The following is a 227,837-nucleotide window of genomic DNA, read 5'->3' on the forward strand; positions in this document are numbered from 1 at the left end:
GGAAAAGCTTGAAGCGGACCGCGCAGCCCCGGAGCAGAGTTTGAAAATCATATAGCTTCCTTCTTCTGGGCATCGTCGTGATGCTGATGCCGGCCTCGCCGCTGGCAGCATCGTGAGCGGTCCAGGAGGGTTCTGAACAGTCGATGAACTGGGCATGAGCAGGGGTCAACATCGAGTTGACTTCGCTGATGACCAGGACGTAGAGTTGAGAACCGCGCAGCAGGGCGAAGGCTCGCAGCGCAGACAATCATCTGGTCAACACAGCGGAAACGCTGAATTGACGATGCGGAAGCTTGTTGGTAAGCTTGAAAAGTTGCTTCGGAGCGATTCAGGGGAACATTTACTCCTGATGGTGCCGGTAGCGGTTGTTGTTTGAGAACTCAATAGTGTGCCAAGTTTATTGATACCAAATTATTTATTTGGTTAATAACTGTGACATTACCACCCCCGTGGTAGTGATCGCAAAATTTAGCCAAGGATTCATACTGGTGTCCGTGGTTGATGGCGTAGGGATCGTGAGGGCCTTGTTTTTCTGGCAAGGTCTGGTTCTTGTGTTGTTGATCGTGGATGCCGATCTCTTATTAATTTTTTAATGGAGAGTTTGATCCTGGCTCAGGATGAACGCTGGCGGCGTGCTTAACACATGCAAGTCGAACGATGAAGACCGTGCTTGCACGGTCGGATTAGTGGCGAACGGGTGAGTATCACGTGAGTAACCTTCCCTTGACTCTGGGATAAGCCCGGGAAACTGGGTCTAATACCGGATACGACCAGTCCTCGCATGGGGTGCTGGTGGAAAGATTTATCGGTCTTGGATGGACTCGCGGCCTATCAGCTTGTTGGTGAGGTAAAGGCTCACCAAGGCGATGACGGGTAGCCGGCCTGAGAGGGTGACCGGCCACACTGGGACTGAGACACGGCCCAGACTCCTACGGGAGGCAGCAGTGGGGAATATTGCACAATGGGCGAAAGCCTGATGCAGCGACGCCGCGTGCGGGATGACGGCCTTCGGGTTGTAAACCGCTTTCAGCAGGGAAGAAGCGAAAGTGACGGTACCTGCAGAAGAAGCGCCGGCTAACTACGTGCCAGCAGCCGCGGTAATACGTAGGGCGCGAGCGTTATCCGGAATTATTGGGCGTAAAGAGCTCGTAGGCGGTTTGTCACGTCTGCTGTGAAAGCCCGGGGCTCAACCCCGGGTGTGCAGTGGGTACGGGCAGACTAGAGTGCAGTAGGGGAGACTGGAATTCCTGGTGTAGCGGTGAAATGCGCAGATATCAGGAGGAACACCGATGGCGAAGGCAGGTCTCTGGGCTGTTACTGACGCTGAGGAGCGAAAGCATGGGGAGCGAACAGGATTAGATACCCTGGTAGTCCATGCCGTAAACGTTGGGCACTAGGTGTGGGGGACATTCCACGTTTTCCGCGCCGTAGCTAACGCATTAAGTGCCCCGCCTGGGGAGTACGGCCGCAAGGCTAAAACTCAAAGGAATTGACGGGGGCCCGCACAAGCGGCGGAGCATGCGGATTAATTCGATGCAACGCGAAGAACCTTACCAAGGCTTGACATGGACCGGATCGCTGCAGAGATGCAGTTTCCCTTCGGGGCTGGTTCACAGGTGGTGCATGGTTGTCGTCAGCTCGTGTCGTGAGATGTTGGGTTAAGTCCCGCAACGAGCGCAACCCCTATCCTATGTTGCCAGCACGTCATGGTGGGGACTCATGGGAGACTGCCGGGGTCAACTCGGAGGAAGGTGGGGACGACGTCAAATCATCATGCCCCTTATGTCTTGGGCTTCACGCATGCTACAATGGCCGGTACAATGGGTTGCGATACTGTGAGGTGGAGCTAATCCCTAAAAGCCGGTCTCAGTTCGGATCGAAGTCTGCAACTCGACTTCGTGAAGTTGGAGTCGCTAGTAATCGCAGATCAGCAACGCTGCGGTGAATACGTTCCCGGGCCTTGTACACACCGCCCGTCAAGTCACGAAAGTGGGTAACACCCGAAGCCGGTGGCCTAACCCTTGTGGGGGGAGCCGTCGAAGGTGGGACTCGCGATTGGGACTAAGTCGTAACAAGGTAGCCGTACCGGAAGGTGCGGCTGGATCACCTCCTTTCTAAGGAGCAGGACCCGAGTCGGGTCCGCCATCTTATGTCGCCGTTCGTGTGACTGGTGGTTTGCTCAAGGGTGGAATATCAATGAATCGTCATCATGTTCTTGGCACTGGTTCCTCCGGTACGCCTGTGCTGCTCAGTTCGCTGAGCGGGTCACACGGGTCGGGAAGAGGTTCTGGTGTCATCTGTGCATGGTGCTTGGCACACTGTTGGGTCCTGAGACAACAATGGTTGTTTCGAGGATCTGGCCCTCGGCTTCAGGTAGCCGGCCCCCGTCAGTGGGGTTGGTGATGGTGGTGGGGGTTGTTGTTTGGGAACTGCATAGTGGACGCGAGCATCTTTTGTTCTTTTGAACAGAGTACTCGAATGATGCTGGTCGCACTTTTGGTGTGGCTGGTGTTTTTTGTGTCAATTTTTTGTCGAGCATTTATATCTGAGTGTCATCGCAGCTACTGTGATGGCGGTCGTAAGTGTTTTAGGGCGCATGGTGAATGCCTTGGTAGTAGGAGCCGATGAAGGACGTGGGAATCTGCGATAAGCCTGGTGGAGTTGATAACCGAGCGTTGATACCAGGATTTCCGAATGGGGAAACCCCGCATGCTGTGATGGTGTGTGACCACCGGTTGAATGTATAGACCGGTTGGAGGGAACGTCGGGAAGTGAAACATCTCAGTACCGACAGGAAGAGAAAACAATGTAGTGATTCTGTGAGTAGTGGCGAGCGAAAGCGGATGGGGCTAAACCGGCTGCGTGTGATACCTGGTAGGGGTTGCGTGGTCGGGGTTGTGGGACATCTCGTTGAGGATCTACCAGTCCTCAGGGTTGAGGTGCGGGCGTATAGACGAAGAAGGTTGAGTCCTTCGCCGTAGAGGGTGTGAGTCCCGTAGTTGTAATGCGTTCCGCCGGCCTGTGGATGTATCCCGAGTAGCACGAGGCTCGAGGAATCTTGTGTGAATCAGCCAGGACCACCTGGTAAGCCTAAATACTACCTACTAACCGATAGTGAATCAGTACCGTGAGGGAATGGTGAAAAGTACCCCGGGAGGGGAGTGAAATAGTACCTGAAACCATGTGCCTACAATCCGTCAAAGCATCCTATAGGGGTGTGATGGCGTGCCTTTTGAAGAATGAGCCTGCGAGTTAGTGCTCAGTGGCGAGGTTAACCCGTGTGGGGAAGCCGTAGCGAAAGCGAGTCTGAATAGGGCGTTTGAGTCGCTGGGTCTAGACCCGAAGCGGAGTGATCTACCCATGGCCAGGTTGAAGCGCGTGTAAGAGCGCGTGGAGGACCGAACCCACCTAGGTTGAAAACTGGGGGGATGAGCTGTGGGTAGGGGTGAAAGGCCAATCAAACTCCGTGATAGCTGGTTCTCCCCGAAATGCATTTAGGTGCAGCGTTGCGTGTTTCTTGCCGGAGGTAGAGCTACTGGATGGCCGATGGGCCCTACAAGGTTACTGACGTCAGCTAAACTCCGAATGCCGGTCAAGTGAGAGCGCAGCAGTGAGACTGTGGGGGATAAGCTTCATGGTCGAGAGGGAAACAGCCCAGACCACCAGTTAAGGTCCCTAAGCGTGTGCTAAGTGGGAAAGGATGTGGAGTTGCTTAGACAACCAGGAGGTTGGCTTAGAAGCAGCCATCCTTGAAAGAGTGCGTAATAGCTCACTGGTCAAGTGATTCCGCGCCGACAATGTAGCGGGGCTCAAGCACACCACCGAAACTGTGGCATTTGGTCCCTTGAGGACTGGATGGGTAGGGGAGCGTCGAACACTGCGGTGAAGCAGCAGCGTAAGCTCGTCTGTGGAGTGTGTTCGAGTGAGAATGCAGGCATGAGTAGCGAAAGACACGTGAGAAACGTGTCCGCCGAATGACTAAGGGTTCCAGGGTCAAGCTAATCTGCCCTGGGTTAGTCGGGACCTAAGGCGAGGCCGACAGGCGTAGTCGATGGACAACGGGTTGATATTCCCGTACCGGTATAAGACCGCCCATGGTGAACTGGTGATACTAACTGCCCGAATCGTGCGTGATTGGTCCCTTTCGAGGGGCTGACGTGCACGAGGAGCGCAGGACCTGAACCGGGGAGCCAAGCGTATTAACAGGTGTGACGCAGGAAGGTAGCTGAGCCCAGCGATGGTTGTCTGGGTCTAAGAATGTAGCCCGAATCCTAGGTAAATCCGGGGTTCGTTATAAGGGTGAGACTTGATGGGCCCCCACTTTGGTGGGGGATTCAGTGATCCTATGCTGCCAAGAAAAGCATCGGCGCGAGGGCTTGTACCGCCCGTACCCATAACCGACACAGGTGGTCAGGTAGAGAATACTAAGGCGATCGAGAGAACCACGGTTAAGGAACTCGGCAAAATACCCCCGTAACTTCGGGAGAAGGGGGACCACCCTGGTGATCCAGGCTTGCTTTGGTGAGCTGGTGGTGGTCGCAGAGACCAGGGGGAAGCGACTGTTTACTAAAAACACAGGTCCGTGCGAAGTCGTAAGACGATGTATACGGACTGACTCCTGCCCGGTGCTGGAAGGTTAAGAGGAAGGGTTAGCCACTTGTGGCGAAGCTCTGAATTTAAGCCCCAGTAAACGGCGGTGGTAACTATAACCATCCTAAGGTAGCGAAATTCCTTGTCGGGTAAGTTCCGACCTGCACGAATGGAGTAACGACTTCCCCGCTGTCTCAACCGTGGACTCGGCGAAATTGCACTACGAGTAAAGATGCTCGTTACGCGCAGCAGGACGGAAAGACCCCGAGACCTTTACTATAGCTTGGTATTGGTGTTTGACATCACTTGTGTAGGATAGGTGGGAGACTGTGAAGCGGCCACGCTAGTGGTTGTGGAGTCATCGTTGAAATACCACTCTGGTGTTGTTAGGCATCTAACTTCGGGCCCTGATCGGGTCCAGGGACAGTGCCTGGTGGGTAGTTTAACTGGGGCGGTTGCCTCCTAAAGAGTAACGGAGGCGCCCAAAGGTTCCCTCAGCCTGGTTGGCAATCAGGTGTCGAGTGTAAGTGCACAAGGGAGCTTGACTGTGAGAGCGGCAGCTCGAGCAGGAACGAAAGTTGGGACTAGTGATCCGGCGGCACCGTGTGGAAGGGCCGTCGCTCAACGGATAAAAGGTACCTCGGGGATAACAGGCTGATCCTGCCCAAGAGTCCATATCGACGGCATGGTTTGGCACCTCGATGTCGGCTCGTCGCATCCTGGGGCTGGAGTTGGTCCCAAGGGTTGGGCTGTTCGCCCATTAAAGCGGTACGCGAGCTGGGTTTAGAACGTCGTGAGACAGTTCGGTCCCTATCCGCTGCGCGCGCAGGAGATTTGAGAAGGTCTGTCCTTAGTACGAGAGGACCGGGACGGACGAACCTCTGGTGTGTCAGTTGTACTGCCAAGTGCACCGCTGATTAGCTACGTTCGGGATGGATAACCGCTGAAAGCATCTAAGTGGGAAGCCGGCTTCAAGATAAGATCTCCGTCACCTTCGGGTGTGAAGGCTCCCAGCTAGACTACTGGGTTGATAGGCCAGATGTGGAAGCGCAGCAATGCGTGAAGCTGACTGGTACTAATAAGCCGATCACTTACACCACACTCAGTGGTGCTCGATGAGTTTATTGAACACTGCGTGTTCGCGTCCACTAGGCGGTTCTCTGCCAACAACCCTGCACTATTTCCCTGTTCTTTTACAGGGGGTGGTGTGGTGGGTCAGAAGAGAACGTGTTTTGTTTTTGAATAGTGTTGTTGTGAGTTTAGGTTTACGACACCGTGTACCCCGTCATGAGGACCGGACCCGTTGTGGGTGTGGTTGTTGTGGTGGTGTGGGAATCTGGTGTTGTTCTAGAGTTACGGCGGTCATAGCGTGGGGGAAACGCCCGGTCCCATCCCGAACCCGGAAGCTAAGGCCCACTGCGCCGATGGTACTGCACACTGGAGTGTGTGGGAGAGTAGGTCGCCGCCGGACACTTTTTGTTGAGAGGGTTGAAGCCCGGTCCCCTTTGTGGGACCGGGCTTCACCTGTATCTGCCTCCGGTGCGGCGTTTTGTTCGTCTTCACCGCAGTGGATAGGATGGGATTCTGCTTCCGGGACCGTAGACGGGCCCGCTGGCAGATCTACGGGGTGTGGCGCAGCTTGGTAGCGCGCGTCGTTCGGGACGACGAGGTCGCAGGTTCAAATCCTGTCACCCCGACAGTGGAGGCTCTCCGAGCCGATGGATGTGCTCTGACACGCTGGGATTGCCCGGCACCGCAGCTGCGGTGCCGGGCAATTTCATGTCCAGAACCGCTGCCCGCCGACAGACCTCGCGTTCACCGGTGTGCCATCGGTACGCCGTGTTCAGAGACTGTCCATCCCCGGGAGATATCCTGTTCTTGTATCCGACAGTATGAGCAGGAGGACACCATCGGCGCTGAACTTTCCCGCGGGGAGAGCAGGGGCACCGCGTCCCGGGCCCGCGCGCGCGTGGGCGTGGCCGCTGTGGCCTTCCTGCTCGGCTTCGGTCTGATGCTGCTGGTCATGCTGCCCAACCTCTGGGCGCTGCTGGCCGGCGTCGTCGTGGGTGGAGCCGCTGCGGCGGGGACCTATGGGACCCTTGCCGGTCGCGAACAGTCCCGGCGCCGCCTCTCTGCGCAGCTGGATGCTGACCAGGAGCGTCTGCGAGCGGAGCTCGCTGGCATCGACCAGACCGTGCGCAGCCGGTCAGCGCAGCTGCCTCCCTCCACGAAGGGCCAGCTGCGGATGATGGTCGTCGGACTGGAGGACATCGTGGACCGCTGGGATGCCTTGTCCCGCTACCCGGAACACCTCGATGCCGTGAACCGGACCATCCATCGGCACCTGCCCCGGACGCTGGAGCTGTTCCTCGCCCTGCCGGACTCGGAGAAGCCGCGCCATGCGGTGGAGTTCAAGACACAGGTCGGACTCCTGGCTGAAGGTGTGGCCAAGACCCGAGACACGCTGGTGTCGAAGAACCTTCAGGCGCTGCAGACCAACCGCTGGCTCATCGAGGAGTCGATGACCGACCCCGATGAGAAGCTCTTCCGCGATCACGGACTCTAGAGGCAGACACCCACGTGAGCCTGTCCGCAGCACTGATCACTGAGACCGCGCGCACCCTGCTGATCCACTACGGGCTGCCCGACGTGTCCATGAGGCGTCTGGCCAAGGAGCTCGGTGTCGCCCCAGGCGCCCTCTATTACCACGTCTCGAGCAAGCAGGAGCTGCTGACCAGGGTCGCCCGAGCCATCCTGTCCCCCCTGGAGGAGCAGCCGGGTGACGCCAGGACCCTGATGCTGCGTTTCCGTGAGCTGGTGCTCCCGCTCCGTGACGCCGGAGACCTCTTGCTGCTCGCCTACGCGCTGGATCCGCAGCTGCCCCCGGCGCATCTGCTGCCGGCGCGGCTCAGCGACACCGGCTGGGAGGCCGGAGAGGCGCATCGCATCACGCAGGTGGTGATGCGGTTCGCTCTGGGAGCCGTCGCCACCGAACAGAACCAGCGTCTGCTGTCCGGGGAGGAGGAGCCCTCTGCCGGGGGCGCCGCGACGTCAGACGCGCCTCAGGCCGCAGAGGCAGAGCTGATCTACCTCCACGGCCTGGAGAGGCTGCTGCATCCTCCTGCGGCTCAGGGCATGAGCTCGTAGGCCGGGAGCGTGAGGAAGTCGATGTACTCATCGTCGAGCACCAGTGCTCGGACCACCGACGCCGCCGGTTCGAAGTGGTCGGCGAAGGTCTGCGCGTCGTCGATCTCACCGCGAAGCCGCTCCACCTCCTCGTCCAGGAGGGAGGCCGCCAGCTCTGCGGTGATCTTCACCCCGGTGTCGGCGGTGACAGTGCCGTTGTGGATCTGCTGCCAGACCTGGGAGCGGGAGATCTCTGCGGTGGCGGCATCCTCCATGAGGTTGTGGATGGCCACCGCGCCGTTCCCGGAGAGCCAGATCGCGGTGTAGTAGACCGCCACGTAGAGATTCATCCGCACCCCAGCCTCGGTGACAGCACCTTCGGCCGCCGCGACGTCGAGCAGATCTGCGGCGCCGACCGTCACATCATCGCGCTGGCGCTGCAGCTGGTTCGGCCGGTCCTGCAGCACCGCGTCGAACTCTTCGCGGCACAGATCCACCAGATCAGGGTGGGCCACCCATGACCCGTCGAAGCCGTCCGCAGCTTCACGGGACTTGTCCTCGCGGACCTTCTCGATCGCCCTGGCGGTGACCTCCGGCTCGCGTCGATTGGGGATGAAGGCCGCCATGCCTCCCATGGCGAAGGCGCCCCGCTTGTGGCAGGTCTTGACCAGCAGCTCGGTGTAGGCCCGCATGAAGGGCTGCGTCATCGACACCTGCGCGCGGTCGGGCAGCACGAACTTCTCCCCGGAGGCGCGGAAGTACTTGATCAGTGAGAACAGGTAGTCCCACCGACCGGCGTTCAGGCCCGAGGCGTGGTCGCGAAGCTCGTAGAGGATCTCCTCCATGTGGAAGGCCGCGGGCAGCGTCTCGATCAGCACCGTGGCGCGGACGGTGCCGTGTGGGATGCCGAGAGACTCCTCAGCGAAGCTGAAGACGTCATCCCAGAGCCGCGCCTCCGCGTAGTGCTCGAGCTTCGGCAGATAGTAGAAGGGCCCCCGGCCCTGCTCCGTGAGCGTCTTCGCGTTGTGGAAGAAGTGCAGTCCGAAATCGAAGAGCGCACCGACGGCGGGTCGACCGTCGATCTCGATGTGCTTCTCCGGCAGGTGCCACCCTCGGGGCCGGACCACCACTGTGGGAGCGGTGACGTCATCGCGGATCGAATACTGCCGGCCCTCCTCCGAGGTGAACTCGAGGGTTCCGGAGGCGGCCCCTGCGAGATTGCGCTGCGCGTCGATCACGTTGAACCAGTTCGGGGCCAGTGCGTCCTCCAGACAGGCCAGCCAGACCTTGGCCCCGGAGTTCAGCGCGTTGATCGCCATCTTGGCGGGTGCGGCGGGTCCGGTGATCTCCACGCGGCGATCCTGCAGCGCCGGGGGATGCTCGGCGACCGTCCACTCGGCTTCCCGGACCTGCCGGGTCTCGGCCGGGAAGTCCACAGAACCGGTCCGGGCCGCCTCGGTCTGCGCGGAGGTGCGGTTCTCCAACAGCTGGTTCCGCGTGTCGGCGAACCTGGTGTGGAGCTCTTCGAGGAAGGCGAGGGCCCCCTCGGTGAGGACTGTTTCGACGCCGGGGACCTCATAGGGGGCGTGGACGGTGATGCTCATGCGCTGCTCCTTTGCAGTGATGAAATGTGCCGTGGAGAGCCTCCCGGGATGATCTGCCGGGAGAGTCTCGCCAGTTCTATTCTTATGGCATAGAGTTCGCATCATGGAAGCAGAAGTCCGCGATGCGGACTCCCGGCGGGTCCAGGTGGTGGAGCGCGCCTTTGCGCTGCTCGACGTGCTGGTCGCCCACGGCGGCTGCGCGACAGCCGGGCAGCTCAAGAGCGCCTCCGGTCTCGCGGGCCCCACCGTGCACCGACTGCTGCACACGCTGGTCGGGATCGGCGTGGTGCACCAGCTCAACGACCGCCGCTATGCGCTGGGGGCCAATCTGGTCCCGCTCGGTGAATCAGCGACCCGCCAGCTGGGTGGGCCGGCCGTTCCGCAGATGCAGGCGCTGGTCGCCGAACTCGGCGAGAGCGTGAACCTCGCCGCGATGGAGTCCGAGATGATCGTCTACATCGGTCAGGTGCCCTCCCCGCACACGATGCGCATGTTCACGGAGGTGGGTCGCCGGGCGCACCTGCACTCCACCGGGGTGGGCAAGGCCCTGCTCGCCGGACTGGAGCCCTCCCGGGTGCGGGAGCTCCTCGCCGCCACCGGGATGCCCGCCCTGACCGAGAAGACGCTGACCCGTCCGCAGGCGCTGCTGGATCAGCTGCCGCGGATCGCAGCCCAGGGCTACGCGCTCGACGACGAGGAGCAGGAGATGGGTGTGCGCTGTCTCGCCGTCGTCGTCCCCAACGGTCCTTCGCCCATGGGACTTTCAGTCTCGGGACCGACAGGTCGCATGGATGACGGATTCGTCCGTCACGCCGTGCCGCTCATGCGCCGCAGCGCGGCTGAGATCGGCCGACGACTCGGCCGACTCAGCCCTCGCCTCGGGTAGGCCGGCCCAGCTGATCGATCACATCCCCGGGCGGGTCGATCATCAGCGTGGCCTCATCGCGCAGGCCCTTGAGCTCCTCATCGATGAACGAGGGCAATGCCTGCTCCAGGCTCACATCGCGATGCTCCCGCTCCGAGAGCTGCCACCGGTGATCGATGAGCTGGTGCATGATCTCCGCCGGTTCCAGCTTGTTCCGCAGCTCCTTGGGGATCTGCGCGATGAGCGGCTGGAAGACCTCCTGGGTCCACATATGAGCCGCGATGGCCTCATCCCCGTGGGGGTCCGTCTGCGCCCGGTAGGCGTCGATGGCACCGAGCAGCCGTCGAGCCTGATTCTCCTGGACATCGAGACCGGTGAGATTCATCAGGCGGCGCTGATGATGACCCGGGTCCACGACCTTCGGACGAAGGAGCAGCTTGGAGTCCTCGCGCATCGAGCGGATGTCGTATTCCTCGACGTCGAAGCCGAGTTCATTCAGTCGTCTGATCCGCTCCTCGACCAGCCACTGCTGGTCGGGATTGAAGGCGGTGTCGCCGGTGAGCTCCTGCCACAGGCCGCGGTAGGCGTCGATGAACTGGTGTGAGGTGGCCACCGGGTCGACCTCTTCGTCGACCATGCCGCCCTCCATGAGGTCCATGAGCTCTCCGGCGATGTTGACCTGGGCGACGTCGAGGTCATACTCCCGCTGCCCGGTGGAGAGCCTGGGGTGGATCTCGCCGGTCTCCGCATCCACCAGGTAGGCGGCGAACTGGCCGGCGTCCCGACGGAAGAGCGTATTGGACAGCGAGACGTCACCCCAGTAGAAGCCGATCAGGTGGAGCTCGACCATGAGCAGCGCCTGAGCGTGGATGAGCCGCAGGAGAGTCTCTTTGCGCATCATCTGGTTGAACACGGCGCGGTAGGGCAGGGAGAACCGCAGGTGCCGGGTGACCAGCGCGGGGGAGAGCTCCTCACCCTCGGGAGTGGACCGCCCGGTGACCTCGGCCACGGGCTTCACGCAGGGCGCACCGAGCTTCCCCAGCTGCCGCAGCATCCGGTATTCGTGGCGCGCGGCGCGTTCGGAGGTCTCCTTGATCGCGATCACCGAACCGCCCAGATAGGCGAAACGCACGATATGTCGAGAGATGCCGCGCGGCAGAGCAGCGATGACGTCCTCGGGCCAGTCCTCCAGGGGGACCTGCCAGGGCAGGTCCAGCAGCTCCTGCGGGATGGTTCCAGAGGCGGTCAGTCCGAGACCAGGGATGGTCGTCATGGGCGGTCCTTAGGGGTGCGGGCGTACTTCCTGGCCGTGATCGGCGCGCCGATCAGCGATGAGCCTGAGCACACCGGCGAGGTCCTTGGGCTCGGCGATGCGATGAGTCGCGGCGGTCTCACCCTCGCCCACCTTGAGGCCGATGTCCTCTCCGCTGAGCACGGCGAAGCCCTGCTCATCGGTGACGTCGTCGCCGGCGAAGAGGACCGCATCGGGTGTGGTGTGCTCGCGCAGCTCGGTGATGCCCTCGCCCTTGGTGGCCAGGACGACGACGGACTCGAGCACCTTCTTGCCGTTCTTGATGTAGGCGCCGTCCACCAGGGCCAGAGCCGCTCGCCCGTGCTCGAGAACATGCTCGGCATGCTCCTCGCCGTCGACGTTTCGCACATGCAGAGCCGCACCTGCGGGCTTGTGCTCGACCCAGGCTCCCTCGGCATCGGCCGCCACCTCGGTGAGGGTGTCGATGATCTGTCCGCGCGCTATCTCCTCGGTGCTGCTGAGCTGCAGTCCGGGGGCGTCTTCTCCGAGGTCCTTCTCCGCCCCATGGGATCCGATCAGCAGCACGCCGGCCGGCGGGTCAGCCAGTTCGCGCAGCGTCTCGAGCGAGCGGCCCGAGACGTAGGCGAGCTCCACCCCGTCCAGCGCCGCCAGGGTCTCGATGGCCCGGGCGTTCTCCGGGACCGGCCGCGCCTGAGACGCCACGGAGGTCAGCTCGGCGACACAGCCGTCGAAGTCCAGAGCGATCAGGATCCTGGGGTGCTCGGCGAAACGCTCCAGCGCGGAGATCAGAGACTGCTCCACGGCTCAGCCCTTCACCGCGGTGGAACCGGTGAGCTCACCGAGGCGGTCCAGGAAGTCAGTGGCCCAGCGTCGCACATCGTGATGCACGACCTGGCGGCGCAGGTTCTCCATGCGCGCACTGGCATCTGCACTGTCCATCGTGGTCGCTCGCAGGATGGCCGCCTTGAGCTCGTCCACATCATGGGGGTTGATCAGCAGCGCCTGGCGGAGCTGATCGGCGGCCCCGGTGAACTCGGAGAGCACCAGCACGCCGTCGTCACCGCGCCGCGCGGCGACGTATTCTTTGGCGACCAGGTTCATGCCGTCGCGCAGAGCGGTGACCAGCATGACATCGGCGGCGAGATAGAGGGCCACCATCTCCTCGATCGGATACGAGTGGTGCAGGTACCTGATCGCGGGGTGGGACAGGGTGTCGAACTCGCCGCTGATCCGTCCCACGGTGCGCTCGATCTCCTCCTTCAGCAGCCGGTAGCTCTCGACGCCCTCGCGAGAGGGGCTCGCCACCTGGACCAGACACACCTGGCCCACGGTCAGCGAGCCGTTCTGCAGCAGCTCCTCGTAGGCCTTCATGCGGTGCCGGATGCCTTTGGTGTAGTCCAGTCGGTCCACTCCCAGCAGCAGGGTCTCGGGGCTGCCGAGCTCCTCGCGGATCTCCAGGGCGCGCGCGATGATGTCCTCACGCTTGGCCAGCGCGGTGATGGTGGCGGTATCGATGGAGATCGGGAACTCCTTGGCCTCCACCACCCGGGCGGCTCCGCTCGAGGGCGCCACCAGGGCGCGCACCGCCGTGCCGCGGTCGGCGTCGGCGTTGAAGCCGGCCAGCGGCGAACCATGATCGGGGGCCTCGGCCTCCAGCGGAACGTGGATCATCTCGTCCTCCACGTAGTAGCCCAGCCGGTTGTGCACTGCGCGCCGGAAGTTGGAGGCGTCCGAGGCGCGCTGGAAGCCGATCAGATCGGCGCCGAGCAGTCCACGCAGCACGGAATGGCGCCACGGCAGCTGGGCGAAGAGCCCCGGGGGAGGGAAGGGAATGTGGTTGAAGAAGCCGATGGTCAGGTCGGGACGCAGATCACGCAGCATCGCGGGGACCAGCTGAAGCTGGTAGTCCTGGACCCAGACGGTGGCCCCCTGGGCGGCGACCTCGGCGGTGTGCTCGGCGAACCGCAGGTTCACCCGCCGGTAGGCCTCGAACCAGTGGCGGTGGAAGTCCGGGCGGGCGATCACGTCGTGGTAGAGCGGCCACAGGGTGCCGTTGGAGAACCCCTCGTAGTAGTCCTCGACCTCATCGCTGCTCAGCGGCACCGGCACCAGGTGCATGTCGCCGTGGTCGAAGGGCTCCAGCTCGTCATCGGCCGCGCCGTGCCAGCCCACCCACGCGCCTTCGGACCGTTCCATCAGAGGAGCCAGAGCCGTGACGAGCCCACCGGGTGAGCGCTCCCAGCCGGTGGTCCCGTCTTCATGCGTCACATGGTTGACGGCCAGCCGGTTGGCCACCACCACAAAGTCATAGCCGTTTCCGTTGTCAGTGCTCTCTGGCAATGGGATACACCTTCCATGCGTAGCTCAAGACACCCCCCGATGGCAGTGGTGCCTCATCCTGAGCCTATACCCTGGTGGGGACCCAGACCCTGTATCTTGAGCACTGCCCAGACACACCTGGTCAGACTTGATTCCCAGCAGCAACCGGAGAAGACCATGGCCCGCAGTTCAGAGACCCCCGACAACGCCAGCGCGCGCGAGAAGGCGCGCAGGATGCAGCAGGATCAGGAACGCAAGCAGAAGCTCACCTCAGTGCTGCTGCGCGTCGGCGTCGTGGTGGTGGCGCTCGCCGTGGTCATCGGCCTGACCATCTTCGTGGTGAACCGTGATGACTCCGGTCCTGCCGCCAGCGAGGGCCCGGCCCCGGCAGCGGCCAATGAGCAGGGCGGGTTCGTGCTGACCTCCTCCACCGAGCTGGCCGAGGGCGATGACCTGGGCCAGGTGGACGCCGCTGAGATCGAAGAGCCCGAGTCGGAGATGCCTCCCGGGGTCACCGAGCGTGAAGCCGGTGAAGTCCCACACATCGTCATCTACATCGACGCCTACTGCATCCACTGCGCCAACTTCGAGGCCGAGCACTCCGCTCAGCTGTCGGAGTGGCTGGACGAGGGTCTGGTCACCGTGGAATACCGCACGGTCTCCTACCTGAGCTCCTCCACGAACTACCCGGCGCGTGCGGCCAACGCCTTCGCCTGCATGGCCGAGGAGTCCCCGGAGAGCTACAGCGCCTATGTCGCCCAGGTCACCGCCAACCGGGTCGACAACGACGAGATCTCCGACGACGATCTCGCCGCCCTGGCCAGCGAAACCTACGATGCCGACATCACCCAGTGCGTGGACGACGGCACGTACCGCGCCTTCGCGAGCTACACCACCCGCCATGCACAGGCCGCCGGCATCGAGGGCACACCGAGCGTCTACGTGGACGAGGTCTCCTGGGCCGACTCCGAGCGCCCCTTCCGGGAACTTGTCGAAGAACACATCGAGGAATATCAGTCGGAGAGCTGACGTTCACGAACTGATACCATCGGTGACTGGCGTCCTGCCCAGCAGGGCGCCCTGCCTCCTTAGCTCAGCTGGTAGAGCAGCTGTCTTGTAAACAGCAGGTCGTCGGTTCGAACCCGGCAGGGGGCTCTCGAAACCCCAGAGTGGTATCGCCTCAGCGGTGACCACTCTGGGGTTCTTTAGTGTTCTATGGAGGATCAGTGTCCGCTTCACCCGAGAAGGCCGCGTCTCAGACGTCGGCCGCCCAGGCTCCCTCAGCACCACCGCGCGACGGCGGCAGGCTTCCCGCCGGCGACAAGCTCACCATCGGCGCGCTGCTGGTCTCCACCTTCGTGATGATCCTCAACGAGACCCTGATGAACGTGGCGCTGCAGCCCCTCATGGAGGAGTTCCAGGTCACCGAGCCGACCATCCAATGGCTGACCACGGCGTTCATGCTCACTCTGGCCATCGTGATTCCGATCACCGGCTTCCTCATGCAGCGCTACAGCCTGCGGGCCGTCTTCACCGCCGCCATGGCCCTGTTCATCCTGGGCACCGCGCTGGCCGCGGCCGCGCCGGGCTTCGAGGTCCTGCTGGCCGGGCGCGTGGTCCAGGCCAGCGGCACGGCCATCATGCTGCCGCTGATGATGACCACGGTGCTGACCCTGGTGCCGCTGCACCGGCGCGGCGTGGTCATGGGCAACATCTCCATCGTGATCTCCGTGGCCCCGGCCACCGGCCCCGCGCTCTCCGGACTCATCCTGCACATCGCCGAATGGCGCTGGCTGTTCCTGATGATCCTGCCGATCGCCGTCATCGCCCTCGTCCTCGGCCGTCCTCGGCTCAACAATGACCCGGGCACCAGGGGCAAGGGCCTGTCGATCCCCTCGCTGCTGCTGGCAGTCCCCGGCTTCGGCGGCGTGGTCTACGGGATCAGCCAGATCGGCGGCGGTCACGGCACCCAGGAGGTCACCGCCGACTCCGCCCCGGGCGTGGACCCGGTGGCCGTCGCGGTGCTCATCGTCGGTGTCGTGTGTCTGACCGCCTTCGCGCTGCTGCAGGTCAAGCTGCAGAAGACGGATTCGGCCCTGCTGAACCTCAAGCCCTTCGCCTTCACCATGTACACCCGTGCCCTGGGCATGATGCTGCTGATGATGATCGCGCTGTTCGGCGCGCTCATCCTCCTGCCGCTGTTCCTGCAGACCGTGCGCGGACTGGACACGCTGCAGACCGGGCTGATCATGCTGCCGGGTGGTCTGCTGATGGCCCTGATGGCCCCCTTCGTGGGACGCATCTACGACCGGGTCGGCCCCAAGCCGCTGGTCATCCCAGGCGCCTCGATCCTGATCATCGCGCTGTTCTGCATGAGCCTGCTGACCGCCACCACCCCGGTGCCGCTGGTGCTCGGCCTGCACCTGTTCCTCTCCAGCGGCCTGGCGCTGCTGTTCACCCCGGCCTTCACCACGGCGCTGAACCCGTTGCCCAAGGCCCTGTACTCCCACGGCACTGCCGCGCTGAACACGCTGCAGCAGCTGGCTGCGGCCATCGGCACCGCGGCGCTCGTGGCAGCGGTCGGTCTGGGCACCGCCGCGGCGGTAAACTCGGGGATGAACCCTGAGGATGCCGCGGTGGAGGGCTTCAGCACCGCGTTCCGGCTCGCCGCGGCGCTCAGCGTGGGCACCCTGATCCTGGGCGCCACGCTGCGCGCGACTCCGGCTGAGACCGGGACCGAGCGCGACAGCCACCCCGGCACCACGACGGACACCGACGTCGAGGACCGAGCCCAGGCGCAGGCGGGTTCCACCCCCACGTCCTGACCCGGACTTGATCAGCGGGGCCGGTCCTGGCTCGGCCCGGCTCGAGCGAGTCAGCCAGGGAGCCTGACGTCCGAGAGCTCCACGAGCCCCGCAGCGCCTGTGCGCAGACGCTGCGGGGCTCGTCTCATCCCAGTGCGCGGATCCCTGCGGCGGCGGCGGCTCCGATGAGCACCACCACGATGAACGGGGCGCGCAGCATCAATGCCACGGCGGCCGCCAGCAGGGCGCCCAGCCGGGCGTCGATGGCCACTCCCTGCTCGGCGGAGAAGGTGTTCATGGCCACCAGCGCGGCAAGCAGCCCGATGGTGAGCATGGCCGAGATCCGTCCCACCGCGGGGTGTCTGAGCCAGTCCTGCGGCACGAGATAGCCGAGCAGCTTCGTGGCGTACACGGCAGCGCAGGCCGCCAGCACCCAGAGCCACAGACTCATGAGCGGCCCCCTCTCGAGGCGAGGCCCCAGACGACGGCGAGGACCGCAGCCGCCAGCACCGGGATCCCGGGGGCCAGCATCGGCATGGTCAGCGTGGTGATGAGCGCGGCCAGCACGGCGAGCGCCCAGGAGTCCAGGGACTTCAGCCGCGGCCAGAGCAGACCGAGAAAGGCGGCCACCACCGCGCCGTCGAGCCCCAGCGCCTCCGGGTCAGCGATGACGTCCCCGAGCAGGGCGCCCAGCACCGTGGCCAGGTTCCAGAACAGGTAGCAGGCGATCCCCGCGCCCCAGAAGCCTCTTCGCTGTTCCAGCGGATCCGTGGCTGACATCGCGACTGCGGCGGACTCGTCGATGGTGATCTGGGCCGCCGCCAGCCGGCTGAGTCCCTTCGGGTTCAGGAGAGCCTTCATCTGCACGGCGTAGATCGTGTTGCGCCCGCTGAGCAGGGTCGAGGCCCCCAGCGCGGCAGCCCCGGTGCCTCCCGAGGCGAGAATGCCGATGAACGCGAACTGAGAGGCGCCGCTGAACAGCAGCGCCGAGAGCGCCACCGTCTGCCACAGGGTCATCCCTGCCGCGGTGGACAGCGCGCCGAAGGAGACGCCGTAGAGGGAGATTGCGCCAGCGATGGACAGTCCCGTGCGCAGGGCGGGGGATCGTCGCAGCGGAGAGCGCTGTTCGGCGCTCGCGGAGGGGGGCGGAGGTGACACGCGTGCAAGTCTAAGGAATAGTGCGCTCGCTGGGGCGTTGTGAGAGGAGAAGCGCGGGGCACATGCTCGCCCTGCGGACCCGATCGGACCAGATGATCCCTGGTCCCTAAGGAGAATCTCATGGCTGAATCCCAGCGCGTCGTCATCCTCGGCGGTCACGGCAAGATCGCTCTGCTGGCCGCCCCCAAGCTCGTCGCCGCCGGCTTCACGGTGGAGTCCGTGATCAGGAACCCGGATCAGTCCGCGGATGTCGCTGAGGCCGGTGCTGCTCCGCGAGTGCTCGACATCGAGTCGGCCGAGACCAGTGAGATGGCCGAGGCCTTCGCCGGAGCCCACGCAGTCGTGTTCGCCGCAGGAGCCGGTGGCGGTGACCCGGCACGGACCAAGGCGGTGGACCAGGAAGCTGCCGTGCGGAGCATGGACGCCGCTGTCCAGGCCGGAGTCTCCCGCTATGTGATGGTCTCCTACGCACGCAGCCAGACGGACATCGAGACGGTGGACCCGAAGAGCTCCTTCTACCCCTACGCCCTCGCCAAGCACCAGGCCGACAACCACCTGCGCGCCAGCGCCCTGGACTTCACCATCCTGGGCCCCGGCGCGCTGACCCTGGAGCCGGCCAGCGAGAAGATCACCGTGCTCGATCCGGCCACCGCCGGCGAGGTCATGTCCGCCGAGGGAGCCTCGGTGGACACCTCGCGGGAGAACGTCGCCGAGGTCATCACAGAGACCCTGCGCAGCGGCTCGGCGGTGCGTGCGACGGTGAACTTCCTCGATGGCGAGACCCCCATCCAGGAGGCCCTGGCGTCGGTTTCGTCCTGAGTCTGAACAGATGATAACCTTCTGAGGCACGTGAACGCGGTATTCCGCGCGCAGGTGCCTCAGGATCTGTAGCTCAGTTGGTTAGAGCGCTCGCCTCACACGCGAGAGGTCGATGGTTCGAGTCCATTCAGATCCACTTTCTTCGCCTGCACCCCAGGCACCATCACTCACCCGCTCCCCAAGGCCCCGGCATCTGCCAGGGTCCTTTTGTGGTTATGTTGCTTGCGAGGAGGGTTCGTGGCACCCGAACACAGTGAACGGCACCCCACCGGGGACTACGTCGCCGAGGCCATCGACCCGGTGCGCGCCGAGTCCACTGCCGATGTCACCCACATCCCCGTGGTGCATTCAGCCCAGGACGACGTCGAAGAGACCCCCACCGGGTTCGTCCAGACGCTGCGCAGCTCCTTCGCCTCCTCCTGGCACGCGTCCGCCGAGGCAGAGGCTGCCCTGGAGTGGGAAGAGTACGACGTCGAGGCCGTGGCCCGCGCCGCCGAGCAGGACGAGACCGAGGCCGCGCGGCACGAGTACGTCGCCGACCCCATGTTCGAGCAGTCCTATTCCCGCCCGGGTGAGGACGGCCAGACCACCGACCACTATGCCTTCCCGATCACCGGTGACTGGCAGCAGACGGATCCCCTGGGTCCCCAGATCCCAACCGGCCCGCAGGAGACCACCACCTCCTGGTCCCAGCGCGTCGAGCACCCGCAGGCGCCTCAGTCGTCCGGTCTGATCAACCTGCCGCACAGCGCCCCGGGCGCCCCGCTGCGACAGTCGCCGCTGAGCCACTCCCCGGACCGGCGTCCCTCGGTGCTGCGGCCCTCCTGGCTGAGGAGCCGGGTCAAGGACCCGCTGCGCCGAAACACCGACTTTGATCCGAGCGTCTTTGACCACAAGCCCCGGTCTCCGCAGGTGCTGCGCAGGATCATGCAGGCGGAGCGCGCCGCCACCGGGATCGTGCCGATCGTGGATCGACTCGCGGGCACTCCCTATGAGAATCCCTATCAGGCCGAGCAGCACGTGGAGACCGACGAGCTGGCCACGATCGCCTTCGTGCTCGATCTCGGTGAGGCGCTGTTCCGCTTCGGGGCCGGAGCCCTGGAGGTGGAAACCTCCATCATCGCGGTCACCGCCGCCTTCGGGATGAAGAACACCGATGCGGACATCACCAACCAGTCCATCAGCCTGAACTGGGCGCCCGAGGGAAAGATCCCCTACTCCCGAGTGCGGGTCGTGCGCTCCTGGTCCAACAACTTCAAGGCGCTCTCCGGAGTGCACCAGCTGGTCACCGACATCATCGCCGGAAGGCTCACCCGCAGCGACGCCGAGACTCGGCTCAGCGAGATCATTCGCGAGCCCAAACCCTATCCGCGCTGGATGGTGACCATCTGCGGTGCGATCTTCGCGAGCTTCTTCGCCTCCTTCCTCGGCGCGCCGATCCTCGATGCGTCGATGGGCTTCGCGGCGACGATTCTGGTGCTGTGGACCACGCGGCAGCTGGCCACCTGGAGGGTGCCCGAGTATTTCGGTCTCGCCGCGGGAGGGTTCGTGGTGACCTCGTTCGCGATGGCCGCGTTTGCAATGGATATGCCGATCCGGCCGTCCATGGTGGTGGCGGGTGGGCTGATGATTCTGCTGCCCTCCGCGCGCATCGTCTCGGCGATCCAGGATGGGATCAACGGATTCCCCATCACCGCCGCCGGTCGCCTGATGTCCTCGATGATCGCCTTCGCCGGTATGACCTCGGGGATCATGGCCGCTGTGGTGATCGCCGACCTCCTCGGGGCACCGCCCATCGATCCGGCGGTGGGCCTGACCCGGATCTACCACCCCGCTGTGATGCTGGCTCTGGTCTTCCTCGCGGCCATGGCGGCCGCCGTGATCGAACAGGCGAGCTGGAGGCTGCTCATGCCGATCGGCGCTGTCTCCGCGCTCGGCTTCTGTGCCTTCTACGCAGCAGAGCTCATCGGCCTGGGGGAGCGCATCACCCCGGTGTTCGGCGCCGTGGTGGTGGGCGCCCTCGGGCGGATCCTCGCCCTGCGGCTGGGATCCCCGCAGCTCGTCATCGCCGTGCCCGCGATGATGTTCATGCTGCCCGGGCTGATGGTCTTCCGCGGGATGTACCAGATCGCCAGGGAGTCCGACGTGGGGAGCATGATGCTGGGGCTCACCGAGCTGTTCAACGCGCTCATCATCATCATGGCCATCGCCGCCGGGATCGTGCTCGGCGACGTGCTGATGAGACCGTTCACCGCGGGGCTCCAGTCCCATGAGCGGGCACGCACGCGCCGTCGCTGAGCCGGCCTCGCCGTGGTGGAGCTGCCGGCGTGGTGCTGGCATCGTGCTGTCGGCGTGGTGGCTGCTGGGGTGACGCTGCTCTGCGGGCGTGACTCAGTCGGCCGGGCTCGTCGGGCCGAGCCGCCAGTCCACCGGTGCCGCCCCCAGCTCCTCGAGCGCCTGATTGGCGCGTGAGAACGGGCGGGAGCCGAAGAATCCGCGTCGGGCCGAGAGCGGCGACGGGTGCGGGCTGGTGATGACCGCAGTGTGGGAGCCCTGGTCCAGCAGCGGCTCCATCTTGCGGGCATCGGCCCCCCAGAGGAGGGACACCAGCGGTGTCCCGCGGTCGACCAGCGCCTGCAGCGCCGCGGCCGTGATCTGTTCCCAGCCGATGCCGCGATGGGACCCGGGCGCCCCGGCCGCGACGGTGAGCACCCGGTTGAGCAGCAGCACGCCCTGCCCCGCCCAGGCGGTGAGGTCACCATGGGGGCTGGGCGGGATGCCCGCATCGGCCTCCAGCTCGGTGAAGATGTTCCTCAGGCTGCGTGGGAGCGGGCGCACGTGTGGATCCACGGCGAAGGACATGCCGATCGCGTGCCCCGGAGTCGGATAGGGATCCTGTCCGAGGATGAGCACCCTGACGTCGGCGAAGGGCTGTCGGAACGCGCGCAGAACCAGGTCCGGAGCGGGCAGCACCTGCTCTCCGGCGCTTCGCCGATGCGTCAGCGCCTCGCGCACCGTGTCGAAACGGTCTGCTTCGGGAGCGAGTGCGCGCTGCCAGCCTGCTTCCAGCGGAGCGACGAGTTCAGTGGAGAGTTCCATCGGCTCCACTGTAGGGCGGGCGCGGAGCGAACACACCGTCGAGCGCCTTCGGCGGTGATATTCCAGCAATGGCCTGCGCGCCGCCGTAAGATGACAGCGAGATGATATCTGAGCAGGAGAAGAGGATGCTCGGCCTGGAGCGCCAGTGGTGGAAGTATGCCGGCGCCAAGGACGAGGCCATCACCGAGCAGCTGGCGATGTCCGCCGTGGCGTACTATCAGGCGCTGAACCGCCTGATCGACACCGAGGCGGCCCTCGCCCATGACCCGATGCTGGTCAAGCGTCTGCGCCGCCAGAGGGAGGCCCGGCACCGCGCACGCGCGACGCGCCGGTGAGCGCGGCCGTCTGTCCGTCACGGGCAGTCGCCGGCCAGCTCCGGCGACGCCGGAACCCAGCACCGTACCCCGCACCTTGAGGACAGGATCTATGAGCCAGCACCCACACGATGAGTTCGACGACGTCCCGCCGTATCAGACGGGGGAGGCCGGCAAGCATCGGTCACCAGGCGCGGCGGGAACGGGTGCAGCAGGCCGCAGCGGCTTCCGTTGGATCGCTCTGCTCGCTGGATTCGTGCTGCTGGTCGGGGCCTTCGCCTATTTCATCGTGCCCATGCTGACCAGCTCCGATCCCGATTCCGAAGCAGGTGACGGTGAGGAGACGGTGACCGAATCCGAGGAGGGCTCCGAGGAGGAGTCCGCGGGGGAGGACGGCGAGGACCCCGAGGGTGAGGGGTCCGGCGAGGCTGAGCAGTCCTCGGGCCCGCAGCCTGCGACCGACACTGAGACTCCTGTCCAGGTCGCGAACTACCAGGGCGTCTCGGGTGGAGCGACGGCGATGTCGGCGGAGCTCGAGGAGCTCGACTACAACGTGGTCTGGGAAGGCAACTGGAACTTCGAGGCGCGTGAGGACACTCCTGCCGTGGTCTATCCGGTGGGTGCCGGGGAAGCTGAGATCGCGCAGGCGGAGTCACTGGTCGAGAGCTTCGACACGGGTGCCGCTGAAGAGCACCCCGACGTCAGCTACGTCACGCTGATCATCGGCAGCGAATACGAGGGCTGATCCCGCGGAAGAGGTCCGGATGGAACTGAGAGATTCCAGCGCCGTCGTGACCGGCGGTGCTTCAGGCCTCGGCCATGCCGCGGCCGGGGCGCTGATCGACGCCGGCGCGAGGGTGGTGATCGTGGATCTCCCTGATGTCGCGGGAACTTCCGTCCGCGCAGAGGCTGTAGCGGCCCTCGGCGAGCGCGCATCCTTCTGGCCAGGCGACATCGCGGATCCTGCCACCAGCCGCGGGGCGGTGGCCGCGGCCGTGCAGCAGGCCCCGCTGCGCGCGGCGGTGAGCTGCGCGGGGGTGGCCACCCCCGGAAAGCTGTTGGGCAGGGCGGGGCCGCTGTCCTGCGAACAGCTCATGGGTGTGCTGTCGGTCAATGTCGGCGGCACCGTCAATCTCATGGCCCACGCGGCAGAGGCGATGCGAGACAACGAACTCTCCGGCGGTGACCGCGGCGTCCTGATCAACACGGCCTCGGTGGCCGCCTTCGAAGGACAGATCGGTCAGATCTCCTACGCCGCATCCAAGGGAGCGGTCGCCTCGCTCACTCTTCCGGCGGCTCGCGAGCTCGCCAGCCTCGCCATCCGGGTCGTGGCCATCGCGCCGGGGCTCTTTGAGACTCCCATGCTGGCCGGACTGCCGGAGGATGCCCGCGAATCCCTGCGGGCCAAGGCGCTGCACCCCGCGAGGCTGGGTCGGCCGGAGGACTTCTCTGCTCTGGTCATGCAGATCCTCGCCAATCCCATGCTCAACGGCGAGACCATCCGCCTCGACGGCGCGGTCCGCCTGGAGCCGAGGTAGGGCTTGGGCCCTCGCCGGAGATCGTCCGGTCACCGGGTCGATCACCGGGTCGATCGCCGGGTCAATCACGTGTCGATCGTCGGGATTCTGGCGACCGGTCCGGTGCGGTCCTGCAGGTGGTGGGCTCAGTCGCTCCAGCCGGTGTAGGAGTCGGCGAAGTAGGCCCGCCCATGGACCGAATCGGTGATGGCGTCGAACTCTCCGCGGCGCCGCTTATGCGTGAAGGAAGTCTCCTCGGGCTGTCGGTGCAGCAGGTTGGTGGCCCAGTAGGAGAAGTTCTGCGCTTTCCAGACCCGGTCCAGCGCGGTGCGCGAATACCGGCGCAGCGGCTCGGGGGTCTCGACGGTCACCGCGGTTGCGGCGACATCTGAGGACGCAGCAGTCTCGTCTGACGCATCCGCGACGCCGGCATGGGTGCGCAGCTCCGTGATGAACTCCTCCACCCGGGGCACCAGAGCTCGTACATCGGAGAACGCCAGGTTCAGTCCCTTGGCGCCGGTGGGCGGCACGGTATGGCCGGCGTCTCCGGCCAGAGCCAGACGGCCGTGACTCAGCGGGTCACAGACATAGGACCGGAACGGCAGGACGGTCTTCTCGATGATGGGTCCGCGCTTGAGCTGGACCCCGTCCTCAGCGCCCAGGACCTGCTGGATGTGATCGAAGATCGCCTCCTCGCTCCAGGCCTCCGGATCGGTGTCCGGATCACATTGGAAGTACATGCGCTGGACGGTCTCATTGCGCTGGGAGATCAGCGCGAAGCCGATCTCGGAGTTCGCATAGATCAGCTCCGGAGCGGTGGGAGGGGCCTCGCAGAGGATGCCGAACCAGGCGAAGGGGTAGGAGGTGAAATGATCCGTCCGGATGTCCTCGGGGATGAGCTTGCGGCACATGGAGCGGGAACCGTCCGTGCCGATGATCAGATCAGCCTCGATCCGGCGAGCGCGGCCCTGCGCGTCGGTGAAGCTGATCCGCGGCGCAGCGGTCTCGATCCCCTCCACCGCGGTCTCGGTCACGGACCAGTGGATCTCGCCGCTCTCGCGCTGCCAGGCGGTGGCAAGATCATGGAAGACCTCATTCTGCGGGTAGAGCCAAACCGATCGGCCCACCAGCGCCTGGAAGTCGATGCGTCGCTGGATCCCGTCGAAGCTGAGCACGGTGCCCTCATGCTCGTGCCCGTGAGTCAGCACCCGGGAGTCCACTTCGGCCTCCACGAGCATGTTCACGGTGGGGGCCTCGAGGATTCCGGCCCGCTGGGTATGGCGGATCGTCTCCTCGGAGCGGGATTCGATCACCGCCGCGCTGATGCCGCGGCGCTTCAGCAGCAGCGCGGTCATCAGACCGGCGGGGCCGCCACCGACGATGCCCACATCGACCCGGGTGGTGTGCTCGGTCATGAGTCTCCTTCTCGACCGGCTCGGTTCCGAGCCGCGTAGAGCACAGTCTGCTCAGCTTCTGTGCCCAGCGCCACAAGGATCTCATTGAATGCAATAAGTGGTGGACGAGCTGAGCCGCCCCTGGGGAGAAGTCCTCGCTGGAGAAGCCCTCGCGGCCGAGGGCCGCACCGGATCCTCGCACCGGATCCTCGCACCGGATCCTCGCGCCGGCGCGCCTCAGTTCTGCCCGCTGATCTCGCGCTGGATGCCCCGTGCCGCGATCTGGAGCATCTGCACCCAGGGAGCGGGGCGACGGGCGACGTCGTCGTCGTCGGTGACCACGCCCAGGGCCGCGACCACGGCGCGGCCGCGCTGCCGGACGGGCACCGCGATGCCGGTCACCTCGGGCTCGATGACCCCGGTCTGTGCGCAGTAGCCCTGCTGGCGGACCTGTTCGAGCCGGTCCTCCGCGATGGTCGGAGTCCCCCCGGGGACTTTCTCGTCGTGGTGGCTGCGGTAGAACATTCGAAACTCGGCCGAGGCATGGGCGAGCAGCACGATCCCTGTCGCGGAGACATGCAGCGGCAGTCGGCCGGCCACTCCGCCGTGGATCCGGGGGGCCTCGCGCGCGGAGAGCCGATCCACAAAGAGCACCTCGTGCCCCTCGATCACGCCGAGCTGGACATGCTGTCCCATCACCGCCTGCACATCCGAGAGGTGGGGCCTGGCTCGTACTGCCAGCCGCATCGTCGGAGCCGAGCGGTTGGTCATCTCCCAGAGGCGCGTGCCGATGATATATCCGCCCGGAAGGGACTCCAGCCAGCCCAGCTCGGCCATGTCTCGGCACAGCCGGTGCGCAGTGGCGGGCGGGAGCCCCGTGCGCCGGGAGATCTCGGCGGCGCTGAGCAGGCTCTCGGCCGCGGAGAAGGTGGAGAGCACCCGGTCGAGCCGGGTGAGCACCGAGTCGCCGGTGGAGGAGTTCGCCATGAGTCACATGCTAGCTTTCGCCCGCACAGGACCGTGGGGGCGCAGGGGGAGGGTCCCGAGTACGCTGGGCGGCATGGCGAATTCGTCCAGCGGTGACGCAGTGCTGGACCGCGCGATGCGGCTGCTGGCGGTGCTCGAGACCCGACCGAGTCTGCCCGCCGGCGAGCTGATCGCTGCCGCAGGCCTGCCGAGGACCACCGGATATCGGCTCGTCCGTCAGATGCGTGCGATGGGACTGCTCAGCAGCACGGCCTCGGGGGAGATGGTCCTGGGCCAGCGACTCTGGGAGATCGCGCAGAGCACCCCGATCAGCCGCACGCTGCGCGCCGCCGCGCTGCCCTTCATGCACGACGTCAACGCGGTGGTGCGCCAGACCACCCAGCTCGCTGTCCTCGACGGACAGGGGGTGCTGATCGTGGAGCGGCTCTCGCGCCATGGGGCGGTCGCCAACCCCGCCGAGGTGGCCACCACCATGCCGGCCGAGCTCACCTCCATGGGTCACGTGCTGCTCGCCCACTCGCCGGCGCATGTCGTGGAGAGCTGGTGGGCGCCGCGGCAGAAGCTGATCGCCCAGACGCGTCCGCAGCTGCGGCAGGAGCTGGCCGAGGCGCGGACCCGCGGGCACGCCCGGGTGGCCGGGGTGATCAACGCCGAGACGGCGGGAGTGTCGGTGCCGGTGCTGGACGCCGCAGGACATGCGGTGGCGGCGCTGACCGTGGTGGTGCCCCGGGACTCACCAGAGATCCCCCAGTTTCTGATGGCGCTGCAGACCGCCGGTCGCGGAATCAGCCGCGCCATCGAAGGGATGGACCATTGAATGGCAATGGTGTGGCGGTTCGGCCGCACCGACCGGCAGACTGAGTGAGAACCACGTCACACCTCGGCGCACCTGCGCTGCCGACCCCTTCAAGGAGCGAGAGTCTCATGGCTCACAAGAGCACGCATCCGGACGCAGCCGTGAACTCCCAGGCGGAGATCGACGCCGAGGTCTCAGGCATCCACAGCGCCTACCGGGCCCAGCGGGACGGCGGAGGCGAGGAGGAGACGAACGCCCGGCTCAACTTCCCGCCCTATCGCAGCTCCCTGCTGCGGCACCCCACCAAGTCGCTGCACCACGCGGATCCTGAGGGCATCGAGCTCTACAGCCCGGCCTTCGGCCACCGCGACGTCTCCCCGGTGGAGGCGGATCTGACCATCCAGCACAATGGCGAGCCCATCGGTGAGCGCATCATCGTGACCGGTCGCGTCGTCGACGGCGACGGCCGCCCGGTGGCGGGTCAGCTCGTGGAGATGTGGCAGGCCAATGCGGCGGGGCGCTACATGCACAAGCGCGATCAGCATCCTGCCCCGCTGGACCCCAACTTCACCGGGGTGGGACGCACCCTCACCGGCCCCGGCGGAGAATACAGCTTCACCACGATCAAACCGGCGCCCTACCCGTGGAAGAACCACCACAACGCCTGGCGCTCGGCGCACATCCACTTCTCGCTGTTCGGCACCGACTTCACTCAGCGGATCGTGACCCAGATGTACTTCCCCGGGGACCCGATTTTCGATCTGGACCCGATCTACCAGTCCATTACCGACCAGGCCGCTCGTGACCGCCTGGTCGCCACCTACGACCACTCCGTCTCCCAGCACGAGTGGAACACCGGCTACCGTTGGGACATCGTCCTCTCCGGCAGCAACCGGACATGGGCCGAAGAGGACGAGGAGCACTGATCATGAAGCTGACACCGACCCCCGCCCAGACCGTGGGCCCGTTCTTCGGGTACGCCCTGCCGTATGTCGGCGGCGCGGCCCTGGTCGACCGCACCCACCCCGGCGCGCTCCGCCTCCACGGCACCGTCTACGACGGCGACGGCGCGCCGATCCCTGATGCCATGATCGAACTCTGGCAGCCGGACCAGCAGGGGCGGGTCTCTCAGGAGCCCGGTTCGCTGCGCCGGGACGGCTACACCTTCACCGGTTGGGGCCGCGCGGCTGTGGACATGGTCGGGCACTACTCCTTCACCACGGTGGAGCCCGGGAGCATGGGAGAGGGACGCGCGCCGTACTTTCTGCTGACCGTCTTCGGGCGCGGGCTCATGGACCGGCTGTTCACCCGCGTCTATCTGCCTGAGTCCAGCGCGGCGCTCGAGCAGGACAGCCTGCTGGCCTCGGTGCCGGAGAGTCGCCGCAGCACGCTGCTGGCCACCCGGGAATCTGGCGGAGACCTGCGCTTCGACATCCACCTGCAGGGAGAGCTCGAAACGGTCTTCCTGGCCTACCCCAACACCCCGCAGGTCACCGGACCGGTGGACTGATCGACAGGAGCGTGCCCCCAGCCATGACCGGACCCTATGGACTCCTCAGCCCCGTGTGGGCGGCCACATCCACGGCCGAGCTGATGTCGGAGGACTCGGTGCTGCGGGCACTGGTCCGAGTGGAGGCGGCCTGGGCGCAGACCCTGGTCGAGGCGGGGGAGGCACCGGCCGAGAGCGCCGAGGCGATCCGCCGGATCAGCGTGGACCCGGCCCTCGCCGGTCTGCGCGCTCAGGACATCGCTGCGGAGGGCACCGGCGGGGGAAACCCGGTCATCCCGATGCTCGCCGCCGTGCGCGACGCGCTGCAGCAGTCCGGTGAATCCGATGCCGCGCTGCATCGGGGGGCCACCAGCCAGGACATCTTGGACACCGCTCTGATGCTGCTGATCCGTGAGGCCGTGCAGGGCATCACGGATGATCTCCGGCGGGCAGGAGCGGCGCTGAGCACCCTCAGCGAGGACCACAGCAGGACCCTGTGTGTGGCTCGTTCGCTGACCCAGCACGCGCTGCCCACCTGTTTCGGTCTGCGCAGCGCCGGATGGCTCGACGGCGTGACCCAGTCCATGGGCCGACTTGAGACCGCCGCGGCCACACTGCCGCTGCAGTGGGGCGGAGCCGTGGGCAACCAGGCCGCGCTGAGCGACTCCGTGGGCTTCGAGCAGGCGGAGCAGATGACCTCGGCCCTGGCGGCTCGGCTCGGGCTGGCGCCCATGCGGCGACCGTGGCACACCCAGCGCCAGACGATGCTCGACATCGCCGCCGCACTGGCCGCGGTGCTCGCCCAGCTGGGCAAGGCCGCCGGCGATGTGCTGATCCTGCAGCGTCCTGAGATCGCCGAGGTGCGCGAGCCCCGCACGGCCGGGCGCGGGGGCTCCTCGGCCATGCCGCAGAAGCAGAACCCGGTGCTCTCCACGCTGATCCGCTCCGCCGCACTCTCCGCGCCCGGCCAGCTGAGCACGCTGTACGTCGCTGCCGCCACTGCCGAGGATGAGCGTCCGGCCGGTGCCTGGCACGCCGAGTGGCCCAGCCTGGTGGAACTGGTCCGACTGGCCGGAGGAGCCGCCAGTCGAGCCGCCGAGCTCTTCGAAGGGTTCGAGGTCCGCCCAGAGTCCATGCGGGCGAACCTCGCCCTGAGCGGCGATGCCGTGGTCAGCGAACGTCTGCTGGCGCGGCTGAGCGACTCCTTTCCGGGAGGCAAGTCTGCCCTGCAGCAGCTGCTCAAGCGCAGCGCCGTCGAAGGGCTTCCGCTGCGAAGCCTGCTCGAGGACCAGCTGGACCCCGCGGTCATCGGTCCGGAAGACCTTGACCAGCTGTTGGACCCGAGAGAGTATCTCGGCCGCGCCCAGGAGTTCATCGGCACCGCCGTCGCCGACTTCCGCGCGGCGTCCAGCCCGGCGAAGAACGATTCAGCACCAGCCGCCTCGACACCAGCCGCCTCGACACCAGCCGCCTCGACACCAGCCGCCTCGACACCAGAAGGAGTCACCGAACATGCCTGAGCCCCGTTCTGTCCTCACGCTGACCCCGCAGCTGCTCACCGGCACCCCTGCGGAGCTCAGCGGCGGAGTGCGCCCGGTCCTGGTGCTGGGTCCCTCGCTGGGCACCAGCGTCGCTGTCCTCTGGGATTCCGCCCTGGAGCACCTGGAGGAGCGGTTCACCGTCATCGGCTGGGATCTCCCCGGCCATGCCGAGGCGGAGCCGTTCACTAAGACGTTCGAGATCGCCGATCTCGCCGACGCGCTGGAGACCCTCGTCGAAGACCTCGGGACAGCGCACGGACTTCCTGCAGAGACGCCGGTCTATGCCGCAGGAGTCTCCATCGCGGGCACCGTGAGTCTGACCCTGTCCCTGCGCGCCCAGACCCGCTTCACGCGACTGGTGGCGCTGTGCACCGCTGCGCGGATCGGAGACCCGCAGATGTGGGCGGAGCGGGCGGAGCTGGTCAGCAGCGCCGGGACCCCGACGATGGTGGAGGGTTCGGCGCAGCGCTGGTTCGCCCCGGGATTCATGGCCAGGCAGCCTGCTGTTGTCACCTCGCTGCTGCGCTCCCTGCAGCACACGGACCGGCATTCCTACGCCCAGGCCTGCCGCGCCCTCGGCCGCTACGACATCACCGCAGAGCTCGAGGCGATCGCCAGGCCGCTGCTGGTGATCAGCGGCGCAGAAGATCCGGTGTGCCCGCCCAGCGCCGTGCAGGACATCGCAGACACCGGGCTGGCGCAGACCGCCGTGCTCGACGGCGTGGCCCACCAGGCCCCGGCCGAAGCCCCCGAAGCCACCGCAGGCCTGCTCAAGGAGTTCCTCAATGACTGATTCGACCTACCAGAACGGCATGAAGGTCCGCCGTGAGGTGCTCTCCGACGCCCATGTGGACCGGGCAGAGGCCAAGAAGGACAGCTTCACCGCAGACTTCCAGGAGCTGATCACCAACTATGCGTGGGGCAGCATCTGGACCCGGCCCGGACTTGAGCGATCCACCCGCTCCGCGATCACGTTGACCGCGCTGATCGCCGGCGGCTATTGGGAAGAGCTGGAGATGCATGTCCGCGCCGCGCTGCGCAACGGACTGACCGAGGACGAGATCAAAGAGGTGTTCCTGCAGTCAGCGATCTACTGCTCGGTTCCGGCGGCGAACACCGCGTTCAGCATCGGGCGCCGTGTGCTGGAGGAAGAGCGAGCCGGGTCGTCCTGAGCCGCGCCGCGACTCAGCGTCGGGCCATGTACAGCGTGAACGCGCGCGCCAGCAGCGGGTTGACCGGGTAGTCCCATTCCCCGAGGGTCTGCACGACATCTGCGCCCATGGTGGTCTTGAAGCGGGTGAGTCCGGCCAGCGGGTACTCGGGGTCCAGCGACGGGCTGAGTCCACCGAGGTCATACCACTGGCAGCCTGCCTCGAGGGAGTCTTCGATCTGGCGCAGCTGCAGCGCCCGCGGAGCATAGCGCTTGCGCTCCTCGGCGGAGGAGGCGCCGTAGACGTACCAGGCGAATTCGCCCTGCCGCACGTAGATCGCCGCAGCGAGGAGCTGATCCTCGAAGTGGGCGAGGTAGAGCGTGCACTGGCTCAGCGGTGAGGCGTTGAGCTCCCGGTACATGCTGCGGAAGTAGGAGAGCGGCCGACCGGTGAACCCGTCCCGCTCGGCGGTCTCGGAGTACAGGCTCTGCCAGGCTGGGAAGTCTGACTCATCGCCCACGCTGATGGTCAGCTCGGAGCGGGTGGACTTCTTGGTCTGTCGGCGCGAGGACTGGTCCATCCGCGCCAGCACGTCATCGATCGGCAGCGACTGGCCCTGGTCGTCGGTGAGCGGGATGCGCGCCTGGAACTGCGGCTGCCCCGCCTCGAAGTCTGTGCTGGCCGCTGGAGGCTGGAACCCGAGCTCCTTGAGCTGACGCCGCCATGTCTCGGGCTGGGGCGAGCCCGCAGCCCCGGAGTCGAGGGGCTCGAGTTCGGAGATGCTGGTGTTCTCTCCCGCCGCCAGGGCGCGACGGACCTCTTTGGCCTCCCAGTGGCGCAGCACCCCCGGCAGGCCCATGCGGATCAGGAACGCCCCGGATGCCTTCAGGTGGTCGATCAGCGGGGGGAGCATCCGGTGCAGGTCCGCCGTCGGCGCGTCCATCACCGGGCCCTCCGCCATATAGGCGAGCCTCTTTCCGCCCAGCACGGGAACCATCGCGGGGACCGGGAGTCGGCGGAAGAGCACGAGCGCGGCGCCCAGCGGGGCAGCATCTGCCGGGCCGGAGGGATCGAAGAGTCCGAGGCTCTGCGCCTCCCACTCTCGCTTCACCGCTGACCAGCGGGGGTTCTGCAGGAAGGACGCCGTGGTCTGACCGGAAAGGAAGCGTGTGTGCTCCTCTGCGCTGATCGGGCGAACATCGTAGGCAGCGGCACCGGAATCTGTTTGCTCAATCACCACACCAGGGTACCGTCTGCGCCCTGGGCTGAGGGGTTTGCACTCACCAGGGGAGAGTGCTAAAAATTGGTTTAGCACTCTCGTGTCGAGACTGCTAGAGGAACCTGAGCAGGTGAGGCCATATAGATGTTCTCGGTGACGCGGGAACGGCCGTCCGTCGCGGGCACCTGGAATGGTTCGACCCAGCAGACGCGAACACGTCTGACAGTCACACACCACGGCTTGAGACAAGCCGAGTCCAGGAAGGACACGCGCCACTATGGCAAAGACTATTGCATTCGATGAAGAGGCCCGCCGCGGCCTCGAGCGCGGACTGAACGTCCTCGCCGATGCCGTCAAGGTCACCTTGGGTCCCCGCGGCCGCAACGTCGTGCTGGAGAAGTCCTGGGGTGCACCCACCATCACCAACGACGGCGTCTCGATCGCGAAAGAGATCGAGCTGGACGACCCCTACGAGAAGATCGGCGCCGAGCTGGTCAAAGAGGTCGCGAAGAAGACCGACGACGTCGCCGGCGATGGCACCACCACCGCCACCGTCCTCGCCCAGGCCCTGGTCAAAGAGGGTCTGCGCAACGTCGCAGCCGGCGCTGATCCGATGGCGCTCAAGCGCGGCATCGACAAGGCCGTGGAGGCCGTCACCGCCGAGCTGTTCAAGTCCGCCAAGGAGATCGAGACCACGGAGCAGATCGCTGCCACCGCCTCCATCTCTGCCGCCGATCCGCAGATCGGTGCCCTGATCGCTCAGGCGCTGGACAAGGTCGGCAAGGAAGGCGTCATCACGGTCGAGGAGTCGAACACCTTCGGCCTGGAGCTTGAGCTGACCGAAGGCATGCGCTTCGACAAGGGCTACCTCTCGGGCTACTTCGTCACCGACGCGGAGCGTCAGGAAGCGGTCCTGGAGGACCCCTACATCCTGATCGCCAACTCCAAGATCTCCTCGGTCAAGGATGTCATCGGCGTCCTCGAGCAGGTCATGCAGTCCGGCAAGCCGCTGCTGGTCATCGCCGAGGACCTCGAGGGCGAAGCCCTCGCGGCGCTGGTGGTCAACAAGCTCAAGGGAACCTTCAAGTCCGTCGCCGTGAAGGCTCCGGGCTTCGGTGACCGCCGCAAGGCCATGCTCGCGGACATCGCGATCCTCACTGGTGGCCAGGTCATCGCCGAGGAGGTCGGCCTGAAGCTGGAGAACACCACTCTGGAGCTTCTGGGCACCGCCCGCAAGGTCGTTGTGACCAAGGACGAGACCACCATCGTCGAAGGCGCGGGCGATGCCGACGAGATCGCCGGTCGCGTGGCGCAGATCAAGGCCGAGATCGAGAACTCTGACTCGGACTACGACCGCGAGAAACTGCAGGAGCGCCTGGCCAAGCTGGCCGGCGGCGTCGCAGTCATCAAGGCAGGTGCAGCCACCGAGGTCGAGCTCAAGGAGCGCAAGCACCGCATCGAAGATGCAGTGCGCAACGCCAAGGCCGCCGTGGATGAGGGAATCGTCGCCGGCGGCGGCGTGGCCCTGATCCAGGCCGGGGCGCGCGCATTCGCCTCGCTGGAGCTCTCCGGCGATGAGGCCACGGGCGCGAACATCGTGAAGTTCGCTGTGGAGGCACCGCTGAAGCAGATCGCCATCAACGCCGGCATGGAGGCCGGCGTCGTGGCCGAGAAGGTCCGCGGCCTGCCTGATGGCCACGGTCTCAACGCCGCCACCGGCGTGTACGAGAACCTCCTCGAGGCCGGAGTCAACGATCCGGTGAAGGTGACCCGCTCTGCACTGCAGAACGCGGCCTCCATCGCCTCGCTGTTCCTCACCACCGAGGCAGTCGTCGCCAACAAGCCGGAGAAGCACTCGGCCGGCGCCGGTGCCGAGGGCATGGATCCGATGGGCGGCATGGGCGGCATGATGTGATCCTCTGATCATCTCACTGCGAGCTCAGCTCCATTGAAGGCCCCGCAGCAGACTCGGTCTGCTGCGGGGCCTTCTGCTGTGCCCTGAACATCCGGGCGGCCCTGTCACATGCCTGGCACACGCCTGGAGCCGCCGTGGGCGTCGGGGCCGTGGCCCGGTCAGCGACCGAACATGGCCGTATTGGCGGACTCCGTCTCCTCGTACTGGGTGGAGGCCGCAGTCATCGCCTGACGCACGCTCGCCAAAGACTGCTCCACCTGGACCTGCGTGGAGCGCCACTGGGTCAGCACTTCCTGGAAGGCGGCGGAGGCCGTGCCCTTCCACGAATCCTGGAGCTGACGCAGCTGTGACTCCATCGAACTGACATCGGTCTGGATGCGACTCAGCGTGGCCTCCACGGTCTGGCTCTTGGCCAGCAGCTCTGCGGTGTCGATCTGCAGCATCGCCATGATGTTCTCCTTGTCCCCGGGCCTGCCCGGCGCCGGTCAGCGGTTCAGGCGGGACCTGCTGCCCAGCCCTGGGGCAAACCTATGCAGACCTGCACGGGCCCCTCACGGGACTGCTTCGGCTGTGGAGACGCGCAGGGGGAAGGCGGAGGCGCCGGTGGCTGAGGAAGACGCCGGGATGGGACGTCCGCACGGGCCTCAGTCGGCGGAGCGGCGGTCTCTGGCGGCGGCGCGGATCTGGTCCAGCTCGTCCTCGTCGATGTCGGTCTCAAGGTCGATGTCGGTCTCGTGATCGCTCTGGTCATCGAGGGCGACCATGGGCAGCCGCAGCGTCATCGTCGCGCCGCCGCCCTCGGTGGTGCTGTGCCGCACAGTGCCCTGGTGCTGGGCGGCGATGGCGGCGCAGATGGCCAGGCCCAGACCGGTCCCCCCGGTTTCACGCTGCCGAGAGTTGTCAGCGCGGTAGAAGCGCTCAAAGATCTTCGCGGCGTCCTCCTCTGCGATGCCGTCCCCGTGGTCCCGGACCTCCAGCACGGCATCAGCCGTGCCGTCGTCGCGGTGCTGGGTGCCCACCGCGATCTCCAGGGGGGTGCCCTCCGGGGTGTAGCGCAGCGCGTTGGTGACGAGATTGGTGACGATCTGTCGGATCCGCCCCTCGTCTCCCAGCGTCGGGGCAGGCTTCGGCGCGCCGCCGTCGAGCCCGGTGACCCGGGTCGTCCGGTCCGGCGCGTTGACTGCGAGGTCCATGATCGAGTCGTGTGCGATCAGATTCAGGTCCAGCGGCGCCAGCTGCATGGGGCGCTGCTCATCCAGGCGGGCCAGCGTGAGCATGTCCTCCACCAGCTGGCCCATGCGCTTGGCCTCGGACTCGATCCGGCCCATGGCCATCCCCACGGCTTCGGGGTTGTCGCTGACCCCGCCCTGCCGGTAGAGCTCGGAGAATCCACGGATGGTCACCAGCGGGGTGCGCAGCTCATGGGAGGCATCCTGGATGAAGCGCCGCATGTTCTCCTCCGAGGCGCTCTTGGACTGGAATGCGGCCTCGATGTGCTCCAGCATGACGTTCAGCGAGCGGGAGAGACGACCGATCTCGGTCTCCGGGGGTGCGGTGGTCTCCACGCGCTGGGAGAAGTCGCCGTCTGCGATGACCGCGGCGGTCTTCTCCACATGGAACAGCGATCGGAAAGCCCGGGTGACCAGGGCATAAGCGATGGTCGAGGCGCCGAGGGTTGCTATGAGACCGATGGTGGCGACCAGGAAGCTCGCGCGCTCCACGGAGGTCTCCACGGGTTCCAGCGGCAGGCCGACGGCGAGGGAGTCCTCCCCGTTCTCCAGCGGCATGACATGGACCCGCCAGCCGCGGGAGTCCGGCTCGGTGCCCGGCACGTCGAGGTGCTCGCCCTGCTGCCAGAGCTCAAGGACCTCCTCGAAGGTCATGTTCGGTATTTCGGGGATGTCCCCGCCGTAGCCGGCCGGGTGGGTCGAGTTCGCCTGCAGGAACTCACCCTCTCCATCCATCAGAATCCCATAGAAGCGGAAGATGGACTGGGTGTCGCCGAACTCGGGCGCACTGCGCCGGGTCAGGTACATCGAGACGTTGTTCGCGTTGGCGGTGATGTCCTCATCGAGGTTCCGCAGCAGCTCCTGGCGGAACAGCGAGGCAGAGACGAAGGTGGTCACGAAGAGGGTGAGCACCAGCAGCCCGGACATGATCAGCACCAGCTGGGTCCGCAGCGAGGCCTTTCGCCATGTCTGGGTCAGAGAGCGGATCGCGCGCATACGCAGACCTTACGTGCCACAGGGAAGCTCACGCGAGACGGCCGCCGCGGCGCCGCAGCGCCGCCTAGAGGCCCTGGGACCGCTGGCGGCGCTCCCAGGTCTGCAGGACGTAGCCCACGCCGCGCTTGGTCTGGATCATCGGCGCGCCCTCAGAGCCCGACTCGATCTTGCGCCGCAGGTAGGAGATGTAGGACTCCACGATGGAGGCGTCCCCGTTGAAGTTGTACTCCCAGACGTGGTCCAGGATCTGCTGCTTGGAGAGGACCCGGTTGGGATTCATCATCAGGTAGCGCAGGAGCTTGAACTCGGTGGGGGAGAGCTCCACCATCTCGCCGCCGCGGCGGACCTCGTGGGCGTCGTCGTCGAGCTCCAGATTGTCCACCACGATCACCGCGTCCTCATCCTCGAACGGCGCGGTTCGGCGCAGCACGGCGCGGATCCGGGCCACGACCTCATCCAGGGAGAACGGCTTGGTCACATAGTCGTCCCCGCCGACGGTCAGCCCGGTGATCTTGTCATCGGTGTCATCCCGAGCGGTGAGGAACAGCACGGGGAAGTGCTTGCCGGCCGCACGCAGTCGGCGGGTGACGGTGAAGCCGTCCATATCGGGCAGCATCACATCCAGCACGGCCAGGTCAGGCTGGAAGGTCTCGGCGGTCTCCAGCGCTTCGCGGCCGTTCCCCGCTGCGGCGACCTCGAAACCTGCGAAACGCAGCGAGGTGGCGAGCAGCTCGCGGATATTGGGCTCGTCATCGACGACGAGCAGCTTGGCTTCAGGAGTCTTGTCAGTCACTCTGCCAGTTTCCTCCTCTAGCCTGGAAGGTTGCTGTACGAACCCTGTTTGTTCAGTGGTGTTGCTCGGGACTCAGACGATGTCCTCCGCGTCCAGGATCGAATAGCCGTATCCCTGCTCGGAGAGGAACCGCTGCCGACGCGCGGCATACTCCATGTCCACCGTGTCGCGGGTGACCACCGAATAGAAGTGCGCACGCTTCGGGTCCTCGCCCTCTGCGGACTCCCCGGGTCGCAGCAGCCGTCCCAGCCGCTGTGCCTCCTCCTGGCGCGAGCCGAAGGTCCCCGAGACCTGGATCGCCACCGAGGCCTGGGGCAGATCGATGGAGAAGTTCGCGATCTTCGAGACGACGAGGACCTTCAGGTCCCCCGCGCGGAAGGCATCGAACTGCTTCTGCCGAGCCGCGACGGAGGCGGATCCGGTGAGCACCGGGGCTCCCAGCTGTTCACCCAGGCGCTCGAGCTGCTCCACGAACTGTCCGATCACCAGGACCTGCTCGCCCAGATGCCGATGTCTGGCCACGAGCCGGGCCACGACCGCATCCTTGACCTCCGCCCCGGCGGCGATCCGGTGGCGCTCCTTGTCCGGGGCGGCGGCGTAGTCCATGCGCAGCCCGCGCGGAAGATCGGTGCGGACCTCGATGCAGCTGGCCGGAGCGATCCAGCCCTGAGCCTCCATCTGTTTCCAAGGGGTGTCGTAGCGCTTGGGTCCGATCAGCGAGAACACCTCACGCTCACGCCCGTCCTCGCGGATCAGGGTGGCGGTCAGACCCAGCCGGCGGCGGGCCTGCAGATCTGCGGTCATCCGGAAGATCGGGGCGGGAAGCAGATGGACCTCGTCATAGATGATCAGTCCCCAGTCATGCCCGTTGAGCAGCTCCATATGGGTGAAGAGCTCGTTCTTGCGCGATGCCAGCACCTGGTAGGTGGCGATCGTGACCGGACGGACCTCCTTCCGGGCCCCGGAGTACTCACCGATCTCCTCCTCGGTCAGCGAGGTGCGCTTGATCAGCTCCGCCTTCCACTGCCGCGCCGAGACCGTGGAGTTCACCAGGATCAGCGTGATGGTCCCGGAGGTGGCCATGGCGGCGGCCCCGACGAGCGTCTTGCCCGCACCACAGGGCAGCACGACCACCCCGGATCCGGCCTGCCAGAAGTTGTCCACCGCCTCCTGCTGATACCCGCGCAGCTGCCAGCCATCCTGGCGCAGCGCGATGGGATGGGCGGTGCCGTCCACGAACCCGGCCAGATCCTCCGCCGGCCAGCCGAGTCGCAGCAGCTGCTGCTTCAGCTCGCCGCGGGCCTGTCCGTGCACGGCGATGGTCGACTCATCGATCTCTGGTCCCAGCAGCGAGGCGAGCGTCTTGGCATGGAGCACCTCGCTGAGGATCCCGGGCTCCTGGCTGCGCAGAACCAGGCCGTGCACCGGATCCTTCTCCAGCCGCAGCCTTCCGTAGCGGCTCATCGTCTCGGCGATGTCCACCAGCAGGGCATGCGGAACGGGGAAGCGTGAGTGGTTGAGCAGCGTGTCCACCACGTACTCGGCGTCGAATCCGGCCGCTCGCGCGTTCCACAGACCCAGCGGCGTGATCCGGTAGGTGTGGATGTGCTCCGGAGCGCGCTCGAGATCTGCGAAGGCGGCGACGGCGCGGCGGGCGGCATCGGCCTCAGGATGATCGACCTCCAGCAGCACGGTCTTGTCCGACTGGACTATCAGCGGTCCCTCACTCATGTCTCTCCTCCATGCTGCCGGATGCTGTTCTGTTCTCTTCCGCGCCGCTCGCCTGCGCCGCGTTGTCGTTCACGGCGGTGTCCTCCACTGCGGCGATCCGGTGCAGCATGACGACGGCCTCGCCCTCATCCTCCCGCACGCGAATGCGGACTCTGCCGGCGTTCATCCCCGTGGGGACGCCGGTGAGGTGATGGGTGCTGCCCTGCGGAGAGACCCGGGTCAGGGTCACTGTGCGCCGGGCTGCCAGCGCTGAGCGCAGCGTGCCGATCACATCGCCTGCGACCGCCGAGTTCGACGACGACGGCGCGGCCCGTCCCGCGCGCAGCAGACTGGCCGCGGCGGTTCGGACCGCAGCGGCGTCGGGATCGATCGGGTGCGGGCTGGTGATCCGAGAGTGTTCCCAGGGCGAGCTTTCCAGCGTCCAGGCGGTGCTGTGCTGCGCGGAGGAGTCGGCCGACGGGGATGCGGAGCCTGGGGCGTCGGTCTCCTCGAGTTTCGGCGCGCGGGAGCTGTTGAACCCGGCTGCGGTCAGCGCCTGCTCGAGCGCAGCGGGGCTGGCCTCGGCGACGAGCACCTCCTCAGCAAGCACGCGCAGCCCGAGTCCGCTCAGCTCGGGATGGCTCATCAGCGCCTGGCGCTGGTCCGCGTCGGTGACCCGCAGCCAGGCTCCGGCGGCACCGACCTGGACCCCGCGCCAGGTGCGGGAGGCATCGGTGATCTGTGTCCTCAACGAGGAGGGAAGGGGGGTCAGGCTGTGTTCCTGGAGCCAGGAGAGCATCCCGGAGGCCGTCCACCCGCGAGCGAGCCCGCGGTGCAGGGAGTCGGCGCTGAAGCGGAAGGTGGGCACGGCGCCGTGGCCCTCCCGCTGGGCGAAGTCCCCCAGCGCGGCCGTGCTCGACGCGGAGAGCGAGCCGGTCGCGACGGCGGTGAGGTCCGACTGCACCAGGATGGTGTCCACCTGGGCCGGGAGTGCGCCCGCCAGCTGTGCGGCGAGATCCGCCAGGCCGCGGTGCCACCTGGCGCCGCCAGTTTCGGCGGCGTCTCTCGCCTCGGAGCGGAGCAGGGACTCTCCGGCCGCGCTGAGTGCTCCGACCGCGAAGAGGCCCAGCCGTTCCGCCTCACGGACCAGCCAGGGGAGCAGGTGCGACACGCGGGCGCTCAACAGCGGACGCTGCCACCGGAGTCTTTCGACCAGGACCCCGCGCAGCGCGTCGGGGCCGGGGAGATCATCCTCCGGCAGCTCCAGGGTGTAGAGCAGGGGCCGGCGATCCCCCTGCGCCGCTGCGGCGAGGTCGGCTGCCGTCTCGAGCAGGACCCGGCGCAGCTGTGCCGCGTCCCCGCGCTGGCGGTCCAGTGCCAGGGTCGGAGCGATGCGGGTGGTCGGGTGGGGTCCGCGCAGCAGCATCGGCGCTCGCGGGGCGATCAGCCATCCCGAGACCAGCAGCTGGTGCTGATGCGCTCGGGCGGCGTCACCCCATTGTTCAGCCAGCCGACTGGGCGCCCAGGCCTGGCTGTCATCGAGTTCAATCAGCCCGCACGCGGCGGTGAGCTCCAGCAGCCATCCGATCTCCCCGACGCTGGCATCGGAGCCGACCGATCCACCGAGTCCCGGTTCGGCGGCCCTGCCTCGTCGTGTCCCGGGCGTCGGACCCCAGCGGGCGGACCGGGTCGCGAGCCGGCGCAGCTCACGCATGCCGACCCCGCCGGTGCGCAGCGTGGCCGCGGGCATGTGTGCGAGCAGGCCGAGCAGCTCTGCGACATCGTCCAGCAGATCAGAGACCACGGAGAGTGACGCGTTCTCCACCCTGGCTGCGGAGACCCCGGGGGCCTCGGCCGCCGTGTGCAGGTCTCTGGCTGGTGCGGCCAGCTGAGGATACTGCGCCTCCAGCGAGTCAATGATGTGCGGCAGCCGCGCCGGCACCGACAGCTGATCCGCGTTCGGCGCGGAGGCGGACTCCGCGGCGGGCGACGCGTCGAAGATGAGTCCGGCAGACTCCAGTGCGCCGCTGGCCTCGAGCTGCCCCTCCGGAGCCGGAGCGCCGGTGGCTGCTGAGCGCGCCAGCGCTCGGAGCAGGTTCAGCTCGTCGGCATCGAGCCGCTGCAGGTGCTGGCGCAGACTCGTCTCAGAGCTCATCCGGATCGCCAGGACGGTCAGGTCGCCGGGGGTCTGATGCAGCAGGTCGGGACGGGCCTGCAGCAGCAGCGCCAGCTGTTCCTCGTCCCAGCCTTCCAGGCGGTCGAGCAGCGTCTCCAGGTTCAGCAGCGCCACTTCAGCCGAGGCCGACGCCGCGTCGGCGGCGGTGGCCTGCCGAGAACAGCAGGTAGACCGTCATCAGCCCGAAGCCGAGGGGAAGGCCCCAGAGGCCGGCGGCGTAGATCGCGGGATGGGGGTCGGTCTGCAGGAAATACATCACCAGGATCATCAGCAGCGAGACGCCGGACAGTGCGGCGACGACGACCCCTGACCAGAGCAGGACCCGTCCCGGACGTGAGCCGGCGTGCCGCGTCTCCCCGTGGAGTGCGGTGCTGGTCGAAGTGGACATGAGGCGATTCTAGCGCGCGGGTTCTGGCTCGGGCGTCGTCGGCGGTACTCTGGAGGCCTTGATCATCTGTACCCGTCTCCAACGATTCATGAGGTAAGAGCACCGTGCCAACCGGGAAAGTGAAGTGGTTCGACGCCGAGAAGGGCTTCGGCTTCCTGACGTCAGATGACGGTCAGGAAGTGTTCCTGCACTCTTCTGCCCTGCCAGCGGGGGTCCCGAGCGTCAAGGCTGGCACGCGCATGGAGTATGGCATCGCCGATGGTCGCCGCGGCAAGCAGGCGCTGTCCGTGCGCATCCTGGAGGAGGCCCCTTCGGTGGCGCGCGCCGTCCGCAAGCCCGCAGACGAGATGGCCGAACTCGTCCAGGACCTGGTGAACGTGCTCGAGAACTCCACCGGTCAGCTGCGCAACGGGCACTACCCGCCGACGGCTCAGTCCAAGAAGATCGCCGCGATGCTGCGTCGCGTGGCCGACGAGTTTGATGCCTGAACATGACTGAACAGACGAGCATCGAAGAGTCCGGCGCAGAGCAGACCGTCTCCGCAGCAGCATCATCGAGCCCGGAACACTCCGGCACAGGCACAGGCACAGGCACAGCGCCGCGTCCGCGTCGGGCGGCGAAGCCCAAGGCCGACCCGGTGCTGGCCGAGTCCGTCGAGCTGGCCCGTGAAGCCCTTGTCGAGATCGCCGCGCAGGCGCAGATCGGCATGCACCTGGGCGTCCGCGCGGAGGGAGACCGGCTGCTCACCCACCGCTTTGCGGCGGACAAGCCCGGCTACCGCGGCTGGGAGTGGTTCGTGACCGTGGCTCGTGCACCGCGCGCCAAGAAGGTCACCGTCTGTGAGCTGGGCATCCTCCCAGGGCAGGACGCGCTGATCGCACCGGAGTGGGTGCCCTGGCTCGAGCGCATGAATGATGAGGAGAAGGAGGCCCACCGGGCCGAGCAGGCGGAGTCCGCCGAAGACTGAGCGTCACTCGCGTGCTCAGGGCGGTGACGCCCCTCTCCTGGGGGCCGGTGCCTGCTCAGCGCGGCGCCGCTGCGTTCAGCGCTCCAGCACGTGGTCGATGCAGTTCAGCAGCCGGGTGACGTCCTCGGGCTCGATGGCCGTGAAGGTGGCGATGCGCAGCTGATTGCGGCCCAGCTTCCGGTACGGCTCCACATCGACGATCCCATTGGCCCGCAGCGTCTTGGCCAGATCTGCGGCATCGACGCTCTCGGCAAAGTCCACTGTGGTGATGACGTTCGAGCGCTCGGCAGGATCAGCGACGAAGGGCTGGGCAAGCTCGTGGGCCTCGGCCCAGGCGTAGACCCGTCCGGCCGAGTCCGCAGTGCGTGCGGCGGCGAAGTCCATTCCGCCGTTGGCATTGAGCCAGCGAACCTGTTCGTTGAGCGTGACCAGGGTCGCCAGGGCCGGGGTGTTGTAGGTCTGATTCTTCCGTGAGTTCTCGATCGCGGTGGTCAGCTGCAGGAAATCGGGCACCCAGCGCTGCGCGTCCAGACGTTCTGCACGCTCGATGGCGGCGGGGGACATCATCGCCAGCCACAGTCCTCCGTCCGAGGCGAAGTTCTTCTGCGGCCCGAAGTAGTAGGCATCGGTCTCGGTGACGTCGACCGCAAGCCCGCCCGCAGCCGAGGTTCCGTCGACCAGCACCAGCGCGCCGTCGTCGGCCCCCTGGACCCGCTTCACGGGCGCCGCAACGCCGGTGGAGGTCTCATTATGCGGCCACGCATAGGCGTCGACCCCCGCCTCCGGTCGCGGGGCGGGCAGCGTCCCCGCTTCTGAGCTGAGAATGCTCGAGGGGTCCAGGAAGGGAGCCTCATGGGTCGCCTTCGCGAACTTGGAGCCGAACTCGCCGAAGGAGAGGTGCTGGGCCTTCTGCTGGACCAGGCAGAACGAGGCGATGTCCCAGAACGCGGTGGAGCCGCCGACGCCGAGGATCAGCTCGTACCCCTCGGGAGCTCCGAAGAACTGGTGCAGACCCTCGCGCACCTCCGCGACCAGGTTCTTCACGGGCGCCTGGCGGTGGGAGGTCCCCAGCAGATGTCCGCCGGCGGCGGAGAGGGCATCCACCTGCGCGGCGCGGACCTTGGAGGGCCCGGCGCCGAAACGGCCGTCCTCCGGCAACATTTCACGGGGAATGGTGATGCGCTCAGCAGACATGGAGACTCCTATATAGGTGACGAGAGGCCGAGGCCTCTGGGGCGGGAGGCCGAGAACCCTCGATGTTCGGACGGGCATATGAACACGCACCATTGCCGGAGCGTTCCGGTGCCGATCTATGCTGTACAGCAGCTGCTTCCACCAGGACGAACAGCGCCGGGCTCAGGCTACCAAGGCACGGCGCAGGAGAGTGAGTCATACGTGACCGATCTGATCGACACCACCGAGATGTACCTGCGCACGATCCTTGATCTCGAGGAGGAGGGCATCGTTCCGCTGCGAGCACGCATCGCGGAGCGGCTCGAGCACTCGGGCCCGACGGTCTCGCAGACGGTGGCGCGCATGGAGCGCGACTCCCTGCTGGTGCTCACCGCCGACCGCAGGTTGGAGCTCACCGAATCTGGACGTGGACTTGCCGTGCAGGTCATGCGCAAGCATCGACTCGCAGAACGGCTGCTCTCTGATGTCATCGGCCTGGAATGGCAGTACATCCACGAAGAGGCGTGCCGCTGGGAACATGTGATGAGTGAGCGGGTGGAACGGCGGCTGATCGAGATACTGCAGTCTCCCGTGGAATCGCCCTACGGCAACCCGATCCCCGGACTTGAGCAGCTCGGCGTGGTGCTCCCGACCGATCAGCCCGCCCCCTCGAGGACCACGCTGCGTCAGGCGGCAGAGGCGGACCCCGCCGGGAGCACGAGGGCCCTCTGGACGGTGAAGCGGCTGGCAGAGTCCGTCCAGATGGAACCTGAGGTCCTCGAGCAGCTCCTCGAGGCAGGCCTGCGCCCCGGGGGCACCCTGCGACTGCGCGGGCTCAACGAAGCCCACGTCATGCTGGAGGTCGAGGACGGCACGCAGGCCCCGTTCGAAGTGGAGCTGCCCCTGGAGGTCGCCCAGCACATCTTCGTCGCGGCGGCCGAGACACGCTGACGACGTGCTGAGTGCCCGTTGAACGTCCGTCGAACGCCTTCTGGTTGCGTCGATGTCACGGCCGATGTCACGGCTGATGACACAGAAGATCACGAAGATCACAGAGATCACGGACCACCGTGACCTGGGCCACCGATCTTGACTGATACTCACAGATCCATCTGACCTGGGGTTTTCTGGGTAGGAGGCCGGTGACGAAGGCTCAACAGCATCGGCGCGGAACTCCCCGAGACGGGGCTGTCCACAACGACCGTGACCTGAGCGTGACATTTTTATCGATCTGTTATACCGTCGTACTCGTGCTCGCGACTGCAGTCCGATGTTGGAGCTCCTCGGGTCAGATCTTCTCCTGCCGCTGACCGGAGCCGTTCGTAAAACTACCGCTAGGCAGGGTGTGGGGCATCGCGGTCAATCTAGACCTGAAGAGGGTGAGCTTCCCGGCTCGCACTTCACGAAGGCGGCCCCGCAACTTACAGGGAGAGGTTTCCAAGAAGTGACTGAGAACATGACTTTCGTCTCGCGCCGTGACCGGCGACGCCAGGCCAAGCCTTCACTGGCTCACGCCGTGGCATCGAACGCCGGCACCGTGGGACGCAGCGCGGCGGTTGCCGTGGCCGCCTCCGGCCTGGTGATCTCCTCCGGAGTCGCCGCCAACGCAGCGCCGAATGTCGAGACCCCCGAGATCACCACGCTCGACGTGGCGGCCTCAGGGCTCAGCGTGGAGCGCGCCAGCAACACCTCCTCCGTGGCGGTGACCGCCTCCCGCGAAGTCGAGCTCAGCTTCGACCGCCCGGTGGTCACCTCGACTCCGGCGCCCGAGCCCGAGCCCGAACCGGTTGTGGAAGAGTCCGCCGCCGTCGTGCCGGCCTCCCCGCAGACCGAACCGGCAGCACCTGCCGAGCCGGCCCAGCAGGGGCAGGCTGAGACCGGTCAGGCCGACACCGGCCAGGCCGACGCTGCTCAGCAGGCCCAGGGCAACACCCAGGTCGCCTCCTCCGAGCCGGCACAGACTGAGGCCCCGGCCTCCAGCGGCGGCAACGGCTCAGTCGTGGGCGCCGCCTATGCAGGTCTGGGCAACCCCTACTCCTACGGCGGCTCCTCGACCAGCGGCTGGGACTGCTCCGGCTTCATCAACTGGGCCTACTCCCAGGCCGGCGTCTCCGTGCCGCGCAGCACCTACGCCATGATGAGCTCCATGCGCCAGGTCTCCTCACCCTCACCGGGCGACATCGTGATCCAGAACGGTGGCAGCCACGCGGCCATCTACGTGGGCAACGGCCAGCTCATCGGCGCGAACAACCCCCGCGTCGGCACCGTGCAGTACTCGCTGAACTCCCCGTACTGGTCCAACACCATGTACCTCAGCGCCAACTGACGCTTCAGCACTGAAGAAACCTCGGCCGCAGGGCGCGATCCCACCAGGGATCGCGCCCTGCGGCTTCTTCATGCCCGTACGCGGATGAATCGCCTCGCGCGCGTCATCTGTGGCGGGTGAGTGGGCTTCGCCGTCGTCCAGCGTCTATATTGAGCCTGTACAGGCAGAGCAGGACAGCTGTTGAACCCTGTGAGAACAGGGCCGATCAACGCCTTCAGGCGCAGCGGCCCGACGAGCAGGGGTGAACGCACGGGAGCCCCGATATGCGCACACTGGTGCTCAATGCAGGCTACGAGCCGCTGAGCGTGGTCACCTCGCGTCGTGCCGCTGTGCTGGTGATGCACGGCAAGGCCAGCGTTCTCGCGGAGGATCACATCCCGATCGCGACACCGTCTGCACTCGTGCCGCGTCCAGCGGTGATCCTGCTGCACCACTATGTCCGCGTGGCCCGCCGGGCGCCTGCGGCGCCCTCCCGGCGAAGCATCCTGCGCCGTGACGGACGCCTGTGCACCTATTGCTCCCGTCCCGCATCCACGGTCGACCACGTCATCCCGCGAGCCCGCGGGGGAGACTCGAGCTGGGAGAACCTCGTGGCCTGCTGCGGCGCATGCAACGCCCGCAAGGGCAGCAAGACCCTCGATGAGCTGGGCTGGACGCTCGCGATCACCCCGCATGCTCCGCCGCACCACGTCTGGATGCCGGTGGAGCTCGACGCCCCGCGCGAGGTCTGGATGCCCTTTCTCAGTCATGCCCGTGCCTGCTGAGACCCGGCTGCAGGCAGTCCTGCTCGCTGGAGGCACCGGCCGGAGGCTCGGCGGACTCGACAAGGCCCTGCTGACACGAGGTGGCCGCACACAGCTGAGCCGCTGGCTGGATGAGCTCCAGCGCCGCCACATCCCTGCCGCCGTGGTCGGGCCCGGACATCTCCGCTCGGGCATGCCCGAGGAGATCGATCTCGTCCAGGAGGCACCGCCGTTCTCCGGGCCCGCCGCGGGGATCGTCGCTGGTGTCAGCGCCCTGCAGCAGCGCCAGGCGGGGACGGAGACGACCTCGACGCTGCTGCTGGCAGTGGACCTGGCTCTGCCTGGGCCGCTGCTCGACTGGCTGCTCGCCGAAGTCCACGCGGGGGCCAGTCCTGCGGCGGTGCTGCCGCAGGACGAGTCCGGGCGGCATCAGCACCTGTGCGCAGTCGTGCCCACTGCGTGGCTGAACCAGCGCGTGAACCTGCTCCGTCCGGGGCAGGCCGAGCAGCGTCCGGTCCGCTGGCTGATGGAGGGCCTCCAGGAGACGGTGACTGTGGCGCACCCGCTCCTGCCGGCGGAGCTCAGCGCGGACATCGACACCGTCGAGGATGCCCACAGGTGGGGGATCCAGCTTCCCTGAGCGGCATCTTCCCGGCGCGCGCCGCCCCGGTGGGGCCGAGGCGGCGGGCTGTGAGATTCTGGAGACAGCACTGACGAGAAGCCGCGTCGGTGATGCAGCTGAGATGACGCATGGGCTCAAGAGACAGAGCCGCTGTGTCGATGGAGGAAGTGGAAAGGGCAGGGGAGCTGAGATGACTGAGGATGCCGCGATGACACAGGACGCCGATGACACCCGCGAGGCCATTGAGCGGTGGGTCGGAGAGCTCGCCCACCACCTTGAGATCGACGGTGTCGACGTCGACATCGACGCGATCCTTGCGCTCGCCGGGCAGGCGGCCCACACCGTGGTCCGCCCGGCGGCCCCGGTCACGACCCATCTCATCGGCTACGTCGCCGGGCTGGCAGAGGCCACCGGACAGGCCGACTTCGCCACGGCCTCACGAGCCGCGTCTCGAGTCGCCTCCGAGCTCTTGGATCGCCGCTCCGGGGCCGTGGGCTGAGCCGCACGTCCCCATGGAGACACCGTCGATGATGGCCCTGGAGCAGGCGCGCAGAGAGATCTCCGCGCTCTCTGCCCTGGCTACCGCGGTCCTGCCCGTCGAAGAGGCCCTGGGACACGTGCTCGCCGCACCGATCCTTGCACAGCAGGACATTCCGCACGTCGCGACCTCAGCGATGGACGGATGGGCGCTGGCCGCCCCGCCAGAGTCTGGTCCGGGCGTGCCGAGCTGGGAGCTGCGTGCAGAGACGGCACACAGTCCGGTCCGCCAGGCCGCCCCGCTGGGCGCGGGTGAGGCCGCCGAGGTGGTCACCGGCTCCCCGGTTCCGGACGGCACGGTCTCGGTGCTGCGCACCGAGCACGGCATCATCTCTGGTCGGACTCTCACTCCGGCACGGACCAGCGGTGATCTCGCCGAGGGGCGCAATGTCAGGGCCGCCGGCACCGAATGCCCCGCCGGCACCCAGCTGCTGCCCTCCGGCGCCGTGCTGACCCCCGCCCGGGCCGCTGTCGCCGCCGTCGCCGGACACGACCGGCTCGAGGTGGTCCGCAGGCCCCGAGTCGTGCTGATCCTGACCGGCGAGGAGGTCATCACCACGGGGATCCCCCGCGGAGGCCAGGTGCGCGATGTCTTCGGCATCGCTCTCCCGGGGATGGTGACCGAGATGGGAGCCGGCACGGTCGAATCACTGCGCCTGGGGGATGACCCAGAGATGCTTTCCCGGGAGCTGCGGCGGATCACCGAAGCCGGAGAGGCCGACCTGGTCATCACCAGCGGCGGCACCGCCCACTCCCGCGCCGACTCCCTGCGTCCGGCTCTGCATGCCCTGGGTGCCGAGATCCTCGTCGACTCGGTGGACATGCGTCCGGGCCACCCGGCGCTGTTCGCGCGGCTCTCAGGCGCTGCCGGAACCGTGCACCTTCTCGGTCTGCCGGGGAACCCGCTCGCCGGGTTCGCCGCGCTCGCCGCGCTGGGCGCCCCGCTCTTCGACGCGCTCGGCGGTGTTCCCGCCGACCAGCGCTCCCGTGCGCTGAGTCTCACGGCCGGCGCTCCGCTGCAGGGTGCCGCCCGGGGGGTCCGCCTGGTTCCTGTGCGCAGCGGTCCCTCGGGTGCTGTTCCCGCGGGCCACAGCAGTCCCCATATGATGCGGGGACTGGCCGATTCCGACGCTCTGGCCATCGTTCCCCAGGACGGCGTGGTCCAGGGTGAACAGGTGCAGTGTCTCGAGATTCCGGGACAACGGCGAGGAGGACACCGATGGGACGAGTGACCCAGCGCAGACGCGTGACGACGATCCGTGCCGATGGCAGCATCACCGACGGTGCGACGGGCTCCGTGCCGCGCACCGCCAGCAGGCTGGACCAGATCGCGGTGGAGGAGCCGCTGGAGCTGCGCCTGGGCGGCGAGTCATTCACGGTCACCATGCGCACCCCGGGACATGATTTCGAGCTCGCCGCAGGCTTCCTGGTTGCGGAAGGGATCATCGGCTCCCGAGAGGACCTCCGCGGCCTGCGCTACTGCGCCGGAACCGACGAGCGGGGCAACCAGACATACAACGTGATCGACGCCGAGCTGGACGCCCCGGTGCCCGAGACCGTGCGGCTGCGCTCCCGCAATGTGCTCACCAGCTCCGCCTGTGGAATCTGCGGCACCACGTCCATCGATGCGGTGGAGAAGACCTTAGCGCGGCGACCGGCCGCGCAGCTGCGGCTCAAGGTCGAGACTCTGCTGGACCTGCCAGACCTCATGCGCACCGAGCAGCAGATCTTCCGCAAGACCGGAGGAGTCCACGCCGCGGCGCTCTTCACCGCGTCTGGAGCGCTGCTGTGCCTGCGCGAGGACGTCGGCCGGCACAATGCCGTGGACAAGGTGGTCGGTTGGGCGCTGACCCAGGACAGGCTCCCGCTGAGCGGAACCGTCCTGCAGGTCTCCGGCAGGGCGTCCTTCGAGCTCGTGCAGAAGGCGGCCCTGGCGGGGATCGAGATGCTCGCGGCGGTCGGGGCGCCGTCGTCGTTGGCAGTCGACCTCGCTGAGCGCTCCGGGGTCAGCCTCGCGGGATTCTCTCGGGGCGGATCGATCAACCTCTATGCCCACCCTGAACGCGTGGACACGGGGGAGGCCGGACGAGACGCCCAAGCCGCACGCGGCAGGCATCAAGGGCACGAATCGGCGGCCTCATGAGACCGAGAATGACGCTTCCCGGACATCGGTAGTGACCCCAGCCGATTATTAGCGTAGGCTGACGGAGTACTACAAGGGCGTCCACACTTATGTGGTCGCACAGTAGACACCGCATTCGACCGGCCAGGTTGGTTGCGGAACATGCATCGTGAGATCGATGCGTAGCAAGAGCAAGTATATTAAGGAAACATCATGGCCACTGGCACAGTTAAATGGTTCAACGCTGAAAAGGGCTACGGCTTCATCGCCCCCGAAGACGGCTCAGACGATGTCTTCGTGCACTTCAGCGCGATCACCACTTCCGGCTTCCGTTCCCTCGAGGAGAACCAGAAGGTTGAGTTCGAGACTGCCCGCGGCCCCAAGGGTCTGCAGGCTGAGAACGTCAACCCGCTCTGAGCTTCACTGAGTTCGCTGAGGATGGCTGCATAGCCGTCTGAAGCTGAGCACCTCGGGTTCGATGAACAGAACCTCTGAAAGATCGGCCCCCTGCACTCGCATTGCGAGAGCAGGGGGCCGATCTCGTTAACACGGTTCAGCGGACACAGCGCGAGGATTGAAGCATTCCGAGTTTCAGGTCTAGGCTTCAGCTTTGTGACTCACCCAGTGCCCGCTCAACAGCGGGCGTTGCTTCGCCGGATCACACCGGTGAGGCTCATATTTCTCGGCTTCCTCCTGGTCACCGGGATCGGAACAGGCCTGCTGCTGCTCCCCGCGGCCACGGTCGAGGGGGAGCAGACAGACCTCATCCACGCCCTCTTCACCGCCACCTCGGCCCTATGTGTGACCGGCCTGACGGTGTTGGACACCGGGAGCCACTGGTCTGGAATGGGACAGGCCGTCATTCTGGCGCTCATCCAGCTCGGCGGGTTCGGTGTGATGACCTTCGCCACGGTGGTGGGGATGCTCGTTCTGGGCCGCCTCTCCCTGCGCTCAAAGCTCCTTGCCGCTGCAGAAGCGAAGAGTCTCGGACTCGCAGATCTGCGATCGCTGATCCTCGGAATCGTGAAGATCTCTCTGCTCGTGGAAGCGGTGCTGGCACTGATCCTGACCCTGCGCTTCTTCTTCAGCTATGACATGGGTCTCGGCGAGGCTCTCTGGCAGGGCGTCTTTCATTCCGTCTCAGCGTTCAACAACGCCGGATTCTCGCTCTTCAGTGACTCGATGATGGGCTTCGTCTCCGACCCGGTGATATGTTTCGCCCTTTCGGTCGCGATCATCCTGGGAGGCCTGGGCTTCCCGGTCATCCTTCAGCTGCGCCGCAGATTCAGAACCCCTCGACTCTGGTCCATGCATACCCGGATCGTCCTATGGGCCACAGCCGTGCTCCTGCTGGGCGGCACCTGTATGATCCTGGCCCTTGAATGGTCCAATCCGGACACGTTGGGACCCCTGCACTGGTCAGACAAGCTCCTGGCGGGATTCTTCCAATCGGTGCAGACCCGCACGGCAGGATTCAACAGCATCGACATCTCTGCCATGGAACCCACCACATGGCTCGGCATGGATGTGCTGATGTTCATCGGCGGAGCGCCCGCGGGAACCGCCGGCGGCATCAAGGTCACCACCTTCGCGGTGCTGCTGTTCATCGTGTTCGCCGAGCTTCGCGGAGGGGCCGCGGTCAACATCTTTGGCAAGCGACTCTCCCGAGCGGTGCACCGACAGGCGATCGCTGTGGTCCTGCTCGCTGCAGCACTCGTGGTGCTCTCCACCGGCGCGCTGATGCACGTGACCGGTCTCCCACTGGACATGGTCCTCTTCGAAACAGTCTCCGCCTTCGCCACAGTGGGGCTCTCCACCGGCATCACCGCAGACCTCCCGGTCAGCGGTCAGCTGCTCCTGGTGCTGCTCATGTTCATCGGCAGGGTCGGCCCGATCACCTTTGCCTCAGCGCTTGCGCTCCGCGAACGCCGCACCATGTATGAACTGCCCAAGGAAAGGCCCATCATTGGCTAATTTCAAACTCTTCGGAGGAACTGACCCGGGTGACGTCGCCCGCCCCGATTCCGTGGCCGTGATCGGACTGGGCAGGTTCGGGCGCGCCCTGGCGCTCGAGCTGATGGCCCACGGCACCGATGTGCTCGGGATCGACCGTGATGAGAGCGTCGTGCAATCACTGAACGGCAAGCTCACCCACGTGGTGGTTGCTGACGCGACCAACGAGGAGGCGCTGCGGCAGCTGTCCGTGGATGAGTTCGACCATGTTGTGATCTCGATCGCCTCAAACCTCGAGGCCAGCATCCTGGCCACGTCGCTCATGCTGCAGTTCGACATCAACGAACTCTGGGCCAAGGCCGTCAGCGAACCCCACCGGGCGATCCTCGAGCAGCTGGGTGTGCGCCACATCGTCTTCCCTGAACAGGACATGGGTCGCCGGGTGGCACATATGGTCCGCGGAAGTCTGCAGGACTATATCCTCATCGACGAGGACTTCGCGCTGGCCAAGACGATCCCGCACCAGGCGATTCTCGGCAAGGAGCTGGGTGCGCTGGATGTGCGCCGCCGGCACGGTGTGACCATCACGGCGGTGAAGCACGCCGGTGGACGTTGGGAGCCGGCGACGGCGCAGACGGTGCTTTCTGCTGACGACGTCATCCTGGTCTCGGGTCCGGCCAAACAGGCCGAGGGATTCTCACGCCTCCGCTAGTTGTACTCGGCCACGACGTTGTTGACATGTGAAGAGGGCGGAGACCTCTTAGGTTGGTGGTTACCACACGCAGCCAACTGATCTAAGAGGTCTCCTTGTCTCACCGTACCGCCCGCCGCCCTGCGCTGAACCACAACTCCCGGCTGACCCCGCATGGCCGATTTCTGCTGGTCCAACGTGTCGCTGATGGCCAGCCAGCAGCCCACGTCGCGAAGGAACTCGGCATCTCGCGCACTGCGGCCTACCGATGGCTGCGCCGCTACCGCGAAGAGGGCCCCACCGGCCTGGTCGACCGGTCTTCTCGACCACGACGCAGCCCCGGCGCCACCACACCGCAGAGGGTTCAGCAGGTGCTCCACGCACGCCAGCACCACCGGGAAGGCCCCGCAGACCTCTCCGTGCGCACAGGGGTACCGGCCCGCACGATCTCGCGAATCATCGCCCGCGCCGGGTGGCCCCGGCTCTGGGAGCTGGACCCGATCACCGGCGCCAGGATCCGAGCAGGTCGAGCCACCGAACGCCGCTACGAACATGCCAGCCCTGGGGATCTGCTGCATGTGGATGTGAAGAAGATCGGACGCATCCCCGACGGTGGCGGATGGCGAGCAGACCCAGGCCAGACGCGCGAAGTCCACAACACCGGGCGACAGCGGGTGGGTTTCGACTACATCCACGTGGCCGTCGATGATCACTCCCGGCTCGCCTACGCCGAGGCGCTGCCCGATGAGACAGGGCAGACCTGTGCCGACTTCCTGGCCCGGGCGGCGGTGTTCATGGCCGCTCACGGGGCCCCGGTGAAACGAGTGATGACCGATAACGCGATGGCCTATACCCGGTCCCGAGCATTCCAGTCAGTGCTGGGGCGGCTCGGAGCGAAGCATCTGCGGACCAAGCCGAGGCATCCGTGGCAGAACGGAAAGGCGGAGCGGTTCAACCGGACCTTGCAGGAGGGGTGGGCCTATCGGTGCCGCTACACCTCGACAGCTGATCGGACGGCGGCTCTGGGGCCGTGGTTAGACTTCTATAACCACCTGCGCCGACACAGCGCCCTCGGAGGTCATCCGCCCATCACTCGCTGTCAACAAGCTCGTGGCTGAGTACAGCTAGTCGATCCGTCACCGAGAACTCGCGATAGAAGACTGCGACCGGCGCCCCCGTCTCTCCGGAGAGGGACGGGGGCGCGGATCGTGAAGCGCTGAGGTCTCGGTCAGCTGCGCAGCGCCGGGTAGTCGGTGTAGCCGCGCTCTCCGCCCATGTAGAAGGTCGTGGGATCCGGCTCATTCTCCTCCAGGCCGAGCTCCCAGCGGCGGGCGAGGTCCGGGTTGGCGATGACAGAACGGCCCACGCCCACTGCCTCTGCGAGGTCCTCGTCGATGAGTCGGACGGCCTCGTCGCGGGTCGTCTGGACTCCGAAGCCTGAATTGGCGATCAGCGGAGCACCTGAGACTCGGCGGATCATCTGCACGATCTCGGTCGCGGGATCGGCGTTGAGCACATCGATATGGCTCAGGCCCAGGGGTGCAAAACCCTCGGCCATGGCCTGGTACGTGGCCAGCGCGTCCTTGTGGTCCTCCTCCATCGCGCCCTGGATGTTGTGCTGCGGGGAGAGTCGGATCCCTGTGCGGTCTGCACCGATCGCGTCGCTCACCGCTGCAGCGACCTCCACCGAGAGGCGTGCCCGGTTCTCCGGGGATCCGCCGTATTCGTCGGTGCGGATGTTCGACGCCGGAGCGGTGAACTCATGGAGCAGGTAGCCGTTGGCACCATGGAGCTGCACGCCGTCGAAGCCGGCCTCGATCGCGTTGCGCGATGCCTGAGTGAAAGCGGTGATGGTCTGGGCGATCTCATCGACGCTCAGCGCATGGGGCACCGGGTGGGCCGCCTTGCCCTCAGGGGTGCGGATCTCGCCGGGAGCGGCGAGCGCACTGGGGGCGACGACGCGGCCGGTGCCGGAGATGGACTCATGACCGATGCGGCCGCCGTGCATGATCTGGGCGACGATCTTCCCGTCGGCCGCGTGCACCGAATCGGTGACCTTTCGCCATCCGGCGACCTGCTCGGCCGTCTCCAGACCTGGCTGCCCGATCCAGGTGCGACCCTCCATGACGGGGAAGGTGCCCTCGGTGACGATCAGACCGAGCGAGGCACGCTGGGTGTAGTACTGGACCATCAGGTCGTTGGGAACGCCGTCCTGATCGGCGCGGATGCGTGTCAGCGGGGCCATCACGAGTCGATTGCGCAGCTCGATGGCGCCCAGCGACAGCGGGGAGAAGAGCTTGTCCTGCACCTGGCTGGCGGGGGCGGAGGAAGTCATGAAGGCAGGTCCTTTCGGAGGTGGTGACCCGGCAGAGCCAGCAGAGTCATCGAGTCGTGCTGTCCAGACCAACCGCGCAGCGTGGGCGGAGATTCCTGAGCAGGGCCAATGTCACACTGCCGCCGCTATCCTGATGCCATGGAGCCCGTCCAGGACGTCTCAGCAGCCCGTCTGCCGCCGCTGCACGCCGTGCTCAGCCTCCAGGCGGCGCTCACCGGGGACGGGATCGAGAGCGTCGTCGGGGGGTCCGGTCTGTTGGCGAGCCTGGGACTGGTGGAGGAGGTCAACGACTGGGATGTGGTCGTCGACGCTCCGCCGGAGACGGTCGAGGACCTGCTGGATCGGCTCGGTCTGTCCCACCGCCGCAGGGCACGCTCCGGCTTGTTCCGAACCGCTGCGGCTCTGCTGGTCGATGCCGGAGATCACAGCATCGATGTGCTCGTCGGGTTCGCCCTGGACTCTCCGGAAGGTGTGATGGCGATACCTGCGCGGCCGGGCGGACGGTGGAAGGGTCTGCAGATGGCCCGCGCTGAGGACTGGGCCCAGGCCTACGCCCTGATGGGCCGGGCAGAACAGGCAGGCCTGCTCGAGCGCCATCTGGATGACTCATGGTCCCCCCGGCAGGATTCGAACCTGCGACACCCGCTTTAGGAGAGCGGTGCTCTATCCCCTGAGCTACGGAGGGTGGCGCGGCGATCATCGCCGCACATGCCCCGCCTCCCGGCGCGGCACCGGACCATCCTACCTGTGCGGCCGTCGCCGCGGGCCGAAGCGCGGCGCGGGCCGCTCCACTCCCTCACGGATCAGCCCCATCAGGACGGATCCGATCACCACCGCGCCGACGATCAGCAGCAGCGTCCAGCTCGCCACGGTGAATCCTGAGGCCAGGGCGACCATCCCGTCCTCGAGCGGTTCCATGGTGAGGATGTGGTCGATCAGGAAGTTCTCCGCGATGTCGACTACGGCGAAGATGCCAGCACCGGCGAGCACGATCCAGCGGAAGATCCCGCGGCGCATGACCAGTCCCACCACGGCCCAGGAGAAGAGCAGGAAGGAGATCGGAAACAGGATTCCCGCCGTTCGGTGCAGGAAGCTGAGCTGGCCGGTGCCGTCGGAATCCATCACGCTGCGCAGCCGCTCGATGTCCTCCACGGAGTATCCGAACAGGCGAGTGTCAGGCATGGAGAATCCACCGGCGAAATAGTTCATCTGAGGCAGCGCATAGAGGTGCAGATAGGCGAACAGCAGCACCATCACTCCCAGGAGTGAATAGAGCAGCAGATGCGGATTGGAGTCAGCACCCTCGGCGGCGCGCCGATTCGCCGCGCTCAGGTAGCCGTCCTTGACGTCATCCCGGCGCTGCGGGGCCACGGATGCGTCCTGGCCCGCCCGGCGTGCCTCGCGGAACGCTCGCAGCCCCCCGGGCTGGCCCACAGGTCCCGGCTGCACACGCCTGACCGCGGGATTGCCCCGAACCTTCTTGCGCCGCTTGGACATGATCCTCCTGAGGACATCTGCGTGCTTCCAGTCTGGCAGAGGTTCGGGGGATCGGTGCGCTGAATCGGTGTCAGCGCCGCCCCGTAGACTTGGACCACCATGGATTTCCTCTTCACCCCGCCGAAGGCGACGCCCGCCGAGCATTCCTCCAGTGCCGGATCCGCTCCCGATGCAGATGCCGTCGCCGAGCTCAACCCCGAGCAGCAGGCGGCCGTGCTGCACTCCGGATCGCCGCTGCTGATCGTGGCAGGAGCCGGATCGGGCAAGACCCGGGTGCTGACCCGCAGGGTCGTGCACCTGCTGCGCAGCGGTGCGGCGCGTCCGCATGAGATTCTGGCGATCACCTTCACCAATAAGGCCGCACGGGAGATGAAGGACCGCATCGCGGAGATGATCGGGCCCTCGGCCGAGCGGATGTGGATCTCGACCTTCCACTCGTCCTGCGTGCGGATCCTGCGCGCGGAGGCCGCCCATCTGGGCCGGAGGACCACCTTCACGATCTATGACAGCGCAGACTCGCTGCGGCTGATCACCACCATCGCCAAGGCTCATGACCTGGATCCCAAGCGGTTCAGTCCGCGTGCCCTGAAGAACAAGATCTCCGCACTGAAGAACGAGCTCATCGACGCCGATCAGTTCCAGGCCACCGCTGCCCATGAGCCCTTCTCCGAGGCGGTCTCCACGGTCTACCGGGAGTACTCCGAACGCCTCCGCGCGGCCAACGCCTATGACTTCGACGATCTTCTCGCCGAGACCGTCTACATGTTCGATGCCTTTCCGCACCTGCTGGACAACTACCGGCGCCGGTTCCGCCACGTGCTGGTCGACGAGTATCAGGACACCAACCATGCCCAGTACCGGCTCGTCCGCCAGCTCACCGGGCCCGCTCCGGACGGCGCCGAAGCGGCCGCGACGCCGGGAGCGGAGCTGACCGTGGTCGGAGACTCCGACCAGTCCATCTACGCCTTCCGAGGCGCGGACATCCGCAACATCGTGGAGTTCGCACGGGACTACCCGAATGCCACCACGATCAAGCTGGAACAGAACTACCGCTCCACCCAGACCATCCTCAACGCGGCCAATGCGGTGATCTCACAGAATCCCCACCGGACCGAGAAGAAGCTCTGGACCGCTCTGGGCGAGGGGTCTCCGATCGTGCTCCATGTGGCGCCCTCGGAGAACGACGAGGCCGAATGGATCGCGCGCACCATCGATGCTCTGGGCGACTCGGACGGCGTCAGGCCCTCCGACGTCGCCGTCTTCTACCGCACCAATGCGCAGTCGCGCTCGCTGGAGGAGCGACTGATCAACCGCGGCATTCCCTACCGGGTCATCGGCGGCACGCGGTTCTATGACCGCAAGGAGATCAAGGACGCGCTGGCCTACCTGCGTGTGGTCAACAACCCCGACGACGACGTGAACCTGCGCCGCATCCTCAACGAGCCCAAACGGGGAATCGGTGAGCGCGCCGAGGGCGCGGTCGCCACCCTGGCGACCCGGGACCGCACCACCTTCCTCGAGGCGCTGCGCCGGGCGGAATCCGCCCCGGGGATCGCCACCCGCTCGCTCAAGGCCATCGCCTCCTTCGTCCGGATGATCGATGACCTGATCCAGCTGAACCAGGACAGCAGGCCCTCGGTGGTGCTCGAAGCGGTGCTGGAGCAGTCAGGGATGCTCGAGGCCCTTCGTCAGTCCAAGGACCTGCAGGATGAGTCCCGCGCTGACAACCTCGGCGAGCTGGTCGCCGTGGTCAAGGAGTACGAGACCGAGGCGGCCGCGGCCGACGCGCGCCCCGCCGCCCAGGACGAGGAGTCGGTGCTCGAAGCCGAGGCTGGCTCCGCCGTCGGCGACCCCCAGGCCGGTCTGCAGGAGGGCCCCGGGGCCCTGTCCAACTTCCTGGAACAGGTCTCCCTGGTCGCCGATGCCGACGCGATCCCCTCAGCGGGGGACGAGGAGTCTCAGCGTCTCGCGGTGGAACAGGGACAGGTCACTCTGATGACCCTGCACACCGCCAAGGGCCTCGAGTTCCCGGTGGTGTTCCTCACCGGGATGGAGCACGGGATCTTCCCGCACTCGCGCTCCATGTCGGATCCGGACGAGCTCGCCGAGGAACGTCGTCTGGCGTATGTGGGGCTCACCCGGGCGCGCCAGCGCCTCTACCTCTCCCGCGCGGAGTCCCGGCACCTGTGGGGCCAGCACCAGTTCAACCCGCCCAGCCAGTTCCTCGGCGAGATTCCGGAGGAGCTCCTGGAGGTCGACGCCGCCTCATCGGTCTCGCGCGGGCCGCGCTTCGGCTCCGCAGGTTTCGGCTCGGCGGGGTTCGGCGGGTCCATCCAGGGCGGGGCAGGCAGCCTCAGCGGCGGCTGGGGCGCCGGCTCGAACACCTTCGGCTCAGGCGGCTCAGGCGGCTCACGCTCGGGCCCCACGGTCTACGGCGCCGCAGACAGCGAGAAGACATCGTCCTCACTCCCCGGCGCCGCCCGCGGCGCAGCCCCATCTCAGGTGGATCCAGACCGCGAGATGCCCAGCCTCAGCCCCGGCGACAGGGTCAGCCACCAGCGGTTCGGGGCGGGAGAGGTGCTCGCGGTCGAAGGATCCGGTGCCAAGACTGTCGCGAAGGTGAGCTTCGCCGGGTCTGAGAAGAGACTTCTCCTGCGATATGCTCCACTTGAGAAGGTCAGCTGAGCGCTGCGCGTGAAGCGCGCGACGCCGTCGGCCTTCACATGTAGAGATGACTTCGACGCAGAAGGACACACACGTGGACCTGTATGAGTACCAGGCGCGCGATCTCTTCGAGGCACACGGCGTTCCCGTGCTGGCCGGAATCGTGGCGCAGACCCCGGAAGAAGCGAAGGCGGCCGCTGAGAAGATCGGCGGCACCGTCGTTGTCAAAGCTCAGGTAAAGGTCGGAGGCCGCGGCAAGGCCGGCGGCGTCAAGCTTGCCAAGAGCGCCGATGAAGCGCAGCAGCATGCTGAAGCCATTCTGGGCATGGACATCAAGGGGCACACTGTGCACCGCGTGATGATCGCCCAGGGTGCAGACATCGCAGACGAGTACTACTTCTCGATCCTGCTGGACCGAGCCAACCGCAACTACCTCGCCATGTGCTCCAAAGAGGGCGGCGTGGAGATCGAGCAGCTCGCAGAAGAGCGGCCCGAGGCGCTGGCACGGGTCAGCGTCGACCCCAACACCGGCATCGACGCGGCCAAGGCGCTGGAGATCGCGGAGAAGGCTGGTTTCCCCCAGGAACAGCATGAGCAGCTCTCCCACGCCTTCCAGCAGCTGTGGACTGTCTTCTCCAAGGAGGACGCCACCCTGGTGGAGGTGAACCCGCTGGTCAAGACCGGCGAGGGGGAGATCATCGCTCTCGACGGCAAGGTCACCATCGATGAGAACGCCGCGTTCCGCCAGCCGGCGCACGCGGAGCTCGTGGATGAGCAGACCGAGGATCCGTTGGAGGCCAAGGCCAAGGAGAACGACCTCAACTACGTCAAGCTCGACGGCCAGGTCGGCATCATCGGCAACGGCGCCGGACTGGTCATGTCCACCCTGGACGTGGTGGCCTATGCAGGCGAGGCGCACGGCGGCGTGAAGCCCGCCAACTTCCTGGACATCGGCGGCGGCGCCTCGGCTGAGGTCATGGCCAACGGTCTTGACGTCATCCTCGGCGATGACCAGGTCGAGTCCGTCTTCGTCAACGTCTTCGGCGGCATCACCTCCTGTGATGCAGTGGCCAACGGCATCGTCAAGGCCCTGGAGATCCTCGGCGACTCCGCCACCAAGCCGCTCGTGGTCCGCCTCGACGGCAACAACGTGGAGGAGGGGCGCCGCATCCTCGAGTCGGCGAACCACCCGCTGGTCACCACCGCTGACACCATGGACGCCGGCGCCGACAAGGCCGCCGAACTTGCGCACTCCGCGCGGACTGACAAGTAAGGACCTGCTCACACAATGTCTATCTACCTGAACAAGGACTCCAAGGTCATCGTCCAGGGCATCACCGGCGGCGAGGGCACCAAGCACACCGCGCTGATGCTCAAGGCAGGCACGAACATCGTCGGCGGCGTCAATGCTCGCAAGGCGGGCACCACAGTGTCGCACCAGGACAAGGCCGGCAACGCCGTGGAGCTTCCAGTCTTCGAGTCCGTGGCCGAGGCCATGGAGAAGACCGGCGCCGACGTCTCGGTGGCCTTCGTGCCGCCGAAGTTCGCCAAGGATGCTGCTGTGGAAGCCATCGAAGCAGGCATCGGCCTGCTCGTGGTCATCACCGAGGGCATTCCGGTGCAGGACTCGGCCGAGTTCTTCAACCTCTCGCTGACCAAGACCGGTGCCGACGGCAAGCCGGTCACCCGGATCATCGGCCCGAACTGCCCCGGGATCATCACCCCGGGTCAGGCGCTGGCAGGCATCACCCCGTCCAACATCACCGAAGCCGGGCCCATCGGCCTGGTCTCGAAGTCGGGCACGCTGACCTACCAGATGATGTACGAGCTGCGTGACATCGGCTTCTCGACCTCCATCGGCATCGGCGGTGACCCGGTCATCGGCACCACGCACATCGATGCGCTGGAGGCCTTCGAGAACGACCCGGACACCAAGGCCATCGTGATGATCGGTGAGATCGGCGGCGATGCCGAGGAGCGGGCGGCCGAGTACGTCAAGGCCCATGTCACCAAGCCCGTCGTCGGCTACGTGGCAGGCTTCACCGCCCCGGAGGGCAAGACCATGGGCCACGCAGGTGCCATCGTCTCCGGCGGCTCGGGCACTGCCGAGGGCAAGAAGGAAGCCCTGGAAGCCGCCGGCGTGAAGGTCGGCAAGACCCCTTCCGAGACAGCACAGCTGCTGCGCGAGATCTTCAAGGGCTGAACCGCTGATCGTCGTCGATGACGGCGACGAAGCCGCAGCTGCGGGGCCGTTCCTGTTCATCAGGGGCGGCCCCGCACTCGTGCGTGCCGGTGCCGACGAGACCCGGACCGTCCCCGAGGAGGAGCTGCTCAGCCGCCCTCCGAGCCCTCGCCGAGCTCCCGCTCTGGGTGCTCGCCGAAGCGGAAGTGGCGTCCGCTGAGCTCCTCCGCACGGATCCGAACGAAGAAGTCCTTGATCGTGGGGACCCAGGGCTTCAGACCAAGCTCCTCGGCGGACTCCCGCTCGGCGGAGGTCTCCAGCCGGGCGGCCTTGCCGCGCAGCACCACAGACCAGGCCTGGTCCGAGAGGATCCCGTCGGCTTCGAAGACCACGCTCTCATTGACCGCCATCTCCGCGAGCTTGGATCCCGGCGCGGTCCGCAGCACGATGGAGCTCCCCTGGACTGCGCAGTTGACCGGGAAGATGTCGGCGCGTCCGCCGACCACCGTCACCAGACGTCCGTGCTGGGTGCCCTTGAGCAGACTCCAGCACTGTTCTTCGCTGAGCACCAGGACTGGTTCGTTCTCGGGATGTTCGAACATTGCCGTCACCATCTCTCGCTGGTAGTGCACTTCACTGTGCACCTGCGAGTCTAGCGTTCTTCTACACGTCGTAGAAGAGTTGGACCTACGCCACTGTGCCGCCCAGGAGTGAACCCAGCAGGTAGGTCACCGCAGCGGCACCGAGGCCGATGGCCAGCTGGCGCAGCCCGCGCTTGAGCGGAGAGGCGCCGGAGAGCAGGCCCACGGCCGCCCCGGTGGCCAGCAGGGCGAGCCCCACCATGGAACTGGCCAGGATGATCGCCGGGGCGCCCTCCCCGCCGAACAGGTACGGGAGCACGGGGATCAGCGCGCCGACGGCGAAGAAGACGAAGCTGGATCCCGCCGCGGTCCAGGCGGAGCCGACGATCTCGTGAGTCTCCGCAGGTTCGGCCGGATCGTGGGAGAGCTCCGGCCTGCAGTCACAGTCAAAGACTCCCAGGCGCTCCAGCGCGCGGTGTTCGGCGTCACCGGCGCTCATGCCGCGGGCCCGGTAGACCAGGACGAGCTCATTGTGGTCGAAGTCGAGATCGGGGGCGGCCCGCAGCGTGGCCTGCGTGGGCCTGGTGGCGTCGAGCAGCTCGCGCTGGCTGCGCACCGAGACGAACTCCCCGGCGGCCATGGACAGGGCGCCCGCGAGCAGCCCGGCCATGCCGGTCAGCAGAATGACCCCGGAGCCCACGCCGGTGCCACCCATGCCCACGATCAGCGCCAGATTGGAGACCAGTCCGTCATTGGCGCCGAACACCGCGGCGCGAAAGCCTCCGGAGAGCTTCTCCCGGCCGCGGGTCGCCAGGGCGCGCACGACCTCTTCATGGATGGCCTCATCGGCCGCCATCCGGGGGGTCGCGTCATCATCCTGCTCGTAGGGGGAGCCTTCTTCTGCGCGCTGCGCCAGTGCCAGGATGAACACCGAACCAAAGATCCGTGCCATCCAGCCCAGCAGGACCCGGTGTGCGGAGGGGGCCGGCAGTCGCTCCGCATCGGCACCCAGGAGGTCTCGCCAATGCTGCTCGTGGCGCTGCTCCGCCGCGGCGAGGCCGAGCAGGATCTGTCGCTCCTCGCCCTGCTTGCGCTCCGCGAGATCGGTGTAGAGCCTTCTCTCGGCCTGCTCGTCTGCGAGGTACTTCCGCCAGCGCCGGACCTGTCGTGCCGTGGGCGCGGCGGCCGGCGGGCGCGGTCCGCCGGGGGAGTCTGCGGGGTCGGTGGAGCTCATCGGGTTCAGTCTTCCCGAACCATGTGCTCCGAGTCAGGTCTGGACGTCCTGTGACGAAGTTCAGGAATGGCTAAACCGACGACGCCGGGCGCTGGCCTCGCCGATCAGCCGCCGAGCGGCGGGGGAATCCACACCGGGGGCGAGTCCCAGGTAGTCCGGCGCCAGATGATCGGGTTTCAGCCGCCCGGGTGTCATGTCCGGGTGCCCCAGAGCCAGGTAGGTGCCGCCCGCGCGGCGCAGGATGAGCATGCCCGCGGCGATGTCCCAGGGTCTGGTGTCCACCCCGATGACCACATCCGCCCATCCTGCGGCGGCATGGCAGAGCTCCAGGGCGCCGGAGACCACTCGGCGCACCGTGGAGTAGATGCTGACCATCTCGGCGAAGGTGTCGAGGGCCAGCCGTCCCTCCTGGGCCAGCACCTCGGCGGACGGGTAGCTGGTCATCAGGTTCAGCGTCTGTTCGCCGCGCTGGCTCGGCTCCCCGGCGCGCGGGCTCTCCAGGCGGATCTCTGCGTCCCCCGAGAAGAGGTAGGCCCCGTCGTCGTCGGCGGAGAAGGTCAGCCCGTTCACCGGGTCGTGGACCACGCCGGCGATCACCTCGCCCGCGAAGACCGCCGCGATGGAGAGTGAGAACATCGCGAAGCCGTGGACGAAATTGCTGGTGCCGTCGATGGGGTCCACGATCCATTCCAGCGCGCCCGTGCCGCGTGCCCCCTGCTCCTCGCCGGTGACCCGGGAGTCGGGAAACGCCTCGGTCAGCTCCCGAGCCAGCGCGGTCTCCGTGGCCCCGTCGTGGCGGGTGAGCAGGTCATGGCTGCTGCTCTTGGTGGTGACATCCATCCCCGCGGGGGGATTCCGCGCCCGAAACGCCTCCGCAAGGGGCAGTCCGGCCCGCTGCGCTGCGGCTGAGGCGATCAGCCTCAGGACGCGCGGGTCGGGGCGGGACTCGGACTGGTCGGGGAGCGGGCTGTTCTTCGCATGGTTGTTCGGCACCTGTTCACCCTATCCATCGAGGACCGAGGCAGTGTCCCACCCCACAAGCCGGTATGATCGAGCCGATGACGCACCCGGAGCCGACTGAGGTACTTCAGGACACCGCCGCCGTTCGTCGGCACTACAGCGACCGCACCCGGAACAGGGTGATGAAGGCCGAGGACGGCTGGCACCAGTTCCGCCTCGGGCTGGCTCGCCGCCGTGGCCTGAACGTCACCATGCTCTCCATGACCGGCTATGGCTGCCGTCGCTGGGTCAGGATCTTCTCCCGCGTCGTGATGGCCCCGGACTCCGACTTCGAGAACGGTCTTCGCGTCGCCCAGGTGATCGCCGACGGGGTGCGCGGCTGGCGCAACTTCGTCTCCGCCCCGGTGCCCTTCGCAGAGCTCACCGTGGAGGTCGGGGGCAGGGAGTTTCAGGTGGTCGCCGATCGCGGTGGGATCGTCGACGCGGTGATCGAGACCGACCTGGAGCCCGGATGGCAGCAGGTGACCCTGCGCGCAGCGGGGAGCGAGGCCACCGGCGCTGAAGTCCACATCATCGACGACTCGACCCGCACCGGCGTGGTCTGCGACATCGACGACACCGTCGTGGTGACCACCCTCCCACGTCCGCTGCTCGCCGCCTGGAACTCCTTCGTCCTGGACGAGCACGCCCGCACCCCCACACCGGGCATGGCGGTGATGATGGAGCGGCTCATGGTGAACTTCCCCGGGTCCCCGGTCATCTACATCTCCACCGGAGCCTGGAACGTGGCGCAGACCCTGACCCGCTTCCTCACCCGGAACCTGTACCCGCAGGGACCGCTGCTGCTCACCGACTGGGGACCCACGGCCGATCGCTGGTTCCGCTCGGGCAAGGAGCACAAGGTCCAGCAGCTGGAGCGGCTCGCACAGGACTTCCCGGAGATGTCCTGGGTGCTGATCGGTGATGACGGCCAGCATGATCCTGGCATCTACGCCGATTTCGTGCGCCGGCATCCCGAACACGTCACCGCAGTGATCATCCGCGAGCTCACCTATTCGGAGGCGATGCTCGCCGGCGGCCGCGCAGAGGACCCCGTGGGCAACGACCTGCTGAACTACGGGGACCCCGCTGAGCCCGCCGACGCCGTGCAGGTCGCCGGGGAGCGGCGGATCCCCTGGATCTACGGCCCCGATGGCAAGGACATCGCTGCCAAGCTCGCCAAGCACGGTCTGCTCTAGCCTGCTCCAGCCTCGACGGGCAGGCGCAGTCCTGCGTGCGCGCCCGATGCCTCGCCGCGGCGTCCCGTCCGGCTGACGAGTCTGCGGCGACCGGGCACGTTCAGCCGACCGAAGCGGCCTCTGCGGCCGAAGTGCCGGAACGCCGGGGCCTGGTCCGCAGCGACCGCACTCGACGGTTGACCTCCACCGCTCTGGCGTAGTGGCCGATGAGCTCGTTCGAGACCGCCTCCCAGGTGCGTCCCTGCACGCTGGCGCTTGCATCGCGCCCGAAGGCGCTGCGTGCCGAGTCGTCGGAGAGCAGATGTTCGACCGCCGAGCGCATGCCCTGGAGGTCCCCAGGACGGTACAGCCAGCCGGAGCGTCCGACGTCGACCAGGTCCAGCGGACCTCCGCGCCCCACTGCAACCACCGGGACTGCGGCCGCCATGGCCTCCTGGATGGTCTGGCAGAACGTCTCCGCCTCCCCAGGGTGGACGAAGATGTCCAGACTGGCCACGTGGCGTCCCAGCTCATTACCGGACTGGAAGCCCGCGAAGTGCGCCCGCTTCAGACGCCTGCGCAGGGTCTCCTCCAGCGGCCCTGAGCCGATGATCACCAGCCGGGTGCCCGGCAGCGCGTCGAGCACCTCCAGGTCCTCGATCTGCTTCTCAGCGGCGAGGCGGCCGACGAAGCCGATCAGCTTCTCCCCGCTGCCGCTGATCTGGGAACGCAGCTCCGCGCTGCGCCGCGCGGGGGAGAACCGCGCCGTGTCCACGCCGCGCCGCCAGGTCTTCAGCCGCTTGATGCCGCGCCGACCCAGCTGTTCCCGGCAGAAGGAGGAGGGCACCAGCGTCAGCGTGGAGCTCGTGTGCATGCGATCCACGTGCTGCCAGAGCAGCTCGGTCGCCCAGGGCAGCCGGTAGCGGGCCGCGTAGGTGGGGACCTCGGTCTGGTAGATCGAGACCGTCGGGATGCCCAGCGCATCAGCCGCCTGAATGGCGCGCCAGCCGAGCACGAAGGGGGATGCCACGTGCACCACGTCCGGGCCGATCCCGGCGAGCAGGTGGCGGATCCGGGTCACGAAGCCGGCGGCGACCCTGACCTTGGGGTAGTCGGGCAGCGGCAGGGAGGGCACCCGGATGACCGGGAATCCCTCGCACAGCTCACGCCGGGAGCTGTGCACCTCGGCGAGCGGGTTGGTCTCGAACATCGTGTCCGAAGGGGCGATGACGGTGACGTCATCACCGCGGCGGCGCAGATGGGCGAGCACATGAAGCACGGAGTTGGTCACACCGTTCATGTGGGGGAGGAAGGATTCGGTCACCACGACGACTCTCACACCCTCAGCATGCCCAGCTCGAGCGAGCAACCGTCGTCGCCACCGTGGCCGGCCTGTGAACAGTGCGGAAACCTTCCCCGCGCACCGGATAGGGTGAGCTGGTGGAAATACTGATCCCTGCCGCCGTCGTCGGCCTGGTCCTGCTCGCCGCCGTCATCCAGCGTCTGGTGGGGCTCGGCTTCGGCATGGTCATGGCTCCGTTCCTGGTGGTGCTCATCGGAGCCCATGAGGGAGTCATGCTGGTGAACTTCCTGAGCATCTTCGCGCCGATGCTGGTGCTGCCGCGCATCTGGAGCGAGATCGAGTGGCGCAAGGTGGTGTGGGTGGGGCTGCCGGCTCTGGCGGTCATGCCGCTGGCCGCCTGGGTGTCGGTGAACTCCCCCTCGGGTCCGCTCTACGTGGTCGTCGCCGCCCTGGTCATCACGGGACTGATCACCTCCATGCTGCTGAGCCGGATCACGTTTGAGGCCGACGGAGCCACCACGCGGGTGTTCGCCGGGGTGGGAGCCGGGGCCGGGACCGTGATCGCCGGTGTCGGGGGGCCCGCCATGACGATCTATGCCGTGGTCGCCCGCTGGCCGGTGATGGCCATGGTCGCGACGCTGCAGCCGATCTGGATCCTGCTGTCGATGGGCTCCTTCGGGATCAAATGGGCCTTCGACGACGGTGCGCTCCCGGGACTGCCCGGATGGGCCTGGGCCGGCTCCGTGGCGGCGATCATCGGCGGGATCTTCATCGGAGAATGGCTCCAGCGCCGCATCGACGAGGCGCTGGTCCGTCGGCTCGTGCTGATCCTCGCGTTCCTCGGGTCCATCATGGCCCTGATCACGGGTCTGCGACTCATGCTCGGCTGAGGCCTGTTGCTCCGGGCGAAGACCCGAACCTGCTGAGATCATAGGACCGATGGCCTCCACCGACACCGACCCCCGCAGCCCGGCGAGCTCCGCCGCGGCGACGTCCGAATCTGCACCCCGCCGGCGCCGGTTCGCCCTGCCCACACCTCCGCTGTGGCTGGTGGGCCTGGCCGAGGCAGTGCAGATCCTGATCGTCACGACCCTGATGGTGGGCCTGCCCGTTCTGGCGATGAGCCTCGCCGGGGGCTTCACGCAGACCGGCATCGCCTTCGTGCTGAGCCTCGCTGCGCAGTCCTGGCTGGTGATCCATGGGATCCCCGTGGAGCTGGTGGTGACCCTTGATCCGGGCGCGCTGGGTGGGGCGCTGGACGTGCCCGGCGGCGGCTGGTTCCATCTGGTGCCCCTGGGCCTGACCCTGATCCCGCTGTGGCTCGGGTGGCGCGCCGGCGGCAGGATCGCCCGCGGGTCCTATTCGGACCAGCTGTGGCAGGGCCTGCTGCCCCTGGTGCTCGGCTACGGGGCCGGCGGGGCGGGCATCGCCTGGGTGGCCCAGGCCGAGAGCCTTCACGTGATGCCCCTGGTGGCGGGCCTGTGCGCCGGGCTGCTGATGGGACTGGCGGCGCTCGCGGGATGCTACGCCGAGGCGCGCAGCGCCGCGCGCATGATCGGAATGGACCTGGAGGCCCGCATCGAGGAGCTCTCGCAGCAGCTGCGCTGGGCCGGCTCCTATGCCTGGGCCGTGGCGCGCGCCGGACTGGTCGGATTCATCGCGGCACTGGGGCTCGCGGCGCTGTTGCTGACCGCTCAGCTGGGTGCCCGGTGGATGGAGATCGCCAATGTCTACGAGCAGCTGAATCCGGGTCTCTTCGGCGTCCTGGGGCTGACGCTGCTGCATGTGGGGCTTGCCCCGAACCTTGTGCTCTGGGCGCTGGCCTACTCCACCGGCTCCGGGTTCGCCCTGGGCTCCGGGACCCTGGTCTCCCCCTGGGGCGTGGAGCTGGGCGCCGTGCCCGCAGTGCCGGTGCTGGCGGCACTTCCCAGCGCGGAGCACCCATACGGGCTGGCGGTGCTCGCCGTTCCGGTGCTCGCCGGCGTCGTGGCCGGCTGGTGGCTCATGCGTGAGGGGGAGAATCACCTCGACGACTGGTTCGCTCTGCGGATCTCCTGGCGGCCACTCTCGGCCGCTCTCTCCACGCTGGTCCTGGGGGTGCTCACCGGACTGGTCGCCGCGGCCCTCGCGGTGGGACCGCTCTGGCTCTCCCACATCTCGCTGGGCGTGGGCAGGATGACCGACATCGGTCCGCACGCGCTGCTCAGCGCGGCGATGCTGGGCGCGTGGGTCTCACTCGGCGCCGTGCTCGGCTATGGGATCTCCCTGGGGGCACAGCGCGCGAGGCGCCGTCCCTCCCGCGCCCACTGACGCCCGGCAGGCTCGCCAGGTCCCGCACTCTCGGCAGACTGAGGCTCGGCAGGCTCCGCAACTCTTGGCAGGCTCAGCGCCCGAGCCCGGGCACGGAGTTGAGCATTCCGTCCTCGTACTCGACCAGACAGCGGTCCATCGATCGCTCGGTCAGGGCGCCGTCGCGGCACTGCTCGAACTCCACCGTCGCCTGCCAGAAGATCGCCTGGGTGGTGGCGGTGAAGGTGAAGAGCCCGCAGGAGAGCAGGACCAGGATCGCACTGATGTGCATCATGATCGGGAGGCGCCGGCGCAGGCACTGCACGAGCAGGACGATCCCGCCGACGATCCCGGCCAGCCCGGCCGCCACCGCGAGCAGGCGCCAGGGGAGCGGCAGCTGGAGTCCCAGGTAGCTCAGCAGCAGAGCGAGCACCAGCCATCCGGTGAAGCGACCGTAGAAGCGGAACGTCTTCTCATCGAGATCGGCGGAGCGCGGCCTGGCGGGCGGAGTCATGCTCATGGTCCACCACCCTATCCGGGCTCATGAGCGGCGACGGACCGCGGAGTCGGCGCGGACCCGAAGTAGGGTGTCAGGCATGCGCATAGTGGTCCTGGTCTCCGGTTCGGGGACGAATCTCCAAGCCGTCATCGACGCCGTGCAGGCGGGCACCCTTGATCTCGAGATCGCCGCCGTGGGCTCAGACATTCCTGGCTGCGGAGGAGTCCGGCGCGCACAGGACGCGGGCATCCCCACGTTCGAGGTGCCGCTGGTCAAGGGCGGCGACCGAGCCGAGTGGAACCGTGCGCTCTGCGCGGCAGTGCAGGTGCACGCCCCGGACCTCGTGGTCTCCAGCGGATTCATGCGGATTCTGGGGGCCGAGTTCCTCGAAGGTGTTGCGGCGCCGATCATCAACACCCACCCCGCACTGCTGCCCAGCTTTCCCGGTGCCCATGCCGTCCGCGATGCCCTGGCCCACGGGGTCAGGATCACCGGGTGCACGGTGCACCGGGTCGATGCCGGGGTGGACACCGGCCCCATCATCGCGCAGGAGGCCGTTCCGGTTCTCGAGGCAGATGATCAGGACTCGCTTCACGTGCGCATCAAAGTCGCTGAGCGCAGACTGCTGGTGCAGACGCTGCGCAGCATCGCGGCCGGAGGCCTCAGCCTCGGCTAGCTCCCCCGTAGGGGTTCTCGTCCGAGTCCGGTGACCGCTCCCCGGAGCCCTGGCCGTGTGCTCCTGAACCATAGGGCCCGGAGCCATGAGGGCCGGGGTTGTAGGGTCCGGGGTTATAGCCCCCGGGACTCTGAGCTCCCGGGCTGTACGGGTCCGACCCGTAGGGGCCGGGGTTGTGAGGCGCCGGCTGCCACTGCTGCTGGCCCCCTCCGGGGTAGACGCCCGGGCCCCGCGGATCTCCATAGGGACCCGCTCCACGTGCCTGGTCCTTCCAAGCCTTGCGACTGCGCACATAGGCATTGCTGGCAGGCAGCCACAGCGCGAGGATCGCTGCCAGGCTGAGTCCGGTGACGATCAGGTACACGGGGCCGAAGATGATCATGAAGACGCTGCCGGCGAGGAAGATCGTGGCGAGGATGCGGCCCACGTTGCCGGTCATGGTCCCCACAAAGGCAAAGAGCGTGTACAGCGCAGCCAGCAGGATGCCGCCGAAGAGCGCCAGCACGCCGACGGCGTAGAGCATGTCCTCCACTGTGAGCTCCTCGCCGCCGGTTCCCGCGGCCCCCTGCTGCGCCTGGGTGTCCTCGATGACCTCGGACCACATGGGATCCACATCCTGGGGGTTGGCTGAGGCGAAGTCGAGGAAGCTGAAGATGCTCAGAGCCAGTGCGGCCGCACCTGCCAGCAGCATCAGCACCATGGCGAGGATGAGCGTGACCGGCCGACGGGGCTTCTGCTGGGCGGCGAACCGGTCACCGGATGGACTGCCGTAGCCCCCCGGATGACTGCCGCCCCGGCTCTGGAGCTCACCTGGGTGCTGACCTGGCTGCTGGCCTGGGTACGGACCCTGCGGAGCACCGTAGCCGGACTGACCCTCGTAGCCGGACGGCGTGCCGGGACCGCGCGGGCTGCCGTAGCCAGGCTGTGTCCCGTAGCCCTGCGACTGACCGTATCGGGAGGAGTCGCCCGAGCCCGAGGGGGCGCCGTAGCCGGCGGCGGCCCCCTGGGACGAGGACTCATCGGCGGCGGGGGGCGGAGACTGATGTCCGGGCTCTCCCGGCGGCGGGTTCCGCTGTCCCCAGCGCGGCTGCTCGGGCGGCCGGTTCTCCTCAGGTGTGCTGCTCATGAAAGTTTCCTCCTCCGCGCTCGAGATCGGCTGAACACATCTGCTGCGCTCAACGGGCCCCTGCGCTGCCGGTCTGTTCTCCGCTCTACTGTATCGGCGGCGGACGGCCGACCCCACCCCCTGCGCTCCTGCGCCCAGCAGAGCGTTCCTCCGCGACAGCAGACTGGGCTCCTCCGCCACAGAAGTGGGGGTCGCTGCGGAAACTCTGCAAGACTGATCACTATGGAACGTCGCGACACGAAGGATCTGCGCCGCTCGGCGCAGTCGGTCTCCACGGTGCACCTGGTGCGCCACGGAGAGGTCCACAACCCGGAGAAGGTCCTCTATGGACGTCTTCCCGGGTTCGGGCTCTCCGAGCTCGGCCAGCAGATGGCCACGGGCATCGCAGAGCACTTCCAGGAGCGGGCGGCCGCCGGACGACCTGTGCACCTGCTGGCGGCCTCGCCGCTGCAGCGCGCCCAGGAGACCGTCGCGCCCATCTCGGAGCGGCTCGGTCTTCCGGTCACAGTGGAGGATCGGGTGCTGGAGGCGGAGAACGCCTTCGAGGGACTCTCCGAGATCAAGCGCCAGCTCAGGAACCCGCGGCGGTGGCCGCTGCTGGTCAACCCCCTGCGTCCCTCCTGGGGTGAGCCCTACACCTCGCAGGTGAGGCGTGTGCTCGCCGCGGTGAAGGACCTCTCGGATCAGGCGGTGGCAGAGCACGGTGAAGGAGCCGAGGTTGTCATCGTCTCGCACCAGCTGCCCATCTGGGTGACCCGGCTGTGGGCCGAGGGGCGCCCGCTGTGGCATGACCCGCGTGACCGCAAATGTACGCTGACCTCGGTGACCTCCCTGCACCTGGGCCATGCTGGAGTGGAGTCCGTGAGCTACGCCGAACCCAACCACGAGCTTCTCCAGCACGCGGCCAACCTCCCCGGAGCCTGAGAGTCCGTGCCCGCGGCGGGAAGTCACGGTCTCTGTGACTTCTGGCTCCGCAGACAGTTCTACGGACTGTAGAATTAGCACTCGGCTGACCCTGGCTCCCTCTTCAGATCTGGACACCGCAGCGCATGACCGTCTCCATTGATCGACCCGCACAGACCCCGCGCCTCCGGGTGCTCGCCGCAGTGGCACTCGCCTCCCTCCTGACCCTCACCGGATGCAGCTCCGGCAACGATGAGCTTGCCCAGCGCGCGCAGAACGACGGCAGCAACTACGTGGCCGGCGACGGCTCGGTGCAGGAGATCGCCCCGGCGGAACGTGGCGAGCCCGTGCAGTTCGAGTCCACCCTCTTCGACGGCTCATCGGTGAGCCCGCAGCGCTGGGAGGGCGAGGTCACCGTGATCAACTTCTGGTACGCCGCCTGTGCCCCCTGCCGGGTGGAGGCTCCCGACCTGGCCGATCTCCATGAGGAGTTCAGCCCAGAAGGCGTGCAGTTCTACGGTGTGAACACCCGAGACACCCAGCCCACGGCGGAGGCCTTCGAGCGGAACTTCGGGATCGAGTATCCCTCGATGGAGGACCGCGACGGTGAGGTGATGCTCGCCATGACCGACTACGTTCCACCCTCGGCGGTGCCCACCACGCTGGTCTTGGACAAGCACGGCCGCGTCTCTGCCCGCATCCTCGGTGTCGCAGAGCCGGGGACCCTCAGCGCGCTGATCCGCACGGCGCAGGAGGAGGACCCCAGCTCGAACCAGAGCCAGGACGACGACGCGGCGGCCTCCGCGGCTGCACCGGATGCGCTCTCTGCCGCGCCGACCGCCACATCGACCGTCACGCGGACAGGGCGCGCCGCGCATTGATGAACACTCTCGCCCAGGCGGTGCCGCTGCTGAGCGCCGCCGACAACCGCTTCGCAGAGATCGTCTTCGACGGGTCTCTGCTGATCTCCGCTCCGGTGGCGCTGCTCGCCGGACTCGTGTCCTTCCTCTCCCCCTGCGTGCTGCCTCTGGTTCCGGGGTACCTCGGCTATGTGACCGGACTCTCAGGTGTGGAGCTGCATGATCGTCGCAGGTCGCGGATGGTGCTGGGCGCCTCGCTCTTCGTGCTCGGCTTCTCGGTGGTGTTCGTTCTCATCGGCGTGGTGTTCTCCCAGGCCATGGTCTGGCTCCGGGTCGAGGGGGGCTGGCTGACTCAGGTGTTGGGCGCCGTCGTCGTCATCATGGGGCTGGTCTTCATGGGGGCCTTCAGCTTCCTCCAGCGCGAGCGCAAGCTCGAGCGGCGCCCCCCGGACGGACTGCTGGGCGCGCCGCTGCTGGGGGCCACCTTCGGCATCGGCTGGGCACCGTGCATCGGTCCCACGCTCGCGGCGGTGCTCGCCCTGGCCACTCCGATGGGCGGGGACCCGGCCCGCGGAGTGTTCCTCATGTTCATCTACTGCCTGGGCCTCGGGATCCCGTTCATCCTGATCAGCCTGGGCCTCAAGCGCGGGATGACGGCCCTTCGCTTCTTCACCCGACACAAGGTCGCAGTGATGCGCTTCGGCGGCGCCGTCCTGATCGTGGTCGGACTGCTGATGCTCTCGGGCATCTGGAACACCTGGGTCTATGCTCTGCAGGACTGGTTCGCCAATGACGTGAGGCTGCCCATCTGATGGCCGAGAAGCGCGAGAACACCTATATGCCCGCCGGGCACCGTGACGGACCCGAGACTGAGACCCCGGCCGGTGCAGGCGAATCCCGAACAGAGGTGACCCCGCCGGTGCTGGGCGTCCGAGGGATGCTGCGCTGGGCCTGGACCCAGCTGACCTCCATGCGCACGGCGCTGATGCTGCTGCTGATGCTCGCCGTGGCCGCTGTGCCCGGATCGATCTTCCCGCAGCGGGTCCAGGACTCCTTCGCGGTCGAGACCTGGATCGAAGACAACCCCGGCGTAGGCGAGGTCCTGGACTTTCTCCAGTTCTTCGACGTCTATTCCTCGGTCTGGTTCTCCGCGATCTACCTGCTGCTGTTCATCTCTCTGATCGGCTGCATCCTGCCCCGGGCGAAGAAGCACTGGCAGCAGATCACCTCCGCGCCTCCGCGCACGCCGCGTCGACTCGAGCGGCTGCCGGAGTTCGGGGCACTCGAGCTGCAGTCCGCCGCCGCCGGGGATCCGCAGGACGGACCCCAGGAGCAGCAGGCGCTCCAGGAGGCGGCAGAAATCCTCAAGTCGCGCCGCTACCGGGTGCAGATCCGCGAGACCTCGGTGGGTGCCGAGAAGGGCTACCTCAAGGAGACCGGCAACCTGATCTTCCACGTGGCGCTGGTCGGCGTGCTGATCTGCGTCGCGCTGGGTTCGATGTTCAGCTATCGCGGACAGAAGATCCTGATGGAGGACGAAGGGTTCGTCAACGCGCTGGTGGCCTATGACAACTTCTATCCGGGCGCGTACTTCAGCGAAGATGACATGCAGCCGTTCTCGGTCCAGCTCGATGACTTCGAGCGCGTCTTCGACCGGGAGTCGACCACCCACTTCGGTCAGCCGCTGGACTTCACCGCAGACGTCACCACGCGGCTCGGCGCCGACGGCGAGCCGCAGTCGGAGGAGCTCAAGGTCAACCAGCCGCTGACCCTCGACGGCGCCCGGGTCTTCCTGGTGGGCAACGGCTATGCCCCGGAGGTCACTGTGCGTGACGGTCAGGGCGACGTCGCCTTCTCCGGCCCGGTGGTCACCCGCCCGGATGACGATGTCTACACCTCCATGGCAGTCATCAAGGCCCCGGATGCGCAGCCCCAACAGCTCGGCTTCGTCGGCCTCCTGCTGCCCACCGCCCAGGACGCCGGCGACGGGCTGGCAGTCTCCGTGGATCCCGAACTGGGCAACCCCGAGCTGCAGCTGAACTCCTACTACGGCGACCTGGGCCTGGACGACGGCGATCCGCAGAACGTCTACGTCCTGGACACCGAGGGGCTGGAGGTGCTGAACTCCCGCGAGGAGGAGGCCGGCGGCATCGTGCTCTCCCCGGGGGAGACCTACGAGCTTCCCGAGGGAATGGGGTCGATCAGCTTCGACGGCGTCCAGGACTACGTCGCCATCGACATCCACTACAACCCGGCGCAGCAGGGAGTGCTGATCTTCGCCCTGACAGCGCTGAGCGGTCTGGTGCTCTCGCTGTTCCTGCGTCGTCGGCGCGCGTGGGTCACTGTGGAGACGACCCCGGCAGGTCGCACGCTGGTGCGCTATGGCCTGCTCTCCCGTGGTGAGGACTTCAGGCTGCGGGATGAGAACATTGCTCTGCGTGGCCAGTTCGAGAAGAAGTGGCCCGTGCGGGCCCCAGAGGAGGAATCCTGATGCAGTCCATCAATATGGAACTGGCGCAGTACAGCGAGCTGTTCATGCTGATCGCCGGCTTCGTCTACACCGGTGCGTTCATGCTCTTCGCCGTGGACATGATCCGCAGCTCGGCGACCATCCGCCGGGTGGAGGCCGAGCTGGCCGCCGAGAGCGCCGCGGAACGCCGACTCGTGAGCTCCGGCGCCCCTGCGGCAGACGCCGCGCCCGCAGGCCCGGGGCCGGATAGCCCCGAGACCATGGACGCGCCCGCCGATGAGCTGGTGGACGAGGAGATGGCCTACCTGGGCACTCGTCGCCCGTTTGCGAACGTGGCCGTGGCGCTGACCGTGCTGGCCGTCGCCGCACATGCCTTCGCGGTCGCAGCTCGCGGCATCGCCACGAACCGGGTGCCGTGGGCGAACATGTTCGAGTTCCTGACCACAGGCGCCCTGGTGGTCGCCGCGGTCTACCTGCTGGTGCTCACCCGCAAGGACATCCGATTCCTCGGGACCTTTGCCCTCGGACTGGTGGTCACCATGATGATGGGCGCCACCGTCGGGTTCCCCACCCCGGTGGCCCACGTCCAGCCCGCCCTGCAGAGCCCCTGGATCGCGATCCACGTCTCGCTGGCGGTGCTGGCGATGTCATTGTTCACGCTGACCTTCGCGATGAACGTGCTGCAGCTCATCCAGCACCGGCGCGAGCTGGCGCAGGCCTCCGGTGACACGACGAGGAGCGGGGGATGGCAGTTCCTGCGACTGGTGCCCTCGGCGACCTCGCTGGAGAACTGGGCCTACCGGATGAACGCCGTGGGCTTCGTCTTCTGGACCCTCGGCCCGCTGATCACCGGCTCGATCTGGGCCGAAGAGGCCTGGGGTCGGTATTGGGGCTGGGATGTGAAAGAGGTCTGGACCTTCGTGATCTGGGTCGTCTACGCGGGATACCTCCATGCCCGCGCCACCCGCGGCTGGACCGGCAACCGGGCGGCCTGGCTCTCGATCATCGGCTTCGCCTGCATCATGTTCAACTATGGCGTGGTCAACGTCTACTTCCCGGGCCTGCACTCCTACGCAGGACTGCCCGAGTAGCGCAGGACTGGCCGAACGGCGATCCTCCCGGGTCAGCGGCCGGCGTCGTCCCGGTGCTCACCTGATCCAGGCCGGGAGTCCCCCGACTCCCGGCGCAGCTGCTCCTGGGTCTGGTTGAAGTCCTCGGCCAGGGCATCCTCTGCCGCATTGTCATCCTGCTCTGCGCCGCCGAGCCTGCGTTCACCGCCGAAGCGCCGCGCGAGCTGCTCTCCGGCGGCGAGACGGAGCCGGTTGAAGAACAGATAACCCAGTGCCCAGGACACGATCAGCCCCACGATCAGGGCGAAGAGCACCGTGTAGGTGCCCAGGTCCAGCAGCAGGCAGGCGGCGAAGACGATGAAGAAGGCGCCCAGGCGCAGCAAGGAATATTTCAGCACGGACATGGACCCAGTGTAGGTCTGCGCGCTGGTGAATCCGAGCTCAGTCATCAACTACCCTGGAGGGATGATGAGGATCATTATCGGGCTGGGAATCGTGGGCCTCGGGCTGCTGATCTACAGCCTGATCGAATGCCTGCAGACGCCCCGCCACCGGATCCGGGTGCTGCCGAAGATCGCCTGGATCGCGGTGATCGTGCTGCTGCCGATCATCGGTGCCGGACTGTGGCTCGGCTTCGGCCGCGTGCGCGCCCCCAAGAAGGGAAGCCAGGCCCCGCGGCGCCCGAGCTCCCCCGATGATGACCCGGACTTCCTGCGCCAGGTGGAGATCCAGCGCCGTCATCGCCAGCGCGAAGAGGAGAAGCTCCAGCGTGAGGCCGAGAAGCGCCGCCAGGAGCATCACCAGCAGGAGCTGAAGGCCCGCAACGCCCCGGCCCCGCGCCCACAGGGTGAGAATGCCCAGACTCAGTCCCGCGAGGAGCAGGAGAAGCAGCTCGGCGAGGCCGCCGATGCGGCCGTCTCGGGAGAGTCTTCCTCCAACGGCACAGGCTCCTTCCGCCAGACCGGCGAGGAGCCCCCGGGCCGCGATGACGCGCCCCAGGAGCCTGAGACCTCCGAGGACGACGGCGAGCCCGGCTCCCCCCGCTCCAGCTGAGCGTGAGGACCAGCGCAGCATGAAGGCTAGCTGAGCATGAGGGCTAGCTGAGCATGAGGGCGGCAGCGTAGGTCACGGCGAAGGCCATGCCGATCAGGCTGGTCAGCTGCAGCACCCGGATCAGCGCCGGGCCCTTCTTCTCGGGTGAACCCATGATCCGCGCCGGTCCCAGTGCGAGCGGCCACGCCAGCAGCACGAGCAGGAACCACCAGCTCTGCGGCAGCAGGACGAGCGGGAGGGTCAGGGCGATGCCGACCATGGCGATATAGCTCGCTCGTGCCCGAGGCTCTCCCAGCCGGACGGCGAGCGTCATCTTCCCGACCTCGGCGTCGGTCGGGATGTCCCGGACGTTGTTCGCCATCAGCAGCGCCGAGGCGATAAGCCCCGAGCTGACGGCACCCAGGACAGCTGCCAGGCTGAGCTGTGCGGCGATCGCCCACGTTGTGCCCAGCGTGGCCACGAGTCCGAAGAAGATGAAGACCATGATCTCGCCCAGTCCACGGTAGCCGTACGGACGGGATCCGCCGGTGTACCACCAGGCGGCCAGCACGCAGACCGCCCCCACGCCGAGCATCCACCACATGCCCGTCAGGATCACGATGATCAGGCCCGCCAGCGAGGCGAGCCCGAAGCTCAGGAACGCGGCATCCTTGACCTGCTGCGGCTTCGCGGCTCCCGAACCGGTCAGCCGCATCGGACCGACTCGGACGTCATCGGTGCCGCGGATGCCGTCCGAGTAGTCATTGGCGTAGTTCACGCCCACCTGCAGCGACAGCGCCACGAGCAGCGCCATGGCGGTGATGATCAGGTCGAAGCTGCCCAGCGCATACGCCGCGGCCGCGCCGATGATCACCGGGGCCACGGCCAGCGGCAGCGTGCGCGGACGGGACCCCGCGATCCATTCCTTCAGTGTTGCCACGTCGTGTCCTCTCGTTCTTCTCGTCCTGGTCCCTCGGCGAGCAGGTGCAGCAGCTGCTGACGGTCAGGTTTGCCGCTGGACAGCAGCGGAAGCTCAGTCAGCAGAAGCAGCCGCCTGGGGGCGGCGGGAGGACCGAGAGCGCCCCGGACCAGGTCCTTCAGCTCGCGCTCCAGCTGGGGCTGTTCGATCGTCCCCGCCGCTGCGCCGGCCGGGGCGAGCAGCAGCGCGGCACCCACCATCTGTCCCCACTCGAGATCAGGGACCGGGCCCACGACGGCATCACGGACAAGCGGATGGGTCAGCAGGGCGGCGCGGACACGGGCCGCAGACACCTTGACCCCACCGGTGTTGATCACATCATCGACGCGGCCCGAGATGACCAGCTGCTGCCCCTGGGCATCGGTGCGGATCTCGCCCAGGTCATCGGTGAGGAAGCTGCGCATGCCGGTCTCAGCGTCCTGGCTGAAATGCGCCGCGGTCAGCTCGTCATCGCCCACGTAGCCGGAGGCGACCACCGGACCGGTGATCCGCACACGTCCGGAGCCTTCCGTGCTGAGACGCACACCGGGCAGCGGGCACCCTTCGTAGACGCATCCGCCGCATGTCTCGCTCATACCATAGGTCCGCACCACGGTGAGCCCCTGTCCGCGGGCGCTCTCGAGCAGCGCCGGCGAGCCGGGTCCGCCTCCGAGAAGGATGACGTCGAAGCGGGAGAGCACCGCCGCCAAGGACGGATGCTCCGGCACGTGGTCCAGCAGCCGCTGCAGCTGCGTGGGGACCAGAGAGACGTATCGGCGTTGGCCGGTGAGCCGCTGCGCGGCTTCGGTGAATCTTTCTGGGTCTGTCGTGTCCTGGAGCAGGGGAATGGGCACCGATCCGGCGGCCAGACTGCGGCTGAGCACCGCGAGTCCGGCGACGTAGCTGGGCTGGAGGGTCAGCAGCCATTGCCCGTGCCCCCCGAGCGCCTGCGCGGTGGCACGCAGCGAGGATTCCAGGGCGGCCGCGCTCAGCCGGGTCTGCTTGGGGGTGCCGGTGGACCCCGAGGTGCGCACAATCGCGGCGGCCTGATCTGGGGGGACATCGCCGCGGATGCTCCAGAGCGGGGACGCGTCACCCGCGGCGGGGTGGAATTCGATCGGAGAGCGGTCGTCGTCGAGGGACCGGTGCAGCGCGTCCAGCGCCGCATGTACCCAGGAGTCTCCCTGGGGAATTCCTGCTGACACCTCAGTGGCCGCCGTCGTCCTTCTCGTCATTGCCGTCTCTGTCGAGCTTCTCCAGCTCCTCCAGCCTGGCCTCGAGCATGTCCAGGCGCCAGCGGTCCTCGGCCGACATGTTCTCCTCGGACTTGGACGGGACCCTCGGTTCCTCCAGCTCGGCGGTGCCGGAGCGCTTCTCGAGCTTCTTCAGCCGCTTGCGCAGCTCCTCGAGCTCTTCCTCTGCATGGGAGCCTCCCGGAAGTGGACGTCCAGTGGCCATGCTGACGATCTGGGTGAGACCGAACACGACGATGGCGATGATGGCGATCCATGCGAACCAGGGGAGCATAGGCCCAGGTTAGCAACTGAGCGCCTCAGCGGTGCAGGGACCTGCTCAACAGCGGAGGCGTTTCCACGGAGTTAACAGGTTCTGCAGATTGAATCGCCACTTTGTCGTCCTAGCGTCGGGAGTGTCTTCATCCGAATGCTCAGGCTCCTGATAGCCGGGGGTCGCGAAAGGAGAGTGACTGAACATGGTCAATGACAACATCGACATCGACACACTCGAGAACGCAGACGTCTACGACGTCGACGGCGCCAAGGTCGGCTCAGTCGGGCAGGTCTACGTCAACGATCGGACACAGGAGCCGGAGTTCGTGACCGTGAACATCGGCCTGTTCGGGACCAGAGAGACCTTCGTCCCCTTCCACGCGACGCAGTATTCTCCGGACGGACTCCGGGTGCCGTTCACCAAGGGCTACATCAAGGACGCTCCCAACATCGACGTCGACGGACACCTCAGTACAGAGGAGGAACGGCGTCTCCTGGAGTACTACAGCGTTGACCACGGTGCAGGTGCCGGAACCCGTGGCACCCGCACCGAGTCCGATGCGGGGGAGACCCCTGGCACCCGCGCAGGCGCCGGTGCGGGGGAGACCGAACGCATGGTCGCCCACGAGGAGCGGCTCAACGTCGGCACCGAGCAGCGGGAGAAGGGCGAAGTGCACCTGCGCAAGCGGGTCCGCACCGAACATCAGAACGTTGAAGTGCCCGTTCAGCGCGAGGAGCTCGTGGTCGAACGGGAAGAGGTCGATCAGAACAATCCCGGCGCGGCCTCTGCCGGCACGATCAATGACGTCGGCGAGGACGAGGAGACTGTGACACTGCGGGAGGAGCGCCCGGTGGTCGAGAAGGAGACCGTGGCCACCGAGAAGGTCAATGTGGGCAAGCGAACTGTGCAGGACACGGAGACCGTCTCCGGCGACGTCCGCAAGGAGGAGATCGACGTCGAAGGTGACGGTCCGTCCGGCGCGAATCGCTGACCGATGTCGATGACAGATGTCGCTGACAGACGGCGCTCACTGTTGCGTCATCCCTGCTGAGGGGTCGGATCCGCGAGAGCAGACCCGGCCCCTCAGTCGTGCCGGATCCTGGCCGAGGACATCACCGACAGCGGGTTCAACCGGCTGCTCACCGATGAGGACCCTGACGCGAAGATCGTGGTTTCGATGAGCTGATCTCGCAGGCGATCACGCCGTTGCGCTCAGTCGGAGGGACGGGACTCTCGGGCCTGTACGGTGTGGGTCAGCGTCATCAGCAGCACCCCGCCGACGAGGTTGCCGGCGGTCGCCAGCGCGATGTTGGTCCCCACGTCGCCGTAGTCGATCGCGCCGCCGAGCCAGATCCCGAACAGCAGGTGCACCGCGGAGACGACCACGTGGTCGAATGGGCCCAGCGCGAGGAAGAAGCCCACCATGTAGGCCAAGGTGATTCGGCTGCCGGCGGTGTCGACAGCGCGCAACAGGTACGAGAGCAGGGTCAGCAACGTCCCCGCCGCCAAGGCCCGAGCGAAGGTCGCCCATCCGCTCTTGGCCGTGATGTCCTCGGCCACGCCGGCCAGGGCATCGTGCGCCCCGGAGGGCAGAGCTCCGTCGATGGTGAAGATGGAGGCCATGACCGCTCCGCCGACCAGGTTCAGCAGCAGGACGATCAGCCACAGTCGCCCCAATCTCCACCACACCGACGATTCCCGCCGTTCAATGGCAGTGGCGACCGGGTCGAAGAAGTTCTCGGAGAACAGCTCCGACCGTCCGATCACGAGGAAGACCAGCCCCGTGCCGAAGGCCAGCGCTCCAGCGAGCTTGCCCGGCCCGGCGCCGAATACCGGCGCGATCAGCTCCTCGGCCATGGCCAGCGCCACGATGCCGAAGACTATGGTGACGCCAGCGATGAATCCGGTCGACACCTGTTCGAGCGGGCGCATGAACAACCGGCGTTCGCCCTCGCTCTCGGCGCGCTTGTAGATCTCCGCGGGCGTCGGTGCTGTCATGGACCACGTCTATCGCACTGGATTCCGATCTACAAGACCAGCAGCGCTTCAGCCCGGGGCCACAGAGCAACCGCCAGGGTGGCGGCTGACTCACGTGGACCAGCTCGTCCTGGCCGGTCCTGAAGCCGGTTCAGACGAGGTCCCGGGGGATGCTTCGTTCCCAGTTCTGTGAGTACACCCGAGGGCTTCCCTGCTGCTCGTCGAGCTCGTAGGCGTCGAGCTGGGCGTTGATGAGGAAATCCTCCCGAGTGGAGGTCAGAACTGTGCGGGTCACGACCTCCACGCGCCAGTCATCCCCGTTCTCCAGCCTGCGCACTGTCCGGGTCTCTCCGCGCACAGAGTTCACGTCGTTCCAGCGGAAGCTGTACCACTCCCGGGTGTCGCGGTGGATCACGGTGCCGGTGTCTTCGATCCTGAATGATCCCTGATCATTGACGATCTCCAGAGTGGAGACGTCGGTCGCGAGGTCTCTGGTGACCTGCCAAGACTGTGTTCCGGGGGAGAGCGTAGTGATCTCTTCATCAGGAGTTGCTTCTGGTGGGCCGAGGGGCCGGAGAGACCCGTCCTCGGTACGAGGTTCACGCACCGGCAGGTAGAGTGCGCTGCCACCTGTTCTCAGCGTCACTGTTGCGGCTTCTGGTGCGGGCCAGATGAGCGGCCAGTATGAGGTGGAGATGGAGATGCGCAGTCGATGCCCGGCGGGAAAGGACTGGCCGATGCCGTTGAGCTGAACCTCGACCGGGTAGGTCTCTCCGGGTTCCAGCGGTGTTGGGTGCTCGCTGTCCTCCCGGTGGGTCAGGTTCAGCACCCCGTAGGTCACGCGGGTGGCCTCGCCATTGACGGCGACGTCGGAGAGGCGCACTGCGAGCTGGGCCACGGGGCGGTCAGCGGACACCTCCAGAGCCACGCGGGGGAGACCGAGGATCTCCAGCGGCTCCTCCAGTGGGCTGGTCTCGAAGACCAGCGCCCCGCCGTCCTCCTCACGCTGATCGTAGGGCAGGTCCGGGACCGCCGAGTAGGAGGCCCACTTCCCCGCGAACATTCCAACGCTCAGCGGAGATTGGATGCTCAGGTCTTTGTCGGTCGATTCCCCAGAGTCCGCTGCGGACTCTGCCGCAGACTGATCGGGCTCCGCAGTCGGCACCAGGTGATGGGCGGTGAATCGGTACTCGCGGTCTTCGACCCCTGGAGCGGGCCAGTCCGATTCAGCGACCCAGCGCCCCGGGCGTTCTGCGTAGGAGGCGCTGGGCGGGATGCTGTCCTGCATCCACGCCCGCAGCATCGGTTCCTCCTCGATGCCGGTGTCGACCCCTTTGAGCCAGTGATCCCACCAGCGCACCATCTCCTGGAGAAATCCGATGGCTGGTCCGGGCACGCCGAGGTGAGGGTACCGGTGGCCCCACGGACCGATCAGGCCCTTGCGCGGGACGTCCAGGTTCTCCAGCAGGCGGAATATCGCATTGGTGTAACCGTCCGCCCAACCACCCACCGCCATCACCGGGCACATCACCTGCGTGTAGTCCTCGCAGACAGAAGCTGGTTTCCAGTAGTCGTCACGGCGCTGATGCTGCAGCCAGTTGTCCAACCAGAGCCCGCTGCCTTCGAGCCGTTCGTGCCACATCTCGCGCCAGCGGTCTCCCACGACTGCGGGATCGGGGGGCATGCTGTTGAAGGCGAACATGACCGTGGCTTCGGAGAGGTTGTCACCGAGCAGCGCGCCCCCCATGTAGTGCATATTGTCCACGTACAGGTCATCGGTCGCGGAGGCGCTGATCACGGCCTTCAGGGCGGGAGGCCCGAAGGCCGCCATCTGGAGGCTGTTGAAGCCGCCCCAGGAGATGCCCATCATTCCTACATTGCCGTCGCACCAGGGCTGATCGGCGAGCCAGTCGATCACATCGGCAGCGTCCTCATGTTCCTGGGGCCTGTATTCGTCCACCATCACGCCGTCGGAGTCGCCGCTGCCGCGGAGGTCCACGCGGATGCAGGCGTAGCCATGCCCTGCGACGTAGGGGTGCAGGTTGGCGTCTCGGCCGCGAGTGGCGTCGCGCTTCCGGTAGGGGATGTACTCCAAGACCGCTGGCACCGGGTTTTCCGCGGCGTCCTGCGGCATCCACATCCGCGCGGCGACGCGGTGGCCGTCTCGCAGCGGGATGAACACGTTCTCCATAGTCTCCACGGCGCGGGGCAGCTCTTGCATGACGCTCCTCACTCACCTTCCACAGGGTCGAACTCGAAGGTCAGGATCTCCAGTGCCCGCCGGTACTTGTCCGCGAGCTCGTCACGATCCTCAGCTCCCAGGTAGAGATCACCGATCTTGTATCGGTAGCTGTCCTGGTGGGGAAGCTTCGAGAGGCGGTCTCCGGGTTTCACATCGATGCTCACCAGTGTTCCTGGGATCGCGTGCTCCACTTCGGCGATCTCCTGGGCATCTGGAACCCGACGGACGATGCCGTCGGTGTCGTGGGTGATGTGCCACTGCGTAGCCACGGTGAACGGGCCTTGGCCCGAGGGCATGTGTGGCGTTTCGCCGAGGGCGACGTCGATGGCGACTTCGTGGTTGGAGGTCCCGTCAACCTTGAGGAACAGGTCGGTGTGGGACTGCGAGATCCTGGTGTTGACTTCGATCAGCCGCAGCCGATCCGTCTTCTCGTCCCACATGTACTCGACGTTGAAGGCTCCGTCGTCAAAGCCGATGTGGTGCAGGAACCGCTCGGCCGCCTCGGTCATCCGCTGCTGAACTTCTGGCGGGACCGTCGAGGCGGGGTAGTCCAATCGCTCCAGGCTGCGGCCGGTGGGGTCCTTCAACATGTCGACGACTCCGTGGACGCTGAACTGACCGCGGGCCACGACGCCTTCGGGTGCTGCCTGGATGCCGGTGATGATCTCCTCGGCGAGACAGGTGTTCCCGCCAGCTTCACGGAGTTCCTCCGGCACCTCGACCTTGTCGAGCACCTGGTTGAAAGCATCCCCGATGTCGGTGATCTCGTTCCGGATCTCTCTGACCGCGTTGTGGAAGTCCTCCTCATTGCGCACCTCGAAGCCGAGGTTCGAGGAGTGGGCCTTCACGGGTTTGACCCAGAAGGGGAAGTCCAGTTCGATGCTGCGCAGCGCCTCATCATCGAAGGGGTCAAAGGCGGCGAAGCCGGGGACCACCTCCGGGACTGCCTCCTGCTGCATCAACCGGCTCCAATATTTGTGCTCGCACTTGAGCATGCTGGTCAGTGAGGGAGCGGGTATGTCCCGTTCTCTAGCGAGGATCGGTGCGAGCATGGAGCTGGGGAAGTCCCAGTGACACACGATGGCGTCCACCGAGCCTTCGAAATCGTCGAGTTCAGCGCGGGCGCGGTCCAGCAGCTCGTCGAAATCGTGCCTCGTGTTCTGGATCAATGTCTCGTAGTCAAGCAGGGGATGGAACGTGAACTGTTCCGCGCCCCTCATGTTCTCGAGTTCCTCACGGTGTGGATCGGTCAGGGCAAGTACAAACACATTGCGGGTTCCAGGGTGTGTCTCTGTCATGACGCCACGCTAACAATGGGGCCTCGAGCGCTGACTCAACAAAACCTGGGCACAACCTGCACAAGATTTCCGGTCCTGGGGAACCTGGTCTGCCGCTTACAGGGGGGTGCCTCTATGGTTTTCGTCAAGCGGCCAGAGAATGCTCTGATGCGGTTGGTGCGGCGGGGTCTTGGTAGAGGGTCCCGTCTCGCAGCATCGCGTAGAGGGTGTCCAGCCGGCGCCGGGCCAGCGCGATGATGGCCTGCTTGTGCCGCTTTCCCTCGGCGATCTTCCGGTCGTAGTACGCCCTCGAGGGCGGGTGCTGCAGGGCTGCGAACGCTGGGTTATACAGGCTCGATTTCAGTCGCTTGTTGCCGCCGCGGTTGGCGAACTCTCCACGGATGGAAGTCCCGGAACGCCTGGTCGTGGGCGCAATGCCGGCGTAAGAGGCCAGGTGGCCTGCGGTTTTGAAGTCTTTGCCCACCACTTCGGTGAGGATTCTGGCTGCGGTCCTGACTCCGATTCCGGGCATCGAAGTCAGGACCGGTGAAGAGGGTGGGCCTCCACGAGAGCCTCGACCTGGGCCAGAACTCCGGCCCGCTGCCGGGTGAGGTCTTGGAGCTGTTGGGCGAGGATCGGCACGATCGTCGCTGCCGCTTCGGTGCCGGCGACCACCACGGTCTGGGCATCCAGAGCAGAGAAGATATCCTCGGTGACTCGCTCGGCCAATCGTGGGTTGTGCTTCTTGATCCGGTTGCGCACATGCCCCCGACCGGCGGTCTTCAATCGTTGCGGGGTCGGCCAGGTGACCAGGGCGTCGAGGACCCCGATCTGGTGCAGATGCGGGCCTACTGCTCGTTCCAGGGCTGGGTGGATCTGGGTGAGCAGTCCACGCAGCCGGTTCCTGGTCGCGGTCATCTGGCCCAGCAGGTCATCATCGAAACCGGCCAGCACGGCGAGTTCGGCGACCTGTTCATCAGAGACTGCGATCGAGCGCAATGCCGCGGGCATCGTGCGGGCGGTCTCGGCGATGATGAACGCGTCCCGGGCATCAGTCTTGGCTGATCCGGCGTGCAGATCTGCCATCCGGCGCATCGTGAGCCCGGGCAGATAGGCGACCTCGATCGCGTCGGTGGCCTGGGCGACTGCCACGGGCAGGGCCCCGATGGTGGCTGGTTGATCCACCACGACCAGCGCTGGGCCATGATCACTGGTCAGGGCGGTGAAGAGTTCCCTGAGTCGGGTCTCGTCGTTGGGCAGGGGCTTGTCGTAGACCTTCTCCCCGGTGTGGGTGAGGGCGGTGGCGTGGTGTTCTGACTTGCCCACGTCGAGTCCGATGAATAGCGCGAAGTCCTGATGTTCCCAGGCCACGAGCTTCTCCCGTCATGTCTTCGAAGCTGGTCACCGCTGCGGGCAGGGCGCCTGCGGCAGTCAGTCATCCAGTCCGAACCCAGAACCGTCCTGGGCCGTCGGTGGGCGGGTCATGCTCGGCATCCACGTTAGAAAACCAGCCCTCCACGGCCTCTCGGCGCTGGGGCGTCGTGCCTCTATCAGCGATCCATGCTCCGCCGCGACCAGTCCCTGGGTGACAACACCCCCCGGATCATGGGGTGACTGGGGGCAAACGATCATGCCCAGAGACCGGACCGGTCAACACCACTTATCCTGCCGGAGAAACGGTGTCCTTAGAAGCTAACGGGGTTGCATACGACCGAGAAGGCCTCCTACCGTGAGTTGTGGAGGCCATGCCTCCAGCGACTCTCATATGAAATCCGCATGTTAGGAGATTGTCATGGCTGATCAGAACAACGCAGGACAGTTCGGCAACCGCAATGACACCGAACAGCAGGCAAGCAAGGGTGGTCAGGAGAGCACCGGAAGCTTCGATGAGAAGAACTCTGCGGACCCCAGCAAGGAAGGCCAGAAGGGCGCCCAGGCCCAGTCCACTGAGGACAAGGCCAAGGGCGGCCGCAACAGCTAGAACTTGAGCGCACCCGCCGTCCCGGGTCCTGGCTCAAGGACCCGCACGGAAAGTCTGGCGAAGAGAGTACGTCTCTCTTCGCCAGACTTGGTTAAGAGCGAGGGCTGTGCCGGCTCGGTGTTCCCGGTCAGGCACGGCGAAGAGTCAGTTTCCCGCCGAGGGGTCCTGCCGGCGATTCAATCTCTGGGGTCCGTCCCGACGCGTTCCAACAGCCGCAAGATCGCCTCGATCACCGGGACCGGCGTATCGGCGGGAACGAAGTGGTGCGCGTCGACCCACGTCAGATGCGCCGAGGGAATCGCGTCCAGGAGCCTTTCGCCGTACTTCGGCTTCATTTCGGAGTCCTGACGTCCCCACACCACCTCGACGGGCATCGACAAGCGCGGCAGAAACGGGGTGATGGCCTGGGTCAGGCCCGGGTTCAGGGCGCGCAGGTGACGGGTCAGAAGTGCGGATGCCCCAGGTCGGCCCCAGGGAGCGGTGAACCACGGCGCGTAGAGAGCAGCTCGATCCTTGTGCACGAAGAGGCTGCGCAGCACCCGGTCCAGACCGGCGGTGAGCAGCGGTGCAGGCATGGCCCCGACCAGCGGCCACAGGGCCTTCATCACGGCAAATACTGGAACCGGCCATCCGTCGAAGGTCACGCCGTCCACGATGCCGATCCCGCGTATGCGGTCCCCGCTCGTGGTGGCCAACAGCTGCGCGACGCCGCCGCCGAGGTCGTGCCCCACCACGACAGCCTCATCGATGCCGAGCACGTCGAGCAGGCCGAGCACATATGACGCTTGTGCGGCTATGTCCACGCGCCGCCCCTGGGGTGGGTCGGACCAGCCGTAGCCGAGCATGTCGACCGCCATGATCTGGGCCCGATCGTGCAGTCCGAGCACGACGTCGTGCCAGAGCAGATGGTTGGTGGGTATGCCGTGCACCAACACCACGACAGGGCCCCGTTCCCCGGCGCGCCACACATTCAGCCTCCGCCCAGCGACCTCGATGCGTTCGGTCGTCCCCACCGGCACTGGTGGTGCCGCTGCTGAATTCTTCTGATCTCCGCGCATGACAGGTGCCCTCTCGCCCCGGTCTCAGTCAGTCCTGGCTCGGTTCGCGAGATGTGAGCAGACTGCCTCGTGGTGCGAACGGCCAGAACCGGTTGGCGACGAGTGTATCGAGCGACGCATTCCGGCGGACACCCTCAGTGAGCAGATCGCCAGGTCAACTGCGACTTCCGCCGGGCTGGAGCCGAAGCCCGTGTACCCCAGAGTGTGGCAGTCGTGGGGGCTACAGCAGGGGTCGAAACGGAATGAGGGCGAATTCGGTGGCTCGCGCCAGCGGGTTGCGATCCCGCCATTGTCGTGGGTCCACGACTTCACAATGAGCGGCGTCGCTGCGGAAGACCTTCTCCATCTCGGCGGCGAATCCCTGGTGGATGATCTCTACATTGGATTCGTAGTTGAAGGAGAGGGAGAGCCGGTCGATGTTGGCCGTGCCGATGGTGGACCACTCGCCGTCGATCGTGGCCGTCTTGGAGTGCATCATCGAGCTGGTGTAGAGCAGGATCGAGATGCCCGAGTCGAGCAACTGTCCGTAGAACCCCCGCGAGACCCAGTCGCCCAGCACATGATTCGAGTTCTTGGGCAGCATCACCTGCACGTCGACTCCACGCTCCGCCGCCCGCTGCAGCGCACCCAGGATCTGCTGATCAGGGATGAAGTAGGGCGTGGAGATCAGCACGTGATGCTGTGCGCGCTCGATCGCCTTCAGATACATGTTGCGGATCGGGTAGACCAGATCCATCGGCAGGTTGGCGGCCACCTGCACGGTCGGGTCCCAACTGCTCGGAGGCGCCCAGGGGATCTGCTCCTCAAGGGGTCGATCCTCATTCCACTTCCGTGCGATGGTCTGACGCAGTCCGCCGGCAGTGGGTCCGATCTCGCGCAGGTGGGTGTCGCGCCATTCGCGGGCGAAGAGCGAGCCGATGTTGTAGCCGCCCACGAAACTGGTCTTGTTGTCGACTACCAGCACTTTGGAATGGTTGACCGCGGTGTAGCGCAGCGGTCCCTTCCAGGCCTTCCGGATGATCGCAGGCAGCCGGTACACCTCTATGTTGTCAGTGAGCTGACGGTAGAAGGAGCCTGGCACCACGAGGTTCGCGAAACCGTCATAGGTGATGTAGACGGCGACGCCGCGGTCGGCGGCGGCGTTGAACGCGTCGACGAACCGCTGGCCCACCTCGTCGTTCTTCCAGATGTAGGCCTCCATGAAGACCGAATCCTGAGCGCCGTCGATAGCTTCGATCATGTCTTGGTACAGAGAGGCACCATCGGTGTAGATGCTCAGCTGCGATTCTTCGACCTGGGCGTGGAAGGTGCCCGGCCGGGGCGCCCGCCGGTGCTTGCGCCCTCTGCGTTTTACCAGGTCCACGGCCACCGCGGAGACGGCCGCGACGGCGGGGACCATGAGTGCCGCCCCCGCGACCTTAGGGGCGGCACGGAGCAGAACCCGTCTAGGACTCTTGCGGGGAAGCAGATCAGGAGGCTTCATGGTCCGACTGTAGTCGTACCTACCGGCGGGGACCGGTCGGGCCGACTCTTCGAGAACGACGGTCCCCATCATGCACGCAACGGGTCTCCGACAAGAGCTTTACCTGGATCGGTCGGGACACTAGCCTGAGGTCAGCTCTAGCCACGGGCGTTTGGAACTCATTTCAAGGACTGGCTATGAAGCGAAACCTTCGCGCCGACACCGGCGCTGCGGCTACTTCAGGCCCCTCCTGCCAGGAGCCACGGGATGCCTCGCGTAGGACCCCCGGCGGTTCTGGTCCACGTGGAAGGAAGCACTGATGAATACTCTCATCCGCGATCTCCTGAGGCCCGTTGGCCACTCTGTCTGTGAGACCCAGTCAGTCGATGCGGCATTTCGATCTCTGAACATCACGCAGGCAGACGAAGTCGTGGTCCGTGACCTCTTTGACCGGCCGTTGGGCTTCGTTACTCGTGAGGACATCGAGAGGTTCAAGGACGCACGTCCACGGGACTGGGCACGCAAGTGTTGCGCCCAGCTCGTCGACCGCATGCCCTCGCTGCTGAACCCAGAAGACCCACTCGAGTCGGCCGTCGAGTATTACAGGGACTACGGGATCCGGCCCCTGGTGATCTCTTCCCAGAGCGAGGCAGTGGGAGTCTTGCACCCCACCGATGTCTTTCAGTGGTGCGCGCAGCACGACGCCAACCTGGTCGAGGAGCTGGCCCACAGAGCGTTACCCGCATGACGAGCACACACAGCCGGCGTCCAGGTCCCGTTTCGGAGCCGTCCAGTCATCCTTCGGAGGGTGGCACTATGAGTTCCCAGCAGAAGTACCGCCTGATCGTCGTCGCGGATCCCGGAGTGCCGTCGCGGCGGGTGCGCAGCGTGGAGGAGTCGTTTGCGGAGCAGGCTCAGCAACTCGTGGCAGGTGAACTCGAGGTCAGTGTGGAGACCAGGACCGTGAGGATGCGTTCTGACGAGACTCTGGACATCACCGCCATGCGTGAACTCGATTCTGCCCACTTGAAGGCAGATGCAGTGCTGGTGCTCACGGAGGTTCCTCGCTACGTCGAGGAAAAGCCCCTGGTGGCAGAAGTCTTCCCGGAAGAGTCCGCGGCGGTGATTTCGTGTCCGAGCCTGGGAGCGTGGCGGACCAAACATCGGATCCAGGCCGCCTTCCTGGACTGTGTACGCCAACTGCTGCCCAGCGCAGACCCGAACGCTCAGGAGGATTCCAGCGGCCTCGGGGGACCGTGGAAGCCCGCAGCCGAGGGTGATAGCTCCAGACTTTTTGCGCGCTCCTGGACTGGTGCCCCCCGGATGGTTCTGGGAATGACGGCGGCGAACAATCCGTGGCGAACCGCTCCGAAGCTTTCGCGGGCGTTGGCTGCGGCTTCGGCCACCGGGGCTTTCGGCATCTTCTACAGCTCGGTCTGGCAGATGGCCGAGGCGCTGAGCCTGGGACGGCTGCTGATGATCGCTGCGACCGCGATCATCAGCATGGTGGCGTGGCTGATCGTGATGAACCAGCTCTGGGACAAGCCGGTGCATCAGCGGCTGAGGCGCGTCGTCGCCCTCTATAACGGCTCGACGATCCTGACCTTGTTGATCTGCGTCACCATGTTGTACCTGGCCCTGGTGGCACTGATCTTGATCGGCGGGCTGGTGATCATCGAACCCGGGTTCATGAGCGAGACCATCGGCACAGACGTCGGATTCACCAGCTATCTCGACATCGCCTGGCTCAGCGCAGCCCTGGGAGTCATCGCCGGCGCGATCGGGTCCACCTTCGACTCCAACACCGACGTGCGCCAGCTCACCCACGGGCAGCGGGAACGGCAGCGCCGCCAGGACGAGGAACTCGACCATAGTCGAGGTGCCGAGCTCAACGACTACACCGATGGCCAGAGCGTGCCCAGAACAGTGCTCCGCCCGGAGCAGTGACCACTCACGGCGCGCCTATTCCGAAGCTTCTCCAGACGGAGGTGATCAGACACTAGACAACGCATCACAGGCCAGTCTCAGCAGCCAAACATTTCGATAGTTGTTCTTTCTCTCGGGAGGTCCTATGTTCTACCACAAGAAGGCCCTGCAGTATCGAGCTACACCGGAGAAGCCCGACGCGGTCTACGCGCGCAAGCTCCAGGAGGTCATCGGCGGTCAGTACGGTGAGATCACCGTGGCCATGCAGTACAGCTTCCAGGCCTGGAACTCGCACATCCCCGGCAAGTACCGTGACCTGCTCTTCTCCACTGCGGCCGAGGAGTTCGGTCACGTGGAGATGCTCGCGACCATGGTGGCCCAGCTGCTGGAAAAGGCCCCGCAGGGGATCACCGATGAGGCCGTCCAGAACGACCCGACGGTGGCGGCGGTGGTCGGTGGCATGGACGTCCAGGACGGGATCGTCGCCGGTGCCGGAGCGCGTCCGGTCGACAGCAACGGGAACCCGTGGAACGCGGGCTATGTGACCGCCAGCGGCAACCTGTTGGCTGACTTCACCTCGAACATCAATGCGGAGATGCAGGGCCGGACCCAGGTGGCTCGGCTGTATCACCAGACAGATGATCCCGGGGTGCGGGATCTGCTGTCCTTCCTGCTCGCCCGGGACACCCATCACCAGAATCAGTGGCTGGCGGCGGCACGGGAGCTGCAGGAGCAGGGCATCGAGGAGCTGCCGGTGCCGAGCAACTTCCCGATCAAGCAGGAACACCGCGAGTATTCCTACCAGGCGATCAACTTCTCCGATGGTGCGTCCATGGCAGAGGGTCCGTGGGCTTCGGGGCCGAGTCCTGATGGTCTGGGGGAGTTCACCTACGTAGAGACGCCGATGGACGGCGTGCCGATCCCGCCTCCGACCCACCCTGATGCCCGGTTCTATGGCACCACCGAGTTGCCGAACAAGGTCGAGAAGACCGCCGGAGCAGTGCAGGACAAACTCAACAAAGAATGAGTGTCTGAGCCGCCGCGCCAAGGCGCACCGAGGGCAGGCCGGTCCCGAAAGCCGGTCCAGAAGGCTGGTCCCGTCGGCTCACCAGCCGGCGGGACCAGTGACGCGCCGACGCCAGTGGCGTGTCCGGGACTGAGTCCCAGGAAGGATCGCCCAGGAAGGAAAACACTCGGGTGCCGGGGGTTGTGTCGGCCGGGGGTGTGCTCCTAGCGTGGAGGACAGAGGCACAGCCTCAAACATCTGTCTCAGACGAGACCGGAACGAACAGGTTAGGAGATTGGCATGGCTGATCAGAACAACCCAGGACAGTTCGGCAACCGTAACGACACCGAGCAGCAGGCCAGCAAGGGCGGCCAGGAAAGCACCGGCAGCTTCGGTGAGAAGAACGCCGCTGACCCCAGCCAGGAGGGCCAGAAGGGGGGTCAGGAGAGCACCGGCAGCTTTGGTGACTCCAACTCGGCTGATCCGAGCCAGGAGGGCCAGAAGGGCGGTCAGGAGAGCACCGGCAGCTTCGGTGACTCCAACTCGGCTGACCCCAGCCAGGCAGGGCAGAAGGGTGCCCAGGCCCAGTCCACTGAGGACAAGGCCAAGGGCGGCCGCAACAGCTGACCCGCTGCGAACCGGTTCGGCGAGGAGGGATATGTCTCTCCTCGCCGAATTGCGTTAAGCGCCAGTGCGCCTGCTACCCACGAACCTTCGTTATTGCCTTCGACTATGCGAACACCCAAGCGATTGAAGAGGTGCCTGGATTCACCGCGGTCGTCACGGTGGAGGGCCTCGCCGAGGAGATCCGACAAGGCGGAACGGGTCATCGGCCGAAGCTTCCCCGAGGGAGACTATAAGACGCTATCCGGTCTGCCGATGGCCAGGAGGGGTCCCTGCTGATCGAAGGGCAGGAGGTCCGTGTGAAGCCTCCTGGCGGATCCCGCGGACTTCGCAAAGTCCTCCCCGTTGTTCTCAGCCGTCGCGGCCGGTGAGCTTGTCCCTCAATCGGTCGACCATGCCCACGCCGGGTCCGACGCTCTTGTGGAACAGCTCGGAATGTGGGGCGTTCGGGTGGGGTCGGGTGGGAGCAATCTTCTTCGCGTTCTCCACCTTCTTGCCCATTTTGATAAGCGCGTCACGCGGGACGTGGGTCCGCAGTTTGGGGAACTGGTCATCCTCTTCGTCACTGGCGTGGTGATCGAGCAGCTTCTCCAGTTGCCCGACCAATTCCATGAAGACGGGATCTGACGCCTCGACGTCTTCCATGCGCTTCATGAGGTCGACCAGCTCGTCATGTTCCTTCTTGTCGTGCTCGACTTCATCCTTGCCGTTCGGCACATGCTCCTCGATGGTCGGGTAGACGATCATCTCTTCAGCCACGGAGTGCCGCATCACCTCGGCGATGAGTGTATCCGCGAGGTCTCGGCGCTTCTCCGCGTCGGGCGTTCCCTCAATCTGCCGGAGCAGACGCAACATGTCATTGTGGTCCTCAGTGAGAACGTCGACGACGTCTCTGTCTGCCTGGGTAGTGTCGGACATGACAATCTCCTTCAGTTGGCGTGACCAGCGAAGAGCAGCGCCCATGCTCTGAACGAGTCTGGCTGGGAACTTCTTTTCAACTGGCGTGACACGATGTGCTTCTCTTTTCGACCCTAGTGCAACAAGAATCGTGGTTCTAGGATCGCGTGACGTCTGCCGGGCGCCAGCGCGTGACGGAAAGACGACACACCGCGGCGTAACTGCTTCATCTGTCACACGTTTGCTGGAGCCGCTGACCGGGGCAGGGATCCCGGTGGATGCAGCGATGGCGACCACGACTACGCCGTCGGGGCTGTGGAGGAACTGACCAGCGTCTTTGAGGACCAAGACGTCAAAGTCCTAGCCGACGAAGCGAGCGCGATTCCCGCGCCAGGCTCCCGGAGCGCACCCGGGTTGCACGTGGCGGGCATCGGGCCCACCTCGGTGGGTGAGGCCAACCCGTTGAAGGCCCTCGAGCCGGTTCCGAGGAAGCTTGGCAGATCGCCCTGCCCGTACGGTCCACGCCCCACCCCAGCCAGTCGCCATTGAGCTGCGCCCGGCCTGAACCAGCCGGGCGCCCTGCTGCTGCTGTGGTCGGTATGCACGGACAAGCTGCTGGGCTCAGTTCGAGTTGAACTCTCGGGCCCGCACGGTGAGGGTCAGGGTCATCAGCAGCGCCCCGCCGGCGAGATTGCGGGCGGTCGCCAGCGCGATGTTGGTCCCCATGTCGCCCTCGTCCTATCGCCGGAGCGATCGTGTTCACCTGCGACTCCAACGCCTACGTGCACCAGCTCACCCACGGGCAGCGGGAACGGCAGCGCCGCCAGGACGAGGAACTGGCTCACAGTCAGCCCAGCAACAATCGATTCCACCAGTTGTTCTGTCTCTCCGGGGGTCCCATGTTCAGCGGTGGGACGTCGAGGACCGGACAAGGGCAGCCGAAACAGCTGACCCGCAGGCAGGCGACCGTTTACATCGAATGATGTAGCTAGTTGTACTCGGCCACGACGTTGTTGACATGTGAAGAGGGCGGAGACCTCTTAGGTTGGTGGTTACCACACGCAGCCAACTGATCTAAGAGGTCTCCTTGTCTCACCGTACCGCCCGCCGCCCTGCGCTGAACCACAACTCCCGGCTGACCCCGCATGGCCGATTTCTGCTGGTCCAACGTGTCGCTGATGGCCAGCCAGCAGCCCACGTCGCGAAGGAACTCGGCATCTCGCGCACTGCGGCCTACCGATGGCTGCGCCGCTACCGCGAAGAGGGCCCCACCGGCCTGGTCGACCGGTCTTCTCGACCACGACGCAGCCCCGGCGCCACCACACCGCAGAGGGTTCAGCAGGTGCTCCACGCACGCCAGCACCACCGGGAAGGCCCCGCAGACCTCTCCGTGCGCACAGGGGTACCGGCCCGCACGATCTCGCGAATCATCGCCCGCGCCGGGTGGCCCCGGCTCTGGGAGCTGGACCCGATCACCGGCGCCAGGATCCGAGCAGGTCGAGCCACCGAACGCCGCTACGAACATGCCAGCCCTGGGGATCTGCTGCATGTGGATGTGAAGAAGATCGGACGCATCCCCGACGGTGGCGGATGGCGAGCAGACCCAGGCCAGACGCGCGAAGTCCACAACACCGGGCGACAGCGGGTGGGTTTCGACTACATCCACGTGGCCGTCGATGATCACTCCCGGCTCGCCTACGCCGAGGCGCTGCCCGATGAGACAGGGCAGACCTGTGCCGACTTCCTGGCCCGGGCGGCGGTGTTCATGGCCGCTCACGGGGCCCCGGTGAAACGAGTGATGACCGATAACGCGATGGCCTATACCCGGTCCCGAGCATTCCAGTCAGTGCTGGGGCGGCTCGGAGCGAAGCATCTGCGGACCAAGCCGAGGCATCCGTGGCAGAACGGAAAGGCGGAGCGGTTCAACCGGACCTTGCAGGAGGGGTGGGCCTATCGGTGCCGCTACACCTCGACAGCTGATCGGACGGCGGCTCTGGGGCCGTGGTTAGACTTCTATAACCACCTGCGCCGACACAGCGCCCTCGGAGGTCATCCGCCCATCACTCGCTGTCAACAAGCTCGTGGCTGAGTACAGCTAGTTCGCAGGCCGCTCTCCGTCTATGACGACCCTTGTTCCTGTGCGGGCTGCCGGTGCTTGAGCCAGGCGCTCAGCGGGGCGGATGACAGTCCATGGATCAGCACCGACGCGGTGATGGCCAGAGTGGCGTAGGCGAAGATGTCCGGATTTCCTGTGTGTCGCTCGGCCAGGGTGGCGTAGAACAATGCCGAGACCCCGACAGGAGCGAACCAGCTCAGGAAGAAGGTCTCGGGACGGTCATGGATGTTGCGGAACAACGGGCGCAGCGCCCAGACCGTGATGAGCCGACGCCCCAAAACGGCCGCGATGATCACAGCAGGTGCAGCCCACCCGAGCTGGCCCCACTCGGAGATCGGCAGCGCGATCCCCACGAGCATGAAGACCGGCAGCAGGAAGAACCGGTTGACTGCGTCGTCGACCTTGTCCTCCTGGGATTCGTCTCGCTGGGGGATCACTTGGCCGAAGACGGCTGCGGCGATGAACACTGCGAGCACGGCGTCGGTGCCCAGGAGTTTTCCAGCGCCGAGCACGAACAGTCCGAAGGGGACCACGAACCCGAGGTAGGAGCTCTCCTCCATGAGGTTCTTGTCCTTGGCCAGCACGAAGAGCTTGCCCAGCAGGTACCCGATCACTGCGCCGAACGCTGCGGCGCCGAGGATCTCCCAGAGCAGGACCTTGGTCAGCAGCTCCTGCCACGCCGTTGACGGGCTGGTCATCAGCAGCACCGGCAGCATCACGAACAGGTACCCCAGGCCGTCGTTGATCCCGCTCTCTGCTGAGAGGTTGTACCGCACTCGCTCGGGGATCTTCTCTTCGGCCATGGACCCGGTCACCACCGGAGTGGTGACCACCGGGTCGGTGGGAGTGATGATCGCGGCGATCAGCAGCGCCATCAAGAAGGGGGTGCCCAGTCCCACGGAGAGGATCCCGGTGGCCACGGCCAGCATCGCAATCATGCCCAGGCCGATGATCACCGCGATCCATCGGATGTTGCGCCTCCAATACCCGTGGGGCAGTCGCAGGGCCACGCCGGTCAGACCGACCGCCAGCGTGGCACGGGCAGCCTGTTCCAAGAGGGTGCCGGAGGGGACCCCAAAATCATCTATCCGGATCAGGTCTACCGCGTAGGGCCCGATCAGCACACCGAACGCCAGGGCTAGCAGCGGGCCGGGCAGGCTGATTCGCTGAAACAGGGTGGAGAACACCGAGAGCACGACGATGGCTCCAGCGAACAGAGCCAGTACAAGGTTCACATCCATTCGTTTCTGCCCTTCTGTTCGCTTGCCAAGACGACTGACCAGGACGACCGTACGGGATGCTGTCGCGGCCACTCCGCCATTCCAGCATGCATACCGGCGCGAGCAAAGGCCGAGACATTCCCTTGTACCGCGAAAACCTCGAGCGTAGGGTCAGAGTGGCCGGGCGCCACCCGGCAGGTCCAAAGCATCTCGGGATTCAGCGACCGGAGGAGTTTTCGTGGCAGCCAGAGACCGGATTGCAGAGCCGTGGGGAACACGGACCCCGTATGCAGCTGGAGAGTCCTGGCCCGTGCGAGTGGACACCCATCTCGATGAAGGGCTGGCACCGGAAGACGTGGACAGATGGGTGCAGACCGCTTCGATCCTGCATTCCAACGGTGACGGTCTGGACGTCGCAGTCAAGGACGGTCGGATCGCCGGGGTGAGGGGCCGGGCGGCCGACCGTGTGAACCACGGAAGGCTAGGGGTCAAGGACCTCTACGGGTGGCAGGCCAACGGCTCCGCTGACCGATTGACCAGGCCTCTCATCCGTCAGGACGGAGAACTGGTGGAGACTGACTGGGATACCGCGATGGAGCGGATCGTGTCCCGCACCCGAGAGCTGCAACAGGAGCAGGGTGCCAGCGCCATCGGCTTCTACACCACAGGTCAGCTGTTCGCGGAGGAGTATTACACGCTCGGGCTGGTCGCCCACGGGGGCCTGGGCACCAATCATGTGGACGGAAACACGCGTCTGTGCACCGCCACAGCAGCGGCCGCGCTGAAGGAGAGTTTCGCCTGTGACGGCCAGCCGGGATCCTATACGGACATCGACCATGCTGACGTCATCGTGCTCTACGGCCACAACATGGCCGAAACCCAATCGGTCCTGTGGATGAGGGTCCTGGACCGCCTTGCCGGCCCGAACCCGCCGCAGGTGATCTGTGTGGATCCGCGGCCCACCGAGGTCGCCCGGTACGCGAGCGTGCATCTGGCTCCGCGACCGGGGACGAACGTGGCGCTGATGAACGGTCTGCTCCACGAGATCATCGCCCACGGCTGGGTGGACCAGGACTACCTGGACGCGCACACGGTCGGCTATGCGGAGCTGCAGAAGAGGGTCGAGGAGTACACGCCAGAACATGTGGGGCAGATCTGCGATGTCCCGGCAGAACAGATCCGCGAGGCCGCGAGCATCATCGGAGGCGCGGACCGTCTGCTCTCGACCGTGCTCCAGGGGTTCTACCAGTCGAACCAGGCCACCGCCGCTGCAGTGCAGGTCAACAACGTGCACCTCGTGCGGGGAATGCTCGGCAAGCCCGGGTGCGGGCTGCTGCAGATGAACGGCCAGCCCACAGCCCAGAACACCAGAGAATGCGGAGGCGACGGCGACCTCCCAGGCTTCCGCAACTGGTCCAACGATGCTCATGTGGAGGACCTTGCTCGGGTGTGGAACGTGGAGACCTCGAGGATCCCCCACTACTCACCGCCGACCCACGTGATGCAGATGATGCGCTACGTGGAGGACGGCTCCATCCGCATGCTCTGGGTCAGCGGCACGAACCCTGCCGTCTCGCTGCCCGAACTGGGACGGATCCGATCCATCCTGGAGCAGGACCGACTGTTCCTGGTGGTCCAGGACATCTTCATGAGCGAGACAGCTCAGCTGGCCGATGTCGTCCTGCCCGCAGCGACATGGGGGGAGAAGACGGGAACCTTCACCAACGTCGACCGGACCGTGCACCTGTCAGAGAAGGCGGTGGAACCCCCGGGGGAGGCCAAGCCGGACCTGGACATCTTCCTCGACTATGCACGGCGACTGGATCTGCGGGACAAGGACGGAGAGCCGCTGGTGACATGGCACGATCCCGAATCGGCGTTCGAGGCCTGGAAGGAGTGCACCCGGGGCAGGCCGTGCGATTACACGGGAATCAGCTATGACAAGCTCCGCGGCGGTTCGGGCATCCAATGGCCCTGCAACGAGGAGAACCCCGAGGGGACGGAGCGTCTCTATGAGGATGGCCGGTTCTGGTCTGATCCGCAGTACTGCGAGAGCTACGGCAAGGACCTGGTGACCGGGGCCCCGCTGGAGCCCGCTGAGTACAAGGCGATGAATCCAGACGCGAAGGCGGTCATCAAGGCTGCCAGCTATCTGCCGCCCCACGAGGTGACAAGTGAGGAGTTCCCACTGCAGCTCATCACCGGGCGCACGCTCTATCACTTCCACACCCGCACCAAGACGGCGCGCGCACCCCAGCTGCAGAAGGCCGCCCCCACCGTGTGGGTGGAGCTCTCCTCCGTCGACGCCGCCGCCCAAGGCATCGACGAAGGCGACCTGGCGGAGGTGGCGACTCCGCGCGGCACCGTGCAGGCCCACGCCCGGGTGACCGGGATCCGCCCGGGTGTCGTGTTCCTGCCGTTCCACTACGGCTACTGGGACGCCTCGGACGGCCACGATCCAGACCAGACCGGTCGGGCGGCCAACGAACTGACCATCACCGACTGGGATGCGGCTTCGAAGCAGCCGATCTTCAAGACGGCGGCTGCCCGCGTCACTCGCCTGGAAGCAGGGGACGGCCCTTCGTCGGCCCCGACGAACACCGCGTCTGCTCCGGTCAGCGACATCGACAGGCACACTGCCGGTGATCAGACCGCCCGGGCGGATGAAGATCTTGAACACAGCGTCACAGGAGGGCAGCGATGAGGATCGGACTTGTGCTGCATGAGCTGCACCGCTCAGAGAACGACCTCGCACAAGAGCTGCTCCATGCCTCGGAGCGGCATAAGGTCGATCACTCGATCTACCACCTCGGTCGAGATCTCGCGGCCTGGTCACAGGCACACGTGCGCGAGATCGCCGAGATCGGGAAGAGCTACGGCCAGGACCTCGATCCTGAGCCGAAGTCCGAACTCACCACCCTGCGAAGGATCCAGGAGCGCGGAAGCGAACTGCTGGGCCGCAAAGGATTCACGGAGCTGACGCTGCTCTATGACCTGCGAGAGATATACGTCAAGGCCTGCGGCGTCTCTGCGGACTGGGAGATGCTCGCTCAGGCCGCACAGGGGATCCAGGCGATGGACCTGCTCGCGACAGTCCAGCGCTGCCACCCGGACACCCTGCGTCAGATGAAATGGGCCAATGCCATGATCAAGGAGAACTCCACGCAGATCCTCATCAGCTGAACCCGGCCAGTTCCGCCAGTTCTAGTCAGTTCTGTTCAGTCTGTTGAGCTCTGATCAGCGTGACGGGCGGGCCGCACGCCGAAGATCCGGTTCAGTCCCCACCCCAGCAGCGTGATCAACACGATCGCCCCTGCCATCGAGACCCAGGCGGCGGGCCCCGTCAGGATCCCCAGGCTGACGATCAGTGTGGTGGCCCCCGCCGGGGGATGGGGGGTCTTCGCCAGGGTGAGCACCAGTGTGGTCAGTGCCACCGAGAGCGCCCCGGAGAACAGGTGCATCCAGGTCAGTCCTGCCGCCGCTGCCGAAGGTTCGTCCTGGAGTCCGAAGAGGTACAGCATGGCTATACCTGCCAGCAGACCTACACCGTGGCCCACGAGGGAGTTGCTCGGCCGGGACGCCTTCTGGCTGGGTGACTCGAAGAACAGCATCACGGTCGGGCCCAGGCTGGGAAACAGCCACGGCTGGTGCAGGATCAGCGCCACCGTCCCTGCAGCAGCCAGCACGACCAGACTCAGCGTCCCTGCGTAGAGGCCGGGGCGGAGCTGACTGCGTGAGCTTCGACGTTTCTGCATGTTGCACCATCCGGGGGAGTCGTCACGGTGTTCGAGCACACCCTACTCGTTGTGGGGGAGCGAGATCAGACGGCGACGAGTCTGTCTGTCCGGTCTCGACGGGTGCCCCACGGTAAGCTTCGTTCTCTGGAACTTGGTGAAATGGGGATCGCGATTCTAGGATCGCGAGACGTCTGCCGGGCGCCAGGACGTGGCTGAACGACGACACACCGCGGCGTACCTGCTCCATCTGTCATTGCCGGAAGGACGCCGATGAACGCTTCATCAGCAGAGGAACAGACTCCTCGTCGTCGGAGGCGCCGCCGTGATCGGTTTCGTTCCTGGTTCCTCGGTCTGGGCGCGGTGCTGACAGTGCTGGGTCTGCTCGCAGGGGTTTACGGCGTCGTCGTTGAGCCGCGGGTGATCCTGGAGGAGAAACGGATCGAGGCGCGCCTGCCTGGACTGGGTCCGGACTGGGACGGTGCGGAGGTGATCGTGTTCTCGGATCTGCAGGTCGGAATGTGGTGGGACAACACGGCCATGATCGAACGCGCCGTGGAGCAGACAGTGAACGCCGAGCCGGAGGCTGTGCTCCTGGCTGGAGACTTCGTCTATGGAAGTGATGCGGATGTCCGGGAAAGGGTGGCTGATGTCGCCCGTCTGCTGGAGCCGCTGACCGGGGCGGGGATCCCGGTGTACGCGGTGATGGGCAATCACGACTACGCCGTCGGGGCCGTGGAGACGCTCACCGGGGCATTTGAGGATCAGGGCATCGAGGTCCTGGCCAACGAAGCGACCGAGATTCCCGCACCAGACTCCCGGAGCGGACCCGGGCTCCATGTGGTCGGGATCGGACCCTCCTCCGTGGGTGAGGCAGACCCTTTGCAGGCCCTGGAGCTGGTTCCCGAGGAGGCTCCGCGTCTGGTGCTGATGCACAACCCGACCACGTTCCCCCACCTGCCTGCCCACAGCGCCCCGATGACAGTGGCCGGGCACACCCATTGTGGGCAGATCGCTCTGCCCGGAAGCCCGGAATGGTCCTATCTGGGACTCACCAAGGAAGAAGAGATCGTGGCTGACGGGTTCGCCCCGGCAGGCTACGGCGAAGCTGGCAACGAGCTGTTCGTCACCTGCGGGATCGGCTTCAGCGTGCTGCCTGTGCGGATCAACGCCCCACCCCAGCTGGTCACCATTGAGCTGCGCCCGGCCTGAACCGGCTGGGGGCTGACACGCAGAGATGCTTCAGATCAGTAGTAGTACGGGAACTCGGACCAGTCGGGTTCGCGCTTGGCGAGGAAGGCATCGCGGCCCTCCACCGCCTCATCGGTCATGTACCCCATCCGTGTGGCCTCACCGGCGAAGACCTGCTGGCCGGCGAGGCCGTCGTCGGGCGCGTTGAAGGAGAACTTGAGCATCCTGATGGCCTGGGGTGACTGGCGAGCGATGTCGGTGGCGTAACCCAGTGCCACTTCTTCCAGACGCTGGTGCTCGACCGCCTCATTGACGGCACCGGCGGCGACCATGTCTTCGGCGGAGTGCTCGCGGGCGAGGAAGAAGATCTCGCGCGCCTTCTTCTGTCCCACCTGGCGGGCCAGCAGCGCCGAGCCATAGCCGGCGTCGAAGGAGCCCACTGTGGCGTCGGTCTGCTTGAACTTCCCATGCTGGAGCGAGGCGATGCTCAGATCCGCGACAACATGCAGGGAGTGCCCGCCGCCTGCGGCCCAGCCGTTGACCACGGCGATCACGACCTTGGGCATGGTGCGGATGAGTCGCTGCACCTCCAGGATGTGCAGCCTGCCGGCGCGGGCCGGGTCGATGGTCTCGGCCGTGTCACCCTCCGCGTAGCGGTAGCCGTCCCGACCACGGATGCGCTGATCCCCGCCGGAGCAGAAGCTGTGTCCGCCGTCTTTGGGGGAGGGGCCGTTGCCGGTGAGCAGCACAGCACCGACATCGGGGGTCATCCGCGCATGATCAAGCGCCCGGTAGAGCTCGTCCACCGTGCCGGGCCTGAACGCGTTGCGCACCTCGGGGCGGTCGAAGGCGACACGCACGGCGGGAAGATCGGCGGTGATGTGCCCGGCCGCATCACGCTGGACCCTGCGGTGGTAGGTGATGTCGGTGAAGTCGAATCCCTCCACGAGGCGCCACTGCCAGGGGTCAAAGATGTCTGAGACCTGCGGGGGCAGGAGGCCGGGGGCGGAGTCGTGCGGGCTGCTGGGGGTATCTGATCCGATCACAGCTGCGAGTCTACCGAGGAGCAAGCCGACGTCGTCGTCACCGGTTCGTCGCAGAGCACCACACCGTCAGGATCCGAAGGCTCTACCATGATCCTGTCAGCAGGCCTGGTTCGAGGAGAGGGAGATGATGAGCGCGCGCAGATTCACCGATGAAGCCTGGGAGCGGACCGCCGAGATTCGGAGCCGGATCGATCAGCTTCCCTTTCTGCGGCAGCTGGAGGACGGATCGCTCTCGCGGGAGATCTTCGAGAACTACATGGGACAGGATGCGCTGTACCTGACCGAGTATGCCCGGGCGCTCGCGGCCTGTGCGCAGCAGTCCACCGATCCGGAGCACATCATCTTCTGGTCACGGGCCGCCGCGGGGGCGATCGAGGAAGAGCGCGCGCTGCATGCGACCCACGTGGTGGACTTCGGCGCGGTGGAGCCCTCGCCCACCACCGTGGCCTACACCTCCTATGAGCTGGCGCTGGCCTCCGCCGGGTCCCTGCCGGTGCTCGCGGGCTCAGTCCTGCCCTGCTTCTGGATCTACGACGACGTCGGCACGCGCCTCAAGGCTCGGATCGGCTCCCTGCCGGACCACCCCTACGCAGACTGGATCAGCGCCTACGGCGATCCGGAGTTCCACGAGCTCACCGTCTCGGCCAGAGACGTGGTCGATCAGCTGGCGGCCTCAGCCAGCGAGGAGACCCGGGCGCGGATGCACCAGGCCTTTCGCCGGGCGAGTCAGTACGAATGGATGTTCTGGGACTCAGCCCACCGGATGGAGACCTGGCCTGTGGGCTGAGCGCATCCCAGCGCCGCCCGCCGTGAGTCGGGAGCGGATCAGTCCAGCGGCTTCTGCGCCAGGAAGATCATCTCCGGGGAATCCTCGCTGAGCTCCTCACGGTCCCAGTCGCCCCAGATGTCGACGATCCGGAAACCAGCCCGGGCGAGCGATTCCCGCAGCACGGCCAGGGGCCGGTAGCGCAGAGTCTCTTCGGCGATGAGCTCCCGGGATCCCGGCAGCAGGTTGTGCGCCCGGGCCGTGATGAGGTCCCCGTCCGCCGCGTCCGAACGGATCCCGGCGATCTCCATCCAGGAGGTGAACTCCCCGCCGTCCGGGTGCGGCTGGGTCTCCCGGGTGGATTCGGCGTCCCAGGCATCGAGCTCCAGCGACGCCGGGTTTCGTGATTCGAAGGCAAGATGTCCACCAGGCTTCAGCGTGGCCCAGGCCTGGGCCAGGACCGCGTCCCACTCTGTGCGGGTGAGGAAATACTGGGCCACATGTCCCTCCATGATGACCGCGTCCGCCACGTTCGGCGCCAGCTGATCCGCATATCCGTGGATCCAGCTGACCCGCCCCTGAACTCCCGCTTCGGTGCTGCGCGTCCGGGCGACGTCGATCATCGCCGCCGAGGGATCCACACCGACCACCTCGACACCCTGCTGGGGGAGCAGCACAGCGAGCACCCCGGTCCCGCAGCCGATATCGGCCACGCGCCCCGCACCCAGCTCCTCGAGCAGCTCGAGGTAGAACTCGTGATCCCAGCCGCCGGAGTTCTCCACGTCATAGATCGCCACCAGCTCCGGGTCCTGGGTCCAGGCGAAGGCGGGGTTCACCTCCTGCGCGGATCCGGCCGCCGGGGAGGCTGCGGGCGAGCCGGTGGCTGATCCTGCCGATGGTCCCGCTGGTGGTCCTGCTGGTGGTCCTGCCATGGAGCTCATCGGCGCGACTCGCTCGCGCCCAGATGATGGGCCAGGAAGGCGTAGTCCCAGGCACGTTCCTTCCAGCTCTCGTACCGTCCTGAGGCGCCCCCGTGACCGCCGTCCATCTCGATCTTCATCACCACGGGCGCCTCGCCGCGCTGGTGCTCGCGCAGGACCTGCACCCATTTGGCCGGCTCGACGTAGAGCACCCGCGTGTCATTGAGGCTGGTCACGGCCGCGATCGCGGGATATGCCACCTCCCGGACATTCTCATACGGGGCATAGGACTTCATATAGCGGTAGACCTCGGGATCGGTGATCGGATTGCCCCACTCCTCCCACTCCAGCGCGGAGAGCGGCAGCTCCGGGTCCAGGATCGAGGTCAGATTGTCCACGAAGGGCACCTGCGCCAGGATGGCCACGTACTTCTCCGGGGCGAGGTTGGCCACCGCTCCCATGAGCAGACCGCCCGCGGAGCCGCCCAGCGCCGCGATCCGGGAGGGATCCGCCCAGCCCAGCTCCACGAGGTGATCGGTGGCGGCGATGAAGTCAGTGAAGGTGTTGATCTTGTTCAGCTTCTTGCCGTCCTCGTACCATCCGCGGCCGAGCTCCCCGCCTCCGCGGACATGGGCGATGGCGAAGACGATGCCCCGGTCCAGCAAGGAGAGCCGGGGGATCCCGAAGCTGGGGTCCATGCTCATCTCGTAGGAGCCGTAGCCATAGACCAGCGCGGGGTTGGTGCCGTCGGCGCTCACGTCCCGATGGTGCAGGACCGTCACCGGGATGGTGATCTCCGAGCCGTCGGCCCGGGTGTCCCCGCTGGGGGCCCAGATGCGGGTGGCGCAGTAGGCCTCGAGGTCCACGTCGTTGACCGGGGTCTCCCGGCGCAGCAGCGGGGACGCACTGGCATGGTCGATGTCATAGATCCGGGTGGGGGTCAGCCAGGATTCGTAGGCCACCCGGAACAGTGGGGCCTCGTACTCTGCGGCGATCACCGCGCAGGTGTAGAGCTCGTCCTCGAAGTCCGGGCCGGGAAGTGTGGAGGTCAGCACCGGTGCGGCGCCCTCGCGAACCGCGCGCAGGAGATCGAGCGAGAGCAGCTGGACGGACTCCACGGTGTCTCGCCGTGCGGCAACGATCACCTGTGCCGCGGTGATCGTCACCCCCTCGAGCTTGACCGTCTCCTCATGTGGGAGCACGAGCGTGCCCAGGTCCAGCGGCTGCTCCCGGGGGCGCTCGGTCGATGTCTCGGCACGGGTCTGAGCGGCGAGCTCATCAGCTGTGGTGACCGAGAGGGCGTTGTTCGGTCCGGCCTGGTTGTGCGTGATCAGCAGCAGGCGCTCGCCGTCGACCTCGATCGGATCGATGCTGTGCAGGATCCGGCGTTCCGCGCTGATCAGCAGCACCGGCTGCGCCTCCGGGTCGGTGACGTCGAGGATCCGGGACTCGTCGTACTCGGAATTGCCGGAGATGATCACCAGCTCGCGCTTGTCGGCGGAGAGCCCCACCCCGGTCCAGAGCTGCTCATCGGTGATCTCCAGGATCAGCCGGTCCTGCTCGGCATGGGTGCCGAGAGTATGCATATAGAGCCGGTGGGGTCTCCAGGCGGCGTCGGCGACCATGTAGTAGGCGCGCTGACCGGTGGGTTCCAGCACCGGTCCGCCGTGGACGCCTTCCACCTCCTCCGGCAGGTTCACCCCGCTGCTCAGGTCGCGGAAGCGCAGGGTGTAGAGCTCATCCCCAGAGGTGTCCTCCGAATAGGCCAGCAGCGTGCCGGCGGCGTTCAGCGACATTCCGCCGAGCTGGTAGAAGGGGTGTCTGGCCGCTTCGGCGTTGGTGTCGAAGAACGTCTCCTCGCCTGCCAGCGCGACGCCGGCCTGCACCTGCGGCGGAGTCCAGGAGTCGCGGCCGACCGGCACCCGGCAGTAGATCGCGTGCTGCTCACCTTCGATGGTGCGGGTGAAGTACCACGACTGACCGCGCCGGGAGGGCACCGAGAGGTCGGTCTCCACGGTGCGGTGCCTGATCTCGGAGAAGATGGCCTCACGCAGCGGCTGCTGGGACGCGGTGATCGCCTCCGCGTAGGCGTTCTCGGCGTGCAGATGCTCGATGACCTCGGCCGAGTCCTTCTCCCGCAGCCACTCGTAGGAGTCCACGAAGGTGTCACCGTGGTGGGTGCGCTCGGTCGGGATCTTCTTGGCCTGCGGAGGCGTGGAATCAGACATGCGGCCATTCAACCAGACCGGCGAGGACTCGCTCGGTCCGCGGCGACCCGTTCCCGGATCGCGGCCGGACTCATTCCCCGGCGCGCACCAGACCGCATTCGTAGGCGTAGACGACCATCTGCGTGCGGTCGCGCAGGGCCAGCTTGGTGAGGATGCGCGAGACGTGAGTCTTGACGGTCTGTTCGGCGAGATGGAGATCGGCGGCGATCTCGGCGTTCGAGCGCCCGCGGGCGACGGCGGTCATCACCTCCTGCTCGCGATCGGTGATCTCCGAGAGCAGGCGTGACTGCTTCGGGCTCCCCGTCGGGCGCGCGGCATAGTCGGCGATCAGGGTCCTGGTGATCTTGGGGGACAGCAGCGCGTCGCCCTCGGCCACCACCCGGACCGCCTGGATGAGCTCCTCGGGGGCGGCGTCCTTGAGCAGGAATCCGCTGGCCCCGGCCCGCAGCGCGTCGAAGACGTATTCATCGGCGTCGAAGGTGGTCAGCATCAGGATCCTCGGGGGAGTGCCCTCCATGCGCAGGATCTCTCGTGTGGCCTCGAGGCCGTTGACCTTGGGCATGCGGATGTCCATCAGCACGACATCCGGGGTGGTGCTGCGCACCACGTCGTCTATGCCTTCACCGTCGGAGGCGGTGCCCGTCACCGTGATGCCGGTCTGGGCGTCCAGCAGAGCGGCGAATCCGGCACGGATCATCGACTGGTCATCGACGATGAGCACCCGGATGGCAGGACCGGGGAGCGGGGCCGAGGAGTCGGCGGACACAGCGGAGGGCATGGTTCAACGCTACCCCGGTACCGCGGCCCCTGACGCCTGTGGTGTGATGTGAGCACCATGCTCTCCAGCCCAGGATCACTCACGTGCACAGTCCTCGTCCCGAATCCCTGATCCGCCGGCTTCTGCGGGACAGCGCCTATGTGCTCCCGGGACTGCCGATCGCGCTCTTCGGTGCCAGCCTGCTGTTCACGCTGCTGGTGGTCTCCATCGCGACCGCGCCGCTCTGGGTCGGGGCCCTGGTGCTCCCACTCACCCTGGTCACGGCGTCGGAGTTCGCGGAGCTCTCCCGTCGTCGGCTGCGGATCTGGGGGGCCGAGCTTGCGCCGGTGAGCTACCGCCCCCGGGGTCCGGGGCTCGCCGGTCGGCTGCGTCCGGTCGCTGATCCGCGGCGATGGCTGGATCTGATCTTCGAGACCGTTCTCGCGCTGCCGGTGCGGCTGGTGACCTTCGTGGTGGCGATCCTGTGGATCGCGATGGGTCCTGTCGGGCTCACGTATTTCTTCTGGTCCAGCTTCATCCCGGGCGAACGTGGTCTGATCCGACTCCTGGAGGTGGTCGCGCCCACGCTGGTTCCTGGGACCGACTTCTGGCAGTACGTGCTGGACTCCGCCGTGTTCCTGATCCTCGGCGTGGTCTTTCTGGCCACCCTGCCTGCGGTGATGCGCGGTCTCGCGGCGATCGATGCTCTGCTCGCGCTGAGCCTGCTGGGCGCAGGAGGACGGGGTCGGCTGATCCCGCTGGAGCATCCGCAGGCGCACCCGCTGGAGCGCACGCTGTCTCGGGCCGCGGTCGGCCGCCCCGGTTCCCGCCCCGAGGAATCCTCCGCCTCCTTCGGTGCCGCCGCCTGGTCCTGGATCGGCATCTGCTTCGCCGCAGTGGTGCTCTTCGCGGTGGCCTGGCCGCTGACCGCGTCCATCTACGGAGTCCACCCCGCCGTCGCGTTCGCACTCACCCTGGCGCACTGCCTGAGTCTGGTGCTCACGCTGAAATTCCCCTGGGCCGGGATCGGCGCCTCGGTGATGGTCTCGGCGACGCTGATGGGCGCCACCGCCGAATCGGGGGTCGGCATCTGGCCCTGGCCCGTGACCGCCATGCTCATCCAGTGCGGAGTCATCCTGGTCGCAGCGCTGCGCGAGCCCTGGTACTGCGCCGCCAGCGGCTGGGCCGCCAGCGCGCTGCTGACCGCCGCGGCCATCGTCATGGCGGCCCCCGAACTTCCCGAGGGGGCCGTGAGCACCGGCATCGTGTTCGCCTCGGTGAGCGCCGGCGTCGCAGTGCTCGGAAGTCTGACCCGGCAGTGGATCCGTGACGCCGGCCGGCTCGAGGTGTCGGAACGCACCAGCGCCCAGCAGAGTCGACGTCGGCGAGAGCTCGAGGAGCGCAACCGGATCGCCCGCGAGCTCCATGACGTGGTCGCCCACTCCATGTCGGTGATCAGCGTGCAGGCCGCCACCGCGCGCTACCGGCTGCCCGCCATCACCTCCGAGGCGCAGCAGGAGTTCGAAGAGATCGCCCGGTCCTCCCGACAGGCGCTGGGTGAGATGCGGATGCTGTTGGGCACCCTGCGCAGCGAGGAGGAGGCGCCGACCGGGCCGACACCGGGTCTGGAGGACATCCATTCCCTGGTGGAGGCCACCCGTGCCTCCGGGAACCCGATCCGGGTGACCGGGCTCGACGTCGTCGAGGCGTCCTCGGCTGTGGGCCTCGCCGCCTACCGGATGGTCCAGGAGGGGCTGAGCAACGCGCTGCGGCATGCGCCCGCCTCCACCATCGAGGTCAGCGCTGAGCTGATCGGGGAGCCCGAGGATCAGCCGGACCCGGCAGACACCCGCCACCTGCTGATCCAGGTGCGCAACACCGCTCCGCCGCACCCGGTCTCAGTGCCCGCACCCGGTGCTGGCCTGGGGCTGGAGGGCATCCGCGAGAGGGTCAGCGCTGTCGGGGGGACTGTGGAGACGGGGGAGACCCCGGACGGCGGATACTTCATCCGTGCCTCATTCCCGCTCTGAACCCGCCCACCCCCTACCCACGTAGGGGGGTGAAGTTGGCTCCGCCGGGTGACTCCGCGCAGGCCTCGGCTCGATAGCGTGGAGCCATGACAATCACTGAGACCCGGTCGGAGGGCGCGCGGAGCCTTCCCGAGCAGCCCCGACCGCCCCGGAACAAGCAGGTCAACGAGTTCTTCGAGCTCGCCCAGCGGGCCAAGGACGAGGGCCTCATGGATCGCGGTGCCTCGGCCTATGTGCCGCGCGTGATCGTGCTGAGCCTCGCCTTCGCCGGAGCTTTCGTGCTGATGTTCACCCTTGGTGACAGCCTCTGGCAGCTCGGTCTCGCCGCGTTCTTCGGCGTCATCTTCACCCAGGTGGCCTTCCTCTCCCACGACGGCGCCCACCAGCAGGTCTTCCGCACCGGCAAGCGCAACGAATGGTTCGGCCGGGTCACCGGCAACCTCATCGTGGGCCTGTCCTACGGCTGGTGGACCAAGAAGCACAGCAAGCACCACGCCAACCCCAACACCATCGGCAAAGACGGCGACATCGCGCCGGGCGCCCTGGTCTTCGTCGCCGAGGACGCAGCGCAGCGTTCCGGCTTCATGGGCTGGCTTGCCCGCCGACAGGGCTGGATGTTCTTCCCGCTGCTGACCCTCTTCGCCATCGCACTGCACTACAACGCGCTCAAGACGGTGTTCACTGCAGAGAAGCTCAAGCGCCGCAAGACCGAGCTGGCGATGCTGGCCATCCGGCTGATCGGGTTCCCCGTGCTGATCTTCCTGGCCATGAGCCCCGGGCTGGGCCTCGGGTTCCTCGCCGTGCAGCTCGTGGTCTTCGGCGTCTACATGGGTGGCAGCTTCGCCCCCAACCACAAGGGCATGCCGATCATCCCCAAGGACTCCGACATGGACTTCCTGCGCCGCCAGGTGCTGACCTCGCGCAACATCAAGGGCGGCCGCGCCATGGATGTGGCCATGGGCGGGCTGAACCTGCAGATCGAGCACCACCTCTTCCCCCGCATGCCCAGCCCGAACCTGCACAAGGTCAAGCCGATCGTCGAGGAGTTCTGTGCCGAGAAGGGCATCAGCTACACCGCCACCGGTCTGGTCCAGTCCTACGGCATGGTCGTGACCTACCTGAACCGAGTGGGTCTGGGCTACGCGGATCCGATGGACTGCCCGATCATGGCGCAGTACCGCCCCCGCTGATTCCCCCGGCGCGCCTCGCCCGACGGTCCAGCTGGTCCTGCCGCAGCCTCCTGAGCCGAGCGGCCCGGCGGTTCACCCGGCTGGTCTCCGCCGCGAAGAGCGGGATCATCGCGGCGAAGAGCAGATAGACCGGCGCGGAGGACAGCGCGGCTCCGGCGATCCAGAGCCAGACAGTGGTGGATTCAGCCACCGAGGCGAGCCCGTCACGCAGCGCCGGTCCCAGCAGGGCGACCAGCCCGAGCAAGGTGCCGAAGGCGCCGAGGGTCAGGCTCAGCCCCGCCTGAGGGCCTCCCGGCCTGCCCGATTCAGCCGGGAGCGGCGCCAGGTTCGGATCCCGCGCCTCCGTCTGCAGGACCACCGCTCCGCAGAGCAGGGTCCAGGCGGTCACCACGAGGTAGGCGGCGATCATGTCGCTGGGCAGATGCCATCCCTCCACGAAGATGTAGGCCCCCCAGCCCGCCGACCAGGTCGCAGCGAGGATCCCCCACAGCGCGCGGTCCCGCGGCCGGGAGATCAGGAAGGCCGCCGCCGCCACCGATGCGGCCATCGTGGTGTGCCCGCTGGGCAGAGAGTTCCCTGTCCATTCTGACGTCAGGCCCACCAGGACCGGACGCGTGGAGAAGACCAGCTTGAACGCCTGGGTGCTCAGGTTCGCGCCCAGCACCAGCACTGCGGCGCTGGCGAGGATCATCCACCGGCCGTGGCGGCCTCGCCTGTGGCTCAGCGCCGCGCAGGCCAGGATCGGGGGAAGCAGGATCCACACGGCGATCCACTCATTCTCCGGATCCAGCTCGGGCAGCGGGTGACCAGTGGTCGATCCGGTGCGCTGCATCATGATGTCCAGCAGCTGGCCGGTCTCCGTATGCACGGCGATCCAATAGAGCACCCCGAACAGCCCAACACACAGCAGGACACCGGCCGCCCACCGCTCGAGGTGGAAGGCCGGTGTCTGCAGGAAATGTGGCATGCGGCTATTCTGCCGCACCGTCTCAGGCCCGGCGGGGGCGCGGCTCGGGCTGCACGCGGTGATCGGCCATGTCCTCAGGGGTCCAACATTCGATGTTGCGCAGCTCGGGCATGTCCGAAGCGAGGAAGATCGGGTCCAGGCCCTGCTTCCGCTGCGCCACATAGTGCTTGAGCAGCTTCACCGCAGTGCCGCTCAGGGCGGTGATCACGACCAGGTTGAACAGGGCGATGATGACCATCGTCACACCGGCGATCGCCCAGGCCAGGTCCACCGGGATGATCGCGCCCAGGAAGACCACCGCGGTCAGCACGGCGGCGAAGATCTTCCGGGTCCGCTCCGACTGGGAGATGAACAGCACATTCATCTCCCCATAGGAGTAGTTGCCCAGGATCGAGGTGAAGGCGAGCAGCAGGATGATCAGCGCCAGCGCCAGCGCGCCGAAGGCGCCGAAGTTCTCGCTCAGCGCCGCCTGTGTCAGCTCTCCGCCGACATTGGTCTCCGCCCGCACAGCCTCCTGCGGGAAGGTCACCAGGATGATGAACGCGGTCACCGAGCAGATGATCAGCGTGTCCAGGTAGACGCCGAGAGTCTGCACCAGCCCCTGTTTGACCGGATGTGAGACGTCAGCGGTGGCCGCGACATTCGGCACCGAGCCCATGCCTGCCTCGTTGGAGAACATTCCGCGCTGCACCCCGGCTGCGATCATGGCGCCGAAAGCGCCGCCGGCCGCCGAGGTGAAGTTGAAGGCCTCGCCGAAGATCATCCCGATCACCAGGGGAAGCTGCTCGAGGTTGAGCGCCACGACCGCCAGGCCCAACAGGATGTAGAGCATGGCCATGAGGGGCACCACGCGCTGGGTGACCTGGGCGACACGGCGCAGCCCCGCCAGCACGACGACGCCGGTGAGCACCGTCAGCAGCACCGCCAGGATCCAGACCAGGCTCGTGGTGTCCTGCATCCCCAGCTCGCCTGCGGCGCCGGTGACGGCGTCAACGATGGTGTTGGCCTGAAGTGAGGTGAAGGACAGGGCGAAGCAGAAGATGAAGATGACCGCGAAGACGATGCCGCCGGAGCGCGAGCCCAGCCCACGTTCGATGTAGTAGGCGGGACCGCCCTTGAAGGTGTCGAAGCGTCGCACCTTGTACAGCTGAGCCAGGGTCGATTCCACGAAGGAGGCGGCCGAGTTGAAGATCGCCATCACCCACATCCAGAACACCGCGCCCGGACCGCCCATCGCGATCGCGCCGGCCACGCCGGCGATGTTGCCCGTGCCCACGCGCGCGGAGGCGGTGATGGTGAAGGTCTGGAAGGCGGAGAGGGACCTGGTGCGGCCGTTCTCATCCTGCGTCGCCTTGTCCGTGATGGAGCGGAACATGTCCGGAATGTGCCGGATCTGCACCAGCCCGGTGCGAACGCACAGGTAGAGACCGACGACGAGGATCACCGGGATTCCCACCCAGGTCCAGGAGGCGTCCTCGATCGCACCGATCGTGTCGAGAAGATTGTCCATAGTCATGATGCGCCGACTCTACCGGTCACGCCGCCACCAGGAGCCTCCCAGGCTGTGTTCGGAGGGTGAGGCAGAATAGGGGAAACTCCGGTTTCACAGAAGGTGATCACGATGGCTCACGTCCCTGACCCCGTCCGCTTCCAGCGCCTCGAGGAACACGCCTGGCTCGCTGCGCCAGGGCCTGACTCTGGATTGAACGTCGGACTCGTCCTCGGTGAGAATCTCGCCGTGCTGATCGATCCGGGACCGGCCGACGGTGACCACGCGGGACTGCTGGCAGGCGTGCGCGAGCTCAGCTCGGCCGAGATCGTCGTCGTCAACACCCATGGCCACCCAGATCACATCGGCGCCAACGAGTTCCTGCGCGCCCAGGGTGTGCGGAAGATCTGGGCCCATGAACACGCAGGGGTCGAAACAGCCACTGATCTGGTCTCCAGCACGCCGGTCACGCTGCAGCTGGGCGGGGGAGTCGACATCGTCGTCTCTCACCTTGGCCGCGGGCACACCGCCGGCGATCTGGTGGCGGGCGTCCGCTCGGGGGAGGCCCCCGGGATCATGTTCTGCGGGGATCTGGTCCGCGAAGGCCATGACCCCGAGTTCTACGATTCCTACCCCGAGGAATGGGTCCGCACGCTGGGCCGGCTCTGGTCCATGGCCGGGAACCACAGCAGGTTCATCCCCGGCCACGGGCGTGAGGTCGACGCTGATTTCCTGGCATCCATGCGCCGGCGCATGCAGCAGGGCTGCAACGTCTCCTCGCAGGCGATCAGGGATGCGGTCAATGATGCGACCAAGGCCATCCCGATCGTGCCCTACGGCCCCGGGGAGTCCCGCGAGCTGATCACCCGGCTGCGCGGACGGTGATCCGCCAGCGGGGCAGACTCGCGCGGGGGAGCCAGCTGGGGAATCAGACCTGGTAGAGCTCGTTGAACTGCGGCGGAATCGGGTAGTGCACCGTCTCGCCCTTCGGCGAGGGGACCGGGGCGCCGCGCTGGCGCCGGCCGGTCTCGGCGCCGAAGAGGTTGATCCCGGCAGCGGCCATCAGGAAGCCCGGGCCCAGGGAGACGAGCAGCCCCGCGAACCAGTGCCACAGGCTGGGCTCCTCACCCGCCAGCGCGATGCCGCTCCAGCCTCCTGAGAGGAGGAAGGACAGCATCGCCACCACGGTGATGCTCACGCCGAGGAACCAGGCGAGACCTGCCAGCGGCGCGGTCTCCGGCTCGTAGTCCGCCACCACCGTGTTCCACTCCGGGCCCGTGCGCATGATCAGCCAGCCGCCGACCATGGCCCAGATCGCGACCACCAGATAGGCGGCGATCACGTCGGCCGGGCGGTGCCAGGTCTCGGTGAAGGTGTAGGCGCCGATGAGCCCTGCATAGAACGCCGCAAGGACGGAGATGAAGGGCCGTCGGCGCGGAGAGCTGACCAGGAAGACCGCCACGGCCATGGACGCGGCGAGGGTGGTGTGGCCCGAGGGAAGCGAATTGCCGGTCCAGTAGGGCACGCCGTTGCCCAGATCCGGCCGGTCCAGCCACGCCTTGAGCACCTGGGTGGAGATGTTCGCTCCCAGCACCGCGCCCAGAGCGATCAGCGCAGCCAGGAATCGCTGTCGGGTGAGCACGATGACCAGGAAGAACACCGCCGGCAGCGCGATGATCACCGGACTCAGCCACCAGAGGTCGAAGCCGCGGGCCGAGAGGGAGTCCACCCGGTTCGCCGCGGCATCGAGCATCGCGTACTCCACCCACTGCCCGGAGTCCGAGCGGACGAAGTACTCGTAGACGGCGATGAAGACCGCGCAGCAGAGCAGGATCCCGACGATCCACAGGCCGGTGCGCCGGGCTGGGGGACGGAGTGCGCTGGCAGCTGACATGTCCCCCAGTATCGCAGGTCTGCCTCTGCCTAGACTGAATGACATGGAAGCCCATATCGCGGTGCAGGAGCAGGGCCCGGACGCCTGGCAGATTCCGGATCTCGAGGAGGTCCTCGACGGCGCGCGGGTCGTCTCGCTGCTTCTGCGGACCAGGTTCCGCGGCCAGACCGAGCGCCAGGCGCTGCTCATGGAGGGCCCGAAGGGCTGGGGGGAGTTCTCGCCGTTCCCGGAATACGGCGCCCAGGAGTCGTCCCACTGGCTCCGCGCCGGTCTGGAGGCCGGCTGGCGCGGGTGGGGGGCCCCGCTGCGCACCCACGTCCCGATCAACGCAACGATGCCCGCCGTCGCTCCGGACCAGGTGGAATCGGTGCTCCGCCGCTTCGGCGCGCTGGAGTCCATTCCCGCGGTGAAGATCAAGGTCGCCGAGCCGGGACAGACCCTCGCCGATGACCTGGCGCGCTTCCGCGAGGTGCGCCGCCTGGTCCCGGAGGCGGGGCTGCGCGCCGACGCCAACGGCGGCTGGAGCATCGCCGAGGCGGTGCCGGCGCTGGCGGCGCTCGCCGAGGCCGCCGAGGGCCGATTCGAATACGCCGAGCAGCCGGTGGCAGGGGTCGAGCCGCTCGCGGAGCTGCGCGAGGCCCTCGCCGCGGCGGGGGTCATCACCTCCGCCGGCGCCCCGCTGCGCATCGCCGCGGATGAAGCGGTGCGCAAGGCGGAAGATCCGCTGCGGGTGGCAAGACTCGGCGCGGCAGATCTGATCGTGGTCAAGGTGCCGCCGCTGGGCGGGGTGGACCGGGCGCTGCGCATCGTGGAGCAGTCCGGGCTGGACGCCGTCGTCTCCTCGGCGCTGGACACTTCGGTGGGGCTCGCGGCGGGCCTGGCGCTGGCCGCCCGGCTGCCGCATCTGCCCTACGCCTGCGGGCTGGGCACCGCCGCGCTGTTCACCGAGGATGTGCTCCGCTCCCCGCTGATTCCCGTGGGCGGGGCGCTGAGGGTGCCCGGCGCCGTCGTGCCCTCGGCGGATCTTCTGCAGCGGCATGAGGTGGGCGGGCCGCGTGCTGACTGGTGGTTCGACCGACTGCGCGCCGCCCATGCGGTGCTCGCCGCCGACCAGCAGGCACGGGAGCGGGCCAGCGCGGATGCGGGCTCCGGGGCGGGCCCGGATGCAGACCTGACGGCGGGCGCGGACCGGCGACCGGGCCGCAGCTTCTAGGATTGGAGCCATGACTTCACCTCGACGTCCGTTCCGCGAGTTCGATGATGCCTACGACGTCGAGTCCCTGCGACTGGCCCGCCGGGTGATCCGCGGGCTGACCATGAGCATGCGCCACATCGTCCTGGCGCCGGGGTCCCGCTCGGCACCGATGGCCTATGCGCTGCGCGAGGCGGAGGAGCTCGGCGCGATCACCGTGCATGTGCGCATCGATGAGCGCTCCGCGGCGTTCACCGCGCTGGGCATTGCGATGGCGACAAAGGCCCCCGCGGGCGTGGTCACCACCTCGGGCACAGCGGCAGGAAACCTGCTCCCAGCGATGATGGAAGCTGACCTCTCCGGCGTCCCGCTGGTGGCCATCACCGCCGATCGGCCCGAGGAGCTGCACGGCACCGGGGCGAACCAGACGGCCTGGCAGCAGGGGATGTTCGCCGGTCGGGTGCGTGATGAGATCCACCTGGAGCAGGGCGAGGCGCGGCTGGAGCCTGAATCCCGCGATGACATGCTCGCCGCCGAGACCCAGGTCGGACTGCTGCTCCGTGCGGCCACCGGCTCCTCCCCGGGGCCGGTGCACCTGAACATCGGCTTCCGCGATCCGCTCGTCCCTGCCCAGCGGGAGGGCACACACCAGTCGGGGGCGCAGCGCTGGGCCCGGACCCCCTTCGTCCGGCGCACCCCGGTGGTGGCCGATTCGGCCGAGCAGCTGCGCGCGCAGATCATCGGCGGAGAGATCCTGGATGCGCAGGATCCCGCCGAGGTCTCGGATGCGGAGGTGACCTCGGCTCGCCGGGGCGCGGGTCCAGGGTCGGGTGCTTCGAAGGGGACCTCCGGCACCGATCCTGCCGTGGATCTGGCCCAGCGGCGCACCGTCTTCGTCATGGGCGCCGATGCTCCCGCCGAGGCCCGCGAGCTGGCCCGCCGGCTGGGGCAGCCGCTGCTGGCCGAACCCACCAGCGATGCGCGCTGGAGCGACCTCGGAGCCGTCCAGGGATACCGGCTGATCCTGCAGGCCCCGGCCGGTTCCCCTGCGAGCGAGCTGGCTGGCAGCATCGAGCGGGTCGTGGTGGCCGGGCGGCCCACGCTCACCCGGCCGGTGCAGCAGCTGATCAGCCGGGACGACGTCGAGGCGGTGCAGTACGCGCCCGGAGGCGAGGCCTGGTTCGATCACCGGCTGGCGCGCCGTCGTCTTGACGATCTGACCGCCACGGCACTCTTCGCGGGACTGGCGCCGCAGGGCTGGCACGAGGCATGGACCGAGCGGGGGCTGGCGGCCCAGCGTCTGATCGATGCCGCGCTGACCGAGCAGGAGACCCTCGCCCAGGGGGAGATCTCCTCCGTGCGGGTGGCGCAGTTCGTGGCCGAGACGGTCAAGACTCCGCTGCTGCTGGGCTCCTCCTCGGTGATCCGCGATGTGGACCTGGCCGCCGTGCTCAATCGCAGCGTCCTGGGCGAGGAGGTCGCCGCGAAGCCCGGTCCAGGGGCGCAGGGTGGGCGCAGGGTCTACGCGATGCGTGGACTGGCGGGCATCGACGGGAACCTCTCAGCCGCCTCCGGGATCGCGCTGGCTCGGAACACCCGGGTCACCGCGCTGGTGGGGGACCTGACCTTCCTCCATGACGTGAATGCGCTCCTGGTCCCGGCCACCGAGCGGGAGCCCGATCTGGACATCGTGGTGGTCAACGACTCCGGCGGGGCGATCTTCGACCAGCTCGAACATGGTGCGGTGGGACGCCGGGAGGGGCAGGCCGAGACGGTGGAGCGCTTCTTCGGCACGCCGCAGACCGTGGACATCGAGGCGCTCGCCGACGCCTACGGACACGAGTATCACTTCGCCGATGATCTGGAGACGCTGGGGGAGGGACTCTCCGGACTCGAGGATCGGATCGGCATCCGGATCATCGAGGTGCGCACCGACCGCACAGTGCTCCGCGACTTCCACGCCCGCCTCCTCGCCGCTGCCGCAGACCTCTGACCCCGACCCGTGACCCCTGACCCTGCGTTTTACCAGGCCCTTCGAGGTTTACCAGCGAAACGGTCGGCCCGGTAGACCACGCAGGGCCCGGTAAAACGCTGGGGGAGGGGGAGGGGGAGGGGCAGGAGGAGGTTCAGGGCACAGGGACGCCGAGGGCGCCGAGCATGGGGCGCATCTTCGCCCAGGTCTCGGCCAGCTCCTCCTCGGGCACCGAACCGGCGACGATCCCGCAGCCCGCGTAGAGCCTGACCTGCGTGCCCTGCTCCTGAAGGATCCCGCCGCGCAGCGCGATGCCGAAGTCCGCGTTGCCCCGCGCGTCGATCCAGCCCACCGGTCCGGAGAACGCTCCGCGGTCCAGGCATTCCAGGGTGCTGATCAGCTCGCCCGCGGTGGCAGTCGGGGTGCCGCAGATCGCGGCGGTGGGATGGGCGCGCTCGGCGACGAGCAGGGCCGGGGTCTGGGCGGTCAGTCGTCCGGTGACGTCGGTGGAGAGGTGGAAGACATTTGGCAGCTCCAGGACGGCTGGCGGGTCCTGCGCGTGCAGCTCCTGCGCCACCGGGGCGAGCTGCTCCAGCAGGGACTGTGCTGCGAGCCGGTGCTCGTCGCGCTGCTTCGGGTCCTCCAGCAGCAGCGTGCGCGCACGCTCCAGCCCCGCCCGGCCGTCCACCGTGCCGGCGAGGACTCGCGCGGAGAGCTCCTGACCGCGGATCTTCACCAGCATCTCCGGGGTGGCGCCCAGCACGTCCCCGGCCAGATAGGTCCAGCAGTCGGCGTAGTCGGTGGCCAGGGCGGCCAGCAGGGGCCCGGTTGGCAGCGGCGCATCAGCGACGACGACGACGTCGCGCGCCAGCACCAGCTTCTCCAGCCGACGATGTTCGATCGCGTCCACGCCGGCGCGCACGGCGCGCAGATAGTGCTGCTCGGAATGGCTGCCCTGGATCAGTGAGGTGGCGGGTCGGGACGCGGCACCCTCATGGCGGTCCTTGTGTCGGGGCCGCCCGGCATCGGGCGCCCCGCCGCGGAGGCGCAGCTGCCCGTCGTGGAGCTGGAGTCCGTGTTTCGTTAGCAGGACATGCAGCCGCCTCAGCGCCGCCGGATCCAGCGAGTGGGGGTTCCTCTCGCCGGGATCCACTGTGCGGAGGCCCGGCCCGTCGTCGCCGGACTCCTGCTCGAAGTCCTCATCCCAGGCCGCGGTCCGAGTCACCGCCGTGATCCAGTGCTGGCCCTCGGCCGAGCCGAGGGTCAGCTCCGGCAGGATCAGGTGCGAGTCGGCCGCGGAGGCGGAGGAATAGGTGATCGACGTCAGTGCCACCGGGCCGGCGCCGGGCACGGCTTCCAGTTCGGGGGGCAGCCGTGCGGCGGCCGCCAGCGGCGCGAGGTGCTGCTCGTGCCACTGGGCCAGTTCGGCGAAGCGCTCGGCGCCGCGGGCCCGCACATGTGCGGCGGCGCCCAGGCCGATCAGGCCCTCACCGCGCAGCAGCCAGACAGCGCTGGGGTCCAGCGCGGGGAGCAGGTCCGCCAGTGAAACGTCTGATGGGAGATCCACCACCAGTGTGGTGGCGTCGAGGGTCCCGGGGAGCGCTGTCATGGCTGGACAAGTCTAGGACATGGCGGAGGCAGGGACCCGCGCATGTGGGAGAATGCCAAGGTGAATCGCCCCAGCACCGGAAACCGCGCAAGCCTCGCGAAGAAGCCCGAGGACGTCGCCTCGATGTTCGACGAGGTCGCTGACCGCTATGACATCACCAACGACGTGCTCTCGCTGGGTCAGACCAGGCGCTGGCGAAGGCAGCTCGTCGCGGCCCTCGCCGTCGCCGAAGGTGAACGGGTCCTCGACCTCGCCGCGGGCACGGGAAGCTCCACGGAGCCCTTCCACGAAGCCGGGGCCGAGGCGGTCGCCTGTGACTTCTCACTGGGAATGCTCCAGGTGGGCAAGCGCCGTCGTCCGGACATGACGTTCATCGCCGGAGACGCGATGAACCTTCCCTTCGCCGATGACAGCTTTGACGCCGTCACCATCTCCTTCGGCCTGCGCAACATCGTGGACCCGCAGGCTGCGCTGCGGGAGATGCTGCGCGTGACCGTCCCCGGCGGGCGGCTGGCCGTGATGGAGTTCTCCGATCCCACGAACAGGCTCTTCAGCACGGTCTACAACGAGTACCTGATGCGCGCGCTGCCTCCCACGGCGCGGGCGGTCTCCTCCAATCCGGAGGCCTACGTGTACCTCGCCGAGTCGATCCGGGCCTGGCCCGACCAGGACCACCTTGCGGCGGAGCTCTCCGCCGCCGGATGGTCCGAGGTCCGCTACCGCAACCTCACCGGCGGGATCGTTGCGATCCACCACGCCCTCAAGCCCCGCGCCCTGCCCGAATCCTGAACGTGGATAGGTTAGACACCGATGACTGAATCAGCAGCTGATCCGCTGACCACGAAGCTGCCCGCCGGTTTCGATGTGCTGGCCGAGGACCTGGCGCTCGCCACCGAGGTGGCGGAGGCCCTCACCCTGGTGGAGGAGGACCTCCTCGGTTCCCTGGCCAGCGCCGACGAGCTGGTCAACGCCTCGGCGCGCTACCTGGCCCAGGCCGGCGGCAAGCGCGTGCGGCCTCTGCTCACCGTGCTCACCTCGATGCTCGGCGACGGCGTGGATGAGCGCGTCCGTCGTGCCGCCGCGGTCATGGAGATGACCCATCTGGCCACGCTCTACCACGATGACGTCATGGACTCGGCGCCGGTGCGTCGCGGAGCCCCTGCCGCGCACCAGGTGTGGGGCAACTCGGTCGCGATCCTCACCGGGGACCTGATCCTGGCCCGAGCCTCCCGGCTGATGTCCGAGCTCGGCGTGGACGCCTCCAAGATCCAGGCGCAGACCTTTGAGCGTCTGGTCATGGGCCAGCTGCACGAGACGGTCGGTCCGCAGGAGTCAGAGGACGCCTACGCCCACTATCTGCGGGTGATCGGCGACAAGACCGGCTCCCTGGTGGCAGCGGCCGCCCGGCTCGGCGCCCACTTCGGCGGCTGCTCGGAGTCGACGACCGCGATGCTCGAAGAGTACGGCGAGGCAGTGGGCGTGGCCTTCCAGCTGGCCGACGATGTCATCGACATCACCGCAGATCCCGAAGCCTCCGGCAAGACCCCCGGCACCGACCTGCGTGAGGGCGTGTCCACGCTTCCGGTGCTGCTGCTGCGTCAGCACGCGCGGACCGCGACCGCGGGACAGGATCGGGATGAGGCCGTGCAGGCGCTCGAGCTCGTCGACGGCGATCTCAGTTCAGACGAGGCGCTGGCGCGTGCCGTGGCCGCCGTCGTCGCTCATCCGGTCACCGAGCAGTCCTGGGAGGTGGCGCACAGCTGGGCCGAGAAGGCCAAGCAGTCCATCGCGGGGCTGCCGGAGAGCACGGTGAAGTCGGCGCTGCTGTCCTTCGCCGATGCCGTGGTCGAGCGCGACGGCTGAACCCGGCCGCTGGACCCGGGCGCTGACACGGGCGGGTCAGCTTGGCGGGTCAGGTCTTGGCTGCCAGGATCTGTTCCAGCGCCGCCCGGAGCTCCCGGGCCTTCTCGGCGCGCACTGACACCGGCACCGGGTGACGGATCTGCCGGTAGAGCATGTCATCGGCGTAGCGGGGGAACACATGCAGGTGGTAGTGCCACACATGCTGGTTCCCCGCAGGCTCATTGTGCTGCCGCACCGAGGTCCCCTCCGGATTCCAGGCCAGCTTCATCGCCTTGGAGACATCGCGGGACATGATGGAGATCTTGGAGAGCAGGTCATCGTCGAGGTCATAGAGCGCCTCGCGGTGCTGCACGGGAGTGATCATCGCGTGGCCCTCATACGGTCCGAAGCCGTCACAGGCCATGAAGACCAGCACATCGGCGTCCTGGTGGACCAGATCCGTCAGCTCACACCGATTCGACCGCTGGTCCACGTCTCCGCGGGCCAGACCGCAGAACGGGCACGAGTAGCCCTCGGGAGCGTGCGAGCTCCACAGCCGCGCGAGATCAGCGCTGCTCATCCGGGCTCCTCCTCGAAGGAGAACTCCAGCAGGTCGAAGATGAACTCGCTGACGGTGGCGCCCTCGTCATTCCACATTCCCGAGTTGCTGCTGCGGCGGACGATCAGCGGGTCCGGGACATCAAGAGTGTCCACATCCACGCCCCAGACCCAGCGCTCCTCCTCGTCCTCGAGGAACAGCAGGTGGCCGTCCTCCACGGTCAGCTCGTCCGGATCGAAGAAGAAGTGGTAGGCCTCCATGATCTCCTCGCAGCGGCCCAGCGCCAGATAGAACTCCTCAAGCACCTGAGGCAGGCGCGGGCGGGCCTTCAGCTCGGCGGGCAGCTCGGAATCAGCGATGAGCTGGCGCAGCTCCTCGGGGGTGAAACCCTCCTCAGGGGTCCACTTCTCATCGAGGTATTCGGGCACCAGGGCGCGGAACTTGTCCAGGAACATATCGGCCATGGCCTCAGTCTAGAAGACCGGGAACATCCCCACGGGCCGCGTGCGTTCACTCCAATACGGCATACTGTGCTGAGTTAATCGATCAGAAGGAACCTACCCGTGTCCCAGAATTCCTCGCAGCGGCCGGCAGACCGAGCCATCCGAGTCGCCGTCGTCGGAGCCGGCCCCGCAGGTGTCTATGCCTCTGACATCCTGGCCAAGGCGCAGAAGAAGAGCGACTTCGAGTTCAGCATCGATCTCTATGACCGGTATCCCGCCCCCTTCGGGCTGATCCGCTACGGAGTCGCGCCGGACCATCCGCGGATCAAGGGCATCGTGAAGGCCCTGCACAAGGTCCTCGATCGTGGCGACATCCGACTCATCGGCAATGTGAACATCGGCGAGGATCTCAGCATCGAGGACCTCCGCCGGCACTACGACGCCGTGATCTTCGCCACCGGCGCCATCAAGGACGCCGAGCTGAACATTCCCGGCATCGAGCTCGAGGGAAGCTTCGGCGCCGCAGACTTCGTCTCCTGGTACGACGGGCACCCCGATTATCCCCGCGACTGGCCGCTGACCGCCGAGCAGGTGGCGGTCATCGGCAACGGCAACGTCGCCCTGGACGTGGCCCGGGTGCTCTCCAAGCACCCCGAGGACATGCTCACCACCGAGATCCCCGAGAACGTCTACGCGGGGCTGAAGACCTCCCCGGTCACCGATGTGCACATCTTCGGTCGGCGCGGCCCCGCGCAGGTGAAGTTCACCCCCCTCGAGCTGCGCGAGCTCTCGCACAGCAAGGACGTGGACATCGTCCTCTACGAGGAGGACTTCGACTTCGATGAGGGCTCCGACGAGGCGATCAAGACCAACAACCAGGTCAAGACCATGGTCAACACCCTGGGCAACTGGCTTCTCGAGCAGGAGGAGCGGGAGGCGGAGGCCTCGCGCAAGCTGCATCTGCACTTCCTGCAGCAGCCGGTCGAGATCCTCGAGGGCACCGATGCGAACGGTCAGGGCACCGGGGCCGTGGCGGGCGTGCGCTTCGAGCGCATGGAGCTCGACGGCACCGGCAATGTCCGCGGCACCGGAGAGTTTCAGGACTATGCGGTCCAGGCCGTCTACCGCGCTGTGGGCTACCTCGGTTCGGAGATCGCCGGGCTGCCCTTCGACGAGAAGCGCGGAGTGCTGGTCAATGAGGCCGGCCGGGTCCTCGACGACGCAGGTCACCACGTCCCCGGCATCTACGCCACCGGATGGATCAAGCGCGGCCCCGTGGGACTGATCGGGCACACCAAGGGCGACGCGCTGGAGACCATCGGATGCCTTCTGGAGGACCTCCACCACCTGCCGGTGGCCGAGGCCCCGGCCGAGGATGCCGTGATCGAGCTGCTCGAGTCCCGCGGCGTGGAATACACCACCTGGGAGGGCTGGCAGAAGCTCGACGCCCACGAGATCTCACTGGGGGAGTTCTACGGACCGCTGCCCGACGGCGGCGCCCGTGAGCGGGTCAAGGTCGTCGAGCGCGAGGACATGATCCGCATATCGCGCGAGAGCTGAGCCACGGCTCAGCTCCACGCCGGTGGCGGCGTGGCGCGCCGGCGGCTGTATGGCGCGGCTGGCGCGCCGGCGGCTGAGCGGCACACCCGCAGCGCATGAAGATGCCCCCTCGCCATCCGGCCAGGGGGCATCTTCATGCCTGGTGAATCAGCTCTGGCTGTAGCCGGCCATCGACTCCAGCCGGGCGATCCGCTCCGGCATCGGCGGGTGGGTGCTGAAGAGCTTCTTGGCCCTGGCGCCGAAGGGGTTGGCGATCATCATGTGGGCGTGCGCGTCGTGCTTGGGGTCCTCCCGGAGCGGGTAGCGGGAGATGCCTCGCTCCAGCTTGTCCAGCGCCGAGGCCAGGGCCAGCGGGTCTCCGGTCAGGGCCGCGCCGTCGGCGTCTGCGTCGTACTCGCGGGTCCGGCTCACCGCCATCTGGATCAGGCTGGCCGCGATCGGCATCAGGAACACCGCGAGGATCGCTCCCACCAGGGCCAGGGGATTGCCGCCCTGGTTGTTGCCGCGTCCGCCGCCGAAGAGCAGGAAGAACTGGCTGATGGTGGTGAGGAAGCCGGCCACGGCCGCGGCCACCGAGGAGATCAGGATGTCTCGGTTGTAGACATGCATCAGCTCGTGACCGGTGACTCCGCGCAGCTCCCGCTCGTCGAGCAGGTTCAGGATGCCCTCGGTGAAGCAGACCACGCCATTGGCAGGATCACGCCCGGTGGCGAAGGCGTTCGGGGTGGGGGCCGGCGCGATGAAGATCCGCGGGGCGGGCTGCTGAGCGCGCTGCGCCAGCTCCTCGACCATCGCATAGAGCTGCGGGGCCTGCTCCCGGGTCACCGGATAGGCCTTCATGGCGCGCAGTGCGATCTTGTCCGAGTTCCAGTAGGAGTAGGCGACCGAGACCAGGCCGATCAGCCCGAAGACGAAGATCAGCGCAGGGGTCTGGGTGGCGTAGGCGATCACTGCGCCGACCAGCAGCAGCATCGCGAAGAGGAACGCGAGCAGACCTGCTGTGCGCAGCCGTCCGTGGTGCTGGTGCATTGACTCTCCTTGGAGGGTTCAGGGTGGGGGAAGTGGTCCGCTGTGACCAAGGACATCCTACTCGCGCCGCCTGCGGGCGGATCGTTCACCTGCAGTTCACCTTCCCGTGTGATTCTCGTTCTGCAAGCGGTGCACAGTGTTCTACGGCCCTTCATCCGGCAGTGATATCCACTGAAGACCCCAGGCTCGTGTTCCAAGAGGAGATTGCATGTCCGCACCGTCGATCGAGGCTCCACAGCGGGTCGCTGGCAGCGTAGACGAAGCGTCGGCCAAGCGGCCCTTCAGCCCCTTCGAACGGTTCGGCCTCTCCGGTCGCCTGCTCGACATCGCCAACTGGCTCTCCGTGGCGGTCGCCGTCTACGTGCTGATCACTGCGGTCAACGTCATCGGCACTGGCTTCAGCCTGGCCACCGGGGACCAGGCCGAGACGCTCTTCGGCTTCGCCACCAACCCCGTCGTCGGTCTGATGATCGGCATCGTGGCCACGGCCCTGACCCAGTCCTCCTCCACCACCACCTCGGTGACCGTGGGCCTGGTCGCCGGCGGGCTCCCCCTCGGCGTGGCCATCCCGATCATCCTGGGCGCGAACATCGGCACCACCCTGACCAATACCCTGGTCAGCCTGGGCATGGTGCGCGAGAAGGAGTCCTTCCGCCGCGGCTTCGCCGCCGCCACGGTCCACGACTTCTTCAACCTCATCGCTGTGACCATCTTCCTGCCGCTGGAGATCATGTTCAGCCTGCTCGAGCGGATCTCCACCTCCATCGCAGGGATGGCCACCGGCTCCGACGGCGGACCGGTCGCGGCAGTGCTCGGCGGCATCGGTTCGGTGGTCAAGGGCAGCACCAAGCCGCTGGCTCACCTCATCGAGGATTCCCTGAGCTTCATCCCCGGCACGCTGCAGGGGATCGTGATGATCATCGTCGCCGTCGGCCTGATCCTGCTGGTCATCAACTTCATCGGACGGCTGCTGAAGGTGCTGCTGGTGGGCAAGGCGCGCAAGGTGCTCCACGCCGCCATCGGCCGCGGCCCGATCGCTGGCATCGGCTCCGGCGCCGCTGTGACGGTCATGGTGCAGTCCTCCTCGACCTCCACGGCGCTGATCGTGCCGCTGGCCGGCTCAGGCGCCTTCACGCTGAAGCAGATCTACCCCTTCACGCTGGGTACCAACATCGGCACCACGGTCACGGCGCTCATCGCGGCCTTCGCCTTCGACGGCGCGGCGGGACAGATCGCGCTGACCGCGGCGCTCGCGCACCTGCTCTTCAACGTGCTGGCCACCCTGGTGATCTTCTGCACCCCATGGCTGCGCGATCTGCCTCCGCGCGGAGCGACCTGGCTGGCCGATCTGGCCGCAGAGAACAAGGTCTACGCCTTCGGATGGGTGCTCGGCGTCTTCATCGTGATCCCGCTGGCCCTGATCGGCCTCAGCACCCTCTTCTGATCCCCCGGCCCCTGCCGATCAACCCCGCTGGTTGAGTTCTCCCGTGCATACGTATCCACGGGAGAGTTCAACCAGCGGGGTTTTCTGCTGGAGGGAGTCCAGCTACGGTGACGGAGGACGTTGATCCCGCAGGTCGGCGTCGTCAAGCCGTTCTGGAGGAGACGCATGTTCATCGTTGGACTGCTGAGCACGACCATGGCCGTCAACCCGACGCTGCCCAACGCGTGGGAGACGCTCGGTCGCGGCTTCTTCGTGGTGGTGCCGCTGGTCATCCTCGCGCTCGTGCTCTGGGCTGTCGTGCTGGTGATGCGCACACCGACGCTGGACGTCACCGCGAAGGGCGTGCTGCTCCTCCTGGCGCTGCTGGCGCCCGTCATCGGACCGATCCTGGTGCTTCTGCTGTGTCGGCAGAGCCGGCGCGAGGGTCAGCACCGCGCACACAATTAACCCCGCTGGTTGAGTTCTCCGGTGGATACGTATGCACGGGAGAACTCAACCAGCGGGGTGGTCTGGCTTTCGGAGCGCTGTCAGCGCATATTGACGAACTGGAGGTCGGCGTCCTCGAAGCCCTTGAGCATGGCGACGACCTCCTGAAGGTCATCGCGTGACTTCGACGTCACACGCAGCTCGTCGCCCTGGATCGTGGCCTTGACCGACTTGGGGCCTTCGTCGCGGATCTGCTTGGTGATCTTCTTCGCCGTCGCCTGGTCGATGCCTTCTTTGATGGTTCCCTCGATCCGGAACTCCTTGCCCGAGGCATAGGGCTCGCCGGAATCGAAGGACTTCAGCGAGATCCCCCGCTTGACCAGCTTGGATCCGAAGACGTCCTCCACGGCCTTGGCGCGCTCCTCGGAGTTGGCCTTGATGAGCAGCTTCTCCCCGGAGTAGTCGATCTCCGCGCCGGTGCCTTTGAAGTCGTAGCGCTGAGCGATCTCCTTCTGCGCCTGATTCAGGGCGTTGGCGACCTCCTGCTTGTCCACCTTTGAGACGACGTCGAATGTTGAGTCCTTGGCCATGGATGCCTCCTGATCGGTGTGGATATCTGCCAGAGAGTCTAGTAGCCCTGGACAGGCGCCGTTCCTGGCCCGCTATGCTGAGTTGAAGATATGAACAAATACGCGAGAGGCAGCCATGTCCGACAGCTCGATACCGGTCTCCCATGCAGGCTCCCTGCCGCGCACCGAGGAGCTCATCGTTGCCAATGCGGCCCGGGAGCTGGAGTCGGACGGCTTCACCCTGCGCCGGACCGCTGAGTTCGAGGAGCTGCTCACCCAGGCGGTGGTGGACCTGGTTGCGCGGCAGCAGCAGCACGGCGTCACGATCCCTGGCGATGGGGAATATGGGCACGCGATGACCTCCGCGGTGGACTACGGGGCCTGGTGGTCCTATGTCTTCCAGCGGGTGGGCGGACTCGAGCTCACCGGCGAGGACCTCTTCAGCTGGCCCCACGTGGAGTCCCGTCCCGGCCACGTCCAGCTCACCAACATGCTCCATCGGCGCGACTGGGTGCGATTCAAGGAGGCCTATTCAGACCCGCGCTCCGGGATCGCCACTGGCAAGACCGCTACCGCGTTTCCCTCCACCACGGGTGAACTGAGCTGGCGGGGCCAGGCGGCGGTGGACTCTGACATCGCCAATCTGCGTGCCGGTCTGGACGCGGCGGGGATGAAGACGGGCTTCCTGACCTCGCTCTCGCCCGGCTCGGGTGCGCGCATCCCGAACCGACACTATGCCAGCGAGGAGGAGCACATCTGGGCCTGGGCGGCGGTGATGCGCCACGAGTATCAGACCATCACCGACGCGGGGCTGATCGTGCAGATCGATGATCCCTCGGTGGCCGAGAACTGGGACCAGATCTCGCCGGAACCCACCGTGGAGGACTACCGTGCGTTCACCCAGATCCGCATCGACGCGCTGAACTGGGCGCTGCAGGGCATCCCGGAGGAGCAGGTGCGGTTCCACCTCTGCTGGGGCTCCTGGCACGGCCCCCACACCACCGACATCGAGTTCCGGCACATCGTCGACCTCATGCTCGGGGTCAACGCGAAGTACTACTCCTTCGAGGCGGCGAACGTGCGCCACGAGCACGAATACCGCATCTGGGAGGAGGTCGCCCTTCCCGAGGGCAAGGTCATCGCACCCGGCGTGGTGTCCCATGCCACCAACGTGGTGGAGCATCCCGAGCTGGTCGCTCAGCGCATCGAGCGCTTCGCCCGTCTGGTCGGGCCGGAGAACGTGATCGCCTCCACCGACTGCGGCCTGGGCGGTCGGCTGCATCCGCAGATCGCCCACGCGAAGCTCGAGACCCTGGGGCAGGGCGCGGCACTCGCGAGCCGGCGACTCTTCTGAGCGGTCGGGCGGCTGAGCTCAGACGAAGGTGGAGTTCAGTCCTTCCTCGGTGGCGTGCAGCACCAGCTGGGCCAGCGCGCTGAGCAGCTCCTGGTCCTCGGGCAGCTGGGCGATGGAGATGCGCAGCAGTCCGGTGGGCTGCTCGGAGAGATGAGAGCTGCTCCCCACATCGGTGATCACGCCCTGTGCGCTCAAGGTCAGCGCCGCGGCGCGCTCATCTGGGACCTCGATCCAGACCGCCCAGCTGGCCGGGCCCGCATGAGCCTGCAGACCGGCAAGAGCGAAGGCCTCCAGCGCCATCCTGCGCCGAGTCGCGTAGCGCGTCCTGGCGCTGGTGATCCGACGGCCGGCGCCCGGGTCGCGGAGCAGAAAGGCGAGTGTGTGCTGCAGGACCCTGCTGTTCGAGCTGACCCCGCCGGAACGTTCTGTGATCACCCGCGCGATCAGCTCCTGAGGCCCCGCGAGCACAGCGGTGCGCAGATCCATGCCGTAGGCGCGTTCGAAGCCGATGACCCGCAGAGTGCGCTCCGGCAGCCAGCCGTCCAGGGAGGCAGAGAAGGGGTTCACCTCGGAGAGCGGTCCCAGAGGGTCCTCCTCGATGACCACCGTCTTCGGCGAAGAGGCCAGGACCTGCTGCAGGTCTTCGCCGCGGGTGGTGCTGAGCACGTGCCGCGGGGAGAACGCGCCGCCGGGACTGTGCACGAAGGCTGTGGCGCCGGCGTCGAGCGCCTCCTGCAGCGCTGCAGGAACCGGGCCGTGCTCGTCCACGGGGACCGGGACCATGCGCAGGCCCAGGCTCCTGGGCACGGAGAGGTATCCGGGCGGGGCCGGCTCCTCCACGGCGATGAGGTCCCCTGGGCTGGTGACCGCCTTCGTGGCGAGCCAGAGACCCTCGGTGGTCGAGGAGATCGCGGCGAAGCTGCGCGGCCGTGCACCCTCGGCGGTGCTGCCGAGCTTCTTCTCCACCGCGCGCTGCAGCTCCGGGAGGATGTGTTCCCGACTCCAGCTGTGCAGCTGGGGCTGTTTCAGGCTGCGCAGCAGCCCCTCCTCCATCGAAGGGAGAAGCCGCAGATCGGGGCTGCAGTGCAGCAGATCCACACCCGACCAGCTGCGAAAGCTCGGGCCGCCCACATCACCGGGCTCCATGATCCGCGTCCCGCCGCGACGGCGGGTCTCCACCAGATTCGATTCGCGCAGCAGGCTCCACGCCTGCGCGATGGTCCCGACGCTGACGCCGAGCTCGGTGGCGAGATCCCGCACCGTGGGCAGTCGCATGCCGCCGGTGAGCGTGCCGGTGCTGATGAGCTCACGGACCTGCTCGGCGATGCCGGCGGGGCTGCGCTCGCTCAGCTGACGGGCGAGAGTTTCGGCCTCGATATCGGCCACGGTGCTCCTTGAGGTTTGATGCAGAGTTTGATGCAGAGTTTGACGCAGAGAGTCGGTGCAGAAGGTGGGCGTGCCGCGTCACGGGGGTCTGAACGGGACCATCGTGCGGGCACGAATGATGGCCTCCACGATACTCCTAGTCGGGAGGCCGGGATTCGAGAATTCCCTGCATCTTCGCTAAAGTGATGGGGTGCCGCCTACAGAGGGCATGCAAGATTGAGCACGGTGACCACTGGTCACGTCGTGTGGTTGCGCGGCAGATTACCCGAGCGGCCAAAGGGGGCTGACTGTAAATCAGCTGGCATCGCCTACGGGGGTTCGAATCCCTCATCTGCCACATACCGCTGAAGGGCGGGTCGGATCGCATCGATTCCGGCCCGCCCTTCAGCGTCTCAGCCCCCATGTGCCGCAGCGGCTCCGTGCTCTCCGGCTCCATGTTCCCCGGTGCGGCGCTCGAGCGGACTGCCGCGTCTGGACGGGCGTTCAGCTTCGCGCTTAAGCGCCTGGTGCTCGGCCCCCGTGGGGCCGACATCGCCCGCCCGCTCGCGTAAGGTGGCGAGACATGGCTACCACTGATCTGACCACAACTGACTTCCAGCAGACCCTTGAGGACAACGACATTCTGCTCGTTGACTTCTGGGCCGACTGGTGCGGCCCCTGCAAGCAGTTCGCGCCCGTCTACTCAGAGGTCTCCGAGAAGCACCCGGATGTGACCTTCGGGAAGGTGGACACCGAAGCCGAGCGCGAGCTCGCCGCGGCCGCGAACATCACCTCGATCCCCACTCTGATGGCCTTCCGCGAGAAGGTCCTGGTCTTCTCCCAGCCCGGGGCTCTGAACGCCGAACAGCTCAACGAGGTCATCACTGCGGTCAAGGACCTTGACATGGCAGAGGTCCACAAGCAGATCGCTGAGGACCAGGCCGAGCAGGAGGAGAAGCCCCAGGGCTGAGCCTGACCGAGCGCGCGCACGGACTCCACCCCGGCGGATCACCGACTGCGGTGATCCGCCGGAGTCAGTTTCGGGCCGTACCTCTGGTGGTGGAACCCAGAGAGCTTCAGCAGCCGGATGATCCGCTGCCGGTGCGGCGCATAGGGTGCCAGCAGCCTCAGCATCCCGCCGTCGTCGGTGCGCCGGCCGGTCAGCGCCGCGCCGACGAAGCTGCTCAGATGATAGTCCCCGACCGCGGGCAGATCCTGCGCTCCGTGTGATCGCTGCAGCGCCTCGGCCACCGTCCACTCGCCGATCCCCGGGATGGACCGCAGCCGCTGGCCCAGCTCCGCCACCGATTCCGTCTCCAGCCCGGTCTCTGCGCTCAGCTGATGGATCCTGGTGGCCCGTTCGGCCACCCGCTGGATGGTCTTCGACAGTGCCGGCTGCACCCAGAGCCGGTGCCATTCCCAGGAGGGAACGGCGCGCAGCTGCGCACCGGTCAGTGGCAGCCGCATCCACTCCGGCGCTGGAACCCTGGACGAGGACGGCGGCTCCTCACCATGACTGCGCAGCAGCTGCCGCCACCCGGTGCGCGCCTGGTCATGGGTCACCTTCTGCTCCAGCGTGGCGGTCACCAGCTGGTCGAACAGTGCACCGGTGGCCGGCAGGCGGACTCCGGGATGACGACGGCGCACCCGCGCCAGGGCCGCCGAGGTCTCGTCCCCGAGGGCGTCCAGCAGGAGCTCGAGGTCCTGCCAGCTGTCCTGAGAACCGAGCATCTGCTCCGCGCGGCGAACGAGGACCTGTGCCACAGCCTCCGCATCGGTCACAGCCGCCGCGTCCGTCACAGCCTCTGCATCCGCCGTGGCCCCTGAGTCCGTTACAGCCTCCATGCCGGTCGCCGCCACGCGCACCCGGACAGACGAGGGACCCAGCTGATCGAACCGCATGCTCGCCTGGCCCAGCTGCCGGCCGTCTGCGGCATAGACCCGCTGACACAGCCACGCTCCGGCTCCAGGGGTCCCGCCGGGGCCGCCTTCCATGGCGGCAGATCCTGGATCGAGCCGGATGCTGGGATCCCCGACGCCTCGCTGCAGCACACCCAGGGTCCGCGGCAGGTCGATCGGCTCTCCGAGGTCCAGAAGGGCCTCGGTCTCATGCGCTGCCGTGCTCATACGACCACTGTTCCACACCGGGAGTCCCGGATCAGCGAGGGGAGATTTCGCCAGAAGGCAGATTCTGCCCCAAGCCGGGCATGCATCGGTAGAGTTGGCCGCATGAATTATGCCCAGTCCGTCGTCGAGCTGATCGGCGGCACCCCGCTGGTGCGGCTGAATCGGGTCACCGAAGGCCTCTCCGCCACTGTCCTGGTCAAACTCGAGTACCTGAATCCGGGCGGTTCCATCAAAGACCGCATCGCGCTGAAGATGATCGAGGAGGCCGAGGCCGCCGGGTCGCTCAAGCCCGGGGGAGTCGTGGTGGAGCCGACCTCCGGGAACACCGGAGTCGGGCTGGCGCTGGTCGCCCAGCAGAAGGGATACCGGGCGGTCTTCGTCACGGTCCCCAAGGTGGCCCAGGAGAAGCGCGACGTGCTGCGCGCCTACGGGGCCGACGTCGTCGTGGGTCCCGCCGGCGTTCCCTCGGAGTCGGCGCTGTCCTACTACGGGATCTCCGATCAGCTGGCCGAGGAGATCGAAGGCGGCTACAAACCTGATCAGTTCTCCAATCCTGCCGCCCCGAACTCCCATTACGAGACCACGGGTCCGGAGATCTGGGCAGACACCGAGGGCCGAGTCACGCATCTGGTGGTCGGTGCCGGCACCGGAGGCACCGTCACCGGCACCGGACGGTACCTGAAGGAGGTCTCGGCCGATCGCGAGTCCGGTCCGGTCCGGGTGGTGGTCGCGGATCCCGACGGCTCCATCTACTCCGGGGGAGAGGGCCGCCCCTACTTCGTCGAGGGCGTGGGCGAGGACATCTGGGTCAAGAACTACGATCCCTCGGTCCCCGATGAGCACCACTCCATCACCGACGCCGAATCCTTCGCGATGGCGCGTCGGCTGGCCACTGAAGAGGGGCTGCTCGTGGGCGGCTCCTCGGGAACCGCCGTGGTCGCGGCTCTGCGCGTCGCTGAGGACCTGGGCCCCGAGGATGTCGTGGTCGCCGTGCTGCCCGATTCCGGACGCGGCTATCTGGGCAAGATCTTCAACGACCAGTGGATGATCGACCACGGCTTCGGCGAGGTCGTCTCCACCTCCTCCGGCGTCGAGATCACCGTGAAGTCCTCCCAGGAGCTCTCCGACGCGGTGGCCGAGGGCGTCATCGGTGGCGCAGCTCCCGACCCCCGGGCAGAGACCAGCAAGGACCACTCCCAGGCCTTCACCGCGGCAGACGTGCTCGAAGGCAAGCGGGAGCTGTTCTCCGCGGCGATGCCCGAAGTGGTGTCGATCTCGCGGGAGACCACCCTGCGGGAGGCCGTCTCGGTGATGAACCGCTACGGCATCGACATCGTCCCGGTGATCGACCAGCCCGGGCGGGTCGCTCGGATCGGCGAGGTCTACGGGGTGGTGGACGTGGCTCACCTCTCCGAGGATCTGATCATGGGTCACGCCACGCCCGAGGAGCTGGTCTCCGATCACCTGCAGACCGACCTGCCCCTGGTCGGCATCACCGAGACCGTCCCGCAGATCCTGAAGAAGCTCAGGAGCACTCCCACCCTGCTCGCCGCTGAGAACGGCGACATCGTCGGAGTGCTCACCCGCAATGACCTGCTGGCCCACCTCTCAGGTGCCCAGCAGAAGGAGGACCGATGACCGAGAACAGCTACGGATTCGCCACTGACGCCATCCACGCCGGACAGGAGCTCGACGAGGTCTACGGCGCGGTGGTCCCGCCTCTCCACTTCTCCACCACCTATGCCCCCGACGGCATCGGAAACCTGCGCCGGGGCTATGACTACGGTCGAGCAGGCAACCCCACGCGGACCTCGCTGCAGACCCAGCTCGCCGCGCTCGAGGGCGGCGAGCATGCGTTCAGCTTCGGCTCCGGCCTGGCCGCCGAGGACGCGACCATCCGCGCCGTGCTGCGCCCGGGCCAGCGCATCGTGATGGGAAACGACGCCTACGGCGGCTCCTACCGCCTGATCAGCCGGATCCACGGGGACTGGGGCATCGCCAACACCCCGCTGGACCTCTCCGACCTGGATCGCGTGGCCGCCGAGATGGCGGCCGAGGACGCGACGCTGCTCTGGGTGGAGACCCCCTCGAACCCACTGATGTCGATCACCGACATCGCCGCCCTGGCGAAGATCGCCCATGACAACAACGCCCTGCTGCTGGTGGACAACACCTTCGCCAGCCCGTACCTGCAGCAGCCGCTGCAGCTGGGCGCCGACATCGTGGTGCACTCCACCACCAAGTACATCGGAGGACACTCGGATGTCGTCGGCGGCGCCGTGATCACCTCCGATGATGAGCTGGCCACCAAGATCGGTTTCCAGCAGTTCGCCGTGGGCGCGATCTCGGGGCCGCTGGACGCGTACCTGACCACTCGCGGGCTGAAGACCCTCGCGGTACGCATGGACCGGCACTGCAGCAACGCCCAGGCCATCGCCGAGCACCTGGTGGACCACCCCGCCGTCGAACGTGTGCTCTATCCGGGGCTGCCCGATCATCCGGGCCACGAGCTCGCCAAGACCCAGATGCGCGGCTTCGGCGGCATGGTCTCGGTGCAGCTCGTCGGCGGAGAACAGGCGGCCCGCACGGTGGCCGAGGGCACCAGGCTCTTCGTGCTCGCCGAGTCCCTGGGCGGAATCGAGTCCCTGATGAACTATCCGCATGAGATGACCCACGCCTCGGTGCGGGGCACGGAGCTCGCCGTCCCGGAGAACCTCCTGCGCCTGTCCGTGGGCATCGAGGACGTCGCGGACCTCATCGCCGACCTCGACCGCGCCCTGGCGGGTCTGCCGGCCAGTGGCTGAGTCCTCACCCACCTGCCATGCGGCCGCGGCACAGCGACTGGGGCTGACCGGCACGGTCGACGCCGTCTGCGTGGTGGGCCAGCTCTTCACCGACGACGCCGGCTCCGTGGGCGTCTCCGCGATCGACAAGCGCCCGGTCACCGGCCCGGTCCAGGTGCGCACGCTGGGGCTCCACGGTGATGTCCAGGCCGATCGCAAGCACCACGGCGGGACAGACAAAGCCGTGTACGCCTATGCCGCGGAGGATGCGGCGTGGTGGGCCGAGCAGCTGGGCCGGGAGGTTCCGACGGGAAGCTTCGGTGAGAACCTCCGGCTCTCCGGAGTGGACCTCGACGGCGCGCAGCCGGGCGAGCGCTGGCGCATCGGTGAGCGTCTGGTGCTGGAGGTGACCGTCCCGCGGATCCCCTGCGCCACCTTCGGCAGGTGGCTGAACGAGGAGCGCTGGGTGAAGCGATTCATCCAGGCGGGCCGCCCCGGCACCTACTTCAAGGTCATCACCCCGGGGACGGTGCAGGCCGGAGACGCCGCCGAGGTGGTCTCGATCGCCGAGGCGCCCGGACCCAGCATCCGTGAGCTCGCCCTGATGCGGGGCCCCGCGCAGTCCCGGCCCGAGGGCTGAAGCAGGACGGGCAGACCTGCTCGGGCGCTCCGGAAGTGAGCTTCGTCTCCAAAGGCGACAGGCTCCCGAAACGTGGGCTAGACTGAACGGGCATTCTCCGGATAATCCCGTTTTCTCTTGCTGACTCCGAGCGTGCCCCGTACAGATGGGGCCGGAAGCTCGTTGAGGGTTGTGTGTATCCACGGGTCGACTCCGGAGCCGACAAAGCGGCCGAGTCCCCGTGACTGATCCAGTCCCGTCCAAGAATCTGAGCAACCTGTCCTGCCCATGCAGAGGTTCTGAGCAGCGCCTTCCGGCCTGCCCTGCCTCTTCGAGCAGAGATGGTTGACGCGCAGATGCCCTGGGACTGGATCCCAAGCGGGGTCTTCTCGGTCGCATGACATGTGACGAGGAGTCAACATGACCATCCAGGATCCCAACGCCTCCGAGCCGACACAGGCTCAGGACACCACCGAAGCGCCGACCGAGTCCATCCCTGCGGCCGAGCCGGCCGTCGAGACTGCGGCCGAGCCGGCCGTCGAGACTGCGGCCGAGCCGGCCGCCGAGGGTCAGGCCCCGGCCGAGAACGAGACTGAGCCGGCCGCCGAGACTGCGACTGAGGCCCCGGCCGAGACCCAGGCTGCCGTCGACGCCTCTGCCGCTGTCGAGACCCCGGCTCCGGAAGGTGCGGCACCAGCCGCCGCCGCGCCAGTCGCGGCCGAGAAGACGCCGAAGACCGCTGAGGAGCCCCAGGGCCCGAAGTTCTCCGAGCTGGGCCTGGATCCCCGGGTGCTGGAATCGGTGACCAAGCTCGGCTACGAGACGCCTTCCCCGATCCAGGCGCAGACCATCCCGCTGCTGAGCCAGGGTCGCGACGTCGTCGGCCTCGCCCAGACCGGCACCGGCAAGACCGCGGCCTTCGCGCTGCCGGCGCTGTCGCACATGGCTCGCGCCAACGACGCCGGAGAGCTGGGAAACTCCCCCTCCACACTGGTGCTCGCACCCACCCGTGAGCTGGCGATCCAGGTCGCCGAGGCGTTCGCCACCTACGCGCAGGGCGTCCCCGGCATCACCGTGCTGCCGATCTACGGCGGTTCCCCCTACGGCCCGCAGCTCGAGGGCCTGCGCCGCGGCGCCCACGTCGTCGTCGGCACCCCCGGTCGCGTGATCGACCACATGACCCGCGGATCGCTGAACCTCTCCACGATCAAGCACCTGGTGCTCGATGAGGCCGACGAGATGCTGCGCATGGGCTTCGCCGAGGAGGTGGACCAGATCCTGGCCCGCACCCCGAAGACCAAGCAGGTCGCACTGTTCTCCGCCACGATGCCCAAGGCGATCCGCCGGATCTCCGCGGACTACCTCAACGATCCGGTCGAGGTCTCGGTCAAGTCCAAGACCTCCACCGGCACCAACACCCGCCAGCGCTTCGTGCTGATCAAGCACTCAGCGAAGAACGAGGCGCTGAACCGCATCCTCGAGACCGAGCCGCATGACGCCGCCATCGTCTTCGTGCGCACCCGCTCGGCCACCGAAGAGGTCTCGAACAAGCTGGCCGCCCGCGGATTCCGCACCGCCGCGATCAACGGTGACATCCCGCAGAACCTGCGCGAGAAGACCGTGGAGAACCTGAAGTCCGGCCGCATCGACGTGCTGGTCGCCACCGACGTCGCCGCCCGCGGTCTCGACGTCGAGCGCATCACCCACGTCTTCAACTACGACATCCCGCTGGACACCGAGTCCTACGTGCACCGCATCGGCCGCACCGGCCGCGCGGGTCGCTCCGGCGACGCTGTCCTGTTCGTGACTCCTCGCGAGAAGCGCATGCTGCGGTCCATCGAGAAGGCCACCCGCCAGCCGGTCGAGCAGATGTCCATGCCGACCATCGCGGATGTGAACTCCTCGCGGCTGGAGCGCTTCTCGGAGCGGATCACCGAGACCCTGGCTTCTGAGGAGCTGGAGGAGTACCGCGGACTCGTGGCCTCCTACACCCAGGAGCACAACACCCCCGCCGAGGACGTGGCGGCCGCTCTGGTGGCCATGGTCCACGACGGACGCCCGCTGCTGCTCGACGAGAAGCGCGACGACGAGCTCGTCCGTGAGTCCAAGCGCGAGGTCGGCGAGGATCGCGCTGGCGGCGATCGTCCCGACCGTCCCCAGCGCGACAAGGGACCACGCACCGCCGGTCCCGGCAACGCGATGTACAAGATCGCAGTCGGCCGTCGCAACGGCGTGAACCCCGGACACATCGTCGGCGCCATCGCCAACGAGGCCGGGCTCAGCGCCCGCGAGATCGGTGGCATCGACATCCGTCCCACGCACTCCCTGGTGGAGCTGCCCGAGAAGCTCTCCTCCGAGCAGTGGGCCGCCCTGGCGAAGACCCGCATCGGCGGCGAGCTGCTGAAGATGGAGCGCGACTCCGGCGCTCCCTCCAGCTCCGCTGACTCACGCGGCGGCTACGCCGGCAAGCGCGAGGGCGGATCCGGTGATCGCGGCGGACGCCCGAGCACCGGTGGCAGCCGCTTCGGGGACAAGGATCGCAAGCCCCGCTGGAAGTGATCGACCCCCCGAAAGGGGACCCGGAATCCACCGTCGCAGAGCTGAATCTGCGGCGGTGGGGACCACCGGTCGCAGGAGAGGGATCTCGCTGCTGACGGGTTTTTGACCGGCACTGGACTGGTGGTAGAGTCTATTGCCGTTGCCCCAATAGCTCAGTGGTAGAGCGCAGTCTTGGTAAGACTGAGGTCGCGGGATCGATTCCCGCTTGGGGCTCTGAATGGGAGCCCGCGCAGCGCAGCACGATGCGCGGCGCGGGTGTTTCTCATTTCGCCGGCTCCGACGTCTCCACCAGGAGACCAGGATTCGGCACATGGCGGTGTAGCTCAGCTGGTTAGAGCGCACGACTCATAATCGTGAGGTCCCGGGATCGAGCCCCGGCACCGCTACAGACGACGCCGCACAGGCGAGCGACACACCTCGGGCCCCCACGCTTCACTGCGTGGGGGCCCGAGGTGTGTCCGACGGCGGGCAGGCCTGGCGTCCCCGGCGCCAGACCTGCCCGCTCAGCTCATCCGCCGTGCGGAGTCAGAGTTCATGCCTGCTGCCGCGTTCTTCCAACGCATCTTCGAGAAGCGTGACGAGCGCCTCGAGCTGGACGTCGGCTGAGTCGGGGACCTCCTGGTCGCTCCCGTCGAGCGCCCGAGCCGCCAGCCCCGCCTTGCTGTCGATGAGCTCGGCGATCTTCGTGTCGAGGGTCTGCGTGGCGATGATCCGCCATGCAGTGACCGGCTCCTCCTGCCCGATGCGGTGGATGCGGTCGATCGCCTGGGTCTGCTCGGCGTGGGTCCACGAGAGTTCCGCCAGCACCATGTTCGAGGCGACCTGCAGGTTGATCCCGACGCCGGCGGCGGTCAACGAGCACACGGCGACGGCGACGTCCGGGTCGTTGGTGAACGCGTCGATGTGCTTCTGTCGAGCCGATGCCGTCTGGTCGCCGCGGATGGAGGCGTACCGGATGCCCTGCTTGGCGAAGGTCCCCTCGGCGATGTCCATGACATCGATGTGCTTGGCGAAGAAGACGACCTTGCCAGCGCTGCGGGCGAGCTGCGCGGCGTAGTCGGCCGCGAGGCCGGCCTTCGCCTGGCCGATGCGTCGCGTCATGGTGAACACGTTCTCGTTGGACTTCTTCGTCGCCTTGCTCGCCCGCTCCTGCGCGGCGACCTGGCGCACGAGGACGCGGTCGATGCCCTCGACGACGTCGCCTGACGCCTGCGCCGCCCGCGCCCGCTCATAGCGCGTGACGAGGCGACGAGCGAGGCTCTGCTCGGCGGCCCGGATGGACCGCCCGGCCTCGTCGTCGAGCTCGACCGGGACGTCTGCCACGCGGCGGGCGGGCAGGTCCGCGGCCACATCCGCCTTGCGTCGCCGCACGATGCCACGGTCGACGACGGCCGCTCGAGCGGCGGCGGAGAAGCCGCGGTCGGCGGGCGTCAGACCTGTCCGCTCGAGCGCGCCCATCAGCTCACCGATCGGCCTGGTCTCGTCGATCCAGCCGAGAAACTGCCAGATCGCCTTGAAGTCCTCGATATCGTTGATCAGCGGTGTGCCGGTGAGCGCGATCAGCAGCGGGTCGGCGACCCGCGAACGGATGCGTTCGGAGAGCTGCAGCACGTTCTGGGACCGCTGCGACTTCGGGTTCTTGATGTAGTGCGCCTCGTCGACCACCATCCCGCGCAGACCCAGCTCGCGGAGCCAGCCCGCGTGCCGGTCGAGCACCTCATAGTTGACGATGATGATGTCCGCGAAGCCATCGATCCTGTCCCCGTCGCCGTGGACCACGGTCGCGGGGCGGTTGGGCGTCCACAGCATGGCCTCGCGCGCCCAGTTCATCTTCACCACGTTCGGAACGACGACGAGCAGCGGGTAGGCGTCCGCCGCTTGAGCGGCGAGCAGCGCCTGTGCAGTCTTGCCCAGGCCAGGTTCGTCGGCAAGCAGGAACGTCCGGTGTCCTGCCGCCGCAGCGGCGACCAGTCGTGCCTGATGCGGCATGAGTTCCAGCCCCCGGGCAGCCCCGGCGGTGGTCGGCTCCGGCAGGTCCATGCACGAGAGCGCGCCGCCGTCGGAGAATGACTTCATCAGCGGTTCGACGAGCTCCCAGCCGACGAGGCGGCGAGGCTCGGCGGGGCGCTTGGCGACGGCGGAGTAATCAGGCTCGAGGAACGGGTTCGCGAGCTGGCGAGATTCCACCGACACGGGCACCACCCGGCGCTGCGTGTCCGCCTTGGGCGCGGCCGGTTCGGGCTGCGCGGCGGGATCTTCAGGCACCTCGATGCCGGCCGTCTGGAGGAGCTCGCGGCGCAGTGCGCGTGCACGATCAGAGACGACGGCGTCATCGGCGAGCAGCCCGAGCAGGGAGGGATCCCGGGCCGCCGTCGTCGCGAGGATGGTGGCGATGCCGTCGAGCCGTTTCAGCTCCTCGGCGCCCCGAGCCCCCAGCTTCGTCTCCTCCGCCTTGACGCGAGCGCGCTCCTCGCGCATGAGAAGCGCCACGACCTGGAACTTGGTCCGGATCGAGGGCAGGTCACGACCACGCTGGACCGAGGACTCGACCTCGCGGACCACCTGGGCGAGCAGCCGGATGATGCCGCCGTCGTTGCGGCGGGGCCGCCGGCGGGTGCGCGTACTCGCGCCGTTCTTGCGCTGGGCTCCTCGAGCCACGGAGTCCTCCTCGAAAGCATTGGTCATTCACGCCGGCGGACGGTGCCCGCACGGCACCCACGGCGGGGCGGGGGACGTGCGAGCAGTCTCGGCAGACACGTCCCGGAGCACAAGCTGGTCCAGCGGATTCGCAAGAGATCAACGCGTCGGACGTGCCCAGCCGGGAGGGGGTCCAGCCAGCGTACCGCGTGCTGGGCGAATCTCAGCCCTCGAGAGAGCGTTCACGACCCCAACGGCGTCCGGACACCGCCACGACGTGGGCGTTCCGACTAGACCAGTCGGAACGAACGGATGCTGTCGGGCCGCGCGAGCTGTCAGCGCGCCGCGTGCGAGACCGGGGTCAGTTCTGCCAGTCCCGCAGCGAATCGATCGAGGACGATCTCCACCAGCTCTCTCGGCGCATGCTCTGATCCGACGGGCAGCAGCGGACTCGTCACCAGGTCCGCTCCCGCCCGCTCGAGCATGCTCTGGAAATAGCCCGGCGCCAGCAGGTAGCTGAGCAGGATGACTCGGCCCCCGCTCTGTGCCGTGTGCGCTCGGGCGGAGGCCACGGCCTCGGGCACGGAGGGCTCCGCGAAGGACAGATATGCGTCCTGGACCGGGCCGCCGAGCCGGGCCTGCAGCCGCGAGGCCATCTCTCGGCAGTCGCGCACTGCGCTGTGGTCTGAGGATCCCGCGGCGGCAAAGACGAGCGCATCGCGGGCGGCATCGACACCGGCGGACTCCATGCGCTGCAGGATCAGCTCCACGAGCCGATCATCCGGTCCCAGCGCGCCGCTGATCCTCACCTCCCGGTCCAGTCCAGCCGTGTCCCGCCGGAGATCCACATTCACGTGGAAGCCCGCGGAGAGGAGCACCGGGACGACGACGGCGGGCATTGACTCCGGCAGGGCGGCGAGGCTGTTCGGCACATCGGGCTGCTGGACGTCCACATGACCGAGGGTGACGAGATGATCGAGTCCACGCTGCGCCGCTGCATCACTGACCTGCTGGACCAGCTGCGCCACGAGCCGCTGGCCCTCCGGGTTGGATGTCCCATGGGAGATGGCCAGCAGGGCGGCGCGTGACGGCCGATCGGACACGGACGCATGCTGGGACATGGACGCGTGCTCGGCCAAGGACGTCCGCTCAGACATGGACCTCTACGGTCCCCTCCACGACCCGCACCGCATAGGAGTCCAGCTGGAGGCCCTCTTCGCTGAGGCACTTGCCGGTCTGCAGATCGTAGGACTGCTTGTGGATCGGTGAAGCGATGGTCGGTCTGCCGGCCTTCGAGCCGACGATGCCGCGGGACATCACGTTGGCTCGGGCGAAGGGGTCCCACTGGGAGACCGCGTGGACGGCATCCTCATACAGGCGCACCAGCGCGATCTGGGTGCCCCCGATCAGCGCCGCCTCGCCCCACATGGGTTCGAGATCGGCCAGCCGACAGACCGGCCGCCACTGCCGTGTCGTGGCATCGGACTCGGTGGCGACCTGGGCGGCGGTTTCAGCGGGGGCGGCGATCGTGATGCTCATGGCACCACTGTAGGCACCGGCAGTTTCAACCAGAACGCATGCATGTAAAGCCCTCGTGACGTTGAGTTCACCGGTTCTCAGGCCGAGATGAGGACCTCGTCATATTGGCTTTACAAATGCGACACCGCCCAGAAATCGCAGGTTCCTAGGCTGGGGTGAACCCTCGACGGTCCGGCATCCAGGAAGAAGCACCCAGATCAGCGCCAGATCGACGTGAAGGCTATTCGCAGCACTCATCGTCTACCGCGAAGGTGAAGTCCCATGGAGGCATCCACAGCATCCACAGCATCGTCCCAGGCAGAGACCGACCGGCATATCGTCGTCGTCGGTGGAGGCCCGGCCGCCCACCGGGTGACCGAAGCCCTGATCGCCCGGGACCCCGAAGGTCTGCGGATCAGCGTGTTCACCGAAGAGTCCTCGGCCCCCTATGACCGGGTCGCACTGTCTCGACGCTTCGCCGCGTCCGAGGACCTCCTGCTGGGCGATCCGGCGCTGTGGCAGGACCCCCGGGTTCAGCTCCATACGTCCACGGCGGTGACCGGCATCGACGCTGCGGCCAAGACCCTGCGCACCGCACAGGGCGAGGTGCTCGGCTTCGACGATCTGGTGCTCGCCACCGGCTCCTCGGCGCCCCGCCCGCCGATCGAGGGCGCGGAGCACATCGCGGTCTACCGCACCTTGGAGGACGTGGACTGGCTGCGTCAGCGAGCCGCCGATCTCTCCGCCGAGCTCGGCCGTCCTGCCCGCTGCGTCGTGATCGGCGGGGGGCTGCTCGGCCTCGAGGCGGCCGGCGGACTCAAGGGCCTCGGGGCAGAGGTCACCGTGGTGCATTCGCGTCGCTGGCTGATGAACGCCCAGGTGGACGAGTACGGCGGGCGCACGCTGAACCGCCTGCTGGAGAAGGAGGGGTATCGCCTTCAGCTGGGCCAGCGACCCAGCAGGCTTGCCGTGGACCTCGAGGCGACTCCGGAACGCAGCCGCTACACCCTCGAGTTCACCGAGAACCCTGATCTTCCGGCAGATCTGGTCGTGGCGGCCATCGGCATCACCGCCCGGGATGAGCTTGCCGCGGAGGCAGGCCTGGAATGCGCCGAGCGCGGGGGAGTCGTCATCGACGAGACCTGCGCCACCTCGACGAAGAACATCTGGGCCATCGGCGAGGTGGCCAGCTACCAGGGAGTCTCGATGGGTCTGGTCGCACCGGCCAACGCCATGGCCGAGGTGGTCGCCGACAGGCTCAGCGGCGGCGCGGCCGCCTTCGACGGATTCGACACCGCCGCCAAGCTGAAGCTCGCCGGAATGGACGTGGCATCCTTCGGCGACGCGTTCGCCGAGACGCCCGGTGCCCTGGAGGTCGTCTACGCCGACGCCGTCGGCGGGGTCTACCAGAAGATCGTGGTCACCGACGATGCCACCACCCTGCTGGGCGGCGTGTTCGTCGGCGACGCGAGCCCCTACTCCTCGCTGCGCCCGCTGCTGGGCCGAGAACTTCCCGCGGCCCCCGGGGCCTTCCTCTCCGCCTCCGGAGGAGGGGAGCTGGACATGGATCTGCCCGACGACGCGCAGGTCTGCTCCTGCAAGGACGTCTGCGCCGGGACCATCAGGTCCGCCGTGGCCGGGGATGACAAGACGCCGCCCTGCACCGACATGGCGGCGATGAAGAGCTGCACCAAGGTCGGCACCCAGTGCGGCTCCTGCATTCCGATGGCGAAGAAGATCATGGAGAAGCAGATGCTCTCCCTCGGGATGGACGTCTCCAAGGCGCTGTGTGAGCACTTCGCGCATTCCCGGGCCGAGCTCTTCGAGGCGGTGCGGGCCACCCAGCTGACCTCCTTCACCCAGATCGTCACTCGGTTCGGCACGCCGGCGGATCCCAGCATCAATCTGGGCTGCGACATCTGCAAGCCCGCAGTGGCCTCGATCCTCGCCGCGCAGCACGGCGCCGAGTACATCCTGGAAGCAGGACGAGGCACCCTGCAGGACACCAACGACCGCGCCCTGGCCAATATGCAGAAGGACGGCACCTATTCGGTCATGCCGCGGATCCCGGGCGGGGAGATCACCCCGCAGAAGCTCAAGGTGATCGCCGAGGTCGCCGCCGACTTCGACCTCTATACCAAGATCTCCGCCGCCCAGCGGGTGGACATGTTCGGCGCGCGGCTCGAACAGCTGCCCGCCATCTGGCGCCGACTGGTCGATGCCGGCTTCGAATCGGGCCAGGCCTACGGCAAGGCGCTGCGCAACGTGAAGTCCTGCGTCGGTTCCAGCTGGTGCCGCTATGGCGTGCAGGACTCGGTCGCGATGGGCATCAGACTGGAGAATCGGTACCGCGGGCTGCGCTCGCCGCACAAGATGAAGTTCGGCGTCTCGGGCTGCGCCCGCGAGTGTGCCGAGGCACGAGCCAAGGATGTGGGCGTGATAGCCACCACCGACGGGTGGAACATGTACGTCGGAGGCAACGGCGGAGCCACTCCGGCTCATGGACAGCTGCTCGCCAAGGACCTCGACGATGACTCGCTGCTGCGCTACATCGACAGATACGTCATGTACTACGTCCGCACCGCAGACCGGCTCCAGCGCACGGCGAGGTGGATGGAGGAGCTTCCCGGCGGAGTCGACCACGTCTACGACGTCGTGGTGAAGGACTCGTTGGGAATCGGCGCCGACCTTGAGGCCGCAGTGGCCGAGCACGTGGACGGCTACGAGGATGAATGGGCGGCCACTCTGCGGGACCCGGAGCGGCTCCGCCGCTTCCGCAGCTTCGTCAACGCTCCCGACGCGCCGGACACCGGGCTGGCCTACGTGCTTGAACGCGGCCAGCGTCGACCCGCCACCGAGGCGGAGCGGGCCGCCGCCGAGTCCGGAGAGGGACCGGTGCTGCTGACCGGGCCCCGCATCCCGGTCCGCGAGGAGATGGCACGCGAAGATGCGGCGAACATGGCTGCGGCGGAGGGGAGCTCATGAGGGGCACCGGAGAAGTGACACTCATCGGCGGCGGACCTGGGGCCGCAGACCTGATGACCGTGCGCGCACGAGACGCCCTCGCCGTCGCCGACGTCGTCTTCTATGATCGGCTGGCTCCGACCGAGGGCCTGCGCGAATGGGCTCCCGCGGCGGAGCTCTACGACGTGGGCAAGCGACCCGGACACCACCGGGTCACCCAGGAGAACATCCAGAAGATGATGGTGGCCTCCGCCCGCAGCGGCCGTCGCGTGGTCCGGCTCAAAGGCGGAGATCCGTTCGTGTTCGGCCGGGGCAGCGAAGAGGTCGAGGCCTGTCGGGAGGCGGGCATCCCGGTGACCGTGGTTCCCGGGATCAGCTCGGCCATCGCTGTGCCGGCCGCAGCGGGGATCCCGGTCACGGCGCGCAACGTGTCCAAGTCGTTCACCGTGATCTCCGGGCACGACCCGCTCAGCGAGCAGGAGCTGGCCGGCCTCACCGCGCTGGGCGGCACGGCGGTGATCCTGATGGGCGTGGGAACACTGGGTCACACGATGGCCGGACTGCAGCGGCAGGGCATGGCGGCTGACACCCCGGTGGGGATCGTGGAACATGGCTTCAGCGAGGACCAGCGGGTGCTCATCGCCCCGCTCTCCGAGATGCTCGGGGTGGCCGCCGCCGCCCGGCTGCGCTCGCCGTCGGTGCTGATCATCGGGGAGGTGGTCCGTCTGGCCGCGGCCGAGCCGTGCTCCGGCGAGGCCAGCAGCGATTCCGACGCTTTACCCGGGGCCGCCGGAGAACGCGTGATCCGTGCCATGGCCGGGGCGGTGCTCTGATGACGGTTCTCACCTCCCCGGACCCGTCCACGCAGGTCCCTCAGACGCTGGCGGGCTTCCGGATCGGCATCACCTCAGACCGGCGCAGCGAGGATCTCATCTGCGCCTTCCAGCGCCGCGGGGCCGAGGTCATGCATGCTCCTGCGCTGCGGATCGTGGCGCTCACCGAATCGGTGACGCTGCAGCGGGACACCCGGCACGTGATCGAGGCGGCACCCGACTTTGCCATCATCACCACCGCCTACGGGATGCGCCGCTGGGCGGAGGCCGCAGACGCCTACGGTCTGGGCACTGAGCTCTTCGAGACGCTGGACCGGGCGGTCATCCTGGTGCGCGGACCGAAGGCGCGCGGAGCTGTGCGGGCCGCTGGGCTCGACGACGACGGCGCCGCCGAGGATGAACGGACGGCCACCGTGGTGGACATGCTGCTTGCCCGCGACGTCGCGGGCAAGACGGTGGCGCTGCAGCAGCACGGGGCCAGCGATGATTCTCAGATCGAACGGATTCAGGCCGCCGGGGCGACCGTGGTCTCGGTGCTGCCCTACACCTGGACCAAGCCGGATGAGGATTCCGACCTGCTGCGCATGGTCGATGCGGTCATCGACCGGCAGCTCGATCTGGTGACCTTCACCGCCGCCCCCGCTGTGGAGGCCTTCCTATCGGTGGCCCGCCAGTACAACCGGTCAGAGGCGCTGGTCGAGGCGCTGCGCTCAGACGTGGTCTGCGCGGCGGTCGGGGCGGTGACGGCAGGACCGCTCTACGACGCAGGGCTGAGCCCGATCATCCCGTCTCGGTGGCGACTCGGTGCCATGATCAAGCTGGTCTGCGATCATCTGGAGGAGCACCATACGCTGCGCATCACGACCCGGCATGGTCTGGTGGAGCTGCGCGGCTCCGAGGTGCGGCTCCCCGCGGTCAGCGATGACCCGGTCCGGCTGCCCCCCGGCCCGCTGTCTCTGCTGCGTGCTCTGGTGAAGGCCGAAGGTGCGGTGCTCTCTCGCGAACACCTCATGCAGGTGCTGGGGCAGTGCGACTCCGAACATGCGCTGGAGATGTGGGTCTCCCGGCTGCGCAAATCGCTGCCCGTCCCCGGACTGGTCAGCACCGTGGTGAAACGCGGGTACCGGCTCACCGTGTGAGCGGCTGCACCTCTGGCTGCCTCTGCCGCGGAGTCTCCCGCTGGGCCTCTGCGCTCTGCAGGAGCTTCTCGATCCGGTTGTGACAGGTCCCGCAGCCGGTGCCCGCCCGGCAGGCATCGCCCACCTCGGACACGCTGGCGGCGCAGGCCGCAGCCTCTTCGACCTGGCTCAGCGTGGTGCCGGCACACCGACACAGCACATCGTGGGGCCCCAGCTGCGCCTCTCGCGTGGCATGTTCTGCCGCGAGCAGCGCCGTGCGGTCGGCCACCGGCATGGTGCCCCGACCGGCATGCATCGCCAGCTCTGCGGCGGAGCGCGGCATGCCCACGGAGACGAAGCCCAGCAGCCTGTCCTGCTCCGAGACGATGCGCAGGTACTGACCACCTTTGGGATCCGACCAGGTGGAGACGCTGGGGGAGTCCGGATCCCAGGGGTCCACGTCGGTGGTTCCGGCGCACGCCACGTTCAACGTCTTGGACTTCACCAGGATCACGTCCAGGCCTGCGCCGGTCTGCATGCTCACCGGCGTCCCGGAGGCATCACGCTCGATCCCCCGGCTCAGTCCCAGGTCTTCGCACAGGGACTCGGCAGCGGTCTCCGCGTGCTGCCATCCGGGCGCGATCAGTCCGGAGGGCTCTCGACCGTCCACGGTGGCACAGTCACCGATGGCGAAGATCCTCGTGTCGGTGAGGCTGCGGCACTGTGCGTCGGTCATCACGCCCCAGCGGGTGGACAGCCCTGCGTCTGCGGCCAGCCCGTCACGGGCCCGCACCCCGGTGCAGAGCACGAGGAGGGAGGCCGGGATCTTCTCGCCCAGGGAGGTGCGCACCGCGGCGAGGCGCCCTGATTCGGAGACCACTGTGGTGATGTCGGCCGCCGCGCGCACCTTCACGCCGGCACTGATCAGCTCGCGGCGCAGCAGCATGCCCGCGTCCGTGTCGATCTGGCGACCCATGGGCACATTGCCCCGGTGGACGAGGGTCACCGGGGAGCCCACCTCCGCGATGGCCAGCGCCGCCTCGACACCGAGCACGCCCCCGCCGAGCACGACCACGGGCTCGGCGCGGCGCACCACAGCGGCCAGGCGCAGCGCATCACCCATCTCGCGCAGCGCCATGATCCCCTCCGGGAGCTGCGTGGTCCGCAGCTCGGCGTCGATGGTGCCGGCGCGCCGAGATTCAACCTCCAGGGTCGGCATCATCGGTTCAGCGCCTGTGGCGAGCACCAGCCGGTCATAGGGGACAGCGTCACCCCCCTCGAGCAGGACCAGCTGGGCGGCGCGGTCGATCCTGGTGGCCCTGGCGGAGGTGTGCACTGTGACTCCGCTGTCTCGCAGCTGATCCACATCGGAGACGGCGAGGTCCTCCGGCTGGAGGCGACCCACGGAGACGTCGCCGATGCGGATGCGCTGATAGGCGGGCTCGGACTCAGCTCCGATGATGGTCAGCCGGATCCTGCCCTCGGTCACCTCATCGAGCAGCTCGTCCACCAGTCGTGCCGCCACCGGACCGAACCCGAGGATGACGATCCTCGCGGGGGCGGCGCTGTCACTGCTCGCGGGGTTCATGCGGCTGCCTCCTGGGCATCGGCGGGACGGATTCGGACCGGGGTGTTCTTGAACTCGGGCATCTTCGAATGTGGATCGGTCAGGCCTCTGGTCAATGCATTCGCGGCCGCCCTGCCGGAGAAGTGGAAGGGCGCGAAGATCGTGTCGGCTCGGATGCTCTCATCCAGGCGCACTCTGGCCGTCATGGCTCCCTGCGCGTTCTCGACCACCGCATAACCGCCCTCCTGGAGTCCGAACTGTCGGGCGGTCGCCGGGTGGATCTGGACGGTGACCTCAGGATGCGCCGCGTCCAGCGCCGGGACTCGGCGGGTCTGATTTCCTGACTGGTAATGCTCCATCAGCCGCCCCGTGGTGAAGGTCAGCTCATCGGTCTGGGGGCTCGCCTGGCGACGCGGTCGGATCGCGCTCAGCTTCGCCCTGCCGTCGGCATGAGCGAAGGTCGACTCGAACATGCGCGGGGTGCCGATGATCGGTTCACCGGTCAGGGTGAGTTCACGCGGCCCGGCGACTGTGCCGAGGGCGGCGGTCTCCGCGGAGTCAGTCAGCGCCATCGTCTCCTTCCGCCCCGTCGGCCCCGTCTTCTCCGCCGCCGGGTGCGGCCAATATCCGGCATGCCCGGAATCCAGCTGCTCCCAGCTCATGCCTGAGTAGTCGGCGGGGGCTCCTGCTGTGGCGCGGCGGATCTCGTCGAAGACCTCCGCGGGATCCACCGGGAAACCGGTGGGACGGCCCAGGCGACGGGCCAGTTCGGCGAAGATCCACAGCTCTGAGCGGCAGCCGGTCGGGGGCTGGACCGCTTGACGCCGGCGCAGCAGGCGCCCCTCCAGATTGGTCATGGTCCCGTCCTCCTCCGCCCACTGCAGGACCGGAAGGACGACGTCGGCCTCTGCCGCCGTCTCGGAGAGGAAGAAGTCAGCGACCACGAGCAGGTCGAGCGCGCGGAGGTTCTTCAGCACCCGGCCGGTGTCCGGGGCGGAGACCGCGACATTGGAGCCATGGACCAGCAGTGCCCGCACTCCGGGCCTTCCCTCCTCGCTGTGGGTGCCCATGGTGTGCAGCAGCTCGGTGGCAGGCGTCCCGGGGCCCGGGATGGACTTCGGGTCCACGTCCCAGACCGCGGCGATGTGGGCGCGATCATCTTCGGAGCTGATGGACCGCAGCCCGGGGAGCTGGTCGGACTTCTGTCCCATCTCCCGGCCGCCCTGCCCGTTGCCCTGTCCGGTCAGAGTGCCGTAACCGCCGCGGCCCCGAGGCTGCATCTCTGGATTGTGCGTGTCGGGAGCCCCTGTCTCCACCGGCTGCGTGCTGCCGGGCAGTCCGAGGATGAGGGCGAGGCTGATGGCGGCCCGAGCAGTGTCGGTGCCGTCGCGGTGCTGCTCGACCCCGCGTCCGGTGAGGATGAAGACGGGATCGCCGCCCGAGCGCGCCCGTGCCGCCGCTGAGCCGAGCCGGCGCGCGATGAACCGGATCTGGTCCGCGCCGACCCCGGTGGCGCCCTGCGCCCTTTCGGGCCACCAGGCAGCCGCTGAGCGGCGGAACTCGTCAAGTCCGTTGACCCGCTGCTGCAGGTACTGCTGGTCCGCATGACCCTCCTCGAAGAGCACATTGGCCAGAGCCAGCAGCAGCACGAGGTCACCTCCGGGGGTCGGCGCGAGGTGGAACCCGCCGCCCTCCGCGGTGAGCTCCGCGGTGGCGCTGCGCCGCGGGTCCACCACGATGAGCCCTCCCTTGGACATCGCGCCCTGCAGATGCTGGACGAAGGGAGGCATCGTGTCGGCGACGTTGGAGCCCAGCAGCAGGATGGTGCAGGCCGCGTCCAGATCGGTCAGCGGAAAGGGCAGTCCCCGATCCAGGCCGAAGACCATGGTCGAGGCCTTCGCGGCCGAGGACATGCAGAACCGGCCGTTGTAGTCGATCTGGGAGGTGCCCAGCGCCACGCGGGCGAACTTGCCGAGGGCATAGGTCTTCTCGTTCGTCAGACTTCCGGACCCGAAGACTCCCACCGAGTCGACACCATGGGCCTGCTGGATGCTTCTCACTCGGTCAGCGACATGGTCCAGAGCGTGTCCCCAGGTGACCTCGCGGAACTCACCCGTGCGCTCGCCGTCCTGGTCCCGGACAGCCATCAGCGGGGCGGTCAGCCGGTCGGTGCGGCCGGTCAGCAGCTCGGCCGAGGTGCTGCCCTTGCGACACAGACGTCCCTGGTTGGTCGGGAAGTCGGCACCCTCGACGGTGATGCTCGGTGCTGAGCGCGGCTTCTCGGTGATGCTCAGCCGCATGGCACATTGCAGGGCGCAGTACGGACAGTGCGTGGTCACGCTGCGGGTGCTCTGCTCCTGAGTCGTCTCAGCGGAATCCTGCAGCTTCACGGGGGTCCGCATCAGACGTTCGCCCGGGCGAAGACGGTCCCTGGTCGCATGTAGACCACCCAGGTCAGCCCTGCCAGAGCCACATATCCGGCGGCGAAGACCCAGAAGGCGATGTCGAAGGACCCGGTGGACTCATTGGCGATGCGCAGGATCTGCGGGATGGCGAAGCCTCCGTAGGCGCCGATCGCTCCGATCAGGCCCAGAGCGGATGAGGCCTTGCGCTCGTGACCCACCCGATCTGCCGGATGGACCGAGAGTCGGAAGACCATCGGGATCATCCGGTAGCTCGAGCCGTTGGCGACGCCGGTCAGTGTGAACAGCGCCAGGAACAGGACCAGGTAGAGCCAGAAGTTCGCCAGCTGCAGCGTGAGCACGACAGTGGCGGTGACGGCCGCCATCGCCAGGAAGCTGGCGATGGTCACCCGAGCGCCGCCCACGCGGTCGGCGAGTCTGCCGCCGTAGGGCCGGGCGAGAGAGCCGACCAGCGGTCCCATGAAGGCCAGCGAGAGTGCCGCCCCGAGCAGCTGGAAGCTGGAGAACTCCGGGAACTGCATGTTGATCAGCGTGGGGAAGACAGAGCCGAATCCCATGAAGGACCCGAAGGTGCCGATGTAGATCAGCGAGATGATCCAGAGATGCTTCTCCTTCAGCGCCGAGAGCGAGCCCCTGATGTCATTCTTCGCGTGGGAGAGGTTGTGCATGTACTTCCTCGCGCCCCAGGCGGCGAACAGGATGAAGGGAATCCAGAAGAGTCCGGCGGCCGGAAGGTTCGGCTGCAGCGCTCCGAAGGCGAAGGCCGTGACCACGAGCGGGACGGTGAACTGCGCCACCGCCACTCCCAGGTTTCCCCCGGCTGCGTTGAGACCCAGCGCGGCACCCTTCTCCCGGGCCGGATAGAAATAGGTGATGTTGGCCATCGAGGACGCAAAGTTGCCTCCGCCGAAGCCGGCAGCCGCCGCGATGGCGAACAGCGCCCACAGCGGAGTCTCCGGGTTGCCCAGGGTGAGTGCCATGGACACGGTGGGGATCAGCAGCAGCAGCGCGGAGATGACGGTCCAGTTGCGACCGCCCACCAGAGCCACCATGAAGCTGTAGGGGATGCGCAGGGTGGCTCCGACCAGCGGGGGCAGCGAGACCAGCCAGAACTGCTCAGAGGTGGTCAGGTCGAAGCCCGCCAGCGGGAGGAAGACGACGGTCACCGACCACAGCTGCCAGACCGCGAAGCCCAGGAACTCGCAGAAGATGGACCAGATCAGGTTCCGGCGCGCCGTCGACCGTCCCGGGCCCTCCCAGAAGTCTGTGTTCTCGGGCTGCCAGTTCGTGATCCAGCGTCCGTCCTCCAGCACCAGTCGGTCGGTGGGGTCGGCGGGGCCGGTGGTCGTCCGTGCGGGGGCCTCTGTCGTGGAGAGCTGCGGGTTCATCCTGATGTCCTGCTTCCTGGCGTCTCACGTGGCTGCGCCGCGCAATGTTCCGTTCAGGGTCTGGCGGTGACACCTCCACTCTGGCAAGGCTGTGTTTCCGGCAGGGTAGCCCCGCATTTCGGTCGCGATAAACCAGCCTCATAACCGGTGAGCTCCGCTGTGAGGTTGTCAGCTCCTGGCGGTGCGGACCTGTAGGCTGAGCGCCGTGAGCACTCAGTCCTTCAACCCGTGGACCAGCGGGACTCGCGCCTACCGGGTGACTCTCGTCACCGGCATGGCAGCCACCGGAACAGGAGTGATCCTGGTGATCCTGGCCGCCGTCCTGGACCTCCAGGAGGGCGCTGATTCCCTGCGCCGCTTCGGCATGGTCTGCCTGGGAGCCGGCATTCTGAGCCACCTCATCGCGATCGGCCTGCGCAGACGCCAGGCAGTCCAGATCCTGTCCCGCCGAGCCTCCGAGGAAGACTGAATGATCAACCCAGATCGGCAGGGGCACCAGTATCCCCCCGCTGCCCCCTACCAGGTCAGCCGCGAAGCGATCCGAGAGTTCGCGCGCGCGGTGAAGGCCGTGCACCCGGCGCATCTCGACCTCGAAGCCGCCGCGGCCCTGGGCCACCGAGACCTCGTCGCGCCTCCCAGCTTCGCCGTGATCGTCGCCCAGCGGGCAGAGGCCGCAGTGGTCGAGGACGCTGAGGCCGGCATCGACTTCTCCCGCGTGGTCCACGCCGAGGAGCGGTTCACCCACCACCGGCCGATCCTGGCCGGAGACACTCTTCAGGCCCAGGTCACCCTGGACCGCATCCGCACCATGGGTGCCGGCGCCATGGTCACGACCCGCGTCGAGATCAGCGCAGCCGATGGTCAGCCGCGCAGCACCGTCACCTCCAGCCTGCTGGTCCGCACCGAGGAGGCCCCCGCGTGAACAAGCCCGTGCTCGCCGACCTGGAGAAGGGCCAGAGGATCGGTTCCCGCGAGCTGAGCTTCTCCCGTGCCGACCTGGTGCGCTACGCCGCCGCCTCCGGGGACCACAACCCCATCCACTGGAACGATCGCTTCGCCCGCGAAGTGGGACTCGATGGGGTCATCGCCCACGGGATGCTCACGATGGGCTCCGCCGTGGACCTGGTCAGCGAATGGGCAGGCGATCCGGGCGCCGTCGTGGACTACCAGGCGCGCTTCACGAAACCGGTGCCGGTGCCCGACGTCGAGACGGGAAACCCTGAGACGCCCACGGCGCGGCTGCTGGTCACCGGCACCATCGGTGCCGTGGATGCGGAAGAGCGCCGGGTCAGGGTCGACCTCACGGTCGAGCTGCTCGAAGCGGCGATCGGGCGTGGCGAGTCAGCAGAACAGGAGTCCGCGCGCACCAAGGTGCTGGCGAAGTCCCAGGCAGTCGTCAGGCTCTGAGCCGCGGTTCCCCTCCGACGGCGACCACCGATCACCGCCAAGCTCTCGTTCGGCCGACATAGGGCTGAAACACAGCATCACCGTATAATCGCGGGGACCGTCTGAGTCCAGATGTGCAGATCAACCTAAGGATCCAAATATGCCCATGCACAAGACCGCGGCCAAGGCCGTAGGCGCCTCCGCGCTGGCAGCGCTCGCCCTCACCGCCTGCGGCGGCGGCGAGGAGAACGAGTCTGGCGAGGAGGAGCAGCAGATGCTCAACAACGCCGGCACGCTCCAGGTGTGCTCCGACGTGCCGTACCCGCCGTTCGAGTACTACGACGGCGACGGCAACGTCGTCGGCTTCGACATCGACATCGCCGAGGCGCTCGCGGAGTCCGTCGACGCCGAGCTGGAGATCGTCCAGACCGGCTTCGAGGGCATCCAGTCAGGCGTCGCGCTCGACTCGAACACCTGCGACCTGGCCATCTCGGGCATGACCATCACCGAGGCCCGCGCCGGCAACATGCTCTTCTCCGAGCCTTACCTGGATGACAACCTGGGTCTGCTCGCCGCCACCGACGCCGAGGTCGCCTCTCTGGAGGACCTCGACGGACTGACCGTGGGCGTGCAGAGTGAGACCACCGGCGCCACCTACGCCGAGGAGGCAGGCTACGAGGTGCGCGAATACACCGACTCCGGGCTGCTGATCCAGGGGCTCGAGTCCGGACAGGTGGACGCCGCGATCGGCAACATCTCGATCCTCGGCTACCAGGCCGGGGAGTCGGACACCGCTGAGTTCATCGAGGAGATCGACACCGGCGAGCAGCTGGGCATCGCCGCCCAGAGCGACAATGCCGAGCTGATCGACGCGGTCAACGAGGCCCTCGCCGAGCTGGAGTCCTCCGGTGAGATGCAGGAGCTCGAGGACAGCTGGTTCCGCGAGGGCGACACCCCTGAAGAGGGCGAGGCCGCCGAGGACGAGGCCGCCGAAGAGGAGCCCGCTGACGCCGAGCCCACCGATGAGGGTGAAGACTGACCCCTATGGCAATGACAACCCGTGACCGAGCGCGAATGAGCCTCGGGATCCAGGCAGGCGTGTTCCTCGCCGTCGTGATCGTGCTGGCCATCCTCGTGGACTGGTCAGCGATCCGCAGCAGCTTCTTCGCCGTCGAGAACCTCGGACCGATGTTCCCGGAGATCATCACGATCGGACTGTTCAACACGGTCCAGTACACCGCGGTGGGCTTCATCTTCGGTCTGCTGGGCGGAACGCTGCTGGCGCTGATGCGGATGTCCTCGTTCCCGGTGTACCGGTGGGTCGCCACCGGATACATCGAGTTCTTCCGAGGCATCCCTGCGATCCTGGTCTTCATCGCGCTCGGTTTCGGTGCGTCCCTGGCCTTCGGGGTGAACCTCTCCACGCTGCAGATCGCCGGCACTGCACTGGCGATCGTGGCCAGCGCGTACATCGCGGAGACCCTGCGCGCCGGTCTCCAAGCTGTCCCCAAGGGTCAGCTCGAGGCCGCTCGTGCCCTGGGCATGCCTGCCTGGCGGGCCATGGTGACCATCCAGATCCCGCAGGCATTCCGGATCGTCCTGCCCCCGCTGACCAATGAGGCGATCCTGCTGACCAAGGACTCCTCGCTGATCTTCGTGGTCGGCATGGCCGGCGGCGCCGCCGAGCTGACCAAGATGGGCCGCGACGGCATCAACATCTATCAGGCCGGACTCACCCCGCTGGTGATCGCCGGCTTCTGCTACCTGCTGCTCACCGTGCCGCTCTCGCTGCTCGCGCGTCGCATGGAGCACCGCAGCCCGCGGACGGGGAAGAAGTAGGGATGGATCCGAACATGAGCCAGAACCAGAACCAGAGCCAGAACCAGGGCCGGTCGGCAGGCCTCGAGGGGCCGGGAGCCGTCCGGCCCGAGGTCGCCGGGGCGCGCAGCGCGACCGGAGTGACCATCTCCGGACTGCACAAGTCCTTCGGGGACAACGAGGTGCTCAAGGGCATCGACATGAGCGTCGCGCCGGGAGAGGTCGTCTGCCTCATCGGCGCGTCGGGCTCCGGGAAGTCCACCCTGCTGCGCTGCGTGAACCGGCTGGAGAACCCCGACGCGGGCACCATCACCGTGGGTGAGCATGAGGCCACCCACCCGGATGTGAACCTCGACGCCATGCGCCGACAGATCGGCATGGTCTTCCAGCAGTTCAATCTGTTCCCGCATCTGAGCGTGCTGGAGAACTGCACGATCACGCCGCGCCGGGTGCTGCGCCAGTCCACGGCTGAGGCCGAGGCGGAGGCGCTGGCCCAGCTGGACACTGTGGGACTCAAACATCTCGCCGATCGCAGACCCGACCAGCTCTCCGGCGGCCAGCAGCAGCGAGTGGCCATCGCCCGCGCGCTGACCATGAAGCCGCAGCTGATGCTCTTCGACGAACCCACCTCCGCGCTGGACCCCGAGACTGTCGGTGATGTGCTCGCCAGCATGCGCAAGCTCGCCCAGGCCGGGATGACCATGCTCGTGGTGACCCACGAGATGGGCTTCGCCCGAGAGGTCGCCGACCGGGTGGTGTTCATGGATCAGGGTCTCGTCGTCGAAGAGGGCCCTGCCGCCGAACTCATCGGAGACCCCCAGCAGCCGCGCACTCAAGACTTCCTGCGCCGGGTGCTCCACCCGCTGGGGGAGTGAGCTTCCGGGCACCAGGACACGCTCGGCCGGCGGGATGCCCATTGCCGGCCCGGCCCGGTAGGCTCAGCGCTGTGACAAGCGTTGACCCCAGCACGACCAGTTCTCCCCGCCGTTTCAGCGACCACACCACCGCGCGCGTCGGCGGTCCCGCCGGCCGCTGGATCCGCGCCGAGTCGCAGGCCCAGGCGATCGAGGTGCTCCGCGAGCACCCGCTGCCCGATGAGGATCAGCGCGAACACGGTCGCGACACCCTCATCGTGCTCGGCGGCGGCTCGAATCTGCTGGTCACCGAGGACGGCTTCCCCGGAACGGTGCTGCAGCTCGCCTTCACCGGCATCGACACCGAGGAGCACAGCGCCGGCCGGGTGCTGCTGAGCGTGGCGGCAGGGCACGACTGGGACGACGTCGTCCGGTTCAGCGTTGCGCACGGCCTCACCGGTCTGGAGGCCCTCTCCGGCATTCCCGGGTCCACAGGTGCAGTGCCGGTGCAGAATGTCGGCGCCTACGGTGCTGAAGTCGCCCAGACGCTGAAGGACGTGCGGGCCTGGGACCGGGCGCGCGGAGAGCTGATCAGCTTCTCCAAGGAGCAGCTGCGGTTCGGCTACCGGGATTCGCTGCTCAAGCAGACCACCGTGCACGGCTCACCCCGCTATGTGGTGCTCTCCGTGCGCTTCCTGCTGCAGAACCGTTCCGATGGGCTCTCGGCCCCGGTACGCTACGGCGAGTTGGCGAGGACGCTGGGCCTGGACGCCGAGAGCGCGGACCATGAGCGCCGCGCCCCGCTGGATCAGGTCCGCCGCACCGTGCTGAGACTGCGGGCAGGCAAGGGGATGGTGCTCAGTGAAGGCGACCACGACACCTGGTCCACCGGGTCCTTCTTCACCAACCCCATCGTGCCCAGGGACAAGGCCGCCGCGCTTCCAGCCGACGCGCCGCAGTTCGCCGCAGGGGTCGACGACTCGGGCCGTCCGCTGGTGAAGCTCTCCGCGGCGTGGCTCATCGATCACGCGGGCTGCGGCAAGGGATTCGGACTCCCTGACGGGCCGGAGGCCGGACGCGGAGCCCAGGGCGTGGGACTCGCTGGCGGCCGTGCCTCACTGTCGACCAAGCACACGCTGGCGGTGACCAACCGCGGAGCTGCGACGACAGATGATCTGCTCGCCGTGGCCCGCGCGGCTCGCGACCAGGTCAGCGCCACCTTCGGGATCACCATGCACCAGGAGCCCGTGCTGATCGGCCACTCGCTCTGAGCTGAGCTGAGCTGGGCTGGGCTGGGCTGAGCAGCCGGAGCCCAGCCCGGCCCGGCCGGCCCAGCCGAGGAACAGTCGAGGAACAGTCGAGCTCAGAGCCTGCCGACGGCGATCAGCAGCATGCGGCGCAGCGGCTCGGCGGCGCCCCAGAGAAGCTGGTCGCCCACGGTGAATGCGGAGATGTACTCCGGGCCCATCTCGAGCTTGCGGACCCGACCCACCGGCACGTCCAGGGTGCCGGTCACGGCCACCGGGGTCAGCTGGGCCACGGTGGCGTCCTTCTCATTGGGCACCAGCTTGGCCCATTCAGTGCCGGAGTCGATGATCTCCTCGATCTCGGCGAGCGGAATGTCTTCACGCAGCTTCAGCGTCAGCGCCTGGGAGTGCGAGCGCAGCGCGCCCACTCGCACGCAGAGCGAGTCGAACGGCACGGCGGCACCGCGGCCCGAGACTCCCGGGGCGAGGTTCTCACCGCGGCCGAGGATCTTGTTGGTCTCCACCCCGGCCTTCCACTCCTCCTTGGCCACACCGTTGCCGAGATCGGCGTCGATCCAGGGGATGAGCGATCCCGCCAGCGGCACGCCGAACTGAGAGGCGTCGAGACCGCTCTGCTGGGCCGCCAGCACGGCACGATCGATGTCGAGGATGGCCGAGGCGGGATTCTCCATCTCCTCGGCCACGGCGGAGTGCAGGGCCCCGAACTGGGCGAGCAGCTCCCGCATATGCTTGGCGCCGCCGCCGGAGGCTGCCTGGTAGGTCATGGCGGTGCCCCATTCGACCAGGTCCTGCTTGAAGAGCCCGCCGAGGCCCATGAGCATGTTGGAGACCGTGCAGTTGCCGCCGATGAACTCCTTCACCCCTGCCTTCAGCCCGGCGTCGATGACGTCCCGATTGATGGGGTCCAGCGCGATGATCGAGGTGTCTGCCATCCGGAGGGTGGAGGCGGCGTCGATCCAGAGCCCCTGCCATCCTGCGGCGCGCAGCTTGGGGTAGACCTCACTGGTGTAGTCGCCGCCCTGGGCGGTGACGATGATCGGAAGCTTGACCAGGTTCTCCAGATCGAAGGCATCCTGCAGGACGGTCTCCTCCGGAGTGACACCTTCGAAGCTCGGAGCCTGGCCTCCGGCATTGGAGGTGGAGAAGAACACCGGGTTGATGTGGGCGAAGTCTCCCTGATCGAGCATGCGGCCGATCAGCACGGAGCCGACCATGCCGCGCCATCCGATCAGACCCACGGAGGGGGTCTCGCCGGCGACGGCGGAAAGGGCAGGGGACGCTGAAGCGAAAGCGGCAGATGTCATGTTTCCAGGGTAGCGGAGTCAGTTCCGACCGTCAGGGCCGGCCTCGGAGGCCCCGCGCAGCAGCCGACGGCGCGAAAGGTGTGCCCAGAGCCCGCCGGCCACCCAGATCTGCGCGACGAAGAGGAAGCCGAGCCCCGGCACCAGCCGGTCATTGAGCACCAGGATGAACCCCAGGGTGACCGTGACCAGCGCCAGGATCGGCAGGACCAGGTAGCCACCCAGTCCCAGCATCAGCAGCCGGCTCGAGTTCTCCCGCGCAGGGTCCGGAGGGGTGTTCTCAGTCATCACAGACCTTGCTCCACCGATTCAGCTCGGTGCTGACCCGCATCTGCTGGGTCCTCGGTGCTGGCCCGTCGGCGGTGGGTCTCGATGTGGTACTCCAGTCCCTGCGTGCTGCGGTGGGTTCCGTTCGCGGGCTCGCGGCGCGAGAGCTCCCACTCCTCGGGAAGCCGCGGTGCGCGGGTGTCCCCGGAGGCGGCCGTCTGGATCACCGTGATGACCGCGAGCTGCGCCAGCGAGCGCTCCACCGCCTCGGCATAGACCCGGCCTCCCCCGATGATCCAGATCCGCGCCGTGCCGAAGGAGGCGGCGAGCCCGAGTCCGGCGTCCAGGCTGGCGACGGTGTGCCCGCCGCGCCTGGTGATCTCCTCGGCGGCCGTCGGATCACCGGTGATCACGATGTTCTCCCTGCCGGGCAGCGGACGGAACCGCTCGGGGAAGGACTCCCAGGTCCTTCGTCCCATGACCACCGGGGATCCCCGCGTCTGCTCCTTGAAATGAGCGAGGTCCTCCGGCAGATGCCAGGGCATGCTTCCGTCCGCGCCGATCACCCCGGTCGGCGTCTGCGCCCAGATCATGCCGATCTCGGGAACGTTGATCTGCGATGTCATACGGCGACGGGTGCCTTGATCCCGGGATGGTGCTGGTAGTCGCGGATCTCGAAGTCCTCGAGCTCATAGTCGAAGATCGAGTCTGGTCGGCGGGTGAACTCCAGCCGCGGAGCCGGGAACGGGGCGCGGGAGAGCTGCTGGCGCACCTGGTCCTGGTGATTGTCGTAGATGTGGCAGTCTCCGCCGGTCCAGATGAACTCGCCGGGCTCGAGGCCCACCTGCTGGGCCACCATCCGTGTCAGCAGCGCGTAGGAGGCGATGTTGAAGGGCACGCCGAGGAACATGTCTGCGCTGCGCTGGTACAGCTGGCAGGAGAGTCTGCCGTCGGCGACATGGAACTGGAACATGATGTGACAGGGAGGCAGCGCCATCTCCTGGATCTGGGCGGGATTCCAGGCGGTGACCAGGTGGCGGCGCGAATCCGGGTCGGTCTTCAGCGAAGTGATGAGAGCCTCGATCTGGTCGATGTCCTCCCCGGAGCCGGTGGGCCAGGAGCGCCACTGCACGCCGTAGATGGGGCCGAGCTCGCCGTCGGCATCGGCCCATTCGTTCCAGATCCGCACGCCGCGCTCCTGCAGCCAGCGAGCGTTGGAGTCCCCTCGGAGGAACCAGAGCAGCTCCAGCGCCACGGACTTGAAGTGCACCCGCTTGGTGGTGATCAGGGGGAAGGACTCTGCGAGATCGAACCGGATCTGGCGTCCGAAGACGCTGGTGGTGCCGGTCCCGGTGCGGTCAGACTTGGCGGTGCCGGAGTGCAGCACATCGGCGAGCAGGTCCTCGTACGGGGTGGGGATGGTCGAGTTCACGGACCACAGCATACCGGGGCAGGCCCGCGGCTCCTACGTCACCCTCCTGCGCTCAGGCGCTGGCCTGCTGGGAGCGGTACTCGGGGTAGCGACGCAGATAGGCGTCGATATAGGTGCACTCGGAGGCGAAGAGCCTGCCTTCTTCCTTGAAGGTGTCCAGCAGCAGGGTCACCAGGCAGCGGGCGTAGCCCTGGCGGCCATGCTGCGGGTGCACGATCGTGTGCTGGAGCAGCGTCACCTCCTGCCCGCGCAGCGTCTCGGGGACGAAGCCGATGAAGCCGATGAAGGTGCGCTGGTCGTTGATGCTGTCCCAGAGCTCGGCACGACCGCGATCCTCGTCGATGCGGAGTTCGGCGGTGGGGTGGACGTTCTTCTGCGCACTCATGGACCGAGACTACCGTCACATCCATGCTCTGTCAGGGGTCTGCGAAGGGTTCAGTCCTCGAAAGGCTCGTAGACCTCGAGGGCAACGATCTCTCCGCCGCGATCCATCGCCTGCTGGGCGACCAGCACCGCGCCAGGACGCAGATAGGGGTCCTCATCGGGCATGGCGCTGCCAAGCTCGGGCGTCTGGAACCAGGCGTTCATCGTCTCGAGGATCAGCGGCAGCACGGGGCGGTGGGTGCAGATCAGGGTGGGAAGCAGCAGCTCGAGGCAGCGACGAGTCCGGGCCCTGGTCCGTTCCGGGTGGGCCTCGGCACGCTTCTCGGTGAGCGACTTGCGGTAGGTGGCCCGGTTGCGGTGGGCCTTCACATAGGGCGCGATGGTCTCCTCGCAGCGCTTCCATGGGCTGGACTCGAGGTGTCGGGGCCGCCAGCAGATCAGCAGCCGCTCCACTGAGCGGGCCTGCCGCTTGCCGGTGGCCGCAAGCGGACGTTCGGACTCGGCGCGGGACCAGGAGGAGCGCGGCTTGGCCTTGGCGTGGCGCAGCACGATGAACGGCAGCGTGTGCAGACGCTGCTGCTCGTGCAGGCTCTCAAGCTCGTCCAGCGGGAGCACGTCTCCACGATTGGTGAGCATCTCCCGAGCGCGGGCGACGTCGACCCAGACAGTCTCGTCCACCTCATCACCGTCAGGGACGGGGGTGCCCTCTGCGACCTGCGCGGCCCAGTACCAGACTTCTTTGGTCTTGCCGCCGTTCGCCCTGCTCGCACCGTTGCCGCGGGCCTTGCCCACCGAGTATCGGGTGATCGGCAGGGGCATGCCCAGACGCACCTTCAGCCCGATCTCCTCGCGCACCTCCCGAACGGCGCATTCAGGAAGGGTCTCACCCTCATCGAGCTTGCCCTTGGGGAAGGACCAGTCGTCGTAGCGCTGCCGGTGAATCAGCAGGACCTCGAGCTCGCCGCGGCGCAGCCGCCAGCACAGCGCTCCTGCGGCCAGTATCTCGGCATCGGTGCCGTCATCGGAGACCGTGACAGTTCGGCGGCGGGGGACCTTGATCATGGTCTCGGGGGAGCTCACGAGGAACCAAGATATCAGTCGCGGTCAGTGGTGTGTTCGTCGGCGGGAGCGTACATGGTGTCCGCGTCCCATTTGGTGAATCCCAGCTTCTTGTACAGCTCCACGGCAGCCGTGTTGTCCGCGTCCACGTAGAGCATGATCGCGTCGAGCCCAGCCCGGTGAAGGTGCTCGATCCCGGCCAGGGTCAGGCTGCGCCCGAGTCCGCGTCCCTGTGCGGAGGGAACGACGCCGACCACGTAGACCTCGCCGAGGCCGGGGTCCTGGACCTTGGTCCAGTGGAAACCCAGGAGCTGGTCACCTTCGTAGGCCAGCAGGAACCCCGCGGGATCGAACCAGTCCTCCTGCATGCGCGCATGCAGGTCCTCCAGGGTCAGCCGACCCTGCTCCGGGTGATCGGCGAAGGCCGCCGCATTGGCGGCGAGCCAGGCTTCGTCATCGACTCCGGGCCTGAAGCTGCGCAGCGTCACCGAGGCGGGAAGCTCCGGGGACGGGGCCTCGTCCAGCGTGGTCAGTCGCATGCGCCAGAGCTCTCGCACCGGTCTCCAGTCGTAGCGCCGGGCGAGCCGCGCGGCCGCGTCGTGCTCGCCATGAGCCCAGGCGCGCCGCATCCTGCCCGAAGCGCTTGTGAGCACCTGAGAGGTCAGCGTCCGGACCAGAGCGGTGCCGATCCCGCGCTGCCGGCAATTGGGCCTGACCACCAGCTCCAGCACATCAGGGACACCTTCGCCGCCTTCGACGACGACGCCCGCCCCGGCCAGCAGCCGCGTCTCTGTGGAGGGGTCGGTCCAGGCATAGGCGATGTGAAGCGGACTGCGCCCTGTCCCGTCCGGCTCCGGACCAGCTCCGGCACCGGATTCAGCACCGGATTCAGCGCCGGATACACCGCCGGATTCAGCGCGGGACTCGGCCGCTCGCCGGTCGGATGCCCGGTGCAGCTCGACAAGGGTCTGCTCGGAGAACGGGGGGTTCGCGTCGGCTTCAGCAGAGACCGCCGCGAGCTCCAGCAGAGCCTGGTGCAGGTCGGCCCCCGGTGCTCCGCTGCTCAGCTCGACCACTGTCTGATCTGGATCCTCTGGGGTGACATCCGTGGTGCTCATGGGCTCACTGTATCGGAGCCGCTGGTCGCGGTCACCAGGTTCCCCGGCGACCGGTCTGCCCGGCGGCGGTGCCGGATCAAGGGCCCGGCACGCGCAGGGAATCAGGCCGCGTCGACGCCGTCGTCCTGTCCGGATGGGCCGGCCGTGCTGGGGGCATCGGTCCCGCTGACCACCAGGCGGTACCCCACATTGCGCACCGTGCCGATGAGTGATTCGTGGTCCGGGCCGAGCTTGGCGCGCAGTCGGCGAATGTGGACGTCCACGGTCCGGGTGCCGCCGAAGTAGTCGTAGCCCCAGACGTCGTGCAGCAGGCGGTCGCGGGTGAAGACCTGGCCCGGATGCAGAGCCAGGTGCTTGAGCAGCTCGAACTCCTTATAGGTCAGGTTCAGCAGGCGCCCGTTGATGGTGGCCATATAGGTGGTCTCATCGATGGTGATCCCTCCGGCACGGATCTCTCCCACCGTCGTCTCCTCGGGGGTCTCCACGGCGGCCAGCCGGATGCGCGCGTCGACCTCGCCGGGGCTGGCCTCTCCGAGGATGAAGTCGTCGGCCTGCCAGGACTCGTTGAGCGTGGGCAGCCCCGCCTCGGTGACGATCACCAGCACGGGGGAGAGCATGGAGGACTTCACGAGCTGGCACAGCGACCTCGCATGCGCCAGCTTGTTCCGTGCGTCGATCAGGGTCACATCGACGTTCGGCGCCCGCACGATCGAAGAGGCCTCCGCCGGGAAGGTCCGGATCCGGTGGGTGAGCAGCTCCAGCGACGGAAGTGCGTCGTCGGGGGCGTCTGAGAGCAGCAGAACGTGAGCCATGCATGACTCCTTCCCCTTGGGTCACTGTGGTCACCGGGCCCCGAGGGTCCCCTCCGCATCGGAAGCTGAATCCGTTGCGACTGCCGCCCTCGCCAGGTGCTTCGGCGAGGGCCGACGGCGGTGATTGCGGTCATGACTGCCACACATTCCACAATGTGAAAACGTGATTCAGCGATCTGGAGATGAGTATAGGCGACGTGTGGAGCGCCGACCTCTAGGATGGCCTGTTGTGAAGTACATCCCGGTGGCCGCCTCCTCCCTGTTCGCAGCGACTGCGCTCGCCCTCGCCTCCTGGGCCGGGACCTTCACGACGACGCTGGTGGCCTGCGTGCTCTGCGTGTTCATCGCCCTCGGCTGGCCGCAGCTGATGGGAGTCGCGGCCAGACGGTCGCTCTCTGCGGTCATCGCCTCAGCAGGTGTCATCGCCGTGCTGGGCGCGGCCGTGGTGGGCACCGCAGACGATCTGTTCTTCTGGTCCTCGGTGGCGCTCGCCTTCGGGGTGATGAGCGTCTTCCTGATCCAGGTGCTGCGCGGCACGGGACGCCCGCACCGGCTGGAGTCCACCATCGGCGCCTGTGCCGGAGTGGTGATCGCCACCACGACTGCGGGCTGGGTGGCGGGGCTGCGCTACCCCGTGGAGCTGGCCGACGCCGCCGGCGGGGAGGACGCCACGGGCATTCTGGCGGTGCGGGGACTGTTCGCCGTGGAGAACTCCACGCTGCTGGCCGTGACCGGGGCATCCGGTGAGCTCGCCGTGGTGACCCTCGCTGCCGGGACCCTCGTGGCGGGCACAGTGTTGGCGGCCGTGCCGCTGCGCAACGCGCTCGCGATGCCCCTGGTGGTCATCGGCAGCGTGGCGGCTGCGATCGGCATGACCCTGGCCTGGGGCGAGCTGACGCTGCTCTTCGCCGGAACGATCGGTCTGGTGGCTGGACTGCTGCTGGCCTCCTTCCGCCGATTCCTGATGGCGCAGGGTCCGCCGCAGGGGATTCTCTCCGGCATTGCGGTGGGCGCGGCACCCATCGCCGCGATGGGCGCGCTGACGTACTTCACGGAGCGTCTGCTGCTGGTGTGAAGTTGTACACTTTGACCCATGAACTTCGCATTGCAGAACGTCTCGCTGCTGGCACTGGAGATCTTCTTCATCGGGCTGCTGCTCCTGGTGACGCTGATCATCGCCGGCATCTCCTGGACCGTCATCTCCCGCCTGTACAAGGGTCAGCGCTGATCCGCCGTCGTCACACCTGCATCCAGGGCGGCGGTGCGGCACGCGCCCCCATCCAGGGCTGTGGCGCGGCACGCGTCCCCGGCCCGGACCTGAGCGAGGGCTGAGTCCGTGGCCGCCATGGAGCTTCCCACAGATCTCACCCCGGAGCTCGCGCCGCTCTACTGGCTGCTGGGCAGCTGGAGAGGCCAGGGCCGCCTCGGCTCGGGGGAGCAGGACGATCCGATCTTCACCCAGGACGTCACCTTCCGCGACACCGGCCTCGAGTTCGTCGAGTACCGCGCGGAGACCTGGCTCGCCGACGATGCCGGGACCAGGCTGCGCCCGCTCTCCGTGGAGTCCGGCTACTGGTCCCTCGACCGCGCCCGCACCGACGCCGACGTCGGACCCGGGCTGACCCCGGGGGACGTGGTGCCCGCCTATAAGAGCGCCGAGGATGTGCATCAGCTCTCCCAGCAGGACGGGTCCTTCCCGATCACTGCCACCATCGCGCATCCGGGCAGCATCACCGAGCTCTACTACGGCAGGATCAAGGGCCCGCAGCTGCAGCTCTCCACCGACGCGGTGATGCGCGGGGAGCACGCAGCGGAATACCCGGGCGCCTCCCGCATGTTCGGACTGGTGAACAGTCAGCTGTTCTGGCGCTGGGATCTGCGCAGGGCAGACGGAACGACGACGCCGCATGCCTCGGCGATCCTGGACCGCACCGCTTCGGCCGATGAGGTCAGCGCGACGCGCACCGGCTGACCCGCAGGGCGCGGCCGGCCACCGACCGGTCTCCGCGCAGGGGGGATGCACGCTCAACGGCGGGTCCCCGGCAGCAGCACGTCCCGCGTCCGAGCACGTCACACGCCTCGATGAAGGAGTCCACCCGTGGATGAAAGCCTCAGCTCAGAACTGCTCTCCCGCCCGGGGGCCGTGCCCGACGGCGGCGACGACGCCCAGGTGGCCGCTCACTACGGCGACCCCACGCGCGAGCAGCGGGCCCTGGCCCGCGGGTCGGCTGTGGTCGACCTCTCCCACCGCAGCGTGGTCACCGTGTCCGGGCCCGACCGGCTCTCCTGGCTGACCACCCTGTCCTCCCAGCAGGTGACGGGACTCAAGCCTGGCGAGCCCACGGAGCTGCTGCTGCTGGACATCTCCGGACGCATCGAACACGATGCCGCCGTCATCGACGACGGCGAGACCGTCTGGCTCATCACCGAGAAGTCCCATGGACCGGTGCTCGCGCAGTGGCTCGACGCGATGAAGTTCACGCTCCGCGTGGAGATCACCGATCGCACCGCCGACTTCGCCGTGCTCGGCTCCATGGCTGCGCTGCCGGAGGCCGCCTCGGGTGCTCCGGTGATGGTCTGGGAGGACCCCTGGCCGCGGCTCGGTCCGGGCGCAGCCAGCTACGCGGCCATCGACGAGGCCGACCATCCCGGTGCCGACTGGTCCTGGCAGCTCAGTCTGGTGGAGCGCTCCCAGCTTGGCGCGATCATCGACTCGCTGCAGGAGGCCGGGTGGATCCTCGCCGGAACCATGGCGGCGGAGGCGCTGCGGATCGCCGCCTGGCGTCCGCGGCTGGCTCGGGAGGTGGATGAGAAGGCCATTCCGCACGAGCTGGACCTGATCCGCACGGCGGTGCACCTGAGCAAGGGCTGCTATAAGGGCCAGGAGACTGTGGCCCGCGTGCACAACCTCGGGCACCCGCCGCGCCGACTGGTGTTCCTGCACCTGGATGGCAGCGAGCACACGCTTCCTGCCATCGGCTCCGATGTCCTGGCCGCCACGGCCGGAGCCTCCGAGGAGCAGCTGGTCGGCGAGCGACCTGTCGGCAAGGTCACCTCGGTGGCCCGTCATCATGAGATGGGCCCCATTGCCCTGGCACTGGTCAAGCGCAAGGTCGATCCCGAACTCCAGCTCGTGGTCCGCGATGCCGGCACCGAGACGCCGAGCTTCTATGCGGCGGCACAGGAGGTCATCGTGCGTCCCGATGCTGGTCAGGCCGTGGGACGTCCGCAGGGAGACTTCCTGCGTGCTCCGCGCCGCTGAGACGAGCTAGCCGAAGGCCACGGTGGTCTGCGTGCCGGCCTGGGTGAAGCCCAGCCGCGAGGCGATGCGCAGTCCCGCCGGGGACGTCTCGCTCGCCCGCCACTGGGGAACGAGTCCCTCCACGAACGCCTCTTCAGCCGCGACGGCCGCGAGGTGCAGACCCACCCCGGCGCCGCGCCGGGACGGGATCGTGAGCACTCGGATGTCGGCGAGCATCCCCGCCCAGACACTGCGCCCGGCGGCGCCGAGCCCGGCCCCGGTGTCCTCGTCCACCAGCGCCGCGCTCCAGGAGGCCTCGGCGATCCCTGAGGCTGTCACGTCGTCGGCGGGCGAGTCGGTGAGCACCGAGTCCACATGCGTCGGCTCGAAGGAGACGGCACCGGAGTCTGGTGCTCCGAGACTGGGCGGCTCCTCGGCGTAGAGCAGCCGGGAGGTGCCCAGGCTGCGGGCTCCGGGCCCGTGCCGCCGCCCGAGATCCAGCAGGCACCGCTCCTGGACGAGCTCCGGATCTTCCAGCGCGCGGGCGCGTCGGATCGCCTCGGGGGGACCACTGAGAATGCCGTGGCCGAAGAGTCGGAGGAACGAGAGTGCGGAGCCCTCGGGCTGGACGACCTCGTGGCGCGACGGGGTGCCGAGCAGCTCGTCGTCGGCGAGTCCGAGGATCCGCGCCCAGGACAGACAGATGATGTTGCGCGTATGGTCTTGCAGCGTCATCGGTTCCGGCTCGCCGGCTGGATCATGGGACTGGCTCATGGGGCTGGCTCAAGGGTGAGCGATCATGCCCTCGGCTCATCGGCCGAAGAGGATCTGCGCCTCGTCATAGCGTTCCGCCGGCACTGCCTTGAGCCCGTCCAGGGCCTCGGCGAGATCGACTTTGACGATCTCGGTGCCGCGCAGGGCCGCCATATGTCCCCAGGCCCGCTCGTGCACGAGGTCCAGCGCTCGGATGCCGAAGCGGGTGGCCAGCACGCGATCGTAGCCGGTGGGATTTCCTCCGCGCTGGATGTGGCCCAGAGTCGTGTTGCGGGACTCGATGCCGGTCTTGGCCTCGATCTGACGGGTCACCCAGTCGCCGATTCCACCGAGCCGGGGACGGCCGTCCTCCTCCTCGCCCTTGCCGGCGAGAGCCTCCTCCGCGTCCTCCGGGATGAATCCCTCGGCCACGACCACGAGCGGCGAGCGTCCCCGGGAGTGAACCTGCTCCACCCATTCGCAGACCTGGTCCATGGAGATTCGGTGCTCCGGGATCAGGATGGCGTGGGCTCCGGCCGCCATGCCCGAGTGCAGGGCGATCCATCCCACGTGGCGACCCATGACCTCGGCGACCATGCAGCGATGGTGGGACTCGCCGGTGGTGCGCAGCCGATCCATCGCATCGGTCGCGATGGAGATCGCCGTGTCGAAGCCGAAGGTGTAGTCGGTGGCCTTGAGGTCGTTGTCGATGGTCTTGGGCACGCCGACCACGGGGATGCCGTCGTCGGCGAGGCGCTTGGCGCCGGCGAGCGTGCCTTCGCCGCCGATGGCGATCACCGCATCGATGTCATGGCGCTTGAGCTGCTTGGCCATGTTCTCGGGCCCGCCCTGCGGGTGGTTGTACGGGTGGGTGCGGGAGGTGCCGAGGATCGTGCCCCCCTCGCGGGAGAGGCCGCGCACAGACTGTCGGGGGAGGTCGATGTAGTCACCCTCGATGACTCCTCGCCAGCCGCCCTTGAAGCCGACGAATTCATCGCCGTAGCTCTTGATGCCGTGCAGCACGGAGGAGCGGATGACGGCATTGAGGCCGGGGCAGTCGCCGCCGGAGGTGAGCAGTCCGATACGCATGTGATTCAGCTCGTCCCTTCATGGATTCCAGGTGGATCTCGAGCCTGACTTCCTCGGCAGGTGCTGCTACGAGTCTATGGGCTGGGCTCCCAGGTTTCACCCGGTCACCGGTCACCGATCACCGCGGGCGGACTGGAGTCCTTGTCCAGCTTCTAGGTGTACTGACCTGACAGGTTAATCAATCTGGTGATGGGAGCCTTGTTCCCGCAGGCGGTGTGGGGCCGGTGATGATTATATTCGTGGAGCCATCCCGCAAGGTCATCCCGGCGCTGTGTCTCGCTGGTATAACAACGCGCATAACCCCACCCATCAGCCAGGGTGCGATGGAATCGTTCGATCTTGCCGTTGGTCTGTGGCCGGCGAGGCCGAGTCCGGCAGTGCCGGATGCCGAGTTCGATACATGTGTCTCGCCACAGGTGTGAGACGTAGGCCGAACCGTTGTCTGAGAGAACCCTTCGGGTGGTGACCCCGCGCTCGGCGAACCACGTCACGGCCCGTTTCAGCACCGCGGTGGCCGTGGCGGCGGTCTCGTCATCGTGGACCTCGGCGTAGGCCACCCGGGAGTGGTCATCGATCACCGTATGCACGAAGGCGTACCCCATTTTGGGGTTGCGATACTGATTCTTCGGCTTTCCCAGGGTCGCGGCCCGGTTCCGTCCACCCTGGGAGCGACCTACGAAGCGCCAGCCGCCGCCGTCGGGGATGTTGCCGAGCTTCTTGACATCTACGTGGAGCAGATCCCCGGGTGCAGCGTGTTCGTAGCGGCGAACGGGCTCACCGGTGGCCCGGTCCACATGGGCGAGCCGATGCAGCCCGCACCGAGTCAGCACCCGGTGAGCGGTCGAGGGAGCGACCCCGGTCGCGGCGGCGAGCTGGACCGGACCGACCCGCTTACGAAGCCGCAGCGACACGATCCGCTTCGTCACCGCAGGCGGGGTCTTTGCCGGCATGCGGTCTGGACGGCTGGAGCGATCGGCCATCGGCTCCCCGGCTGCGTACCGGTCCGCCCAGCGCTTCACGGTCGGCCAGGCGCATTGAAACCGTGCCGCGACTTCGGAGATCGGGACGCCTCGATCGATGACCAGCTGGGCGACCTTCAGGCGGTGACGCGGAGTCAGAGCAGCGTTAGCGTGGGACATGGGAGCCTCCTGTGCGTGAGCGGATACTTAGGCAGTTCCACTCCACCGCAGGAGGCTCTCTTTGTGCCAGGGTTCAGATCAGCGGATCACACAGAGTTAACCAACGTCCCCGGTCAGTACATCTAGGCGAGCAGCTCCTGGATGCGCTGAAGGCCCCTCTCCAGGTCTTCGTCTCCCAGGGCATAGGACAGGCGCAGGAATCCGCTGGGACCGAAGGCCTCACCCGGGACCACGGCGACCTTGGCCTGTTCGAGGATGATCTCCGCCAGCTCGGCCGAGGTCTGCGGCGTCTGTCCCCCGATCTCCCGACCCAGGGCCTCGCGGACATCCACATAGACGTAGAAGGCCCCCTCCGGGGTGGGGCAGGAGAACCCTTCGACGGCGTTGAGTCCGCTGACGATGGCCCTGCGGCGTCGATCAAAGGCCGTCTTCATCTTCTCCACGGCTTCGAGGGACCCCTCGACCGCGGCGAGAGCCGCCATCTGCGAGACATTGGCGACGTTGCTGGTGGCGTGGGACTGCAGGTTCGAGGCGGCCTTGATGATGTCGGTGGGACCGACCATCCACCCGACCCGCCACCCGGTCATGGCGTAGGTCTTGGCGACCCCGTTGAGGATGACGACCTGATCGGCCAGCTCGGGCAGCGCTGCGATGGAGGTGAACTCGGCGTCGTCGTAGGTCAGGTGCTCATAGATCTCGTCGGTGACGACCCACAGTCCCTTCTCAGCGGCCCAGCGGCCGATCTCGCGCACCGCCTCCGGGGAGTAGACCGCGCCCGTGGGATTGGAGGGGGAGACGAACACGAGCACCTTGGTCCGCTCGGTGAGGACGCTCTCCAGCTGGTCCAGGGTGACCTTGTAGCCCTGCTCGGGTCCCGCGAAGATGTCCACCGGGACGCCGCCGGCCAGCTTGATCGCCTCCGGGTAGGTGGTCCAGAAGGGTGTCGGGACGATGACCTCGTCGCCCGGGTCCAGCAGCGTGGCAAAGGTGTTGTAGACGGCCTGCTTGCCACCATTGGTGATCAGCACGTTCGCCGGGGCGAGCGGCTCACCATCGATCACGTAGCCAGAGTCGCGGGTGGTCTTCTGCGCCACGGCCCTGCGCAGCTCGGGCAGCCCGGCGGCGGGGGAGTAGCGGTGGAAACGCGGCTGCTGCGCAGCTTCGATCGCTGCGGAGACGATGTAGTCAGGGGTCGGGAAGTCCGGCTCACCCGCGCCGAACCCGATGACATCCTCACCGGCGGCCTTCATCGCTTTGGCCTTGGCGTCGACGGCAAGGGTGGCAGACTCGGCGATCGAGCCGATACGGTCGGAGATGCGGGAGCTCGGTGCAGTCATGTCGGTGGGATCCTTTCGGGATTCATGGACTGATTCAACAGTACCGGTTTGTCCTGTGCCGGGCCGAGAGCGTAGACTCGTCTCCCGGTGTCTCCGGCACCTCCGATCGATCGTGCCCCAAAACCGGTTCGCCGGCAGGGGTGCGGTAGCGTGACGGAGGATCGGGATCCCTAGGGCAGTGGCGCAATTGGTAGCGCAACGGTCTCCAAAACCGTAGGTTGCAGGTTCGAGTCCTGTCTGCCCTGCTAGGCACCCGCCTTAACCGTGAACAGATGGAGTCTTTGTGTCCCAGTCGCCTTCGACGCCAGAGCAGGGCTCCACGCCTGACGGCGGCGAACCGAAGGGCCCGTTCGGGAAGGTGTGGCTGTTCCTTCGCCAGGTCATCGACGAGCTCAAGAAGGTCGTCGTCCCGACGAGGCGCGAGCTGACCAACTACACGCTGGTCGTGCTGGTCTTCGTCGTGATCGTGATCGGGATCGTCACCGGATTCGATGCCATCTTCAGCCGAGGGGCCGAAGCACTCTTCGGCTCCACGGGGAGCGGAGTCGAGCAGCCCGCGGAGCCGCCGGCCCAGGACGGCGCCGGAGACGGCGGCGCTGGGGATGATGGCGCCGCTGAAGACGGCGCAGGAGAAGACAGCGCTGAAAACGGTGACTGACAACTGACGAGGAAGCGATGACGCAGTCAGCGCATTCGTCACGTGAACGAGAGCTCGCCGTGTGGTCGGTGAGCACCACGGAAAGCAGGAGAACAGTGTCTGATCAGGATCTTTCGCAGCAGGCCGAAGAGGTCGACGCCGCCCAGGACGCCCCTGCAGAGGCAGCAGGGCAGACCACAGCCGCTGCCGACGAGGCAGCTGAGGCTGAGTCCCAGGACGAGTCCCAGCCTGAGACCGAGGGCGAGCAGCAGGACGCGTCCGAGCAGGCAGAGGACTCAGTGCAGGACGTCTCCGGCGAGGACTCGACCGAGGACTCCGCCGAGGACACGACTGAGCAGAGCGACTCCACCGAGGATGGGGCCGACACGCAGACGGAGGTGCCCGAGGAGGAGAAGTCCTACGAGGAGCGCGCCGCTGCGCTGAAGTCCAAGCTGCGCCGCCAGCTCGGTGACTGGTACGTGGTGCACACCTACGCCGGCTATGAGAAGCGCGTGAAGTCCAACCTGGAGACCCGCATCCAGACTCAGGACATGGAGGACCACATCTTCGAGATCGAGGTCCCCATGGAAGAGGTCGTGGAGATCAAGGGAACTCAGCGCAAGGTCGTCACCCGAGTCCGGATCCCCGGCTACGTGATCGTCCGCATGGAGCTCACCGACGCCTCCTGGGGCGTGGTGCGCCACACTCCGGGCGTCACCGGTTTCGTCGGCAACGCCCACGATCCGCATCCGCTGAGCTCCGACGAGGTCTTCGCGATGCTCTCGGATCACCTGCTCGGCAAGCCCGACGCCCCCAAGCACGGCGAGGCGGAGGACGGCACCGGTGCGGCGGCCGACTCGAACATCAAGGTCGACTTCGAGATCGGCGAATCCGTCACCGTCACCGATGGCCCCTTCGCCACGCTTCCCGCCTCGATCTCCGAGATCAATGCAGATTCACGTCAGCTCGTGGTCCTGGTCTCGATCTTCGAGCGCGAGACTCCGGTGACGCTGAACTTCAACCAGGTCGAGAAGATCTACTGAGGCTCTGCGGAGCAGGCGAGGCGCGACGTCGTCGTCTGAGCTGCTGAGACAACTACAAACTTTCGACGCCGCAGGTAGCTTTGGCCTGCGGCGTCGAACCGGTCATCACGCCATGATGACCACCCCCCTGCGCCACGCTCCTGTGGCACGGGGACACCAGGTGAGGGCTCTGGCCTTCCGGATCGCACAGCGAGCCGGGCGCAGAGCCTGCAACGTAAGAAAAGGACGCTGAACATGGCCCCGAAGAAGAAAGTCTCCGGCCTGATCAAGCTGCAGATCAACGCAGGCGCCGCTAACCCGGCCCCGCCGATCGGTCCCGCACTCGGTCAGCACGGTGTCAACATCATGGAGTTCTGCAAGGCTTACAACGCCGCGACTGAGTCCCAGCGCGGCAATGTGATCCCTGTGGAGATCACGGTCTACGAGGACCGCTCCTTCACCTTCGTCACCAAGACCCCGCCGGCCGCCGAGCTGATCAAGAAGGCAGCAGGCGTGGCCAAGGGCTCGGGCGTGCCGCACACCGAGAAGGTCGGCAAGCTGACGCAGTCCCAGGTCGAAGAGATCGCGCAGACCAAGATGGAGGACCTCAACGCGAATGACCTCGCCGGGGCCTCCAAGATCGTCGCCGGCACTGCCCGCTCCATGGGCATCACCGTCGAAGGCTGAACAGGGCACACGCCCGGCAGCACGACACAGGGCATCCGCCCTGCAGCAGACACGGGGCACCCGCCCCGCAACAGACAATGAGTCCGGCGACACCGCCGGACGGTGGGAAGGGTCGAGCGCGACCCGCGTACCACGACTGCTAAGGAGAACAACGCAGATGGCAAAGCGCAGCAAAGCTTATGAAGCAGCAGCACAGAAGATCAACGAGGACGCACTGTACTCCCCGGCCGAGGCGGTAGCCCTGGCCAAGGAGACCAACCCCTCCAAGTCGGACGCCACGGTCGAGGTCGCCATGCGGCTCTCGGTGGACCCGCGCAAGGCGGACCAGATGGTCCGCGGCACGGTCATCCTGCCCCACGGCACCGGCAAGACCGCCCGCGTGGTCGTCTTCACCCAGGGTGACAACATCGCCAAGGCCGAAGAGGCCGGAGCGGACTACGTCGGCGGCGACGAGCTCATCGCCAAGGTCGCCGACGGCTGGACCGACTTCGACGCCGCCGTGGCATCGCCGGACATGATGGGCAAGGTGGGTCGCCTGGGCAAGGTCCTGGGCCCCCGCAACCTGATGCCGAACCCGAAGACCGGCACCGTGACCCCCGACGTGGCGAAGGCGGTCAACGAGCTCAAGGGCGGAAAGATCACCTTCCGCGTGGACAAGCACTCGAACCTGCACTTCATCGTGGGCAAGAGCAGCTTCGACGCGAAGGCTCTGACCGAGAACTACGCAGCCGCCCTGGAAGAGGTGCTTCGTCTGAAGCCCTCCGCCTCCAAGGGTCGCTACATCAACCGGGTCACCGTGGCCACCACCTTCGGCCCCGGCATTCCGGTGGACCCGAACGTGACCAAGGTGATCGCTGACTGATCTGTCACCGGCCGCCCCTCGGGAGCAGGCCGGCGAAGAAGGCCCTCGTCCACGTGACGGGGGCCTTCTTCGTGCCCACCCGACTCCGCGCTGAGCGGCGGATTCTCCGACTGGTCGGGGCCTTCTCCGGCATCAGATGCTCGGAGGATCCGCCCCTCGCCGTGCGGTGGAGGGATGGAAGCCGCTGAATTGCAGGCGGGGCGTGCCGCGTGTAGAGTGAGGCCTGACCAAAGACCGCCGGTCGTTGTTGTCGTGCGCAGATCATTGGCTGATCTGCGCGGTCAGCAGGCATCATGCCTGTGAGGCGACGCAACTCTAAAGACCCTTTTGGGCGACCTGCGCAGGACACGAACTGCTCTACCTGAAGAAGCTGCTCGCTGCGACATGCGAGCAGCTCCTTCTCCCAGATCATGCCCCGTGCCCTGTGCAGCGGGGCATTTTTCATGTCCCAGCACAAAGAGGTGACCGGCTTACATGATCGGAAGGAGTGCCATGGCGAATCCTGAGAAGGCTGCCGCCGTCGAGGAGTTGAAAGAACTTTTCAACAACTCGACTGCCGCAGTGCTCACGGAGTACCGCGGCCTCTCCGTGGGCCAGCTGCAGACTCTGCGCCGGTCCGTGCGAGAGAACGCACACTACGCTGTGGTGAAGAACACGCTCACCGAGATCGCGGCTCGGGAACTCGGCATCGACGCCTTTGAAGGCAAGATGTCCGGACCCTCCGCCATCGCCTTCGTCCACGGCGACGCCGTGGACGTGGCCAAGTCGCTGCGTGACTTCGCCAAGAGCAATCCTGCACTGATCGTCAAGGGCGGCTATATGGATGGCGCCGCCCTGGACGAGGCAGGAGTGAAGCAGCTCGCGGACCTTGAGTCCCGCGAAGTTCTGCTCAGCAAGATGGCTGGCGCCCTCATCGGCGTCCAGTCCAAGGCAGCCTCCCTGTTCCAGGCACCGTTGTCCAAGGCCGTTCGCACGGTCGAGGCGCTTCGCGTGCAGCAGGAAGCAGCCTGAGCTCGAGCTCAGCAGTGAACTACAAGCTAGACCCCTCAAACATTTAGAAGGAGCGCCCCCATGGCGAAGATGAGCAACGACGAACTAATCGAACAGTTCAAGGAAATGTCCCTGATCGAGCTCTCCGAGTTCGTCAAGGTCTTCGAGGAGACCTTCGACGTGACCGCGGCTGCCCCAGTGGCAGCAGCAGCAGCTCCCGCAGGCGGCGGCGAAGCCGAAGAGGCTGAAGAGCAGACCGAGTTCGACGTGGTCCTCGAGGCCGCAGGCGAGAAGAAGATCGGCGTCATCAAGGAGGTGCGCGGTCTGACCTCCCTCGGTCTCAAGGAGGCCAAGGATCTGGTCGACGGCGCTCCCAAGGCCGTTCTCGAGGGTGTCGACAAGGACACTGCCGAGAAGGCGAAGGAGACCCTGGAAGGCGCAGGCGCCACCGTCACCCTCAAGTGATCGGGGTGGCGACAGCCGCATCCAGGCAGTCCTGACTGCACACAGAAGATCCCCCGGAAGGCTTCCTTCCGGGGGATCTTCTGCGTTCGCGGGAGGTTCTCGCCTCAGCCGCCGCAGCTCAGTGCGCCAGGACCGTGGAGGCTGAGCTCAGCCCGCGTCAGATCCGGTGGCCCGGCCGGGGGCGAAGCCCCGCGGCCACCAGCGCCAGTCCCGCCAGGCTGCACACTCCGAGGGCGACCACCAGTGGTTCGATGTGGACCCCGAGCACCACGCTGGCCAGGACCCACAGCGCCAGCGCCACGGCGACGGCGGCATAGACGGCACCGGTGATGCGCGGTCCGGTGGCCCGCCCGGTCCGCGCGGATGAGCCCGTCCCGCGGGGGTGCGGCACCGCAGCCTGCTCCGCGGGGGGCATCAGTGCCCCGCCCTCAAGTCCTGGTCCTGAGCCCAGTGCGGCCTCCTGTTCGGCACGCTCGAACCAGCGTGGTCCGCGGTCAGGCTCCTTCCAGGTGAAGTCCTGTTCGTCCTGGGCTCGAAGCGATTCGGCCAGAAGCTCGTCCACATCCTCGGGCTCCGGAGGAAGCGGGACCGTGGGATGTGTGGGCGAGGCGCCAGAGTGTTCCGGTCTGCTCTGCTTCATGGGTCTGTCCTGGGTCGGATCCTCATAGGCGGCGCTCATTGGTCCTCCTCGACCTGCTGCTCATAGGTGGTCGCGTCGTAGACGGTGGTGTTGGCGAAGGCGGAGTTCAGGTCCAGCAGGATCTCGCGGTCGGCGTCCTCCGGACCGAGGACCAGGTCCTCTCCGGAGATCCCTGACTGGTCGAACCGGTCATCCTGGGTGGAGATCTCCAGGTTGCTCAGCGCCTGGCCATTGCTGATGACCACCCGCGCGTCATCCGGCACGATCACCGTCGTGTTCGAGAAGGCGTTGTTGACCTGGGCAGTCTCAGCCGTCGCCGAGGAGCCGCCAGCACCGGTGCCTCCCGACTCGCGCAGATCCACCGTGGTGTTGGAGAACGCGCTGTTCACGTCGGACTCTTCGGTGAAGTAGTTGCCGAACGCGTGGTTGGTCCCGCCTCCCAGGCCGCTGACACCGGTGTGTCCGGCGAAGAGCACCAGCATGACCGCGGTGCTGAGTCCCAGCAGTCCCGGCAGGCCGGGACGTCCGCGCAGCGCCGACACGAGATGGCCCGTGCCGAGCAGCAGCACCAGGCCTGCGGTGGCCACCAGCGCCGCAGTGATGGCGGAGAGCCCGAGACTGCCGCTGAACCAGGACAGTGCCACGATCACGGGCAGTGCGAGCAGCCCCAGCCCCCAGGTCAGCTGGCGACGTCGGCGCCGCTGTGCCTGTTCCCGGGGTGAGACGGCCACGCCGCGCTCAGGGCGTGGTTCCCGTCCGCCTCGTCCGCCTCGGCCGGCGGCACCGCTGGGGCCAGCCGCTCCGTGGCCCATCGAAGCGGACGCCGCCGCAGATCCCGAGGGCTGCGCCGGGGCAGCCTCCTTCGGATACCAGGCCGGCTTCCCATCCGCCCGTGGCGGTGTGGTGTCACCGGCCCGTGCTTTTCCCGCAGCCGAGGACCCCCCGGTGGAGGACGCCCGCGTCGCTGCGGAGGTCCCCGACTCGGCGCGGGTGCCGCTGGAAGGATCGCCGCGGTGGTTCTTCACCATGATGTAGATCAGCCATGCCACGGCGCCGAGGATCACCACGTTGAGCAGCACGGCGAGCGGCCCGGCGATGCTGATCGGGGTGAAGATGTTCAAGGCACCCACGACCGCCAGCACCGCGCCTCCGATGAATCCGGAGCTGTAGCTGCCGCGGACCGCCTGTTGGGCATGGATCTCACCCTCGCGATTCGGGGCCAGGATCCAGACCAGCCCGTAGAGCAGGGCTGCTGGAGAGAAGAAGATGATGAAGGCGACGACGCCGAGCCCGCGCACCAGCGCGGCGTCCCACCCCACCTTTTCGGAGAGTCCGGCGAAGACGCCGCCGACCCATCCTTCGTCGGGGCGACGCAGCCCCGTGGACCGCATCCAGCTGAAGAAGCGGTGGCCCGTCTCAGGCTTCAGATTTTCCATATCTCCAGTCTGTGCGGCGAGGACCGTCCGCGCTACTGGGGGCACCCTGATTCAACCCTGAATCACGCCCGGACACCCCTGATCATGGGGCATCTGCCATCGAAGTGGGATGGGGGCCGTGGCACTATGGACACATGGACACCCCCACCGAGTCCGCAGCGGAGCAGAATGGCGGCCGCACCCTGCGGCCGCCCCTGCTGCGTGCGTCACAGACCCCGCTTGCGGGCGTCTGTCTCGGTCTCTCCCGCCACCTGCAGGTCTCGGTGCCCATGGTGCGAGCCGCGATGATCGGCCTCAGCATCGCCGGGGGGATCGGGCTGGTGCTCTATGCCTGGCTCTGGGTCTTCGTGCCGCGCGAGGACGAGCCGCGATCGACTGCGGCCGCCCGCGGACTCAGCGGCCCCGCCGTGGAGAGCGAGGATCCGCCCAGGGGCTTCCGGGGGCGCGAGCTCGTCGATGCGCTGACCAGCTCACCACAGGTCCTGCTGGGGGGCGTGCTGCTGGGAGGAGCCGGCCTCATCGGTCTGCAGCTCCTCGGCGCTGCGATCAACTGGTGGCTCATCGGGCCCCCGGTGATCCTCGGTGTGGGCGTCCTGCTCGCCTGGTCCCAGGTGGACGCCATAGGGCCCGCCGCCGATGATCCCGGCGGCGACGGCTCGGGCCGGGAGAAGACCCGTTCTCGGCGAGCCATCCTCTGGCAGTTCTCGATGGGCGTCCTGCTGGTGATGCTTGCGCTGCTGCTGCTGGCCGGCGGATTCCTCCCGGCGGCGGACCTGCTGCTCGGGCTGATGGTCGCGGCGATGCTGCTGGCCGGCGTCGCCCTGGTGACCGCGCCGTGGCTGATCAGGCTGTACCGGACGTCGAACACCGAGCGGGCACGAGCCGCCGCCGAGGCTGAGCGGGCGGACATCGCCGCACACCTGCATGACTCTGTGCTCCAGACGCTGGCGATGATCCAGAAGGATCGGCATGACCCGGTCTCGGTGGAGCGCCTGGCGCGCCGACAGGAGCGCCAGCTGCGCGGCTGGCTCTACGGCCGAGACAGCGCCGGGACGGGCACGCTGAAGGAACAGCTCAGCCTCGTGGCGGAGGAGCTCGAAGAGCTGCACAGCGTTCCGGTGGAGTTGATCGCCGTCGGGGAGTCCCTGCGCACCGATCACCGGGTGCTCGTCGCGGCGGCACGCGAAGGTATGGTGAACGCGCTCAAGCATGCCGGCCCCGCCTCGGTGTACCTGGAGTCCACAGCTTCGGAGGACTCCGTGTTCATCCGTGACCGCGGCGCCGGGTTCGACCTCGAGGGCATCGAGGAGGACAGACTCGGCGTCCGGGAGTCGATCATCGGACGGATGAGGCGTGCAGGTGGAACCGCGCGGATCCGTTCAGGTGAGACAGGAACCGAGGTGCAGCTGAGCATGCCGGTGGGCGTCCGAGGTGCAGCGACCAGCCCGATCCCGGCCCAGCCGCCGGCCGCGCCGCAGACCCATGCGCCGGCCGCGCCGCAGAGCCAGCCGCCGGCCGCGCCGCAGAGCCATGCGCCTCACGCGACGACCGGGATGCAGGCCGATGAACCCACAGAGCCGCAGCCGCTGCGCCGCGTGGCTGAACCAGTTCCACGGCGCGAGGAGACCTATGGGTGAGTCGGCACCGCTGCGCCGCGTGGTGATCGTCGATGACCATGGCATCTTCCGGGCTGGGCTCAAGGCAGAGATGGCCGGGCGGGTGGAGGTCGTCGGCGAGGGTCAGGACGTGGAGACAGCGATTGCGGCGGTGCGCGGGACACGCCCCGAAGTTGTTCTGCTCGATGTGCATCTGCCCGGGGGCACCGGCGGGGGAGGCGCAGAGGTGGTCCGTGCCTGTCGAGACCTCACGGAGGTCAGGTTCCTCGCCATCAGCGTGTCCGACCAGGCCGAGGACGTGGTCTCGGTCATCCGGGCAGGCGCCCGCGGCTATGTCACGAAGACGATCAGCACCGCCGACCTCGCCGAATCGGTGGAGGCGGTCGCCACCGGAGACGCCGTGTTCTCCCCGCGACTGGCAGGCTTCGTCCTGGATGCCTTCGGCACCGGGGCGGTGGAAGATGTCCGGGACGAGGAGCTTGACCGGCTCTCCGCCCGCGAGGTGGAAGTCATGCGCCTGATCGCCCGCGGCTACACCTACCGCGAGATCGCCGGAGAGCTGTTCATCTCCATCAAGACCGTGGAGACCCACGTGTCCAAGGTGCTGCGGAAGCTGCAGCTCTCCTCCCGGCATGAGCTCACCCGCTGGGCGGAGCAGCGCCGCATCGTCTGACCCGGTGTGTCCGATGGCACGTTCCCGAGGGTCGGCTGGTACAGTTACTGCCCAGAAAGCCCGGAGTCGCAGCTGAAGTCTCCGCAGGTCTTCTCTTCGGCCGAGGCTCCGTCCTCGCGTCCAACGCCCGCGGTGGCCTCGTCTTGCCCCGGGTGGCCTTCGTGGTCTATGCTGTATTTTTGCGCATCTTCTCTACATCCGTGCCTTCAAATAGCGGTGGGCAGTTGTTTATATGCGCTATTCCTACGGAAGCTACGAAGGTCTGTGGAAGGATCCCTCTTGGTCGCCTCGAGCACCTCATCGACTCAAACCGCTGCTTCGGCCCGCACTGCAGAATATGCAGGCCGACTCTCATTCGCAAAGATTCACGAACCCCTCGATGTCCCAGAGCTTCTCGCTCTGCAGATCGACTCCTTCGACCGCCTCATCGGCAACGACAGCTGGGCTGCTCGTGTCGAGGAGGCCCGGCAGAAGGGCATCAAGGGCGTTTCCGAAACCTCCGGACTCTCCGACATCTTCGAAGAGATGTCACCGATCGAGGACTTCCAGGGCACCATGTCCCTGAGCTTCTCCGATCCTGAGTTCGCCGACCCCAAGATGCCGGTCGCTGAGTGCAAGGAGCGGGACACCACGTACTCCGCTCCGCTGTACGTCAAGGCCGAGTTCATGAACCACAACACCGGCGAGATCAAGCAGCAGACCGTGTTCATGGGCGATTTCCCGCTCATGACCGACCGCGGCACATTCATCATCAACGGCACCGAGCGCGTCGTCGTGTCTCAGCTGGTGCGTTCCCCGGGCGCCTATTTCGAGCGCACCCCGGACAAGACCAGCGACAAGGACATCTTCACCGCCAAGGTCATCCCCTCACGCGGTGCCTGGTTCGAGCTGGAGATCGACAAGCGTGACCAGGTCGGCGTCCGCCTCGACCGTCGCCGCAAGCAGCCGGTCACCGCGCTGCTCAAGGCTCTGGGCTGGACCGAGTCCCGCATCCTCGAAGAGTTCGGCGAGTATGACTCGATCCGCGCCACCATGGAGAAGGATGCCTTCGAGACGCAGGCCGATGCGCTGATCGACATCTACCGCAAGCTGCGCCCGGGCGAGCCGCCGACAGTCGAGGCTGCCGAGTCGCTGCTGAAGGGTCTGTACTTCACCCCCAAGCGCTATGACCTGGCCAAGGTGGGGCGCTATAAGCTCAACCGCAAGCTCGGCGTGGACAAGGCCTTCACCGACGCCGACGCCTCGGTGCTCAACGAGCAGGACATCGTCGCGATGATCCACTACCTCGCAGCGCTGCACGCCGGCAAGGACACGATCAAGGGCATCCGCGATGGTTCCGAGATCGACGTGCACATCACCGTCGATGACATCGACCACTTCGGCAACCGCCGCATCCGTGCGGTGGGCGAGCTCATCGAGAACCAGGTCCGCACCGGCCTGTCCCGCATGGAGCGTGTGGTCCGTGAGCGGATGACGACTCAGGACGTCGAGGCCATCACGCCGCAGACGCTGATCAACATCCGTCCCGTCGTCGCCTCCATCAAGGAGTTCTTCGGCACCTCGCAGCTCTCGCAGTTCATGGATCAGAACAACCCGCTGGCCGGACTGACGCATAAGCGTCGCCTCTCCGCGCTGGGCCCGGGCGGTCTCTCCCGTGACCGCGCCGGCATGGAGGTCCGCGACGTCCACCCCTCGCACTACGGACGCATGTGCCCCATCGAGACTCCGGAAGGCCCGAACATCGGCCTGATCGGCTCGCTGGCCACCTACGGACGGATCAACAACTTCGGCTTCATCGAGACCCCGTACCGCAAGGTCGTCAAGGGTGTCGTCACCGATCAGATCGACTACCTGACGGCCGATGACGAGCTGGTCTCGCAGATCGCCCAGGCCAACGCACCGCTGAACGAGGACGGCACCTTCGCTGAAGCGACCGTGCTCTGCCGCGGTCGTGCCGACGGAACCGCTGAGCAGGGCGAGCCCGTGCTGACCATTCCCGACGAGATCGACTACATGGACGTCTCGCCGCGCCAGATGGTGTCAGTGGCCACGGCTCTGATCCCGTTCCTGGAGCACGACGACGCCAACCGCGCCCTCATGGGTGCGAACATGCAGCGTCAGGCTGTGCCGCTGCTGGAGTCCGAGTCGCCGCTGGTGGGCACCGGCATGGAGAAGTTCGCCGCGATCGACGCCGGAGACTCGGTCACCGCCGAGAAGCCGGGCGTGGTCACCCGCGTCGCAGCTGATCTGGTCACCGTGCTCAACGACGACGGCACGCAGATCCACTACCCGATCATGAAGTTCCAGCGCTCGAACCAGGGCAACGCGTACAACCAGCGCGTCCGGGTCTCCGAAGGTGACCGGCTGGAGCGCCAGTCGATCATCGCTGACGGTCCCTCCACCGAGGCCGGCGAGCTTGCTCTGGGCAAGAACCTGCTGGTCGCGTTCATGTCCTGGGAAGGCCACAACTTCGAGGATGCGATCATCCTCTCCCAGCGGATGATCCAGGACGACGTGCTCACCTCGATCCACATCGAGGAGCACGAGGTCGATGCTCGCGACACCAAGCTCGGTGCCGAAGAGGTCACCCGTGACATCCCGAACGTCTCCGAGGAGATGCTGGCCCAGCTCGATGAGCGCGGCATCATCCACATCGGTGCCGAGGTCTCCGCAGGAGACATCCTGGTCGGCCGTGTCACGCCCAAGGGTGAGACCGAGCTGACCCCGGAGGAGCGTCTGCTGCGCGCCATCTTCGGCGAGAAGTCACGCGAAGTGCGTGACACCTCGCTGAAGGTCCCCCACGGCGAGTCCGGCACCGTCATCGGTGTCCGGATCTTCGACGCGGAGGAGGGCGACGACCTTCCCCCCGGTGTGAACCAGCTGGTGCGCGTGTACGTGGCGCAGAAGCGCAAGATCACCGACGGCGACAAGCTCGCCGGCCGCCACGGCAACAAGGGCGTCATCTCCAGGATCCTTCCTGTGGAGGACATGCCCTTCCTGCCCGATGGCACGGCAGTGGACATCGTGCTCAATCCGCTCGGCGTCCCCGGTCGCATGAACATCGGCCAGGTCATGGAGGTCCACCTCGGGTGGGCCGCCAAGCAGGGCTGGAAGATCGAGGGCGAGCCCGACTGGATCAAGAAGCTGCCGAACCTGCCCCGGGAGACCGGTCCGACCAAGGTCTCGACCCCGGTGTTCGACGGCGCGGAGCCTGCTGAGCTGACCGGCATCCTCGAGTCTGTGAACCCGTCACGCGACGGCGAGCAGCTCGTGGGCGCCAACGGCAAGGCCCAGCTCTTCGACGGTCGCTCCGGCGAACCGTTCCCCGAAGGCGTTGCCGTCGGCTACATGTACATCCTGAAGCTGCACCACCTTGTCGATGACAAGATTCACGCACGCTCCACCGGACCGTACTCGATGATCACTCAGCAGCCCCTCGGCGGCAAGGCTCAGTTCGGCGGTCAGCGCTTCGGCGAGATGGAGGTCTGGGCACTCGAGGCCTATGGCTCCGCCTACACGCTGCAGGAGCTGCTGACCATCAAGTCGGATGACATCCACGGCCGTGTGAAGGTCTACGAGGCCATCGTGAAGGGCGAGAACATCCCGGAGCCTGGCGTTCCGGAGTCGTTCAAGGTGCTCATCAAAGAGATGCAGTCGCTCTGCCTCAACGTGGAGGTTCTCTCCGCGGACGGCAGCAAGGTCGAGATGCGTGACTCGGAGGAAACCGGGTTCAGCGCTGCGGAGGAGCTTGGCATCGACCTCTCCCGCGCAGAGCCCAGCTCGGTCGAAGAGGTCTGATGACCTCACCGATGCACCTTCACTCCGTCACGAATCTTTAGAGAAAAGAGAGATACCGGACTATGTCCCAAGAATCCTCATTCGGCACAATGCGTATCGGGCTTGCCACCGGTGACGAAATCCGTGGTTGGTCCTATGGTGAGGTCAAAAAGCCTGAAACCATCAACTACCGCACCCTGAAGCCCGAGAAGGACGGACTCTTCTGCGAGAAGATCTTCGGACCTTCCCGGGACTGGGAGTGCTACTGCGGCAAATACAAGCGGGTCCGCTTCAAGGGCATCATCTGTGAGCGCTGCGGCGTCGAGGTCACTCGCGCCAAGGTGCGCCGTGAGCGTATGGGTCACATCCAGCTCGCCGCACCGGTGACCCACATCTGGTACTTCAAGGGCGTGCCCTCACGTCTGGGCTACCTGCTCGACCTTGCTCCGAAGGACCTGGAGAAGGTCATCTACTTCGCCGCGTACATGATCACCGAGGTGGACGAGGACCGTCGCCACGATGACCTGCCCAACCTGCAGGCGGAGATCGACCAGGAGCTCAAGCACCTGGCCGATCAGCGCGACGCAGACATCGCCGCCATCTCCAAGGACCTCGAGGGTGACCTCGAGCGCCTGGAGGGCGAGGGTGCCAAGGCCGCCGAGAAGAAGAAGGCACGCGACACCTCTGACAAGCAGATGTCGCAGGTGCGCAAGCGCGCCGACGCCGAGATCGAGCAGCTCGAGCGGGTCTGGGATCGCTTCAAGAACCTCAAGGTCTCTGATCTTGAGGGTGATGAGGCGCTCTTCCGCGAGATGCGCACCCGCTACGGCCAGTACTTCGAGGGTTCCATGGGCGCTGAGTCGATTCAGCGTCGCCTGGCGACCTTCGACATGGAGGCCGAGGCAGAGCGTCTGCGCGAGATCATCGCCACCGGCAAGGGTCAGCGCAAGACACGCGCCCTGAAGCGGCTGAAGGTGCTCAACGCGTTCCTCTCCACCGGCACCACTCCGCGCGGCATGGTGCTCGACGCCGTCCCGGTGATCCCCCCGGAGATCCGCCCGATGGTGCAGCTGGACGGTGGACGCTTCGCGACCTCCGACCTCAACGACCTGTACCGTCGCGTCATCAACCGCAACAACCGGCTGAAGCGGCTCCTGGATCTCGGTGCGCCCGAGATCATCGTCAACAACGAGAAGCGCATGCTTCAGGAGTCCGTGGACTCGCTCTTCGACAACGGTCGTCGCGGCCGTCCGGTCACCGGACCGGGCAACCGTCCGCTGAAGTCGCTCTCCGACATGCTCAAGGGCAAGCAGGGCCGGTTCCGCCAGAACCTGCTCGGCAAGCGCGTGGACTACTCCGGGCGTTCTGTCATCGTGGTCGGCCCGCAGCTGAAGCTGCATCAGTGTGGTCTGCCCAAGCAGATGGCGCTGGAGCTGTTCAAGCCCTTCGTGATGAAGCGTCTGGTCGACCTCAACCACGCGCAGAACATCAAGTCGGCCAAGCGCATGGTGGAGCGTCAGCGCCCCCAGGTCTGGGATGTTCTCGAAGAGATCATCACCGAGCACCCGGTGCTGCTCAACCGCGCGCCCACCCTGCACCGTCTGGGAATCCAGGCCTTCGAGCCGCAGCTGGTGGAGGGCAAGGCCCTTCAGCTGCACCCGCTGGTCTGCTCGGCGTTCAACGCTGACTTCGACGGCGACCAGATGGCAGTCCACCTGCCGCTCTCACCCGAGGCCCAGGCCGAGGCGCGCATCCTGATGCTCTCCTCGAACAACATCCTGAAGCCTTCGGACGGCCGCCCGGTGGCGCTGCCCTCGCAGGACATGATCATCGGTCTGCACCACCTGACCACCCAGCGCGAGGACGAGACCGGCGCAGGCCGTTCCTTCTCCTCCGTGGGTGAGGCGCAGATGGCCATGGATCTGCGCGAGCTGCACATCAATGCGCCGGTCAACATCACGGTGGAGGGCTTCGTGCCCTCCGCAGAGGTCGAGGCTCCCGAGGGCTGGGAGCCGGGCACGCCCGCCACGATCAAGACGACACTGGGCAAGGTGCTGTTCAACCTGACCCTGCCCGAGGACTACCCCTGGCATGACACGGTGGCCGACAAGGGACGGCTCTCCACGCTGATCAACGATCTCGCGGAGCGCTACCCGAACAACGTCACCGCCCGCACCCTGGACAACCTCAAGGACGCCGGCTTCTACTGGTCCACCCGCTCGGGAGTCACCGTCGCGATCTCGGACGTGACCTCGAACATGGACAAGAAGAAGATCATGGATGTCTACGAGGACCAGGCCGCCAAGGTCCAGTCCCAGTACGACATGGGTCTGATCGGCGATGACGAGCGCCACTCCGAGCTGGTGGAGATCTGGACCAAGGCCACCGACGAGGTGGCTGCGGCCATGCAGGCCGGCATGGATGAGCACAACAACATCAACCGGATGGTCACCTCCGGCGCCCGAGGCAACTGGCTTCAGGTCCGGCAGATCGCGGGCATCCGTGGTCTGGTGACCAACCCCAAGGGTGAGATCATCCCGCGCCCGATCAAGTCCTCCTACCGCGAGGGCCTCTCGGTCCTCGAGTACTTCATCGCCACCCACGGCGCCCGCAAGGGCCTGGCGGACACGGCGCTGAAGACGGCGAACTCGGGCTACCTGACCCGTCGTCTGGTCGACGTCTCCCAGGACGTCATCGTCCGCGAGGCGGACTGTGGGACATCTCGCGGCTTGACTGTGACGATCGCCGTCGCGGACGAGAACGGCGAGCTGAAGCTGCATGACGAGGTGGAGAACTCCGCCTACGCACGCACGCTGGCAGTCGACGTCAGCGACGAGGCCGGAAACGTCCTTGCCGAGGGCGGCTCCGACGTCGGTGATGTCCTCATCGACCGGCTGTTCGCCGCAGGTGTCTCCGAGATCAAGATCCGCTCGGTGCTGACCTGTGAGTCCGCGGTGGGCACGTGCACCCGGTGCTACGGCCGGTCGCTGGCCACGGGACAGACCGTGGACATCGGCGAGGCCGTGGGCATCATCGCCGCGCAGTCCATCGGTGAGCCCGGCACGCAGCTGACCATGCGTACCTTCCACACCGGCGGCATCGCCTCGGCCGATGACATCACCCAGGGTCTGCCCCGCATCCAGGAGCTCTTCGAGGCGCGCACACCCAAGGGTGTCGCTCCCATCGCTGAGGTCGCGGGACGGGTCAACCTGGATGATTCCGAGAAGCAGCTCCGCCTGGTGCTGACTCCGGATGACGGTTCCGAGGAGCACGCCTACCCGATCCTGCGTCGCGCACGAGTGCTCGTCCACGACGGTGAGCACGTCGAGGTCGGCCAGCAGCTGGTGGCCGGCGCCGTGGACCCCAAGCAGGTGCTTCGAGTGCTCGGCCCCCGCGCCGCGCAGAAGTTCCTCGTCTCCGAGGTCCAGGACGTCTACCAGTCGCAGGGCGTGGGCATCCACGACAAGCACGTGGAGGTCATCGTCCGGCAGATGCTGCGCCGCATCACGGTCATCGATTCCGGCGGCACCTCGCTGCTTCCGGGTGAGCTGGCCGATCGCTTCCGCTTCACCGCCGCCAACCGCAAGGCAGTGGCAGAGGGCAAGCAGCCGGCGTCGGGACGCGACGAGCTCATGGGCATCACCAAGGCCTCGCTCGCCACGGATTCCTGGCTCTCGGCGGCCTCCTTCCAGGAGACCACCCGAGTGCTGACCCAGGCAGCCATGGAGGGCAAGTCCGATCCGCTGCTGGGTCTGAAGGAGAACGTGATCATCGGCAAGCTGATCCCGGCCGGCACCGGTCTGGATCGCTACACGCAGTCCACGGTGGAGCCCACCGAGGAGGCCAAGGCCAATCTGTTCACCGGCCCCAGCCTCTACGGCTCCAGCTTCGACTATGCAGGAGCCGAGGGCGACGGCGAGTTCCATGCCATCCCGCTCGACGACTACAACACGGATGTCGACTTCCGCTGAGCGGTGACATCCCAGTTCGACGAGGTGCTGAGCTGAACAGGCACCGGGACTGACCAGCCGAGAGGCCCGGGGGAGCGATGCTCCTCCGGGCCTCTCGCGTCGGTGCCGAGACCGGCACTCGCGCTCTGGTCGGTCTCCTGGTATTGTTAACCTGATTGTTTCTGATGTGGCAGAGGGACTCGGTCCGGGTTGCGGGGAAGTTGCGCAGCGAATGCCACATTTTTGCACGCCTAGGGACCAGAGCCCGCGGACAGTGTGCCGACTATCGACCGCGGGCAGAGTCTGAACCCTCTGTTTCCCTCACTACACGTATGGAGAACGCATAGTGCCTACTATTCAGCAGCTTGTGCGCAAGGGGCGTCATCCCAAGCGCACCAAGAACAACACCCCTGCACTGCAGGGAAGCCCGATGCGTCGCGGCGTATGCACCCGTGTGTACACCACGACCCCGAAGAAGCCGAACTCCGCGCTCCGCAAGGTGGCCCGTGTTCGTCTGGGCGGCGGCGTCGAAGTCACCGCCTACATCCCCGGCGAGGGACACAACCTGCAGGAGCACTCGATCGTGCTCGTCCGCGGCGGCCGTGTGAAGGACCTTCCCGGTGTCCGCTACAAGATCGTCCGCGGCGCCCTCGACACCCAGGGTGTCAAGGGACGCGGTCAGGCTCGCTCCCGCTACGGCGCGAAGAAGGAGAAGAAGTAATGCCTCGTAAGGGACCCGCACCTAAGCGCCCTCTCGTCCAGGATCCGGTCCACGGATCCCCGCTGGTCACTCAGCTGATCAACAAGGTCCTGGTCGACGGCAAGAAGTCCACCGCAGAGCGCATCGTCTACGGCGCCCTCGACGGTGTCGCCAAGAAGTCCAGTGAAGATCCTGTGACGATCCTGAAGAAGGCCATGGACAATGTCCGGCCCGCCCTGGAGGTCCGCTCCCGCCGCGTCGGCGGCGCCACCTACCAGGTGCCCGTGGAGGTCAAGCCCGGTCGCTCGACCGCGCTCGCCCTGCGCTGGCTGGTCGGCTACTCCAAGGATCGCCGCGAGAAGAGCATGACGGACCGCCTGATGAACGAGATCCTCGACGCCTCCAACGGCCTCGGTGCCGCAGTGAAGCGCCGCGAGGACACTCACAAGATGGCAGAGTCCAACAAGGCCTTCGCCCACTACCGCTGGTAATAGAAAAGGGGAATCACCGTGGCACAAGACGTGCTCACTGACCTCAAGAAGGTCCGCAACATCGGCATCATGGCTCACATCGATGCCGGTAAGACCACCGCAACTGAACGCATCCTGTTCTACACCGGCATGAACCACAAGATCGGTGAAACTCACGACGGTGCGTCCACGACGGACTGGATGGAGCAGGAGAAAGAGCGCGGCATCACGATCACCTCCGCCGCGGTGACCTGCTTCTGGGGCGACAACCAGATCAACATCATCGACACCCCCGGCCACGTCGACTTCACGGTCGAGGTGGAGCGCGCCCTGCGTGTGCTCGACGGCGCCGTCGCAGTCTTCGACGGCAAGGAAGGCGTGGAGCCGCAGTCCGAGACTGTCTGGCGCCAGGCCGACAAGTACAACGTGCCGCGCATCTGCTTCGTCAACAAGATGGACAAGCTCGGTGCCGACTTCTACTACACCGTGGACACGATCAAGTCCCGTCTCGGCGCAACACCCCTGGTGATGCAGCTGCCGATCGGTTCCGAGAGCGAGTTCGTCGGTGTCGTCGACCTGCTGCAGATGAAGGCCCTCGTGTGGCCCGGCGATGCCAAGGGTGACGTGACCATGGGCGCCGAGTACGAGACCCGCGAGATCCCCGAGGACCTCCGGGAGAGCGCCGAGGAGTACCGCACCACGCTCATCGAGCAGGTCGCCGAAGCCGACGACGTGCTGATGAACAAGTACCTCGAGGGCGAAGAGATCTCCAACGACGAGCTCAAGGAAGGCGTTCGCAAGCTCACCGTGGCTTCGGCCGCCTACCCGGTGTTCTGCGGCTCCGCGTTCAAGAACCGCGGCGTGCAGCCGATGCTCGACGCCGTCATCGATTACCTGCCCACTCCGGCAGACGTCGAGGCCATGGAGGGCCACAAGCCCAACCATGAAGACGTCATCCTGACTCGTCGTCCGCGCAAGGACGAGCCGTTCTCCGCTCTGGCGTTCAAGATCGCTTCCCACCCCTTCTTCGGTCAGCTCACCTTCATCCGCGTGTACTCCGGCAAGCTCTCCGCCGGCGCGCAGATCGTGAACTCCACGAAGGGCAAGAAGGAGCGCATCGGAAAGCTCTTCCAGATGCACGCGAACAAGGAGAACCCGGTCGAGGAGATCCAGGCCGGTCACATCTACGCGGTCATCGGGCTCAAGGACACCACCACCGGCGATACGCTGTGCGATCCGAATGAGCAGATCGTGCTCGAGTCGATGACCTTCCCGGAGCCGGTGATCTCCGTGGCCATCGAGCCCAAGTCCAAGAGTGACCAGGAGAAGCTCTCCACGGCCATTCAGAAGCTTGCAGCCGAGGACCCGACCTTCACGGTCACCCAGAACGACGAGACCGGCCAGACCGAGATCGGCGGAATGGGCGAGCTTCACCTGGACATCCTGGTGGACCGCATGCGCCGTGAGTTCAACGTCGAGGCCAATGTGGGCAAGCCCCAGGTCGCGTACCGCGAGACCATCAAGAAGCGTGTGGAGAAGGTCGACTACACCCACAAGAAGCAGACCGGTGGTTCGGGCCAGTTCGCCAAGGTGCTCATGAACTTCGAGCCCCTGGACACCTCGGACGGCGAGATGTACGAGTTCGCCAACCTGGTGACCGGTGGACGCATCCCCCGCGAGTACATCCCCTCGGTGGACGCAGGCATCCAGGACGCCATGGGTCTCGGCATTCTCGCCGGCTACCCGATGGTCGGTGTCAAGGCTGAACTGGTCGACGGCGCCTACCACGATGTCGACTCCTCGGAGATGGCCTTCAAGATGGCCGGATCCCAGGTCTTCAAAGAAGGCGCACGCCGAGCAAGCCCCGTGCTGCTCGAGCCGATGATGTCCGTCGAAGTCCGCACTCCTGAGGAGTACATGGGCGAAGTCATCGGTGACCTGAACTCCCGCCGCGGCCAGATCCAGTCCATGGATGACGCAGCAGGCGTGAAGGTCATCAAGGCACTCGTGCCGCTGTCCGAGATGTTCGGCTACATCGGCGAGCTGCGCTCGCGCACGCAGGGCCGTGCGGTCTTCACCATGTCCTTCAACTCTTACGCAGAGGTTCCGAAGGCCGTGGCAGAGGAGATCATCGAGAAGAACCGCGGCGCGTGATCCTCAACCCGGCTCCCCGGGCCCGCTGAACTCGTGTGAACCCGTTCAGCGGCCCGGAGGACCGGGTCGGGCCCACCGCCCGGCGCACTGCTTCGAGGAGACGAGGTCCCCGCATGACCTCCATCACTCTCCACGCACCACCATTCGGATAATTTCACCAAATACCTAGGGATTAGTAGACTTGCATGAGTTTCAGCCTCGTTGACAGTGCGGCTGGAGTAAGTCTTCTTACCTGAACAAGTTCTTTAGGAGGAACCTGTGGCCAAGGCAAAGTTCGAGCGTAACAAGCCGCACCTTAACATCGGCACCATCGGTCACGTCGACCATGGCAAGACCACCCTGACCGCCGCGATCTCGAAGGTCCTGTCGGAGAAGTACCCGGACCTGAACCAGGGCCGCGACTTCGCCTCGATCGACAACGCTCCTGAGGAGCGCGAGCGCGGCATCACGATCAACGTCTCCCACGTGGAGTACCAGACCGAGGCGCGCCACTATGCACACGTGGACGCCCCCGGTCACGCTGACTACGTGAAGAACATGATCACCGGCGCTGCTCAGATGGACGGTGCGATCCTGGTCGTCGCCGCCACTGACGGTCCGATGGCTCAGACCCGCGAGCACGTGCTGCTCGCACGCCAGGTGGGCGTCCCCGCCCTGCTGGTGGCGCTGAACAAGTCTGACATGGTCGAGGACGAAGAGCTTCTCGACCTCGTCGAGATGGAGGTGCGCGAGCTCCTCGATTCACAGGGATACGACGGTGACAACGCACCGGTCGTCCGCACCTCAGGCCTGAAGGCTCTCGAGGGCGACGCCGAGTGGGTCAAGACCGTCGAGGACCTCATGGAGGCAGTCGACACGTTCATCCCCGAGCCGGAGCGCGACAAGGACAAGCCGTTCCTGATGCCGATCGAGGACGTCTTCACCATCACCGGTCGCGGCACCGTGGTGACCGGCCGCGCCGAGCGCGGCACGCTGAAGATCAACTCCGAGATCGAGATCCTCGGGATCCGTCCCAAGCAGAAGACCACCGTGACCGGCATCGAGATGTTCCACAAGCAGCTCGATGAGGCTTGGGCCGGCGAGAACTGTGGACTGCTGCTCCGCGGTCTGAAGCGCGATGACGTCGAGCGCGGCCAGGTCGTGGCTGCCCCCGGCTCCATCACGCCGCACACGCAGTTCGAGGCCAACGTCTACATCCTCTCCAAGGATGAGGGCGGACGCCACAACCCCTTCTACACCAACTACCGTCCGCAGTTCTACTTCCGGACCACCGACGTCACCGGCGTCATCTCGCTGCCCGAGGGCACTGAGATGGTCATGCCCGGTGACAACACCGAGATGACCGTCGAGCTCATCCAGGAGATCGCGATGGAAGAGGGCCTCGGCTTCGCCATCCGCGAGGGTGGACGCACGGTCGGCTCAGGTCGAGTCACCAAGATCCTCAAGTAAGACCGAGGTCTTGAGTCGGGGGCAGCGCTCCCGACGACGTTGAGCACGGATCGGAATCCTCGATTCTGCGAACAGCAGGAATCCCCGGTGACCATGGTCACCGGGGATTCCTGTTTGTGGTGTCCCTGTTTGTAGTGACCGGGGATCTGTGTGAGAATGGACAGGTTGCTCACGGGCGTCATGCCCCTGTGTCCCTTTGTGGCCACAGCGCTGAGCGAACAGCTGAAACTTCAACACCGGCACCTCGCGGTGTGTATCGCTGTGCGCAGAGTCTCTGCTCATCGAAGCGACACGCCCGACCGCGGGGGTCGGAGATCCGGCAGGACGAGGAACCCGTCGGGGTCTGTGGTGACACAGCACCCGAACACGGACGGATTCGAACTGCCCGGAACGTGCACCTGATAAGCGACGAGCGGCCCGGTCATCCGAGTCTCTCCGCCCGGGTGCGCAGCCCATAACTGCAGAAGGTCAGATCCGCCACCTCCCTCGGGGAGTGCGCGTTGCCTTTCTGGGAGCCGACTGGCTCCGTGAAGTCGTGGGCTGCGACGAGAGACGAATGTCAGAACACCAGAAAGAGGCTCAACGCATGGCGGGACAAAAAATCCGCATCCGGCTGAAGTCGTATGACCACGAAGTCATCGACACCTCGGCCCGGAAGATCGTCGACACGGTCACACGTGCTGGTGCAACGGTAGTCGGCCCCGTGCCGCTGCCCACCGAGAAGAACGTGTACGCCGTGATTCGCTCTCCCCACAAATACAAGGACTCTCGCGAGCACTTCGAGATGCGCACTCATAAGCGCCTCATCGACATCGTGGACCCGACGCCCAAGGCCGTCGACTCCCTGATGCGACTCGACCTGCCTGCAGACGTCAACATCGAGATCAAGCTTTAGAGCAGGGAGGTGCTGAGAGAACTATGACCAATATTTCCCGCGTTGAACTGAACGTCAAGGGACTGCTGGGCACGAAGCTCGGCATGACCCAGGTCTGGGACGAGAACAACGTTCTCATCCCAGTCACTGTTGTCCAGGCCGACTCCAATGTCGTGACCCAGATCCGCACGGCGGACAGCGACGGTTACAACTCCGTCCAGATCGGCTTCGGCCGCATCGATCCCCGCAAGGTGACCAAGCCGCTGGCCGGCCACTTCGAGAAGGCCGGTGTGACCCCGCGTCGCCACGTCGTCGAGATTCGCACCTCTGACTCCAGCTCCTATGAGCTGGGGCAGGACCTGGGCGTCGACGCCTTCGAGATCGGCCAGAAGGTCGATGTCGTGGGCAAGACCAAGGGCAAGGGCTTCGCCGGTGTCATGAAGCGCCACGGCTTCGCCGGTGTCGGCGCGTCGCATGGTTCGCACAAGAACCACCGCAAGCCGGGCTCCATCGGTGGCGCATCCACTCCGGGCCGCGTCTTCAAGGGTCTGCGCATGGCTGGTCGTATGGGCGGGGTCCGACAGACCACGCACAACCTCACCATCCACGCTGTGGACGCCGAGAAGAACCTGCTGCTCATCAAGGGCGCCCTTCCGGGTGCTCGTGGCCAGGTCGTCCTGGTCCGCACCGCAGTGAAGGGAGCATGATCCACATGGCCAACAAGGTTTCTGTCGACTTCCCCGCAGAGGTATTCGACGCCAAGACCAATGTCGCGCTGATCCACCAGGTGGTCGTCGCCCAGCGGGCCGCGGCTCGTCAGGGCACCCACAAGACCAAGACTCGTTCCGAGGTCTCAGGCACCGGCGCGAAGCCGTTCCGCCAGAAGGGCACCGGTCGTGCCCGTCAGGGTTCGCTGCGCGGACCGCACATGGTCGGCGGTGGCGTCGTCCACGGCCCGACCCCGCGTGATTACGCTCAGCGCACCCCCAAGAAGATGAAGGCCGCCGCACTGCGCGGAGCCCTCTCCGATCGGGCACGCAATGACCGGATCCACGTGGTGGACTCCCTGGTCGCCGATCAGGCCTCGACCAAGGCGGCCAAGGCTGCACTGGCGAGCCTGGGCGGAGCGAACCGCAACTGGCTCGTCGTGATCGACCGCAGCGATGACATCGCCGCACTGTCGACTCGCAACCTGCCCCACGTCCACACCCTGTATGCCGATCAGCTGAACACCTACGATGTCATCGTCTCTGACGACATCGTGTTCACGCAGGCCGGCTATGACGCCTTCCTGGCACAGGGCACTGCGAAGGAGGAGACCAAGTGAGCGTCCTGACAAGCAAGGACCCGCGCGACGTCATCATCGCACCCGTCGTGTCGGAGAAGTCCTACGGGCTGATCGACGAGGGCAAGTTCACCTTCCTGGTGGACCCCCGGGCCACGAAGTCCGAGATCAAATACGCCGTGGAGAAGATCTTCTCCGTGCGGGTGAACTCGGTCAACACCATCAATCGGGCAGGCAAGCGCAAGCGCACCAAGTTCGGATGGGGCTCGCGCACCGGCACCAAGCGCGCCATCATCACCCTCAAAGAGGGCTACAACATTGACATCTTCGGAGGATCCGCAGCCTGATCGGCTGATCGGAACCACTTGATCGAGGAAGAAGAATATGGCTATCCGTAACCTCAAGCCGAACACACCGGGCCAACGCGGCTCGTCTGTGGCCGACTTCGCAGAGATCACCCGGGACACCCCGGAGAAGTCCCTGCTGCGCCCCCTGTCCAAGACGGGCGGCCGCAACAGCTCAGGCAAGATCACCACACGCCACAAGGGCGGTGGGCACAAGCGTCAGTACCGCGTCATCGACTTCCGTCGTGCAGACAAGGACGGCGTGCCGGCGAAGGTCGCTCATATCGAGTATGACCCCAACCGCACTGCTCGCATCGCCCTGTTGCACTTCATCGACGGCACCAAGCGCTACATCCTCGCCCCAGCCAAGCTGGAGCAGGGTGCCGCGGTCGAGTCCGGCCCGAACGCAGACATCAAGCCCGGCAACAACCTGCCGCTGCGCAACATCCCGCTCGGCACCGTGGTGCACGCAGTGGAGCTGCGGCCAGCAGGCGGCGCGAAGCTCGGGCGCTCAGCAGGTGCATCCATCCAGCTGGTCGCCCGCGAGGGCAAGTATGCCCAGCTGCGTCTGCCCTCCGGTGAAGTTCGCAACGTCGACGTGCGCTGCCGGGCAACCGTCGGTGCCGTGGGCAACGCCGAGCAGTCCAACATCAACTGGGGCAAGGCAGGACGCATGCGCTGGAAGGGCGTTCGTCCGACCGTCCGCGGTGTTGTGATGAACCCGGTCGACCACCCGCACGGTGGTGGCGAGGGCAAGACCTCCGGTGGACGTCATCCGGTCAACCCGAATGGCAAGCCAGAGGGCCGCACCCGCCGTCCGAACAAGGAAAGCGACAAGCTCATCGTGCGTCGCCGTCGTACCAAGAACAAGCGATAGGAGCCTGGAGACATGCCACGCAGCTTGAAGAAGGGCCCCTTCGTTGATCAGCACCTGTACCTCAAGGTCGTCGCTGAGAACGAAAAGGGCACCAAGAATGTCATCAAGACATGGTCCCGCCGTTCCATGATCATCCCCGACATGCTCGGCCACACCGTGGCCGTGCATGACGGACGCAAGCACATCCCCGTGTTCATCACTGAGTCGATGGTCGGGCACAAGCTCGGCGAGTTCGCTCCGACGCGTACATTCCGCGGCCATGTGAAGGACGACAAGAAGGGCAAGCGCCGCTGATCGCTTCCTCAACTGAGGAGCGAGAGCGAGCTTGAACTTCGTGTCACAAGACGAGAGAAGGAAAGCAATGGAAGCCAAGGCAATTGCGCGCTACCTGCGTGTGACGCCTATGAAGGCCCGGCGCGTCGTCGACCTTGTCCGCGGCAAGCAGGCCAACGAAGCACTGGCCATTCTGAAGTTCGCCCCCCAGGGCGCTACAGAGCCGGTGTACAAGGTGGTCGCCTCTGCTCTGGCGAATGCTCGCCAGCACGCAGACAAGGAAGGAGTCGCCTTCAACGAAGACGCCTTCTTCATCACCGAGGCACGCGTCGACGAAGGTCCGACCATGAAGCGGTTCCGCCCCCGTGCGCAGGGCCGGGCGTTCCGCATCAACAAGCGCACCAGCCACGTCACCATCGTGGTCGGCGCCGAAGAGAAAGGTGGGGATCAGTAGTGGGACAGAAGATCAACCCCAATGGTTTCCGTCTGGGCATCACCACTGACCACGTTTCGCACTGGTACGCCGATTCGACCAAGGCCGGTCAGCGTTACAAGGACTTCGTGAAAGAAGACGTCCAGATTCGTGAGCTGTTGGCCAAGACCGTGGAGCGCGCAGGCATCTCGAAGGTTGAGATCGAGCGCACCCGCGATCGTGTCCGGGTGGACATCCACACAGCACGTCCCGGCATCGTCATCGGTCGCCGCGGCGCCGAGGCGGACCGCATCCGCAGCGAGCTCGAGAAGCTCACCGCCAAGCAGATCCAGCTGAACATCCTCGAGGTCAAGAGCCCCGAGACCGATGCGCAGCTCGTGGCACAGGGCGTCGCCGAGCAGCTTGCTGCCCGTGTGGCGTTCCGCCGTGCGATGAAGAAGGCCATCACCTCGGCGATGCGCTCCGGCGCAAAGGGCATCCGCATCCAGTGCGCCGGTCGTCTCGGCGGTGCAGAGATGTCCCGCTCCGAGTTCTACCGCGAAGGTCGGGTTCCGCTGCACACGCTGCGCGCGAACATCGACTTCGGCAAGCACGAGGCCAAGACGACCTTCGGCCGCATCGGCGTGAAGGTCTGGGTCTACAAGGGCGATCTCACCGCCAAGGAACTCGCCGCGCAGCAGGCTGCACAGCCTTCCGGTCGCGGTGGAGCCCGTGGCGGTCGCGGTGGAGCCGGTGGACCCGGTGGAGCCCGTGGCGGCGAAGAGCGTCGTCGTCGCGGTCCAGGCCGCGGTCGCGAAGCCGGTGCCCAGGCACCCGCTGAAGCAGGTTCTGGCGCTGAAGGAGGGCAGAACTGATGTTGATGCCACGTCGAGTCAAGTACCGCAAGCCTCACCGGCCGAAGCGCCGCGGGCGTGCCAAGGGAGGAACTGAACTCGCCTTCGGCGAGTACGGCATCCAGGCCCTTGATCCGGCCTACGTGACGAACCGCCAGATCGAAGCTGCGCGTATCGCCATGACCCGCCACATCAAGCGTGGCGGCAAGGTCTGGATCAACATCTATCCCGACCAGCCGCTGACGAAGAAGCCTGCCGAGGTCCGCATGGGCTCCGGCAAGGGTTCACCGGAGTGGTGGATCGCCAACGTGAAGCCCGGACGCATCATGTTCGAGCTGTCAGGTGTCAGTGAGGAAGTCGCCAAAGAGGCGCTCCGGCTGGCAATCCACAAGCTGCCCATGAAGGCACGCGTGATCAGCCGAGAGAGTGGTGAGTGACAATGGCAGTCGGAACCAATGAGCTGACCGTTGAGAAGCTCGCAGAGATGGACTCCGCAGGCCTCGCAGAGGCACTGCGCTCTTCGAAGGAAGAGCTGTTCAACCTCCGCTTCCAGTCCGCCACCGGCCAGCTGGAGAACTCCAGCCGGTTGAGGGACATCAAGCGCGACATCGCCCGTATCTACACGGTGCTGCGTGAGCGCGAGCTGGGCATTCGCGAGAATGTCGATGCCGACGCAGCCTCCTCTGATTCGGCCGATGAGCAGAACGACGAGAAGGCTGAGGACTGAGCATGAGCGAAGCATCTGCAGAGACCCGCAATGACCGCAAGACCCTGCGCGGCGTCGTCGTCTCCGACAAGATGGCGAAGACCATCGTCGTCGAGGTCGAGGATCGTCGCAAGCACGGCCTCTACGGCAAGATCATGAAGCGGCACACCAAATTCATGGCACACGATGAGAACGAGCAGGCAGGCATCGGCGACACTGTGGTGATCGCTGAGACCCGTCCGCTGTCAGCCTCCAAGCGCTGGCGGCTGGCTGAGATCATCGAGAAGGCAGAGTGATCCTCTCCTCGGTCCGCGTCCAGGTCTGCTGATCTGGAGGCTGTCCGGGGGGACACGCTGCAGCGCCCGGGGCCCGACTTCCGCACGAAACGTGTGGAGTTGGGCCCTTGGCGCATCTCGTGTATGATTTTGAGGCTGTGCGCCCTTATAGATGAGGCTATCCACCTCAGAGGACAGCGCACGTCCCCGAAAGGGCCCTCGGGCCCCGGGAAACGCCGCCTCGGCCATGCATTCAACTGCCCGTCCTCACGGACGGAGAGTGTGTGGGTAAGCGGCCAGGGGACTGTCAGGTAAGTCGGACGACAGGCCAGTGGCATCACCCGATGTCTCAGGTGTCCGACTCAGGCTAGAAGTTCCACAAGGCTCGCCAGCCGAGATGATCGGCACGAGTGCGAGAACCAGTGAGACGACAGGAGAAACCAAGTGATTCAACAGGAATCGCGGCTCAAGATCGCCGACAACACCGGTGCCAAGGAAGTCCTTGTCATCCGTGTCCTCGGTGGATCGGGACGCCGCTATGCAGGTATCGGCGACACATTCGTCGCCACCGTCAAGGACGCAATTCCGGGCGGAAATGTCAAGAAGGGCGACGTCATCAAGGCTGTCGTCGTGCGTTCCAAGAAGAAGACCCGCCGCAACGACGGCTCCTACATCAGCTTCGATGAGAACGCTGCAGTCATCCTCAAGGGTGACACTCCGGAGCCGCGCGGAACCCGTATCTTCGGGCCGGTGGGTCGCGAACTGCGCGACAAGAAGTTCATGAAGATCGTCTCGCTCGCTCCGGAGGTGCTCTGACTCATGGCCAAGATCAAGAAGGACGACCTCGTCCAGGTCCTCACCGGCAAGGACAAGGGCAAGCAGGGCAAGGTCCTGCAGGTCCTGCCCGCCAAGGAACGCGTCCTCGTCGAGGGCGTCAACCGCATGAAGCGTCACCTCCGTGCCGGCCAGTCCGGCAGCACCGAGGGTGGCATCGTGGAGTCTGAGGCCACTATCCACATCTCCAACGTCGCTGTGGTCGACCCCGAGTCGGGCAAGCCCACTCGCGTCGGCTACCGGCAGGAGACCGTGGAGCGTGATGGCGTCAGCAAGACTGTGCGCATCCGCGTCGCCAAGGCCTCCGGAAAGGACCTGTGATGACTGAGGTTCAGAGCCAGACTGAGAAGACCGCCCCGCGGCTGAAGACCAAGTACCGCGAGGACATCCGCCCCACGCTGCAGGACGAGTTCAGCTACTCCAACGTCATGGAGGTCCCCGGCCTGGTCAAGGTCGTGGTCAACATGGGAGTCGGCGAGGCAGCTCGTGACTCCAAGCTCATCCAGGGCGCCGTCGAGGATCTGACCAAGATCACCGGTCAGAAGCCGAAGGTGACCCGCGCTCGGAAGTCCATCGCGCAGTTCAAGCTTCGCGAAGGCATGCCGATCGGTACCCACACCACCCTGCGTGGCGACCGCATGTGGGAATTCGTGGACCGCCTCGTGACCCTCGCCCTGCCCCGCATCCGTGATTTCCGCGGACTCAGCGGCAAGCAGTTCGACGGCAACGGCAACTACACCTTCGGCCTGACCGAGCAGTCGGTGTTCCACGAGATCGACCAGGACAAGATCGATCGCCCCCGCGGCATGGACATCACCGTGGTGACCACCGCCAAGACTGACGAGGAAGGCCGCGCGCTGCTCAAGGCGCTGGGCTTCCCCTTCAAGACCGACCAATAAGCACTACGCCGCAGGTCCCTTCACCAAAGGTTCCGATCGGTTCGGCAACAGCCGGATCATCGAGTTCCTCGGGAGACTGGAAACCACGGCGAGGAAGGGCAGAAGCCCCTCATGACAATGACTGACCCAGTCGCAGACATGCTGACACGTCTGCGCAATGCCAATTCGGCTTTCCACGATCAGGTGTCCATGCCCAGCTCGAAGCTGAAGGTGCGCGTGGCCGACATCCTGAAGGCGGAGGGCTACATCACCGAATGGCGCGAAGAGGAGGCCGAGGTCGGCAAGACCCTGGCCATCGACCTCAAGTTCGGCCCGAACCGTGAGCGTTCGATCGCCGGCCTGCGCCGCATCTCCAAGCCCGGGCTCCGGGTGTACGCGAAGTCCACCAACCTCCCGCACGTCCTGGGCGGCCTCGGCATCGCGATCCTGTCCACGTCCTCCGGTCTCCTCACGGACCGGCAGGCAGCCAAGAAGGGTGTAGGTGGGGAAGTCCTCGCCTACGTCTGGTAACCGGAAGGAGTCGAAGCACTATGTCACGCATCGGTCGTCTTCCGATCACCATTCCTGCCGGCGTCGAGGTCAAGCTGGAAGGTCGCCAGGTCTCCGTCAAGGGGCCCAAGGGCGAGCTTTCCCGCACTCTTGCCGAAGGCATCACCGTCGACAACGAGGACGGCACCCTCACGGTGTCCCGTCCCAACGATGAGCGCGAATCGCGTTCACTCCACGGCCTGACCCGCACCCTGATCAACAACATGATCATCGGTGTCACCGAGGGCTACTCCAAGAAGCTCGAGATCGTCGGCACCGGTTATCGCGTGCTGGCGAAGGGCTCCGATCTGGAGTTCGCACTCGGCTACTCCCACCCGGTTCCGGTGAAGGCCCCACAGGGCATCACCTTCCAGGTGGAGAGCGCCACCAAGCTGGCTGTCAGCGGCATCGACAAGCAGCAGGTCGGCGAGATCGCCGCCAACATCCGTAAACTGCGCAGGCCTGACCCGTATAAGGGCAAGGGCGTGCGTTACGAGGGCGAGCAGGTTCGCCGCAAGGCCGGAAAGGCAGGTAAGTAAACCATGGCTATTGGTATCAAGGGCAAATCCAAATCCGCTGCCCGCGGCCGCCGCCACCTCCGCCTGCGCAAGAAGCTCAACGGATCCGCTGAGCGTCCGCGCCTGGTGGTCAACCGTTCCGCTCGCCACATGGTCGCTCAGGTCGTCAACGACCTCGAGGGAACGACCCTGGTCTCCGCCACCACTATGGAGGCAGACCTGCGCAGTTTCGACGGCGACAAGACCGCCAAAGCGAAGAAGGTCGGCGAGATCGTCGCCGAGCGCGCCAAGGCAGCAGGCATCGACGCCGTGGTCTTCGACCGCGGCGGCAACAAGTACCACGGTCGCGTGGCAGCCGTCGCTGACGGCGCCCGGGAAGGTGGGCTGAAGCTGTGAGTGAGAACGCAAACAACCCCGAGAAGGACTCGTCTGTGACTGAGGCCAAAGAGACCGCCGCCCCCGAGACTGCTGCGCAGACTCAGGCAGCCGGTGAGAACAGCAACTCAGCTCGCGGTGAGCGCGGCGGTCGCGGAGGTCGCAGCGAAGGCGGCGGTCGCGGCGGTCGCAGTGAAGGCGGCGGCCGCGGTCGCGGTCGTGGCGGTCGCGAAGAGGAGAAGGACAAGTTCCTCGAGCGCGTCGTGACGATCAACCGCGTCTCCAAGGTCGTCAAGGGCGGTCGTCGCTTCAGCTTCACCGCCCTGGTCATCGTCGGTGACGGCGACGGCCTGGTCGGCGTCGGCTACGGCAAGGCCAAGGAAGTTCCCGCGGCCATCGCCAAGGGTGTGGAAGAGGCCAAGAAGAGCTTCTTCCGCGTCCCGCGCGTCGGATCCACCATCCCGCACCTGGTCAAGGGTGAGGCAGCGGCCGGAGTGGTCCTGCTTCGTCCGGCAGCACCGGGTACCGGTGTGATCGCTGGAGGTCCTGTCCGCGCCGTGCTCGAGTGCGCAGGCATCCACGACGTGCTGACCAAGTCCATGGGCTCGGTGAACGCCATCAACATCGTTCACGGCACCATCGATGCCCTCAAGCAGCTCGAAGAGCCCGAGTCCGTGGCAGCCCGCCGCGGCAAGGCTCTCGACGAGATCGCACCGGCGCGGATGCTGCGCACCATGGCGGCTGACCGCGAGGCCCGTGCACAGAAGGCAGGTGCATGACCTTGCGCAGTACCGTCAATTACAACACCGCCCGAAACCTGAAGGTCGGCGAGCACAAGCTCACCGTCACGCAGGTCTCTTCACTCATCGGCGCCAACCCGAAGCAGCGCGACACTGTCCGCTCGCTGGGTCTGAAGCGGATCGGCCACACCGTGGTCCGTCCCGCCGATGCTGTGACTGTTGGCATGCTCAACAGTGTGAAGCATCTAGTCAAGGCTGAGGAGGCGAACTAAGGATGGCAGAGAACACCGCTGCAGATTCCAACGTCCTCAAGGTCCACGATCTGCGTCCGGCGCGCGGCGCCAAGAAGTCCCGCACCCGTGTAGGGCGTGGTGAGGCGTCCAAGGGCAAGACCGCAGGCCGTGGTACCAAGGGTACGAAGGCCCGTTACCAGGTACGTGCAGGCTTCGAAGGTGGACAGCTTCCGCTGTACATGCGCCTTCCGAAGCTGCGCGGCTTCAAGAATCCGTTCCGCGTGGAATACTCGCCGGTCAACCTGACCAAGCTGGGCGAGATGTTCCCCGAGGGCGGAGACGTCACTGCCGATGACCTGATCGCCAAGGGTGCTGCTCGCAAGGGCCGCCCGGTCAAGGTTCTCGGCTCCGGTGAGCTCTCCGTGGCCGTGACCGTGAAGGCTCACGCCTTCTCGGCCAGCGCCGTGGAGAAGATCAATGCTGCCGGTGGTTCCACCGAGCAGCTGCCGCTGAAGGCTGCTTCCAAGAAGGCCTGAACGGTTCTCACATGAGAGAGACCCCCGTGGTGATCCACGGGGGTCTCTTCATATCCGGGCCTCGGCCCGCCATATCCGGGCGGTCGCAGCCGCAGGATTCTTTTCTCGTGCGCACCGCGCGTTAGTATGACTGCCTGTGTGGCCGAAGGCTTCACACGGGCAATTCACGCATCAGGAGGCCGCTTGTTCAGCGCGATCGCAAGGGTGTTCAAGACACCCGACCTGCGTCGAAAGATCTGGTTCACCATCGCGATCATCGCGATCTACCGCATCGGCGCATTCATCCCAGCCCCTGGGGTGGACTATTCAGCTGTGCAGCAGTGTCTTGCACTGGGCACCACTGAGGGCGGCCTCTACTCCTTCGTCAACATGTTCTCCGGCGGAGCCCTGCTCCAGGTGTCCATATTCGCGCTGGGGATCATGCCCTACATCACGGCGGCGATCATCGTGCAGCTGCTGCGCGTGGTCATCCCGCGGTTCGAGAACCTCCAGCGGGAGGGCCCGCAGGGCCAGTCCAAGCTCACCCAGTACACGCGTTACCTCACCATCGCGCTCGCCACGCTGAACGCCACCACGCTGGTGTCCATGGCGCGCACCGGTGCGCTGCTGGGCTGTGACATCCCGATCATCGCCGATGACACCCTGCCGCTGATCCTGCTGATGATCCTCGCCATGGTCACAGGTGTCGCGCTGATCATGTGGCTCGGTGAGCAGATCACCGAGCGCGGCGTCGGCAACGGCATGTCCATCCTGATCTTCGTCTCCATCGCCGCGGGCTTCCCCGGCGCCATGGGAGAGATCTGGACCACCCAGGGCTGGCGGACCTTCGCGATGGTGACGCTCATCGGTCTGGTGACCATCGCCGCGGTCGTCTTCGTCGAGCAGTCGCAGCGCCGTGTCCCGGTCCAGTATGCAAAACGCCAGGTCGGCCGGCGCACCGTGGGGGGCACTTCCACCTACATCCCGATCAAGGTCAACATGGCCGGCGTCATCCCGGTCATCTTCGCCTCATCGGTGCTGATGCTTCCCTCTGTGCTGGCGCAGTTCAACCAACCCGGGCCGGGGGAGGAGCCCTCCTGGCTCATCGAGTTCGTGCAGACCTATTTCGTCGGCGGGGCGCACCCGCTGTATATGGCGACCTTCTTCCTGATGACCATCTTCTTCACGTACTTCTACGTGACGATCACGTTCAACCCGAACGAGGTCGCCGAGAACATGCGCAAGTTCGGCGGGTTCATCCCCGGTATCCGAGCCGGCAAGCCCACGGAGAGCTACCTGGCCTATGTGATCTCCAGGATCACCTTCCCCGGTGCGCTGTACCTGGGCCTGATCGCGCTGATCCCGCTCATCGCCTTCGTGCTGATCGGTGCGAACCAGAACTTCCCGTTCGGCGGCACCTCGATCCTCATCATGGTGGGCGTGGGCCTCACCACTGTGAAGCAGATCAATGCACAGATGGAACAACGGAACTACGAAGGGTTGCTGCGATGACGCGCATGCTGATTGTTGGACCTGCCGGTTCAGGCAAGGGAACCCAGTCGAAGAAGATCTCCCAGGACCTTGGCATCGTCGCCATCTCCACCGGGGACATCTTCCGGGTGAACATCAAGGAACAGACGGACCTCGGCCGAGAGGCCCAGCAGTACGTGGACGCCGGAGACCTGGTGCCTGACTCGGTCACGAACCGCATGGTCGAGGATCGACTCACCTGGGAGGACGCGGCCAACGGCTTTCTGCTCGACGGGTACCCCCGCAACCGCACCCAGGTCGCCGCACTCGATGAGATGCTCGAACGCCTCGAGGTCTCGCTCGACGTGGTCCTGGAGCTCACCGCCGACCGTGAAGAGCTCATCGCGCGGCTGAAGAAGCGGGCTGAGATCGAGGGCCGGGAGGACGACGCCGACGAGGCCGCCATCCGCCGTCGCCTGGAGATCTTCGAATCCGAGACCGCTCCCATGATCGCCGAGTACGAGTCTCGCGGGCTCGTGCAGCGAGTGGACGGACTCGGTCCCGTGGACGAGGTCAACGCCCGCATCATGGAAGCGCTCAAGGCCTGATGTTCTCCCGCGGTCGGATCGAGCTGAAGTCCACGGAGCAGCTGCACCATATGGCCGCAGCCGGAGCCATCCTGAACGAGGCGCTGGACGCCACGCTGGCGGCGGCTGTCCCCGGCACCACGACGGCGCAGCTCAACGACGTGTTCGCCGAGCTCATCACGGCTCGCGGTGCCAGGCCGAACTTCCTGAACTATCACGGGTTCCCGGGCTACATCTGCACCTCGGTCAACGAAGAGGTTGTCCACGGGATACCGGGGGAGCGTGTGCTGCAGGAGGGGGATGTGCTCAAGGTCGACGGCGGATGCATCGTCGAGGGCTGGCACTCCGACTCCGCCCGCACGGCGATCCTGGGATCTGCGCAGGAGGGCACGGCCGATCCTGAGGACGAGCGGCTCTCGCAGATCACCGCAGGCGCGATGTGGCGAGGCATCGCCGCCTTCGCCGAGGCCAGGAGCACCGGAGAGATCGGCGAGGCCATCGAGGACTATGTCGCCGCTCAGCCGGGGAAGCAGCTGGGCATCCTCGAGGACTATGTGGGACACGGAATCGGGTCGCAGATGCACATGGCGCCTGACGTGTTCAACTATTCGACGGGGATGAAGGGCGCCCGGATCAAGCCGGGAATGGCGCTAGCGATCGAGCCGATGCTCACCCGCGGCGGAATCGAGACCCGTGTCCTGGGTGACGACTGGACCGTCGTCACCACTGACCGCTCCCATGCGAGTCAGTGGGAGCACTCCGTGGCGCGTCACGCTGAGGGCATCTGGGTGCTCACCGCCGCCGACGGCGGAGCCTCGGAGCTTGTGCCGCTCGGCGTGACTCCAGTCCCGATCCCAGCAGACTGAGCGTCATCGCCCTTCAGGACTGAGCGTCACCGCCGTTCAGGACTGAGCCTCACCGCCCCGGACTCGGTCGTGGAGTTGTCCTCCCGGCGGCAGGTCCTGTAGGCTGTAGTGCTGGTTGTCTCTGCGGTTCTGCGTGCCTGCATGCAGGCCGGACGAGGCACCTAAGCAATCGAATCAGACCCCATGGTCCGCTGAAGCTGCACTGCGCCGCAGTGCGTGTTTCTGCTGGCGGGGGGTCGCGAACGGTATGTGGAGCATATGGGTAAAAAAGAAGGCGTCATCGAGGTAGAGGGCCGAGTCTCTGAAGCTCTGCCGAATGCAATGTTCCGCGTGCGTCTGGAGAACGAGCACGTCGTCCTCGCAACCATTTCGGGCAAGATGCGCCAGCACTACATTCGCATCCTCCCAGAGGATCGCGTGGTGGTGGAGATGAGCCCGTATGACCTCAACCGTGGACGCATCGTCTACCGCTACAAGTGAGTCGACGTTCGCGTCGGTACAAGTAAAAAACTGTCGCACGCGACCGAATAATGAGGAGAACCCATGAAGGTTCAGCCGAGCGTGAAGCAGATCTGCACTGACTGCAAAGTCATCCGCCGCAGCGGCGTGATCCGCGTGATCTGCAAGTCCAACCCACGCCACAAGCAGCGCCAGGGCTGAGTCCTTCACTTACTTCTTGAGTAGGTGAGGGCGCACCCGCGCTGGACAGCTCACATCATATGGCAGTGCAGCCCGTCACTGAGCTGGACGAGCACACCCCCGGTTTCCGAAGGCCGGGGACCCGCTGAAGACATCACCTCCGATGTCGGACCATCAGGTCCCAGAGGGAATTGCACTGCTGAAGACCTTCGGAAGAGAACAAGGAGGACTGCCACGTGGCACGTCTGGCAGGTGTGGACATCCCGCGCGAAAAGCGCACGGTGATCGCACTCACTTATATCTACGGCGTTGGGCGCACAAGCGCCGAATCAGCCGTCCAAGCAATCGGTATCGAAGCTGGTACCCGCGTGAAGGATCTGACTGACGAACAGCTGATCTCTCTGCGTGACTACATCGAGAGCAATCTCACCGTCGAAGGTGACCTCCGCCGCGAGGTCGCCGCCGACATCCGCCGCAAGGTCGAGATCGGCTCCTACGAAGGCCTGCGCCACCGTCGCGGCCTTCCGGTCCGAGGTCAGCGCACCAAGACCAATGCCCGAACCCGCAAGGGCTCGAAGAAGACCGTTGCAGGTAAGAAGAAGTAGTTCAGCACGCAGGCCCTCTGAGGCCAGCAGCAGCTGATCCGAAGAACTCAGTCACGGAGAAGAAATGCCACCAAAGACTCGCGCAGCGGCCCGCAAGCCGCGCCGCAAAGCCAGTAAGAACATCACTCAGGGCCAGGCTCACATCAAGTCGACCTTCAACAACACCATCGTCTCCATCACCGACCCTTCGGGTGCAGTGGTGTCCTGGGCGTCTTCAGGTGAGGTCGGATTCAAGGGCTCCCGCAAGTCCACTCCTTTCGCCGCACAGCTGGCCGCCGAGCAGGCAGCCAAGCGCGCTCAGGAGCACGGCATGAAGAAGGTGGAGGTCTTCGTCAAGGGCCCAGGCTCCGGACGTGAAACCGCCATCCGCTCACTGCAGGCCGCAGGCCTGGAGGTCGGCTCCATCTCGGATGTCACCCCGAGCGCGCACAACGGTTGCCGCCCGCCCAAACGCCGTCGCGTCTGAGCGAGCTTCTCTACAAGACATCAGAGCCTGTCCCCGGCCGCCGCGCCGGGGGCAGGCCGCGCATCATTACTCAGTGAGAATGCGTCATATAGCGGATGCACTCTGAAAGGAACAATCAGTGCTCATTGCACAGCGCCCCACGCTGACCGAAGAAGTTGTCGCCGAGAATCGCTCCCGCTTCGTCATCGAGCCCCTCGAGCCGGGCTTCGGCTACACCCTCGGCAACTCCATGCGTCGGACCCTGCTCTCATCCATCCCGGGTGCGGCAGTCACCAGCGTCCGGATCGACGGTGTGCTCCACGAGTTCACCACGATCGCCGGGACCAAGGAAGACGTCACCGAGCTCATCCTGAACGTGAAGCGACTCTCCGTCTCTTCCGAGCATGACGAGCCCGTGGTCGCCTACCTCCGCAAGGAGGGCCCAGGCCCGGTCACCGCAGCCGACATCACCCCGCCGGCCGGCGTGGAGTTCCACAACCCGGACCTCCACCTGGCCACGCTCAACGAGCACGGCAAGCTCGATATGGAGCTCACCGTCGAGCGCGGCCGCGGCTATGTCTCGGCAGCACAGAACAAGATGGCAGACGCCGAGATCGGCCGCATCCCGGTCGACTCGATCTACTCTCCGGTCCTGAAGGTCTCCTTCAAGGTCGAAGCCACTCGCGTCGAGCAGCGCACCGACTTCGACAAGCTCATCGTCGATGTGGAGACCAAGGCGTCCATGGAGCCGCGCGACGCGCTGGCCTCGGCGGGCACGACCCTGGTCGAGCTGTTCTCGCTCGCTCGCGAGCTCAACGTCGCCGCCGAAGGCATCGAGATCGGCCCCTCGCCGACCGATGCCGCGCTGGCTGCTGACATGGCTCTGCCCATCGAAGATCTCGAGCTGACGGTGCGGTCCTACAACTGCCTCAAGCGCGAGGGCATCCACACTGTGGGTGAACTCGTGGCTCGCTCCGAGGCCGACCTGATGGACATCCGCAACTTCGGTGCCAAGTCCATCGATGAGGTCAAGGACAAGCTCGTCGAGCTTGGACTCTCCCTCAAGGACTCCCCGGCCGGCTTCGATCCGACAGCCGCTCGATTCCAGGAAGCTGGCGACGAGGACTACGTCGAAGACGAGCAGCAGCGGTTCTGAAGAACTGCGGCCCACGACAACTATTCGCGCTGATGTTCGTGAAGGACTGACTGCGCACCACCCAAGGAGAACCAGACCATGCCTACCCCCACCAAGGGTCCGCGCCTGGGCGGCAGCCCGTCGCACGAGAAGCTGATGTTGGCGAACATGTCCGCCAACCTGTTCGAGCACCGCTCGATCACCACCACCCTGACCAAGGCCAAGCGTCTTCGTCCCTATGCCGAGCGACTGATCACGATGGCGAAGCAGGGCGACATCGCTGCCCGCCGTCGCGTCGTCGGCAAGATCAGCGCGAACAGCGCGACCCACCAGGCCGTGGTCCACGAGCTGTTCACCGTCATCGCCCCGGCGATGGCAGAGCGCCAGGGCGGCTACACCCGCATCGTGAAGATCGGGAACCGCAAGGGTGACAACGCCCCGATGGCCGTGATCGAACTGGTCATGGAGCCCGTCTCGCCGAAGCAGGCAGTCGTCAAGGAGGCCGAAAAGGCCACCACGAGCACCGCGTCGGCACAGACTGAGTCCAACGAGGCCGAGTCCCCCGAGGTTGCGACCACGGAGAACGAGTCCGCACAGGCCGAGTCAGCACAGGCTGAGTCGACCGAGACTCAGACTACCGAGGCTGAGACCACCGAGGCTGAGACCACCGAGGCTGAAAAGACCGAGGGCGAGAAGTAGACCCTTCGTCATCACACAGAGGCGCCCCCGATCGCAGTGGTCGGGGGCGCCTCTGTGTCTGCGTGTCCAAGTGCGCGTGTCCATGTCCGCGTCCGGAGGACGAACGGGGGCAGATAGGTTTGAACGATGAGCAGCGCTGAGCACGCACAGGAGAAGCCTGTGCGGATACGTCTTGATCTCGCCTACGACGGCAGCGAGTTCCACGGCTGGGCGGCCCAGCCGGGGCTGAGCACAGTGGAGGGCACGCTGCGTGAGGGTCTCGCCACGCTCTTCCGCCGAGAGGTGTCCCTGATCGTGGCGGGCCGCACCGATGCGGGGGTCCATGCACGCGGTCAGGTGGTCCACCTGGACCTCACCGCCGCCGAGTGGTCTGTGCTGGCGCGAGGACGCGGCATCACGCCGGGCGAGGCCCTGGTGCGCCGGCTGACCGGGGTGCTCAACCGACAGGCCGGCGCCGTCGTCGTCTTCGCGGCTCGCCAGGTCTCTGCGGACTTCGACGCGCGCTTCTCCGCGCTCAGCCGCACCTACCGGTATCGGATCGCGGATGCGCCGGCGCTGCAGGATCCGCTGCGCCGAGCCGACACGGCCTGGCACCGCACGCAGCTCGATGCGCAGGCGATGCGCCTCGAGGCAGCTTCCGTCTCCGGCCTGCGGGACTTCGGCAGCTTCTGCCGGCCCCGGGAGCGCAGCACCACGATCCGTGAGCTCCAGACGTTCTCCATCGAGCGGGACGACGACGGCATCATCACCGCCCGGATCACGGCTGACGCCTTCTGCCACCACATGGTGCGGGCGCTCATCGGCGCCTGCCTGGACGTGGGTGAGGCACGCCGAGACCCGGGCTGGCTGCTGAGCCGACTCGCCACGCCCAGCTGGGATCAGTCGGTGCGCCTGGCGCCCCCCGCGGGACTGGTGCTCGAGTCGGTCCAGTATCCGTCCGACGAGCAGCTCGGACTGCGCGCGGAAGCCACCCGGGCCCGGCGCGAGAACCTCTGAGCGGGCTGACTCCTCGTGATCTCTGACACGGTCCAGGAACCCCGACGGCGCTGCCCTGCCCGGTCCTGGCCCGTCATGACACGCCAGGCGCTGGACCGACCGGGCCGAGGGTGGGTCAGGGCCAGGCTGCTCGGGGTGGCGTGGTTCACGTTCAAGCACCATAATCGGTCGGGCTTGCCTTCCCTGCGGAAGGCCTCTGACCCCTGACCTGACAGAAGGACCAACAACTGATGAGCACCACATCCAGCTCGCAGGACTCCGGCATCGGTGGCGTCGCCTGGGTCGTGCTGGTGGCCGCCTTCGGCGGCTTCCTCTTCGGCTTCGACACCGCCGTGATCAACGGGGCCGTGGGCCCCATCCAGGGTGAGTTCGGACTCTCCGACCTCGCCATCGGCTTCACCGTCTCCTCAGCCCTGCTGGGCTGCATGGTCGGCGCATGGGCGGGCGGCAGCCTCTCGGACCGCATCGGCCGGCAGCGCTCCATGATGGTCGCGGCCGCCCTGTTCTTCATCTCCGCACTGGGTTCGGGCCTGGCCTTCGGCGCCGTCGACCTGATCTTCTGGCGCGTTCTCGGCGGCATCGGCGTGGGCATGGCCTCGGTCATCGCCCCCGCTTACATCGCCGAGGTGGCACCGACGAACCTGCGTGGACGCCTCGGCTCGATGTGGCAGATGGCCATCGTGGTCGGCATCTTCATGGCTGCCGCGTCGAACGCGTTCGTCGCCAACATCGCCGGCGGCGCAGCGGACCAGCTGTGGTGGGGACTGGAGGCCTGGCGCTGGATGTTCCTGCTGGAGTCGGGCCCAGCCCTGCTCTACGGCCTGCTGGCCTCGTCCATCCCCGAGTCGCCGCGCTACCTGGTCTCCCGGGGCCGCGACAAGCAGGCGGCCAAGGTCCTCGAGGACGTCGTGGGCGTCAAGGGCGAGGCCGCCATCGCTCAGAAGGTCCGAGAGATCCGCGAGACCATCAACATGGAGGCCCGGCAGAAGTTCCGCGACCTGATCGTCAGCGGGAAGCTCTCTCCCATCGTCTGGGTGGGACTGGGCCTGGCAGTGTTCCAGCAGTTCGTCGGCATCAACGTCATCTTCTACTACTCGAACACGCTCTGGCAGGCAGTGGGCATCGCCGAGGACCAGGCCTTCCTGGTCCAGATCATCACCACCAGCGTGAACATCGTGGCCACCGTGATCGGAATCATCATCGTGGACAAGGTGGGACGGCGGATCCCGCTGGCCGTGGGCTCCGCGGGCATGGCCGTGGGTCTGGGCATGATGGCAGTGGCCTTCAGCCAGGCCGTGGTGACCATGGGGGCCGACGGCGAGGAGCTCGTCTCCCTGCCCGGGGCATGGGGGATGATCGCCCTGGTCTCCGCGAACGTCTTCGTGCTCTTCTTCGGAGCCACCTGGGGCCCCTTCATGTGGGTCCTGCTGGGGGAGATGTTCCCCAACCGTGTCCGCGCCGTCGCACTGGGCGTCACCGCCTCCGCGAACTGGGCCGCGAACTTCCTGATCTCCATGCTCTTCCCGGAGATGGCGGACTTCTCGCTGGTCTTCGCCTACGGCTTCTATGCCGCGTGTGCGCTGCTGTCCCTGATCTTCGTGCTCAAATGGGTGCCGGAGACCAAGGGCCGGGAGCTCGAAGACATGTCAGACGCCGCCTATAAGCGTGCCGTGCGCTGATCATCCAGCTGTAGGGACCGGCTGCTTGCAGCAGCGCCCCCGCCTGGAGAATGAGTCCTGGAGAAGCTTCATGACCAGTGCTTTTGCTCAAAGGCGGGGGTGCTCTGTATAGTAGGTGGTTGTTGTGCGTGTCCACCCTTGCGTGGGTTCGTGTCGAGGCGGCTCAGTTGCATGGTCGTATGCCTCCACGGACTGCAGGGGAACTCACGGGCCCGGTCAGTTCCCAGTCCTCACCTGGGAATCCGGATGTCGCACTCGCGAAGAAACAGTAACTGACGCTCGGTGCCGCTCACAGCATCACAGCGTCCGGTGCACTGAACCGTAGAACATCGACCGAAGGCATACCAACGTGCGTACGTACACCCCGAAGCCTGGCGACGCCGATGCCCAGTGGCACGTCATCGACGCGACTGACGTCGTGCTGGGCCGTCTCGCCACCCAGACTGCCGCGCTGCTGCGCGGCAAGCACAAGCCGACCTTCGTCCCACACCAGGACATGGGCGACTTCGTCATCATCATCAACGCCGAGAAGGTCGCCATGACCGGCGACAAGGCTGAGAAGAAGCGCTACTGGCGCCATTCCGGCTTTCCCGGTGGGATCAAGTCGCTGACCTTCAACGAGATGGTCCAGCGCTACCCCACCCGCGCTGCCTACCAGGCAGTCAAGGGCATGTTGCCCCATAACAAGCTCGGAACGGCCCAGCTGAAGAAGCTGCGCGTCTATGCAGGTGCTGAGCACCCGCATGTCGCCCAGCAGCCGAAGCCGTTCGACATCTCCCAGGTCGCTCAGTAGTCCTGGCCACCCGACACTAGAATTTTCAAGGAGAATCGTGGCTCAGAACACTGAAGAGCTCACCGAAACCGAGGAGCTCTCAAGCTACACCTCGGAATCGACCCCCGACCAAGAGACCGCCGGCGAGTCCGAGCGTGCACCGTTGACCGTCGGCGGCGCCGCCATCGGTCGTCGCAAGCAGGCCCGCGCACGCGTCCGCATCTTCCCCGGCACAGGCACGTGGACCCTCAACGGTCGCAGCCTGGAAGACTACTTCCCGAACAAGCTGCACCAGCAGGAAGTGAATGATCCCTTCACTCTGCTGGGCCTCACGGGAGCCTACGATGTGATCGCTCGCATCGACGGCGGCGGCCCCTCCGGCCAGTCCGGCGCGCTGCGCCTGGGCATCGCCCGTGCGCTGAACGAGATCGACCGCGACCACAACCGCGCGTCGCTGAAGAAGGCCGGATTCCTGACTCGCGACGCCCGTGCGGTGGAGCGCAAGAAGGCCGGTCTCAAGAAGGCACGCAAGGCACCGCAGTACTCCAAGCGCTGATCGGTCAACAGTGATTCGTCGGTTCTGTCCGCAGAGCTGAACGGAGAGCAGACCTCAGCCGCCCCAGAACCCCGTCGGAGACTCTCCGGCGGGGTTCTGCGCGTCCTGCACCGCCGCGGCGAAGTACACTGGTCGACATCATGGCACGACTCTTCGGCACTGACGGCGTGCGCGGTGTGGCCAATGGGCTGCTCACCGCTGAACTCGCCCTCACCCTCTCCCAGTCAGCAGCGACCGTCCTGGGCCACCAGCAGGTGAGCCCGGGCACCAGACCCACAGCAGTGGTCGCCCGCGATCCACGCATCTCCGGGGAGTTCATCGCCGCCGCCGTCTCGGCAGGCCTGGCCAGCGCCGGAGTCGATGTCTATGACGCCGGGGTGCTGCCCACCCCCGCCGCGGCGTTCCTGGTCGCTGACATCGACGCGGACTTCGGAGTGATGATCTCCGCCTCGCACAACCCCGCACCGGATAACGGGATCAAGTTCCTGGCCCGCGGCGGTCATAAGCTCGACGATGCCGCCGAGGACGCGATCGAGACCCAGATGGGACTGGAACCTCCCCGGCCCACCGGGGCCGAGGTCGGCCGCATCCAGCGCTTCGCTGACGCGGAGGACCGCTACCTGGTGCATCTGCTGCGCTCCCTGAACGGGGTCAGCCTCACGGGCATGAAGATCGTGCTTGACTGCGCCCATGGTGCCGCCGCCGGGGTCTCCCCGCAGGCGTTCACCGACGCCGGGGCCGAGGTCATCGTCATCGGCGCGGAGCCTGACGGGCTGAACATCAATGACGGCTATGGCTCCACCCACCTGGGACCGCTGCAAGAAGCAGTCCTGGCCAACAGGGCAGACCTGGGCATCGCTCATGACGGGGACGCTGACCGGTGCCTGGCGGTGGATCACACCGGAGAGATCATCGATGGTGATCAGATCATGGGGATCCTGGCCATCGCGCAGAAGGAGGCCGGGACCCTGGTCCAGGACACCCTGGTGGTCACGGTGATGTCGAATCTGGGGCTGAAGCTGGGCATGGGTGCTGCCGGGGTGAATCTGGTCGAGACTGCGGTCGGGGACCGGTATGTGCTCGCTGCGATGCGCGCCGCCGGGTACAACCTGGGTGGGGAGCAGTCGGGGCATCTGATCTTCGCGGACTACGCCACCACTGGTGATGGTCTGCTGACCGGGCTGCAGCTCGCGGTCCGGGTCGCTGCCACCGGCAAGACCGCCCGGGTGCTTGCTGCGGAGGCGATGACTCGGCTTCCGCAGGTGCTGATCAATGTCAAGGGTGTGGATCGGACTCGGGCGAAGACCCATGAGCCGCTCCAGGCTGCTGTGGCGCAGGCCGAGGCCCGGCTGGGGGAGACCGGGCGGGTGTTGCTGCGTCCTTCGGGGACTGAGCCGGTGGTGCGGGTGATGGTCGAGGCCGCTACTGCGGAGCTGGCTCAGTCCGAGTCCGAGGCCCTGGCTGACATCGTCAAAGCCGAACTCGCCCTCTGAGACGACCCCTTCCTGTTGAGGGGCGGATTCTCCCAGCATCTGGGTGCTGAATCGGCCCCAAGTGATCGGAGAATCCGCCGCTCAGCGCGGGGGAGCGCTCAGTCCTTGCCCCAGACCACGTCTTTCGCCCTGCCGAGCACGGTGTGGCGCCGAGGCCCCTGAGCGGCCTCCGCGGCGGCCTGTTCCTCCGCCTGGCGCTGAGCCTCCGCCAGAGACGCCAGGAAGGCAGGGTTCGTCACCTCGGTCTGAGCCTTGAGCTGATCCCTGATCTCTTTGAGCAGGGTGATGTTCTCATCCTCGACCAGTGCCTTGGCGCTTCCGGAGCGCCGTTCCCGGGCCTCGACCATCCGCTTCATCGGCGCGATCACCACGTAGTAGACCGCGGAGGCGACCAGCAGGAAGTTGACCAGGGCGGTCAGCAGCACGCCGAACCTGATCGCATTGCCGTTGATCTCCACCACAGCGAAGTTGTCGAAGTCGGGGGCGCCCACCAGCGCGGAGATGAGCGGCATGAGCACGTTCTCCACCAGAGCGCTCACCACAGCGGTGAACGCTGTCCCGATGATCACGGCGGTGGCGAGGTCCACGACATTGCCGCGCGTGATGAAGTGTCTGAATCCCTGGAGCATGGAGAAGAGTCTAGGACACCACCAAGAGGCCGCTCACTGCCCTGAGGGGGCTGACAGGTCGGGCTCCTCGACGTCGTATTCGGACGCTGTGGGCCGGTCCCAGTACTCCTCCAGGGTGATGTCCTCCGCGGCGACCTCCTGGGCCGTCGCCTCGCCCACGTACCGAAGATGCCACGGCTCGAACTGATAGCCGGTGATCTCCTCGGCCCCGTCCAGATAGCGGATCACGAAACCGTGGTCCGCCGCGTGCTCGGCCACCCACTGCCCCTCGGGCGTCTCCGCGAAGCAGTGTCCCTCGATGCAGTCGGGATTGTCGATGCTGATCACGTCGGCGGCCAGTCCGGTCTGATGCTCGGAATAGCCCGGACGAGCGACGAGCTCGTCGGTCTCGTCGGTGCCGACCATCGAGTGGCGATTCGCATAGAGTCCGAGCTGCGCCTCGTAGGAGCGATAGCCGCTGGTCATGGCCAGAACCTGGCCCTCGGCGGCTGCGGCGGCGATGAGCTCCTCCAGAGCCTCGGCCGCGGGCTCGCGCAGCAGGAGCTGTGATTCGCTGCTCGTGCGCACCGCTGGCTCCACCAGGTCCTGCGGAGCGTGGTCCTCGGGCTCGAGCGGGTTCTGGCGGTTCACCAGGACATGGATGGAGTCCGGATCCCAGGAGGGGTCGCTGGCCCGCTCAGTCGTCGGCTCAGCTGTCGACTCAGGCGCGGCCTCAGACGTCTGACTCGGCACAGCGCTGGACTGGGCGCCATCGGACTCCGTCGGGTCGGGGATCTGATCGCCGCGCACCTCGGCGAGCGGCTCGTCGCCGCCCAGCGTCTCACCACCCACCTGCTGATCGACCCAGCCCCAGGCACGGGGGAGCAGGTAGCCGACGAGCAGCAGCACCGCGATCAGCGAGACGACGGCGAGCGCCCGGCGTCGTCGGTAGACCCTTGCTCGTCTCTCCTGCTTCTGGTGCCACTGACGGCGGCCTTCATCGGTCAGTTCTGCACGGGACATCGGCGGCTCAGACCTTGCGCAGCAGGACGCGTGAGACCGAGTGGTCCTCACCCTTGGCCATGACGAGCCGCGCCCGGGATCGGGTCGGGGCGATGTTCGCACGGAGATTGGGTCCGTTGATCCGCTTCCAGATCTCCGTGGCCCGCTCCTTCGCCTGCTCATCATTGAGATAGGAGTACTGGTGGAAGTAGCTCTCCGGGTTCGCGAAGGCCCCGTCGCGCCAGCGCATGAACCGGTTCACGTACCACTGCTCGATGTGCTTGGGCTTGGCGTCCACGTAGATGGAGAAGTCGAAGAAGTCGCTCAGGGCGAGCCCGGTGGTCCCGTCCTCCCGCACCCGAGCAGGCTGCAGAACGTTGAGTCCCTCGACGATCAGCACGTCCGGCTGGCGGATCACCACTTCACGGTCGGGCACGATGTCATAGACCAGATGGGAGTACCAGGGCGCGCGGACCTCGGGCTTGCCCGATTTCACCTCCGAGACCATGCGCAGCAGCGCCCTGCGGTCATAGGCCTCGGGGAAGCCCTTGCGATCCATGAGTCCACGGCGCTCCAGCTCCGCGTTGGGGTAGAGGAACCCGTCGGTGGTGACCAGCTCGACCCGTGGGGTGGAGGGCCATCTGCGCAGCATCTCCTGGAGCACGCGTGCGGTGGTGGACTTGCCCACGGCCACCGACCCCGCCACGCCGATCACGAAGGGGGTGCGCAGGGTCTGCTCGCCGAGGAACTCGTTCGCGGCGGCGCGCAGGTGCGCGGCGGACTCCACATAGATGGAGAGCAGCCGGCTCAGCGGCAGGTAGATCTGTTCGACCTCATTGAGCGAGAGGTGCTCACCGATGCCGCGGAGACGATCGACGTCGCCCTGGTTCAGCGGCTGCTCGATCGTGTCGGCGAGTCGCGCCCAGGCATGGCGGTCCAGCTCCGCGAAGGGGGAGTGCGAGGCGCCCGGCTGGCCGGGCTTCACGGGCGATCCCGCCCAGGGGGCCGTGCCCGCCACCACGGCAGGAAGGGAGCCTGTGGGGGTGAGCGCAGCGGGATCATCGGATGGGTGTTCAGACACGTAGACACGATACGCTATGGGCTATGTGTGGAATCGTCGGCTATATAGGCCTGCCTGAGAAGACCAGCCAGCACGGAGCACTCGACGTGCTTCTCGAGGGACTCCGTCGCCTGGAATACCGCGGATACGACTCCGCCGGAGTGGCCACGGTGTCCTCCGGGACCGTGTCCATGAGGAAGAAGTCCGGCAAGCTCGCCAACCTCCTTGCGGAGATCGAGGCAGAGCCGCTGGTCCCCGCCTCCGTGGGCATCGGCCACACGCGCTGGGCCACCCATGGGGCGCCCAACGATCAGAACGCGCACCCGCATCTCGCCGACGACGGCAAGCTCGCCGTCATCCACAACGGCATCATCGAGAACTTCGCCCAGCTCAAGGCCAAGCTCCTCGCCACGGGCGAGGTCTTCGCCTCCGAGACCGACACCGAGGTCGCAGCGAAGCTGATCGGCCAGCATTTCACGGCCACCGGGGACCTCACCGAAGCCATGCGCCAGGCGGCCAACCAGCTGGAGGGCGCCTTCACGCTGCTGGCGGTGCACGCCGATCAGCCCGACCGCGTGGTCGCCTCCCGCCGCAACTCCCCCCTGGTGGTGGGTCTGGGCGAGGGCGAGAACTTCCTCGGCTCCGACGTCTCCGGCTTCATCGACTTCACCCGCGAAGCCGTGGAGCTGGAGCAGGACCAGGTCGTGACCATCACCGCAGAGAAGGTCGAGATCATCGACTTCGACGGCACCCCCGCCGAGGGCAAGCGCTTCTCCGTGAACTGGGATGCTGCCGCCGCCGAGAAGGGCGGATACGGCACCTTCATGGAGAAGGAGATCCACGATCAGCCCAAGGCCGTGGAGGACACGCTGCTGGGCCGCACCGATGCCTCCGGCCGTCTCGTGCTCGACGAGCTGCGCATCGACCCTGAAGAGCTCAAGAACATCTCCAAGATCATCGTCCTGGCCTGCGGCACCTCCGCCTATGCGGGCATGGTCGCCAAATATGCCATCGAGCACTGGGTGCGCGTGCCCGTGGAGGTCGAGCTCTCCCATGAGTTCCGCTACCGCGACCCCATCATCGATGACTCCACCCTGATCGTCTCGCTCTCCCAGTCCGGAGAGACCATGGACACCCTGATGGCGGTCCGCTACGCGAAGGAGCAGGGCGCGCGCACGCTCGCGATCTGCAACACCAACGGCTCCACCATCCCGCGCGAATCCGACGCCGTGCTCTACACCCACGCCGGCCCCGAGATCGCCGTGGCCTCCACCAAGGCATTCCTGGCACAGATCACCGCCTCCTACCTGCTGGGCCTCTACATGGCGCAGCTGCGCGGCAAGCTCTTCCAGGGAGAGATCGAGGACATCCTCGCCGACCTGCACAAGATCCCGGGCAAGATCCAGGAGGTCCTCGACGGCGGCGAGCAGATCCGCAAGCTGGCCCGAGAGATGGCCCAGGCCCCCTCGGTGCTGTTCCTGGGCCGCCACGTCGGCTATCCGGTCGCGATGGAGGGTGCGCTCAAGCTCAAGGAGATCGCCTACATCCACGCCGAGGGCTTCGCCGCCGGTGAGCTCAAGCACGGCCCGATCGCGCTGATCGACCAGGGCCAGCCGGTGTTCGTCGTCGTCCCCTCCCCGCATGGGCGGGACTCGCTGCACGCGAAGGTGGTCTCCAACATCCAGGAGGTCCGCGCTCGCGGAGCGAAGACCATCACCGTGGCCGAGGCCGGCGACGCCGACGTCGTGGACTACTCCGAGCAGGTCTTCTACGTCCCGGAGACGCAGCCGCTGCTGATGCCGCTGCTGACCACCGTGCCGCTGCAGATCTTCGCCTGCGCGCTGGCCGCCGAGAAGGGCTACGACGTCGACCAGCCGCGCAACCTGGCGAAGTCCGTCACTGTCGAGTGACCTGATCCAGATCGACTGCGCAGCCACAGATCCGGCACGCGGAGCCGGCTGAGACGAGGAGAGACACATGATCGTGGGAATCGGAGTCGACGTCGTCCTGGTGACGCGGTTCGAGCACCAGCTGCGCCGGACCCCGGCGCTGCGGGAGCGGCTTTTCGTCCCCGCCGAGCGTGAGCTCAACACTCGTTCGCTGGCGGCACGGTTCGCCGCCAAGGAGGCCGTGGCCAAGGCGCTGGGCGCGCCGGCGGGGATGAACTGGCAGGACTGTCAGGTCGTCATGGACGCCGCAGGTGCGCCCTCGGTGGAGGTCTCCGGCACGGTCGCCGGTGTGGCCGACTCCCGGGGCGTCAAACGCTGGCACCTGTCTCTCTCCCACGACGGGGACGTCGCCACGGCCATGGTCGTGGCGGAGGGTTGAGCATGGCAGCCGCCTCGACTCCGGTCTACTCCGGAACGCAGATCCGCGACGCTGAGGCCCCCCTCGTCGACGCCGGCGCAGGGCCCGCGCTGATGCGCCGCGCCGCGCACGGGCTCGCCTCCTGCGTGCTGGACCTGCTGCGCGGCGGCGGCAGGATCTACGGAGCCCGGGTCATCGGGCTCATCGGCACCGGGAACAACGGCGGAGACGGGCTCTACGCGCTGGCGGCGCTGCGTGCTCGCGGCGTGGACGCCCAGGCCGTGCTCGTCGGTGATCGTGCGCACCCGCAGGCGCTGGAGGACTTCCTCGCCGCCGGAGGACGCCTGAGCACCCATGTCCCCGGCGCCACCCGGGTGATCATCGATGCCGTGCTGGGAACCGGCGCCCGGGGGGCCTTCACCCTCCCCGACGTGCCCGGCCTGGCCGAGGCAGCCACCACCGGCACGGTCGTCGCCTGTGACATCCCCTCCGGAGTCGATGCAGACACCGGACGATGCCCGGGCCAGGCGCTGACCGCGGAGCACACGGTCACCTTCGGCGCAGCGAAGCTCGGACTGCTCCTGGGCGAGGGCGGCCTGCTCAGCGGGAAGATCCACACGGTGGACATCGGTCTGCGCGAACATCTGCCGACTCCCGCCGCCTGGGAGCTGTGCTCTCCGGAGCCGCTGCGGCGCAAGCCGCGTCCCGGGGACCACAAGTACAGCCGCGGAAGTCTGCAGGTGGTGGCCGGATCCCCGCAGTTCCCCGGAGCCGCCCAGCTCACCGTCGGTGCAGCCATCACCTCAGGGGTGGGCATGGTGCGTCTGCAGGCGGACCCTGCGGTCTCTGCCGCAGTGATGCAGAGCTGGCCCGAGGCGGTCACGAGCCACGGACGCGGAGCCAAAGCCTTCGACGGTGCGACGGCGGCGGCCATCGGACCAGGCCTGGGCAAGGACCGATCCCGCCTGGTCGAGGGTGAGACCATGCTGCGCACCACGGTGGAATCCGGCACGCCCTGCGTCCTCGACGCCTCCGGCCTCGAACTGCTGCGCGGAGACCTGCTCACCTCGGGAGAGCTCGGCGGACAGCTGGTCCTCACCCCGCACCTGGGAGAGGCGCGCCGGCTGGCCGAGGCGCTGGAGGACGAGACGCTGCAGGAGCTGCTGTCCGATCAGCCGGACACGCTCGCAGCGACCTGCGCACTGGCACAGACGCTCGGCGCCACCGTTCTGCTCAAGGGACCCAGCACCGTGGTCGCGGGACCCGACGGCCGAGCGCCGCTGATCGTGCGGTCCGCGACCCCCGGGCTGGCGACCGCCGGCACCGGCGACGTGCTCACCGGCATCATCGGGGCGCTGCTGGCCACCGCCGACCGGACAGAGGAACAGGACTGGGTCCGCATCGCGGCCGAGGGAGCCCGCATGCACGCGGCCGCCGCCCAGCGGCTCGACCCCCGGGGCTACGGACACTTCGGTGCCTCCGCGCTGATCGGCGCGCTGCGCGAGTGAGCGCCGGGCGCGTGACGCGTCACCGCCGATACAGTGGTTGTCATGGAACAGACTCTCGGGCCTGAGCGCGCCGCGGTGATCGACCCGGCCGCGATCAGGCACAATGTGCGGACCATCGCCTCCTACGTGCACCCGGCCAAGGTGATGGCCGCGGTCAAGGCCGAGGGGTATGGGCACGGCGCTGTCACCGCCGCACACGCCGCCCTGGAGGGCGGGGCCGACTGGCTGGGAACCGCACACGTCAGCGAGGCGCTGGCACTGCGCGCCGCCGGAATCCAGGCGCCCATCCTGGCGTGGCTGCACACCCGCGCAACCAGCTTCGCCGATGCCATCGCTGAACACATCGACCTCGGCGTGTCCGGGTGGGAGATCCACCCGGTCGCCGAGGCCGCAGAGTCGCTGCAGCGGCCCGCCCGGGTGCACCTGAAGATCGATACCGGGCTCGGCCGCAACGGGTGCACGATCGAGGACTGGCCCGAGCTTCTCCGCACCGCCGCGGAGTACCAGGAGCGCGGTCTGATCAGCATCGAAGGCATCTTCACCCACCTGGCCGTGGCGGACGAGCCGGATCGCCGAGAGACCGATGAGCAGCTCGATCTCTACCGCAGGGCGCTGGAGGTGGCTCAGGAGCATCGGATCGTCCCGGATCTGCGCCACGTGGCCAACACCCCCGCGGCGCTGTCCCGGCCCGACGCGCATTTCGACATGGTCCGGGTCGGAGTCGGGGTCTACGGACAGAGCCCCTTCGCTGACCGCACCACGGAGGATCTCGGGCTGCGACCAGCGATGGAGCTGCGCACGACCGTGGCCAACGTCAAGCGGGTCCCGGCGGGACAGGGCGTCAGCTACGGACTGACCCATCGTCTGGACCAGCCCACCGCTCTGGCCCTGGTCCCCATGGGTTACGCCGACGGCATCCCGCGGGTGGCAGTCCACGCTCCCGTCTGGATCCGGGGCCGCCGCTACCAGTCGGTGGGCAGGGTGGCCATGGACCAGTTCGTGGTGGATCTCGCGGAGCTGGACACCGAGGTCTCGGTGGGGGACGAGGTCGTGATCTTCGGCGGGGACTCCGGCATCGAGGCCGCCGAATGGGGCGCGGCCGCAGGCACCAACAACTACGAGATCATCACCCGCATCGGGGAGCGCGTGCCCCGACTCGTGGTGGACTCTGAGCTCACTCCGCTTCCGGGCACCGGCTCCGCCGGCGACGCCCAGCTGCCCGGGCAGGGGCCGCGATGAGCGCCCTGCAGGACCCGGACGGACCGCCGCCCGGCGAGCGCTGGAGGATCGAGGTGGTCCTGGAGGACCTCCAGGCGACCGCCGCCTTCGCCGGTGACCTCGCCGTTCTGCTCGGTCGCGGGGACCTGCTGGTCCTCACCGGGGGGCTGGGCGCAGGCAAGACCACACTCACCCAGTCTCTCGGTGAGGCGCTCGACGTCACCGGCCGGATCAGCTCCCCGACCTTCATCATGAGCCGGGTCCACCGTGCACGCGATGCGGGCCCGGATCTGGTCCACGTGGATGCCTACCGCACCGATTCGGCGGGGCTGGAGTCCCTCGACCTGAGCTCCACCATGGCCGAGGCGGTGACCGTGGTGGAATGGGGCCGCGGCATGGTGGAGAACACGCTGGTGGGTCCCGGAGGCTCCTGGCTGGACCTGGAACTGATCCGCGAGGACCTCCCGGTGAAGCCTTCGGCGCCGGCTGCGCCGGAGATCATCACCGACTTCTCGGAGTCCGAGGCCGATGTGCTGGGCTCGCGGCGCCGTGCTGTGCTGCGCGGCTACGGGCCCGCCTGGGCCGACCCGCCGGCCCTGTGACCAACTACCATGGAGGGGTGATTCTTGCGATCGACTCCTCCGCCGGCGCCTCCGTGGCCGTCCTGCACCAGAGCCGGGTGCTCGCCCAGTGGCGCACGGCTGAGACCACGACACATGCGGAGGTCCTCGCCTCCGCCGTGGCCGAGACGATGCGGCGGGCGGGAGCCGCCGGGGCTGAGCTGAGCGGCGTCGTCGTCGGCGTCGGACCGGGGCCCTTCACCGGGCTCCGGGTCGGGCTGGCGCTGGCCCACTCACTGGCGGAGGTCTGGCAGGTGCCCTTGCATGGGATCTGCAGTCTGGACTCGCTGGCCCACCGGGCGGTCACGCAGCCCGCGCCCGGCGCACCGTCCACCCCCGCACCCGCTGAGCAGTCCCCAGGGGCGCTCAGCGACCCGGCCCAGGAGGAGTTCCTGGTCGCCACAGACGCACGACGGCGCGAGGTCTACTGGGCCCGATACCGCACCCGCCGCGCCGGCTCGGCGGCGGAACCGGGGCAGCACCCGAGTGCTGAACTCATCGAGGGCCCCCATGTCTCTGCCGCGGGGGAGCTGCCCGACCTCCCCGCCGTGGGGTTCGGCGCGAGCCTCTACCCGGAGGCGGTGACCGCACGCTCCGCGACGGAGGCGAGCTGGCTTCCCGACGCGGTGGAGCTTGCCCAGGTGGCCGAGCTAGCCCAAGTGACTGAGGGAGCCCAGGCGGCTGAGGTCGGCGCGGCGGGTGCGCTGCGCCAGCCGCTGCCGCTGTACCTGCGCGAATCTGATGCCAAGGTCCCGGCGCAGATGCGCCCGCGGCAGGCGGCGCAGTGACCTCGACCTTCATCGTGTCGCCGATGACGGCGCTGGACATCGCAGAGGTCCTTGCCCTGGAGAACCGGCTGTTCCCACAGGACGCCTGGCCCGAGAGCTTCTTCTACGACGAGCTCGCCCACACCTCCGCCGGTGACGACCCGGAGGCCACTCGTCGGTACTGGGTGGCTCGCACAGCGGCCGGTGAGCTCGCCGGCTACGTCGGGATGATGTGCGTGCTGCCGCACGCGGATGTGCAGACCCTCGCGGTCGCCCCCGAGGCGCAGGGGCAGGGACTCGGCACTCGTCTGCTGAATCTGCTGATCGCCGCGGCCCGGGAGCAGGGGGCCGAACAGGTGCTGCTGGAGGTTCGCGCTGACAACCCCGGGGCGCAGGCGCTCTACCTGCGGGAGGGCTTCCACCCGATCCACACCCGAGCGCGGTACTACCCCGACGGCCAGGACGCGCTGATCATGCAGAAGCCGCTGACGGATCTGGACGCTCCCAGCTCCGCCGCTGATCTCAGGAGCCCCCAGTCATGAACGCCCCAGCACTGCCGTCCCGCTCGTCACAGCCTCCCTCATCGCAGCCTCCCTCATCGCAGCCTGCCTCGTCACCGTCCCCCGCGTCGCCGCCTCCGGAGCCGCTGGTCCTGGGCATCGAGACCTCCTGTGACGAGACCGGGATCGGCATCGTGCGCGGCACGGAGCTGCTGGCCAACATCGTGTCCTCCTCCATGGAGGAGCACGCACGCTTCGGCGGAGTGATCCCCGAGATCGCCGCCCGCGCGCACCTCGAGGCCTTCGTGCCCACGCTGCGTCGAGCGCTGGACACTGCTGGGATCGAGCTCAGGGACGTGGATGCGATCGCCGTGACCGCCGGCCCCGGACTCTCCGGCGCGCTGATGGTCGGCCTCTCGGCCGCCAAGGGGCTGGCCCTGGCGGCGGAGAAGCCGCTGTATGGGGTCAATCACCTGGTGGCGCATGTCAGCGTCGGACTGCTCACCCCAGCCTCGCACTCGGCTGGCTCCGCCGGCGGCGCCTCCGGCATGGCCTCGCTTCCGGAGAACACCGGGGCTCTGCTGGTCTCCGGAGGCCACACCGAGATCCTGCGGGTGGGATCACTGACCTCTGATGTGCAGCTGCTGGGCTCGACCATCGACGACGCCGCAGGAGAGGCCTTCGACAAGACCGCCCGGCTGCTGGGACTGGGCTACCCCGGGGGCCCCGCCATCGGCGCCGCCGCCGCTTCCGGTGACCCTACGGCGTTCCGCTTTCCGCGCGGGCTGACCATGCCCAAGTTCGAAGGCAGCGCGCAGGCTCCTGGCCCGCATCGCCACAACTGGTCCTTCTCCGGGCTCAAGACCGCCGTGGCGCGAGCGGTGGAGCAGTTCGAGGCGGCGGGCCGTCCGGTGCCGGTGGCAGACATCGCCGCGAGCTTCCAGGAGGCGGTGGTGGACGTGCTCACCGGCAAGGCCGTCCGCGCGGCCCGCGAGCACGGCATCAGCACGATCCTGCTGGGGGGAGGAGTGGCGGCCAACCAGCGCCTGCGCGAGCTGCTGGCTCAGCGCTGCGAGGCCGCAGGGATCGAGCTGCGCATCCCGGATGTGAGCCTGTGCACGGACAACGGCGCGATGGTCGCCTCGCTGGGCGCGCAGCTGGTCGCCGCCGGGATCGCGCCCTCCAGCCTGCAGATTCCGGCAGACTCCTCCCAGCCGGTGCAGCGGATCAGCGTCTGAGCCGCATGGTCAGGGCGGCCCGCCGGAAGCTTCACACTCGGCGCGGGCCGTTGATGGACATCCGGGTTCG

General features: G+C 66.8%; 217 protein-coding genes, 8 tRNA genes, 3 rRNA genes and 2 pseudogenes (1 of these 230 running past the window's edge). 151 read left to right on the forward strand and 79 right to left on the reverse strand.

Annotated features, from left to right (window positions below; translation table 11 throughout):
• Positions 1-247 (reverse strand): hypothetical protein (locus H4W27_RS13490; RefSeq protein WP_225938948.1); only part of this gene is annotated, 247 nt, incomplete at its 3' end.
• Positions 248-589: 342 nt separating this feature from the next.
• Here H4W27_RS13490 and H4W27_RS00005 point away from each other — a divergent pair.
• The 6 genes from H4W27_RS00005 (at position 590) to H4W27_RS00030 (ending at position 7,737) form a co-directional block, all read left to right on the forward strand.
• Positions 590-2,114: ribosomal RNA gene (locus tag H4W27_RS00005) — 16S ribosomal RNA — on the forward strand.
• A gap of 462 nt (positions 2,115-2,576) precedes the next feature.
• A 23S ribosomal RNA gene (locus H4W27_RS00010) occupies positions 2,577-5,689 on the forward strand.
• Positions 5,690-5,944: 255 nt separating this feature from the next.
• Positions 5,945-6,061, forward strand: a 5S ribosomal RNA gene (rrf, locus tag H4W27_RS00015).
• The 16S, 23S and 5S rRNA genes sit together here with 1 tRNA gene alongside, the layout of an rRNA operon.
• Positions 6,062-6,213: 152 nt before the next feature.
• Positions 6,214-6,287, forward strand: a tRNA-Pro gene (locus H4W27_RS00020).
• A 272-nt stretch (positions 6,288-6,559) separates the two neighbouring features.
• On the forward strand, positions 6,560-7,156 hold the full coding sequence (locus tag H4W27_RS00025; RefSeq protein WP_225938949.1) for a hypothetical protein: 597 nt from the start codon (positions 6,560-6,562) through the stop codon (positions 7,154-7,156).
• 14 nt (positions 7,157-7,170) lie between these two features.
• Positions 7,171-7,737, forward strand: coding sequence for a TetR/AcrR family transcriptional regulator (locus H4W27_RS00030; protein WP_192594118.1), 567 nt, complete (start codon positions 7,171-7,173; stop codon positions 7,735-7,737).
• Here H4W27_RS00030 and aceB read toward each other — a convergent pair.
• Positions 7,719-9,320, reverse strand: coding sequence for a malate synthase A (gene aceB / locus H4W27_RS00035; protein WP_192594119.1), 1,602 nt, complete (start codon positions 9,318-9,320; stop codon positions 7,719-7,721). The two genes, H4W27_RS00030 and aceB, sit on opposite strands and share 19 nt — an antisense overlap.
• Before the next feature lie 103 nt (positions 9,321-9,423).
• Here aceB and H4W27_RS00040 point away from each other — a divergent pair, with 103 nt between their 5' ends.
• A complete protein-coding gene (locus H4W27_RS00040; RefSeq protein ID WP_192594120.1) occupies positions 9,424-10,206 on the forward strand; it encodes an IclR family transcriptional regulator in 783 nt (260 codons plus the stop codon).
• Here the strand turns inward: H4W27_RS00040 and H4W27_RS00045 are convergent.
• Genes H4W27_RS00045 through H4W27_RS00055 form a run of 3 tightly spaced genes read right to left on the reverse strand, consistent with a single transcriptional unit; the run spans position 10,187 to position 13,798 of the window.
• Complete coding sequence (locus H4W27_RS00045; RefSeq protein WP_192594121.1) at positions 10,187-11,458, reverse strand: DUF4032 domain-containing protein; 1,272 nt, start codon at positions 11,456-11,458, stop codon at positions 10,187-10,189. The two genes, H4W27_RS00040 and H4W27_RS00045, sit on opposite strands and share 20 nt — an antisense overlap.
• Positions 11,459-11,467: 9 nt before the next feature.
• Positions 11,468-12,259 (reverse strand): trehalose-phosphatase, encoded by a 792-nt coding sequence (gene otsB / locus H4W27_RS00050; RefSeq protein ID WP_192594122.1) that lies wholly within the window; start codon positions 12,257-12,259, stop codon positions 11,468-11,470.
• Between the two features lie 3 nt (positions 12,260-12,262).
• Positions 12,263-13,798 carry an alpha,alpha-trehalose-phosphate synthase (UDP-forming) gene (locus H4W27_RS00055; protein WP_225938950.1) on the reverse strand — a complete coding sequence of 512 codons (1,536 nt, stop codon included), beginning with the start codon at positions 13,796-13,798 and terminating at the stop codon, positions 12,263-12,265.
• 96 nt (positions 13,799-13,894) lie between these two features.
• Between H4W27_RS00055 and H4W27_RS00060 the strand changes: the two genes are divergently transcribed.
• The 3 genes from H4W27_RS00060 (at position 13,895) to H4W27_RS00070 (ending at position 16,602) form a co-directional block, all read left to right on the forward strand.
• On the forward strand, positions 13,895-14,806 hold the full coding sequence (locus H4W27_RS00060; protein WP_192594123.1) for a DsbA family protein: 912 nt from the start codon (positions 13,895-13,897) through the stop codon (positions 14,804-14,806).
• Between the two features lie 53 nt (positions 14,807-14,859).
• Positions 14,860-14,932: transfer RNA gene (locus H4W27_RS00065), tRNA-Thr, on the forward strand.
• 71 nt (positions 14,933-15,003) lie between these two features.
• Positions 15,004-16,602, forward strand: coding sequence for an MDR family MFS transporter (locus H4W27_RS00070; RefSeq protein ID WP_318782040.1), 1,599 nt, complete (start codon positions 15,004-15,006; stop codon positions 16,600-16,602).
• 124 nt (positions 16,603-16,726) lie between these two features.
• On the opposite strand, the gene H4W27_RS00075 is transcribed toward H4W27_RS00070, so the two are convergent.
• Together H4W27_RS00075 and H4W27_RS00080 are read right to left on the reverse strand one after the other, a co-directional pair.
• Complete coding sequence (locus tag H4W27_RS00075; protein ID WP_192594124.1) at positions 16,727-17,032, reverse strand: AzlD domain-containing protein; 306 nt, start codon at positions 17,030-17,032, stop codon at positions 16,727-16,729.
• Positions 17,029-17,739 carry an AzlC family ABC transporter permease gene (locus H4W27_RS00080; protein WP_192594125.1) on the reverse strand — a complete coding sequence of 237 codons (711 nt, stop codon included), beginning with the start codon at positions 17,737-17,739 and terminating at the stop codon, positions 17,029-17,031. Before H4W27_RS00080 ends, H4W27_RS00075 begins: the two co-directional genes overlap by 4 nt.
• A 120-nt stretch (positions 17,740-17,859) precedes the next feature.
• On the opposite strand from H4W27_RS00080, the gene H4W27_RS00085 reads away from it, so the two are divergent.
• From H4W27_RS00085 to H4W27_RS00095, 3 genes are all read left to right on the forward strand, one after another.
• Positions 17,860-18,558: an NAD(P)H-binding protein gene (locus H4W27_RS00085; RefSeq protein WP_192594126.1), complete on the forward strand. Its 699-nt coding sequence runs from the start codon at positions 17,860-17,862 to the stop codon at positions 18,556-18,558.
• A 62-nt stretch (positions 18,559-18,620) separates the two neighbouring features.
• Positions 18,621-18,694, forward strand: a tRNA-Val gene (locus H4W27_RS00090).
• 101 nt (positions 18,695-18,795) lie between these two features.
• Complete coding sequence (locus tag H4W27_RS00095; RefSeq protein ID WP_192594127.1) at positions 18,796-20,856, forward strand: threonine/serine exporter family protein; 2,061 nt, start codon at positions 18,796-18,798, stop codon at positions 20,854-20,856.
• Between the two features lie 93 nt (positions 20,857-20,949).
• Here the strand turns inward: H4W27_RS00095 and H4W27_RS00100 are convergent, their stop codons facing one another.
• The gene (locus tag H4W27_RS00100; RefSeq protein WP_192594128.1) at positions 20,950-21,657 is read right to left on the reverse strand and encodes a uracil-DNA glycosylase; all 708 of its coding nucleotides are present in this window, start codon (positions 21,655-21,657) and stop codon (positions 20,950-20,952) included.
• Positions 21,658-21,758: 101 nt separating this feature from the next.
• On the opposite strand from H4W27_RS00100, the gene H4W27_RS00105 reads away from it, so the two are divergent.
• From H4W27_RS00105 to H4W27_RS00115, 3 genes are all read left to right on the forward strand, one after another.
• Positions 21,759-21,992 carry a DUF3263 domain-containing protein gene (locus H4W27_RS00105; protein WP_192594129.1) on the forward strand — a complete coding sequence of 78 codons (234 nt, stop codon included), beginning with the start codon at positions 21,759-21,761 and terminating at the stop codon, positions 21,990-21,992.
• 91 nt (positions 21,993-22,083) lie between these two features.
• A complete protein-coding gene (locus tag H4W27_RS00110; RefSeq protein WP_192594130.1) occupies positions 22,084-22,716 on the forward strand; it encodes a LytR C-terminal domain-containing protein in 633 nt (210 codons plus the stop codon).
• Positions 22,717-22,735: 19 nt separating this feature from the next.
• Positions 22,736-23,509: an SDR family NAD(P)-dependent oxidoreductase gene (locus H4W27_RS00115; RefSeq protein ID WP_192594131.1), complete on the forward strand. Its 774-nt coding sequence runs from the start codon at positions 22,736-22,738 to the stop codon at positions 23,507-23,509.
• 125 nt (positions 23,510-23,634) lie between these two features.
• Here the strand turns inward: H4W27_RS00115 and H4W27_RS00120 are convergent, their stop codons facing one another.
• Complete coding sequence (locus H4W27_RS00120; RefSeq protein ID WP_192594132.1) at positions 23,635-24,903, reverse strand: 4-hydroxybenzoate 3-monooxygenase; 1,269 nt, start codon at positions 24,901-24,903, stop codon at positions 23,635-23,637.
• A gap of 216 nt (positions 24,904-25,119) precedes the next feature.
• On the reverse strand, positions 25,120-25,869 hold the full coding sequence (locus tag H4W27_RS00125) for an IclR family transcriptional regulator (protein ID WP_192594133.1): 750 nt from the start codon (positions 25,867-25,869) through the stop codon (positions 25,120-25,122).
• Between the two features lie 73 nt (positions 25,870-25,942).
• On the opposite strand from H4W27_RS00125, the gene H4W27_RS00130 reads away from it, so the two are divergent.
• The 6 genes from H4W27_RS00130 to pcaC all read left to right on the forward strand — a co-directional run bounded on the left by H4W27_RS00130 (position 25,943) and on the right by pcaC (position 30,867).
• Positions 25,943-26,686: an IclR family transcriptional regulator gene (locus H4W27_RS00130; RefSeq protein WP_192594134.1), complete on the forward strand. Its 744-nt coding sequence runs from the start codon at positions 25,943-25,945 to the stop codon at positions 26,684-26,686.
• Positions 26,687-26,793: 107 nt separating this feature from the next.
• A complete protein-coding gene (gene pcaH, locus H4W27_RS00135; protein ID WP_192594135.1) occupies positions 26,794-27,591 on the forward strand; it encodes a protocatechuate 3,4-dioxygenase subunit beta in 798 nt (265 codons plus the stop codon).
• Between the two features lie 2 nt (positions 27,592-27,593).
• Positions 27,594-28,175, forward strand: a complete 582-nt coding sequence (gene pcaG, locus H4W27_RS00140; RefSeq protein ID WP_192594136.1) for a protocatechuate 3,4-dioxygenase subunit alpha — start codon at positions 27,594-27,596, stop codon at positions 28,173-28,175.
• A gap of 23 nt (positions 28,176-28,198) precedes the next feature.
• Positions 28,199-29,674 (forward strand): lyase family protein, encoded by a 1,476-nt coding sequence (locus H4W27_RS00145; protein ID WP_192594137.1) that lies wholly within the window; start codon positions 28,199-28,201, stop codon positions 29,672-29,674.
• Positions 29,667-30,488, forward strand: coding sequence for an alpha/beta fold hydrolase (locus H4W27_RS00150; protein ID WP_192594138.1), 822 nt, complete (start codon positions 29,667-29,669; stop codon positions 30,486-30,488). The genes H4W27_RS00145 and H4W27_RS00150 overlap by 8 nt, the downstream gene beginning before the upstream one ends.
• The gene (pcaC, locus tag H4W27_RS00155; RefSeq protein WP_192594139.1) at positions 30,481-30,867 is read left to right on the forward strand and encodes a 4-carboxymuconolactone decarboxylase; all 387 of its coding nucleotides are present in this window, start codon (positions 30,481-30,483) and stop codon (positions 30,865-30,867) included. The genes H4W27_RS00150 and pcaC overlap by 8 nt, the downstream gene beginning before the upstream one ends.
• Positions 30,868-30,880: 13 nt before the next feature.
• On the opposite strand, the gene H4W27_RS00160 is transcribed toward pcaC, so the two are convergent.
• A complete protein-coding gene (locus H4W27_RS00160; RefSeq protein WP_318782041.1) occupies positions 30,881-32,083 on the reverse strand; it encodes a lipid II:glycine glycyltransferase FemX in 1,203 nt (400 codons plus the stop codon).
• A gap of 259 nt (positions 32,084-32,342) precedes the next feature.
• On the opposite strand from H4W27_RS00160, the gene groL reads away from it, so the two are divergent.
• Positions 32,343-33,980 (forward strand): chaperonin GroEL, encoded by a 1,638-nt coding sequence (groL, locus tag H4W27_RS00165; RefSeq protein ID WP_192594141.1) that lies wholly within the window; start codon positions 32,343-32,345, stop codon positions 33,978-33,980.
• Between the two features lie 158 nt (positions 33,981-34,138).
• Here groL and H4W27_RS00170 read toward each other — a convergent pair whose 3' ends face one another.
• The 6 genes from H4W27_RS00170 to H4W27_RS00195 all read right to left on the reverse strand — a co-directional run bounded on the left by H4W27_RS00170 (position 34,139) and on the right by H4W27_RS00195 (position 41,272).
• Positions 34,139-34,429 (reverse strand): WXG100 family type VII secretion target, encoded by a 291-nt coding sequence (locus H4W27_RS00170; RefSeq protein ID WP_192594142.1) that lies wholly within the window; start codon positions 34,427-34,429, stop codon positions 34,139-34,141.
• Positions 34,430-34,624: 195 nt separating this feature from the next.
• Positions 34,625-36,205 (reverse strand): sensor histidine kinase, encoded by a 1,581-nt coding sequence (locus H4W27_RS00175; protein ID WP_192594143.1) that lies wholly within the window; start codon positions 36,203-36,205, stop codon positions 34,625-34,627.
• 64 nt (positions 36,206-36,269) lie between these two features.
• Complete coding sequence (locus tag H4W27_RS00180; RefSeq protein ID WP_036473118.1) at positions 36,270-36,998, reverse strand: response regulator transcription factor; 729 nt, start codon at positions 36,996-36,998, stop codon at positions 36,270-36,272.
• Between the two features lie 72 nt (positions 36,999-37,070).
• Positions 37,071-38,729 carry a DNA repair helicase XPB gene (locus H4W27_RS00185; RefSeq protein ID WP_192594144.1) on the reverse strand — a complete coding sequence of 553 codons (1,659 nt, stop codon included), beginning with the start codon at positions 38,727-38,729 and terminating at the stop codon, positions 37,071-37,073.
• Positions 38,722-40,998: a helicase-associated domain-containing protein gene (locus tag H4W27_RS00190; protein WP_192594145.1), complete on the reverse strand. Its 2,277-nt coding sequence runs from the start codon at positions 40,996-40,998 to the stop codon at positions 38,722-38,724. The genes H4W27_RS00185 and H4W27_RS00190 overlap by 8 nt, the downstream gene beginning before the upstream one ends.
• 1 nt (position 40,999) lies before the next feature.
• A complete protein-coding gene (locus H4W27_RS00195; protein ID WP_192594146.1) occupies positions 41,000-41,272 on the reverse strand; it encodes a cell division protein CrgA in 273 nt (90 codons plus the stop codon).
• Positions 41,273-41,376: 104 nt separating this feature from the next.
• Between H4W27_RS00195 and H4W27_RS00200 the strand changes: the two genes are divergently transcribed.
• Together H4W27_RS00200 and H4W27_RS00205 are read left to right on the forward strand one after the other, a co-directional pair.
• Positions 41,377-41,760 carry a cold-shock protein gene (locus tag H4W27_RS00200; RefSeq protein ID WP_192594147.1) on the forward strand — a complete coding sequence of 128 codons (384 nt, stop codon included), beginning with the start codon at positions 41,377-41,379 and terminating at the stop codon, positions 41,758-41,760.
• 2 nt (positions 41,761-41,762) lie between these two features.
• Positions 41,763-42,239 carry a DUF3027 domain-containing protein gene (locus H4W27_RS00205; RefSeq protein WP_192594148.1) on the forward strand — a complete coding sequence of 159 codons (477 nt, stop codon included), beginning with the start codon at positions 41,763-41,765 and terminating at the stop codon, positions 42,237-42,239.
• Between the two features lie 75 nt (positions 42,240-42,314).
• Here H4W27_RS00205 and serC read toward each other — a convergent pair whose 3' ends face one another.
• Positions 42,315-43,433 (reverse strand): phosphoserine transaminase, encoded by a 1,119-nt coding sequence (serC, locus tag H4W27_RS00210; RefSeq protein WP_192594149.1) that lies wholly within the window; start codon positions 43,431-43,433, stop codon positions 42,315-42,317.
• A 201-nt stretch (positions 43,434-43,634) separates the two neighbouring features.
• Here serC and H4W27_RS00215 point away from each other — a divergent pair, with 201 nt between their 5' ends.
• The 11 genes from H4W27_RS00215 (at position 43,635) to H4W27_RS00265 (ending at position 53,524) form a co-directional block, all read left to right on the forward strand.
• Positions 43,635-44,363 carry a metal-dependent transcriptional regulator gene (locus tag H4W27_RS00215; RefSeq protein WP_192594150.1) on the forward strand — a complete coding sequence of 243 codons (729 nt, stop codon included), beginning with the start codon at positions 43,635-43,637 and terminating at the stop codon, positions 44,361-44,363.
• A gap of 505 nt (positions 44,364-44,868) precedes the next feature.
• The gene (locus H4W27_RS00220; RefSeq protein ID WP_192594151.1) at positions 44,869-45,738 is read left to right on the forward strand and encodes a C40 family peptidase; all 870 of its coding nucleotides are present in this window, start codon (positions 44,869-44,871) and stop codon (positions 45,736-45,738) included.
• Positions 45,739-46,001: 263 nt separating this feature from the next.
• Entirely contained in the window at positions 46,002-46,502 is a 501-nt protein-coding gene (locus H4W27_RS00225) for an HNH endonuclease (RefSeq protein WP_192594152.1), read from the forward strand.
• Entirely contained in the window at positions 46,492-47,121 is a 630-nt protein-coding gene (gene mobA / locus H4W27_RS00230) for a molybdenum cofactor guanylyltransferase (protein ID WP_192594153.1), read from the forward strand. Before H4W27_RS00225 ends, mobA begins: the two co-directional genes overlap by 11 nt.
• A gap of 172 nt (positions 47,122-47,293) precedes the next feature.
• On the forward strand, positions 47,294-47,602 hold the full coding sequence (locus H4W27_RS00235; RefSeq protein ID WP_225938953.1) for a DUF6457 domain-containing protein: 309 nt from the start codon (positions 47,294-47,296) through the stop codon (positions 47,600-47,602).
• Positions 47,603-47,630: 28 nt separating this feature from the next.
• A complete protein-coding gene (locus H4W27_RS00240; RefSeq protein ID WP_192594154.1) occupies positions 47,631-48,872 on the forward strand; it encodes a molybdopterin molybdotransferase MoeA in 1,242 nt (413 codons plus the stop codon).
• On the forward strand, positions 48,860-49,783 hold the full coding sequence (gene fdhD, locus H4W27_RS00245) for a formate dehydrogenase accessory sulfurtransferase FdhD (RefSeq protein WP_192594155.1): 924 nt from the start codon (positions 48,860-48,862) through the stop codon (positions 49,781-49,783). Before H4W27_RS00240 ends, fdhD begins: the two co-directional genes overlap by 13 nt.
• Before the next feature lie 192 nt (positions 49,784-49,975).
• Entirely contained in the window at positions 49,976-50,179 is a 204-nt protein-coding gene (locus tag H4W27_RS00250) for a cold-shock protein (protein ID WP_036473143.1), read from the forward strand.
• A 195-nt stretch (positions 50,180-50,374) separates the two neighbouring features.
• On the forward strand, positions 50,375-51,736 hold the full coding sequence (locus H4W27_RS00255; protein WP_318782044.1) for a TrkH family potassium uptake protein: 1,362 nt from the start codon (positions 50,375-50,377) through the stop codon (positions 51,734-51,736).
• On the forward strand, positions 51,729-52,427 hold the full coding sequence (locus H4W27_RS00260; RefSeq protein WP_225938954.1) for a potassium channel family protein: 699 nt from the start codon (positions 51,729-51,731) through the stop codon (positions 52,425-52,427). Before H4W27_RS00255 ends, H4W27_RS00260 begins: the two co-directional genes overlap by 8 nt.
• Positions 52,428-52,552: 125 nt before the next feature.
• Complete coding sequence (locus tag H4W27_RS00265; RefSeq protein WP_192596337.1) at positions 52,553-53,524, forward strand: IS481 family transposase; 972 nt, start codon at positions 52,553-52,555, stop codon at positions 53,522-53,524.
• Positions 53,525-53,634: 110 nt separating this feature from the next.
• Here the strand turns inward: H4W27_RS00265 and H4W27_RS00270 are convergent, their stop codons facing one another.
• The 4 genes from H4W27_RS00270 to H4W27_RS00285 form a co-directional block, all read right to left on the reverse strand.
• The gene (locus H4W27_RS00270) at positions 53,635-54,741 is read right to left on the reverse strand and encodes an alkene reductase (protein WP_192594157.1); all 1,107 of its coding nucleotides are present in this window, start codon (positions 54,739-54,741) and stop codon (positions 53,635-53,637) included.
• A gap of 159 nt (positions 54,742-54,900) precedes the next feature.
• Entirely contained in the window at positions 54,901-55,338 is a 438-nt protein-coding gene (locus H4W27_RS00275; RefSeq protein WP_192594158.1) for a hypothetical protein, read from the reverse strand.
• Between the two features lie 12 nt (positions 55,339-55,350).
• A tRNA-Arg gene (locus H4W27_RS00280) sits at positions 55,351-55,426 on the reverse strand.
• 56 nt (positions 55,427-55,482) lie between these two features.
• Positions 55,483-56,238 carry a hypothetical protein gene (locus H4W27_RS00285; protein WP_192594159.1) on the reverse strand — a complete coding sequence of 252 codons (756 nt, stop codon included), beginning with the start codon at positions 56,236-56,238 and terminating at the stop codon, positions 55,483-55,485.
• Positions 56,239-56,337: 99 nt separating this feature from the next.
• Here H4W27_RS00285 and H4W27_RS00290 point away from each other — a divergent pair, with 99 nt between their 5' ends.
• From H4W27_RS00290 to sucD, 3 genes are all read left to right on the forward strand, one after another.
• Positions 56,338-58,923 (forward strand): ATP-dependent helicase, encoded by a 2,586-nt coding sequence (locus tag H4W27_RS00290; RefSeq protein WP_192594160.1) that lies wholly within the window; start codon positions 56,338-56,340, stop codon positions 58,921-58,923.
• A 73-nt stretch (positions 58,924-58,996) separates the two neighbouring features.
• Positions 58,997-60,175, forward strand: a complete 1,179-nt coding sequence (sucC, locus tag H4W27_RS00295; RefSeq protein WP_192596338.1) for an ADP-forming succinate--CoA ligase subunit beta — start codon at positions 58,997-58,999, stop codon at positions 60,173-60,175.
• Between the two features lie 15 nt (positions 60,176-60,190).
• Positions 60,191-61,105, forward strand: a complete 915-nt coding sequence (gene sucD, locus H4W27_RS00300; RefSeq protein ID WP_192594161.1) for a succinate--CoA ligase subunit alpha — start codon at positions 60,191-60,193, stop codon at positions 61,103-61,105.
• Between the two features lie 128 nt (positions 61,106-61,233).
• Here sucD and H4W27_RS00305 read toward each other — a convergent pair whose 3' ends face one another.
• The 3 genes from H4W27_RS00305 to H4W27_RS00315 form a co-directional block, all read right to left on the reverse strand.
• A complete protein-coding gene (locus tag H4W27_RS00305) occupies positions 61,234-61,686 on the reverse strand; it encodes a pyridoxamine 5'-phosphate oxidase family protein (RefSeq protein ID WP_192594162.1) in 453 nt (150 codons plus the stop codon).
• Between the two features lie 85 nt (positions 61,687-61,771).
• The gene (locus tag H4W27_RS00310; RefSeq protein ID WP_192594163.1) at positions 61,772-62,899 is read right to left on the reverse strand and encodes a VIT1/CCC1 transporter family protein; all 1,128 of its coding nucleotides are present in this window, start codon (positions 62,897-62,899) and stop codon (positions 61,772-61,774) included.
• Positions 62,900-62,959: 60 nt separating this feature from the next.
• The gene (locus H4W27_RS00315; RefSeq protein ID WP_192594164.1) at positions 62,960-63,892 is read right to left on the reverse strand and encodes an inositol monophosphatase family protein; all 933 of its coding nucleotides are present in this window, start codon (positions 63,890-63,892) and stop codon (positions 62,960-62,962) included.
• A gap of 65 nt (positions 63,893-63,957) precedes the next feature.
• Between H4W27_RS00315 and H4W27_RS00320 the strand changes: the two genes are divergently transcribed.
• Positions 63,958-65,097, forward strand: coding sequence for an App1 family protein (locus tag H4W27_RS00320; RefSeq protein WP_192594165.1), 1,140 nt, complete (start codon positions 63,958-63,960; stop codon positions 65,095-65,097).
• A 100-nt stretch (positions 65,098-65,197) separates the two neighbouring features.
• Here the strand turns inward: H4W27_RS00320 and H4W27_RS00325 are convergent, their stop codons facing one another.
• Complete coding sequence (locus tag H4W27_RS00325; RefSeq protein ID WP_192594166.1) at positions 65,198-66,415, reverse strand: glycosyltransferase family 4 protein; 1,218 nt, start codon at positions 66,413-66,415, stop codon at positions 65,198-65,200.
• Between the two features lie 101 nt (positions 66,416-66,516).
• On the opposite strand from H4W27_RS00325, the gene H4W27_RS00330 reads away from it, so the two are divergent.
• Complete coding sequence (locus H4W27_RS00330) at positions 66,517-67,269, forward strand: TSUP family transporter (RefSeq protein WP_192594167.1); 753 nt, start codon at positions 66,517-66,519, stop codon at positions 67,267-67,269.
• Positions 67,270-67,318: 49 nt separating this feature from the next.
• On the forward strand, positions 67,319-68,689 hold the full coding sequence (locus H4W27_RS00335) for a cell division protein PerM (RefSeq protein WP_192594168.1): 1,371 nt from the start codon (positions 67,319-67,321) through the stop codon (positions 68,687-68,689).
• 73 nt (positions 68,690-68,762) lie between these two features.
• Here H4W27_RS00335 and H4W27_RS00340 read toward each other — a convergent pair whose 3' ends face one another.
• The gene (locus H4W27_RS00340) at positions 68,763-69,188 is read right to left on the reverse strand and encodes a hypothetical protein (RefSeq protein WP_192594169.1); all 426 of its coding nucleotides are present in this window, start codon (positions 69,186-69,188) and stop codon (positions 68,763-68,765) included.
• Positions 69,189-69,264: 76 nt separating this feature from the next.
• Between H4W27_RS00340 and purN the strand changes: the two genes are divergently transcribed.
• Entirely contained in the window at positions 69,265-69,843 is a 579-nt protein-coding gene (gene purN / locus H4W27_RS00345) for a phosphoribosylglycinamide formyltransferase (protein ID WP_192594170.1), read from the forward strand.
• Here purN and H4W27_RS00350 read toward each other — a convergent pair.
• Complete coding sequence (locus H4W27_RS00350; protein WP_192594171.1) at positions 69,830-70,969, reverse strand: hypothetical protein; 1,140 nt, start codon at positions 70,967-70,969, stop codon at positions 69,830-69,832. The two genes, purN and H4W27_RS00350, sit on opposite strands and share 14 nt — an antisense overlap.
• 222 nt (positions 70,970-71,191) lie before the next feature.
• Here H4W27_RS00350 and H4W27_RS00355 point away from each other — a divergent pair, with 222 nt between their 5' ends.
• The 5 genes and pseudogenes from H4W27_RS00355 (at position 71,192) to ccsB (ending at position 76,293) form a co-directional block, all read left to right on the forward strand.
• Complete coding sequence (locus H4W27_RS00355) at positions 71,192-71,893, forward strand: histidine phosphatase family protein (protein WP_192594172.1); 702 nt, start codon at positions 71,192-71,194, stop codon at positions 71,891-71,893.
• A gap of 125 nt (positions 71,894-72,018) precedes the next feature.
• Positions 72,019-72,630: pseudogene (locus H4W27_RS00360) on the forward strand (TlpA family protein disulfide reductase); the annotation flags it as partial.
• Positions 72,631-72,752: 122 nt separating this feature from the next.
• Positions 72,753-73,544 carry a cytochrome c biogenesis CcdA family protein gene (locus tag H4W27_RS00365; RefSeq protein WP_192594174.1) on the forward strand — a complete coding sequence of 264 codons (792 nt, stop codon included), beginning with the start codon at positions 72,753-72,755 and terminating at the stop codon, positions 73,542-73,544.
• A gap of 26 nt (positions 73,545-73,570) precedes the next feature.
• Entirely contained in the window at positions 73,571-75,223 is a 1,653-nt protein-coding gene (gene resB, locus H4W27_RS00370; RefSeq protein ID WP_192596339.1) for a cytochrome c biogenesis protein ResB, read from the forward strand.
• A complete protein-coding gene (gene ccsB, locus H4W27_RS00375; RefSeq protein ID WP_192594175.1) occupies positions 75,223-76,293 on the forward strand; it encodes a c-type cytochrome biogenesis protein CcsB in 1,071 nt (356 codons plus the stop codon). Before resB ends, ccsB begins: the two co-directional genes overlap by 1 nt.
• A gap of 32 nt (positions 76,294-76,325) precedes the next feature.
• Here ccsB and H4W27_RS00380 read toward each other — a convergent pair whose 3' ends face one another.
• Positions 76,326-76,676, reverse strand: coding sequence for a DUF4229 domain-containing protein (locus H4W27_RS00380; protein ID WP_192594176.1), 351 nt, complete (start codon positions 76,674-76,676; stop codon positions 76,326-76,328).
• Positions 76,677-76,737: 61 nt separating this feature from the next.
• On the opposite strand from H4W27_RS00380, the gene H4W27_RS00385 reads away from it, so the two are divergent.
• Positions 76,738-77,325, forward strand: coding sequence for a PLD nuclease N-terminal domain-containing protein (locus H4W27_RS00385; protein ID WP_192594177.1), 588 nt, complete (start codon positions 76,738-76,740; stop codon positions 77,323-77,325).
• A gap of 43 nt (positions 77,326-77,368) precedes the next feature.
• Here H4W27_RS00385 and H4W27_RS00390 read toward each other — a convergent pair whose 3' ends face one another.
• From H4W27_RS00390 to H4W27_RS00400, 3 genes are read right to left on the reverse strand one after another with little or no spacing between them, the layout of a single operon-like run.
• Positions 77,369-78,244: a 1,4-dihydroxy-2-naphthoate polyprenyltransferase gene (locus tag H4W27_RS00390; protein WP_192594178.1), complete on the reverse strand. Its 876-nt coding sequence runs from the start codon at positions 78,242-78,244 to the stop codon at positions 77,369-77,371.
• Positions 78,232-79,467 (reverse strand): AMP-binding protein, encoded by a 1,236-nt coding sequence (locus H4W27_RS00395; protein WP_192594179.1) that lies wholly within the window; start codon positions 79,465-79,467, stop codon positions 78,232-78,234. Before H4W27_RS00395 ends, H4W27_RS00390 begins: the two co-directional genes overlap by 13 nt.
• A 1-nt stretch (position 79,468) precedes the next feature.
• Positions 79,469-79,789: a hypothetical protein gene (locus tag H4W27_RS00400; protein ID WP_192594180.1), complete on the reverse strand. Its 321-nt coding sequence runs from the start codon at positions 79,787-79,789 to the stop codon at positions 79,469-79,471.
• Between the two features lie 184 nt (positions 79,790-79,973).
• On the opposite strand from H4W27_RS00400, the gene H4W27_RS00405 reads away from it, so the two are divergent.
• Positions 79,974-80,762, forward strand: a complete 789-nt coding sequence (locus H4W27_RS00405; protein WP_192594181.1) for a DUF2382 domain-containing protein — start codon at positions 79,974-79,976, stop codon at positions 80,760-80,762.
• Between the two features lie 221 nt (positions 80,763-80,983).
• Here the strand turns inward: H4W27_RS00405 and H4W27_RS00410 are convergent, their stop codons facing one another.
• From H4W27_RS00410 to H4W27_RS00425, 4 genes and pseudogenes are all read right to left on the reverse strand, one after another.
• Positions 80,984-81,769 (reverse strand): formate/nitrite transporter family protein, encoded by a 786-nt coding sequence (locus H4W27_RS00410; protein ID WP_192594182.1) that lies wholly within the window; start codon positions 81,767-81,769, stop codon positions 80,984-80,986.
• Positions 81,770-81,899: 130 nt separating this feature from the next.
• Positions 81,900-83,969 (reverse strand): CocE/NonD family hydrolase, encoded by a 2,070-nt coding sequence (locus tag H4W27_RS00415; RefSeq protein WP_192594183.1) that lies wholly within the window; start codon positions 83,967-83,969, stop codon positions 81,900-81,902.
• A gap of 8 nt (positions 83,970-83,977) precedes the next feature.
• Positions 83,978-85,288: an ATP-grasp domain-containing protein gene (locus H4W27_RS00420; RefSeq protein WP_192594184.1), complete on the reverse strand. Its 1,311-nt coding sequence runs from the start codon at positions 85,286-85,288 to the stop codon at positions 83,978-83,980.
• Between the two features lie 124 nt (positions 85,289-85,412).
• Positions 85,413-86,638: pseudogene (locus H4W27_RS00425) on the reverse strand (IS110 family transposase).
• Positions 86,639-87,059: 421 nt separating this feature from the next.
• Between H4W27_RS00425 and H4W27_RS00430 the strand changes: the two are divergent.
• Positions 87,060-87,248 (forward strand): hypothetical protein, encoded by a 189-nt coding sequence (locus tag H4W27_RS00430; protein WP_192594185.1) that lies wholly within the window; start codon positions 87,060-87,062, stop codon positions 87,246-87,248.
• A gap of 176 nt (positions 87,249-87,424) precedes the next feature.
• On the opposite strand, the gene H4W27_RS00435 is transcribed toward H4W27_RS00430, so the two are convergent.
• Positions 87,425-88,261, reverse strand: a complete 837-nt coding sequence (locus tag H4W27_RS00435; protein ID WP_192594186.1) for an alpha/beta fold hydrolase — start codon at positions 88,259-88,261, stop codon at positions 87,425-87,427.
• Positions 88,262-88,526: 265 nt separating this feature from the next.
• Positions 88,527-89,789: a phospholipase D-like domain-containing protein gene (locus tag H4W27_RS00440; protein WP_192594187.1), complete on the reverse strand. Its 1,263-nt coding sequence runs from the start codon at positions 89,787-89,789 to the stop codon at positions 88,527-88,529.
• A gap of 298 nt (positions 89,790-90,087) precedes the next feature.
• Here H4W27_RS00440 and H4W27_RS00445 point away from each other — a divergent pair, with 298 nt between their 5' ends.
• From H4W27_RS00445 to H4W27_RS00460, 4 genes are all read left to right on the forward strand, one after another.
• Positions 90,088-90,516: a CBS domain-containing protein gene (locus H4W27_RS00445; protein WP_192594188.1), complete on the forward strand. Its 429-nt coding sequence runs from the start codon at positions 90,088-90,090 to the stop codon at positions 90,514-90,516.
• Positions 90,517-90,584: 68 nt separating this feature from the next.
• Entirely contained in the window at positions 90,585-91,715 is a 1,131-nt protein-coding gene (locus H4W27_RS00450; protein WP_192594189.1) for a hypothetical protein, read from the forward strand.
• A gap of 124 nt (positions 91,716-91,839) precedes the next feature.
• Complete coding sequence (locus H4W27_RS00455) at positions 91,840-92,721, forward strand: manganese catalase family protein (RefSeq protein ID WP_192594190.1); 882 nt, start codon at positions 91,840-91,842, stop codon at positions 92,719-92,721.
• Between the two features lie 279 nt (positions 92,722-93,000).
• The gene (locus H4W27_RS00460) at positions 93,001-93,327 is read left to right on the forward strand and encodes a stress protein (RefSeq protein WP_192594191.1); all 327 of its coding nucleotides are present in this window, start codon (positions 93,001-93,003) and stop codon (positions 93,325-93,327) included.
• Positions 93,328-93,675: 348 nt separating this feature from the next.
• Here the strand turns inward: H4W27_RS00460 and H4W27_RS00465 are convergent, their stop codons facing one another.
• Entirely contained in the window at positions 93,676-94,287 is a 612-nt protein-coding gene (locus H4W27_RS00465) for a hemerythrin domain-containing protein (RefSeq protein WP_225938959.1), read from the reverse strand.
• Between the two features lie 1,051 nt (positions 94,288-95,338).
• Between H4W27_RS00465 and H4W27_RS00470 the strand changes: the two genes are divergently transcribed.
• Positions 95,339-96,310 carry an IS481 family transposase gene (locus tag H4W27_RS00470; RefSeq protein ID WP_192596337.1) on the forward strand — a complete coding sequence of 324 codons (972 nt, stop codon included), beginning with the start codon at positions 95,339-95,341 and terminating at the stop codon, positions 96,308-96,310.
• Positions 96,311-96,339: 29 nt separating this feature from the next.
• On the opposite strand, the gene H4W27_RS00475 is transcribed toward H4W27_RS00470, so the two are convergent.
• Positions 96,340-97,578 (reverse strand): cation:proton antiporter, encoded by a 1,239-nt coding sequence (locus tag H4W27_RS00475; RefSeq protein ID WP_192594192.1) that lies wholly within the window; start codon positions 97,576-97,578, stop codon positions 96,340-96,342.
• Between the two features lie 217 nt (positions 97,579-97,795).
• Between H4W27_RS00475 and H4W27_RS00480 the strand changes: the two genes are divergently transcribed.
• Positions 97,796-100,261 (forward strand): molybdopterin oxidoreductase family protein, encoded by a 2,466-nt coding sequence (locus H4W27_RS00480; protein ID WP_192594193.1) that lies wholly within the window; start codon positions 97,796-97,798, stop codon positions 100,259-100,261.
• Entirely contained in the window at positions 100,258-100,740 is a 483-nt protein-coding gene (locus H4W27_RS00485; RefSeq protein ID WP_192594194.1) for a hypothetical protein, read from the forward strand. Before H4W27_RS00480 ends, H4W27_RS00485 begins: the two co-directional genes overlap by 4 nt.
• 35 nt (positions 100,741-100,775) lie before the next feature.
• Here H4W27_RS00485 and H4W27_RS00490 read toward each other — a convergent pair whose 3' ends face one another.
• Positions 100,776-101,312, reverse strand: a complete 537-nt coding sequence (locus tag H4W27_RS00490) for an HPP family protein (protein WP_192594195.1) — start codon at positions 101,310-101,312, stop codon at positions 100,776-100,778.
• A gap of 252 nt (positions 101,313-101,564) precedes the next feature.
• Here H4W27_RS00490 and H4W27_RS00495 point away from each other — a divergent pair, with 252 nt between their 5' ends.
• A complete protein-coding gene (locus H4W27_RS00495; protein WP_192594196.1) occupies positions 101,565-102,503 on the forward strand; it encodes a metallophosphoesterase in 939 nt (312 codons plus the stop codon).
• A gap of 35 nt (positions 102,504-102,538) precedes the next feature.
• On the opposite strand, the gene H4W27_RS00500 is transcribed toward H4W27_RS00495, so the two are convergent.
• Positions 102,539-103,528: a 1,4-dihydroxy-2-naphthoyl-CoA synthase gene (locus H4W27_RS00500; protein WP_318782046.1), complete on the reverse strand. Its 990-nt coding sequence runs from the start codon at positions 103,526-103,528 to the stop codon at positions 102,539-102,541.
• Positions 103,529-103,655: 127 nt separating this feature from the next.
• Between H4W27_RS00500 and H4W27_RS00505 the strand changes: the two genes are divergently transcribed.
• Positions 103,656-104,315 (forward strand): TenA family protein, encoded by a 660-nt coding sequence (locus tag H4W27_RS00505; protein WP_192594197.1) that lies wholly within the window; start codon positions 103,656-103,658, stop codon positions 104,313-104,315.
• Between the two features lie 38 nt (positions 104,316-104,353).
• Here the strand turns inward: H4W27_RS00505 and H4W27_RS00510 are convergent, their stop codons facing one another.
• The 3 genes from H4W27_RS00510 to H4W27_RS00520 form a co-directional block, all read right to left on the reverse strand.
• Positions 104,354-105,226, reverse strand: a complete 873-nt coding sequence (locus H4W27_RS00510; protein ID WP_192594198.1) for a class I SAM-dependent methyltransferase — start codon at positions 105,224-105,226, stop codon at positions 104,354-104,356.
• Between the two features lie 5 nt (positions 105,227-105,231).
• On the reverse strand, positions 105,232-107,442 hold the full coding sequence (locus H4W27_RS00515; protein WP_192594199.1) for a S9 family peptidase: 2,211 nt from the start codon (positions 107,440-107,442) through the stop codon (positions 105,232-105,234).
• A 70-nt stretch (positions 107,443-107,512) separates the two neighbouring features.
• Complete coding sequence (locus H4W27_RS00520) at positions 107,513-108,220, reverse strand: response regulator (protein ID WP_192594200.1); 708 nt, start codon at positions 108,218-108,220, stop codon at positions 107,513-107,515.
• Positions 108,221-108,303: 83 nt separating this feature from the next.
• Here H4W27_RS00520 and H4W27_RS00525 point away from each other — a divergent pair, with 83 nt between their 5' ends.
• Together H4W27_RS00525 and H4W27_RS00530 are read left to right on the forward strand one after the other, a co-directional pair.
• Complete coding sequence (locus H4W27_RS00525; protein WP_192594201.1) at positions 108,304-110,229, forward strand: sensor histidine kinase; 1,926 nt, start codon at positions 108,304-108,306, stop codon at positions 110,227-110,229.
• A gap of 86 nt (positions 110,230-110,315) precedes the next feature.
• Positions 110,316-111,419, forward strand: coding sequence for a fatty acid desaturase family protein (locus H4W27_RS00530; RefSeq protein WP_192594202.1), 1,104 nt, complete (start codon positions 110,316-110,318; stop codon positions 111,417-111,419).
• On the opposite strand, the gene H4W27_RS00535 is transcribed toward H4W27_RS00530, so the two are convergent.
• Positions 111,394-112,386: a phosphatase PAP2 family protein gene (locus tag H4W27_RS00535; protein WP_192594203.1), complete on the reverse strand. Its 993-nt coding sequence runs from the start codon at positions 112,384-112,386 to the stop codon at positions 111,394-111,396. The genes H4W27_RS00530 and H4W27_RS00535 overlap by 26 nt on opposite strands.
• A gap of 22 nt (positions 112,387-112,408) precedes the next feature.
• Positions 112,409-113,902, reverse strand: coding sequence for an alanine/glycine:cation symporter family protein (locus H4W27_RS00540; RefSeq protein WP_225938960.1), 1,494 nt, complete (start codon positions 113,900-113,902; stop codon positions 112,409-112,411).
• Between the two features lie 105 nt (positions 113,903-114,007).
• On the opposite strand from H4W27_RS00540, the gene H4W27_RS00545 reads away from it, so the two are divergent.
• Positions 114,008-114,760, forward strand: a complete 753-nt coding sequence (locus tag H4W27_RS00545; RefSeq protein WP_192594204.1) for an MBL fold metallo-hydrolase — start codon at positions 114,008-114,010, stop codon at positions 114,758-114,760.
• A 43-nt stretch (positions 114,761-114,803) separates the two neighbouring features.
• On the opposite strand, the gene H4W27_RS00550 is transcribed toward H4W27_RS00545, so the two are convergent.
• On the reverse strand, positions 114,804-115,769 hold the full coding sequence (locus tag H4W27_RS00550) for a phosphatase PAP2 family protein (RefSeq protein WP_192594205.1): 966 nt from the start codon (positions 115,767-115,769) through the stop codon (positions 114,804-114,806).
• Between the two features lie 43 nt (positions 115,770-115,812).
• Between H4W27_RS00550 and H4W27_RS00555 the strand changes: the two genes are divergently transcribed.
• The gene (locus H4W27_RS00555) at positions 115,813-116,982 is read left to right on the forward strand and encodes an o-succinylbenzoate synthase (RefSeq protein WP_192594206.1); all 1,170 of its coding nucleotides are present in this window, start codon (positions 115,813-115,815) and stop codon (positions 116,980-116,982) included.
• Between the two features lie 10 nt (positions 116,983-116,992).
• Positions 116,993-118,954, forward strand: coding sequence for a 2-succinyl-5-enolpyruvyl-6-hydroxy-3-cyclohexene-1-carboxylic-acid synthase (gene menD / locus H4W27_RS00560; protein WP_192594207.1), 1,962 nt, complete (start codon positions 116,993-116,995; stop codon positions 118,952-118,954).
• 133 nt (positions 118,955-119,087) lie between these two features.
• Here the strand turns inward: menD and H4W27_RS00565 are convergent, their stop codons facing one another.
• On the reverse strand, positions 119,088-120,542 hold the full coding sequence (locus H4W27_RS00565) for an isochorismate synthase (protein WP_192594208.1): 1,455 nt from the start codon (positions 120,540-120,542) through the stop codon (positions 119,088-119,090).
• Between the two features lie 60 nt (positions 120,543-120,602).
• Between H4W27_RS00565 and H4W27_RS00570 the strand changes: the two genes are divergently transcribed.
• The gene (locus tag H4W27_RS00570) at positions 120,603-121,331 is read left to right on the forward strand and encodes a demethylmenaquinone methyltransferase (RefSeq protein ID WP_318782048.1); all 729 of its coding nucleotides are present in this window, start codon (positions 120,603-120,605) and stop codon (positions 121,329-121,331) included.
• A 21-nt stretch (positions 121,332-121,352) separates the two neighbouring features.
• Positions 121,353-122,405: a polyprenyl synthetase family protein gene (locus H4W27_RS00575; RefSeq protein ID WP_192594210.1), complete on the forward strand. Its 1,053-nt coding sequence runs from the start codon at positions 121,353-121,355 to the stop codon at positions 122,403-122,405.
• A 49-nt stretch (positions 122,406-122,454) separates the two neighbouring features.
• Here the strand turns inward: H4W27_RS00575 and H4W27_RS00580 are convergent, their stop codons facing one another.
• Together H4W27_RS00580 and H4W27_RS00585 are read right to left on the reverse strand one after the other, a co-directional pair.
• Positions 122,455-122,964, reverse strand: a complete 510-nt coding sequence (locus H4W27_RS00580) for an HIT family protein (RefSeq protein WP_192594211.1) — start codon at positions 122,962-122,964, stop codon at positions 122,455-122,457.
• Positions 122,961-123,407 carry a hypothetical protein gene (locus tag H4W27_RS00585; protein WP_192594212.1) on the reverse strand — a complete coding sequence of 149 codons (447 nt, stop codon included), beginning with the start codon at positions 123,405-123,407 and terminating at the stop codon, positions 122,961-122,963. Before H4W27_RS00585 ends, H4W27_RS00580 begins: the two co-directional genes overlap by 4 nt.
• A gap of 99 nt (positions 123,408-123,506) precedes the next feature.
• On the opposite strand from H4W27_RS00585, the gene H4W27_RS00590 reads away from it, so the two are divergent.
• A complete protein-coding gene (locus H4W27_RS00590; protein ID WP_192594213.1) occupies positions 123,507-124,946 on the forward strand; it encodes an FAD-dependent oxidoreductase in 1,440 nt (479 codons plus the stop codon).
• A gap of 147 nt (positions 124,947-125,093) precedes the next feature.
• On the opposite strand, the gene H4W27_RS00595 is transcribed toward H4W27_RS00590, so the two are convergent.
• Positions 125,094-125,975, reverse strand: a complete 882-nt coding sequence (locus tag H4W27_RS00595; RefSeq protein WP_192594214.1) for a M48 family metalloprotease — start codon at positions 125,973-125,975, stop codon at positions 125,094-125,096.
• 208 nt (positions 125,976-126,183) lie between these two features.
• Here H4W27_RS00595 and H4W27_RS00600 point away from each other — a divergent pair, with 208 nt between their 5' ends.
• Both H4W27_RS00600 and H4W27_RS00605 read left to right on the forward strand, forming a co-directional pair.
• Positions 126,184-127,419, forward strand: coding sequence for a Na/Pi symporter (locus H4W27_RS00600; RefSeq protein ID WP_192594215.1), 1,236 nt, complete (start codon positions 126,184-126,186; stop codon positions 127,417-127,419).
• Between the two features lie 165 nt (positions 127,420-127,584).
• A complete protein-coding gene (locus H4W27_RS00605; RefSeq protein WP_192594216.1) occupies positions 127,585-127,866 on the forward strand; it encodes a hypothetical protein in 282 nt (93 codons plus the stop codon).
• Positions 127,867-127,946: 80 nt separating this feature from the next.
• Here H4W27_RS00605 and H4W27_RS00610 read toward each other — a convergent pair whose 3' ends face one another.
• Entirely contained in the window at positions 127,947-128,435 is a 489-nt protein-coding gene (locus H4W27_RS00610) for a YajQ family cyclic di-GMP-binding protein (protein ID WP_192594217.1), read from the reverse strand.
• 115 nt (positions 128,436-128,550) lie between these two features.
• Here H4W27_RS00610 and H4W27_RS00615 point away from each other — a divergent pair, with 115 nt between their 5' ends.
• The gene (locus tag H4W27_RS00615) at positions 128,551-129,768 is read left to right on the forward strand and encodes a cobalamin-independent methionine synthase II family protein (RefSeq protein WP_192594218.1); all 1,218 of its coding nucleotides are present in this window, start codon (positions 128,551-128,553) and stop codon (positions 129,766-129,768) included.
• Positions 129,769-129,786: 18 nt separating this feature from the next.
• On the opposite strand, the gene H4W27_RS00620 is transcribed toward H4W27_RS00615, so the two are convergent.
• On the reverse strand, positions 129,787-131,154 hold the full coding sequence (locus tag H4W27_RS00620; RefSeq protein ID WP_192594219.1) for an aminotransferase class I/II-fold pyridoxal phosphate-dependent enzyme: 1,368 nt from the start codon (positions 131,152-131,154) through the stop codon (positions 129,787-129,789).
• Between the two features lie 255 nt (positions 131,155-131,409).
• On the opposite strand from H4W27_RS00620, the gene H4W27_RS00625 reads away from it, so the two are divergent.
• From H4W27_RS00625 to trxA, 3 genes are all read left to right on the forward strand, one after another.
• Positions 131,410-131,491, forward strand: a tRNA-Tyr gene (locus H4W27_RS00625).
• A 64-nt stretch (positions 131,492-131,555) separates the two neighbouring features.
• Complete coding sequence (locus tag H4W27_RS00630; protein ID WP_192594220.1) at positions 131,556-131,705, forward strand: hypothetical protein; 150 nt, start codon at positions 131,556-131,558, stop codon at positions 131,703-131,705.
• An 11-nt stretch (positions 131,706-131,716) separates the two neighbouring features.
• Positions 131,717-132,103 carry a thioredoxin gene (trxA, locus tag H4W27_RS00635; protein WP_192594221.1) on the forward strand — a complete coding sequence of 129 codons (387 nt, stop codon included), beginning with the start codon at positions 131,717-131,719 and terminating at the stop codon, positions 132,101-132,103.
• 38 nt (positions 132,104-132,141) lie between these two features.
• Here the strand turns inward: trxA and H4W27_RS00640 are convergent, their stop codons facing one another.
• Positions 132,142-133,260, reverse strand: a complete 1,119-nt coding sequence (locus H4W27_RS00640; RefSeq protein WP_192594222.1) for a DNA-3-methyladenine glycosylase family protein — start codon at positions 133,258-133,260, stop codon at positions 132,142-132,144.
• Between the two features lie 102 nt (positions 133,261-133,362).
• On the opposite strand from H4W27_RS00640, the gene H4W27_RS00645 reads away from it, so the two are divergent.
• From H4W27_RS00645 to H4W27_RS00670, 6 genes are all read left to right on the forward strand, one after another.
• The gene (locus H4W27_RS00645) at positions 133,363-134,898 is read left to right on the forward strand and encodes a pyridoxal-phosphate dependent enzyme (protein ID WP_192594223.1); all 1,536 of its coding nucleotides are present in this window, start codon (positions 133,363-133,365) and stop codon (positions 134,896-134,898) included.
• Complete coding sequence (locus tag H4W27_RS00650; protein ID WP_192594224.1) at positions 134,895-136,064, forward strand: cystathionine gamma-synthase; 1,170 nt, start codon at positions 134,895-134,897, stop codon at positions 136,062-136,064. Before H4W27_RS00645 ends, H4W27_RS00650 begins: the two co-directional genes overlap by 4 nt.
• On the forward strand, positions 136,057-136,683 hold the full coding sequence (locus tag H4W27_RS00655; RefSeq protein ID WP_192594225.1) for an MOSC domain-containing protein: 627 nt from the start codon (positions 136,057-136,059) through the stop codon (positions 136,681-136,683). Before H4W27_RS00650 ends, H4W27_RS00655 begins: the two co-directional genes overlap by 8 nt.
• A 399-nt stretch (positions 136,684-137,082) precedes the next feature.
• Complete coding sequence (locus H4W27_RS00660) at positions 137,083-139,221, forward strand: DEAD/DEAH box helicase (protein WP_192594226.1); 2,139 nt, start codon at positions 137,083-137,085, stop codon at positions 139,219-139,221.
• 141 nt (positions 139,222-139,362) lie between these two features.
• A tRNA-Thr gene (locus H4W27_RS00665) sits at positions 139,363-139,434 on the forward strand.
• 99 nt (positions 139,435-139,533) lie between these two features.
• Positions 139,534-139,607, forward strand: a tRNA-Met gene (locus H4W27_RS00670).
• Between the two features lie 139 nt (positions 139,608-139,746).
• Here H4W27_RS00670 and H4W27_RS00675 read toward each other — a convergent pair.
• From H4W27_RS00675 to nirD, 3 genes are all read right to left on the reverse strand, one after another.
• The gene (locus H4W27_RS00675; protein WP_192594227.1) at positions 139,747-141,906 is read right to left on the reverse strand and encodes a DEAD/DEAH box helicase; all 2,160 of its coding nucleotides are present in this window, start codon (positions 141,904-141,906) and stop codon (positions 139,747-139,749) included.
• A gap of 287 nt (positions 141,907-142,193) precedes the next feature.
• A complete protein-coding gene (locus H4W27_RS00680) occupies positions 142,194-142,961 on the reverse strand; it encodes a sirohydrochlorin chelatase (protein WP_318782051.1) in 768 nt (255 codons plus the stop codon).
• 46 nt (positions 142,962-143,007) lie between these two features.
• A complete protein-coding gene (gene nirD, locus H4W27_RS00685; protein ID WP_192594228.1) occupies positions 143,008-143,397 on the reverse strand; it encodes a nitrite reductase small subunit NirD in 390 nt (129 codons plus the stop codon).
• A 261-nt stretch (positions 143,398-143,658) separates the two neighbouring features.
• Between nirD and nirB the strand changes: the two genes are divergently transcribed.
• From nirB to H4W27_RS00700, 3 genes are read left to right on the forward strand one after another with little or no spacing between them, the layout of a single operon-like run.
• On the forward strand, positions 143,659-146,361 hold the full coding sequence (nirB, locus tag H4W27_RS00690; protein WP_192594229.1) for a nitrite reductase large subunit NirB: 2,703 nt from the start codon (positions 143,659-143,661) through the stop codon (positions 146,359-146,361).
• Positions 146,358-147,173, forward strand: coding sequence for a uroporphyrinogen-III C-methyltransferase (gene cobA / locus H4W27_RS00695; RefSeq protein WP_192594230.1), 816 nt, complete (start codon positions 146,358-146,360; stop codon positions 147,171-147,173). The genes nirB and cobA overlap by 4 nt, the downstream gene beginning before the upstream one ends.
• Positions 147,173-148,312: a uroporphyrinogen-III synthase gene (locus H4W27_RS00700; protein WP_192594231.1), complete on the forward strand. Its 1,140-nt coding sequence runs from the start codon at positions 147,173-147,175 to the stop codon at positions 148,310-148,312. The genes cobA and H4W27_RS00700 overlap by 1 nt, the downstream gene beginning before the upstream one ends.
• On the opposite strand, the gene H4W27_RS00705 is transcribed toward H4W27_RS00700, so the two are convergent.
• The 3 genes from H4W27_RS00705 to H4W27_RS00715 are packed head-to-tail and all read right to left on the reverse strand — an operon-like array spanning position 148,302 to position 153,669.
• Positions 148,302-149,879 carry an FAD-dependent oxidoreductase gene (locus tag H4W27_RS00705; protein WP_192594232.1) on the reverse strand — a complete coding sequence of 526 codons (1,578 nt, stop codon included), beginning with the start codon at positions 149,877-149,879 and terminating at the stop codon, positions 148,302-148,304. The genes H4W27_RS00700 and H4W27_RS00705 overlap by 11 nt on opposite strands.
• Positions 149,876-152,260 (reverse strand): molybdopterin oxidoreductase family protein, encoded by a 2,385-nt coding sequence (locus H4W27_RS00710; protein ID WP_192594233.1) that lies wholly within the window; start codon positions 152,258-152,260, stop codon positions 149,876-149,878. The genes H4W27_RS00705 and H4W27_RS00710 overlap by 4 nt, the downstream gene beginning before the upstream one ends.
• On the reverse strand, positions 152,260-153,669 hold the full coding sequence (locus H4W27_RS00715; RefSeq protein ID WP_192594234.1) for an MFS transporter: 1,410 nt from the start codon (positions 153,667-153,669) through the stop codon (positions 152,260-152,262). The genes H4W27_RS00710 and H4W27_RS00715 overlap by 1 nt, the downstream gene beginning before the upstream one ends.
• A 205-nt stretch (positions 153,670-153,874) precedes the next feature.
• Here H4W27_RS00715 and H4W27_RS00720 point away from each other — a divergent pair, with 205 nt between their 5' ends.
• The 7 genes from H4W27_RS00720 (at position 153,875) to H4W27_RS00750 (ending at position 158,998) form a co-directional block, all read left to right on the forward strand.
• The gene (locus tag H4W27_RS00720; protein WP_192594235.1) at positions 153,875-154,138 is read left to right on the forward strand and encodes a hypothetical protein; all 264 of its coding nucleotides are present in this window, start codon (positions 153,875-153,877) and stop codon (positions 154,136-154,138) included.
• Positions 154,139-154,591 (forward strand): FAS1-like dehydratase domain-containing protein, encoded by a 453-nt coding sequence (locus tag H4W27_RS00725; protein ID WP_192594236.1) that lies wholly within the window; start codon positions 154,139-154,141, stop codon positions 154,589-154,591.
• Positions 154,588-155,076 carry a MaoC family dehydratase gene (locus tag H4W27_RS00730; protein WP_192594237.1) on the forward strand — a complete coding sequence of 163 codons (489 nt, stop codon included), beginning with the start codon at positions 154,588-154,590 and terminating at the stop codon, positions 155,074-155,076. Before H4W27_RS00725 ends, H4W27_RS00730 begins: the two co-directional genes overlap by 4 nt.
• A gap of 139 nt (positions 155,077-155,215) precedes the next feature.
• Positions 155,216-156,094, forward strand: a complete 879-nt coding sequence (locus H4W27_RS00735; RefSeq protein ID WP_225938961.1) for an ABC transporter substrate-binding protein — start codon at positions 155,216-155,218, stop codon at positions 156,092-156,094.
• 5 nt (positions 156,095-156,099) lie between these two features.
• On the forward strand, positions 156,100-156,894 hold the full coding sequence (locus H4W27_RS00740) for an amino acid ABC transporter permease (RefSeq protein WP_192594238.1): 795 nt from the start codon (positions 156,100-156,102) through the stop codon (positions 156,892-156,894).
• A 14-nt stretch (positions 156,895-156,908) separates the two neighbouring features.
• Positions 156,909-157,748, forward strand: a complete 840-nt coding sequence (locus tag H4W27_RS00745) for an amino acid ABC transporter ATP-binding protein (protein ID WP_192594239.1) — start codon at positions 156,909-156,911, stop codon at positions 157,746-157,748.
• Positions 157,749-157,819: 71 nt separating this feature from the next.
• Positions 157,820-158,998 (forward strand): UDP-N-acetylmuramate dehydrogenase, encoded by a 1,179-nt coding sequence (locus H4W27_RS00750; RefSeq protein ID WP_192594240.1) that lies wholly within the window; start codon positions 157,820-157,822, stop codon positions 158,996-158,998.
• A 92-nt stretch (positions 158,999-159,090) separates the two neighbouring features.
• On the opposite strand, the gene asd is transcribed toward H4W27_RS00750, so the two are convergent.
• The 8 genes from asd to H4W27_RS00790 form a co-directional block, all read right to left on the reverse strand.
• Positions 159,091-160,299 (reverse strand): aspartate-semialdehyde dehydrogenase, encoded by a 1,209-nt coding sequence (gene asd, locus H4W27_RS00755; RefSeq protein WP_192594241.1) that lies wholly within the window; start codon positions 160,297-160,299, stop codon positions 159,091-159,093.
• Positions 160,300-160,317: 18 nt separating this feature from the next.
• Positions 160,318-160,584 carry an NF038396 family protein gene (locus H4W27_RS00760; RefSeq protein ID WP_192594242.1) on the reverse strand — a complete coding sequence of 89 codons (267 nt, stop codon included), beginning with the start codon at positions 160,582-160,584 and terminating at the stop codon, positions 160,318-160,320.
• Positions 160,584-161,189, reverse strand: coding sequence for a dihydrofolate reductase (locus H4W27_RS00765; RefSeq protein ID WP_192594243.1), 606 nt, complete (start codon positions 161,187-161,189; stop codon positions 160,584-160,586). The genes H4W27_RS00760 and H4W27_RS00765 overlap by 1 nt, the downstream gene beginning before the upstream one ends.
• On the reverse strand, positions 161,186-161,995 hold the full coding sequence (locus H4W27_RS00770; protein WP_404821840.1) for a thymidylate synthase: 810 nt from the start codon (positions 161,993-161,995) through the stop codon (positions 161,186-161,188). The genes H4W27_RS00765 and H4W27_RS00770 overlap by 4 nt, the downstream gene beginning before the upstream one ends.
• Positions 161,996-162,047: 52 nt before the next feature.
• On the reverse strand, positions 162,048-162,380 hold the full coding sequence (locus H4W27_RS00775; protein WP_192594245.1) for a GNAT family N-acetyltransferase: 333 nt from the start codon (positions 162,378-162,380) through the stop codon (positions 162,048-162,050).
• A 50-nt stretch (positions 162,381-162,430) separates the two neighbouring features.
• Positions 162,431-163,459 carry an NUDIX hydrolase gene (locus tag H4W27_RS00780; protein ID WP_318782054.1) on the reverse strand — a complete coding sequence of 343 codons (1,029 nt, stop codon included), beginning with the start codon at positions 163,457-163,459 and terminating at the stop codon, positions 162,431-162,433.
• A gap of 14 nt (positions 163,460-163,473) precedes the next feature.
• Positions 163,474-164,556: a mycothiol synthase gene (gene mshD / locus H4W27_RS00785; protein WP_192594246.1), complete on the reverse strand. Its 1,083-nt coding sequence runs from the start codon at positions 164,554-164,556 to the stop codon at positions 163,474-163,476.
• A 101-nt stretch (positions 164,557-164,657) separates the two neighbouring features.
• Positions 164,658-165,368 (reverse strand): winged helix-turn-helix transcriptional regulator, encoded by a 711-nt coding sequence (locus H4W27_RS00790; RefSeq protein ID WP_192594247.1) that lies wholly within the window; start codon positions 165,366-165,368, stop codon positions 164,658-164,660.
• A 229-nt stretch (positions 165,369-165,597) separates the two neighbouring features.
• Between H4W27_RS00790 and H4W27_RS00795 the strand changes: the two genes are divergently transcribed.
• The 4 genes from H4W27_RS00795 to ygfZ all read left to right on the forward strand — a co-directional run bounded on the left by H4W27_RS00795 (position 165,598) and on the right by ygfZ (position 168,630).
• On the forward strand, positions 165,598-166,443 hold the full coding sequence (locus H4W27_RS00795; RefSeq protein WP_192594248.1) for a hypothetical protein: 846 nt from the start codon (positions 165,598-165,600) through the stop codon (positions 166,441-166,443).
• Positions 166,444-166,461: 18 nt separating this feature from the next.
• Positions 166,462-166,596, forward strand: a complete 135-nt coding sequence (locus tag H4W27_RS13730) for a hypothetical protein (protein WP_255316764.1) — start codon at positions 166,462-166,464, stop codon at positions 166,594-166,596.
• Between the two features lie 117 nt (positions 166,597-166,713).
• Positions 166,714-167,340 carry a nitrobindin family protein gene (locus H4W27_RS00800; RefSeq protein WP_192594249.1) on the forward strand — a complete coding sequence of 209 codons (627 nt, stop codon included), beginning with the start codon at positions 166,714-166,716 and terminating at the stop codon, positions 167,338-167,340.
• Between the two features lie 126 nt (positions 167,341-167,466).
• The gene (gene ygfZ / locus H4W27_RS00805; protein ID WP_192594250.1) at positions 167,467-168,630 is read left to right on the forward strand and encodes a CAF17-like 4Fe-4S cluster assembly/insertion protein YgfZ; all 1,164 of its coding nucleotides are present in this window, start codon (positions 167,467-167,469) and stop codon (positions 168,628-168,630) included.
• A gap of 6 nt (positions 168,631-168,636) precedes the next feature.
• Here the strand turns inward: ygfZ and H4W27_RS00810 are convergent, their stop codons facing one another.
• The 4 genes from H4W27_RS00810 to H4W27_RS00825 form a co-directional block, all read right to left on the reverse strand.
• A complete protein-coding gene (locus H4W27_RS00810) occupies positions 168,637-169,383 on the reverse strand; it encodes a hypothetical protein (protein WP_192594251.1) in 747 nt (248 codons plus the stop codon).
• Between the two features lie 36 nt (positions 169,384-169,419).
• Entirely contained in the window at positions 169,420-170,451 is a 1,032-nt protein-coding gene (locus H4W27_RS00815) for a 6-phosphofructokinase (protein ID WP_192594252.1), read from the reverse strand.
• A 152-nt stretch (positions 170,452-170,603) separates the two neighbouring features.
• On the reverse strand, positions 170,604-171,590 hold the full coding sequence (locus H4W27_RS00820) for an IS481 family transposase (RefSeq protein ID WP_192594253.1): 987 nt from the start codon (positions 171,588-171,590) through the stop codon (positions 170,604-170,606).
• A 122-nt stretch (positions 171,591-171,712) separates the two neighbouring features.
• Positions 171,713-172,927, reverse strand: a complete 1,215-nt coding sequence (locus H4W27_RS00825; protein WP_192594254.1) for a pyridoxal phosphate-dependent aminotransferase — start codon at positions 172,925-172,927, stop codon at positions 171,713-171,715.
• A 172-nt stretch (positions 172,928-173,099) separates the two neighbouring features.
• On the opposite strand from H4W27_RS00825, the gene H4W27_RS00830 reads away from it, so the two are divergent.
• The 7 genes from H4W27_RS00830 to rplL all read left to right on the forward strand — a co-directional run bounded on the left by H4W27_RS00830 (position 173,100) and on the right by rplL (position 177,590).
• A tRNA-Trp gene (locus tag H4W27_RS00830) sits at positions 173,100-173,172 on the forward strand.
• A 38-nt stretch (positions 173,173-173,210) separates the two neighbouring features.
• Positions 173,211-173,585, forward strand: a complete 375-nt coding sequence (secE, locus tag H4W27_RS13785; RefSeq protein WP_192594255.1) for a preprotein translocase subunit SecE — start codon at positions 173,211-173,213, stop codon at positions 173,583-173,585.
• A gap of 95 nt (positions 173,586-173,680) precedes the next feature.
• A complete protein-coding gene (nusG, locus tag H4W27_RS00840) occupies positions 173,681-174,607 on the forward strand; it encodes a transcription termination/antitermination protein NusG (protein WP_318782055.1) in 927 nt (308 codons plus the stop codon).
• Positions 174,608-174,841: 234 nt separating this feature from the next.
• Positions 174,842-175,273: a 50S ribosomal protein L11 gene (rplK, locus tag H4W27_RS00845; RefSeq protein WP_192592255.1), complete on the forward strand. Its 432-nt coding sequence runs from the start codon at positions 174,842-174,844 to the stop codon at positions 175,271-175,273.
• Between the two features lie 157 nt (positions 175,274-175,430).
• Positions 175,431-176,135, forward strand: coding sequence for a 50S ribosomal protein L1 (rplA, locus tag H4W27_RS00850; protein WP_192594257.1), 705 nt, complete (start codon positions 175,431-175,433; stop codon positions 176,133-176,135).
• Positions 176,136-176,627: 492 nt separating this feature from the next.
• A complete protein-coding gene (rplJ, locus tag H4W27_RS00855) occupies positions 176,628-177,146 on the forward strand; it encodes a 50S ribosomal protein L10 (RefSeq protein WP_192594258.1) in 519 nt (172 codons plus the stop codon).
• Between the two features lie 60 nt (positions 177,147-177,206).
• The gene (rplL, locus tag H4W27_RS00860; protein WP_192594259.1) at positions 177,207-177,590 is read left to right on the forward strand and encodes a 50S ribosomal protein L7/L12; all 384 of its coding nucleotides are present in this window, start codon (positions 177,207-177,209) and stop codon (positions 177,588-177,590) included.
• Positions 177,591-177,747: 157 nt separating this feature from the next.
• On the opposite strand, the gene H4W27_RS00865 is transcribed toward rplL, so the two are convergent.
• A complete protein-coding gene (locus H4W27_RS00865; RefSeq protein ID WP_192594260.1) occupies positions 177,748-178,269 on the reverse strand; it encodes a hypothetical protein in 522 nt (173 codons plus the stop codon).
• Entirely contained in the window at positions 178,266-179,666 is a 1,401-nt protein-coding gene (locus H4W27_RS00870; RefSeq protein ID WP_192594261.1) for a PspC domain-containing protein, read from the reverse strand. The genes H4W27_RS00865 and H4W27_RS00870 overlap by 4 nt, the downstream gene beginning before the upstream one ends.
• 134 nt (positions 179,667-179,800) lie before the next feature.
• Between H4W27_RS00870 and H4W27_RS00875 the strand changes: the two genes are divergently transcribed.
• The 42 genes from H4W27_RS00875 (at position 179,801) to glmM (ending at position 216,939) form a co-directional block, all read left to right on the forward strand.
• Positions 179,801-181,303, forward strand: a complete 1,503-nt coding sequence (locus H4W27_RS00875) for an ATP-binding protein (RefSeq protein ID WP_192594262.1) — start codon at positions 179,801-179,803, stop codon at positions 181,301-181,303.
• Positions 181,296-181,955 carry a LuxR C-terminal-related transcriptional regulator gene (locus H4W27_RS00880; protein ID WP_192594263.1) on the forward strand — a complete coding sequence of 220 codons (660 nt, stop codon included), beginning with the start codon at positions 181,296-181,298 and terminating at the stop codon, positions 181,953-181,955. The genes H4W27_RS00875 and H4W27_RS00880 overlap by 8 nt, the downstream gene beginning before the upstream one ends.
• A 279-nt stretch (positions 181,956-182,234) precedes the next feature.
• Entirely contained in the window at positions 182,235-185,753 is a 3,519-nt protein-coding gene (gene rpoB / locus H4W27_RS00885; RefSeq protein WP_192594264.1) for a DNA-directed RNA polymerase subunit beta, read from the forward strand.
• Positions 185,754-185,815: 62 nt separating this feature from the next.
• Positions 185,816-189,703 carry a DNA-directed RNA polymerase subunit beta' gene (locus tag H4W27_RS00890; protein WP_192594265.1) on the forward strand — a complete coding sequence of 1,296 codons (3,888 nt, stop codon included), beginning with the start codon at positions 185,816-185,818 and terminating at the stop codon, positions 189,701-189,703.
• A gap of 325 nt (positions 189,704-190,028) precedes the next feature.
• The gene (rpsL, locus tag H4W27_RS00895) at positions 190,029-190,403 is read left to right on the forward strand and encodes a 30S ribosomal protein S12 (protein ID WP_036473238.1); all 375 of its coding nucleotides are present in this window, start codon (positions 190,029-190,031) and stop codon (positions 190,401-190,403) included.
• Positions 190,403-190,873 (forward strand): 30S ribosomal protein S7, encoded by a 471-nt coding sequence (rpsG, locus tag H4W27_RS00900; RefSeq protein WP_192594266.1) that lies wholly within the window; start codon positions 190,403-190,405, stop codon positions 190,871-190,873. Before rpsL ends, rpsG begins: the two co-directional genes overlap by 1 nt.
• 18 nt (positions 190,874-190,891) lie before the next feature.
• Positions 190,892-193,006, forward strand: coding sequence for an elongation factor G (gene fusA, locus H4W27_RS00905; RefSeq protein ID WP_192594267.1), 2,115 nt, complete (start codon positions 190,892-190,894; stop codon positions 193,004-193,006).
• A gap of 258 nt (positions 193,007-193,264) precedes the next feature.
• A complete protein-coding gene (gene tuf / locus H4W27_RS00910; protein ID WP_192594268.1) occupies positions 193,265-194,455 on the forward strand; it encodes an elongation factor Tu in 1,191 nt (396 codons plus the stop codon).
• A 586-nt stretch (positions 194,456-195,041) separates the two neighbouring features.
• Complete coding sequence (gene rpsJ, locus H4W27_RS00915; RefSeq protein WP_022871716.1) at positions 195,042-195,350, forward strand: 30S ribosomal protein S10; 309 nt, start codon at positions 195,042-195,044, stop codon at positions 195,348-195,350.
• Positions 195,351-195,373: 23 nt separating this feature from the next.
• Positions 195,374-196,036: a 50S ribosomal protein L3 gene (gene rplC / locus H4W27_RS00920; protein ID WP_192594269.1), complete on the forward strand. Its 663-nt coding sequence runs from the start codon at positions 195,374-195,376 to the stop codon at positions 196,034-196,036.
• A 5-nt stretch (positions 196,037-196,041) separates the two neighbouring features.
• Positions 196,042-196,656, forward strand: a complete 615-nt coding sequence (gene rplD, locus H4W27_RS00925) for a 50S ribosomal protein L4 (protein WP_192594270.1) — start codon at positions 196,042-196,044, stop codon at positions 196,654-196,656.
• A complete protein-coding gene (rplW, locus tag H4W27_RS00930) occupies positions 196,653-196,961 on the forward strand; it encodes a 50S ribosomal protein L23 (RefSeq protein WP_192592270.1) in 309 nt (102 codons plus the stop codon). The genes rplD and rplW overlap by 4 nt, the downstream gene beginning before the upstream one ends.
• Positions 196,962-196,998: 37 nt before the next feature.
• Complete coding sequence (gene rplB / locus H4W27_RS00935; RefSeq protein ID WP_192594271.1) at positions 196,999-197,835, forward strand: 50S ribosomal protein L2; 837 nt, start codon at positions 196,999-197,001, stop codon at positions 197,833-197,835.
• A 12-nt stretch (positions 197,836-197,847) separates the two neighbouring features.
• Positions 197,848-198,129, forward strand: coding sequence for a 30S ribosomal protein S19 (gene rpsS / locus H4W27_RS00940; RefSeq protein WP_058887529.1), 282 nt, complete (start codon positions 197,848-197,850; stop codon positions 198,127-198,129).
• A gap of 67 nt (positions 198,130-198,196) precedes the next feature.
• Positions 198,197-198,562 (forward strand): 50S ribosomal protein L22, encoded by a 366-nt coding sequence (gene rplV, locus H4W27_RS00945; RefSeq protein ID WP_192592272.1) that lies wholly within the window; start codon positions 198,197-198,199, stop codon positions 198,560-198,562.
• Positions 198,562-199,395: a 30S ribosomal protein S3 gene (rpsC, locus tag H4W27_RS00950; protein WP_192594272.1), complete on the forward strand. Its 834-nt coding sequence runs from the start codon at positions 198,562-198,564 to the stop codon at positions 199,393-199,395. Before rplV ends, rpsC begins: the two co-directional genes overlap by 1 nt.
• Complete coding sequence (rplP, locus tag H4W27_RS00955; RefSeq protein ID WP_192594273.1) at positions 199,395-199,811, forward strand: 50S ribosomal protein L16; 417 nt, start codon at positions 199,395-199,397, stop codon at positions 199,809-199,811. Before rpsC ends, rplP begins: the two co-directional genes overlap by 1 nt.
• 2 nt (positions 199,812-199,813) lie before the next feature.
• Positions 199,814-200,101, forward strand: coding sequence for a 50S ribosomal protein L29 (rpmC, locus tag H4W27_RS00960; RefSeq protein WP_192594274.1), 288 nt, complete (start codon positions 199,814-199,816; stop codon positions 200,099-200,101).
• Between the two features lie 2 nt (positions 200,102-200,103).
• Positions 200,104-200,376 (forward strand): 30S ribosomal protein S17, encoded by a 273-nt coding sequence (gene rpsQ / locus H4W27_RS00965; RefSeq protein WP_192594275.1) that lies wholly within the window; start codon positions 200,104-200,106, stop codon positions 200,374-200,376.
• A 423-nt stretch (positions 200,377-200,799) separates the two neighbouring features.
• The gene (gene rplN / locus H4W27_RS00970; RefSeq protein WP_192592277.1) at positions 200,800-201,171 is read left to right on the forward strand and encodes a 50S ribosomal protein L14; all 372 of its coding nucleotides are present in this window, start codon (positions 200,800-200,802) and stop codon (positions 201,169-201,171) included.
• Between the two features lie 3 nt (positions 201,172-201,174).
• Positions 201,175-201,510 (forward strand): 50S ribosomal protein L24, encoded by a 336-nt coding sequence (rplX, locus tag H4W27_RS00975; protein ID WP_192594276.1) that lies wholly within the window; start codon positions 201,175-201,177, stop codon positions 201,508-201,510.
• Positions 201,510-202,088 (forward strand): 50S ribosomal protein L5, encoded by a 579-nt coding sequence (gene rplE / locus H4W27_RS00980; protein ID WP_192594277.1) that lies wholly within the window; start codon positions 201,510-201,512, stop codon positions 202,086-202,088. The genes rplX and rplE overlap by 1 nt, the downstream gene beginning before the upstream one ends.
• A gap of 111 nt (positions 202,089-202,199) precedes the next feature.
• Positions 202,200-202,598, forward strand: a complete 399-nt coding sequence (gene rpsH, locus H4W27_RS00985) for a 30S ribosomal protein S8 (protein WP_192592280.1) — start codon at positions 202,200-202,202, stop codon at positions 202,596-202,598.
• Between the two features lie 20 nt (positions 202,599-202,618).
• A complete protein-coding gene (gene rplF, locus H4W27_RS00990) occupies positions 202,619-203,155 on the forward strand; it encodes a 50S ribosomal protein L6 (RefSeq protein ID WP_192594278.1) in 537 nt (178 codons plus the stop codon).
• A 3-nt stretch (positions 203,156-203,158) separates the two neighbouring features.
• On the forward strand, positions 203,159-203,530 hold the full coding sequence (gene rplR / locus H4W27_RS00995) for a 50S ribosomal protein L18 (RefSeq protein ID WP_192594279.1): 372 nt from the start codon (positions 203,159-203,161) through the stop codon (positions 203,528-203,530).
• Positions 203,527-204,288, forward strand: coding sequence for a 30S ribosomal protein S5 (gene rpsE, locus H4W27_RS01000; RefSeq protein ID WP_192594280.1), 762 nt, complete (start codon positions 203,527-203,529; stop codon positions 204,286-204,288). Before rplR ends, rpsE begins: the two co-directional genes overlap by 4 nt.
• Positions 204,285-204,521: a 50S ribosomal protein L30 gene (gene rpmD, locus H4W27_RS01005; protein ID WP_192594281.1), complete on the forward strand. Its 237-nt coding sequence runs from the start codon at positions 204,285-204,287 to the stop codon at positions 204,519-204,521. Before rpsE ends, rpmD begins: the two co-directional genes overlap by 4 nt.
• Before the next feature lie 2 nt (positions 204,522-204,523).
• Positions 204,524-205,018, forward strand: a complete 495-nt coding sequence (rplO, locus tag H4W27_RS01010) for a 50S ribosomal protein L15 (RefSeq protein WP_192594282.1) — start codon at positions 204,524-204,526, stop codon at positions 205,016-205,018.
• A 183-nt stretch (positions 205,019-205,201) separates the two neighbouring features.
• On the forward strand, positions 205,202-206,509 hold the full coding sequence (gene secY, locus H4W27_RS01015) for a preprotein translocase subunit SecY (protein ID WP_192594283.1): 1,308 nt from the start codon (positions 205,202-205,204) through the stop codon (positions 206,507-206,509).
• A complete protein-coding gene (locus tag H4W27_RS01020) occupies positions 206,506-207,075 on the forward strand; it encodes an adenylate kinase (RefSeq protein WP_192594284.1) in 570 nt (189 codons plus the stop codon). Before secY ends, H4W27_RS01020 begins: the two co-directional genes overlap by 4 nt.
• Entirely contained in the window at positions 207,072-207,920 is an 849-nt protein-coding gene (gene map, locus H4W27_RS01025) for a type I methionyl aminopeptidase (protein ID WP_225939153.1), read from the forward strand. Before H4W27_RS01020 ends, map begins: the two co-directional genes overlap by 4 nt.
• Before the next feature lie 258 nt (positions 207,921-208,178).
• Positions 208,179-208,400 (forward strand): translation initiation factor IF-1, encoded by a 222-nt coding sequence (gene infA, locus H4W27_RS01030; RefSeq protein ID WP_036473267.1) that lies wholly within the window; start codon positions 208,179-208,181, stop codon positions 208,398-208,400.
• Positions 208,401-208,463: 63 nt separating this feature from the next.
• Positions 208,464-208,580: a 50S ribosomal protein L36 gene (gene rpmJ, locus H4W27_RS01035; RefSeq protein ID WP_036473268.1), complete on the forward strand. Its 117-nt coding sequence runs from the start codon at positions 208,464-208,466 to the stop codon at positions 208,578-208,580.
• A gap of 215 nt (positions 208,581-208,795) precedes the next feature.
• A complete protein-coding gene (rpsM, locus tag H4W27_RS01040) occupies positions 208,796-209,164 on the forward strand; it encodes a 30S ribosomal protein S13 (RefSeq protein ID WP_192594286.1) in 369 nt (122 codons plus the stop codon).
• 64 nt (positions 209,165-209,228) lie between these two features.
• The gene (rpsK, locus tag H4W27_RS01045) at positions 209,229-209,630 is read left to right on the forward strand and encodes a 30S ribosomal protein S11 (RefSeq protein ID WP_192592289.1); all 402 of its coding nucleotides are present in this window, start codon (positions 209,229-209,231) and stop codon (positions 209,628-209,630) included.
• Between the two features lie 118 nt (positions 209,631-209,748).
• A complete protein-coding gene (locus tag H4W27_RS01050; protein WP_192594287.1) occupies positions 209,749-210,765 on the forward strand; it encodes a DNA-directed RNA polymerase subunit alpha in 1,017 nt (338 codons plus the stop codon).
• 78 nt (positions 210,766-210,843) lie between these two features.
• The gene (rplQ, locus tag H4W27_RS01055; RefSeq protein ID WP_192594288.1) at positions 210,844-211,443 is read left to right on the forward strand and encodes a 50S ribosomal protein L17; all 600 of its coding nucleotides are present in this window, start codon (positions 210,844-210,846) and stop codon (positions 211,441-211,443) included.
• Positions 211,444-211,569: 126 nt separating this feature from the next.
• Positions 211,570-212,439, forward strand: coding sequence for a tRNA pseudouridine(38-40) synthase TruA (gene truA, locus H4W27_RS01060; protein ID WP_192594289.1), 870 nt, complete (start codon positions 211,570-211,572; stop codon positions 212,437-212,439).
• Positions 212,440-212,669: 230 nt separating this feature from the next.
• Positions 212,670-214,118 carry a sugar porter family MFS transporter gene (locus H4W27_RS01065; protein ID WP_192594290.1) on the forward strand — a complete coding sequence of 483 codons (1,449 nt, stop codon included), beginning with the start codon at positions 212,670-212,672 and terminating at the stop codon, positions 214,116-214,118.
• 349 nt (positions 214,119-214,467) lie between these two features.
• Positions 214,468-214,911 carry a 50S ribosomal protein L13 gene (rplM, locus tag H4W27_RS01070; RefSeq protein WP_192594291.1) on the forward strand — a complete coding sequence of 148 codons (444 nt, stop codon included), beginning with the start codon at positions 214,468-214,470 and terminating at the stop codon, positions 214,909-214,911.
• A 37-nt stretch (positions 214,912-214,948) separates the two neighbouring features.
• Complete coding sequence (rpsI, locus tag H4W27_RS01075) at positions 214,949-215,446, forward strand: 30S ribosomal protein S9 (protein ID WP_192594292.1); 498 nt, start codon at positions 214,949-214,951, stop codon at positions 215,444-215,446.
• 140 nt (positions 215,447-215,586) lie between these two features.
• Positions 215,587-216,939 carry a phosphoglucosamine mutase gene (gene glmM, locus H4W27_RS01080; RefSeq protein ID WP_192594293.1) on the forward strand — a complete coding sequence of 451 codons (1,353 nt, stop codon included), beginning with the start codon at positions 215,587-215,589 and terminating at the stop codon, positions 216,937-216,939.
• A 98-nt stretch (positions 216,940-217,037) separates the two neighbouring features.
• On the opposite strand, the gene mscL is transcribed toward glmM, so the two are convergent.
• Genes mscL through coaA form a run of 3 tightly spaced genes read right to left on the reverse strand, consistent with a single transcriptional unit; the run spans position 217,038 to position 219,534 of the window.
• Positions 217,038-217,568 carry a large conductance mechanosensitive channel protein MscL gene (gene mscL, locus H4W27_RS01085; protein WP_318782058.1) on the reverse strand — a complete coding sequence of 177 codons (531 nt, stop codon included), beginning with the start codon at positions 217,566-217,568 and terminating at the stop codon, positions 217,038-217,040.
• Between the two features lie 33 nt (positions 217,569-217,601).
• Positions 217,602-218,570 carry a M15 family metallopeptidase gene (locus H4W27_RS01090; RefSeq protein WP_192594294.1) on the reverse strand — a complete coding sequence of 323 codons (969 nt, stop codon included), beginning with the start codon at positions 218,568-218,570 and terminating at the stop codon, positions 217,602-217,604.
• Between the two features lie 7 nt (positions 218,571-218,577).
• Positions 218,578-219,534 carry a type I pantothenate kinase gene (gene coaA, locus H4W27_RS01095; protein WP_192596346.1) on the reverse strand — a complete coding sequence of 319 codons (957 nt, stop codon included), beginning with the start codon at positions 219,532-219,534 and terminating at the stop codon, positions 218,578-218,580.
• A gap of 119 nt (positions 219,535-219,653) precedes the next feature.
• On the opposite strand from coaA, the gene glmS reads away from it, so the two are divergent.
• The 8 genes from glmS to tsaD all read left to right on the forward strand — a co-directional run bounded on the left by glmS (position 219,654) and on the right by tsaD (position 227,767).
• Positions 219,654-221,519 carry a glutamine--fructose-6-phosphate transaminase (isomerizing) gene (gene glmS, locus H4W27_RS01100; protein ID WP_192594295.1) on the forward strand — a complete coding sequence of 622 codons (1,866 nt, stop codon included), beginning with the start codon at positions 219,654-219,656 and terminating at the stop codon, positions 221,517-221,519.
• A gap of 67 nt (positions 221,520-221,586) precedes the next feature.
• The gene (locus tag H4W27_RS01105) at positions 221,587-221,937 is read left to right on the forward strand and encodes a holo-ACP synthase (RefSeq protein ID WP_192594296.1); all 351 of its coding nucleotides are present in this window, start codon (positions 221,587-221,589) and stop codon (positions 221,935-221,937) included.
• A gap of 2 nt (positions 221,938-221,939) precedes the next feature.
• Positions 221,940-223,424 (forward strand): NAD(P)H-hydrate dehydratase, encoded by a 1,485-nt coding sequence (locus tag H4W27_RS01110; RefSeq protein WP_192594297.1) that lies wholly within the window; start codon positions 221,940-221,942, stop codon positions 223,422-223,424.
• Positions 223,425-223,466: 42 nt separating this feature from the next.
• A complete protein-coding gene (gene alr / locus H4W27_RS01115; RefSeq protein WP_192594298.1) occupies positions 223,467-224,663 on the forward strand; it encodes an alanine racemase in 1,197 nt (398 codons plus the stop codon).
• Positions 224,660-225,244, forward strand: coding sequence for a tRNA (adenosine(37)-N6)-threonylcarbamoyltransferase complex ATPase subunit type 1 TsaE (gene tsaE / locus H4W27_RS01120; RefSeq protein ID WP_192594299.1), 585 nt, complete (start codon positions 224,660-224,662; stop codon positions 225,242-225,244). Before alr ends, tsaE begins: the two co-directional genes overlap by 4 nt.
• Positions 225,245-225,261: 17 nt before the next feature.
• A complete protein-coding gene (tsaB, locus tag H4W27_RS01125) occupies positions 225,262-226,050 on the forward strand; it encodes a tRNA (adenosine(37)-N6)-threonylcarbamoyltransferase complex dimerization subunit type 1 TsaB (RefSeq protein WP_192596623.1) in 789 nt (262 codons plus the stop codon).
• Positions 226,051-226,073: 23 nt separating this feature from the next.
• Positions 226,074-226,571: a ribosomal protein S18-alanine N-acetyltransferase gene (gene rimI, locus H4W27_RS01130; protein WP_192596347.1), complete on the forward strand. Its 498-nt coding sequence runs from the start codon at positions 226,074-226,076 to the stop codon at positions 226,569-226,571.
• The gene (gene tsaD, locus H4W27_RS01135) at positions 226,568-227,767 is read left to right on the forward strand and encodes a tRNA (adenosine(37)-N6)-threonylcarbamoyltransferase complex transferase subunit TsaD (protein WP_192594300.1); all 1,200 of its coding nucleotides are present in this window, start codon (positions 226,568-226,570) and stop codon (positions 227,765-227,767) included. Before rimI ends, tsaD begins: the two co-directional genes overlap by 4 nt.
• Before the next feature lie 31 nt (positions 227,768-227,798).
• On the opposite strand, the gene H4W27_RS01140 is transcribed toward tsaD, so the two are convergent.
• Positions 227,799-227,837, reverse strand: the 3' portion of a protein-coding gene (locus H4W27_RS01140; protein WP_192594301.1) for a glutamate--cysteine ligase. The gene runs 1,125 nt beyond the window's last position; the window shows 39 of its 1,164 coding nt (coding positions 1,126-1,164); the start codon falls outside the window, past its right edge; its stop codon occupies positions 227,799-227,801.

The organism is Nesterenkonia lutea (assembly GCF_014873955.1).
GTDB lineage: Bacteria > Actinomycetota > Actinomycetes > Actinomycetales > Micrococcaceae > Nesterenkonia > Nesterenkonia lutea.

Coding starts and splice junctions, on each gene's coding strand:
- aceB (WP_192594119.1), bottom strand. CDS start 9,320: ATGAGCATCACCGTCCACGCCCCCTATGAGGTCCCCGGCGTCGAAACA.
- H4W27_RS00040 (WP_192594120.1), top strand. CDS start 9,424: ATGGAAGCAGAAGTCCGCGATGCGGACTCCCGGCGGGTCCAGGTGGTG.
- H4W27_RS00045 (WP_192594121.1), bottom strand. CDS start 11,458: ATGACGACCATCCCTGGTCTCGGACTGACCGCCTCTGGAACCATCCCG.
- H4W27_RS00075 (WP_192594124.1), bottom strand. CDS start 17,032: ATGAGTCTGTGGCTCTGGGTGCTGGCGGCCTGCGCTGCCGTGTACGCC.
- H4W27_RS00085 (WP_192594126.1), top strand. CDS start 17,860: ATGGCTGAATCCCAGCGCGTCGTCATCCTCGGCGGTCACGGCAAGATC.
- H4W27_RS00100 (WP_192594128.1), bottom strand. CDS start 21,657: ATGGAACTCTCCACTGAACTCGTCGCTCCGCTGGAAGCAGGCTGGCAG.
- H4W27_RS00105 (WP_192594129.1), top strand. CDS start 21,759: ATGATATCTGAGCAGGAGAAGAGGATGCTCGGCCTGGAGCGCCAGTGG.
- H4W27_RS00110 (WP_192594130.1), top strand. CDS start 22,084: ATGAGCCAGCACCCACACGATGAGTTCGACGACGTCCCGCCGTATCAG.
- H4W27_RS00115 (WP_192594131.1), top strand. CDS start 22,736: ATGGAACTGAGAGATTCCAGCGCCGTCGTGACCGGCGGTGCTTCAGGC.
- H4W27_RS00120 (WP_192594132.1), bottom strand. CDS start 24,903: ATGACCGAGCACACCACCCGGGTCGATGTGGGCATCGTCGGTGGCGGC.
- H4W27_RS00125 (WP_192594133.1), bottom strand. CDS start 25,869: ATGGCGAACTCCTCCACCGGCGACTCGGTGCTCACCCGGCTCGACCGG.
- H4W27_RS00130 (WP_192594134.1), top strand. CDS start 25,943: ATGGCGAATTCGTCCAGCGGTGACGCAGTGCTGGACCGCGCGATGCGG.
- pcaH (WP_192594135.1), top strand. CDS start 26,794: ATGGCTCACAAGAGCACGCATCCGGACGCAGCCGTGAACTCCCAGGCG.
- pcaG (WP_192594136.1), top strand. CDS start 27,594: ATGAAGCTGACACCGACCCCCGCCCAGACCGTGGGCCCGTTCTTCGGG.
- H4W27_RS00145 (WP_192594137.1), top strand. CDS start 28,199: ATGACCGGACCCTATGGACTCCTCAGCCCCGTGTGGGCGGCCACATCC.
- H4W27_RS00150 (WP_192594138.1), top strand. CDS start 29,667: ATGCCTGAGCCCCGTTCTGTCCTCACGCTGACCCCGCAGCTGCTCACC.
- pcaC (WP_192594139.1), top strand. CDS start 30,481: ATGACTGATTCGACCTACCAGAACGGCATGAAGGTCCGCCGTGAGGTG.
- groL (WP_192594141.1), top strand. CDS start 32,343: ATGGCAAAGACTATTGCATTCGATGAAGAGGCCCGCCGCGGCCTCGAG.
- H4W27_RS00170 (WP_192594142.1), bottom strand. CDS start 34,429: ATGGCGATGCTGCAGATCGACACCGCAGAGCTGCTGGCCAAGAGCCAG.
- H4W27_RS00175 (WP_192594143.1), bottom strand. CDS start 36,205: ATGCGCGCGATCCGCTCTCTGACCCAGACATGGCGAAAGGCCTCGCTG.
- H4W27_RS00185 (WP_192594144.1), bottom strand. CDS start 38,729: ATGAGTGAGGGACCGCTGATAGTCCAGTCGGACAAGACCGTGCTGCTG.
- H4W27_RS00195 (WP_192594146.1), bottom strand. CDS start 41,272: ATGTCCACTTCGACCAGCACCGCACTCCACGGGGAGACGCGGCACGCC.
- H4W27_RS00205 (WP_192594148.1), top strand. CDS start 41,763: ATGACTGAACAGACGAGCATCGAAGAGTCCGGCGCAGAGCAGACCGTC.
- serC (WP_192594149.1), bottom strand. CDS start 43,433: ATGTCTGCTGAGCGCATCACCATTCCCCGTGAAATGTTGCCGGAGGAC.
- H4W27_RS00220 (WP_192594151.1), top strand. CDS start 44,869: ATGACTTTCGTCTCGCGCCGTGACCGGCGACGCCAGGCCAAGCCTTCA.
- H4W27_RS00225 (WP_192594152.1), top strand. CDS start 46,002: ATGCGCACACTGGTGCTCAATGCAGGCTACGAGCCGCTGAGCGTGGTC.
- H4W27_RS00235 (WP_225938953.1), top strand. CDS start 47,294: ATGACTGAGGATGCCGCGATGACACAGGACGCCGATGACACCCGCGAG.
- H4W27_RS00240 (WP_192594154.1), top strand. CDS start 47,631: ATGATGGCCCTGGAGCAGGCGCGCAGAGAGATCTCCGCGCTCTCTGCC.
- fdhD (WP_192594155.1), top strand. CDS start 48,860: ATGGGACGAGTGACCCAGCGCAGACGCGTGACGACGATCCGTGCCGAT.
- H4W27_RS00250 (WP_036473143.1), top strand. CDS start 49,976: ATGGCCACTGGCACAGTTAAATGGTTCAACGCTGAAAAGGGCTACGGC.
- H4W27_RS00270 (WP_192594157.1), bottom strand. CDS start 54,741: ATGACTTCCTCCGCCCCCGCCAGCCAGGTGCAGGACAAGCTCTTCTCC.
- H4W27_RS00275 (WP_192594158.1), bottom strand. CDS start 55,338: ATGGCGCTCGAGCAGGCCTGCCTGTTCTGCCCGGCCCATCAGGGCGTA.
- H4W27_RS00285 (WP_192594159.1), bottom strand. CDS start 56,238: ATGTCCAAGCGGCGCAAGAAGGTTCGGGGCAATCCCGCGGTCAGGCGT.
- H4W27_RS00290 (WP_192594160.1), top strand. CDS start 56,338: ATGGATTTCCTCTTCACCCCGCCGAAGGCGACGCCCGCCGAGCATTCC.
- sucD (WP_192594161.1), top strand. CDS start 60,191: ATGTCTATCTACCTGAACAAGGACTCCAAGGTCATCGTCCAGGGCATC.
- H4W27_RS00305 (WP_192594162.1), bottom strand. CDS start 61,686: ATGTTCGAACATCCCGAGAACGAACCAGTCCTGGTGCTCAGCGAAGAA.
- H4W27_RS00310 (WP_192594163.1), bottom strand. CDS start 62,899: ATGAGCTCCACCGACCCCGCAGACTCCCCCGGCGGACCGCGCCCGCCG.
- H4W27_RS00320 (WP_192594165.1), top strand. CDS start 63,958: ATGACGCACCCGGAGCCGACTGAGGTACTTCAGGACACCGCCGCCGTT.
- H4W27_RS00335 (WP_192594168.1), top strand. CDS start 67,319: ATGGCCTCCACCGACACCGACCCCCGCAGCCCGGCGAGCTCCGCCGCG.
- H4W27_RS00340 (WP_192594169.1), bottom strand. CDS start 69,188: ATGAGCATGACTCCGCCCGCCAGGCCGCGCTCCGCCGATCTCGATGAG.
- purN (WP_192594170.1), top strand. CDS start 69,265: ATGCGCATAGTGGTCCTGGTCTCCGGTTCGGGGACGAATCTCCAAGCC.
- H4W27_RS00350 (WP_192594171.1), bottom strand. CDS start 70,969: ATGAGCAGCACACCTGAGGAGAACCGGCCGCCCGAGCAGCCGCGCTGG.
- H4W27_RS00355 (WP_192594172.1), top strand. CDS start 71,192: ATGGAACGTCGCGACACGAAGGATCTGCGCCGCTCGGCGCAGTCGGTC.
- H4W27_RS00365 (WP_192594174.1), top strand. CDS start 72,753: ATGAACACTCTCGCCCAGGCGGTGCCGCTGCTGAGCGCCGCCGACAAC.
- resB (WP_192596339.1), top strand. CDS start 73,571: ATGCCCGCCGGGCACCGTGACGGACCCGAGACTGAGACCCCGGCCGGT.
- ccsB (WP_192594175.1), top strand. CDS start 75,223: ATGCAGTCCATCAATATGGAACTGGCGCAGTACAGCGAGCTGTTCATG.
- H4W27_RS00380 (WP_192594176.1), bottom strand. CDS start 76,676: ATGTCCGTGCTGAAATATTCCTTGCTGCGCCTGGGCGCCTTCTTCATC.
- H4W27_RS00385 (WP_192594177.1), top strand. CDS start 76,738: ATGATGAGGATCATTATCGGGCTGGGAATCGTGGGCCTCGGGCTGCTG.
- H4W27_RS00400 (WP_192594180.1), bottom strand. CDS start 79,789: ATGCTCCCCTGGTTCGCATGGATCGCCATCATCGCCATCGTCGTGTTC.
- H4W27_RS00405 (WP_192594181.1), top strand. CDS start 79,974: ATGGTCAATGACAACATCGACATCGACACACTCGAGAACGCAGACGTC.
- H4W27_RS00410 (WP_192594182.1), bottom strand. CDS start 81,769: ATGACAGCACCGACGCCCGCGGAGATCTACAAGCGCGCCGAGAGCGAG.
- H4W27_RS00415 (WP_192594183.1), bottom strand. CDS start 83,969: ATGCAAGAGCTGCCCCGCGCCGTGGAGACTATGGAGAACGTGTTCATC.
- H4W27_RS00420 (WP_192594184.1), bottom strand. CDS start 85,288: ATGACAGAGACACACCCTGGAACCCGCAATGTGTTTGTACTTGCCCTG.
- H4W27_RS00430 (WP_192594185.1), top strand. CDS start 87,060: ATGGCTGATCAGAACAACGCAGGACAGTTCGGCAACCGCAATGACACC.
- H4W27_RS00440 (WP_192594187.1), bottom strand. CDS start 89,789: ATGAAGCCTCCTGATCTGCTTCCCCGCAAGAGTCCTAGACGGGTTCTG.
- H4W27_RS00445 (WP_192594188.1), top strand. CDS start 90,088: ATGAATACTCTCATCCGCGATCTCCTGAGGCCCGTTGGCCACTCTGTC.
- H4W27_RS00450 (WP_192594189.1), top strand. CDS start 90,585: ATGAGTTCCCAGCAGAAGTACCGCCTGATCGTCGTCGCGGATCCCGGA.
- H4W27_RS00455 (WP_192594190.1), top strand. CDS start 91,840: ATGTTCTACCACAAGAAGGCCCTGCAGTATCGAGCTACACCGGAGAAG.
- H4W27_RS00460 (WP_192594191.1), top strand. CDS start 93,001: ATGGCTGATCAGAACAACCCAGGACAGTTCGGCAACCGTAACGACACC.
- H4W27_RS00465 (WP_225938959.1), bottom strand. CDS start 94,287: ATGGGCGCTGCTCTTCGCTGGTCACGCCAACTGAAGGAGATTGTCATG.
- H4W27_RS00475 (WP_192594192.1), bottom strand. CDS start 97,578: ATGGATGTGAACCTTGTACTGGCTCTGTTCGCTGGAGCCATCGTCGTG.
- H4W27_RS00485 (WP_192594194.1), top strand. CDS start 100,258: ATGAGGATCGGACTTGTGCTGCATGAGCTGCACCGCTCAGAGAACGAC.
- H4W27_RS00490 (WP_192594195.1), bottom strand. CDS start 101,312: ATGCAGAAACGTCGAAGCTCACGCAGTCAGCTCCGCCCCGGCCTCTAC.
- H4W27_RS00495 (WP_192594196.1), top strand. CDS start 101,565: ATGAACGCTTCATCAGCAGAGGAACAGACTCCTCGTCGTCGGAGGCGC.
- H4W27_RS00505 (WP_192594197.1), top strand. CDS start 103,656: ATGAGCGCGCGCAGATTCACCGATGAAGCCTGGGAGCGGACCGCCGAG.
- H4W27_RS00510 (WP_192594198.1), bottom strand. CDS start 105,226: ATGGCAGGACCACCAGCAGGACCACCAGCGGGACCATCGGCAGGATCA.
- H4W27_RS00515 (WP_192594199.1), bottom strand. CDS start 107,442: ATGTCTGATTCCACGCCTCCGCAGGCCAAGAAGATCCCGACCGAGCGC.
- H4W27_RS00520 (WP_192594200.1), bottom strand. CDS start 108,220: ATGCCCTCCGCTGTGTCCGCCGACTCCTCGGCCCCGCTCCCCGGTCCT.
- H4W27_RS00530 (WP_192594202.1), top strand. CDS start 110,316: ATGACAATCACTGAGACCCGGTCGGAGGGCGCGCGGAGCCTTCCCGAG.
- H4W27_RS00535 (WP_192594203.1), bottom strand. CDS start 112,386: ATGCCACATTTCCTGCAGACACCGGCCTTCCACCTCGAGCGGTGGGCG.
- H4W27_RS00540 (WP_225938960.1), bottom strand. CDS start 113,902: ATGACTATGGACAATCTTCTCGACACGATCGGTGCGATCGAGGACGCC.
- H4W27_RS00545 (WP_192594204.1), top strand. CDS start 114,008: ATGGCTCACGTCCCTGACCCCGTCCGCTTCCAGCGCCTCGAGGAACAC.
- H4W27_RS00550 (WP_192594205.1), bottom strand. CDS start 115,769: ATGTCAGCTGCCAGCGCACTCCGTCCCCCAGCCCGGCGCACCGGCCTG.
- H4W27_RS00555 (WP_192594206.1), top strand. CDS start 115,813: ATGGAAGCCCATATCGCGGTGCAGGAGCAGGGCCCGGACGCCTGGCAG.
- menD (WP_192594207.1), top strand. CDS start 116,993: ATGACTTCACCTCGACGTCCGTTCCGCGAGTTCGATGATGCCTACGAC.
- H4W27_RS00565 (WP_192594208.1), bottom strand. CDS start 120,542: ATGACAGCGCTCCCCGGGACCCTCGACGCCACCACACTGGTGGTGGAT.
- H4W27_RS00575 (WP_192594210.1), top strand. CDS start 121,353: ATGACTGAATCAGCAGCTGATCCGCTGACCACGAAGCTGCCCGCCGGT.
- H4W27_RS00580 (WP_192594211.1), bottom strand. CDS start 122,964: ATGAGCAGCGCTGATCTCGCGCGGCTGTGGAGCTCGCACGCTCCCGAG.
- H4W27_RS00585 (WP_192594212.1), bottom strand. CDS start 123,407: ATGGCCGATATGTTCCTGGACAAGTTCCGCGCCCTGGTGCCCGAATAC.
- H4W27_RS00595 (WP_192594214.1), bottom strand. CDS start 125,975: ATGCACCAGCACCACGGACGGCTGCGCACAGCAGGTCTGCTCGCGTTC.
- H4W27_RS00600 (WP_192594215.1), top strand. CDS start 126,184: ATGTCCGCACCGTCGATCGAGGCTCCACAGCGGGTCGCTGGCAGCGTA.
- H4W27_RS00605 (WP_192594216.1), top strand. CDS start 127,585: ATGTTCATCGTTGGACTGCTGAGCACGACCATGGCCGTCAACCCGACG.
- H4W27_RS00610 (WP_192594217.1), bottom strand. CDS start 128,435: ATGGCCAAGGACTCAACATTCGACGTCGTCTCAAAGGTGGACAAGCAG.
- H4W27_RS00615 (WP_192594218.1), top strand. CDS start 128,551: ATGTCCGACAGCTCGATACCGGTCTCCCATGCAGGCTCCCTGCCGCGC.
- H4W27_RS00630 (WP_192594220.1), top strand. CDS start 131,556: ATGTGCCGCAGCGGCTCCGTGCTCTCCGGCTCCATGTTCCCCGGTGCG.
- trxA (WP_192594221.1), top strand. CDS start 131,717: ATGGCTACCACTGATCTGACCACAACTGACTTCCAGCAGACCCTTGAG.
- H4W27_RS00640 (WP_192594222.1), bottom strand. CDS start 133,260: ATGAGCACGGCAGCGCATGAGACCGAGGCCCTTCTGGACCTCGGAGAG.
- H4W27_RS00645 (WP_192594223.1), top strand. CDS start 133,363: ATGAATTATGCCCAGTCCGTCGTCGAGCTGATCGGCGGCACCCCGCTG.
- H4W27_RS00650 (WP_192594224.1), top strand. CDS start 134,895: ATGACCGAGAACAGCTACGGATTCGCCACTGACGCCATCCACGCCGGA.
- H4W27_RS00660 (WP_192594226.1), top strand. CDS start 137,083: ATGACCATCCAGGATCCCAACGCCTCCGAGCCGACACAGGCTCAGGAC.
- H4W27_RS00675 (WP_192594227.1), bottom strand. CDS start 141,906: ATGACCAATGCTTTCGAGGAGGACTCCGTGGCTCGAGGAGCCCAGCGC.
- nirD (WP_192594228.1), bottom strand. CDS start 143,397: ATGAGCATCACGATCGCCGCCCCCGCTGAAACCGCCGCCCAGGTCGCC.
- nirB (WP_192594229.1), top strand. CDS start 143,659: ATGGAGGCATCCACAGCATCCACAGCATCGTCCCAGGCAGAGACCGAC.
- cobA (WP_192594230.1), top strand. CDS start 146,358: ATGAGGGGCACCGGAGAAGTGACACTCATCGGCGGCGGACCTGGGGCC.
- H4W27_RS00700 (WP_192594231.1), top strand. CDS start 147,173: ATGACGGTTCTCACCTCCCCGGACCCGTCCACGCAGGTCCCTCAGACG.
- H4W27_RS00705 (WP_192594232.1), bottom strand. CDS start 149,879: ATGAACCCCGCGAGCAGTGACAGCGCCGCCCCCGCGAGGATCGTCATC.
- H4W27_RS00710 (WP_192594233.1), bottom strand. CDS start 152,260: ATGCGGACCCCCGTGAAGCTGCAGGATTCCGCTGAGACGACTCAGGAG.
- H4W27_RS00715 (WP_192594234.1), bottom strand. CDS start 153,669: ATGAACCCGCAGCTCTCCACGACAGAGGCCCCCGCACGGACGACCACC.
- H4W27_RS00725 (WP_192594236.1), top strand. CDS start 154,139: ATGATCAACCCAGATCGGCAGGGGCACCAGTATCCCCCCGCTGCCCCC.
- H4W27_RS00735 (WP_225938961.1), top strand. CDS start 155,216: ATGCCCATGCACAAGACCGCGGCCAAGGCCGTAGGCGCCTCCGCGCTG.
- H4W27_RS00740 (WP_192594238.1), top strand. CDS start 156,100: ATGGCAATGACAACCCGTGACCGAGCGCGAATGAGCCTCGGGATCCAG.
- H4W27_RS00745 (WP_192594239.1), top strand. CDS start 156,909: ATGAGCCAGAACCAGAACCAGAGCCAGAACCAGGGCCGGTCGGCAGGC.
- asd (WP_192594241.1), bottom strand. CDS start 160,299: ATGACATCTGCCGCTTTCGCTTCAGCGTCCCCTGCCCTTTCCGCCGTC.
- H4W27_RS00760 (WP_192594242.1), bottom strand. CDS start 160,584: ATGACTGAGAACACCCCTCCGGACCCTGCGCGGGAGAACTCGAGCCGG.
- H4W27_RS00765 (WP_192594243.1), bottom strand. CDS start 161,189: ATGACATCGCAGATCAACGTTCCCGAGATCGGCATGATCTGGGCGCAG.
- H4W27_RS00775 (WP_192594245.1), bottom strand. CDS start 162,380: ATGAGTGCGCAGAAGAACGTCCACCCCACCGCCGAACTCCGCATCGAC.
- mshD (WP_192594246.1), bottom strand. CDS start 164,556: ATGAGCACCACGGATGTCACCCCAGAGGATCCAGATCAGACAGTGGTC.
- H4W27_RS00790 (WP_192594247.1), bottom strand. CDS start 165,368: ATGGCTCACGTTCTGCTGCTCTCAGACGCCCCCGACGACGCACTTCCG.
- H4W27_RS13730 (WP_255316764.1), top strand. CDS start 166,462: ATGAACTTCGCATTGCAGAACGTCTCGCTGCTGGCACTGGAGATCTTC.
- H4W27_RS00800 (WP_192594249.1), top strand. CDS start 166,714: ATGGAGCTTCCCACAGATCTCACCCCGGAGCTCGCGCCGCTCTACTGG.
- H4W27_RS00810 (WP_192594251.1), bottom strand. CDS start 169,383: ATGAGCCAGTCCCATGATCCAGCCGGCGAGCCGGAACCGATGACGCTG.
- H4W27_RS00815 (WP_192594252.1), bottom strand. CDS start 170,451: ATGCGTATCGGACTGCTCACCTCCGGCGGCGACTGCCCCGGCCTCAAT.
- H4W27_RS00820 (WP_192594253.1), bottom strand. CDS start 171,590: ATGTCCCACGCTAACGCTGCTCTGACTCCGCGTCACCGCCTGAAGGTC.
- H4W27_RS00825 (WP_192594254.1), bottom strand. CDS start 172,927: ATGACTGCACCGAGCTCCCGCATCTCCGACCGTATCGGCTCGATCGCC.
- rplK (WP_192592255.1), top strand. CDS start 174,842: ATGGCCCCGAAGAAGAAAGTCTCCGGCCTGATCAAGCTGCAGATCAAC.
- rplA (WP_192594257.1), top strand. CDS start 175,431: ATGGCAAAGCGCAGCAAAGCTTATGAAGCAGCAGCACAGAAGATCAAC.
- rplJ (WP_192594258.1), top strand. CDS start 176,628: ATGGCGAATCCTGAGAAGGCTGCCGCCGTCGAGGAGTTGAAAGAACTT.
- rplL (WP_192594259.1), top strand. CDS start 177,207: ATGGCGAAGATGAGCAACGACGAACTAATCGAACAGTTCAAGGAAATG.
- H4W27_RS00865 (WP_192594260.1), bottom strand. CDS start 178,269: ATGAGCGCCGCCTATGAGGATCCGACCCAGGACAGACCCATGAAGCAG.
- H4W27_RS00870 (WP_192594261.1), bottom strand. CDS start 179,666: ATGGAAAATCTGAAGCCTGAGACGGGCCACCGCTTCTTCAGCTGGATG.
- H4W27_RS00875 (WP_192594262.1), top strand. CDS start 179,801: ATGGACACCCCCACCGAGTCCGCAGCGGAGCAGAATGGCGGCCGCACC.
- H4W27_RS00880 (WP_192594263.1), top strand. CDS start 181,296: ATGGGTGAGTCGGCACCGCTGCGCCGCGTGGTGATCGTCGATGACCAT.
- H4W27_RS00890 (WP_192594265.1), top strand. CDS start 185,816: ATGTCCCAAGAATCCTCATTCGGCACAATGCGTATCGGGCTTGCCACC.
- rpsG (WP_192594266.1), top strand. CDS start 190,403: ATGCCTCGTAAGGGACCCGCACCTAAGCGCCCTCTCGTCCAGGATCCG.
- rpsJ (WP_022871716.1), top strand. CDS start 195,042: ATGGCGGGACAAAAAATCCGCATCCGGCTGAAGTCGTATGACCACGAA.
- rplC (WP_192594269.1), top strand. CDS start 195,374: ATGACCAATATTTCCCGCGTTGAACTGAACGTCAAGGGACTGCTGGGC.
- rplD (WP_192594270.1), top strand. CDS start 196,042: ATGGCCAACAAGGTTTCTGTCGACTTCCCCGCAGAGGTATTCGACGCC.
- rplB (WP_192594271.1), top strand. CDS start 196,999: ATGGCTATCCGTAACCTCAAGCCGAACACACCGGGCCAACGCGGCTCG.
- rpsS (WP_058887529.1), top strand. CDS start 197,848: ATGCCACGCAGCTTGAAGAAGGGCCCCTTCGTTGATCAGCACCTGTAC.
- rplV (WP_192592272.1), top strand. CDS start 198,197: ATGGAAGCCAAGGCAATTGCGCGCTACCTGCGTGTGACGCCTATGAAG.
- rplP (WP_192594273.1), top strand. CDS start 199,395: ATGTTGATGCCACGTCGAGTCAAGTACCGCAAGCCTCACCGGCCGAAG.
- rpmC (WP_192594274.1), top strand. CDS start 199,814: ATGGCAGTCGGAACCAATGAGCTGACCGTTGAGAAGCTCGCAGAGATG.
- rpsQ (WP_192594275.1), top strand. CDS start 200,104: ATGAGCGAAGCATCTGCAGAGACCCGCAATGACCGCAAGACCCTGCGC.
- rplX (WP_192594276.1), top strand. CDS start 201,175: ATGGCCAAGATCAAGAAGGACGACCTCGTCCAGGTCCTCACCGGCAAG.
- rplE (WP_192594277.1), top strand. CDS start 201,510: ATGACTGAGGTTCAGAGCCAGACTGAGAAGACCGCCCCGCGGCTGAAG.
- rpsH (WP_192592280.1), top strand. CDS start 202,200: ATGACAATGACTGACCCAGTCGCAGACATGCTGACACGTCTGCGCAAT.
- rplF (WP_192594278.1), top strand. CDS start 202,619: ATGTCACGCATCGGTCGTCTTCCGATCACCATTCCTGCCGGCGTCGAG.
- rplR (WP_192594279.1), top strand. CDS start 203,159: ATGGCTATTGGTATCAAGGGCAAATCCAAATCCGCTGCCCGCGGCCGC.
- rpmD (WP_192594281.1), top strand. CDS start 204,285: ATGACCTTGCGCAGTACCGTCAATTACAACACCGCCCGAAACCTGAAG.
- rplO (WP_192594282.1), top strand. CDS start 204,524: ATGGCAGAGAACACCGCTGCAGATTCCAACGTCCTCAAGGTCCACGAT.
- H4W27_RS01020 (WP_192594284.1), top strand. CDS start 206,506: ATGACGCGCATGCTGATTGTTGGACCTGCCGGTTCAGGCAAGGGAACC.
- infA (WP_036473267.1), top strand. CDS start 208,179: ATGGGTAAAAAAGAAGGCGTCATCGAGGTAGAGGGCCGAGTCTCTGAA.
- rpmJ (WP_036473268.1), top strand. CDS start 208,464: ATGAAGGTTCAGCCGAGCGTGAAGCAGATCTGCACTGACTGCAAAGTC.
- rpsK (WP_192592289.1), top strand. CDS start 209,229: ATGCCACCAAAGACTCGCGCAGCGGCCCGCAAGCCGCGCCGCAAAGCC.
- rplQ (WP_192594288.1), top strand. CDS start 210,844: ATGCCTACCCCCACCAAGGGTCCGCGCCTGGGCGGCAGCCCGTCGCAC.
- truA (WP_192594289.1), top strand. CDS start 211,570: ATGAGCAGCGCTGAGCACGCACAGGAGAAGCCTGTGCGGATACGTCTT.
- H4W27_RS01065 (WP_192594290.1), top strand. CDS start 212,670: ATGAGCACCACATCCAGCTCGCAGGACTCCGGCATCGGTGGCGTCGCC.
- glmM (WP_192594293.1), top strand. CDS start 215,587: ATGGCACGACTCTTCGGCACTGACGGCGTGCGCGGTGTGGCCAATGGG.
- mscL (WP_318782058.1), bottom strand. CDS start 217,568: ATGCTCCAGGGATTCAGACACTTCATCACGCGCGGCAATGTCGTGGAC.
- H4W27_RS01090 (WP_192594294.1), bottom strand. CDS start 218,570: ATGTCCCGTGCAGAACTGACCGATGAAGGCCGCCGTCAGTGGCACCAG.
- glmS (WP_192594295.1), top strand. CDS start 219,654: ATGTGTGGAATCGTCGGCTATATAGGCCTGCCTGAGAAGACCAGCCAG.
- H4W27_RS01105 (WP_192594296.1), top strand. CDS start 221,587: ATGATCGTGGGAATCGGAGTCGACGTCGTCCTGGTGACGCGGTTCGAG.
- H4W27_RS01110 (WP_192594297.1), top strand. CDS start 221,940: ATGGCAGCCGCCTCGACTCCGGTCTACTCCGGAACGCAGATCCGCGAC.
- alr (WP_192594298.1), top strand. CDS start 223,467: ATGGAACAGACTCTCGGGCCTGAGCGCGCCGCGGTGATCGACCCGGCC.
- tsaE (WP_192594299.1), top strand. CDS start 224,660: ATGAGCGCCCTGCAGGACCCGGACGGACCGCCGCCCGGCGAGCGCTGG.
- rimI (WP_192596347.1), top strand. CDS start 226,074: ATGACGGCGCTGGACATCGCAGAGGTCCTTGCCCTGGAGAACCGGCTG.
- tsaD (WP_192594300.1), top strand. CDS start 226,568: ATGAACGCCCCAGCACTGCCGTCCCGCTCGTCACAGCCTCCCTCATCG.